This is a genomic window from Streptomyces sp. NPDC030840 (genome assembly GCF_055572015.1).
This window is the reverse complement of the sequence record NZ_JBVIEE010000023.1, coordinates 1-172,535: the sequence shown is the minus strand read 5'-3', so window position 1 is coordinate 172,535 and position 172,535 is coordinate 1. Positions and strand designations below refer to the sequence as shown.

The 172,535-nt window shown below is 69.8% G+C and carries 147 protein-coding genes, 7 tRNA genes and 5 pseudogenes; 106 read left to right on the top strand and 53 right to left on the bottom strand.

Annotated features, from left to right (window positions below; all coding sequences use genetic code 11):
• Window positions 1–221: 221 nt before the first annotated feature.
• Window positions 222–533 (top strand): annotated as a pseudogene (locus ACZ49J_RS36165) (transposase); the annotation flags it as partial.
• Between the two features lie 120 nt (window positions 534–653).
• On the opposite strand, the gene ACZ49J_RS36160 reads toward ACZ49J_RS36165, so the two are convergent.
• From ACZ49J_RS36160 to ACZ49J_RS36145, 4 genes are all read right to left on the bottom strand, one after another.
• Complete coding sequence (locus ACZ49J_RS36160) at window positions 654–893, bottom strand: acyl carrier protein (RefSeq protein ID WP_468351574.1); 240 nt, start codon at window positions 891–893, stop codon at window positions 654–656.
• Window positions 894–962: 69 nt separating this feature from the next.
• Window positions 963–1,604: a class I SAM-dependent methyltransferase gene (locus ACZ49J_RS36155; RefSeq protein ID WP_467454854.1), complete on the bottom strand. Its 642-nt coding sequence runs from the start codon at window positions 1,602–1,604 to the stop codon at window positions 963–965.
• Complete coding sequence (locus tag ACZ49J_RS36150; protein WP_366827116.1) at window positions 1,592–2,341, bottom strand: thioesterase II family protein; 750 nt, start codon at window positions 2,339–2,341, stop codon at window positions 1,592–1,594. The genes ACZ49J_RS36155 and ACZ49J_RS36150 overlap by 13 nt, the downstream gene beginning before the upstream one ends.
• Window positions 2,342–2,613: 272 nt before the next feature.
• Window positions 2,614–3,033: an MFS transporter gene (locus tag ACZ49J_RS36145; RefSeq protein ID WP_467454855.1), complete on the bottom strand. Its 420-nt coding sequence runs from the start codon at window positions 3,031–3,033 to the stop codon at window positions 2,614–2,616.
• 589 nt (window positions 3,034–3,622) lie between these two features.
• Here ACZ49J_RS36145 and ACZ49J_RS36140 point away from each other — a divergent pair.
• Window positions 3,623–4,234 (top strand): LmbU family transcriptional regulator, encoded by a 612-nt coding sequence (locus tag ACZ49J_RS36140; RefSeq protein ID WP_467454856.1) that lies wholly within the window; start codon window positions 3,623–3,625, stop codon window positions 4,232–4,234.
• A 107-nt stretch (window positions 4,235–4,341) separates the two neighbouring features.
• On the opposite strand, the gene ACZ49J_RS36135 is transcribed toward ACZ49J_RS36140, so the two are convergent.
• The 10 genes and pseudogenes from ACZ49J_RS36135 to ACZ49J_RS36090 form a co-directional block, all read right to left on the bottom strand.
• Window positions 4,342–5,088 (bottom strand): thioesterase II family protein, encoded by a 747-nt coding sequence (locus ACZ49J_RS36135; protein ID WP_467454857.1) that lies wholly within the window; start codon window positions 5,086–5,088, stop codon window positions 4,342–4,344.
• An 84-nt stretch (window positions 5,089–5,172) separates the two neighbouring features.
• Window positions 5,173–6,990 (bottom strand): amino acid adenylation domain-containing protein, encoded by a 1,818-nt coding sequence (locus tag ACZ49J_RS36130; protein ID WP_467454858.1) that lies wholly within the window; start codon window positions 6,988–6,990, stop codon window positions 5,173–5,175.
• A gap of 55 nt (window positions 6,991–7,045) precedes the next feature.
• Window positions 7,046–8,398 carry an NAD(P)/FAD-dependent oxidoreductase gene (locus ACZ49J_RS36125; protein WP_467454860.1) on the bottom strand — a complete coding sequence of 451 codons (1,353 nt, stop codon included), beginning with the start codon at window positions 8,396–8,398 and terminating at the stop codon, window positions 7,046–7,048.
• 46 nt (window positions 8,399–8,444) lie between these two features.
• Window positions 8,445–9,683 (bottom strand): MFS transporter, encoded by a 1,239-nt coding sequence (locus ACZ49J_RS36120; RefSeq protein WP_467454862.1) that lies wholly within the window; start codon window positions 9,681–9,683, stop codon window positions 8,445–8,447.
• A 33-nt stretch (window positions 9,684–9,716) separates the two neighbouring features.
• Entirely contained in the window at window positions 9,717–10,040 is a 324-nt protein-coding gene (locus ACZ49J_RS36115; protein WP_467455064.1) for a hypothetical protein, read from the bottom strand.
• Window positions 10,041–10,133 (bottom strand): annotated as a pseudogene (locus ACZ49J_RS36110) (helix-turn-helix domain-containing protein); the annotation flags it as partial.
• A 67-nt stretch (window positions 10,134–10,200) separates the two neighbouring features.
• Entirely contained in the window at window positions 10,201–11,064 is an 864-nt protein-coding gene (locus ACZ49J_RS36105; RefSeq protein WP_467454864.1) for a hypothetical protein, read from the bottom strand.
• 23 nt (window positions 11,065–11,087) lie between these two features.
• The gene (locus ACZ49J_RS36100; RefSeq protein WP_467454865.1) at window positions 11,088–12,065 is read right to left on the bottom strand and encodes a glycosyltransferase family 2 protein; all 978 of its coding nucleotides are present in this window, start codon (window positions 12,063–12,065) and stop codon (window positions 11,088–11,090) included.
• An 88-nt stretch (window positions 12,066–12,153) separates the two neighbouring features.
• Complete coding sequence (locus ACZ49J_RS36095) at window positions 12,154–12,408, bottom strand: phosphopantetheine-binding protein (RefSeq protein ID WP_467454867.1); 255 nt, start codon at window positions 12,406–12,408, stop codon at window positions 12,154–12,156.
• Complete coding sequence (locus ACZ49J_RS36090; protein WP_467454869.1) at window positions 12,405–12,638, bottom strand: MbtH family protein; 234 nt, start codon at window positions 12,636–12,638, stop codon at window positions 12,405–12,407. The genes ACZ49J_RS36095 and ACZ49J_RS36090 overlap by 4 nt, the downstream gene beginning before the upstream one ends.
• 169 nt (window positions 12,639–12,807) lie before the next feature.
• Between ACZ49J_RS36090 and ACZ49J_RS36085 the strand changes: the two genes are divergently transcribed.
• Window positions 12,808–15,315, top strand: a complete 2,508-nt coding sequence (locus ACZ49J_RS36085; protein ID WP_467454870.1) for a beta-ketoacyl synthase N-terminal-like domain-containing protein — start codon at window positions 12,808–12,810, stop codon at window positions 15,313–15,315.
• Entirely contained in the window at window positions 15,312–19,670 is a 4,359-nt protein-coding gene (locus ACZ49J_RS36080) for a non-ribosomal peptide synthetase (RefSeq protein WP_467454871.1), read from the top strand. The genes ACZ49J_RS36085 and ACZ49J_RS36080 overlap by 4 nt, the downstream gene beginning before the upstream one ends.
• 72 nt (window positions 19,671–19,742) lie before the next feature.
• On the opposite strand, the gene ACZ49J_RS36075 is transcribed toward ACZ49J_RS36080, so the two are convergent.
• Genes ACZ49J_RS36075 through ACZ49J_RS36045 form a run of 7 tightly spaced genes read right to left on the bottom strand, consistent with a single transcriptional unit; the run spans window position 19,743 to window position 36,842 of the window.
• Window positions 19,743–23,126 (bottom strand): aminotransferase class III-fold pyridoxal phosphate-dependent enzyme, encoded by a 3,384-nt coding sequence (locus tag ACZ49J_RS36075; protein WP_467454873.1) that lies wholly within the window; start codon window positions 23,124–23,126, stop codon window positions 19,743–19,745.
• Complete coding sequence (locus ACZ49J_RS36070; RefSeq protein ID WP_467454874.1) at window positions 23,126–27,190, bottom strand: SDR family oxidoreductase; 4,065 nt, start codon at window positions 27,188–27,190, stop codon at window positions 23,126–23,128. The genes ACZ49J_RS36075 and ACZ49J_RS36070 overlap by 1 nt, the downstream gene beginning before the upstream one ends.
• A 7-nt stretch (window positions 27,191–27,197) precedes the next feature.
• Window positions 27,198–29,051: a condensation domain-containing protein gene (locus tag ACZ49J_RS36065; RefSeq protein WP_467454876.1), complete on the bottom strand. Its 1,854-nt coding sequence runs from the start codon at window positions 29,049–29,051 to the stop codon at window positions 27,198–27,200.
• Complete coding sequence (locus ACZ49J_RS36060) at window positions 29,048–34,426, bottom strand: type I polyketide synthase (protein ID WP_467454877.1); 5,379 nt, start codon at window positions 34,424–34,426, stop codon at window positions 29,048–29,050. The genes ACZ49J_RS36065 and ACZ49J_RS36060 overlap by 4 nt, the downstream gene beginning before the upstream one ends.
• The gene (locus tag ACZ49J_RS36055) at window positions 34,423–34,698 is read right to left on the bottom strand and encodes an acyl carrier protein (RefSeq protein WP_467454879.1); all 276 of its coding nucleotides are present in this window, start codon (window positions 34,696–34,698) and stop codon (window positions 34,423–34,425) included. The genes ACZ49J_RS36060 and ACZ49J_RS36055 overlap by 4 nt, the downstream gene beginning before the upstream one ends.
• Before the next feature lie 45 nt (window positions 34,699–34,743).
• Window positions 34,744–35,478 (bottom strand): SDR family NAD(P)-dependent oxidoreductase, encoded by a 735-nt coding sequence (locus ACZ49J_RS36050; RefSeq protein WP_467454881.1) that lies wholly within the window; start codon window positions 35,476–35,478, stop codon window positions 34,744–34,746.
• 8 nt (window positions 35,479–35,486) lie between these two features.
• Entirely contained in the window at window positions 35,487–36,842 is a 1,356-nt protein-coding gene (locus ACZ49J_RS36045; RefSeq protein ID WP_467454882.1) for a class I adenylate-forming enzyme family protein, read from the bottom strand.
• 565 nt (window positions 36,843–37,407) lie between these two features.
• On the opposite strand from ACZ49J_RS36045, the pseudogene ACZ49J_RS36040 reads away from it, so the two are divergent.
• From ACZ49J_RS36040 to ACZ49J_RS36030, 3 genes and pseudogenes are all read left to right on the top strand, one after another.
• Window positions 37,408–38,019, top strand: a pseudogene (locus ACZ49J_RS36040) (MupA/Atu3671 family FMN-dependent luciferase-like monooxygenase); the annotation flags it as partial.
• 41 nt (window positions 38,020–38,060) lie between these two features.
• Window positions 38,061–38,360 (top strand): hypothetical protein, encoded by a 300-nt coding sequence (locus tag ACZ49J_RS36035; protein ID WP_467455065.1) that lies wholly within the window; start codon window positions 38,061–38,063, stop codon window positions 38,358–38,360.
• A gap of 26 nt (window positions 38,361–38,386) precedes the next feature.
• Window positions 38,387–39,097, top strand: a complete 711-nt coding sequence (locus ACZ49J_RS36030) for a class I SAM-dependent methyltransferase (protein WP_467454884.1) — start codon at window positions 38,387–38,389, stop codon at window positions 39,095–39,097.
• A 68-nt stretch (window positions 39,098–39,165) separates the two neighbouring features.
• On the opposite strand, the gene ACZ49J_RS36025 is transcribed toward ACZ49J_RS36030, so the two are convergent.
• From ACZ49J_RS36025 to ACZ49J_RS36015, 3 genes and pseudogenes are all read right to left on the bottom strand, one after another.
• Entirely contained in the window at window positions 39,166–39,879 is a 714-nt protein-coding gene (locus ACZ49J_RS36025) for a thioesterase II family protein (protein WP_468351578.1), read from the bottom strand.
• Between the two features lie 53 nt (window positions 39,880–39,932).
• Complete coding sequence (locus ACZ49J_RS36020; protein ID WP_467454888.1) at window positions 39,933–43,163, bottom strand: non-ribosomal peptide synthetase; 3,231 nt, start codon at window positions 43,161–43,163, stop codon at window positions 39,933–39,935.
• 401 nt (window positions 43,164–43,564) lie between these two features.
• Window positions 43,565–43,819, bottom strand: a pseudogene (locus ACZ49J_RS36015) (transposase); the annotation flags it as partial.
• Window positions 43,820–43,939: 120 nt separating this feature from the next.
• On the opposite strand from ACZ49J_RS36015, the gene ACZ49J_RS36010 reads away from it, so the two are divergent.
• Both ACZ49J_RS36010 and ACZ49J_RS36005 read left to right on the top strand, forming a co-directional pair.
• On the top strand, window positions 43,940–44,704 hold the full coding sequence (locus ACZ49J_RS36010) for a transposase family protein (protein WP_467454889.1): 765 nt from the start codon (window positions 43,940–43,942) through the stop codon (window positions 44,702–44,704).
• Window positions 44,705–44,796: 92 nt separating this feature from the next.
• Window positions 44,797–44,952 carry a DUF2283 domain-containing protein gene (locus ACZ49J_RS36005; protein WP_467454890.1) on the top strand — a complete coding sequence of 52 codons (156 nt, stop codon included), beginning with the start codon at window positions 44,797–44,799 and terminating at the stop codon, window positions 44,950–44,952.
• Between the two features lie 42 nt (window positions 44,953–44,994).
• On the opposite strand, the gene ACZ49J_RS36000 is transcribed toward ACZ49J_RS36005, so the two are convergent.
• The 5 genes from ACZ49J_RS36000 to ACZ49J_RS35980 all read right to left on the bottom strand — a co-directional run bounded on the left by ACZ49J_RS36000 (window position 44,995) and on the right by ACZ49J_RS35980 (window position 48,237).
• The gene (locus ACZ49J_RS36000; RefSeq protein ID WP_467454892.1) at window positions 44,995–45,411 is read right to left on the bottom strand and encodes a hypothetical protein; all 417 of its coding nucleotides are present in this window, start codon (window positions 45,409–45,411) and stop codon (window positions 44,995–44,997) included.
• Entirely contained in the window at window positions 45,408–45,950 is a 543-nt protein-coding gene (locus ACZ49J_RS35995; RefSeq protein ID WP_467454894.1) for a hypothetical protein, read from the bottom strand. Before ACZ49J_RS35995 ends, ACZ49J_RS36000 begins: the two co-directional genes overlap by 4 nt.
• A gap of 19 nt (window positions 45,951–45,969) precedes the next feature.
• Window positions 45,970–46,176: a hypothetical protein gene (locus ACZ49J_RS35990; RefSeq protein WP_467454895.1), complete on the bottom strand. Its 207-nt coding sequence runs from the start codon at window positions 46,174–46,176 to the stop codon at window positions 45,970–45,972.
• 34 nt (window positions 46,177–46,210) lie between these two features.
• On the bottom strand, window positions 46,211–47,443 hold the full coding sequence (locus ACZ49J_RS35985; RefSeq protein ID WP_468351549.1) for a hypothetical protein: 1,233 nt from the start codon (window positions 47,441–47,443) through the stop codon (window positions 46,211–46,213).
• A gap of 239 nt (window positions 47,444–47,682) precedes the next feature.
• On the bottom strand, window positions 47,683–48,237 hold the full coding sequence (locus tag ACZ49J_RS35980; protein ID WP_467454899.1) for a hypothetical protein: 555 nt from the start codon (window positions 48,235–48,237) through the stop codon (window positions 47,683–47,685).
• A 475-nt stretch (window positions 48,238–48,712) separates the two neighbouring features.
• Between ACZ49J_RS35980 and argC the strand changes: the two genes are divergently transcribed.
• The 5 genes from argC to ACZ49J_RS35955 are packed head-to-tail and all read left to right on the top strand — an operon-like array spanning window position 48,713 to window position 53,561.
• A complete protein-coding gene (gene argC, locus ACZ49J_RS35975) occupies window positions 48,713–49,741 on the top strand; it encodes an N-acetyl-gamma-glutamyl-phosphate reductase (protein ID WP_467454901.1) in 1,029 nt (342 codons plus the stop codon).
• The gene (argJ, locus tag ACZ49J_RS35970) at window positions 49,738–50,889 is read left to right on the top strand and encodes a bifunctional glutamate N-acetyltransferase/amino-acid acetyltransferase ArgJ (RefSeq protein ID WP_467454902.1); all 1,152 of its coding nucleotides are present in this window, start codon (window positions 49,738–49,740) and stop codon (window positions 50,887–50,889) included. The genes argC and argJ overlap by 4 nt, the downstream gene beginning before the upstream one ends.
• Window positions 50,886–51,812 (top strand): acetylglutamate kinase, encoded by a 927-nt coding sequence (gene argB / locus ACZ49J_RS35965; RefSeq protein ID WP_467454903.1) that lies wholly within the window; start codon window positions 50,886–50,888, stop codon window positions 51,810–51,812. Before argJ ends, argB begins: the two co-directional genes overlap by 4 nt.
• A complete protein-coding gene (locus tag ACZ49J_RS35960; RefSeq protein WP_467454904.1) occupies window positions 51,809–53,014 on the top strand; it encodes an acetylornithine transaminase in 1,206 nt (401 codons plus the stop codon). The genes argB and ACZ49J_RS35960 overlap by 4 nt, the downstream gene beginning before the upstream one ends.
• Window positions 53,015–53,021: 7 nt before the next feature.
• The gene (locus tag ACZ49J_RS35955) at window positions 53,022–53,561 is read left to right on the top strand and encodes an arginine repressor (RefSeq protein ID WP_467454905.1); all 540 of its coding nucleotides are present in this window, start codon (window positions 53,022–53,024) and stop codon (window positions 53,559–53,561) included.
• 158 nt (window positions 53,562–53,719) lie between these two features.
• Here ACZ49J_RS35955 and ACZ49J_RS35950 read toward each other — a convergent pair whose 3' ends face one another.
• From ACZ49J_RS35950 to ACZ49J_RS35925, 6 genes are all read right to left on the bottom strand, one after another.
• A complete protein-coding gene (locus tag ACZ49J_RS35950; RefSeq protein WP_467455060.1) occupies window positions 53,720–54,457 on the bottom strand; it encodes an FAD:protein FMN transferase in 738 nt (245 codons plus the stop codon).
• Between the two features lie 49 nt (window positions 54,458–54,506).
• Complete coding sequence (locus ACZ49J_RS35945) at window positions 54,507–55,631, bottom strand: FMN-binding protein (RefSeq protein WP_467454907.1); 1,125 nt, start codon at window positions 55,629–55,631, stop codon at window positions 54,507–54,509.
• A 61-nt stretch (window positions 55,632–55,692) separates the two neighbouring features.
• Entirely contained in the window at window positions 55,693–57,075 is a 1,383-nt protein-coding gene (locus tag ACZ49J_RS35940) for a ferredoxin reductase family protein (protein WP_467454909.1), read from the bottom strand.
• A 246-nt stretch (window positions 57,076–57,321) separates the two neighbouring features.
• Window positions 57,322–58,038 carry a L,D-transpeptidase family protein gene (locus tag ACZ49J_RS35935; RefSeq protein ID WP_467454911.1) on the bottom strand — a complete coding sequence of 239 codons (717 nt, stop codon included), beginning with the start codon at window positions 58,036–58,038 and terminating at the stop codon, window positions 57,322–57,324.
• A 3-nt stretch (window positions 58,039–58,041) separates the two neighbouring features.
• Entirely contained in the window at window positions 58,042–58,629 is a 588-nt protein-coding gene (locus ACZ49J_RS35930) for a pyridoxamine 5'-phosphate oxidase family protein (RefSeq protein WP_467454912.1), read from the bottom strand.
• A 156-nt stretch (window positions 58,630–58,785) separates the two neighbouring features.
• Window positions 58,786–59,691, bottom strand: coding sequence for a hypothetical protein (locus ACZ49J_RS35925; protein ID WP_467454913.1), 906 nt, complete (start codon window positions 59,689–59,691; stop codon window positions 58,786–58,788).
• A gap of 331 nt (window positions 59,692–60,022) precedes the next feature.
• On the opposite strand from ACZ49J_RS35925, the gene ACZ49J_RS35920 reads away from it, so the two are divergent.
• The 11 genes from ACZ49J_RS35920 to ACZ49J_RS35870 all read left to right on the top strand — a co-directional run bounded on the left by ACZ49J_RS35920 (window position 60,023) and on the right by ACZ49J_RS35870 (window position 72,022).
• The gene (locus tag ACZ49J_RS35920) at window positions 60,023–61,219 is read left to right on the top strand and encodes an argininosuccinate synthase (protein WP_467454914.1); all 1,197 of its coding nucleotides are present in this window, start codon (window positions 60,023–60,025) and stop codon (window positions 61,217–61,219) included.
• Between the two features lie 104 nt (window positions 61,220–61,323).
• Window positions 61,324–62,757, top strand: a complete 1,434-nt coding sequence (argH, locus tag ACZ49J_RS35915) for an argininosuccinate lyase (RefSeq protein ID WP_467454915.1) — start codon at window positions 61,324–61,326, stop codon at window positions 62,755–62,757.
• A gap of 267 nt (window positions 62,758–63,024) precedes the next feature.
• Window positions 63,025–63,996: an aldo/keto reductase gene (locus tag ACZ49J_RS35910; RefSeq protein WP_467454916.1), complete on the top strand. Its 972-nt coding sequence runs from the start codon at window positions 63,025–63,027 to the stop codon at window positions 63,994–63,996.
• Window positions 63,997–64,125: 129 nt separating this feature from the next.
• Window positions 64,126–64,677, top strand: a complete 552-nt coding sequence (locus ACZ49J_RS35905; protein WP_467454918.1) for a TetR/AcrR family transcriptional regulator — start codon at window positions 64,126–64,128, stop codon at window positions 64,675–64,677.
• Window positions 64,674–66,215, top strand: coding sequence for an MFS transporter (locus tag ACZ49J_RS35900; RefSeq protein WP_467454919.1), 1,542 nt, complete (start codon window positions 64,674–64,676; stop codon window positions 66,213–66,215). The genes ACZ49J_RS35905 and ACZ49J_RS35900 overlap by 4 nt, the downstream gene beginning before the upstream one ends.
• Window positions 66,216–66,798: 583 nt before the next feature.
• Window positions 66,799–68,091: an ABC transporter substrate-binding protein gene (locus tag ACZ49J_RS35895; RefSeq protein WP_467454921.1), complete on the top strand. Its 1,293-nt coding sequence runs from the start codon at window positions 66,799–66,801 to the stop codon at window positions 68,089–68,091.
• A gap of 4 nt (window positions 68,092–68,095) precedes the next feature.
• Window positions 68,096–68,842: an ABC transporter ATP-binding protein gene (locus tag ACZ49J_RS35890; RefSeq protein ID WP_467454922.1), complete on the top strand. Its 747-nt coding sequence runs from the start codon at window positions 68,096–68,098 to the stop codon at window positions 68,840–68,842.
• A complete protein-coding gene (locus ACZ49J_RS35885; RefSeq protein ID WP_467454924.1) occupies window positions 68,839–69,576 on the top strand; it encodes an ABC transporter ATP-binding protein in 738 nt (245 codons plus the stop codon). The genes ACZ49J_RS35890 and ACZ49J_RS35885 overlap by 4 nt, the downstream gene beginning before the upstream one ends.
• Window positions 69,573–70,445, top strand: coding sequence for a branched-chain amino acid ABC transporter permease (locus tag ACZ49J_RS35880; RefSeq protein ID WP_467454926.1), 873 nt, complete (start codon window positions 69,573–69,575; stop codon window positions 70,443–70,445). Before ACZ49J_RS35885 ends, ACZ49J_RS35880 begins: the two co-directional genes overlap by 4 nt.
• A complete protein-coding gene (locus tag ACZ49J_RS35875; protein WP_467454927.1) occupies window positions 70,442–71,482 on the top strand; it encodes a branched-chain amino acid ABC transporter permease in 1,041 nt (346 codons plus the stop codon). Before ACZ49J_RS35880 ends, ACZ49J_RS35875 begins: the two co-directional genes overlap by 4 nt.
• A gap of 45 nt (window positions 71,483–71,527) precedes the next feature.
• Window positions 71,528–72,022, top strand: a complete 495-nt coding sequence (locus tag ACZ49J_RS35870) for a MarR family winged helix-turn-helix transcriptional regulator (protein WP_467454928.1) — start codon at window positions 71,528–71,530, stop codon at window positions 72,020–72,022.
• Window positions 72,023–72,368: 346 nt separating this feature from the next.
• Here the strand turns inward: ACZ49J_RS35870 and ACZ49J_RS35865 are convergent, their stop codons facing one another.
• On the bottom strand, window positions 72,369–73,043 hold the full coding sequence (locus ACZ49J_RS35865; protein ID WP_467454929.1) for a lysophospholipid acyltransferase family protein: 675 nt from the start codon (window positions 73,041–73,043) through the stop codon (window positions 72,369–72,371).
• Between the two features lie 375 nt (window positions 73,044–73,418).
• Here ACZ49J_RS35865 and ACZ49J_RS35860 point away from each other — a divergent pair, with 375 nt between their 5' ends.
• From ACZ49J_RS35860 to ACZ49J_RS35850, 3 genes are all read left to right on the top strand, one after another.
• Window positions 73,419–74,588 (top strand): glycerophosphodiester phosphodiesterase, encoded by a 1,170-nt coding sequence (locus ACZ49J_RS35860; RefSeq protein WP_467454930.1) that lies wholly within the window; start codon window positions 73,419–73,421, stop codon window positions 74,586–74,588.
• 73 nt (window positions 74,589–74,661) lie between these two features.
• Entirely contained in the window at window positions 74,662–75,168 is a 507-nt protein-coding gene (locus tag ACZ49J_RS35855; RefSeq protein ID WP_467454931.1) for a sigma-70 family RNA polymerase sigma factor, read from the top strand.
• A gap of 44 nt (window positions 75,169–75,212) precedes the next feature.
• Window positions 75,213–75,716: a GNAT family N-acetyltransferase gene (locus tag ACZ49J_RS35850; RefSeq protein ID WP_467454933.1), complete on the top strand. Its 504-nt coding sequence runs from the start codon at window positions 75,213–75,215 to the stop codon at window positions 75,714–75,716.
• 38 nt (window positions 75,717–75,754) lie between these two features.
• On the opposite strand, the gene ACZ49J_RS35845 is transcribed toward ACZ49J_RS35850, so the two are convergent.
• Together ACZ49J_RS35845 and ACZ49J_RS35840 are read right to left on the bottom strand one after the other, a co-directional pair.
• Window positions 75,755–76,177 (bottom strand): hypothetical protein, encoded by a 423-nt coding sequence (locus ACZ49J_RS35845; protein WP_467454934.1) that lies wholly within the window; start codon window positions 76,175–76,177, stop codon window positions 75,755–75,757.
• A gap of 1 nt (window position 76,178) precedes the next feature.
• A complete protein-coding gene (locus tag ACZ49J_RS35840; protein ID WP_366829790.1) occupies window positions 76,179–76,538 on the bottom strand; it encodes a hypothetical protein in 360 nt (119 codons plus the stop codon).
• Window positions 76,539–77,068: 530 nt separating this feature from the next.
• On the opposite strand from ACZ49J_RS35840, the gene ACZ49J_RS35835 reads away from it, so the two are divergent.
• The 8 genes from ACZ49J_RS35835 to ACZ49J_RS35800 all read left to right on the top strand — a co-directional run bounded on the left by ACZ49J_RS35835 (window position 77,069) and on the right by ACZ49J_RS35800 (window position 88,973).
• Entirely contained in the window at window positions 77,069–78,112 is a 1,044-nt protein-coding gene (locus tag ACZ49J_RS35835) for a methionine ABC transporter ATP-binding protein (protein ID WP_467454936.1), read from the top strand.
• On the top strand, window positions 78,109–78,846 hold the full coding sequence (locus tag ACZ49J_RS35830; RefSeq protein ID WP_467454938.1) for a methionine ABC transporter permease: 738 nt from the start codon (window positions 78,109–78,111) through the stop codon (window positions 78,844–78,846). The genes ACZ49J_RS35835 and ACZ49J_RS35830 overlap by 4 nt, the downstream gene beginning before the upstream one ends.
• Before the next feature lie 69 nt (window positions 78,847–78,915).
• Window positions 78,916–79,743 carry a MetQ/NlpA family ABC transporter substrate-binding protein gene (locus tag ACZ49J_RS35825; protein WP_467454940.1) on the top strand — a complete coding sequence of 276 codons (828 nt, stop codon included), beginning with the start codon at window positions 78,916–78,918 and terminating at the stop codon, window positions 79,741–79,743.
• Window positions 79,744–79,906: 163 nt separating this feature from the next.
• Window positions 79,907–80,542: a GNAT family N-acetyltransferase gene (locus ACZ49J_RS35820; RefSeq protein WP_467454942.1), complete on the top strand. Its 636-nt coding sequence runs from the start codon at window positions 79,907–79,909 to the stop codon at window positions 80,540–80,542.
• 283 nt (window positions 80,543–80,825) lie between these two features.
• Complete coding sequence (cbiE, locus tag ACZ49J_RS35815) at window positions 80,826–82,043, top strand: precorrin-6y C5,15-methyltransferase (decarboxylating) subunit CbiE (RefSeq protein WP_467454944.1); 1,218 nt, start codon at window positions 80,826–80,828, stop codon at window positions 82,041–82,043.
• Window positions 82,044–82,438: 395 nt separating this feature from the next.
• Window positions 82,439–86,572 carry a nicotinate-nucleotide--dimethylbenzimidazole phosphoribosyltransferase gene (cobT, locus tag ACZ49J_RS35810; protein ID WP_467454946.1) on the top strand — a complete coding sequence of 1,378 codons (4,134 nt, stop codon included), beginning with the start codon at window positions 82,439–82,441 and terminating at the stop codon, window positions 86,570–86,572.
• Window positions 86,573–86,833: 261 nt separating this feature from the next.
• A complete protein-coding gene (gene cobA / locus ACZ49J_RS35805) occupies window positions 86,834–88,090 on the top strand; it encodes a uroporphyrinogen-III C-methyltransferase (RefSeq protein WP_467454948.1) in 1,257 nt (418 codons plus the stop codon).
• A 64-nt stretch (window positions 88,091–88,154) separates the two neighbouring features.
• Complete coding sequence (locus ACZ49J_RS35800) at window positions 88,155–88,973, top strand: TrmH family RNA methyltransferase (RefSeq protein WP_467454950.1); 819 nt, start codon at window positions 88,155–88,157, stop codon at window positions 88,971–88,973.
• 119 nt (window positions 88,974–89,092) lie between these two features.
• Here the strand turns inward: ACZ49J_RS35800 and ACZ49J_RS35795 are convergent, their stop codons facing one another.
• Window positions 89,093–90,421, bottom strand: coding sequence for a serine/threonine-protein kinase (locus ACZ49J_RS35795; RefSeq protein WP_467455061.1), 1,329 nt, complete (start codon window positions 90,419–90,421; stop codon window positions 89,093–89,095).
• Between the two features lie 196 nt (window positions 90,422–90,617).
• Here ACZ49J_RS35795 and ACZ49J_RS35790 point away from each other — a divergent pair.
• The 4 genes and pseudogenes from ACZ49J_RS35790 to ACZ49J_RS35775 all read left to right on the top strand — a co-directional run bounded on the left by ACZ49J_RS35790 (window position 90,618) and on the right by ACZ49J_RS35775 (window position 92,956).
• Window positions 90,618–90,927, top strand: a pseudogene (locus tag ACZ49J_RS35790) (hypothetical protein).
• A 199-nt stretch (window positions 90,928–91,126) separates the two neighbouring features.
• Entirely contained in the window at window positions 91,127–91,336 is a 210-nt protein-coding gene (locus tag ACZ49J_RS35785) for a hypothetical protein (protein ID WP_467454951.1), read from the top strand.
• 357 nt (window positions 91,337–91,693) lie between these two features.
• Window positions 91,694–92,581: a phosphotransferase family protein gene (locus ACZ49J_RS35780; protein ID WP_467454952.1), complete on the top strand. Its 888-nt coding sequence runs from the start codon at window positions 91,694–91,696 to the stop codon at window positions 92,579–92,581.
• An 81-nt stretch (window positions 92,582–92,662) separates the two neighbouring features.
• Window positions 92,663–92,956, top strand: coding sequence for a TFIIB-type zinc ribbon-containing protein (locus ACZ49J_RS35775; protein ID WP_181587346.1), 294 nt, complete (start codon window positions 92,663–92,665; stop codon window positions 92,954–92,956).
• 88 nt (window positions 92,957–93,044) lie between these two features.
• Here the strand turns inward: ACZ49J_RS35775 and ACZ49J_RS35770 are convergent.
• From ACZ49J_RS35770 to ACZ49J_RS35750, 5 genes are all read right to left on the bottom strand, one after another.
• A tRNA-Val gene (locus ACZ49J_RS35770) sits at window positions 93,045–93,116 on the bottom strand.
• A gap of 34 nt (window positions 93,117–93,150) precedes the next feature.
• Window positions 93,151–93,222, bottom strand: a tRNA-Val gene (locus ACZ49J_RS35765).
• A 59-nt stretch (window positions 93,223–93,281) separates the two neighbouring features.
• A tRNA-Val gene (locus ACZ49J_RS35760) sits at window positions 93,282–93,353 on the bottom strand.
• A gap of 1 nt (window position 93,354) precedes the next feature.
• Window positions 93,355–93,428: transfer RNA gene (locus ACZ49J_RS35755), tRNA-Cys, on the bottom strand.
• A gap of 40 nt (window positions 93,429–93,468) precedes the next feature.
• Window positions 93,469–93,541: transfer RNA gene (locus ACZ49J_RS35750), tRNA-Gly, on the bottom strand.
• A gap of 157 nt (window positions 93,542–93,698) precedes the next feature.
• Between ACZ49J_RS35750 and ACZ49J_RS35745 the strand changes: the two genes are divergently transcribed.
• The 3 genes from ACZ49J_RS35745 to ACZ49J_RS35735 all read left to right on the top strand — a co-directional run bounded on the left by ACZ49J_RS35745 (window position 93,699) and on the right by ACZ49J_RS35735 (window position 96,481).
• A complete protein-coding gene (locus ACZ49J_RS35745) occupies window positions 93,699–94,742 on the top strand; it encodes a chorismate-binding protein (protein ID WP_467454954.1) in 1,044 nt (347 codons plus the stop codon).
• Window positions 94,739–95,560, top strand: a complete 822-nt coding sequence (locus ACZ49J_RS35740) for an aminotransferase class IV (protein WP_467454955.1) — start codon at window positions 94,739–94,741, stop codon at window positions 95,558–95,560. Before ACZ49J_RS35745 ends, ACZ49J_RS35740 begins: the two co-directional genes overlap by 4 nt.
• A 96-nt stretch (window positions 95,561–95,656) precedes the next feature.
• Window positions 95,657–96,481 carry a GNAT family N-acetyltransferase gene (locus tag ACZ49J_RS35735; RefSeq protein ID WP_467454957.1) on the top strand — a complete coding sequence of 275 codons (825 nt, stop codon included), beginning with the start codon at window positions 95,657–95,659 and terminating at the stop codon, window positions 96,479–96,481.
• Between the two features lie 75 nt (window positions 96,482–96,556).
• Here the strand turns inward: ACZ49J_RS35735 and ACZ49J_RS35730 are convergent, their stop codons facing one another.
• Window positions 96,557–97,087 (bottom strand): DsbA family protein, encoded by a 531-nt coding sequence (locus tag ACZ49J_RS35730; protein WP_467454958.1) that lies wholly within the window; start codon window positions 97,085–97,087, stop codon window positions 96,557–96,559.
• A 264-nt stretch (window positions 97,088–97,351) separates the two neighbouring features.
• On the opposite strand from ACZ49J_RS35730, the gene ACZ49J_RS35725 reads away from it, so the two are divergent.
• Together ACZ49J_RS35725 and ACZ49J_RS35720 are read left to right on the top strand one after the other, a co-directional pair.
• Entirely contained in the window at window positions 97,352–97,804 is a 453-nt protein-coding gene (locus ACZ49J_RS35725) for a hypothetical protein (protein WP_467454960.1), read from the top strand.
• A gap of 181 nt (window positions 97,805–97,985) precedes the next feature.
• On the top strand, window positions 97,986–98,138 hold the full coding sequence (locus tag ACZ49J_RS35720; protein ID WP_194238614.1) for a hypothetical protein: 153 nt from the start codon (window positions 97,986–97,988) through the stop codon (window positions 98,136–98,138).
• Window positions 98,139–98,231: 93 nt separating this feature from the next.
• Here ACZ49J_RS35720 and ACZ49J_RS35715 read toward each other — a convergent pair whose 3' ends face one another.
• Window positions 98,232–98,792 carry a CGNR zinc finger domain-containing protein gene (locus ACZ49J_RS35715; RefSeq protein WP_467454963.1) on the bottom strand — a complete coding sequence of 187 codons (561 nt, stop codon included), beginning with the start codon at window positions 98,790–98,792 and terminating at the stop codon, window positions 98,232–98,234.
• Between the two features lie 611 nt (window positions 98,793–99,403).
• The gene (locus tag ACZ49J_RS35710; RefSeq protein ID WP_004002642.1) at window positions 99,404–99,817 is read right to left on the bottom strand and encodes an SsgA family sporulation/cell division regulator; all 414 of its coding nucleotides are present in this window, start codon (window positions 99,815–99,817) and stop codon (window positions 99,404–99,406) included.
• 191 nt (window positions 99,818–100,008) lie between these two features.
• Between ACZ49J_RS35710 and ACZ49J_RS35705 the strand changes: the two genes are divergently transcribed.
• From ACZ49J_RS35705 to ACZ49J_RS35665, 9 genes are all read left to right on the top strand, one after another.
• Window positions 100,009–100,494 (top strand): TIGR02611 family protein, encoded by a 486-nt coding sequence (locus tag ACZ49J_RS35705; protein ID WP_467454964.1) that lies wholly within the window; start codon window positions 100,009–100,011, stop codon window positions 100,492–100,494.
• Between the two features lie 74 nt (window positions 100,495–100,568).
• Window positions 100,569–100,640, top strand: a tRNA-Val gene (locus tag ACZ49J_RS35700).
• Between the two features lie 1,254 nt (window positions 100,641–101,894).
• The gene (locus ACZ49J_RS35695; protein ID WP_467454966.1) at window positions 101,895–103,184 is read left to right on the top strand and encodes an ABC transporter substrate-binding protein; all 1,290 of its coding nucleotides are present in this window, start codon (window positions 101,895–101,897) and stop codon (window positions 103,182–103,184) included.
• Window positions 103,184–104,188, top strand: coding sequence for a carbohydrate ABC transporter permease (locus tag ACZ49J_RS35690; protein WP_467454968.1), 1,005 nt, complete (start codon window positions 103,184–103,186; stop codon window positions 104,186–104,188). The genes ACZ49J_RS35695 and ACZ49J_RS35690 overlap by 1 nt, the downstream gene beginning before the upstream one ends.
• Entirely contained in the window at window positions 104,188–105,081 is an 894-nt protein-coding gene (locus tag ACZ49J_RS35685) for a carbohydrate ABC transporter permease (RefSeq protein ID WP_467454969.1), read from the top strand. Before ACZ49J_RS35690 ends, ACZ49J_RS35685 begins: the two co-directional genes overlap by 1 nt.
• Window positions 105,082–105,093: 12 nt before the next feature.
• Window positions 105,094–105,705, top strand: coding sequence for a hypothetical protein (locus ACZ49J_RS35680; protein ID WP_467454971.1), 612 nt, complete (start codon window positions 105,094–105,096; stop codon window positions 105,703–105,705).
• A 151-nt stretch (window positions 105,706–105,856) separates the two neighbouring features.
• Window positions 105,857–108,607, top strand: a complete 2,751-nt coding sequence (locus ACZ49J_RS35675) for an exo-rhamnogalacturonan lyase family protein (protein ID WP_467454973.1) — start codon at window positions 105,857–105,859, stop codon at window positions 108,605–108,607.
• A 67-nt stretch (window positions 108,608–108,674) separates the two neighbouring features.
• Window positions 108,675–109,133: an SRPBCC family protein gene (locus ACZ49J_RS35670; protein ID WP_467454974.1), complete on the top strand. Its 459-nt coding sequence runs from the start codon at window positions 108,675–108,677 to the stop codon at window positions 109,131–109,133.
• 39 nt (window positions 109,134–109,172) lie between these two features.
• Window positions 109,173–109,244 (top strand) — tRNA-Val (locus ACZ49J_RS35665).
• Between the two features lie 137 nt (window positions 109,245–109,381).
• Here the strand turns inward: ACZ49J_RS35665 and ACZ49J_RS35660 are convergent.
• Window positions 109,382–110,107 (bottom strand): exonuclease domain-containing protein, encoded by a 726-nt coding sequence (locus ACZ49J_RS35660; RefSeq protein WP_467454975.1) that lies wholly within the window; start codon window positions 110,105–110,107, stop codon window positions 109,382–109,384.
• Between the two features lie 166 nt (window positions 110,108–110,273).
• On the opposite strand from ACZ49J_RS35660, the gene ACZ49J_RS35655 reads away from it, so the two are divergent.
• The 4 genes from ACZ49J_RS35655 to ACZ49J_RS35640 all read left to right on the top strand — a co-directional run bounded on the left by ACZ49J_RS35655 (window position 110,274) and on the right by ACZ49J_RS35640 (window position 114,827).
• Complete coding sequence (locus ACZ49J_RS35655; protein ID WP_467454977.1) at window positions 110,274–110,840, top strand: DUF4365 domain-containing protein; 567 nt, start codon at window positions 110,274–110,276, stop codon at window positions 110,838–110,840.
• On the top strand, window positions 110,837–112,063 hold the full coding sequence (locus ACZ49J_RS35650) for a hypothetical protein (protein WP_467454978.1): 1,227 nt from the start codon (window positions 110,837–110,839) through the stop codon (window positions 112,061–112,063). Before ACZ49J_RS35655 ends, ACZ49J_RS35650 begins: the two co-directional genes overlap by 4 nt.
• Before the next feature lie 105 nt (window positions 112,064–112,168).
• Entirely contained in the window at window positions 112,169–114,148 is a 1,980-nt protein-coding gene (thrS, locus tag ACZ49J_RS35645) for a threonine--tRNA ligase (RefSeq protein WP_467454980.1), read from the top strand.
• A 118-nt stretch (window positions 114,149–114,266) separates the two neighbouring features.
• Complete coding sequence (locus ACZ49J_RS35640) at window positions 114,267–114,827, top strand: HIT family protein (RefSeq protein WP_467454981.1); 561 nt, start codon at window positions 114,267–114,269, stop codon at window positions 114,825–114,827.
• 126 nt (window positions 114,828–114,953) lie between these two features.
• Here ACZ49J_RS35640 and ACZ49J_RS35635 read toward each other — a convergent pair whose 3' ends face one another.
• Entirely contained in the window at window positions 114,954–116,627 is a 1,674-nt protein-coding gene (locus ACZ49J_RS35635) for a hypothetical protein (protein WP_467454983.1), read from the bottom strand.
• Between the two features lie 294 nt (window positions 116,628–116,921).
• Window positions 116,922–119,117 (bottom strand): elongation factor G-like protein EF-G2, encoded by a 2,196-nt coding sequence (locus ACZ49J_RS35630; protein ID WP_467454984.1) that lies wholly within the window; start codon window positions 119,115–119,117, stop codon window positions 116,922–116,924.
• Window positions 119,118–119,469: 352 nt separating this feature from the next.
• On the opposite strand from ACZ49J_RS35630, the gene pgsA reads away from it, so the two are divergent.
• The 16 genes from pgsA to ACZ49J_RS35550 all read left to right on the top strand — a co-directional run bounded on the left by pgsA (window position 119,470) and on the right by ACZ49J_RS35550 (window position 135,960).
• The gene (gene pgsA, locus ACZ49J_RS35625) at window positions 119,470–120,183 is read left to right on the top strand and encodes a phosphatidylinositol phosphate synthase (RefSeq protein WP_467454986.1); all 714 of its coding nucleotides are present in this window, start codon (window positions 119,470–119,472) and stop codon (window positions 120,181–120,183) included.
• A complete protein-coding gene (locus tag ACZ49J_RS35620) occupies window positions 120,180–121,130 on the top strand; it encodes a phosphatidylinositol mannoside acyltransferase (RefSeq protein ID WP_467454987.1) in 951 nt (316 codons plus the stop codon). The genes pgsA and ACZ49J_RS35620 overlap by 4 nt, the downstream gene beginning before the upstream one ends.
• Entirely contained in the window at window positions 121,127–122,287 is a 1,161-nt protein-coding gene (locus ACZ49J_RS35615; protein ID WP_467454989.1) for a glycosyltransferase family 4 protein, read from the top strand. The genes ACZ49J_RS35620 and ACZ49J_RS35615 overlap by 4 nt, the downstream gene beginning before the upstream one ends.
• Before the next feature lie 121 nt (window positions 122,288–122,408).
• The gene (locus ACZ49J_RS35610) at window positions 122,409–123,353 is read left to right on the top strand and encodes a formylglycine-generating enzyme family protein (RefSeq protein ID WP_467454991.1); all 945 of its coding nucleotides are present in this window, start codon (window positions 122,409–122,411) and stop codon (window positions 123,351–123,353) included.
• Window positions 123,354–123,390: 37 nt separating this feature from the next.
• Window positions 123,391–123,936 (top strand): LemA family protein, encoded by a 546-nt coding sequence (locus ACZ49J_RS35605; protein WP_467454993.1) that lies wholly within the window; start codon window positions 123,391–123,393, stop codon window positions 123,934–123,936.
• Between the two features lie 360 nt (window positions 123,937–124,296).
• Window positions 124,297–125,220 (top strand): pyridoxal 5'-phosphate synthase lyase subunit PdxS, encoded by a 924-nt coding sequence (gene pdxS / locus ACZ49J_RS35600; protein WP_467454994.1) that lies wholly within the window; start codon window positions 124,297–124,299, stop codon window positions 125,218–125,220.
• 24 nt (window positions 125,221–125,244) lie between these two features.
• Window positions 125,245–125,853: a pyridoxal 5'-phosphate synthase glutaminase subunit PdxT gene (gene pdxT / locus ACZ49J_RS35595; RefSeq protein ID WP_467454996.1), complete on the top strand. Its 609-nt coding sequence runs from the start codon at window positions 125,245–125,247 to the stop codon at window positions 125,851–125,853.
• A gap of 49 nt (window positions 125,854–125,902) precedes the next feature.
• Entirely contained in the window at window positions 125,903–126,655 is a 753-nt protein-coding gene (locus ACZ49J_RS35590; RefSeq protein WP_128378378.1) for a YebC/PmpR family DNA-binding transcriptional regulator, read from the top strand.
• Between the two features lie 124 nt (window positions 126,656–126,779).
• Window positions 126,780–127,319, top strand: a complete 540-nt coding sequence (gene ruvC, locus ACZ49J_RS35585; protein ID WP_467454997.1) for a crossover junction endodeoxyribonuclease RuvC — start codon at window positions 126,780–126,782, stop codon at window positions 127,317–127,319.
• A complete protein-coding gene (gene ruvA / locus ACZ49J_RS35580; RefSeq protein ID WP_467454999.1) occupies window positions 127,316–127,921 on the top strand; it encodes a Holliday junction branch migration protein RuvA in 606 nt (201 codons plus the stop codon). Before ruvC ends, ruvA begins: the two co-directional genes overlap by 4 nt.
• 25 nt (window positions 127,922–127,946) lie before the next feature.
• On the top strand, window positions 127,947–129,017 hold the full coding sequence (gene ruvB, locus ACZ49J_RS35575; protein ID WP_467455001.1) for a Holliday junction branch migration DNA helicase RuvB: 1,071 nt from the start codon (window positions 127,947–127,949) through the stop codon (window positions 129,015–129,017).
• Between the two features lie 164 nt (window positions 129,018–129,181).
• The gene (gene yajC / locus ACZ49J_RS35570) at window positions 129,182–129,679 is read left to right on the top strand and encodes a preprotein translocase subunit YajC (protein ID WP_467455002.1); all 498 of its coding nucleotides are present in this window, start codon (window positions 129,182–129,184) and stop codon (window positions 129,677–129,679) included.
• 143 nt (window positions 129,680–129,822) lie between these two features.
• A complete protein-coding gene (gene secD / locus ACZ49J_RS35565) occupies window positions 129,823–131,592 on the top strand; it encodes a protein translocase subunit SecD (protein ID WP_467455004.1) in 1,770 nt (589 codons plus the stop codon).
• Window position 131,593: 1 nt separating this feature from the next.
• Window positions 131,594–132,706, top strand: a complete 1,113-nt coding sequence (gene secF, locus ACZ49J_RS35560; RefSeq protein ID WP_467455006.1) for a protein translocase subunit SecF — start codon at window positions 131,594–131,596, stop codon at window positions 132,704–132,706.
• Entirely contained in the window at window positions 132,703–133,242 is a 540-nt protein-coding gene (locus ACZ49J_RS35555) for an adenine phosphoribosyltransferase (RefSeq protein ID WP_467455008.1), read from the top strand. The genes secF and ACZ49J_RS35555 overlap by 4 nt, the downstream gene beginning before the upstream one ends.
• Window positions 133,243–133,446: 204 nt before the next feature.
• On the top strand, window positions 133,447–135,960 hold the full coding sequence (locus tag ACZ49J_RS35550; protein WP_467455010.1) for a RelA/SpoT family protein: 2,514 nt from the start codon (window positions 133,447–133,449) through the stop codon (window positions 135,958–135,960).
• 77 nt (window positions 135,961–136,037) lie between these two features.
• On the opposite strand, the gene ACZ49J_RS35545 is transcribed toward ACZ49J_RS35550, so the two are convergent.
• Together ACZ49J_RS35545 and ACZ49J_RS35540 are read right to left on the bottom strand one after the other, a co-directional pair.
• Window positions 136,038–137,267, bottom strand: coding sequence for a DUF349 domain-containing protein (locus tag ACZ49J_RS35545; protein ID WP_467455012.1), 1,230 nt, complete (start codon window positions 137,265–137,267; stop codon window positions 136,038–136,040).
• 134 nt (window positions 137,268–137,401) lie between these two features.
• On the bottom strand, window positions 137,402–138,238 hold the full coding sequence (locus ACZ49J_RS35540) for a peptidylprolyl isomerase (protein ID WP_467455014.1): 837 nt from the start codon (window positions 138,236–138,238) through the stop codon (window positions 137,402–137,404).
• A gap of 168 nt (window positions 138,239–138,406) precedes the next feature.
• Between ACZ49J_RS35540 and ACZ49J_RS35535 the strand changes: the two genes are divergently transcribed.
• The 19 genes from ACZ49J_RS35535 to nusB all read left to right on the top strand — a co-directional run bounded on the left by ACZ49J_RS35535 (window position 138,407) and on the right by nusB (window position 157,850).
• Window positions 138,407–139,129, top strand: coding sequence for an MBL fold metallo-hydrolase (locus tag ACZ49J_RS35535; RefSeq protein ID WP_467455016.1), 723 nt, complete (start codon window positions 138,407–138,409; stop codon window positions 139,127–139,129).
• A 13-nt stretch (window positions 139,130–139,142) separates the two neighbouring features.
• Complete coding sequence (gene hisS / locus ACZ49J_RS35530) at window positions 139,143–140,405, top strand: histidine--tRNA ligase (protein ID WP_467455017.1); 1,263 nt, start codon at window positions 139,143–139,145, stop codon at window positions 140,403–140,405.
• A 382-nt stretch (window positions 140,406–140,787) separates the two neighbouring features.
• Entirely contained in the window at window positions 140,788–141,426 is a 639-nt protein-coding gene (locus ACZ49J_RS35525; RefSeq protein ID WP_467455019.1) for a vitamin K epoxide reductase family protein, read from the top strand.
• A gap of 53 nt (window positions 141,427–141,479) precedes the next feature.
• A complete protein-coding gene (locus ACZ49J_RS35520) occupies window positions 141,480–142,835 on the top strand; it encodes a replication-associated recombination protein A (protein WP_467455020.1) in 1,356 nt (451 codons plus the stop codon).
• A gap of 313 nt (window positions 142,836–143,148) precedes the next feature.
• Entirely contained in the window at window positions 143,149–143,763 is a 615-nt protein-coding gene (gene rpsD, locus ACZ49J_RS35515; RefSeq protein ID WP_131563026.1) for a 30S ribosomal protein S4, read from the top strand.
• Window positions 143,764–143,984: 221 nt separating this feature from the next.
• Window positions 143,985–144,428, top strand: a complete 444-nt coding sequence (locus ACZ49J_RS35510; RefSeq protein ID WP_467455022.1) for a DUF948 domain-containing protein — start codon at window positions 143,985–143,987, stop codon at window positions 144,426–144,428.
• A 3-nt stretch (window positions 144,429–144,431) separates the two neighbouring features.
• Window positions 144,432–144,788 (top strand): DUF6167 family protein, encoded by a 357-nt coding sequence (locus tag ACZ49J_RS35505; protein WP_467455023.1) that lies wholly within the window; start codon window positions 144,432–144,434, stop codon window positions 144,786–144,788.
• Complete coding sequence (gene alaS, locus ACZ49J_RS35500) at window positions 144,788–147,460, top strand: alanine--tRNA ligase (RefSeq protein WP_467455025.1); 2,673 nt, start codon at window positions 144,788–144,790, stop codon at window positions 147,458–147,460. Before ACZ49J_RS35505 ends, alaS begins: the two co-directional genes overlap by 1 nt.
• Before the next feature lie 35 nt (window positions 147,461–147,495).
• A complete protein-coding gene (gene ruvX, locus ACZ49J_RS35495; RefSeq protein WP_467455027.1) occupies window positions 147,496–147,960 on the top strand; it encodes a Holliday junction resolvase RuvX in 465 nt (154 codons plus the stop codon).
• 115 nt (window positions 147,961–148,075) lie between these two features.
• On the top strand, window positions 148,076–149,815 hold the full coding sequence (gene mltG / locus ACZ49J_RS35490) for an endolytic transglycosylase MltG (RefSeq protein ID WP_467455029.1): 1,740 nt from the start codon (window positions 148,076–148,078) through the stop codon (window positions 149,813–149,815).
• Entirely contained in the window at window positions 149,815–150,651 is an 837-nt protein-coding gene (locus tag ACZ49J_RS35485) for a shikimate dehydrogenase (protein ID WP_467455062.1), read from the top strand. The genes mltG and ACZ49J_RS35485 overlap by 1 nt, the downstream gene beginning before the upstream one ends.
• Before the next feature lie 44 nt (window positions 150,652–150,695).
• Window positions 150,696–151,052 (top strand): hypothetical protein, encoded by a 357-nt coding sequence (locus tag ACZ49J_RS35480; RefSeq protein ID WP_467455031.1) that lies wholly within the window; start codon window positions 150,696–150,698, stop codon window positions 151,050–151,052.
• A 254-nt stretch (window positions 151,053–151,306) separates the two neighbouring features.
• Entirely contained in the window at window positions 151,307–152,491 is a 1,185-nt protein-coding gene (aroC, locus tag ACZ49J_RS35475) for a chorismate synthase (RefSeq protein WP_467455032.1), read from the top strand.
• Window positions 152,488–153,015 (top strand): shikimate kinase, encoded by a 528-nt coding sequence (locus ACZ49J_RS35470; RefSeq protein ID WP_467455033.1) that lies wholly within the window; start codon window positions 152,488–152,490, stop codon window positions 153,013–153,015. Before aroC ends, ACZ49J_RS35470 begins: the two co-directional genes overlap by 4 nt.
• On the top strand, window positions 153,012–154,103 hold the full coding sequence (gene aroB, locus ACZ49J_RS35465; RefSeq protein ID WP_467455035.1) for a 3-dehydroquinate synthase: 1,092 nt from the start codon (window positions 153,012–153,014) through the stop codon (window positions 154,101–154,103). Before ACZ49J_RS35470 ends, aroB begins: the two co-directional genes overlap by 4 nt.
• Window positions 154,104–154,272: 169 nt before the next feature.
• Entirely contained in the window at window positions 154,273–155,133 is an 861-nt protein-coding gene (locus ACZ49J_RS35460) for a Pro-rich N-terminal domain-containing protein (RefSeq protein WP_467455037.1), read from the top strand.
• A gap of 363 nt (window positions 155,134–155,496) precedes the next feature.
• A complete protein-coding gene (locus ACZ49J_RS35455) occupies window positions 155,497–156,609 on the top strand; it encodes an aminopeptidase P family protein (RefSeq protein WP_467455038.1) in 1,113 nt (370 codons plus the stop codon).
• Window positions 156,610–156,843: 234 nt separating this feature from the next.
• Complete coding sequence (gene efp, locus ACZ49J_RS35450; RefSeq protein ID WP_467455040.1) at window positions 156,844–157,410, top strand: elongation factor P; 567 nt, start codon at window positions 156,844–156,846, stop codon at window positions 157,408–157,410.
• Between the two features lie 2 nt (window positions 157,411–157,412).
• The gene (gene nusB / locus ACZ49J_RS35445; RefSeq protein WP_467455041.1) at window positions 157,413–157,850 is read left to right on the top strand and encodes a transcription antitermination factor NusB; all 438 of its coding nucleotides are present in this window, start codon (window positions 157,413–157,415) and stop codon (window positions 157,848–157,850) included.
• A 217-nt stretch (window positions 157,851–158,067) separates the two neighbouring features.
• Here nusB and bldD read toward each other — a convergent pair whose 3' ends face one another.
• Window positions 158,068–158,568, bottom strand: a complete 501-nt coding sequence (bldD, locus tag ACZ49J_RS35440; protein WP_467455042.1) for a transcriptional regulator BldD — start codon at window positions 158,566–158,568, stop codon at window positions 158,068–158,070.
• Between the two features lie 245 nt (window positions 158,569–158,813).
• On the opposite strand from bldD, the gene pyrR reads away from it, so the two are divergent.
• The 13 genes from pyrR to ACZ49J_RS35375 all read left to right on the top strand — a co-directional run.
• On the top strand, window positions 158,814–159,386 hold the full coding sequence (gene pyrR / locus ACZ49J_RS35435; protein ID WP_467455044.1) for a bifunctional pyr operon transcriptional regulator/uracil phosphoribosyltransferase PyrR: 573 nt from the start codon (window positions 158,814–158,816) through the stop codon (window positions 159,384–159,386).
• A gap of 119 nt (window positions 159,387–159,505) precedes the next feature.
• On the top strand, window positions 159,506–160,501 hold the full coding sequence (locus ACZ49J_RS35430) for an aspartate carbamoyltransferase catalytic subunit (RefSeq protein WP_467455045.1): 996 nt from the start codon (window positions 159,506–159,508) through the stop codon (window positions 160,499–160,501).
• Between the two features lie 6 nt (window positions 160,502–160,507).
• Window positions 160,508–161,821, top strand: a complete 1,314-nt coding sequence (locus ACZ49J_RS35425) for a dihydroorotase (protein ID WP_467455047.1) — start codon at window positions 160,508–160,510, stop codon at window positions 161,819–161,821.
• Window positions 161,818–162,387, top strand: coding sequence for a PH-like domain-containing protein (locus ACZ49J_RS35420; protein ID WP_467455048.1), 570 nt, complete (start codon window positions 161,818–161,820; stop codon window positions 162,385–162,387). Before ACZ49J_RS35425 ends, ACZ49J_RS35420 begins: the two co-directional genes overlap by 4 nt.
• Window positions 162,384–163,526 carry a glutamine-hydrolyzing carbamoyl-phosphate synthase small subunit gene (gene carA / locus ACZ49J_RS35415; protein WP_467455050.1) on the top strand — a complete coding sequence of 381 codons (1,143 nt, stop codon included), beginning with the start codon at window positions 162,384–162,386 and terminating at the stop codon, window positions 163,524–163,526. Before ACZ49J_RS35420 ends, carA begins: the two co-directional genes overlap by 4 nt.
• On the top strand, window positions 163,519–166,827 hold the full coding sequence (gene carB, locus ACZ49J_RS35410) for a carbamoyl-phosphate synthase large subunit (protein WP_467455051.1): 3,309 nt from the start codon (window positions 163,519–163,521) through the stop codon (window positions 166,825–166,827). Before carA ends, carB begins: the two co-directional genes overlap by 8 nt.
• A gap of 74 nt (window positions 166,828–166,901) precedes the next feature.
• Window positions 166,902–168,017, top strand: a complete 1,116-nt coding sequence (locus ACZ49J_RS35405) for a quinone-dependent dihydroorotate dehydrogenase (RefSeq protein WP_467455053.1) — start codon at window positions 166,902–166,904, stop codon at window positions 168,015–168,017.
• Complete coding sequence (pyrF, locus tag ACZ49J_RS35400; RefSeq protein WP_467455054.1) at window positions 168,014–168,868, top strand: orotidine-5'-phosphate decarboxylase; 855 nt, start codon at window positions 168,014–168,016, stop codon at window positions 168,866–168,868. Before ACZ49J_RS35405 ends, pyrF begins: the two co-directional genes overlap by 4 nt.
• 311 nt (window positions 168,869–169,179) lie before the next feature.
• Complete coding sequence (locus ACZ49J_RS35395) at window positions 169,180–169,503, top strand: integration host factor (protein ID WP_003977346.1); 324 nt, start codon at window positions 169,180–169,182, stop codon at window positions 169,501–169,503.
• A gap of 36 nt (window positions 169,504–169,539) precedes the next feature.
• Window positions 169,540–170,133 carry a guanylate kinase gene (gene gmk / locus ACZ49J_RS35390; RefSeq protein WP_467455056.1) on the top strand — a complete coding sequence of 198 codons (594 nt, stop codon included), beginning with the start codon at window positions 169,540–169,542 and terminating at the stop codon, window positions 170,131–170,133.
• Between the two features lie 38 nt (window positions 170,134–170,171).
• The gene (gene rpoZ / locus ACZ49J_RS35385; RefSeq protein ID WP_003982715.1) at window positions 170,172–170,444 is read left to right on the top strand and encodes a DNA-directed RNA polymerase subunit omega; all 273 of its coding nucleotides are present in this window, start codon (window positions 170,172–170,174) and stop codon (window positions 170,442–170,444) included.
• Window positions 170,445–170,581: 137 nt separating this feature from the next.
• Window positions 170,582–171,784 (top strand): bifunctional phosphopantothenoylcysteine decarboxylase/phosphopantothenate--cysteine ligase CoaBC, encoded by a 1,203-nt coding sequence (gene coaBC, locus ACZ49J_RS35380; protein ID WP_467455058.1) that lies wholly within the window; start codon window positions 170,582–170,584, stop codon window positions 171,782–171,784.
• A gap of 239 nt (window positions 171,785–172,023) precedes the next feature.
• The coding region (locus ACZ49J_RS35375; RefSeq protein WP_467455059.1) for an S-adenosylmethionine synthetase N-terminal domain-containing protein at window positions 172,024–172,535 on the top strand (512 nt) is incomplete at its 3' end.

Below are 172,535 nucleotides of genomic sequence, written 5' to 3'. Positions count from 1 at the left end.
CGCCTTACTGGCGAGAACACCATCTCCTGGCGCGACCCGACACCGCAGACCAAACACCAGATTCCGGGATGAAACATCGGGAGAAAACGACCTCTCAGTACTCCAGTTGCGCTTCTTCATTTGCCCTGGTCAGCGTGCCAGTTTCGAGTCTGGTGAGCTGACGCTGCATCAGGGCAGATGGTGGTTCATGACCCGCCCGATTGGGGCGCGTTGAGCCTGCCATGGAGCCGGATATCGAAGCAGGGCTGTGGGCGACCGAGTTGGAGTCGTTGCTGCTGCGGGTGGGGCAGCGGTTCGGGCGCATCGAGCCGCGGCGTCGGATGCAGGACTACGTGCGCGGGCTGCTCGGCCCGGTCGGCCGGAAGAACAGCTGGCAGCTGGCCGAGCACGTCGGCCATGCCACCCCCTACGGCCTGCAGCGGCTGCTGTCCTGGTGCCAGTGGGATGCAGACGAGATCCGTGGTGACCTGCAGGAATACGTCGCAGAGCGGCTCGGCCGACCTGACGGTGTGCTGATCGTGGATGACACCGGTGGAGTAATAAGGCCGTCGTACCGCACCACTCGTCACGACAGCCGGACATCGCCGATTGAACCTGAATAGTGGGTCTCGCCGGATTCTCGTGACGAGGCGACCCTCCGTGACCTCGAAGGCCTACGCGGAAACCTTTTCACCCCCGGCGCCCTCCGCCAGCCGCACGATGTCCCCGAAATCGCCTTCCGCAAGGGTCCCCAGAAATTCGGCGGCATCGACGAGCGAGGCAAGCCGCTCTTCCGTTTCCATGTACAGCTTGATGGCGCCGATCGAGTCACCTCCGCATTCGAAGAACTTCTCGTGATCCTCAACCTGGCCATCGGTCGAACGGCCAAGGCTCTGGAGCCACATCTGGGACATGACATCCCGAGTGCTGCTGTGAGAGGACAATGCAGTCTCCTGACCCACTAGATTCTCTGCAATCCCATGTCATGCTGCCGTGCCGGGGGTGGCCACGTAGAGATGCTGTTTCAGCACCGCCGCAGGCCCCCCTTCCGTCCGGAACTGTGGCTTTTGAGGTGAAGCCGGCCAGACGCAATTGCTCGTGCCACTCTGCGGGGGTGAGCAAAACGCAGTTCTCGGCGGACCGGAAGTCGGCCGAGCCAGGCCGGGGTTTCTCCTCGGGGGCCGACAGCATGAACAGCGCCGGTCCGCGGTCATCCGCCGTAGTTGCGTCAGCGTCGCCCCGACATCGTGGGCGTTGTGGAGCACATTCGCCGACAGCAACACGTCCTCCGGCGGTGCGGCCGGCCCACTCCTCCTCTTGATATCGAGCAACTCGAACTCGACGAACGGGTGGGCGGGGAAGCGTTCGCCCCCCGCCTTGGGGAACTCTGGTGAGATATCGTTGTAAACGTAACGCAGCTTGATCCCAGTGGCGGCCAGCTGCGGCAGTAAGTCATCCGTGGTAGCGACGATGCCGGCCCCGAGTTCCAGAATCCGGGCGGGCGCGGTTCCGGCCCTGTCGCGCAGGTCGTCGCCGTGGCCAAGCGTTGCGCACGCTTTCGATATCCGGTCGTCGTCGGCCGGGTCCGGACCAGTCTTGCCCGTATCGTCCGTCACGACGAGCACGTCGTTTCGTCGGCGGCATCGAGGTCGTGCGGTGCCGCGCGCGACGCGTTCGTGTCGACAGTCAGCTCGCTGACCAGGAGGCTTCGGACTTCCTCACGACAGCGGTCCACGAAGAAGTGGTCGCCGGGGAAGACGTGGACCTTGGTGCCGGCATGGGTGTGGTGGTCCCAGTGCTGGAGCTCGTCCGTGGGGAGACCGGGGTCGTCGGTGGAGCCGAGTACCGTGATCGGGATGTCCAGTGCCGGTCTGGGCTGGTAGCCGTACCCGTCTACGACGCGCCAGTCCGCGCGGAGCACGGGCAGGGCGAACGAGAGGAGCCGCTCGTCGTCCAGTACCTCCTGGGGTGTGCCGCCCAGTCCCCGCAGTTCGGTCATCAACTCCTCGTCCGTGCGCGGTTGCGCCGACGGCACGGCCTGCAGCCGGTGCGGCGGGGCGCCCCCCGCGACGACCAGGTGCTGGGCCCGGTTCCCGGTGAGGTCGGACAGTTTGTACGCCAGCTCGAACGCGACGCCTGCTCCCATGCAGTAGCCGAACAGCGCGTAGGGCCGATCCGTATGCGGCGCAAGATCGGCGGCAAGGAAGTCCACCAGCTCGTGCATGTCGTGGACAAGGCTGTCCCGGAAACGGTTCTCCCTGCCCGGCAACTGGACCGGCACGAACTCGATCCGTTGGTCCGAGCCCTCCCACCACTGCCGATAGAGGCTGGCGCCCTTGCCCGCGTACGGCAGGCAGAACATGCGAAGGTCGGCTGCAGAGGACGGCGGGCCGTACAGGAATATGCGTTCGCTGATGGAATTGCCTTCCTTCCGATTCGCGACGATGCCCCCGAGAACGGGCGAAATGCAAGGGGATAAGCGCGCCCCCGTGCCTCGTGTTTGATATATCGAACAAGGGTGGATCGCGTCGAGTGACCTTCCGGCGACCGATTGCATTGCGCCGTCGATCGTGCTTCGAGCTCCGAGAGTTCGTCAAGGGCCCGGCGGGTCTTCGAGCCCCTGACTGCCTGTCGTCAAGCGTCAGGTGACCGGAAAACCGCCTTGAAGACCCGCGATGGGCTAGCGGCCCACGCCTGCTCCAGCTGCTCGTCCGGCACGATTCCCGGCAGCGCGGCGGCGGCGGACGGATCGAAGGCGGCACCGGCAGCTCCCTCGATCAGGCTCACGGCCAGGACCGCCTGCCAGGACGCGGCATCCAGTGCGATCAGAATGCCGAGCAGAGCCAGCAGTACCGCTCGCGTGATGTCGCAGATGATCATCGTCAGTCGCCGGTCGAACCGGTCCGAAAGTGCCCCAGCAGGCAGTTGCACGCACAGCACGGTAATGGCCCGCACCGTGCCGACGGCCCCGGCGAGCACCGCCGAATGGGTCAGGGCCAGGATGAGCAGCGGGTAGGCGATCCCACTGATCTGTGTGCCGGTATCGGACAGCAACTGCCCGATCTACAGCATTCGAAAGCCCCTGTTGCGCCGTAGCGGAACCTGTCGTGGCACATCGGTGGCTATTTCAATTCCGCTGGCGTCACTCACCTTCGGGATCATACGCGCAGGTCGGGGCCGTGCCAGAGCAAGGAATAGTGATCTATGTCACGGCGTTGCCCTGCATGGCATCCGTGAGCGCATGCGACCTCGTGGTTTGCGTCGCGGTGAGCAACTTCCCTCGCGTTACACACCGTTGACACATCCGGATAGCGGCTGCGAGCGTAAGTCTCCGCCGCCCATCCGAGAGTTAATTGGAAGCTATTCGGCAGTACCGTCACATTTCCTTACGTAAGCCAATTGGCTGTAAACGCCAGGCTTTGGGGAAGAGTGCCAATCAAGAATGATCACGGCGTGAAAGTTATGTGCGTACGGCCTTCGGTGATCGATGCGATCACTGAAGGTCAGACGATGCGCGGAACGTGTCCAGGGGGTAACGGTGCGTAAGGTTGTCAGCTCCCCAAACCAAGCCGCACGGCACACAGCAGCGGCAGGTGTTGCGCGGCGACCGCGGGGCTCGGGTGTCCAGCTCCACAAATCTGGCTTGCTGTTCACGACCAAGCAGAGCTTCAGCACCTGGGAAGATCTGGGTACCGAACTGTTCTCCTTCGCCGACTCCTCCACCTGGTGGATCGCCGATTGGCTGGTCTACGGCGAGTCCGTGTTCCACGACCGCTACGAGGAAGCCATCAGGCGTACGTCGCTCAGTTACCAGACCCTGCGCAACTACAGCTGGGTTGCGCGCGCGTTTTCATTGTCCCGCAGGTATCAAGCCCTGAGCTTCAGCCACCATCTCGAAGTCGTGGCCCTTGAACAGCCGGAGCAGGACTACTGGCTGCGGAAGGCGGAAGAACTGGGCTGGAGCAGAAACAAGCTGCGCCGTGAGGTTCGCGGCAGTCTGCTCATGCGGCAAGGCAACCTGACGCCGTCAGATGCCGACAGCGACGACGAGGCAAGCGGCATCGACCGCACAGCGGCCGGGTCCACGTCGACGCCGGCCCTGCTCGACACCACCTCCGAGCCCGAAGCGCGCCCGCTGAAACTCCAGTTCTCGGCCGAGGACCTGGAGGGTCTGGAGAGAGCCGCCAGGAGGGACGGCGAGCCGATCGAGACCTGGGCGGCGAAGATCGTACGGCGCGCCATCGCCTGTTCCTGAGCACATCCGTTCTGAGAGCGTACGCGGTTGGGTGGACCAGGCCAAGAAGGCTCTGGCCCCCCAACCCGCGCCGAAGGTCACCTGTACGATCCCGCCGTCCAGCCGGCCTACTTGTTCTCCATGTCGTGGGCCAGCTCGGTGAGCAACGCGTCCGGGGCGCCCAGGAAATCGTAGTGGGCGCCGTCCAGGAGTACCTCGCGGACGCGCCCCTCATCGGCGTACTGGTGCCAACCGCCCATGAGCCCGGCGGGGATGACCGTGTCCTCCCGCCAGCCGACGGTGGTGATGGCGGTCGCGAGCCGCACCGGCTCGGTGGGCCGGTACCGGCGGTTGGCCTCGATGTCGGCGGCGAGGAGCTGCACGCCGAGCTCGACGAGGTCGGGATGCAGCTCGCCGCCCATGGCCCGGGTCATGGCCTCGATCTCCTGGGGGAGTTCGTCCTCGGTGAGCTCCAGCAGGCGCCCGTACGGGCCGTCGTGCGGGGCCACCTGGGAGGAGACGAAGAGCCGGTCCGGCAGCCGCCGCTCCTGCCGGGCCAGTTCCACCGTGACGGCGAACGCGGGCAGGACCCCGCTGCAGTGGCCGAAGAAGGTGAAGGGGCGGTCGAGGTAGGGCTCCAGCCCCTCCAACAGGGGGCCGGCCAGGGCGTCGTAGGTGCCGAAGTGCGGTTCCCGCAGCCGGTTCTCGCGCGCGGGCAGCTGCACGAGGCAGACCTCGGCACCGCCGATGTACCGCGGCCATCTTGAATACATCGACGCTCCCACCCCTGCGTAGGGGAACAGAAAGACGCGCGCGGGGCTGTCGTTCTTGGGGCGGCGCAGCAGCCACTTCGAGGGACGCTGGGCGGAAGTCATCCTTCTCCTCATGTGGAACGTCGGAACGGGGAGCGGGGGCGAGTGGTGACGAAAGCAGCTCGCGGCGGGGCGGGGCGGACGTCGTTAGTCCGTCGTCGCCGCGTCCGCTCCTGACGGGGCCGGCGCCGGGGCTCCAGGCGACAGCGCTTTGTCGATGATCTCGGCCAGTTCGGCGACGGTCGAGCTCAAGTAGAGGTCGCGCGGGCGGAGTTCTACGCCGTAGCGCTCGGCGATGTCGGTGACGATCCGAGTCACCAGCAGGGAGTCGCCGCCCAGCTCGAAGAAGTCGTCGTCCACGCCGACCTCGTCCAGCCCCATCAAATCGGCCCACAAGTCGGCGACTTGCCGTTCGACCGGCGTCCGCGCGGCCCGGAAGTCGGCGTTCGTCTCGGGGCGCTCGCGGATCTGGCGTGCCGCGAGCGCGGCCCGGTCGACTTTGCCGTTCCTCGTCAGGGGCAGGGCTTCGAGCCGGGCGAAGACCGACGGGACCATGTAGGGCGGCAGTGAGCGGCCGAGGAGCTCGCGCAGGTCCGCGGCCCCGACGTTCTCGGCGCAGACGTAGAAGGCGGTCAGGCGCTTTCCCGCCTCCGTGTGCGTATGGACCACGACGCAGGCGTCCTTGACGCCGGGGTGAGCCAGCAGCACCGTCTCGATCTCACCGGGCTCGACGCGGAAGCCGCGGACCTTGACCTGGTGGTCGAGGCGGCCGAGGTACTCGACGACCCCGTCGGTCCGGCGCCTGACGAGGTCGCCGGTGCGGTACATCCGTGCGCCGGGTTCGGAGCCGAACGGATCGGGCAGGAAGCGGTCCGCGGTCAGGTCCGCGCGCCCCACGTATCCGCGGGCCACGCCTGCCCCTCCGGCGTAGAGTTCGCCGCTCTCGCCGTCCGGCACCGGCCGCAGACGGTCGTCGAGTACGTACACCTCGGTGCCGGTGACGGGTAGGCCGATCGGGACGGTGTCGCCCTCGACCGGCGCCTCCATGACGTGGCAGCAGGTGAACGTGGTGTTCTCCGTCGGGCCGTAGCCGTTGACCAGACGGATTCCGGGAAGGGCGGCGAACGTGCGGTTGATGTGGTGCGGGGAGAGCACGTCTCCGCCGGCCAGCAGCTGACGCAGCGTGGTCATCCGGGCCATCGGGCCCTCGGCCATCTGGTGGAAGAGGCCCGCGGTCAGCCACAGCACGGTCACCCGCTCCCGTACGACCGTCTTGGCCAGCTCCGCCAAGGACGGTTCGCCGGGCGGGGCGACCGCCAGCCGGGCGCCGCCCAGCAGAGGGGCCCAGATCTCCAGCGTCGAGGCGTCGAAGGCGAGCGGAGCGAACATCAGGAAGGCGTCGTCGGGTTCGACCGCCAGGAAGTTGCTGTTCCGGACGAGACGAAGCACAGCGCGGTGCGTGATGCACGCGCCCTTGGGCCTGCCGGTCGACCCGGAGGTGTAAGCCACGTACGCCGCATGGTCCGGCTGTACGGGTAGCGCGAGGTCGGTGGTGGACAGACCGGTGAGTTCAAGGGCGTCGGAGTCGAGCACCAGGACGTCGGCCAGCCCGGAAACCTGCCCGAGCAGCCGCTCCTGCGTGAGGACCAGACGGATGCCTGCCTCCGCCGTCAGAAACGCGTGACGCTCGCGCGGCTGGCGCGGGTCGAGCGCGACGTAGTGCCCGCCGGCCTTCAGGATCGCGATCAGGGCGACGACGGTGTCGACGGATCGCTCCATGCAGACCCCGACCGGGGTCTCCACGTCGACTCCCTTACCGCGCAAGTGCCGGGCGAGCTGGTTAGCCCGCGCGTTGAGCTCCGCATAAGTGACACATAGGCCGCTCATGGATATCGCTACTGCGTCCGGGAAGGTGGCCGCCCGCCGCTCGAAAGCCGCGTGCGCCGATTCAGCGGTCGATGTCATTCTCGGTCCCTCTGCGCCCTTTCCAGATGGTCGGCTGCGAATTGGGGGCTTCGTGTCACCCGGCGACGGACACGGCGGCGTCGGCCTTGAGGAGGTCCTCCATGCGCGAGGCGAAGAAGACGACCGCGGCCTGTACGTCCGGTTCGGCTATCCTCTCCAGTCCGGCCCCGGACACGAAGCGCGACGTGACGAGCCACTCGAACAGTTCGGGCGACCGCGCCCACCGCGCCATCCGCTCCAGCCTGAGGGAGTAGAAGGACAGCAGGTCGCGCGAGGAGCCGGGGTTGACGACCGGTGGGCACAGGCCGTTGCGCCACTCGTCGTCGCAGTCCATGCACTCCAGGCGGGCGGCGATGGCCGCGCTGGGCGGAAGGAGACAGGGCAGCAGCGGCTGGAGCGTGATGGCGCCGTCCTCGAACACCGGCTTCAGCGGCTTCTGCGTCAGGCCGTCCGCAGTGCAGTCGATGTGCACCGTCTCCGGCGTGGTCGGGATCGTTCCCTTATCGAGCGTTACGATCGTGGCACCGACGGCACGCACCCGCCCCAGACGCACCACGTTCTTGATCCGGCGGAGCTGGACCAGTTCCTCGGTGTCGACGGTGGCGCACCGGAAGGCAGCCGGTTCGACGTCGGGGTCACGCCGTATGACGACGCCTTTCTCCTGCAGGACGCTGATCACCTCGTCGGCCGAGCGGCACGCCAGCAGGTTCAGCGGCGGCTGGAAGCCGCCGGTCTGCCATTCGAGTTCACGGTTGATCAGCCACGCGTCACGGGGCACGATCCAGGTGAGGCGGTCAGGGTCGATGCCCCGCTCCAGCAGCCACAGGCAGGCGTCGATCCCGGTCTTGCCGGCGCCGATGACGGTGAACCGCTCGGGCGAGCGGTCCAGTTCGGCGAGCTGGTTGATCGGGACCACGGTCGCCGCGTCGTCGACGTCGAAACCGGCGGGCCGCATCGCGGGGACGGTGATGTTCATGTACGAGGCGTCGACGACGCGCTTGCGCACGACGATCTCCGTCGTCTCCCCTGTCACCAGTGAGCGGGCCCAGGCCGGGCGGCCGGGCTCCGCCACGTCGACGTGGTGCTTGGGCAGATAGGTGACGCGTCCCGAGGCGAGCAACGTCTCGCGCATCACACGGTCGTAGTAGTCCAGGATCTCATTGCCTGACGCGAGGCTTCGCGTTCCCTCGTCGCTGGGCATCGGCCGGGAAATGACGCCGTAGAAGTTCGAGGGCCCGTGCAGCCTGACGAATGGATAGGAAACGGTCCAGTGACCGCCCGGGGCGTCATTGCGGTCCACGATGGCCGTCGTGGACGCGCTTTCGCCGACGAGGACGTCGGCGAAAGCCATTCCCATCGCACCAGCGCCGATGACCAGGTAACCGACTGTCAATACGTTGGTCGGCAACTCGTCTCCTTGTGTGTTCCGGAAGGGGGGCGCGCCGGGGCCCGTGTCACACCGCTTCGGTGGCGGGCAGCGGTTCCGGGGGCTTCGGGGCCAGCGCGCGGATGGAGGGGGTGGCGACCATGGCGAGGGTGGCGAGGAGAATGAGCGCGGCGGCCGCGTAGAGGGTGGCATGGAGGCCGAGGAGGAGTACGGCGGGACCGGCGGCGAACTGGGCGAACGGGAGCGCGAGATAGGAGCCGAGGTCGTCGTAGGCGTAGACGCGGGCAAGACGGTCCTCGGGGATCTGGTCGTTGAGGGTCGAGTACCAGGCGACGCCGGCCTGCTCGACGCCCACACCCGACACGAAGTTGGCCACGACCAGCACCCAGGTGTACGGCGCGAGCGCGAGCAGCAGCGGAGTCAGCGCCGTCAGGCTCATCAGCGCGCAGCCGACCAGGATCGCGCGCCGGGGCTGCCAGCGCAGCGACAGCAGACCGCCGGCGACCGCGCCGAGCGAGGCCCCGGCGACGGCGAGACCCCAGCCGGCGCGGCCGATCCCGGTGGTGTCGGCCACGGCCGGGCCGAGGATGGTGAACGAGGCGGTGACGCCGGCGTTGAGGAAGCAGAAGGCCACCACGATCACCCACACCCAGCTGCGGGAGGTGAACTCCTGCCAGCCGACGCGCAGTTCGTGCACCAGGCCGGGGCTGGGCGCGGGCGGCGTGGCCTGGACACGGACCAGCGAGAAGGCCGCGGCGGCGAGCGCGAAGCTGAGCGCGTCGACGGCCAGGCCCCAGCCGGGGCCGATCGCCGCGACCAGCACGCCGCCCAGCGAGGCACCCACGATCGTCGCGCTGCTGCCCGCGATCCGGGAGAGCGCGAGGGCGGCGCGGCGGAACTCGGCCGGCACGGCCTGAGGCAACAGGGCCTGGGCGGCGGGCTGGTAGCAGGAACTCGACGCTCCGTTGACCGCGGCGAGCGCCATGAGCAGGGGGACGGCGGCGTTGTGGGTGAGGACCAGGGCGGCGACCACCGCCTGGCTCGCGGCGCTGATCAGACTGCTGCCGACCAGCAGCGGGCCGCGCGGCAGGCGGTCCGCCAACACCCCGCCGAACAGCAGGAAGAGGATGCTGGTGAGGGAGTGGGTGCCGACCACCAACCCGAGCGAGCCGACCGAGCCAGTGGCGTCGAGTACGGCGAAGGCCAAGGCGATCGGCGCCACTCCGTTGCCGAGCAGATTGGCCGTCGTACCGATGAAGAGGTGACGGAACGGGCGGTGGCGCAGCGGCGCCAGGGCGGCAGACATGCGCCTGATCGTCGGGGCTGGGCGGCGTGCCAGTCAACGGGATCCAGGCCTCGCACCAGGCCGCTGTGCTGCTGCCCACGCGGGCACCCCGGCCGTCGCCCACGCGGGCTCGGCAGACGTGCCCCTGCGGATCGACGGCCGCGGCCCGCACGCCCCCTGGAGCGTGGCCGTGACCTGTTGGCCGACGCACCGGGGCTTGGCGTGCGTGGTGTTGGGGCGCCGCAGCCGTGGGTGCGGGCGGCGCGGTGACGAAGCCTTCTGGGAGCAGTACGGGCGGTCGGCGGCGACCCGGTCGCTGATCTGCAGCAGCGGGGTGTTCTCCGGGATGGCGACGGCCCCGTGGACGTAGGGGCACATGGTGGCGATCCCCACGCCGAACCAGGCCGGGAGTTGGGAGTAGGTGTCGCCGTACTGCAGATGCGCGAGAACGAGTAGGGCCTGACACCCCGCTGTCAGCCCTCGCCACGGAGACGTGATCCGTATCCGGTGCGCGGCCAGGTGCTCATCCTGGACGACCTCACGACGCGCCGGCGTGGGGATCGAGGCCGCGTGCCAGGGATGTAACCGCGTCGCCGATGTCACGCAGGAAGAGGTCGCCGGGGCGGGTGAGTTCTCCGTTCAGGCGCCAGGCGAGCCGCATGGCGATGCTGTCCGATTCCTGCCAGGCGAACAGCATCAGCTGCGGCCCGTGTTTCCGCTCCTCCTCAAAGACGATCTCCTCGTCGGGGAGGAGCCGCGGCGCAAGAGAGGACGCGAGAGGCCCCTGTGGATCCGCGTGGAGGTCGAACATCGATGTGTCGATGAAGTTGAACAGGGCGCCGGCGACCCGGATCGAGTGCGCGCCGGGAAGCAGCTCATCCCTGACGGTCTCGGTCTCCGCACGGTCGATGTGCTTTCGCAGCACGCTCATGCCCCACCCGTCGACCGCGCTGTGGTCGGTCACCAGGCCGATCTCCTCGACGCGCCCGCCCGTGGTCGACAGAACCGCGTGGAACGGCCACTTCTGCGACAGCTCGAAGGACGAATGCCGGACCCGAGTGAAGAGCTCCTCGGCTGCCTGGACGCTGCTCACCGAGACGGCGGCCTCCACCGCCGGGGCGGACACCGTGGTGACCCGCTGCCTGTCACCGCTGTTTCCGCCCAACGACAGCAGGGTGCGCAGGGACTCGTGCCGGGCGACCAACTGGGTCAGTGCCTGGAGCACCTGAGGGACCGTGGCTCCCTTTCCGTCGACCACGGTGTACAGGTTGTCCTCGTGAGTATCCTCGTTGTGCTTCTTGAGCTCCTCAGGATCGGTGGGGCGCTCGGCGAACCAATCGGCCTGGGGCCAGTTCAGACGGCCTTCTCGTTCCCCCGTCGCGTTCTCAACACCCTCTGACACTGCTCCGCCTCTCGCGTCGGCCATTACTCATTCCGGTTCCTCCACCACGCGACGGATCTCCGACAGTTCACCGCGGACCAGCAGAGCCATGAGGTGCCGGTCTGTGGCCGGCAACGCGTCAAGAAGGTCGGCGGAAAGACTCCTGACGAACGAGCGGGCGGGCGACAGCGCGTCGCGCAGTGTGGCGTCACTGTGCAGATGCGGCGTGCGGAGCGCCCGCCGAACGTTGCCGCGGCACATGTTGTCCGCGTACGGGGGACAAGTTCCGGGGCGAGATCCGTGATGACCTCGAATGGGTCGAGCACCATCCGCATACAGGCCGCGATGTTCTCCGGTTCTTCGCCCCACTGAGTGATCGAGAGCATGCCCTCTTCGCGGATACGCCAGAAATACACGACCTCCGACACCACATCGACGGACGACGCCTCGATGTGCGCGCGTATCATCACCGGCGCGTCCTCGTACTCGGGCAAGGTGAACACGAGATCTCGCGCATTCCAGAACGAGCGCCGGAACACCTTGTTCCAGACCATACGGTCGCGTACCAGCGCGGTGTGGCTCCGGATGTGTGTGCGTCGCCGGTCCTGCTCGAACACGTCCTGGTATCCGAAATGCGGTTCCACACCGGAGCTGTGCAGTCGACGTACGTCTCCGGAAGCGAGGTCGGATCCCGTGTGTTCCAGCGACCCGATGAGCGAGGCGTACCCGGTGGTCGGCACGATGTCGTCAGCGTCGCAGAAAGCGAGATAGCGTCCGCGGGCCGCCCGAGCACCGACGTTTCGGGCAGCGCTCACTCCGGAATGCGGCTGTTGGAGCACTTGAACGCGGGAGGCCTTGCGCGCCCACTGTTCGGCGATGCTGTGGCTGCGATCCATGGACCCGTCATCGACCACGATGATCTCGACGTCCTCGACTTGTTGGTGGAGCAACGACTCGAGGCAGGAGGAAATGTAGGGCTCGACGTCAAACATCGGAATGACGACGCTCAGTGTCGGCGGCACGGCACACCCACCCTTTCCCATGGATGACGACCGGTGTAGCAGCTCAACTCTGAGTCCGTCGATGACTTGGGACGCGATCAGGGCACCTTCACGAGATCGTGTCAAGAGCTCCCAGGGCATCACTGAGGTCCCTGAGTACGGGATTCTTGAAAACGATGCGGACATTTCGGCGTATCCCGAGTTCCTCACTCAGGGCCTGTGCGAGTCGGATGGCTATGATGGAGTTGCCGCCCACGTCGAAGAAGTCGTCGTCAAGACCGATGTCGGCGTTACCCGTCAGTTTCCGCACGCTGTCGACTATCAATGCGTCCATGGAGTTGCGGAACTCGCTGTCGTTCGTCATGCTCCCGAGACCTCTCTGCGCGGTTCGTCGTCCATCGCCCTGACCAGGCTGGCCGGCCTCATATCAGTCCAGTGCGCGGAAACATACTCGAGACAGCCCTTTCGACTGTCCTCTCCGTGTGCCACCTTCCAGCCGGTCGGCACCGATCTGAACGCAGGCCACAGGGAGTGCTGGTTCTCGTCGTTGACCAGAACCAGATAAACGCCGTCGTCTTCGAGTGGATTCGCCACGGGCTCCCCCTTCTGAATCAATCTACGACCTTGCAGCGCAAGGGCGACAAAGTGTCGAAATGGGGCGCAGGTATGCCCGCTATGCCCGGCACGCCTCACTAGGCTGATTATTGTGCTTGTCTCGCTGGCGAGACAAGCTTGATCGCGAGCCGGACGCCTGGTCGTTCGCATGGGCGACCTGGTCGACGCTATGGGTGAGGTGGGCAGGGTAATGTCTGATCGTGTTGCCGTGACAGGAATTTCGATTCGTGCGGCCGGTGTGCGGAGCGCGGCGGACTATTGGCGACTCCTGAGCACGGGACGTTCCGGTCGGCGTGAAATCGACAATGCGGAACTGGTGCGACGTAGGATTCCTGGCCGCAGATACAAGGACCCGGCATACGTGCCTGTTGCGTATTCCATGGAAGATGACCTCGGGTTCGATCTCAAGGCATTCGGATTCGGTCGGTCCGAGGCGGAGCTGACCGACCCGCAGCATCGGGCCATGTTGGAAGCTTGTTATCGGGCAGTGGAAAGCTCGGGATGCTTCATCGGTTCGCTGCCGGATCGCGTCGGAGTTTTCGTCGGATCACGGACGAGTGGCTACGGTGCGCAGATCGAACACTGCTCGGCCGCAGCCGACTGCAATGTGGATCTCGCCGGTCTGGCCATTGGAACCGATCCCGACTACATGTCGAGCAGAGTTTCCTACACCTACGGTCTCACCGGTCCCTCGATGACGGTCCTGACCGCCTGCTCGTCCTCAAGTGTGGCAGTGCATCTCGCCTGTCAGGCAATTCTGGCCGGTGAGTGTGACTCGGCACTGGCGGGCGGCGTCGCCCTGGACGTACGGGACGCGGGATATACGTTCACCGAGGGCGGCATTTACTCACGGCGAGGCCGGTGCGAGCCTTACATGGCGTCAGCCGACGGCACGGTGGACGGCAATGGCGTTGCCGTCCTGTTCCTACGCCGGTTGGATGCGGCGTTGGCAGCGGGCAACCCGATCCTCGGAGTCATCGCCGGTACCGCGGTGAACAACGACGGCCGAGAGCGCGTCGGCTTCACGGCACCAGGAGTCGCTGGTCAGACCGAATTGATCGAAGAAGCCCTCGACGTCGCCGAGTTGAACTCCTCCAGCATCGGCCTGATGGAGGGGCACGGCGCAGGCACGAGCATCGGGGACGCGCTGGAGATTGAAGCCGCGACCCAGGTCTTTCGATCCAGCGGTGCCGGTGCCGGCGAGTGTCGACTCCACTCTGTCAAGGCGAACATCGGCAACCTCACCGCGGCGGCCGGCGCGGCAGGCATCATCGGTTGCCTTCTGGCCCTACGCCATGGCCAGATCCCTCCCAACGCACCCCTGGTGGACGGGGCCCCGCCCATCGACCTGCGGGGCACACCGTTCAAGCTGGCAGACAAGCCGACCACCTGGCAACGGTCGGATCAGGGCCGCTATGCGGCGGTCAGTTCGTTCGGGCTGGGCGGGACGAACGCGCATGTCATTATCGGCGACGCCGAGCCGGAGTTGCGGCTCGCCTCCCGCAAGGGGCGGTCCTGGCAACTGCTTCCGCTGTCCGCGGACGACCCGGAACGCCTCACCGAAGCCGTCGACATTGTGCGTGCGGCCGTGGACGGAGCATCGGCCGAGGTGCGACAGGACATCGGCCACACGCTGCGCACCGGTCGCCCGGAACTCACCACACGCGCGGCCGCGCTGATCCCGGTCGACGGCAGCTCGACCGGCGTGTGGTGGCCGCGGCCGGTGGAGTTCCGTACGGCTCCCGAAGGGCCGCCGACACTCGTCTTCATGCTCCCCGGCGAGGAGGCCGGCGCGTCGGACGCGGCGCTCGCTCTCTACGAGGCCGAGCCGGTCTTCCGATCGACCGTGGACGACGGCCTCGCAGCCATGGAACAGGTGCTGCCTCCCCAGACGTTCGCGGCCGTGCGCGATGCGTTCCTCCACGGCAGGTATCCGACCGCGACGCAGGTCTCTCAACCGGTGCTGCACCTGCTCGGCGTCGGACAGCACGCATTCCTCAGCGACCTGGGAGTCGGACCGGACCTGCTGGTGGGACACGGCGTCGGCGAGCTGACCGCTGCCCAGCTGAGCGGTGTCCTCTCGTTCGAGGACGCGGCGCGGGCGGTGTGCTGGCGCAGCCAGGTCATGTCAGATATTGCGGAACGCGCCGAAGCCGCCGTCCGCTTCACTCGTCGGATGCGCGACGTGCGGCTGAACTCTCCCACGACGCCGACAAATTCCTGCGTCACCGGGACATGGCTGACCAGCGAGGAGGCCTGTGATCCCGGGTACTGGGGAGCACAACTGCGTGAGCACGTCCCGTTTGACGAGGCCCTGCGCTCGGTGGTGTCCGAGTACCCCGAGGCGGTGTACCTCCAGCTGAACGGCGGGACGAGTCTGCTGCGGACGGCCCAGCTCCCTGAAGACGCTGCCCTGGCCCTGGTGTCCGACGGAGAAGCCTCGGACAGCCGACGTTCGCTGCTCCAGGCGGTCGGAGCCCTTTGGGAACGTGGTGCGCGGATCGACTGGCAGGCCTACGCCGAGCGTGATCATGCGCTCCGCATCGACATGGCACCGCGGACTTTCGAGCGGACCCCCTATCTGCATCCGTCACTGCTGGAGCATTGCCCCGGGATCGACCCGGCGGAACTGTCGGGAAAGCAGGTCAGCCAATGACGTTCGACGCAAGTGCAAACCCGGCCTCGCTGTCGCAGCAGCGGCTTTGGTTCACTGAACAGCTGCTGCCCGGGACCTCCCGGAATAACCTGTGCGCGCGGTTCGTCGTACGCGGCGAACTGGACGTACCGACTCTCGAGCATGCGGTCAACGGCGTGATCGAACGGCATGAGGTCCTGCGGACTCGCTTCGGCATCCTGGAGGACGCCCTCGTCCAGGAGGTGCTGGACGAGGCACGCATCACCGTGCAGAAGCTCGACGCGTCCGATGAACCGTCGGTCTTCGCCAAAGCGGAGGAACTCGCCCGCGAACCGTTCGACCTGACCGACGCTCCCTTGGTGCGGGTAGGTCTGGTGCAGGGCAGCAGTGGCACCAGAGTTCTGGTGTTCGTGCTGCATCACGTCGTGGCCGACGCCCGGTCTCTGGACATTTTTCTGCGCGAGGTCGCCGAGCTCTACCGAAAGGACAGGGCAGGCGGTGTCCCGGACCTGCCCGAGTTGCCGCCCACCCGTTACGTCGACTTCGCGAGACGGCAGCGCGAGTCGGCGAACACGCCGGAGGCCATGGAACGACGGGCCGCGCAGGTAAGCGAGCTCACGGGTTTCCCGACGGTGGTCGATCTGCCGGCCGACCGCCCTCGGCCGGCCGTGCAGACCTTCGCGGGAGCGTCCTTGTCCTGGCGCGTCCCGCCCTCGCCGGTTCGCGAGCTGGAGAAGGCGGCACGAGAGCACGGCGCGACCCTCCAGACGACGGTTCTGGCCTCGTTCTCGGCCGTACTGGGTCTCTGGTCGCGGCAGTCACGGCTACTGGTGGCAACCCCGGTGGCCAACCGTTCGTCGGTCGACACCGAAGAGCTGATCGGTTCCTTTGCCAACACCCTCGTGATCCCGATGGACATGAGCGGGGATCCAACGTTCGCCGCATACATCGAGCGTGTACGTGACGTGTACCGGAGCGTCAAATCGCGGAACGTTCCCTTCGAGGAAGTCGTCGACGGCATCGCGCCCGAGCGCAGCCTGTCCCACAACCCGCTGGTCCAGGTGATGGTGGCATTCCACGACGGCTCCGTCCGTCAGACAGAACTGCCGGACGCCGAACTGGAACTGATCGACAACCAGACGGGAACCTCACAGTTCGACCTGGTACTCAACGTCACTCCGCTCAGCGACGGTCTCGACTGCCGACTCCAGTATTCGACCGATCTCTTCGACCAGGACACGGCGGAGCGGTTCGTCCGGCACCTGCGGCGGCTGTGGGAGGTCGTCGCCGTCAACCCGGACGTCCGCGTCGAGAACATCGACCTGGCGGACGCGGAGGAGCGGGCCGTACTCGCCACACTGGGCACGGGCCCCACGCGTCCGGTCGACACTCGCGCGCTTCCCGTCAGGCTGGCCGCGACTGCGCACAGCCGACCGGACGCCGTCGCGGTGAAGGCGTCCGACGGCACCTACACCTACGCGGAGCTCGTCGAACGAGCGGATGCGATCGGTGCGGCGCTGACGGCACGTGGGCTGCGGCCGGGCGATCTGGTCGGTGTGGCTCTCCCGCGCGGCCGCGACCTGCCGGCGGGCCTGCTCGGCGTCTGGGTCGCGGGAGGAGCCTACGTACCACTCGACCCGGCGTACCCCAGCGCCCGGCTGGAACACATGACGCAGGACGCCGGCATCAAGGTGCTGCTGAGCATGCGCGACCTCGCCGACCGCATCCCCGTGCCCCCGGGTACCGAAGTGCTGCTGCTGGACTGGCCCGCCTTCCCGCTCCCGGCCGAACAGCCGACCTGCGTGCCGTGCGGCGACGACGTGGCTTACGTGATCTACACCTCCGGCTCGACCGGCCGCCCCAAGGGCGTGATGGTCAACCACAAGAGCCTCGGGAACCTTCTGGACGACTTCGTGTCCGAGTCCGGGTTCGGCACGCGCGACCGGTTGCTCGCACTGACCTCCCTGTCCTTCGACATAGCAGGACTGGAGCTCTGGCTCCCACTGCTGACCGGCGGGACGCTGGTGATCGGGCCTCCAAGTGTCGGGGGCGACCCGGAACGCCTGCACAAGCTGCTCTCCGACGAGGAGATCACGGTGGTGCAGGCCACCCCGGCGACCTGGAAGCTCTACGCCTCGTCCCAGAGCGTCACGCCGCCCGCACTACGGCAGATATGGAGCGGCGGAGAGCACCTGCCGCACTCGCTCGCCCGAGCGCTGACCGCGATGGGGCCCGAAGTGCACAACCTCTACGGGCCGACGGAAACGACCATATGGTCGACGCGTGCGGTGCTGGGGCGGTCCGACACCGTCACCGGGATCGGGCGACCCACTGCGAACACCCGCCTGTTTGTCCTCGACGCCGCCGGCCGCCAGGCGCCCATGGGGGTACCTGGAGAGCTGTGCATCGGCGGTGCGGGGCTGGCACTGGGCTACCTCGGCCGCCCCGAACTGACCGCGCAGCGGTTCGTCGACGTCGAAGGGCTGCCCGTTTACCGCACGGGAGACCTCGTCAGGTGGCGGTCCGACGGAAACCTTGAGTACCTCGGACGTCTCGACGACCAGGTGAAGATCCGTGGGCACCGCGTGGAACCCGGGGAAGTCGATGCCGCGGCCCGAACCTGCCCCGGCGTCCGCGACGCCTGCACGCTGGCCGTGACGACCTCCGCGGGGGAGGACCAGATGGTCACCTTCGTGACACCGGAGAGCGTGGCGGAGCAGGCCGATGGCACCACAGAGGACTGGTGCACCATCTGGGAGACCACCTATGCCGAAGGCGAACCCGCCGCCGAAGACGACTTCAACCTGAAGGGCTGGCAGAGCAGCTACTCGAAGCAGCCACTACCGAAGACGGACATGCGGGACTGGGTGACGCGGACCGTCGACCGAATCGCCGAAATGGGCGCCCGCACCTTCGCGGAGATCGGCTGCGGCACTGGATTGCTGCTGCTGCGCCTGGCCCCTGCGGCCGACCGCTATCTGGGGATCGACTTCTCCACGGAAGCCATCGGTCATGTGCGGGACGCAGTTGCCCGAAGGGGGCTCGCCGACCAGGTGCGGCTGGCCACGGCCGCTGCCACGGAGATCGGGGACGTGGCCGGCGGAGAGCTCTTCGACTGCGTGGTGATCAACTCCGTAGCCCAGTATTTCCCCGGCCGGGACTACCTTACGGAGGTCCTGACCGAAGCGAGCAAGATCGTTGTTCCTGGCGGTCACATCTTCGTCGGCGACCTGCGGAGCCTGAAGCTGGCAGAGGCGTTCCACGCCGGCGTGCTGCAAACGGACGACCGGATAGGCGCCGAGGAACTGCGCGCCCTCGCCGCACGGCACGCACTGGAAGAAGACGAACTCCTCATCGACCCCGGCTATTTCGCGGAACTGCAGGACGCGCTTCCGGCGGTGACCGGAATTCAGGTCTCGCTCAAGGCCTCCGTGTTCGACAACGAAATGACGCGCTTCCGCTACGACGTCCTTTTGAAGGTCGGCGGGGAGGTACCGGACCAGCCGCAGCCCTGCGAGTACCGCGGTTGGGAGGAGGTCTCCGACTTCGCAGGCCTGGACGGGCTGCTCGACACGTCGAGCTCGGTCGCGGTCGTCGTCGACGGCATCCCGAACGCCCGCGTCGCCCGCTTCGCCCAGCTCGTGGCGGGTGACGAGGCGCCCCACTCCACGTTTTCGCCGGAGGAACTCGACGAGGTCGCGGCCCGGCACGGCTGGGAGACTCACCATGCCTGGTCCCCTCGCCTCCCGGAGCAAGGACGCATTCGGACGGTCTTCACTCGCCGCGGCCAGTGGGGCGGAGACTTCCTCCACGAGCGGCCGACGGTCGACGGGCCCGTCAGCAACGACCCCAGGCAGGGCTCTCTGCTGCGAGTGCTGAAGCACAGCGCGCGGGCGTTTCTGCGTCAGAGCCTGCCCGAGTACATGGTGCCGAACCGGGTGCTGACCTTGCCGACACTGCCGCTGACCCCGAACGGGAAGACCGACCGGAACGCCTTGAAGGCTGTCGCCCGGCAACAGGTCTCCAGCACGGACCATGTCCTGCCCAGCGGACCCGTTCAAAATCTTCTGCACGAGATCTGGAGCGAAGTGCTGGACGTGTCCCGGGTCAGCGTCACGGAGAACATCTTCGACGCCGGCACCACATCACTGCTCGTGGTGCGGATACGCCAGGAACTGCGTGACCGGCACGGCATCGACGTCCCGCTGACTTCCTTCTTCACCTACCCGACGATCTCCGCACTCGCTGAAACTCTCCAACCAGAAGTGGATCGTCGTTCCTTCGACGGACAGTCCACAAGCCCTCGTGCGCGCAACGCCACAGCCGCGCGGCGCCGGCAGAACCGTCGGCAGCAGGAGAGGAGGCATCCGGAGTAAGGATTCCGGCCACGTACCGGCGGGGAAGCTCAGGTATCTGCCTCACGGCGAGGCAGATACCTGTCTTCGTACCTAGCTCGCGTTCACGGCTTCCTGGCCTTCGTGGTCGAGTTCGTCCAACGGCCGCTCGCTGTTGGCGACCATGGCGCTGAGCAGGTTCCGGTAGTACTGCGGGAGGCGCTCGACGAGGCCGGAGTCGACGAGGTCGGCTGCGGCCTCGAACTCGCACCGGAATCCGTCCGTGCTGTCCACGATGTTCAGTGCCAGGGGATTGCCAGTGTGGGTGATCGGCAGCGGGTCGGCTTCCGAGACCGTGAGCCCGTCCATGGGGGGCACCACGACCTGGCGGTAGAACGACATCGACGTGGTGAACAAGTCGCTGCGCAGACCCGCCCCGGGCGGGGAGAAGTCCGTGACCAGGTCCGCGAACGGGTAGTCCTGGTGCTCGAGTCCGGTGACCAGTTGCGTGAGCACCTCGGCCACGTAGTCCGCGACGAGCATGTCCGCCGATCGGCGCAGGCGCAGCGGCAGCAGGTTCGAGCAGTATCCGACCACCTGGTCCAGCTCCGGCGGACGCCGGGCGGCCGCGACCGGCACCAGGACGTCGTCCTGCCCCGTCAGTCGCTGCAGCAAGGCCCCCCAGGCCGCCACCAGGTAGGCGAAGACCGTGACGCCCTCGTTGCGGGCGGCATCGCGCATCTCTCCGCAGAACTCGGGGTCGAGGAGAAGGCTGTGCCGTACCGCGCGGTAAGGGAACGGGCTCGGCTGCCCCGACAACGGCAGTTCCAGCGCCGGAACGTCCTTCAGAAGGGACCGCCAGAAGTCGCGGTGCTCGACGGCGGTGGGGCCGGCGGCGACCCGCTGGTGCCAGGTGAGGTAGTCCCGGAACTGCGCGGCCGACGGCAGTTGGGGGCTCGTGCCACGGCACCTGGCGTTGTACATCGCGGCGAGGTCGTTGAGCAGGACGCTGTAGGACCAGCCGTCCACGGTCGCGTGATGCACCGTCACCAGCAGCAGATGCCGTTGCGGGTCGACCTCCACCACAGCGGCGCGGAACACCTCCCCGTCGACCGGGTCGAGCGGCCGTTCGGCCCAGCTCCGCTGGAAGCGTCTGAGTTCGTCCTCGTCCCCGCAGGTGTGCTCGGTCAGCACCTCGCTCGGAGGTGTCTCCGACGCGGGACGGACGACCAGCGTGTCACCGTCCGAACCGAACGTGGTCCGCAGCGTCTCGTGGCGGGCGACCAGGTCCCGCACGGCGGTGCGCAGCGCGTCGCGGTCGAGCGGGCCGTCGAGCCAGAACCCGACGGACATCTCGAAGGCGGGCACGCCGCCCTGGTCGAGGGCCCGCAGCTGCCGCTGCGCGCGGGTACTGCGTGGCGCTGCCGCATGAGGCACGGGGCCGGCCGGATTCGTACGGCTGCTGCCGAGTAGGCCGTGGGCCCGCAGCTCCTCGACCGATTCACGCACCGCGGTACGGATGTGGTCGAGGTCGGCCTGCTCGTGCGCGGTGGACAGGAAGAAGTTGCGCAGCTCCCAGACGAACACGCCACGGTCGAGCAGGTTGAAGTAGAACGGGTCCATGTTCGCCTGGTGCTCGAACTTGAAGAGCGAGGAGAACCTGTGGACTTCGATCGGCACGTCGAGCTCGCGGAAGTCGGCGTTCAGCTGGTCCGCGAACGTCGCGGTCGTGCGGTCGAGGTTCCGTTGCAGTTCCGGTCCCTCTGCGCGGAGGTGGTCGAGGACCGCCTTGGCCGTCGCCATGGTCAGCGGATGCTGGTTGAACGTGCCGCCGAAGAAGGTGGATTCCACCCTCGGGCCCGAGTCGTCGCCGAAGTTCCAGACGCCGCCGTCGATCGAGTCCATGACCCCACCGCGTCCGGCGATCACGCCGAGCGGCATGCCGCCTCCGACGATCTTGCCGTAGGTGGCCAGGTCGGCCTCGATGCCGTACAGCCCCTGGACGCCCGCCGGATGACAACGGAAACCCGTGACCATCTCGTCGAAGATGAGCTTCGTACCGTGGCCCCTGGTGATCTCCCGGACCGCGCGCAGGAAATCGGGCTTCTGCACGCCAGGAGTGCGCAGCGTCACCGGCTCGGTCAGAACCGCGGCGAGTTCCGCTCCGTGCTTGTTGATGAAGTCGAGAGCGTCGTCGGAGCCGAACTCGAGCACGGACACGTTCTCCACGGCATGCGGCGAGACGCCCGGTGTGAGCGGTCGGGTGCCGAACACGCCGTTCTCATGGGAGGGCACGGCGAGCACGCTGTCGAAGTGGCCGTGGTACGCGGTGGAAAAGACCACGATCTTGTCGCGGCCGGTCGCCGCCCGTGCGAGCCGGACCGCGGTCATGACTGCTTCCGTGCCGCTGTTGAGGAAGGCGACGCGCTCCATGCCGGTGAGTTCGAGTATTCCGGCGGCGACTTCCTCGACCAGCTGGGTGCGCGGCCCGAGGCTGAAACCGACGTCCAGCCGCTCGCGGATGGCCGACATGACGACGGGTGGATTGTGGCCGAGGAGGTGGACGCCGTATCCCAGGGTGAGGTCGACGTACTCGTTCCCGTCGATGTCCCACAGCCGTGAGCCCTGCCCGCGCTCGGCGACGATCGGGTAGAGCATCTCCTTGGTCGAGGGCCGAAAGCCGACAGTGGACCGACTGTCGGCGACCAGCGTCCGGAACCGCTGGGCGAATTCCTTGGAGCCCTTGGTCCGAGCGCCGAGACGGTCGGCGAGCTCCTTCAGGTAGCGGGCGCGCTCCGGCGTCTCCACGGGGCTGATCGCGCTGCTCCGTGCGCCGGGTGCGAGCGGCACCACCGACCTCGCCGGTGCCGGCCGCGCAGGGGAGAGCGCCGCGGGCGCCGACGCGCCGGCTCCGGACGCGGGCCCGGTGGCCGGGCCGGCCGTGGGGGCCGGTTCGTTGCCCGCCAGCAGCTGGAGCTGGCGCTGCATGACCAGGAGCTGTTCCTTGATCAGGTCCTGCACGGCCGTCGAGACGCCCGGCACCGAGGCACCACCTGGCGTCGGCAACGCGGTCGATGATGCTGCGACTGTTGGTGCGCTGTCGATCGGCGCCACCGGCGAGAGTGCCGGTACCGATGCCGTGTCAGCTACGGCGGCTACGGAACTTACGGCAGCCATGGCATCGGTGGTGGACACAACAGCGGGCGAGGGCGGTACCGTCCGCGCTCCCGGCAGCTTCTCCGCCGGTGCGTGCGCGAGAAGGTACGCGGCGAGGTCGGGCAGAGTCTGGACGTCACCGAAAAGCTGCCGGAGCGGCACTTTGCAACTGTAGCGGTCCTCCAGGCGCTGCAACATGCCGAGCAGCGACATCGAGTCCCCGAGTTCCGTGAGCGGGAGGTTGGGGTCCAACTGTTCGGGCTGGATGTCGAAATAGTCGCCGACGACGGTGGCGAGTTCCTGGAGCAGGGGTTCCACTGTGCTCTCCTCGTGGTCGAACATCAGGCTGTTTCCCTTCGGCGGCCGACGCGGCGGTGGGACGGCGCTGCCGTTCGTCCCGCGGCCAGGCTTGCCGCGAGGCGGTCGATCGTCGGGTTTGCGAGGAGTTCGACTGCCGTCAGCGGCACGCCGAGCCCTTCCTCGATGCGCCGGGCGAGCCTGACCGCGAGCAGCTCGTCGCCACCCACGTCGAAAATGCTCAAGTCGTACCGGTTGATCTCGGTCCGCAGCACTTCGGACCACAGTTTCGCCAGCGCCCCCTTCAGCTCGTCGCCACTCAGCTGCTGCTTGGGCCTGGGGGAGGCGAGGGCGGGGCGCACCGGCTCCGTGAGGGCCGACGGCTGCTGGATGCGGCGGTTCGGGTCGGTCGTGGAGACCGAGAGCAGGGACGGCATGTCGGAACGCAGAACAAGGTCAAGGACGTTCTCACACTGTCCTGGTGGCAGGGAGTCGTCCCAGTCGATGTCGATCACTCCGTCCATGCCCGATGCCTGGGCATGGAGGAAACGGTCGGCCGCCGCTTGCCACGGGTCGCCGCCCGGCACGGAGTTGAGGGAGCCCATCGTGACGCCGAAATCGACGGGCGTGTCGGCGAAGATCTCGGCCAGCACCAGCGCTCCGCGGACCCTCGGGGCGAGGGCCTGCCGCCAGGCCGCCCGGTCGGTGGGGTCGACCCCGCGGTCGGCCTGGTCGTGTGGCGCGCCGGCACAGTGGAACCATCCGTCGATCCGGCCGAACCGCTGATGGGCGGTGCCGACCAGCTCCCGCATCGCCCCCGCGTCGGTGACGTCGACGGACGCCGCCATGACGGTGGCGCCGAGGCGTTCGAGGTCGCGGACGGCCTCGATCTTCCGGCTGACCGGATCGGCTGCTCCGTGCTCGGCGATCCACCTGTCGAACGCGTCGGGTCGCGGCAGCGGGGACTGCCCGGTGAGCACCAGCTTGGCCCCGGCGACGCGGGCCAGGTGGCCGGCGAGGGTCAGACCCATCTGCCCGAGACCGCCGGTGATGAGGTACACACCGCCGGGGCGCAGCCGACTGGTCGGGACCGACGGGCCGGGGCCGGCCGCTGCGGGAACGAGATGCCGCGTCCAACGGTGCCCGTGCCGGAACGCGACCGGGGCCCCGGTCGGGGCGACGATCTCCGCGAGGAGGGCTTCCGGTGTGAGGGTGCTCCCGCCGATGTCGATGCTTCGACAACGGAGCCCGGCGAATTCATGGGATATACGGTTCAGCGCGGCTTCGGTCATCGCGGCGGCGGGCGCGAGGGTTTCACCGCCCGTGATGTCGTGCACGTCGCGGACTACCACCCCGATATGCGCGCCTTTGTGGCCCGGACCACGGGCGAGCCGCCTGGCGACGTCAAGAACGGAGAACAGCCCGAGGTCGCAGGCCTGGTCCAGACTGTCGGTCGTGAGGTGCCCCGGAGCGATGTCGAGAGACCAGAGATGCACGACCCGCTCGGGGGCCAGCCCATCCACCGCGAGCGCGTCGAACAACTTCTCGTAGTCGCCGGAATCCGTGGGATCGACGACGAACGAAGCGGCGTCGACTCGGCCGAAAACACCACCCTGACGTACGACGACCACGGCGGCGCCTCGTTCGCGCAGGGAGCCTGCGAGCGAGTCGCCGACCCCACCGGAGTCCCCGAACAGCAGCCATGGGCCGGCGGGCAACGTGCTTTCCGCGGGCACGCCCGGTCCTGGGCCGAGGCGCTGCCATGACGGTGTGTACAGCCACCCGGCCGGATTCTGACTACGGCTCGGCTCTTTGTGGCCGGAGGCGGGTGGCGGTTCGAGACGGAGGAAGGTGCGCTGCAGCGGGTGCACCGGCAGGGGGACGCGGTGCCGCTGTCCGCCGTACCAGCCGGACCAGTCCACCGGCACGCCTTCGGTCCACAGTCGTGCCGCGGCGGTCAGAAGCCTGGCCACGGGCGGCAGGGCCTGTTCGTCGTCGAGGCCGGAGCCTGCCGGGAGTACGGGAGGGTTGCCGACAGCCACCACGGCCGCACCGTCCGCCGCGCGGCCGGTGAACGCGTCGGCCAGCCGGTCGCCCTCCCAGACGTCCCGGGTCCAGTGCAGCGGGTCGAGCAGCCGTTCCTGCGGCAGTTCACCGCCCACGACGGCCGACAGGAGGTGAATGTCTGGAACTCTCGGGCGCACCTCGGGGACCTGGTCGTTCAGTCCTGCTCGCCAGGACAGTAGTGCCAGTGCCTCGGACGGTTCGAGGACGCCGGCGTAACAGGCCGCGAGGAGTTCGCCCACCCCAGCCCCTCCGACCGCCGCCGGCCGGACGCCGGACTCCGTCCACAGCGTCGCGAGCACCTGGCTCGCGGTCACCAGAGCCGCCGACGGGTCGTCCGCACTCGGGACGGCATCCCCGGAAAACCGCTCCGCGATGTCGGCGACCGCGGGCAACTGTGCACACAACGCACGGAACTCCTCGGCCGGGACGTCGCCGAAGAGGAACGACACGGCCGGGGTGGTCTCCGCCACCCGCCCGCCCGCGCTCTCGCCCTCGGTGAGCGCACGCAATCCGTCCGCGGCGGTAGCGCGGTCCGCCGCGGTGACGGCGTAACGATGTGCATGGCCGCGACGGCCCTGCCGCAGCGTGAACGCCACGTCGGCGAGCTCGGGCGCCTCCGGCCCCTCCAGTACATCGGCCAGCCGACCGGCCAGCTCTCGCAGCGCCAAGTCGCTCGGGGCACTCACCGCAAGCGTCTGCGGGCCGCCGGTCGTCGTCGGCCGGCCGGGGAGCGGGGGTGCCTCCTCCAGGACGAGATGAGCGTTCGTGCCGCCGATACCGAACGAACTCACTCCGGCCCGGCGGGGGGTCTCGCCCGACGGCCAGGCCATCGGCAGGGTGTTGATGTGGAACGGGCTGCCCACCAGATCGATCTGCTGGTTGGGCCGGTCGAATGCCGGGTGACCCGGGATCTCCCGGTGCCGCAGGGCCAGCACCGCCTTGATGAAGCCGGCGATTCCCGCCGCGGCGGCGAGGTGCCCGACATTCGCCTTGACCGAGCCCAGGGCGCACTGGCCCGGCCGGGCACCACCGTCGGCGAAGGCCTCGCTCAGCGCGGCGAACTCGATGGGGTCGCCCAGCACCGTGGCGGTGCCGTGCGCCTCGACGTACGTGATGGTGTCGGCGTCCACCTCCGCCACCGCCTGCGCCTCGGTGATCACGGCCCGTTGCCCGCCGATGCTCGGAGCCGTGTAGCCGATCTTGTCGGAGCCGTCGTTGTTGATCGCCGAGCCCTTCACCACCGCGAGGATCTGATCGCCGTCCTCGATGGCCTCGGCCAGCCGCTTCAGGGCGACAAGCCCCACCCCGTCACCGAAGGTCGTCCCTGCTCCGTCGGCGTCGAACGGCCGGCACCGCCCGTCCGGGGAGAGGATCATCCCCTCGCTGAAGACGTAGCCCGGATAGCTGTTGGCGATGACCGACACCCCGCCCGCCAAGGCGATGTCGCACTCACCTGTGAGCAGGCTCTGCACGGCCAGATGCACAGCGACCAGCGACGTCGAACAGGCGGTCTGCACGTTGACGCTCGGCCCGTTGAGATCCAGCTTGTACGAGATCCTGGTGGTCAGGTAGTCCTTGTCGTTGGCGATCATCAGCTCGGTGCCGGCGTAGCCCAGCGGGTCACAGGAACGAGCCACGACATTCGTCAGGTACGTGTTCATCGACGCACCGGCGAACACGCCGACGGCCTGAGCGTCCGCTCCACCCGAGTAGCCGATTGTCTCCAGCAGCTCCCACGCGACCTCGAGCAGGATGCGTTGCTGCGGATCGAGCAGTTTGGCCTCGCGCTTGGTGAAGCCGAAGAACTCGTGGTCGAAGTCGAACGCGTCCGGCAGGACCGCGGCCCGTTTGACATAGGCGGGATCACGCAGCACCTGCTCCGGCGCCCCGGCAGCCGCGAGTTCGGCGTCCGTGAAGGTGGTCAGCAGGTCGTCCCCGGCACGCAGCCGGTTCCAGAACTGAGCCAGATCCCCGGCGCCGGGGAACCGGCCGCACATGCCGATCACGGCCACGTCATTCTGCCGAGCCGTCGGATCGGCCATGCCACCGTCAGACATCGTTGCCCCCATCGGTGTCCTGGACACGACGCTCCCGCGCGCGCAGGCGAGCGCTGCGTGCCGTTCCGCCCGCCAACTGGGCTCGTCTGCTGGACGCCCGGCCCCGGCCAGGGTCCGTGCCGGCCCCGTGGCCGGGCCGGCCGAGGCGCCGGGCCAGACCGGCCACGGTCGGATAGCGGAACATCTCGTTGACCTTCAGCGGTGTATCCGTGGCTTCGTCGGCGAGCATCTCGTGCACCTGCATCAGCAGCATCGAGTTGCCACCGAGATCGAAGAAGTTGTCATCCGGTCCCACACCCTCGCGCCCCAGCACCTGCCGCCAGACGGCCGTGATGCGCTGCTCGACACCCCGCAGAGCGGTGCCGCGCTGCGGAGTCGCGCCGACGGACTCGCGCACCGCGGCGGTGCGCCGGCTGATGCCGGGGGTGACTTCGGACGCCATCGGCAGCTCCGCCACACCACGACTGGGGTCCGCGAGCGCGGCCCGCAGCAGCGCCAGATAGTTCCCGGTCACCTGACGAGCCGCCTGGGCCGAGAAGACGGACTTGCGGTACTTGAGCAGCCCGACAAGCCGGTCGCCGTCGTGCACGACCTCAAGCACGAGCTCAAGCTGGTCGTCCTGCTGGTCCATGCGGAACGGCACCGCGGTCAGCCCGGCCCAGTCGGCCGGCGCCGCGCCGTCGTCAGCCACGTACAGGCCCGCCAGCGCCGGGTACCGGCTGGGTTTCTGGTAGCTGAACATCGCCTGGAAGATCGGGTTACGGTCGTCCACCCGGCGCGGCGCCAGCTCGCCGACCAGCAGCTCGAACGGGTAGTCCTGGTGCTCCAGCGCCTCGATGACGGTACGGCGAGTCCGCCCCAGCTGCTCCCGGAACGACACCGCGTCGCTCAGATCGGCGCGCAGCACGACGGGGTTGACGAAGTTTCCGACGCACTCGGCCATCGTCGGACTGGTCCGGCCGGCGAAGGGGGACCCCACCAGGACGTCACGCTGACCGGTGTAGCGACTGACCAGGATCTGAAAGGCAGTCAGCAACACGGCGTAAGGAGTGACCCCTTCCTCCTTGGCCAGCGCGAACACTCGGTCGGCGAGCTCCGCGGAGATGGGGAACAGGATCGAACCGCCCCCGTCGGCACCCGGGTCGAGTTCGAAGCGGGGCCATTCGGCCGGCTCAAGTCGGCCGGAGAGCTGAGCGTGCCAGTAGGCGCGAGCCTCGCTGCCCTTCTCCCCCTGGATCAGCTCCCGCTGGTGGGCGACGAAGTCGCTGTAGGGGATGTTGCGTCCGAGCAGCTGCGGCGGACGCCGTTCGGTCTCCGCGAGGTAGAGCTGTTCGAGCTCCGCCAGGATGACACTGAGCGACCAGAAGTCGCACACCACATGGTGCACGGCCAGCAGCACCACAGCCTCTCCCGGCGCCACCGAATACGTCCGTACGCGGACCAGTGGCCCGGTCGAGAAGGCGAACGGTTCGCGATAGGCGCGGCGCACCGCGTCCTCGGTCTGCTGCTCGTCCCACTGGCTCGCGTCCACTTCGGCGAAGTCGGGTTCGAGCCACCCGTGCACTGTCTGGCCGTCGGTGCCGTGGAAGGTCGTACGCAGGGCCGCGTGCCGTCCGACGAGCGACGACACCGCGCTGCGGAACGCGGCAGAGTCGAATCCGCCGGTGAACCGGGCGGTGAACCCGACGTTGTAGGACGCGCTGTCCGGATTCATCCGATGCAGCAACAGAAGCGGGCGCTGGGCGTACGAGAGCGGGTACTCGGTCCGCGCCTGGCCGGCGCGTGCCCGGAGTGCCGCCTCCAGCTTCTTCCGTATCGCCCATTGCTGAATGTCGTCGGCGGTCATGAGGTTCCGTCCTGGTCGGCCAGCCAGGGCAGCAGCGCCTGGATCTGGTCCTCAGTCAGTGAGTCGAGGTTGGCCAGGAGGCGTTCGGCCTCCTCCGGTGAGAAGGGCTCCACGGCGGTCGGCGCGGCCGTGGACGCGGCGGCTTGGGCCGGGGCGTCGAGCATCAGGCGCTCCGACAGCTCATTGACGAGCAGACGCAGGGCCTTGCCTTGGAGGAGACCGGTGAGCGGCAGGTCGACGTCCAGGTCGCGGAAGATCTGGCCGCGTACTTCGACCGCCACCAGCGAGTCGAGCCCGGCTTCGTGGAGGGAGAGGTCCTCGTCGATGGCTGCCTCGGCCAGGCCAAGTCGCGTGGCCAGCATGACGCGCAGGTAGGCGAGCACCAGCTCGCGGCGACGTTCCGGCGTGGCGCCGAGCCAGTCCCGCCGCAGCCGCCTGACCGCCTTCGCCCCGTCCCCGGCAGGCGTTCCCTCACCCATGGCGACCGCGCGCCCAGTGGGGAACCGGTCCAGGTAGCGGGACCAGTCCATGGAGAAGACCCCGTACTGAGCACCGGGCCCGGCCAGGAGCCGGTCGAGCGCGGCGTATGCCGGCTCGGTCTCCAGTGGGGTGAACCCACCCTCCAGGAGCCGAGCCTGGAGCCGTTCGCTCAGTTGTGCCACCATGCCCGCCTCCCACGGCCCCCAGCCGACACTGAGGGCGGGGAGTCCCAACCCGCGCCGGTAGTGGGCGAGCCCGTCGAGGAAGGCGTTGGCGGCCGCGTAATGGGCCTGTCCCGGGGCCCCGAGCAGGGCGGCCGTGGAGGAGAACAGGATGAAGTGCTCAAGGTCGAGATCCAGGGTGGCGCGGTGCAGGTGCCAACCACCGGCGACCTTCGGGTCCAGGACCGACTGGAAGCGGTCCCAGCTCAGCTGCGACAGCACCGCGTCATCGAGTACGCCGGCCGCGTGGACGACGCCCTTGAGGCCTCCCCACTCCCGCTGCGCCCGCTCGACCAGCTGGTTGACCGCGGCCTCGTCCGTGACGTCCAGGCCGGCCAAAGTGACCTTCAGCCCGGACTGCTCCAGCTCGCGGACCTGCTCATCGACCCGCACCTCTTCGGCACGCCGTGACGCGAGTACGACGTGACGCACCCCGCGTCTGCCCAGCCACGCCGCGGTACGCAGACCGAGCGCTCCGGTCCCCCCGGTGATCAGGTAGCACCCGTGGCCGCTCAGTCGGCCAGGACGTGTCGGCAGCCCCGACTCGCGGTGCAGCGTGGGCCGGTAGAGCAGCCCGTTGCGGATCGCGGCTTCAGCGCCGGGCCATGCGGACGGCAGGTTCAGCGCGCCGGTGACGTCCCGTGGGTCCACGTCGAGCAGCCGCACGTTCAGCTGTGGTGTTTCCAGTGCCGCACTCCGGCCAAGGCCCCACAGCATCGACCCGTAGGGGTCGCCGACCTCGGCGGGCTCGCGTACGGCCACCGCGCCGCGGGTCAGCAGCACCACGGAATCGGGCGTCCAGTCCGTGCGCTCGGTGCTCTGCACGAGCGCGGGCACACTGCCGCAGGCGGTGCGGGTGTTCTGGGCGTCCAGGCCGAGGCAGTTCAGCACGCTCGCCGGCCCGGTCTCGCGGAACAGCCGGACCAGGTGATCCGCGTCGGTGGGATCCAGCGCGAATCGATGATCGTCGAGGCGGGCGAAGGCCGTGCCCACCTCGGCGATCACACACCGGCTGCCCCGTGCCTCCAGTGCTGTGACCGCGTGCCGCCAGCGCCCCTGACGGTCGGCGAGCACGATCCACGTGCCGGTCGTGGGCGACGTGTCACCGGTCGCCTCGGTCAACTCCCAGGTGTCGGAGTAGATCGCGGCCTCGGGCGAACGGAAGGAGACCGTTCTCAGCTGGAGGCCGACGAGCTCGACCAGCGGGTTGCCTTCGCGGTCGGTCAGTGAGACGTCGGCCAGTGCTCCGCAGGCATCGGCCTCGCGGTGCCGGACGAGCGCGACACCTGATGCCGCAGCGTGGTCGGAGGGGTGGAACACGGCCCGCTCGATCCGGAACGGCAACAGCACGTCGTCCTCGGGGGCCGCGCGGACGATCCGTGCCGCGATCGCCAGCTGAACGCAGGAGTCAAGCAGTGCCATGGTCCGCTCTCGCGGTGATTCCGCCGCGAAGCCGAGGTCGCCGGAGCTGTCCTCACCGTCCAGACGCAGCTCTTCGATCCACTGGAACGCCGGGCCGAACCGGAAGCCCGCCGCCTCGAACAGCGGGTAGAGCTCAGCCGGGGAAACCGGCCGGCCGGCGAGGTGTGCCGACGGATCCGTTGGTTGTGCGAGGACGTCAGTCCGTTGGATCCGCCCCTCCGCGTGCACCTGCCAGGACTCGTCGGCCAGCGGGTCGTCCGCGTTGGTCAGGCTGAGCGACTGCGCGACGAACCGGTGGTCCCCGGTCGGGGTGAGCACAAGCTGGAGTCGGCGTTGCGCCGTGTCGACCTCCAGCGCTCGTGGGAAGACCAGATCCTCGATGACCACAGCGGAGTCGTCGCCGGCCACAGCCTCCACCAGGCAGGCAGTGTGGTAGGCCCCCGGCACGACGAGGCGGCCGGAAATCTCGTGATCGGCGAGCGCCCGCGGAGCCGTCGCGGCCACCGTGGTCTCGTAACGCCACTGCGTGGACTGCGGCAGCGCCAGCCGGCTCAGTTCGGGCAGATTCCCGGCCGGTTGAGCGGACAGCTCGGCGCCGGAAGACGCCGTGGCGACGTGCGGGAGTACCGGTGTGGTCCAGTGCCGGGTCCGGGCGAAGGGATAGAGAGGAGCGGAAGCCTTGCCCGCCTTCAACGGGGCGTAGTACGCCGCCCAGTCGACCGGTGTCCCCGCCCTGTCCAGGCGTGCCAGGTGGGTGAGCACGGTGACCGGGTCCGGGGTCCTGGGGGCGAGGCCGGGCAACCAGACGGCACCGTCGTCGGATTGGACGCGCCCGGAGGTGGTGAGGGTCCGGCCCGGGCCCACTTCGAGGAAAACCGTGCATCCCCCGCCGAGCAGTTCGCCGATGCCGGGCGCGAATCTGACCGGTGAGGTGAGCTGCCGTCCCCAGTACTCCGCACCGAGCTCGGCACGGCCCGCCCAGGTGCCGGTGAGGTTCAGCGTCATCGGTACGACAGGCCGCCGGTGGGGGATCCGGCTCGCGGCCTGGACGAGTGCGGGGACGGCCGGGGCGACCAACGGCGAGTGGAAGGCGTGCGTCGTCTCCAGAGGGATCGTGGCCCAGCCCCGCTGTCGGAACTCCGCTTCCAGTTCGCTCATCTCGGTGTCCGAGCCGGAGACCGTGATCCGTTCCGGCGCGTTGTACGCGGCGACCGCCGCCGAACCGCCCTTGGCCTCGACCAGCCTTTCCAGCTCGGCCACGTCGGTACAGCCGACGGCGACCATCCGGCCGCTGCCGGGAACAGCCGCGAAGGCGCGGCCGCGCGCGCAGACCAGTTCGAGCCCTTCCTCGACGTCGAACACGCCGGCCACGCAGGCGGCCGCGTACTCGCCGAGGCTGTGACCGACCACCGCGTCCGGCCGCACTCCGCACGCGGCCCAGAACTCCGCCAGCGTGACCTGTAGGAGGAAGACCGCCGGCTGAAGCAGCTCGGCCCGCGTCTGGGCCGCGGGGTCGGCGAACACGTCGAGAGGGCCGACCCCGGTGAGGCGGCGGAAGGTGTCCGCGTACCGGTCCAGTGCCACGCGGAAGGCCGGATGCTCTCGGTAGAGCTCGACCGCCATGCCGGCGTACTCGGAGCTCTGACCGGGGAAGAGGAACCCGACCCTCGGATTGGCGCGGCCGGATTCACCCGTGTCCGCCGGCCCGGTTCCGTCGCGCAGCCACGACTCGATGCGCTCGGCTGCCGCGTGCTCGGTGTCCGCGACGACGCTGAGCCGGTGGCGCAGCGCGTGGCGACCGACATGACTCGTATGGGCCAGGTCTGTCAGGGCCGCGTCCGGCTCGCGCAGGCGGTTCGCCCACCGGTCCGCGAGTTCCCGCAGCGCGTCCGCGCTCCTGGCGCTGATCGTGATGAGGTCGTGCCCCGGACGTCGGCCCGCCCGCGTGCGTTCCGGCGCCTGTTCGAGCACGGCGAAGGCGTTGGTGCCGCCGATGCCGAGGGAGTTGACCGCTGCCCGGCGGGGAGTTCCGGGCAGGGGCAGCGGCGCCGGGTTGACGAACAGGCTTGTGTCGTCCAGTTTCAGCCGGGGGTTCGGCTCCGTGAAGTACGGGCTGGGCGGGATCTGCCCCCGGTACAGGGACAGTGCGGCCTTGATCAGGCCCGCTATGCCCGATGCCGCCTCCATGTGCCCGATCAACGCCTTCACCGAGCCGATGGCGCAGGGAGCGTCCTGTCCGAAGAGCTGCTTCAGCGCGCCGATCTCGGTGGGGTCGCCGAGCGGTACCCCGGTGCCGTGCGCCTCGATGTAGCCGATCGTGGCGGGATCGACGCCGGAGACGTGGAGCGCCTGACGCATCGCGGCCAGCTGGCCCGGCAGGCTCGCGGCGCCGTAGCTCGACTTGCCGCCTCCGTCGTTGTTGATCGCGGTTCCGAGGATGGTGGCGTAGACGGTGTCACCGTCGCGCAGCGCGTCGGCGAGGGGCTTGAGCACGACGGCGCCCACGCCGCTGCCGAAGATCGTTCCCTGCGAGCCGACATCGAAGGGGCGGCACCGGCCGTCCGGCGACAGGATGCCGCCCCGGCGGTGCCAGTACCCGGTCGCCTCGGGGAGCCGGATGTTCACGCCGCCGGCCAGTGCCGCGTCACACTCACCGCGCATCAGGCTCTGGACGGCGAGGTGCACCGCGACCAGGGAAGTGGAGCACGCCGTCTGCACCGTCAGACTGGGCCCGGTCAGATTGAGCTTGTACGACACCCGCGTGGCGAGAAAGTCCTTGTCGGTCCCGAGCTGTTCGAGTGAGGCCGTGGGATCTTCCAGCGTCCCGCCGCTGTTCAACACCTCGGGGAGGTAGCTGGTGAGAACTCCGCCGCTGCCGGCGAACACACCGACCGAGGTCCCCGTCCCGGCCGCGGTGCGCAGGCCCGCGTTCTCGAGAGCGTGCCAGCACGTCTCCAGGAAGATCCGCTGCTGAGGGTCCATCACGGCGGCCTCGCGGCCGGAGATGTCGAAGAAGGCCGCGTCGAACAGGTCGACGTCGTCCATCGACGCGGTCGCCTTCACGTAATCAGGGTTCGTCAGCCACTCCGGGTTCACACCAGCGCGCAGCAACTCCTCGTCACCGAGGTCGCGTATCGCCTCGCGTCCGGCCAGGATCGCGTCCCAGAACCGGTCCAGGTCCGTGGCTCCGGGGAAACGGGCGGCCATGCCGACGATCGCGATCGGTTCCCCGCCCGGTTCGCGCAGCGTCATGACGGCTCGCCGGCACCGAGTCGGGGCAGCACGACCGGGTCGTACGCCTGCAGCAGGTCACCGACCGTGCGCACACTGGTGATGGGAACGTCGTCGGAGAACGGGTCGGTGTCCAGTTCCATCTCCAGTGCGGCGACGAGCCGCGCCAGGTGCAGCGACTCAAGACCGAGCTGATCGACGAGCAGTTGGTCCTCGTCCAGCTGCTCGACCGGCCCGATCACCTCGTTCACGATCTCAAGCAGTGCGGCTTTGACCGTGTCCCGCTTGTTCATTGGAATCACACTCCGTTCATATGCACCCGGCCCCGCGGTAGGGGTTCAGCAGGTGTAGCCACCGTCGACGGTGATGGTCTGGCCGGTGATGAAGCTCGCCGCGGGCGAGGTGAGGAACCGGATGACGCCGAGTACGTCCTCTATCGAGCCGAGCCGGCCCAACGGCGTCCGGCGCACGATGCGGCGGCGCTGGGCCTCGTCGATACCCGCGGTCATCTGGCTGTCGAAGTAGCCGGGAGCGACGCTGACCACGCGGACCCCGGCAGGGCCGACCTCACGGGCGAGACCTCGCGTCAGCCCGTCGAGCGCCGCTTTCGCCGCGCCGTACACGGCGACGCCGGTCTGCCCGCGCAGCGCGTTGATGGAGGACAGGTTGATCACCACACCCGCCCGACGGGCCAGCATGGGCTTCAGACAGGCCCGGGTGAGCAGAACCGGCAGTGTCACGTTGGTCCGCAGCGCGGTGTCGATGGCCGTCGGGGCGGTCAGCGTCAGCAGGCCCTCCAGCCCGATCGCCGCGTTGTTCACGAGCGCGTCGATACGGCGATGGCGACGCACGGCCGCTCGGGCGAACTCCTCGACGGCTTCGGCGTTCGTTCCGTCGATCGAGGACCAGAACAGGGTGTCCGGAGCGGTCGACTTGCGCAGCGCGATAAGGTCGGCGGACTCGGACCGGCTGAAGGTCTCCACTCGGTAACCGCGCTCCAGGAAGTCGGTCACCAGCGCCAGTCCCAGACCTCGGCTGCCTCCGCTGACCACCGCCACCGGACGCTGATCCACGGTGCCGTTCACATCGCACCCCCCATGCGCTTGAATCGCTCGCCGTGCAACGGCACGTCCGAGACGGTGACGACGGCCGGAACCTTGTGGGGCGGTAGGTGGTCCGTACAGAACTGGCGCAGCCGCCTGTTCAGTGCCCGCTGCTCCTCCGGCTCGACCAGCTCGACCGTGGCAGTGACGATGTGACCGGTGACGGCGTTCGGGCGTCCGGTCACGACGACGTCGCAGACGTTGCCGGCCCGGAGCAGCACGTTCTCGACCTCGGCCGGTGACACCTTCTCTCCGCCTACGTTGATCAGCGCCGAGAGCCGCCCGAGTACGCGGAGGGTGCCGTCCTCGGCCACCTCGACCGCGTCTCCGGTGTTGAGCCAGCCGTCCTCGTCGAACGGGCTGGGCGCGTTGAGGTACCCGAGCATGGCGTTCGGCGACTTGATCCAGAGCACCCCGTCGCGCACCTCCGTCCCGAATCCCCGCCCTCCGACGTCCATCCGCAACGAGTCCGACGAGATCGATCGCGTGGGCAGGATGCCGGTCTCGGTGAGGCCGTAGGTCTGCTTGAACCGCACACGGGGAAACTCGGTGGCCGCGTGCGCGAGGGTGACCTCGCGCATGGGCTCCGTGCCGTAGGTGATCAGTTCGAGTGAGGACAGGTCGTAGTCCCGGTATGCGCCGGAGACCAGCAGCATGTTGAGGAAGGTCGGCGTGGTCGGCAGCACCTGGACGCGGTGACGCTCGATGGCCTCGCACGCGTGCTTGGGGGTGCGTTGCGGCTCGGTGATCACCGTGCCGCCGCTGATGAGCGTACGGAACAGCGTGTTGACTCCACCGATGTGGTCGAGCGCCATGAACTGCAGCGTTCGCCGGGGGCGCGACGACGCACGGAAGCCGCCGAGCAGCCGGGGGAGCGAGAGCAGCGCGGCCTTGCTCTCGCCCGTCGAGCCCGAGGAGAACAGCAGCAGCCCGGCCTCCCCGCGGGTGGCGAGCTCGGTCAGAAGGCGTGGCTGTGGCGCGTGCGGTGCCGCGATGGTCTGGACCGTCCACTCGTCAGGACTGCTGAACTCGACGACACGGGTCGCGTGTGCCGTCGCAATCCGGCGCTCCCGCTGGTCCCTCGGCGGATCGGCGGGAGCGAAGGGCACCACGACAGCGCCTCGGACGGCGAGCGCCGTGAAGAGCGCGACCGTGTTCGGTGCGGTGTTCCCGACCACCGCCACGATCTCGCCGGTCGCTACTTCGAGCCGGTCCAGCTCGGCCAGCCAGCCGGTGGCCCGCTCCGCGAGGTCGGCGTATGTGACCCTGCCGCCGTGCCCGACCATGGCCTCGGCGTCGGCTCGACCCCGAAGTTGCGACAACAGCCAATCCATCGCGCCTCCCCTAATCGTCATGTGCTTGCTTCCAACTCCGGAGCACAATCGTGTGGTGGGCCGGGCGTTCGGGCGACCTCCGCGTCACGGCAGACCGGTGACACCGCGGCCGGTCGGTCACATCGCGGCTCGGCTCAGTACCGCGGGCGGGCCAGAGAAACCGTGCCCCAGGACAGCGTGCACTCGACCGACGACCCCCATAGCCAGCGGGCAATTCCCGGCGAACTCGAAGAAGCTGGAGCCAACGCGAAGAAGCCCTCCGACCGATCGGATATATCGCATATCTACTGTCTACGTGCGGACTGATCACGGAGACTACCTGCGTTTCGTTCGGTCCGGCGATACGGCGATCTTCACCTCCGCCCAGTCATTGCCGACCGATATGCGCCGCGAGCCTGCCGTGGAGTCGTGTGCCGAGCCTGTCCCGCCGGCGAGACAAGCGGTGGCACGTGGTCGTGCCACCGATTAAGTCAACGGTGGACTTGCCTTCGATGTCGCTGCATAGTATGGCGCCTATGCGTGTGAATGATGTCGGCACATTCTGACTCCGGTTCCATGCTTTCCGATGAGGGGGGTGAGTGTGATGGATTTCAGCCTTTTCTACTTCGCCAATGACAGTGGAAACGCCGAAAGCGATCGGTACCAGCTACTGATCGACGGCGCTCGTTTCGCGGACGAGCACGGCTTCCAAGCAGTATGGACGCCGGAACGTCATTTCCATCACTATGGAGGCACTTATCCGAATCCCTCGGTGACCAATGCGGCGATTGCGGCGATCACCAGACGCATCCAAATTCGGGCAGGTAGCGTTGTCGCACCCCTCCATCACCCCTTGCGGGTCGCCGAGGAATGGTCGGTGGTGGACAACATCTCGCACGGCCGCGTCGGTGTCTCCTTTGCCTCAGGGTGGCACGCCACTGATTTTGTGCTGAACCCGTCGGCCTACGCTGACCGCCGGACCGAGATGTACGAGCGGGTCGAGCAAGTACGGGCCCTGTGGCGTGGCGAGACTGTCGATCTCCCTGACGGGACGGGAAACTCGGTGAAGGTGCGGTCCTTTCCCCCGCCGGTGCAGGAGGAATTGCCTGTCTGGATCACCAGCGTCGGCGACGTCGAGACCTTCCGGAGCGCGGGCCGTATAGGCGCTGGGCTGCTGACCCACCTGCTCGGCCAAAGCCCCGAGCTGTTGGCGGAGAAAATCTCCGACTGTCGGCCTACATGCGCAGCGCGCTCAATCTCATCCTGGCCTCGGACCCCGGCTCCAGCTCGGAGGATCCCGAAGACCTCGAAGAGGACGAGGTCGATTTTCTGGTCGAGCGATCGTTCGAGCACTACTTCGACAACATCGGCCTTCTCGGCGCGGCCGAAAAAACAAAGGAAGTCGTCGCGCGACTCGCGGAGATCGGCGTGGACGAGATCGCCTGTCTCGTTGACTTCGGGCTTTCGACGGACGAGGTGATGTCGGGCTTGACGCACCTCCAGCGCCTGCGCGATGTCGTCGGCAGCAGCAGTACGTGAATATCTGGACTTTTCAGGAGGGTATAGTGACCTACGACAAGCGGCAGAACTTCCTCGATTATCTGGACGAAAAGGAAACCTTCGACGCCAAGGTTGCCGAGGTCGATCAGGCCGAAAAATTCGACACCGCATTCGGAGTCGAAACGAGCGCTCCCTCCGAGACCTGGGACATCGACGAGGCCGACGAGGCCGACCTGCTTCACAACTACCGGTACTCCCCGTCACCTGCCGGGACCATAAGGGAGGTGATATCGCGCCTTCCAGTCAAGTACGAGGAGGCGACGTTCATCGATTTCGGCTCCGGAAAAGGTCGCGCACTGCTGGTCGCTTCGGAGTTTCCATTCAAGAGGATCATCGGAGTCGAGTACTCCGGGCATCTCTGCGAGATTGCCGCGCAAAATGTGCAGCGGTACGACTCCAAGTCCAAGAAGTGCAGTGCCATCGAGGTATGTCACCAGGACGCCGCTGAGTTCGAGATCCCGGACGGTGTGGGAGTTTTCTACTTCTACGAGCCCTTCAGTCCAGCTGTGGCGGAGCGGGTCCTGGAAAACATCGAGCGCTCCATCAGCCGTGTCCCACGAGCGGCCATTGTCTGTCTGGTCGGGCGGGCGCTTGTTCCCACCGTCGAAGGCCGAGAGGCGTGGGTGCCCTACGGACCCGAGGTGCCATCACCGAATGACCACTACTTCGACGCGCGACTTTTCGTAGCCCAAGCTGGTGGGGGCACCGGCGGCTGATCCTGGGTACGCCCGCAACGACGGCTTCGGTGGCGGCTCGGACAGGTGCGACGGTGGCGTTCGGGCCTTCAGGTTGTCGGCCGGGAAGCCGAGGAGTCCTGGAGTACTTCGGCGATGAGGGAGAGCACATCCGCCCGCTGGTCGAGCAGGTAGAGATGGCCTCCCTCGAAGACGCGTACAGGGCCGGCGGCACCGCAGTGCCGCCGCCATGCGGACACCTCGTCCACCCGGACCTCGGCGTCGTCGACGGCGGCGAGCAGGCAGGTCGGTATGTCCAACGGCAGTTCGTCGCGGTACTGGTAGTTCTCGCACGCCGCGAAGTCGGCACGCATCGCGGGAGCCAGCCACAGCAGCACATCGCGGTCGCGCACAGCTGAGACCGAGGGACCGGCGATCTCGTTCAGCCGGTGCAGCAGGGCCTCGTCGCCCAGAACGCTCGCGGCCGGGCGCCAGGGTGTGAGGTCGGGTGAACGCATCCCGGAAAGGAACAGCTGGGCAGGGGCCGGTCCGCCCGTGTCTCGAAGCGCGCGGGCCAGTTCGAAGGCCAGCAGAGCCCCCATGCTGTGGCCGAAGAACGCGAACGGTCGGTCCAGCAGCGGTTCCACAACACCCCGCAGGGCGTCGACCATCGAGGTGATGGACGGCAGCGGAGACTCCCCGGCCCGGTCCTCGCGTCCGGGGAGCTGGACGGCCCACACTTCGGCAGCCATGTCAGTGGGCAACTTCCAGGAGCTATATCCGAGCGCCCCGGCCCCGGCCCACGGAAGACAGAACAGCCGCATGTCAGGGTCCGGATGAGGGGAACGGCAGCGCAGCAAGTTCTCCACGGTGGCGGTCATCGGCCGTCACCTTTCTCTGTGCTGTCGTCGACGGCAACCAGCTGAACCGCCATCTCCCCGAGCGAATCGGCTTCAAAAATCGCTCGGACGCTCAGCTCGCAGCCCAAGGCGGTGCGCACTCGACCGATGACCTGCATGGCGAGCAGCGAATTTCCGCCGAGTACCCAGAAGTTGTCGTCAGGGCCGGCCTGCGGTGCTTCGACCACCTCAGCCACGATCTCGCACAGACGCTGTTCCCGGAAGATGTCGAGCAATGTCGTGCCCTGGCCGGCCTCCAGCAGGGTGCCCGACGACTCGATGCCCGACAGTGCCCTGCGATCCAGCTTGCCGTTGAAGGCGACCGGGAACTCTTCAAGGACCTCTACCCGGTCGGGCAACAGTGCGGAGGGGAGCTTGCCACGAAGGAACTCCCGTACGGCGGAGTACGTCAGCCAGTCCCGGCCTCCGTCGCCCGGCACGACATACGCCACCAGTTGAGCCATGTCCGTGCCTGGGTCGGTCGCGATGACGGCGGCGCGGGCGATGGCGGGATGGCTGTCGAGCAGAGCCTCCAGCTCACTCGGCTCGACGCGCAAACCTCGGACCGTCACCTGGTCGGCGAGACGGCCCCAGAACTCCAACTGCCCATCAGGACGCAGCCGGCCCTTGTCGCCGGTGAGGTACATTCGCTGTCCGGGGACACGGCTGAACGGGTCGGCTATGAACCGTTCACTGGTGTACGCGGGCTCTCCAGCGTAGCCCTGGGCCACACCGAGCCCACCGATGCAGATTTCGCCGACGAACGTGGGCGGCAGCAACTGCAGTTCGTCGTTGACGATGTAGATCTGAGCCGCGCCCACCGCGCGCCCGGCCACCTGGTGTGCGTGTTCGCCGATCTCTGCCCTGGCCGAATCGGCAGTGCACTCGGTCAGGCCGTACGTGTTGAACGAGAGGAGTCCAGGCTGGTCGTGCAGACGCCGCCACAGCCGGTGCGACACGCTCTCGCCACCGATGATGACCATCTTCGGCGGGTACGGAAGGGTCAGGAGACCAGCGTCGACCAAGCTCTCCATCTGGCTGCTGTTGCAGTTGAACACGTCAATCGATGATTCAGGATCCGCCCCTCGGGCAAGGAGCCGGACCGGATCCGTCCTCTCCTCTTCGTCGATCAACAGCAGCCGGTGCCCGAAGGCGATCATGCCGAGGCACTGGTTGATGAACACGTCGAACGTCACGGAACTCAGCGCGCCGACATTCACTTGGCGCCCTTCGGGCAGCCGTGCGTACATAGGCGCCAGTTGGGTGGTGGCGAGAGCGACGAGGCTCGCCTGATCGATGACCACGCCCTTAGGCTGTCCCGTGGAACCTCCTGTGAAAGGCATGCAGGCCGGAGCAGTTGCCGGGCGACGAGCGGCATCGACCCCGTGCGTGGAATCGCCCCCAACCGCCGTCGCCGAGTCCGCCAGGAGCGCGGCCGCTGAGACCGTCTCCACCTCGGCGAAGCGTTCGTCCGAGACGACCAGGGCGATGCCGGCCTCCTCAAGGAGCTGGCGGCGGGCCCCGTCCTGCTGCGGATCCAGCAGGAGAAAGGCACCGCCCGCACCCCAGGTGGCGAGCATCGCGACGATCAGATCGCTGCGCCTGGCCAGGCAGATCCCCACCATGATGCCGGACCGTACGCCGCGTGCGCGCAATGCCGTGGCCATCGTCCGGGCCCGACCGGCCAGTTCGGCGAAGGTGAGCCGCTCCCCAGCCGCAACGACTGCTTCCCGTTCAGGAACAGTCGCGGCCGTCAATTCGAAGAGGTCCCATGCGGATGTGCATTCCGCGGGGGCACGGACGTCCTGCGTATCACCACTCGCGCCGAGCACCAGCGTTTCGTCCAGGGCGACTTGGTCGAGGAGCGGGATGTTCCCGAGCGGGACATCGGGTGCCCGACTGAGTGACTGCAGCAGCTTTCCGTAGGTATCGGCAAACCTCTGCATGGCCGCCTCGGAAAACCGCTGACGATTGTATTCGATAGTGAGTGAGGTTTCGTGTGCCAGCCGTTGTATGTCCAGACGCAGGTCGAACTCGATGCGCGACAACTCCATGGGGTCTGGCATGGGCGTCACCTGGAGGCCGTCAAGTGCCCAGGTATCGCTCGGGTCTAGAGTGCCATAGCCGATAGCGGCCTGGAAGAGGGGATTGCGATCGGCGTCCCGGTGGGGGGCAATTTCCTCTACGACTGCTTCGAACGGCACGTCTTGGTAGTCGAGCGCGTCCAGAACCGTTTCACTCACGTGGTCGAGAAACTGATCGAAGGTCAGTGTCGGTGCTATCGGGCAGCGCAGCACCACTGTATTGGCGAAGAATCCGATCGTTCTGAAGAAGTCCGAGTCCGGTCGGCTGAGTACCGGCGTGCCAACTGCTATATCGCTCGATCCCGCCCAGCGGTGCAACAGAATGAAATACGCTGCGAGCATGCCCACGAACGGAGTGATCGAGCGATCCTTGCAGAATTCTTCGAATTCCGCTACCATATTCTCTGGAACAGTGACCGGGATCCGGGACCCGACGATCACGCCCGAGTCTTCCCTGCTGTCCTCGGGCAGCTGGGGCGACTGGATACCCTCCAGTTGGCCACGCCAGTAGTCCAGGCCGGCAGGATCCACCCCGGAGGCATTCTCCGCCAGGGAGAAATCCGCGTACTGAACGGCCAGCGGCGCGACGGCAAGCGCGTTTGCGTCAGCGTAAGCGAGGCGTAGTTCTTCGGCGAATACCTGTGCGGAAATCTCGTCGATAATGATGTGATGAAACACGAAGATTATCAGATGTAGTCGGGATGACACCCGTATCGCGCTTGCTTTCCAGAGTGGCCCTGATGAAATATCGAAGGAAATGTCAAGCAGCCTTCCGGCCTCATCCTCCGCCCAGTCGCAGCGCTTGCTGGGCGAGTCCCCCTCGGCCTCTACGATGTCGAGCAACGAAGACTGGGTAACGTCCCCGTTCGCATCGTGCACCACCTGGAGAACTTCACCGTCGCGTTCCAGGAATGTGGTGCGCAGTGTTTCGTGTCTGCCGCGCAGCACTTGTAGGGCGCGCTCAAGCCTGCTTATGTCGAGATCCCCGTCGACTGTGAGGGCGGTTCCCCAGGTATCAGCCGAACTGGCTGGCCGCACAATTGAGGAGAAATACATTCTCCGCTGTGCGGATGAGGCGCGAACCACACGCGAATGATGGTCGTCCTGCCCCTTCGCGTGATGCATCTGAGACATAGAAGTCCGCCAACCAATCGATCGTAGCTTCAAGGGGAAACAGGGACTTGCTCTCCTGCTTGCACGTGCATACCCTGTGCGGCCCCATCAACCGCACCCACCAGGCGACATCCCATCCCGACCCGGGAAAGCCTAGCCATTTGGCCGCAGACATCAAAGGAGAGTTATCTATTCCACCGCGGGACAGGGCCGGCTCCTGTCTCGCCAGCTAGACATGACGTGGTCATGCTGGTGGACAACGCACCTGAGCTGCGACCTCTGCGCCCCCACCCCTGTCCCTCCCCTCGGAGCGTGGAGTCCGTGAGCCTTTTCCAACCTGTTCGCCGCGAGCGTGGTGCTCGGCTGGTCATGCACCTTCGGTGTCAAGTCGCTCCGCGGATTGGAGCAGGTACTCAGGTTGAACTCGTGGAGTCCGGTGGTCTGATTGCGTCGTAGTCCATGATCAGGCCGGTGGGTGGCAGGCAGCCGTCGATCAGGTGGGGACGGTATTGGATCTTCTTGAGCTTCCGCTTGATCACACGGGTGAGGTGGGCGAGATCGGCGGCGGCGAAGTCGGCCAGGTGCCGTTTGAGCAGGGACCAGATGCCTTCTGCCGGGTTCAACTCGGGTGCGTAGGACGGCATCTGGAAGATCCGCAGCCAGTCCTTGAGGCTTTTCCAACCTGGTTACGCAGCACGTCGGTTGGCTGAGAGCGGCCTTGAGGAAAAGGTGAAGCTCCTGGTAGATGGGTTGTCGACCAAGATCAACCTGTCCGCCCGGAGCTTCACGTGCTTGTCTACCCATCGGGGATTGATCTGTCCACCTCGAACCTGCGCTACCTGGCCGACCTGGAGAGAGCCCGGCGGCGTGAGCGCGGCACGCGCTGGCGCCGCCTGACCGCGGACCGACAGGCTCTGCTCGCGCTGGCCCATCTGCGCTGTGGGCACACGTACGCCCAGCTCGCGGCCAGCTTCGGTATCGGGCTGGCCACCGTCTACCGGTACATCGTCGAGGCGGTTGAGGTCCTGGCCGCCCTCGCCCCTACTCTCCAGCAGGTCATCACCGTCACCGCCAACAAGGCATTCGTGATCCTGGACGGCACCCTGCTGCACATCGACCGCGTTGCCGCCGACCGCCCCTACTACTCCGGCAAGCACAAGCGCCACGGCATGAACGTCCAGGTCATAGCCGACGGGTTCGGACGCCTGCTCTGGGCCTCACCTGCCCTGCCAGGTGCCGTCCACGACATCAAGGCCGCACGCACCCACGGCATCATCGAAGCGCTCACCCAAGCCGGCATCCGGACGTGGGCCGACAAGGGATATCAGGGAGCGCAGGGGACGATCCGCGTGCCTTACCGGGGCCGCTGGAGCACGCTCCCAGCCGGGAAGCGAGCGGTGAACTCCTCCCACGCCAGGATCCGAGCCGTCGGAGAGCAGGCGAATGCCACCCTGAAGAGTTGGCGGCTCCTGCACAAACCCCGTTGCAGCACCACCCGCATCACCGACATCGTCAAGGCCGTCCTGGCCCTGCACCGCGCCACGGCAGCCTGAGATCGCTGCGGCCGGAGGCATGGACAAAGACAGCGCCACCATCAGCGACAGCAAGGGAGACCACTCACCGTGACAGATGTCAGAGCGCGCGCATGTATCCCTGCGATCCAGTGGACGTCGACGGCATGATCAACCTCGACTTCGACGAGCAGGGCCGCCTCATCGGCATCGAGGTGTTGGCGGCCAGTTCGAAACTGCCCGAGTACCTGCTCCAGTCCGCGGAGCGACTTGACACCGAAGGTGCATGACCAGCCGAGCACCACGCTCGCGGCGAACAGGTTGGAAAAGGCTCACTGCTTTTCGAAGACGGCCCCGGCTGAGCAGACAGACGCGGTCTTGCCGTAGTTGCCCCAGCCGCTGATCATGACGCCGGCGTGGGTCGGGTCGTTCCTCTTCCTCGTGTTGCCGCTCAACCGGCGCCGGATCAGCTTGCCGACCTTGTCGTGCATGGGGGTGTCCTGCAGCGGGAGGTTCGCGTTCGTCAGCTCCCGGTAGAGGTCGTAGTCGTACTGGCGGCTCTCAGGGAGCATCGACCACTGCTGCGGGGAGATCGTCGGAGCGGGGACGAGTAGGTCGTAGTGGGTGCGGTAGTGCTGCCAGCCGGCGTAGGTGTCGAGGGGCGGGCGGCTGCCCAGGATCAGCTCGGCGATCCTGGCTCGTGAAGGCAGACCGTCCAGCGGATCATCGTGAGAGAGGGCTCGGGTCACGTGTCGTCCTCCTGGACAGGTGTATCGGCTTCCAAGTCGTCGGGGGGCGGAAGCCGGAACATGGGACGCCGGTTCAGGGCCTCGTGCAGCGTTGCCGGGGCCACGGGCTTGACGTCGGCGAGGGCTTCTTCGCGTCGTCGACGGCGGTCGGCGTCGACCGCGTGGTCGATCGTGCGGGCGTGCTCGGCCCAGGCCGCGGGCATCTCAGCCGGAGCTGGCTCATCCGCGATGGCGGGGCGGTCAGCGGCCGCAGCCTGTGCGCGGGTGATCTCGCGGGCTTGGGCGACGCGCTGCTTCTTTCCGGCCTTCCTCTTGGCCTGGCTGGGCCATTGGTCGACTGGGGTGACCGAGCCGAGGATCCCGAGCAGATGTTCCAGGAGCTCGCTCTCGGAATGGATCCTGATCTTGTTCGCCCTCACGCGTGTCAGCAGGGCGTCGGCAGTCTTGTCCGAGAACGCAGGGATCTCACTTTCGGGCGGCAGCCTTCTCCAGCGCAGAATGTGCCAGGTCTCGTGGTCGGCAGGGTCCTGGAAGAACACCTGTCGGCGGTCCCTCCGGTCACTGCGGACAAACCCACTTGCCCGCGTGTTTGCCGCCCCGGGCGGAGGGCTGCTGGAAGCGCGGCTCGTCGAAGACCGGGTGGTGATACCAGAGCCCGAGAATCTTCACCCCGCGACGAGGATGGATCTTCACGTGGTGTTTGCGCAGGACCTTGTAGTAGAAGCTCGGTTCGGGGAAGTCCAGGTCGAAGCCGCCCTGTTCCATCGCGGCAGCGAACAGGGTGTTGGGGCTGTGGTCTTCACCCGGCGCCCAACTCGGGGCGTTCGCCTAGTTTACGGTTCTGCCAGATCTGGACGATCCAGGTCGCGATGATGTGCTCGGCTTGCGCGAGCGTGAGGCTCGCATCGCGTTCCGGGTCGGCCCCGCGGTCCGCGACGTCACCGCCGGTGAATCCCAGCAGGTGCTCGAAGAGCATGGTCTGGATGGTGAGGAACTGGCGCTCGACCGCGAACTTGTCGGTCTGCCGCAGGACGCGAGCAGGCGGGATCCGGCAGCCGATCTCCGTTTCGGCTTCCACCAGGTCGTGATTCTTGTAGGGGCCCCCGTGGTCGGTGGTGACCGTCTCCGGGGCGAAGAACGGCAGAGCGGCGACCCGGTGCCCGGTGAACTCGGCGATCACCTCGGCCGGCACCCCTGCGTAGGGCCATTCCATGTCCTCGCCCCAGCCGTCCCGCATCGGAAGCGGCAGCATCACGTCCCGCAGCAGCATCGCGATGTCGACCGAGGTGTCGGACTGGAGCGTAAGCCGGAAGGCCGGCAGCCCGTGCGTGTAGAGATCGAGTGCGAGGGTCAGCGTCGCGGTGATCGCGTCGCCGAACACGGTCTCGCGCAGCTTCACCGGCATCGGGGTCGAGTCCAGCACCAGAACCTGGCCCGGCCGGTGGACCACCATCCGGCCGGAGACCCCGGCCTCCGCGGCCGCCTCCGCCGTCCGCCCGTAACGCGGCCGGGCTCCGCCGGGCCCGAACCACTCCTTCCAGACGGCCGCGAGCGTCCAGCGGGAAGGGATCTTCTCAGTGGGAAACGTCGGGAACCGCTCAAGCATGTACTGGTGCATCAACCGGTGCTTGGCACCCTGGCTCAGGCGGGCGCGTGGGCCGCACTCGGCCTTTACTGCGAAGATCGCCTCCCGGACCTCCTTCGTGATGGTGCGGTGCCCGCTGCGTCGCCGCGTCCAGCGCCCGTCCGCGCAGGCCAGCAGGAGACTGTCGCCCACCAGTCCCGACAGACGTACCAGCGTCCGGTAGCTGAGGTGCTGCAGACCGCACCGGACCGCCTCCGGACGGGGCATCGCCTCCATCTCCGCAGCCTTCGCGTACCGACGCTGAGTCAACGTCGTGCGGTCCGGGTCGTAGGCCGGCCGGGGCTCACCCGGCGGGGCCCGAGCCGGGTGGCCCTCCCGGAACCCCGTCTCGGCCTCCAGCACGTGCGCCGCCCGCAGCCGGGCCCGCTCCAACTGGTCCTTGGTCAAGTCGGCCAGTGTCCTCGGCTGCCGGGCGACCGGCGGTGGGCGCCCTGACTCGACTGCCGGAAGAAGCCGCAGGTCAGCATGGTTGATGAGCCAACGGAACGAGCGGGTCTCCGCGCGGCCGTCGTCACCCACGAGGACGAGTCGGCCGAGTTGGCCGTGGACGTCGTCAACCGTCCACTCGACGCCGTTGAGTGCGACCCGCCTACCCGGCGCGATCTGCAAGAACCCCCTCGCTGCCATCACACCGCCCAGATCAGTGAGCTGTGGCGCAAGGGACTGCCCAGGTCAACGCCGAGCTCGCGGTGCCAGAGCAGCCGGACGATGTTCGCCCGGCCAACGGAAGGCACGCTGGTCGCCTCCGCCAGGTCGGAGAACGTCATCGCCTGCCCCTGCTGCCCGCTGATAGCGGTGAGCAGCTGCTCGCGCATGCCGAGAAGGTCCCTCGCCGGCCGCCGGCGCGAGGACAGGTGGTCAAGGACGCTCCAGACATGCGGTCGCCGGCCCGCGACCACCGAGTACCGCCAGCCGCAGGCAGCCGCCACTTCCCTGGCCGCCGCGAACTTCAGCGCGTCCTCTTCCTTGATCAGCTCCATCGGGCGGACGTCCAGCAACCACATCCCACCGCCGATCACGGCCAGGAAGTCCGGGATGTGCCAGGCATGCCCGCCCGCATGCTCGAAGTCCAGCCGGAACGGCTGCGACAGCACTTCCGATGCCCTCAAGAAGTCCAGCGCGCCCAGCAGGCTCACTTCCTTCAGCGACTCGAAGCCATGCTTCCCGCCCGCTGACGCCATGCCTCCAGGCCGGGGCGGTGCCGCTGCTTCGCCCGCCACGTGAACCCCCGCATCGGCCTGGACGACATCACCGGTACGTGAGCCATGTCCCGGACCGGCCAGTAGACCTCGTCGGCGCCCACCTGCCACGTCGAACTCCACCGACGCGGCCAGTCGTCCCCGAGCCGCAGCCGATCCCGCAGTCCGGCGTCCCCGTCGTACGCCGTGACAAGGTGGTCCAGCTGACTTGAATCCGACGGGATCTTCGCTCTCGCTGCCTCGCCCACTCATCCAGAGAAGCACCACTCGACCGGCGACGGGGGCGTTTCGCCGGTACTGCCCGCAACACAGCGTGACGGGACCAAGATTTGCCAACCAGCGTTCTCCATGTGCCAACTAAAAGTCTCCGTCGCATCCGGGCCCGCGATCACACCCACCCAGGATTGCATAAACGTGCAGTGAAACGTATAGTCATGCCATCCAAGAGGAGGGTTCCATGGCGGTACGTGCAGCGGTGGCGGGAGCGAGCGGTTACGCGGGCGGGGAACTGCTGCGTCTGCTCCTGGCCCACCCCGAGGTCGAGATCGGCGCTCTGACCGGCAACTCCAACGCGGGCCAGCGCCTCGGCGCCCTGCAGCCGCACCTGCTGCCCCTGGCCGACCGCGTTCTGGCCGAGACCACCGCCGAGGTCCTCGCCGGGCACGAGGTGGTTTTCCTCGCCCTGCCGCACGGACAGTCCGCCGCCGTCGCCGAGCAGCTCGGTCCGGACGTCCTCGTCATCGACGTGGGCGCCGACTTCCGGCTGAAGGACGCCGCCGACTGGGAGAGGTTCTACGGCTCCGCACACGCCGGGACCTGGCCCTACGGCCTCCCCGAACTGCCGGGTGCCCGCGCCGCGCTGGAGGGGTCCAAGCGCATCGCGGTGCCCGGCTGCTACCCGACGGCCGTCTCGCTGGCGCTCTTCCCGGCGTACGCGGCCGGACTCGCCGAGCCCGAGGCCGTGATCGTCGCCGCGTCCGGCACGTCCGGCGCGGGCAAGGCGCCCAAGCCGCACCTGCTGGGCAGCGAGGTCATGGGCTCCATGTCCCCGTACGGCGTCGGAGGCGTCCACCGGCACACCCCCGAGGTGATCCAGAACCTCAGCGCGGCCGCGGGGGAGCGGGTGTCCGTCTCCTTTACGCCCACCCTCGCGCCGATGCCCCGCGGCATCCTCGCCACGTGCAGCGCGAAGGCCCGCGACGGGGTCACCGGAGAGTCGCTGCGCGCCGCGTACGAGAAGGCCTTCGCCGACGAGCCGTTCGTCCACCTCCTCCCCGAGGGCCAGTGGCCCGCCACGGCGTCCGTCTACGGATCCAACGCCGTCCAGGTGCAGGTCGCGTACGACGGGAGCGCGGGCCGGATCATCGCGATCAGCGCCATCGACAACCTGACCAAGGGCACCGCGGGCGGTGCCGTCCAGAGCATGAACCTCGCCCTCGGGCTTCCCGAGGACCTCGGCCTTTCCACGATCGGAGTCGCACCGTGAGTGTCACGGCAGCCAAGGGATTCACGGCGGCGGGCATCGCCGCCGGGATCAAGGAGAACGGCAACCCGGACCTGGCCCTCGTGGTCAACAACGGGCCCCGCCGCGCCGCCGCGGGCGTCTTCACCGCCAACCGTGTGAAGGCCGCGCCGGTGCTGTGGTCCGAGCAGGTGCTCAAGAGCGGCCAGGTGTCCGCCGTGATCCTCAACTCCGGTGGCGCCAACGCCTGTACGGGACCCAAGGGCTTCCAGGACACGCACGCCACCGCCGAGAAGGTCGCCGACGTCCTCGGCCGGGGCGCCATCGAGGTCGCGGTCTGCTCCACCGGCCTCATCGGCGTCCTGCTCCCGATGGACAAGCTGCTCCCGGGAGTAGAGACGGCCGCCGCCCACCTGTCCGAGCACGGCGGCGAGAAGGCCGCCATCGCCATCAAGACCACCGACACCGTCCACAAGACGTCCGTCGTGACCAAGGACAGCTGGACCGTGGGCGGCATGGCCAAGGGCGCGGGCATGCTCGCCCCCGGCCTGGCCACCATGCTCGTCGTCCTCACCACCGACGCCGACCTCGACAGCGACACCCTGGACAAGGCGCTGCGCGCCGCCACCAGGGTCACCTTCGACCGCGTCGACTCCGACGGCTGCATGTCCACCAACGACACCGTGCTGCTGCTCGCCTCCGGCGCCGCCGAAGTCACCCCTGAGTACGCGGAGTTCGCGGAGGCGGTACGGCAGGTCTGCGACGACCTCGGCCAGCAGCTGATCCGCGACGCCGAGGGCGCGAGCAAGGACATCAAGGTCGAGGTCGTGGGCGCCGCGACCGAGGACGACGCCGTCGAGGTGGGCCGCTCCATCGCCCGCAACAACCTCCTCAAGTGCGCCATCCACGGCGAGGACCCCAACTGGGGCCGCGTGCTCTCCGCGATCGGCACGACGAGCGCCGCCTTCGAACCCGACCGGCTCAACGTCGCCATCAACGGCGTGTGGGTCTGCAAGAACGGCGGCGTCGGCGAGGACCGCGACAAGGTCGACATGCGCTACCGCGAGGTCCACATCGTGGCCGACCTCGCCGCCGGTTCCGAGACCGCCACGATCTGGACCAACGACCTCACCGCCGACTACGTCCACGAGAACAGCGCCTACTCCTCATGAGCAACCCGACGCGGAAGCACACCGCTCTCCCCAAGGCGCAGATCCTCATCGAGGCGCTGCCCTGGTTGGTCCGGCACAACGGCAAGACCGTCGTCATCAAGTTCGGCGGCAACGCCATGATCGACGAGGACCTGAAGGCCGCGTTCGCCCAGGACGTCGTGTTCCTGCACCACGCCGGCCTCAAGCCCGTCGTCGTGCACGGCGGTGGCCCGCAGATCAGCGCCGCCCTCGACAAGCACGGCATCGTCAGCGAGTTCAGGGCCGGTCTGCGCGTCACCACCGAGGACGCCATGGACGTCGTACGGATGGTGCTCGCCGGGCAGGTCCAGCGCGAACTGGTCGGGCTGCTCAACCAGCACGGGCCGCTCGCCGTCGGCCTCACCGGCGAGGACGCGCACACCATCACCGCCACCAGGCACCAGCCCGAGATCGACGGCGAAGTCGTCGACATCGGGCGGGTCGGCGAGATCACCGCGATCGACACGGGCGCGATCGAGGCGCTGCTCGCCGACGGCCGTATCCCGGTCGTCTCCTCGATCGCCCGCTCCCAGGACGACGGACATGTCTACAACGTCAATGCTGATACGGCGGCTGCGGCACTCGCTGCTGCTCTGGGCGCCGAAACCCTCATGGTCCTCACGGACGTCGAGGGCCTCTACGAGGACTGGCCGAACAGCGACGAGGTGATCAGCCGCCTCACCGCCTCCGAGCTGGAACAACTGCTGCCGGACCTGTCCTCCGGCATGGTGCCGAAGATGGAGGGCTGCCTGCACGCCGTGCGGGGCGGCGTCACCACCGCACGCGTCATCGACGGCCGCGTCCAGCACTCGATCCTGCTGGAGATCTTCACCGACGAAGGCATCGGCACGATGGTCGTGCCCGACGAGAAGCCCGGGGGAACGGGCGAACAGGGGGAGTCGTGAGCAACCAGGAACTGACCGCGCGGTGGCAGGGCGCGCTCATGAACAACTACGGCACCCCGAGGCTCCCTCTCGTCCGCGGTGAGGGCACGAAACTGTGGGACGCCGACGGCAAGGAGTACCTCGACTTCGTCGGCGGCATCGCGGTCAACGCGCTCGGTCATGCCCATCCCGCGATCGTCGAGGCCGTGAGCCGGCAGATCGCCTCCCTCGGCCACGTCTCCAACCTGTTCGTCGCCGAGCCGCCCGTCGCGCTCGCCGAGAGGCTGCTCCAGCTCTTCGGCCGGGACGGCAAGGTCTACTTCTGCAACTCGGGCGCCGAGGCCAACGAGGGCGCGTTCAAGATCGGCCGGCTGACCGGGCGCGCCCACATGGTCGCCACCCGGGGCGGCTTCCACGGCCGCACCATGGGCGCCCTCGCGCTCACCGGCCAGCCCGGCAAACAGGAGCCGTTCCTGCCACTGCCCGGCGACGTCACCCACGTCCCGTACGGCGACGCGCAGGCTCTGGCCGCCGCGGTCACCGAGGAGACAGCCCTCGTGATCATCGAACCCGTCCAGGGTGAGAACGGCGTGGTCGTACCCCCCGCGGGCTACCTCAAGGCCGCCCGCGCGATCACCGCGGCCACCGGTTCGCTGCTCGTCCTCGACGAGGTGCAGACCGGTGTCGGCCGCACCGGCAACTGGTTCGAGTACCAGGCCCACGAGGGCGTCCTGCCCGACGTCGTCACCCTCGCCAAGGGGCTCGGCGGCGGGCTGCCGCTGGGCGCGACCGTCGCCTTCGGGCGGGCCGCCGAACTGCTCCAGCCCGGCCACCACGGCACGACGTTCGGCGGGAACCCCGTCGCGTGCGCCGCCGGACTCGCCGTACTGGAGACCATCCAGGCCGAGGGCCTGCTGGAGAACGTGAAGCGGCAGAGCGAGAAGCTGCGCGGCGGCATCGAGTCGCTGGGCCACCCAATGATCGACTATGTCCGTGGCGCGGGCCTCCTGCTGGGTATCGTGCTCACGGAGCCGCTCGCGCCCCAGGTGCAGCAGGCGGCTCAGGACGCCGGTCTCCTGGTGAACGCGCCCGCCCCCGATGTCGTACGGCTCATGCCGCCGCTGACCATCAATGAGGCAGAGGTGGACGCCTTCCTCCAGGCGCTGCCCGGCGTCCTCGACGCAGCGCACGCGACCAGCGAGGCCGGACGATCCGGAGAATGAGACGACGATGAGCCAGGCGCAGGACCACGAGCACGCCGCAGGGCCTGCCGTGCCGCAGACCCGCACCGCCCGCCACCGCCGGATCGTGGACATCCTCAACCGGCAACCGGTGCGCTCCCAGAGCCAGTTGGCGAAGCTCCTCGCCGACGACGGGCTGAGCGTCACCCAGGCGACGCTCTCCCGGGACCTGGACGAGCTGAACGCGGTGAAGATCCGCAACACCGACGGCGACCTCATCTACGCGGTCCCCAGCGAGGGCGGCTTCCGCACCCCGCGCGCACCGCTCGGCGGGTCGGCCAAGGAGGAGCGGATGCGGCGGCTGTCGCAGGAGCTGCTGATCTCCGCCGAGGCCTCCGCCAACCTCGTGGTGCTGCGCACCCCGCCTGGTGCCGCCCAGTTCCTCGCCTCGGCCATCGACCAGGCCGAACTGCACGACATCCTCGGCACGATCGCCGGCGACGACACCCTGCTGCTGATCAGCCGTGACCCGACCGGGGGACAGGCACTCGCCGACCACCTGCTCCGGCTCGCGCAGAACAACCACTGAGCGGCCGGCCGCCGCATACTGTCGGCACCAACGAGGGCGGGGCGTACCGGAGTTCCGGTACGCCCCGCCCTCGCATGGGGGAACTTGCGTGGGGGTCTTCTGTTGGGGCCCCGCGTGGGGGAGCGGGGGTCGTGCGTGAGGGCCTGCGCCGGGTGGCCTCAGCCCAGGCGTGCGGCGAGCCCTCCGGTGCAGCGGACCTCGTCGCCCGCCGTGATGAGCAGGGCCTCGGTGTCCGGCAGGTCCTCTAGCCAGCTCAGCGCGTCCCGCGAGCCCATCGCGAACGCGGCCGTCGCCCAGGCGTCGGCCCAGGTCAGCTTGGGGGCCACCACGGTCACGGCGACCAGGTCGGTGACCGCCGACCTGCCGGTGCGCGGGTCCACGATGTGCGTGCCGCGCTCGGCCGTGCCGGAGGTCGCCACGGCCAGCTGCGCCGTACCGGCGGCGGACACCACGGCGGCCAGCCCTCCCGGGCGCAGCGGATCGGACACACCCACCCGCCACGGCCGCTGCGGGCCGGGCACCCCGCACAGCTGCACGTCTCCGCCGCCGTTCACGCTCACCCCGGTCGCTCCCGCCGCGACCAGGTGGAGGGCGGCCCGCTCGGTGGCCCAGCCCTTGACGATGCCCGTCGGGTCGAAGGTTCCCTGGAAGGTGGCGCTGAACCAGCCGTCGCTGAGCCGCTCGGCCTCGGAGCACAGCTGGAGGATCTGGGCGACCTCCGGGGCGCACTCCTCGATGGTCAGCTCGCCGCGGGCCAGCCGCGAGATCTGGCTGTTGTCGCGGTAGGTGCTGAACACCTCGTTGACCCAGTGGAGTTGGGCCACGGCCTCCTCCAGCGCCGCCTTCATCGCGGCGGGCTCTCCTCCGCGCACGTCGAAGGAGAAGACCGTGCCCATCACCTCCTCGACGTGGCGCAGTTGCTGCGGCGCCGGCACCTCGGAGGGGTCAGCCGGCATTGTCCAGGGCGGACTGGAGGGACTTCTTGTAGCCCGCGCTCGTGTAGGTGGCACCGGAGACGGCATCAATGTCGGCACTCCCTGCTGCGACGGCTGCTTGGTTGAGCTTGGGTATGGCGTTGCCGCTGATCTGGGTGGAGCGTCCGCCCATGGGCATCTGGACGGCCTCGGCCTTGGTGATCTTGCCGCCGCTGAGGGTGACACGGACCTGGACCGGCCCGTACTCCGTCTTGACGACCTCGCCCTGCAGCGTCTCGCCCTTGGCCTGAGCGCTTCCGGATCCGGCGTCGGACCCGGACCCGGAGTCGGACCCCGACCCGGCCACAGCGGAGCCCGACTCCTGCTCCGTACCGGACTCCTGGGCCCCCGAGCCCTGCGCGCTCTTGACCTTGTCGAGGGCGGACTGCAGGGACTTCTTGTAGCCGGCGCTGGTGTAGGTGGCACCGGAGACGGCGTCGATGTCGGCGTTGCCCGCCGCCACCGCCGCCTGGTTGAGCTTCGGCACGGAGGTGCCGCTGATCTGGGTGGAGCGGCCGCCCTCCGGCTTCTGGACGGCTTCGGCCTTGGTGATCTTGCCGCCGTTGACGGTGATACGGACCTGGACGGGCCCGTACTCCGTCTGCTCGACGTCACCGGTGACGGTCTGGGCCTGGGCGCTGCCGGAGCCGGAGCCGGAGCCCTGCGCGCTGCCGGCCTTGTCGAGGGCGGACTGCAGGGACTTCTTGTAGCCGGCGCTGGTGTAGGTGGCACCGGAGACGGCGTCGATGTCGGCGTTGCCCGCGGCGACGGCCGCCTGGTTGAGCTTGGGGATGGCGTCGTTGCTGATCTGGGTGGAGCGGCCGCCTTCCGGCTTCTGGACGGCTTCGGCCTTGGTGATCTTGCCGCCGTTGACGGTGACACGGACCTGGACGGGCCCGTACTCCGTCTGCTCGACGGCACCCGTCATGGTGCCGTCGGCCACGGCCTGGGCGCCCGCCTGTCCCTGTGGCGCGACCGACTGGCCCTCCGCGGCCGCCGGGTCCGACGACGGCTTCAGCGTCAGCAGCAGCACGATGCCGGACACGGTGGCGGCACTGGCGAGCAGGACACGCCGAATGGGATGGCTCTTCTTCATAGCTCCTGAGCTCCTGGCTCCGATAGGTCGCGTAAGTCCCGTGGATCGGTGGATCCGTCGCTCACATCTCGAACGACTCGTGATGGATGCGCCGGGTCGGCACACCCGCACCGCGCAGTGCTTCGTACACCTGCTGGGCGAACCCGGGCGGGCCGCACATGAAGACGTCGTGTTCCTCGATGTCGGGGATCTTGCGGCGCAGCGTGTCCGGTGAGATGTCGGGGCGCTCTCCGTCGGGGCTGTTCACCGCGTACATCAGCCGGGCGCCGCGCTCCTCGGCGATCGACGCCAGCTCGTCCCACAGCGCCAGGTCCTGGGTGCTGTTGGCCCGGTACAGCAGCGTCAGGTCGCCGGCCGCGCCGGGCAGCGTCTCGAACAGGGCCCGCATCGGCGTGATGCCCACACCGCCGGCCACCAGCAGCACCTTGCCGCTCCTGCGCCTGCTCGCCGTCATCGCCCCGTAGGGGCCCTCGGCCCACACCCGGGTGCCGGGCTGGAGGTCGCGCAGCGCCGAGCTGTGGTCGCCGGCCGCCTTCACCGTGATGCGCAGCATGTTGGGGCGGGGCGCCGCCGACAGCGAGTACGGGTGCGAGCTGAACCGCATGCCCGGCGCGAGGAACCGCCAGCGGAAGAACTGCCCGGCCTCCGCGCCCATCCGGTGCAGCTTCCGCCCGCTCATCAGTACCGAGACGACCCCCGGCGCTTCCTCGATGACGGCCTCGACGCGCAGCCGGTGCCGCATGTTCAGCCGGATCGGCGTGAAGATCCGGTACCACACCACCAGCGCCGTCACCGTCCCGTACAGCGCGTACCAGACGGTCTTCGCCACGGGCTCCACCACGAACTCGTTGCCCGTGGACAGCTGGTGCCAGAACGTCAGGAACGTCGCCACGTACGTCAGCAGGTGGACGTGGTACCAGAGGTCGTACGGGATCCTCTTGCGCACCGGCCCCACCGAGATCAGCCCGATGAACACCAGCACACCGGTGCCGATCGCGGCCTTGCCCATGTCCGGCAGCTGGTTGATCGAGTCGATCGTCTGCTGCACGATGTCGGCGAAGGTCAGCCCGGCCTGGAGGGCGTACCCGTACATCGTCAGCACGACGTGGGCGACGACCAGGGAGATCGTGTACCGCCCGCTCATCGCGTGCCAGCGCGCCACCCGGTCCGAGCCGACCCGGCGCTCCAGCGCGGGTACCCGGGCCATCTGCAGCACGACCAGCGCCATCAGGTACCCGGCGAGCAGTCCGGTGATCCGGCCGGCGGCCAGCCACTTGCTCGCGGTGTCCGCGAGGGAGGGCGTGTTGTTCCACCACAGCCAGATGACCCCGGCCGCGCCCGCCCATACGGCGAGCAGCAACGGGACGGCGGGGGAGCGTCGGGGGCGGATACGGCGCATCGTCTGGCGCCGTGCGGCGCGGCCGCCTGCGATCGTGGTGGTCACGGTTCCTCCGTGGTGGCGTGCAAGGGATGAGGCATGTCCCTTGGCCCTGAGATACGTGCGGGGAGGACGGAGTGTTCAGTGGGGCGCGGAGACCGTGCGTACGGAGTGACTCCGGGTAACAGCAGGCGCCCCCGAAAGGGGCGCGGGGCTGTGTCGATCTGCGGCTCCGCCGCGTGGGCGCGACAAGGCACAACGGGCCTGCAGTCATCAACCCACGGCAGGCCCTACGGCGCTTTCGGCCAAAAGTCAGTAGCGCACGATCGCGGTGACCCCGCTCTCCGTACCGATGGCGATGTGCGGGCTGCGCTCCGGATCGGCCCACGCCAGAACCCGCCGCATCGCATCGCGCGGCACGGAGACACAACCCGCCGTCGGGCCAGACCCGTTGACATGCAAGAAGATGCCGGCGCCGCGCTCCCGCACGGGCTGCGCGTAGTTGAACCCGATGACGTAGGCGTACGCGTACTGCGTGCCGTACGTGATGAGGTGCTCGGCCTCGGTGGCGCGGCAGTCGGAGGCGAGCGGCTCGGTCCAGCGGTTGTAGGACCGCGAGTCATTGTCCTGGCACCACCAGGAGTTGTCGCGGACCCGCCGGTACGGCGCCCTCGTGCCGGCGGGAGCCTCCTCGATCCCGAAGGCGTACGGGAGGTCGTACAGCCCCGTGGGCGTCGTGTTGGTCCCCTGCTTGCGGGAGCCGCCCTCGGCGAGCCCCTTGGCGCCGAAACGCGCGGGGGCGGAACCCGCCTCCACCCACCGGCCGTCGCGCCGGTCCCACCAGGTGACGGTGCCGGTCGTGGAGGACGTGCTCCCGGCCACGGCGGTGATCAGCTGGGTGCCGCCCCCGGTGTCGGCCATCCGCTCGGGAAGGGGATCCTGGCCCGAGGGTGCCGAGGGGCCCGAGGGCGCGGCACCGAGCGCGAGGGAGGCGGCGGCGAGGACGGCGACGGCTACGGCAGGGCGCATGCCTCAGACGCTAGAAGGAGGCAGCGGCAACGGCAGCCCGGGTAGGCCATCCAGGCTGCTCGCGATGTGCTCCTTCTTGGTGAAGTAGGCGCTGAGCGAGGCGTCGTCCTCCCGCGCGAAACGCCTGCCGTGCAGGTCGCGGTCCTCGTCGTACGTCATGTAGGGCACCGCGTAGCCGCAGGAGTCACGCACGACGTCCGCCCGTACGACGACGATGGCGCGCAGACCGTGCGGGGCCGGGTCGATGTCCGGGAAATGCGCGAGCAGGTCCGCGAAGCGCGGGTCGTCGCGGAAGACGGGTTCGCCGCGGCCGTGCACGCGGACGATGTTCGGCGGGCCCTGGAAGGCGCACCACATGAGGGTGATGCGGCCGTTCTCCCGAAGATGGGCGATGGTCTCGGCGTTGCTGCCGGCGAAGTCCAGGTAGGCGACGGTGAGTTCGTCGATCACCACGAAGGAGCCCTTGAGGCCCTTGGGGGAGAGGTTGACCGTGCCGTCGGCGGAGAGGGGTGCGGTCGCCGTGAAGAAGAGGGGCTGGGCCTCGATGAACGTACGCAGGCGGCCGTCGATGCGCTCATAAGTCTTTCCCATGTCGAACAATGGTCCGGGAAAGCCTTTTGGCTGTCTAAGGATTTGTCACGGCGGCGTGGTGGATCGTGGTTCTGCCGGCGGATGTGCCGTCGTGGTCCGGACGGAACCACGCCGTGGCCGCCCCGGCCGGCGCGCGGGGCGGCCACGGCAGCCCTGTTACTGGTTCAGCTCGCAGGGGGCGAGGGCTTCGAGGCCCTCGGGCTTCTCGGCGGCGCGGCCGATGGCGGTCTCGATGCGGTTGAGGGCGGCGACGCGCTTGTCCTCGAGGGGGCCGAGGATGGCGTTCTGGACGAAGTTGGGGCCGCCCTGGCCGACGGTGTCGACGAGGCGCTGGTTGGCTTCCTGGATCTGGGTCTCGAGCTGGGCGAGGTTGCGGTCGACCTCGGCCTGCGCGGAGGCGGGGATCTCCGGCAGGGAGCCCTCCACCGCCGGGCAGCTGATCGTGCCCGCGGCGCCGCCGCCCGCCGCGTCGCCCGCGTCCTCGGCGCCACCGGCGGCGTCGCCCGCTTCCTCGCCCGCGGCTTCACCGCCGGCCGCCTCGTCGTTCGCCGCTCCACCGGCCTCGGCCGCGGCGTCCTCACCGCCGGCCTGCGCCTCCTCGCCCGCCGCCGCGTCGCCTTCGGCGTTCAGCTCGCAGGGGGCGAGGGCTTCGAGGCCCTCGGGCTTCTCGGCGGCGCGGCCGATGGCGGTCTCGATGCGGTTGAGGGCGGCGACGCGCTTGTCCTCGAGGGGGCCGAGGATGGCGTTCTGGACGAAGTTGGGGCCGCCCTGGCCGACGGTGTCGACGAGGCGCTGGTTGGCTTCCTGGATCTGGGTCTCGAGCTGGGCGAGGTTGCGGTCGACCTCGGCCTGCGCGGAGGCGGGGATCTCCGGCAGGGAGCCCTCCACCGCCGGGCAGCTGATCGTGCCGGGCGAGGCCTTGGTCGACGCGTTGTTGCTGCTCTTCGACGTCTCCCCGGCCAAGGCGGACCCGGCGATCACCGCCCCTGACAACACCACAGCGGCGGCACCGCCGATCATGAAGACGCGGCGCTTGTGGTACTTCGGAAGAGCCCTGGACATGCGGATGCCTCACTAGGGGGTCGGGGGGTCGGGGCCGTCCGTCGGTCGGCGGGAGGGCCCGGTCCTCTGATTCCTTTGTTTACAAACGCGGCGCCTGCGTTCGGGGAGAGGTACGAGAAAGCGCGTTCCCTCGTTCAAGGGCTTCTGAAATTTCGTTCAACTTTCTTTCGGGGCGGCCGAGTCCGACACCGCGTCCGACCGGAAAAGGCCTGGCGGACGCCCCGGTGCGCACCCTGTGGTCCGGCGCGCCCACCAACCCCCTCGATTGACGAATCATGCATAGTTCTGCATACTCATGCATAGCACTGAACGCACCGCTGAGGAGAAACCCGTGACCGAGCGCGTCGTACTCGCCTACTCGGGCGGTCTGGACACCTCCGTCGCCATCGGCTGGATCGCCGAGGAGACGGGCGCCGAGGTCATCGCCGTCGCGGTGGACGTCGGCCAGGGCGGAGAGGACCTGGAGGTCATCCGCAAGCGCGCCCTCGCCTGCGGTGCTGTCGAGGCCGAGGTCGCCGACGCCAGGGACGAGTTCGCCGACGAGTACTGCCTCCCCGCGATCAAGGCCAACGCCCTCTACATGGACCGCTATCCGCTGGTCTCCGCGCTCTCCCGGCCGGCGATCGTCAAGCACCTCGTCGCCGCCGCCAGGAAGCACGGCGCCTCCACGGTCGCCCACGGCTGCACCGGCAAGGGCAACGACCAGGTCCGCTTCGAGGCCGGCATCGTCGCCCTCGCCCCCGACCTCAGGTGCATCGCCCCGGTCCGTGACTACGCGATGACCCGCGACAAGGCCATCGCGTTCTGCGAGGAGAAGAACCTCCCGATCGCGACCACCAAGAAGTCCCCGTACTCCATCGACCAGAACGTCTTCGGGCGCGCGGTCGAGACGGGTTTCCTGGAGGACATCTGGAACGGCCCGATCGAGGACATCTACGAGTACACCCAGAACCCGGCCACGCCCCGCGAGGCCGACGAGGTGATCATCTCCTTCAGGGGAGGCGTCCCGGTCGCCCTCGACGGCAAGCCGGTCACGGTCCTCCAGGCCGTCCAGCAGCTCAACGAGCGCGCGGGCGCCCAGGGCGTCGGCCGCATCGACATGGTCGAGGACCGCCTCGTCGGCATCAAGTCCCGCGAGGTGTACGAGGCACCGGGCGCCATCGCCCTGATCACCGCACACCAGGAGCTGGAGAACGTCACCGTCGAGCGCGAACTCGCCCGCTACAAGCGGCAGGTCGAACAGCGCTGGGGTGAGCTCGTCTACGACGGCCAGTGGTTCTCCCCGCTCAAGCGCGCCCTGGACGGCTTCATCAACGAGGCCAACCAGCAGGTCGACGGCGACATCCGGATGACCCTGCACGGCGGTCGCGCGGTGGTCACCGGCCGCCGCTCGGAATCCTCCCTCTACGACTTCAACCTCGCCACGTACGACACCGGCGACACGTTCGACCAGGCCGCGGCCAAGGGCTTCATCGACATCTACAGCCTGTCGTCGAAGATCGCGGCACAGCGTGATCTGCGGGCGTAGCCCGACGTGGACCCGGCGCAGGCAGTAGCGTGACGACCGCCTCCCTGACCGCAGGCCGGCAGGGAGGCGGCGGCACATCCGTATCTCTCCTAGGAGCAACGCAAGTGAGCAGCAACAGCGGTGACGTACGGCTCTGGGGCGGCCGTTTCGCCGACGGTCCCGCCGAGGCCCTGGCGAAGCTGTCCGCGTCCGTCCACTTCGACTGGCGGCTCGCGCCGTACGACATCGCCGGTTCCCGTGCCCACGCGCGCGTGCTGCGCAAGGCGGGCCTGCTTGACGACGACGAGCTGACGCGGATGATCGCCGGTCTCGACCAGCTCGAGGCGGATGTCGCTGACGGCTCCTTCGTGGGCACGATCGCCGACGAGGACGTCCACACCGCGCTGGAGCGCGGCCTGCTGGAGCGACTCGGCCCGGACCTCGGCGGCAAGCTGCGCGCGGGCCGCTCCCGCAACGACCAGGTCGCGACCCTCTTCCGCATGTACCTGCGCGACCACGCGCGCACCATCGGCGGTCTGATCGCCGAGCTCCAGGACGCGCTGGTGGGCCTCGCCGAGGCCCACCCGGACGTCGCCATGCCGGGCCGCACCCACCTCCAGCACGCCCAGCCGGTGCTCTTCGCCCACCACGTCCTCGCCCACGTCCAGTCGCTGTCCCGGGACGCCGAGCGGCTGCGCCAGTGGGACGAGCGGACGGCCGTGTCGCCGTACGGCTCGGGCGCGCTGGCGGGCTCCTCCCTCGGCCTCGACCCGGAGGCGGTCGCCAAGGACCTCGGCTTCGAGCACGGCAGCTCGGCCAACTCCATCGACGGCACGGCCTCCCGCGACTTCGTGGCCGAGTTCGCCTTCATCACCGCGATGATCGGGGTGAACCTCTCCCGGATCGCGGAGGAGGTCATCATCTGGAACACGAAGGAGTTCTCCTTCGTCACCCTCCACGACGCGTTCTCCACGGGCTCGTCGATCATGCCGCAGAAGAAGAACCCGGACATCGCGGAGCTGGCCCGCGGCAAGAGCGGCCGTCTCATCGGCAACCTGACGGGCCTGATGGCGACCCTCAAGGCTCTGCCCCTCGCCTACAACCGCGACCTCCAGGAGGACAAGGAGCCGGTCTTCGACTCCATCGACCAACTGGAGGTCCTGCTCCCCGCGTTCACCGGCATGATGGCCACCCTGACCGTCCACCGCGAGCGCATGGAGGAGCTGGCCCCGGCCGGTTTCTCGCTCGCCACCGACATCGCCGAGTGGCTGGTCAGGCAGGGCGTGCCCTTCCGTGTCGCCCACGAGGTCGCGGGCGAGTGCGTCAAGGCCGCGGAGGCCGAGGGCAAGGAACTGGACGAGCTGACCGACGACCAGTTCGCCAAGATCTCCGCCCACCTCACCCCCGAGGTCCGCTCCGTGCTCAACGTCCCTGGCGCCCTCGCCTCCCGCAACGGCCGCGGCGGCACGGCCCCCAGCGCCGTCGCCGTCCAGCTCGCCGAGGTCAAGGCGGACGTGGCGGCGCAGCACGCGTGGGCCACGGCCAAGAAGAAGCGGTAAGGGAGCGCCCCGAACAGGGGCGCGGGGCTGTGTCGATCTGCGGCTCCGCCGCGTGGGCGCGACAAGCCCCGACGAACCCGCACCCGCCAAAGAACGGGAAGAACCGAGCGCTGAGGCGGGGGTCGAAGGGGCGAAGCCCCTGGGGATGGGACGGGTAGGGGCGGCGGGGGCGAAAACCGCCCTGCCACCGCCGCCGCCGCATCACGAAGGTCATCGGGGGTTACGTTGGTCGGAACGCCGTATGGAGCCGACCGAACGGAGCCCGCGATGCCCTTCGCCCGACTGGCCTCAGCAACGACCCCCACCTGCCACATCGGACTGGGTCTCGCCGCCGTCGGACGCCCCGGCTACATCAACCTCGGCCGGGACCAAGACCTCGGAGAGGCCCGCAGCGTCGACGCCCTGCGGGCCCGCAGCCACGAACTCCTCGACGCCGCCTACGCCCAGGGCGTCCGCTACTTCGACGCGGCCCGCTCCTACGGCCGCGCCGAGGAGTTCCTCGCCGACTGGCTGACGGCCCGCCCCGACGTCGACGACGTCGTGATCGGCAGCAAGTGGGGCTACACGTACACCGCGGACTGGCGCACCGACGCGGAGAAGCACGAGATCAAGGACCACAGCCTCCAGACCTACGAACGGCAGCGCGCCGAGACCGCCGCACTCCTCGGCGACCGGCTCGACCTGTACCAGATCCACTCGGTGACCCCGGACAGCCCGGCCCTCGTCGACAAGGAGCTCCACTCCGCGCTGGCCGAGGCCGCGGCGCAGGGCACCACGATCGGCTTCTCCACCAGCGGTCCCGCGCAGGCCGACGCGATCCGCGCCGCGCTCTCGGTGACCGTCGACGGCGAGCCCCTCTTCCGCACCGTGCAGTCCACGTACAACATCCTGGAGACCTCGGCCGCTCCGGCGCTCGCCGAGGCGCACGACGCCGGGCTCACCGTGATCGTCAAGGAGGGCATGGCCAACGGGCGCCTCGCCGGTCCGCACGCCCCCGAGGCGGTCAGGGCCGTCGCCGAGGAGGCCGGACTGGGCGCCGACGCGGTCGCCCTCGCCTTCGTGCTGCGTCGGCCGTGGGCGGGTGTCGTGCTGTCCGGCGCGGCGACCACCCTCCAGCTCGCCTCCAACCTGCACGCCGCCGTCGTCGACCTCGACGACGACCAGGCGGCCCGCCTCGCCGCACTCGCCGAGGAACCGGCGGCGTACTGGGAGCGCCGCGGGCAGCTGCCCTGGCACTGAGGCCGACGGAACCGGCCGACCCGACAGCGAATCCACCCGACCCGACAGCGAATCCACCCGACCCGAGGGCTGTGAGACGCCTACGCCTAAAGTGAGACAGGAATGTCTCAGTTGGGTTATGGTTGTCTCATGGCCCTCGATCGTGACCATGTGCTGCGCAGCGCCGCCGCCCTGCTGACCCGCAGATCCACCGCCACCATGGACGAGGTGGCCAAGGCGGCCGGGATCAGCCGGGCCACGCTGCACCGCCACTTCGCGGGGCGCGACGCGCTCGTCCGGGCGCTGGAGGCGCTCGGCATCGAGGAGTGCGGGAAGGCCCTGGACGCGGCCCGCCTGGACGAGGGGCCGGCGAGCGACGCCGTACGGCGACTCGTCGCGGAGTTCGAACCCGTCGCCGGGCTGCTCTCCTTCCTCTACGGCGAGAGCCAGCTGTTCGAGGGCGAGGGGCAGAACGAGGGCTGGGCGCGGATCGACGCGCGCATCGCCGCGCTGTTCCGGCGCGGCCAGGAGGCCGGAGAGTTCCGCATCGACCTCACCCCCGCCTGGCTCACCGAAGCCCTGTACGGGCTCGTCGCCTCCGGCGCCTGGGCCGTGCTCGACGGCCGGGTGGCCACCAAGGACTTCCAGTTCATGATCGTCGAGCTGCTGCTCGGCGGCGCGCTACGGAGAGAGGAATCATGACCAGCACCATGCGGCCGGCGGCCACGACGGAGGCGGTGAAGCGCCCGGGTCGTTGGGCGGCGCTCGGCGTCCTCGTCCTCGCCGTGCTGCTGGTGGCCGTCGACGCCACCGTCCTCGGCCTCGCCACGCCGTACATCAGCGAGGACCTCAAGCCCTCGGGTACCCAGCTGCTGTGGATCGGCGACGTGTACTCGTTCGTGATCGCGGGCCTGCTCGTCTCCATGGGCGGTCTGGGCGACCGTATCGGCCGCAAGAAGCTGCTGCTGATCGGTGCCACGGCCTTCGGGGCGCTGTCCGTGCTCAACGCCTATGCCGTGACCCCCGAGTTGATGATCCTGGCGCGGGCGCTGCTCGGTGTCGCGGGCGCCACCCTGATGCCCGCCACGCTGGCCCTGATCCGCAACCTCTTCCACGACCCGCGCGAACGCAGCCTCGCCATCGGCATCTGGGGCGCCACCGCCTCCGCCGGCACTGCGGTCGGCCCCGTCCTGGGCGGATTCCTGCTCGAACACTTCTGGTGGGGCTCGGTCTTCCTGATCAACCTCCCGGTGATGGCCGTCCTCGTCGTCGTCGGCGCCAGGCTGCTGCCCGAGTCGCGCAACCCGGCTCCCGGTCCCTGGGACCCGGCCAGTGTCAGCCTGTCGTTCGTCGGCATGATCGGCGTCGTCTACGCGGTGAAGGAGCTCGCGAGCCACGGGCTGTCGCCGGACGCGCTGGGCGTGGCCGCGCTCGGTGCGGGCGCCCTCTACTGGTTCGTACGACGCCAGCTCGCGCTGCCCCAGCCGCTGCTGGAGATGCGGCTGTTCCGCAACCGCGGGTTCTCCGGAGCCGTGCTCGCGGACCTGCTGACCATCCTCGGCCTGGCCGGAGTGGTGTTCTTCCTGTCGCAGTATCTGCAACTCGTCCAGGGCAGGGGTCCGTTCGAGGCGGGGCTCGCCGAACTGCCCGCCGCCGTCGGCGCGGTGCTGACCGGACTGGTCGCGGGCTCGTTCGCCCGGCGGTTCTCCGTGCGGTCCGTCGTCGCGGGCGGACTCGCGGCGGTCGGGCTGGCGCTGGGCGCGCTCACCCTGATCGACCAGTCCACCGGTTACCCGCTGATCGGTGCGGCACTGCTGGTGGTCGGCGTCGGCGCGGGCTTCTCCTTCACCGTGACCGCCGACGTGATCCTCTCCAGCGTGCCCAGGGAACAGGCGGGCGCCGCGTCCGCGGTGTCCGAGACGGCGTACGAGCTCGGCGCGGCCCTCGGCATCGCCCTGCTCGGCTCGATCGTCACCGGTGTCTACCGGGGCTTCCCCGCTCCGGCGGAAACCCCCGCCGCGGCGCACGAGTCACTCGGGGGCGCCGCCGAGGTGGCGTCGACCCTGCCCGCGGACAGCGCGGCCACCCTCATGTCGGCCGCCCGCGACGCCTTCGTCGACGGGCTCGCGCTCGCGGCGGGCATCGGCTCTGCGGTACTGCTGGCCGCGTCGCTGGCAGCCTGGTTCCTCCTGCGAGGCCAGCGACTGGAGGACGCGGACAACCACGCGCCCGTTCACTGAGCCCTGAAACCCGGGCAACCCCTTGCAGGGTGGCAGGGGCGCGCTGGAAGCAGCCGTGAGGCCGGGGCCGCCGCTTCGCCTGTGGGTGGGGCGGTGGACGGGGGCGTGGCCAGGGGGATGAGGGCGTGGGCGGGTGGATGGGGGAGTGAAGGGACCCCGGGCGTGCGTCGAGCGTGGTCCGACTGGCTGAATATCAGGAAACCTGAGGAATGAGTACGCCTGCCGAGCGGGCCGCGTCAAGGCCGTCACGGCAACTTCTCCCTCTGGAAGGCCGGATGGGAGGACTCCGAAGAGCGTGTCCGACACGTCTCGGCAACACCCTTGTCATCCGCCTTGTCATCCGCCGTCGCCCTGTGCATCATCGTGGCCATCATCAGGGTTCCTGATATCGGGCGCGCCGCCCGGCCCTACCGGGACGCGAAGGAACCCGCCACCGCTTCCTGCTGCCGGCTCTGGCTTCCCCCAGCGGCTTCTGCCGCCCATTCCGGCTTCCTGAGCAGCCGCACCACCCTCAAGTCCCGCTCCCTCGACGCACTCGGAGGCAATCATGAGAGCTCCCATCAGCACATCCGCGACAGGTGATTTGTCCCGAAGATCCGTTCTTCGAGGGACAGTCGGAGCCGCCGGGCTGTTCACCGCAGGCGGTCTGCTGACCGCCTGCGGCGGCATCAAGGAGTCCTCGGCACAGACCGACGCGGTGCTCCGGATCGGCTACGTCTCGCCCAGCACGGGCCCGGCCGCGGGCTTCGGCGAGCCGAACGCGTACCTGATGAAGACGATGCGCGCCGCTTTCAAGGGCGGGCTGAAGATCGGCGGCAAGAAGTACTCGATCGAGATCGTCGACCGCGACAGCCAGTCGAATCCACAGCACGCCGCGCAGGTCGCGACCGACCTGATCAACGGCGAGAAGATCGACCTGATGCTCGTCACCTCCACGCCCGAGACGGTCAACCCCGTCGCCGACGCGTGCGAGGCGGCCAAGATCCCGTGTCTGTCCACCGCCGTGCCGTGGGAGGCCTGGTACTTCGGCCGCGGCGCCACCCCCGAGAAGCCGTTCACGTACACCTACCACTTCTTCATAGGCGTCGCGGAGCTCCATGCCGCGTACACCTCCCTGTGGACGGGGGGAGGGGTGGAGACCAACAAGCGGGTCGGTGTCATGTGGCCGAACGACCCCGACGGCAAGGCGATCCGGCAGGGGCTGGGGCCGCTGCTGAAGAAGAGCGGGTTCAGAATCGTCGACCCGGGGGCGTACGAGGACGGCACGAACGACTACTCGGCGCAGATCGCGGCGTTCAAGAGGGCGGACGCGGAGATCTTCAACACCTTCCCGCTGCCGCCCGACTTCGCCACGTTCTGGAAGCAGGCCCGGCAGCAGGGCTACCGGCCACGCATCGCGAGCATCGCCAAGACCGGCCTCCTCCCCTCCCAGATCGAGGCGCTCGGCTCCCTCGGACACGGACTCACCGCCGGCTTCTGGTGGTCGCCCAAGTTCCCGTACTCCTCCAGCCTCACCGGCCAGACCGCCCAGCAACTGGCCGACGACTACGAGAAGTCGACGGGCAAGCAGTGGACCCAGATCCTCGGGTCCAACATGGCGCTCTTCGAGGTCGCGGCCCACGCCCTGAAGGCGACCTCCGACCCCAAGGACCGGAAGGAACTGGCGGCCGCCCTCGGCAAGGCCCGGCTCCTCACCGTCGTAGGGCCGCTGAACTTCCACGCAGGCCCGGTGGACAACGTCTCCACGGAGCCGCTGGTCATGGGTCAGTGGCGCAAGGCAACCGGAGGCAGCAGGTTCGCCGTCGAGCCGGTCATCGTCGACAACGGCGGCACCGGCACCATTCCGCTCGGAGGCGAACTTGAGCCCCTCCGCTGAGCCGGTGACCGTGGGCACAAGGAAGGCCGCCCCGCCGGTGCTCGTGGCGCACGGCATCCACCGGCGCTTCGGCAGCCTGGTCGTCCTCGAAGGCATCGATCTCGTCCTCGCCCCCGGCGAGGCCCTGGGCATCGTCGGTCCGAACGGCGCCGGAAAGACGACCCTGCTCGACATCCTCTCCGGGGCCCAGGCCCCCTCCGAGGGCAGTGTCACCTTCCGGGGGCAGGACGTGACCCGCTGGAAGGCCGACCGCCGCTGCCGCAGCGGCATCGGACGCTCCCACCAGGTGCCGCGCCCCTTCACAGGCATGACGGCCTACGAGAACGTGCTGGTCGCCTCGGTGCAGGGCGGCTCGCACCGGGGGCGAGCCGCACAGCAGCACGCGCTCGGCGTCCTCGAAAACTGCGGCATGCTCGGCCAGGCCAACCGGCCCGCGGCCGCGCTCACCCTGCTGGAGCGCAAGCGGCTGGAGATGGCGCGGGCACTGGCGACCGATCCGCAGGTGCTGCTGCTGGACGAGATCGCCGGCGGTCTCACCGACGCCGAGACGGACGAACTGATAGCCACCATCCAGCAGTTGCGTGCCGACGGCATCGCCATCGTCTGGATCGAGCACGTCATCCACGCACTGCTGCGGGTGATCGACCGGCTGGTCTGTCTCGCCCAGGGCCGAGTCCTGGCCGAGGGCGAACCGGACGCCGTCATGTCCGACCCACGGGTCGTCGAGGCCTACCTCGGGAGCGCGGCATGAGTCTGCTGGCAGTCGAGAATCTCGAAGTACGGCACGGCCTGCTGCGTGCCGTCCGCGACGTCTCCTTCGCCGTGGACGAGGGCGAGGTCGTGGCGGTGGTCGGGGCCAACGGCGCCGGGAAGTCCACCCTGCTGCGGGCCGTCGCCGGAGCACACCGGCCGGCCGGGGGCCGTGTCCGCCTCGACGGTGTGGAGGTGACGGACCGGCGGGCACACGACCGTGTCGCGGCCGGGATCGCGCTGGTCCCGGAGGGGAGGCGGCTCTTCGCCGATCTCACCGTGGAGGAGAACCTGCTGGTCGCCTCCGCGGTGCGCCGCCGCGGACCATGGGACCTGGCAGCCGTCGTGGCCGCCTTCCCTCTGCTCGACGGGCTGCTGAAGCGGCGTGCCGGCAACCTGTCGGGCGGCGAGCAGCAGGCCGTGGCCATCGGCAGGGCGCTGATGACCAACCCCCGGCTGCTGCTGCTCGACGAGGTCTCGCTGGGCCTCGCGCCCGTCGTGGTCGACACCCTCTACGACTCGCTCGGCACGATCCTCTCCGGCGGTACGACGGTGCTGCTGGTGGAGCAGGACCTCGGCCGGGCCCTGGGGGTGGCCCGGCGCGTGCTGTGCATGCTCGAAGGCCGCGTCGTCCTGGACGAACCCGCCGGTGAGGTCACCCGCGAACAGGTCGTCGAGGCGTACTTCGGGCTGAGCCACGCCGCCGTCGCAACCGTGTGGGAGGAGCCGGCATGAACTGGATCAACGCCATCGTGCAGGGCGTCATGCTCGGCGGTGTCTACGCCCTCTTCGCCTGCGGCCTGTCCCTGATGTACGGCGTCATGCGGACGGTCAACCTGAGCCACGGCGACCTCGCGGTCCTCGGCGCGTTCCTCGTCGCCGTGCTGGCCGCCGCCGTCGGTATCAGCCCGCTCTTCGCGGTCCTGCTGGTCCTGCCTGTGATGGGCCTGGTCGGAGTGGCGCTGCAACGGGGCGTCCTCGGCACGGCGCTGCGCACCGGCGAGATGTCGTCGATGCTGGCCACGTTCGGTCTCGCCATCGTCCTGCAGAACGTACTGCTGGAGATCTTCAGCGCCGACTCCCGTTCCCTGGACGTCGGTTCACTGTCCACGTCCGGCCTTCAGCTCGGGTCGTCGGTGAGCATCCCTTACCTCGGCCTGTTCACCCTGGCCGTGGCGGTCGTGCTGCTCGGAGGGCTCCAGTTGCTGCTGGCCCGTACGGGCATCGGCCGGGCGATCCGCGCCACCGCCGCCGACGCGGACACCGCCGAGCTGGTCGGGATCGACAGCCGCCGGGTGTACGCCTGGGCCGCTGCCATCGCCGTGGCCACCGCGGGCCTCGCGGGCGCGTTCTTCGCCATGCGGTCCTCGTTCAGTCCGTCCATGGGGCCGACCCAGCTGCTGTTCGCCTTCGAGGTCGTCGTGATCGGAGGGCTCGGTTCGCTGTGGGGGACACTCGCCGGGGGCATGCTCCTCGGCGTCGCCCAGACGGTCGGCGCACAGGCCGACCCGCGCTTCTCCATCCTGGCCGGACACGTGGTGTTCCTCGCGGTCCTGGCCTTCCGTCCCCAGGGACTGCTCGGCATGAGAAGGAGCCGTACATGACCACCGCGTCACCGGTGGCCCCCACCACCGCCTCCGCCCCCTCGACCATCCACCGGTGGACCCCCGCCTCCCGTACCGCGACCGGGTCCGTGTCCGCCCTGCTGCTCTTCCTCGCGTTCGCGCCGTTCGTCTTCCCGCCCGAGGTGACCGCGAAGCTGACGGCGCTGTACGTCCTCGTCATCGTCGCGGCCATGTGGAACGCGCTGGCGGGCTACGCGGGCCTGGTCTCCGTCGGCCAGCAGGGCTTCATCGGGCTGGGCGCGTACGGCGTCTTCCTCCTTGTCGACCGGGGTGTCAGCCCCTTCGTCGCGGTCGTCCTGGCGGCCCTGCTCGCAGGTGCTGTCGCCGTGCCCACCTCGCTGCTCGCGTTCCGCCTCACCGGGGGGCAGTTCGCCATCGGCATGTGGGCGATCGCGGAGTTCTTCCGGCTGGTCGTGGTGAACGCCCCTTCGCTGGGCGGAGGTTCCGGCCGCTCGCTCACCGATCTGTCGGCCGCCGATCCGGCGGTGCGGCAGGCCCAGGTGTACTGGCTCGCCCTCGCGGTGATGAGCGTGCTGCTGCTGACCGTGTTCTTGCTGCTGCGCAGCCGGCTGGGGGCCGCGCTGGAGGCGATCCGCGACGACCCGGTGGGCGCGGCGTCCGTCGGAGTACGGGTCACCTCGGCGAAACGACTGGTCTTCGTCCTCGCGGCGGTGGGCTGCGGGGCGGCCGGCGGACTCACCCTCGCCAACACCCTGCGCGTGCAGCCGGACGCCATCTTCGGGGTCCACTGGTCCGCGTACATGATCTTCATGGTGGTCATCGGCGGCATCGGAACCTTCGAGGGACCGATCATCGGAGCCATCGTGTTCTTCCTGGTACAGGACTGGTTCGGGGGCGACGGAGGCACCTGGTACCTGATCGGGCTCGGCGTCCTGGCCATCGCGATGACGCTGTGGATGCCGCACGGGCTGTGGGGTACCGTGGCACGCCGACGTGACGTGGAACTACTACCTGTCGGATATCGGGTGAGGACACCGGTCGTACGACGTCCCTGACGGTCACGGCCGACCTCACAGACGACCGACCAAGGGGTGCGCGCGATGGCGGAAACAGCCGACCGGGCTCCGGGTGCGGAACCTGAGCCCGGTCCGGCCCGGGAGGACCGTAAGGGCGCGCTGACGATCTACCTCGTCAAACAACTCGAACTCGCCATCCGCTCCTTCATGGAGGAGGCCCTGCGCCCGTACGGGCTCACGTCGTTCCAGTACACCGCGCTGACAGTGCTTCAGCACCGGGGCGGGCTGTCCTCCGCCCAGTTGGCGCGTCGTTCCTTCGTCAGGCCCCAGACGATGCACGAGATGGTGCGCGCGCTGGAGGAGCGCGGACTGATCGAGCGCACCCATGCTCCGGGCAACCGGCGGATCATGGAGACCCGCCTGACAGAGAAGGGGGAGGAACTGCTGGCGGCCTGCGCCCCCAGCGTGCAGGAACTGGAGGACCGGCTGCTGCTCGACATGCCGGAGGAACGGCGCTCCGCGTTCCGTCAGGGCCTGGAGGACGGGCTCGCCTCCCTGACGGGGCGGCACCACGGCTGACACACGGATCGTCGAGCCACCCGAGCCCGCCCCGGCCCGCTGACAGTTCCGCAGGCGAGGTCACCCCGGAAGCGGGATGGCGTCCCGCCGGGTGCCGTGGCCACCCGGACGGCGTCGGTCCGGACGGCTGTGACCGGCCGGCACTGCCGAACGACCGACCGCCGCGCGAGCCGCCCATGCCGCCCTGACCTCATGCCGCCCTGACCTGCGAAGGTGTGCTGTCGGCCGCTCGGCGCCCGGGGCAGCCGTCCCTGGTCAGCCACAAGACCGCAGGAGCCAACCCGCCGGGGTGTCCAGGACGATCCGCTGCCGACGACCGCAGCCCCCCGGCCCGCCCAGCGGAGCGTCAGGCCGCTTCCTTGGCCTTCGTCGCATACATGTCCACATACTCCTGCCCGGACAGCCGCATGACCTCGGCCATCACGGAGTCCGTCACCGCACGCAGCACATACCGATCGCGGTCCATCCCCTCGTACCGCGAGAACTCCATCGCCTCACCGAACCGCACAGTGACCCGCCGAGGCCGGGGCAACCCCGCACCCCCCGGCTGGATCTTGTCCGTACCGATCATCGCGAACGGCACTACCGGCGCACCCGTCATCAGCGTCAACCGCGCGATACCCGTGCGCCCCCGGTACAGCCGCCCGTCCGGCGACCGCGTGCCCTCGGGGTAGATGCCGAACATCCGCCCCTCCTCCAGCACGCGCCGCCCGGTCATCAGCGCGGCGACCCCGCCCCGGCCGCCGTCGCGGTCCACGGGGATCATGCCGACGCCGGTGAAGAACCAGGCCATCAGCCGGCCCTTGAACCCCTTGCCGGTGACGTACTCGTCCTTGCCGATGAAGAACACCTGCCGGTCGCACACCAGCGGAAGGATCATCGAGTCGATGAACGTGAGGTGGTTGCCGGCGAGGATCACCGGACCGTCCCCCGGGATGTGCTCCGCGCCCTCCACCCGTGGGCGGAACATCAGGCGCATGATCGGTCCGAGCGTGGCCTTGATGAGCGCGAAGCGGGACAACGGGCCCTCCGGTGTCAAGGGGTTCGATATGAGTCTGTGCAGGTGAGGACGATACTCGCGGATCCCCGGGTCTCGCACGTCGGGTTCACCGAGTGGATACGCACTGTTGACGTAGTTTTACCTGCGGTTGCGCCCCGTTGAGCGTTTCCACACCCGGGCCGTTCGTGTGACGGACATCCCACGCCGACCCCGGCCGGGTACCCCCGGCCGCGCCACCCAAGCCGACGGCACGTCAACTCGCCCGCCCCGCAAGGCGACCGGAAGACATCCAGCGTCACCCGCGTGTTCCGTCCCAGGTCTCCCGTACGTCACCTCGCGCCACCTACGATCGTCGCGCTTTGACAGGTGCAGGGCGTGTGGCGGGAGGAGAGCCGTATGGGGACGCAGGAGTCGTACGAGCAGCAGGGCCGGGGAACGGGACGGCGGGCGCTGCTCGGCGCCGCGGTGCTCGGCGCGGGCGGAGCGGCCCTCGGGCTGTCCGGTACGGCGGCGGCAGCCGACGCCCGGCGGGGGAGCGGCGGACTGAACAGTCTGCCCGTGCCGACGATCATCGGCCACCGGGGGGCCAGCGGCTACCGGCCCGAGCACACCTTCGGCTCGTACCAGCTGGCCCTCGACATGGGTGCCGACATCGTCGAGGCCGGCGACCTGGTGCCCACCAGGGACGGCCACCTCGTCTGCCGCCACGAGCCCGAGATCGGCGGCACCACGGACGTCGCGAACCACCCCGAGTTCGCCGACCGCAAGACCACGAAGACGCTGGACGGTGTCTCCGTCACCGGCTGGTTCACCGAGGACTTCACGCTCGCCGAGCTGAAGACGCTGCGCGCCGTCGAGCGCATCCCGGCCAACCGCCCCCACAGCACCCTCTACAACGGCCGCTGGGAGATCCCCACCTTCGAAGAGGTCCTGCGGTGGCAGGACGAGCAGACCCGGAGGCGCGGCAAGCAGGTCTGGATCTACCCCGAGCTCAAGCACCCCACCTACTTCCGCGAGCTGGGCCTGGGCATGGAGGGGCGGGTCGCCAAGCTGCTGCGCAAGTACCGCAAGGACAGGCGGAACTCGCCGGTCATCCTGCAGTCCTTCGAGCCGACCAGCATCCAGCGCCTGAACAAGCTCGTCGACAACCCCCTCGTCGTCCTGCTCTCGGGCGCGGCCACCCGCCCGTGGGACTTCGTCGAGACCGGCGACCCGCGTACGGTCGCCGACCTGATCAAGCCCGAGGGCCTCAAGGAGATCGCCGGTTACGCGCAGGGCATCGGTCCGACGCTCGACCTGATCATCCCGAAGGACGCGAGCGGCAACCTCACCACGCCCACCACGCTGGTCGCCGACGCCCACAAGGCCGGCCTGGTCCTGCATCCCTACACGATGCGCAACGAGAACCCGTTCCTCCCCGCGAGCTTCCGCAAGGGGACGGACGCGGACGCCTACGGCGACGTCTTCGCCGTCTTCAGGACGTACTTCGCCACGGGCATCGACGGTGTCTTCACCGACAACCCGGACACCGGTGTCCTGGCCCGCGAGGACTTCGTCAACAGCTGAGCCGCAGGCCCCGATGGGGTGACAGACGGCCGCCCGGGCAACTCCCTGCCCGGGCGGCCGCGTCGTGCCGCACATGACACACGACCTGGTCGCCGTCCTGCGCCCGCTGCTCACCGCCGAGGCCTCGGCCGAGGCGCACGCCTCCGGAACCGAGCCGGGCGACCTGGAACAGGCGGTCTGGCTCCGCCTCCTGGAGCGCCTCGACTCCGACGGTCCGCCCGTGGACCCACAGGGGTGGCTGCGCCGGGCCGTTCGTTCCGAGGTGCGCCGCACCCGCCGTACGGCCCGGCGGGAACGGCCCTACGAGGGCGAGCCCGCCGACGACCGTGACCACGGCCCCGAGCACCTGGCCCTCGCCGCCGTCCGGCGCCGCGCTCTCCATGCCGCGGTCCGCCGGCTGCCCGGCCGCTGTCCCCGCCTGCTCGCGGCGTTCCTTTCCCCCGAGGACCTCACTTACCGTGAGATCGCGAGTGAGTTGGGTATCTCACAGGGGAGTCTTGGGCCGGAACGTTCCCGATGTCTGGGATGTCTGCGTCGATTGCTTGCCGCGGAGGTTGCGGCCGGGGAACCGCGGGGATAGGAGTGAGGGACAACAGGCGACAGGTGAGCGGGAGGCGTGCACACATGGGCATGAGCGTGACCATCTCCGTGGCGACCGAACAGGATGCCGAGCAGATCTTCAGGCTGCAGTACCTGTGCTTTCAGAGCGAGGCGGCTCTGTACGGCAACTACCGCATCGAGCCGCTCGTGCAGCCGCTCGAATCGGTTCGCGAAGAGGTCACGACGGACTGTGTGTTCGTGGCCCGGCTGGGCGACGAGGTGGTCGGCTCCGTCCGCGGAACGATCGGTGAGGACGGCGCCGCGTCCATCGGCAAGCTCTGCGTCCACCCGCGCCTCCAGGGGCACGGGATCGGCGCCCGCCTCCTGCGCGCAGCCGAAGCTGCCCTCGCGGAGGAACGGGGCGCCACGAGGTTCCGCCTCCACACGGGCCACCGCAGCGAGGGGAGCCTGCGTCTGTACCGGCGCGTGGGCTACGAGACCGTGGGCACGTCGAAGGGCGAGGACGGCGTACCGATGATCGTCCTGGAGAAGTCGGTACAGGTGGGGGCGTACGCGGCCACGGCGTGAGTTCGCGCCCTTGAGAGGGGCGCGGGGCTGTGCCCTCCCTACCGCGCCCCCTTCCGCAACCAGTACATGGCCGACAGGGGAAGCAGCACGGGAATGAACAAGTACCCCATCCCGTAGTCGGACCACACGGTCGCGTCCGGGAACGCGGACGGCTCCACCAAGGTCCACGTCCCCACCACCAGCACGCCCACCAGCTCGGCGGCGCAGCACACCAACGCCGCCTTGCGGGCGGTCTCGCCACCCCGCACCAGCGAGTACGTGATGAAGCCGTACACCAGCCCGGCCACCGCGGAAAGCGAGTACGCGAGCGGCGCATGGCCGAACTCGGTGGAGATCTGCACCGCGGAGCGCGACACCGCGCCGACCACCATCACGCCGTACAACCAGACGAGCAGCATGCCCGGCCCCTTGATGAGCCGGGTGCGTCGCGCTTCGCCCGGCCGCTGCTCGGCGGTCGTCATCTCAGCCTCCCCAGATGTCGTAGAGCCGCACTTGGAGCACCGCCAGCACCACACCGCCGGCCGCCACGGTCACGCTGCCCCAGCGGGTGCGTTCGGCGAGCGACATGAAACCGGCCACCGGAACGCAGGCCAGCGCCCCGAGCAGGTACGCGACGAAGATCGTGGTGCCCTGTTCCGGCTTCTCGCCGCGCGCCAGCTGCACGATCCCGACCACCAGTTGCACCAGGGCCAGCAGCGACACCACCGCCATCCCGATGAAGTGCCAGTCCTTGGTCGGCTGGTCGCGGTAGGCCGCCCAGCCGCACCAGGCGGCCAGCAGCAGCGCGGCGACGGCGGTCGCCACCGTCAGGGCATCAAGCATGCCGTGACCCTATTACGGGCCAAAAGCCGTGCCGTCCTCGCCCCCGGCCTCCTCGCGGCGGACCTCACCGCCGTCTCCCCGCCGGTCTCACCACCGGCGTGACCATCGTGGCGTTGACCACAACCCGTCAAGGCAGCACACCGTCCACCGGCCACGCGGACCAGGGACGAAGACCCCGGCACCCCCTGTCCATGACTGTCCAGCATACGGACAACGGGTGCCGTGTCAGGACCGTAGGCATGTTTTACTGATCGCATGACCACGACGAGCTGCCGCATCCCTGCGACCGAGGCGACCCTGACGCCCGGTGCTCGTTGTCTGTGTCGAATGTGCGCCTTCTAGAGGGCCCCCGCACCAACCCTTGAGTCTCGCGCCCCGAAGCGAGCCGCTGTGGCGTGTCCGTACGCCGTTCGCCGTACGTGACGACATGCCGCCCCCACGGCCTGAACGGCGTGGAACTCCCTTGCGCACCTGTTCCCTCCGTGCCCGGGCACACGCACGCCCGCGCACTCGACAGTGATGGAAACCCAGTGATCACCACATCAGGCCTCACCAAGGTCTACCGCTCGCGCGGCCGTGAGGTCACCGCCCTCGACGGCGTCGACCTGCACGTCCGCGAAGGCGAGGTGTACGGCGTCATCGGCCAGTCGGGCGCCGGCAAGTCCTCGCTGATCCGCTGCGTCAACCTGCTGGAGCGACCGACCTCCGGGACGGTCACCGTCGCCGGACGGGACCTCACGGCCCTCGCCGGACGCGGCCCGCGCGCAGGCCGGGAACTCCGCGCCGCGCGCAGCCGGATCGGCATGGTCTTCCAGCACTTCAACCTGTTGTCCTCGCGTACCGTCCAGGACAACGTCGAACTGCCGCTGGAGATCCTCGGAAAGTCGGGCAGGGAGCGGTCCCGCAAGGCGCTCGAACTCCTCGACCTCGTCGGCCTCGCCGACCAGGCGAAGGCGTACCCGGCCCAGCTCTCCGGCGGACAGAAGCAGCGCGTCGGCATCGCCCGCGCCCTCGCCGGCGACCCGAAGGTGCTTCTCTCCGACGAGGCGACCAGCGCCCTCGATCCGGAGACCACCCGGTCCATCCTCCGGTTGCTGCGCGATCTGAACCAGCAGCTCGGGCTGACCGTCCTGCTCATCACGCACGAGATGGACGTCGTCAAGTCGGTCTGCGACTCCGCCGCACTCATGGAGCGGGGCCGCGTCGTCGAGTCCGGCACCGTCAGCGACCTCCTCGCGACCCCCGGTTCCGAGCTGGCCGCGGCCCTCTTCCCGGTCGGCGGCGACGCCTCCGGGGACGACCGCACCGTCGTCGACGTCACCTTCCACGGCGAGGCGGCCACCCAGCCCGTCATCTCGCAGCTCTCACGCACGTACAACATCGACATATCGATCCTCGGCGCGGCCATCGACACCGTCGCCGGCAAGCAGATCGGCCGGATGCGCATCGAACTGCCCGGCCGCTACGAGGACAACGTCGTGCCGATCGGCTTCCTGCGCGAACGAGGCCTGCAGATCGACGTCCTGGGCCGCGAACAGCAGCCCGCACCGGTGAAGGAAGGGGCCGCCAAGTGACCTGGTCTCAGATGCAGCCCCTGCTGGAGCAGGCCTGTTGGGACACCCTCTACATGGTCGGCTGGTCCACCCTCATCGCGGTCGTCGGCGGACTGCCGCTCGGTGTGCTGCTCGTGCTCACCGACCGCGGGGGCCTCCTCCAGAACGTCGTCGCCAACAGGGCCATCGGGCAGGTCGTGAACGTGGCCCGCTCGATGCCCTTCATCATCCTGATGGTGGCGCTGATGACGTTCACGCGCTGGATCACAGGGACGACCATCGGCCGCGAGGCCGCCATCGTGCCGCTCGCCATCGGGGCGATCCCCTTCCTCGCGCGCCTCGTCGAGACGGCTGTCCGCGAAGTGGACCACGGGCTCGTCGAGGCCGTGCAGGCCATGGGCGGCAACACCTGGACGATCGTCCGCAAGGTCCTCGTACCGGAGTCCCTGCCGTCCCTGATCGCCAGTACCACCACCACGATCGTCGCGCTCATCGGCTACTCGGCGATGGCGGGCACGGTCGGCGCGGGCGGCCTCGGCGACATCGCCATCCGCTACGGCTACCAGCGCTTCGAGACCGGGCTCATGTGGATCACCGTGGCGATCCTCGCCGTCGTCATCTCGCTCATCCAGTTCGCCGGCGACTACGCGGCCCGCGGACTGCACCGGCGCGGCGGCCGCTCGGGCCCCGCCCCGAAGCTGCGGCTGCTGAAGCCCAGGGAGTCCGCGACCGCGGGCGCCGGCAAGGCCACCTGACCCTTGCTTCTCAGACTCCCCGTCCACCCATGACGGGGTCGCACCACCCGCGATTGAAAGGCACTTTTCGTGCGTAACACCGCCAAGCTCACCACCGCCGTCCTCGCCGCCGGAGCCCTCACCCTCGGGCTCACCGCCTGCGGCGCGGGCAAGGACTCCGGCTCCGCCGACGGCCCGCTGATCGTCGCCGCGAGCCCCACCCCGCACGCCGAGATCCTCACCTACGTCAAGGACAACCTGGCGAAGAAGGCGGGCCTCGACCTGGAGGTCAAGGAGTTCACCGACTACGTCACGCCGAACACGGCGACGGAGGACGGCTCCGTGGGCGCCAACTACTTCCAGAACAAGCCGTACCTCGACGACTTCAACAAGAAGAACGGCACCCACATCGTGCCCGTCGTCACGGTCCACCTCGAGCCCCTCGGCCTCTACTCGAACAAGGTCGAGAAGGCCGGCGCCCTGAAGAACGGCGCGACCGTCGCCGTCCCCAACGACACCGTCAACGAGGCGCGCGCCCTGAAGCTGCTCGCGGCGAACGGCCTCATCACCCTCAAGGAAGGCGCGGGCACCTCGGCGACCCCCTCGGACATCGCCGAGAACCCGAAGAACCTCCAGTTCAAGGAACTGGAGGCGGCCCAGACCCCCCGCTCCCTGAACGACGTGGACGCCGCGGTCGTCAACGGCAACTACGCCCTGGAGTCCGACCTGTCGCCCGCCGACGACGCCCTCGTCCTGGAGAAGGCCAAGAACAACCCCTACGGCAACTTCCTCGCCGTCAAGGAGGGCCAGGAGAAGGACCCGCGCGTGAAGAAGCTCGCCAAGCTCCTCACCTCCGACGAGGTCAGGAAGTTCATCGAGACCAAGTACGCCAACGGGTCCGTGCTGCCCTCCTTCTGACCCTTCTGAGGTTCCCCGGGAGCGCGGCTGCCGACGTGTCACGTCACCGCGCGGGGTCCACTCCTCACCGGGTGTGGACCCCGCGCGTGCGGTTCAGTGCTTTCATGCTGCATGCTGGGCAGTTCAGCAGGCCCGAAGGTTTCCGAAGGTTACGGAGCGGCGCATGACTACCACCTTCCCCGACATCTCCATCAGCACGGAGCGGTTGGTGCTGCGCCCCTTCGACGAGGACGACGCCCAGTCCCTCGCCGAGATGATGAACGACGAACAGGTCATGGCCTGGACGGACGTCCCCCAGCCCTTCACCGAGGACAGCGCCCGAACCTGGATCACCGAGCGCGCACCCACCGAACGCACCGAGGGCCGGGGCCTCGACCTCGCCGTCACCGAGTTCCTGACCCAGCGTCTGGTCGGCATCATCCAGCTGGCCAAGACGAACTGGCACGTGCGGTCGACGGAGTTGTCGTACGTCGTCGCTCCCTGGGCCCGCGGAGAGGGCTACGCCTCCGAAGCGGCGCTCGCCACCGCCCAGTGGCTGTTCCGGGACCAGAAGTTCGAGCGCATCGAACTCCGTACGGCCGCCGACAACACCGCCTCCCAGCAGGTCGCCCAGAAGATCGGCTGCATCAGCGAGGGCGTCCTGCGCAACGCCTGCATAGCGCGCACCCGCACGGAGGCGGGCTGGGTCGAGGTCCGCACGGACTTCATCGTCTGGAGCCTCCTCCCGGAGGACCTCGAAGGCGTCAGCGAGGAACTCGCCGACACCGGTGGCTTCACCGCGTACTCGAACTGGAACTGACCCTCGGCCTCCTGGGACCTGCAGCCTTCCGGGCTCTTCTGGAGGCTTCTGGAGATCGCCTCGGCGTCTGCCCGCCGCGGCACCATGACGGCCCAGTCGGCACCGGCACCGCGGCGTGCGCGCGCATGGGCACGGCTTTCTCCGGTACTCCCCGCCTCGATGACTCTCCGCCTCGACGCCGGAGGACCTGCGAGGCGCCGCCCCGGGCCCGACCAGGTACCCTCACGGAGCCCCTGCCCGGGCTGCCCCTGACGACCTGCGCGAACCCTGGAGACTGACGACGATGGCCGACCGCGTCACGGTGATCGGCTGGGACGGCTCGCCGCTGACCGCCGCGGCGCGCTCCGCCCTCGGCGCAGCCACGCTCGTGGCCGGCGCGGCCCACCACCTGGCGCTCGCCGAAGTGCCCCCGCACGCGGAGCGCATCAGGCTCGGCAGCGTCGCCCTCGCCGCCCGCCGCATCGCGGGCCACCGCGGCACCGCCGTGGTCCTCGCCGACGGGGACCCGGGCTTCTTCGGAGTCGTCCGCACCCTGCGCGACCCCGAGTACGGCCTGGAGGTCGAGGTCGTCCCCGCCGTCTCCTCCGTCGCCGCCGCCTTCGCCCGCGCGGGCATGCCCTGGGACGACGCACAAGTGGTCGTCGCGCACCGTCGCACCCTGCGCCGCGCGGTGAACGTATGCCGCGCCCACACCAAGGTCGCCGTCCTCACCTCACCTGGTGCGGGACCCGCCGAACTCGGCCTGCTCCTCGAGGGAATCCACCGGACCTTCGTCATCTGCGAGGAGCTGGGCACCGAACGCGAACAGGTCACCGTCCTGACCTCCGACAAGGCGGCCGACCACACCTGGCGCGACCCCAACGTCGTCATCGTCATCGGCGGCCCGGTCACCGCCGGTGAGGGCGGCGGCTGGATCGCGGGACGCGACCCCGGTGCCGAACCGCGCGGCTGGGCGCTGGCCGCCGACGAGTACGGCGGCGACCTGGGAGAGGGCGAGACCGACCTGCTGCGCGCGGCCCAACTCGCCCGCCTCGGACCGCGCGTGGGCGACCTCGTGTGGGACATCGGCTGCGGCAGCGGCGCCTTCGCGACCGAGGCCGCACGCTGCGGCGCCGCCGTCATCGCCGTCGACCGCACCCCCTACGCCTGCGGCCGCACGGCCGTCGCGGCCCGGCGCTTCGGCGTCCAACTGCAAGTAGTGCACGGCACCGCGCCGCACATCCTGGAGAACCTCCCCGAACCCGACGTCGTCCGCGTCGGTGGTGGGGGAGCGCCCGTGGTCTCCGCCGTCGCCGACCGTCGCCCGCAGCGCATCGTCACGCACGCGGCCACCCGCGACGCCGCCGAACTCATCGGCCGGGACCTCACCGAGCACGGCTACGACGTCCAGTGCGCCCTCGTGCAGTCCGTCGAACTCGACACACGGGCCTGGACGGAGAAGGAGCGGAGCGTTGCGTTCCTGCTCACGGGGGAACTGGGGCGGCGCCAAGCCCCGCGCTGAACAGTGCCCGGTGGACGGCGCGGAGGCAACCGTCCGGATGTTCCCTGTGATCCTGTTGTCGTACCGGCGCGGTAGGCTGGCCGACCGTTGTACCGCACTCCGGCGTCCGGTGCTTCGTAGGCCAATGTCCGGAAAGCGCGCCCGGTTTGGGGCGGGTCGTGGTACGGCGGGACCGGAGGGCGCGCAACGTGGCGCAGTACACAGCGGACCGTCGCGGATCAAGCTGTCGCGACGGCGGGACGACGGCGACAATGGCCAGGCAGTGGCTTTGTCGACTTGAAGGTGGGTCGTCTCGTGCCGCTGGGCACGCATGCTCGTTCTCCACTGTGGGGCGGTCGGTGCGCCGTTCCGGGCCAGCTGGCGAAGAGCACTAACTGATGGGCGAGGGGTTACGCATGACCGACACCGGCCAGGTCCCGGGCGAGGGACTGCCGGAGAACGCAGGCATGGTGGAGCAGCCGGGCGTCCACGCGCCGGATGCGTACACCTACCTCTCCGAGACCGAGACCGCCGCCGAGGACGAAGAGCTGCTGCTGCCGGGCGCGCAGGGCGCGTGGGGCCACGAGGCACCCCCGCCGGCCCCGGAGCCCGCCGCCCAGGTCGTCCACGAGCCGGGCCCGCACGAGACGGGCGGCCGCGACAGCGGTTCCGTCGACGTGAGCGCCGTCCGCGCGCCCGGTCCGAGTTCCGTCGCACCCGAGGCCACGGCCGTGGCCCAGGAACCCGGTCCCGTCCGCGCGCAGGTCGCCACGTCCGTTCCGCAGCCGCCGGTGGCCCGCCGCCCGCTGCACCTCGGCCCGCCGGTCCCGGGCGGCGCCGCCAGCCCCGTCCGTTCCCTCGCCGACCGCGGCCCGGCCGGCGCCCCGGTTCCGCCCGGCGCCGTCCGTCAGCCCTCGGCGCCCGGGGCGGGCCCTGAGTACCTCGACACACCGCAGCACGCCGAGGCCGTACCCCGGGCCGCGTCGCCCTGGGTGGCCGTTCCGCTGACATCCTCGCTGACCACCGGTGTGCCGGAGGCCCCGGAGGGTGCGCAGGCGGTTCCGTCCGGTGCGGCACCTGACGAGAGCGCGCCCGGTGGAGCCGTGTCCGCGGAGGGGACGGCTGCAGAAACGGTCGTCCCGGAGAGCGGGCAGGCCGCCGCGACGGGGGAGGTGCTCACGCCCCAGGCACCCGTGACCGTACACAACCCCGACGCGCTGGACGGCTCCCTGGACCCTTCGGCCCCCGATCCGAGCGTGTTCCCGGCGGCCGAGGCCCCCCAGGTGGTCGACGGCGCGGCTCCGCCTGCCGGGATTCCGGCGGAAGCCGAGGCTCAGCAGACGGTCGAGACCGACCCCGCCGCAGTCGTCCAGGAGCAGCCGACGGCGCTCGACCAGCCGGCCGCGGTACCGGACCAGGACCAGGTGGGTCACGAGCCGGTGGCTCAGGAGCCGGCGGACCAAGGCCTGATCGCGGACCAGCCGCAGCTCACCGAGCAGAGCCCTCAGCCGGCCGACCCCGCCGCCCACGGGGCGGGTTCCGCTTCCCAGGCGCCGGATGTGGACTCCCAGGGCACCGCTGGCCGCCCCGCGGACCCCGCGGTTCAGATGGAGCCTCACCAGGCGGCGAGTCCCCAACAGGAGGAGACCGCACCGCAGACGGAGCCCGCGCAACACGTTGAGGCGGCGCCGCAGTCCGATACGGCGCCGCAGGCCGAAGCGCTGCCGCAGGCTGAAGCGTTGCCGCAGGCTGAAGCGTTGCCGCAGGCTGAAGCGTTGCCGCAGGCTGAGACAGAGCCGCAGGCTGAGACGGAGCCGCAGGCTGAGACGGAGCCGCAGGCTGAGACGGAGCCGCAGGTCGGCCCTCCGCAGCCGCCCGCCGCTGAAGCCAAGCCCGCGCCGGAGGAGCCGTTGCCCGCGCCCGTCGCGCCGGAGCAGCCTGTCCAGCAAGCCGAGCCCGTTGAGCAAGCTGAGCCTGTCCAGCAAGCCGAGCCCGTCGAGCACCCTGAGCCCGCTCAACAGCCCCTGCCCGTCCAGGAACCGGCCCCCGCCGTGGCCCAGGCCCCTGCCATCGAGCCCACCGCCCCCGAGCCGCTCCACGCGGCGCCGGACGGAGTGACTCCGCAGGCCGAGGCCGTCGCGCAGCGAGCCGACAGCCAGGTGCCGCCAAACGCCCGGTTCGTCCCCGTCGACGAAAGGGCGCCCACCGCACCGCCCGCCATGACGGCCCCGCCGCCGCCCGCCGAGGAGCAGCCCGAGCCCGTCCAGGCTCCGGACGAGGGCGCCCAGGTCGTGCAGGCCCCGGAGGACACCCGACTCCAGGAGGCCGTCACACCCCCCACGGCACCGGTGACGGCAGAGGAGCCGCCCGCGGCGACCGTGGAGGACGCGCTCCCCGCAGCCGACCCCGAGCCCCGGACGGCGACCGGCCCGGAGGCACAGCCCTCGCTCAGCGTTGAGGAGACTCCCGACGAGGGAGCACAGCCCTCCGTCCCGGACGAGACACTCGACGTCACACCGGCCCAGGAAACAGCCCCGCCTGCGCCTGCGGAACCGGAGCCGCCCGCCGCCGTCACGGTCCCCGCCCCGCGCGACCCCGAGGCGTCCCTCACCCCCGGGACCCCCGCCGAGCCCGGCGCTCCCGCCGAGCCCGGCGCTCCCGCCGAACCTCAGGCGCCCACGACGGAATCGGCCGCTCCGGAGCCGCTCGTGGCGCACGAGGAGCCCGATGTCGTCCAGCACGCGGAGGACCTGGAGACCAGGGGCGCCGACCAGGAAGAGAGCACGGCCGCCGTGGAAGAGGCAGGAGAGTCCACCGGCCCGGCCGCACCCGGCTACGACGACGCCGAGCGCGAGGCAGTGCTGCGCGTGATGCGCGAGCGCCGCGACATCCGCAACGGCTTCCGCAGCGACCCGATCCCGCACGACGTCCTGCTGCGCGTCCTGGAGGCGGCCCACACAGCCCCGTCCGTCGGCCACTCGCAGCCCTGGGACTTCGTCGTCATCCGCTCGGCCGAGACACGCCGCACGATGCACGAACTGGCCCAGCGCCAGCGCGAGGCGTACGCCAAGTCGCTGCCCAAGGGCCGGGCGAAGCAGTTCAAGGAACTGAAGATCGAGGCGATCCTCGACACCCCGGTGAACATCGTCGTTACCGCCGACCCGACCCGCGGTGGCCGCCACACCCTGGGCCGCCACACCCAGCCCCAGATGGCCCCGTACTCCTCCGCGCTCGCGGTCGAGAACCTGTGGCTCGCGGCCCGCGCCGAGGGACTAGGCGTCGGCTGGGTCAGCTTCTTCGACGAGCGCGAGATGGTGCGCGCCCTGGGCCTGCCCGAGCACCTGGAGGTCGTGGCGTATCTGTGCGTCGGGTACGTCGACGAGTTCCCGGAGGAGCCCGAGCTGCTGCAGGCGGGCTGGTCCAAGCGCCGCCCGCTGTCCTGGGTCGTCCACGAGGAGACGTACGGCCGCCGCGCCCTGCCCGGTGAGGAGCCGCACGACCTGCTCGCCGAGACCGTCGCCGGTATCCGCCCGCTGGACGCCAAGGCGCTCGGCGAGGCGTGGGAGCGGCAGAAGCGCATGACGAAGCCCGCCGGCGCGCTCGGCATGCTGGAGATCATCTCGGCGCAGCTGTCCGGCCTGTCCCGCCAGTGCCCGCCGCCGATCCCGGAGCCCGCCGCCGTCGCGATCTTCGCGGGCGACCACGGCGTGCACGCCCGGGGCGTCACCCCCTGGCCGCAGGAGGTGACCGCCCAGATGGTCGCCAACTTCCTCGGCGGGGGAGCGGTCTGCAACGCCTTCGCGGGCCAGGTGGGCGCCGAAGTGTGCGTCGTGGACGTGGGCGTGGCCGGCGAACTCCCGTCCACCCCGGGCCTCCTCCCGCGCAAGGTGCGTCCGGGCACGGCCGACATGACGACCGGCCCCGCACTGACCCGCGAGGAGGTCAAGCAGGCGATCGAGGTCGGCATCGAGACGGCCCGCGACCTGGTGGCGGCGGGCAACAAGGCGCTGCTGACGGGCGAGATGGGCATCGCGAACACGACCGCGTCCGCCGCCCTGATCTCGGTCTTCACGGACACGGACCCCTCCGAGGTCACGGGCCGGGGCACGGGCATCAACGACGAGACGCTGGCCCGCAAGACCGAGGTGGTCCGCCGCGCCATCGAGCTCCACCAGCCCGACCCGGCCGACCCCATCGGCGTCCTCGCGGCGTTCGGCGGCCTGGAGCACGCGGCGATGGTGGGCCTGCTCCTCGGCGGCGCGTCCCTCCGTACGCCGGTGATCCTCGACGGCGTCAGCGCCGGCGCCGCCGCCCTGGTGGCCCGCGCCATCGCCCCCGAGGTCCTGGCCGCCTGCATCGCCGGCCACCGCAGCGCCGAACCCGGCCACGTGGCTGCCCTGAAGAAGCTCGGCCTGCGCCCCCTGGTCGACCTCGACCTCCGCCTCGGCGAGGGCACGGGCGCTCTCCTCGCCCTCCCGATGGTCCAGAGCACGGCCAGGGCGATGCACGAGGTGGCGACGTTCGACTCGGCCGGGGTAACGGAGAAGTAGGGTCACCAGACGGCCGGCCTGCGGGTTGTGGGCAGTCGCTCCGCTGGGCCGGAGCGGGTGGGCACAACCCGGCCACCCAGCCGCACGTAGGGGGGCCCGGGGCGGAGACCCCGGTTTCGGGAAGGGGCGGGCCCGGGGAGAGAAAACCTCACCCCCACCCCGGCCACCCACCACCCCCGCACATAAAATTCCGCACGTCAGGGCCGCTCCAAAGCCGCAGCGCGCCCACCCGCAAAACGCCCCGCAGGAGCCGCACCTCTCATGGCCGAACACCCCGCCTACCCCGTAGGCCTCCGCCTCACCGGCCGCCGAGTGGTCGTCCTCGGCGGCGGCCAGGTCGCCGGGCGCCGCCTCCCGGCCCTCATCGCCGCGGGCGCCGACGTCCTCCTTGTGTCCCCCGAAGCGACACCCTCCGTCGAGGCCATGGCGGACGCGGGCGAGATCACCTGGGAGAGGCGTCCCTACGCGGACGGCGACCTCGCCGACGCCTGGTACGCCCTGATCGCCACCAGCGACCCCGAGGCGAACGAGCGGGCCTCGGCCGAGGCGGAGGCGCACCGCGTCTGGTGCGTCCGCTCCGACAACGCCGACGCGGCCACGGCCTGGACCCCCGCCACCGGCCACAGCGAGGGCGTCACGGTCGCCGTCCTCACCACCCGCGCCCAGGGCCGCGACCCCCGCCACACCGCCGCCATCCGCGACGCCGTGGTCGAGGGCCTCCGCGACGGCACCCTCGTGGCGCCCCACCACCGCACCCGTACGCCCGGCGTCGCCCTCGTCGGCGGCGGCCCCGGCGACCCGGACCTGATCACCGTGCGCGGCCGCCGCCTCCTCGCCGAGGCCGATGTCGTCATCGCCGACCGTCTCGGTCCGCGTGACCTGCTCGCCGAACTCCCGCCGCACGTCGAGGTGATCGACGCGGCGAAGATCCCGTACGGCCGCTTCATGGCACAGGAGGCGATCAACAACGCGCTCATCGAGCACGCGAAGCAGGGGAAGTCGGTGGTCCGCCTGAAGGGCGGCGACCCCTACGTCTTCGGCCGCGGCATGGAGGAGCTCCAGGCGCTCGCCGAGGCCGGCATCCCCTGCACGGTGGTGCCCGGCATCTCCAGCTCCATCTCGGTCCCGGGAGCGGCCGGCATCCCCGTGACCCACCGGGGCGTGGCGCACGAGTTCACGGTGGTCAGCGGCCATGTGGCCCCCGACGACGAGCGTTCCCTGGTCGACTGGGCATCGCTCGCCAAGCTGACCGGCACGCTCGTGATCCTCATGGGCGTCGACAAGATCGGCCGGATCGCCGAGACGCTGGTCGCCCACGGCAAGGCGGCCGACACGCCCGTGGCCCTCGTCCAGGAGGGCACCACCGCAGCCCAGCGCCGCGTCGACGCGACCCTCGCCACGGTCGCCGAGGCCGTCCGTACCCAGGACGTGAGGCCCCCTGCGGTCATCGTCATCGGCGAGGTCGTGAAGGTGGGCCCGGAAGCGGCGCCTGAGGCGCACCCACAGGCATCCGAGTAACCCCGGGTAACACAACCCGTTCCCAGCCGTTGGCACAGCACCCAGGACAAGGCAGTATCACCCTGTGGCCGATCTCATCACCGTTGAGGACCCCGACGACCCGCGCCTGCGCGACTACACGGGCCTGACCGACGTGGAGCTGCGCCGCAAGCGCGAGCCCGCCGAGGGCCTGTTCATCGCCGAGGGCGAGAAGGTCATCCGCAGGGCCAAGGAAGCCGGCTACGAGATGCGGTCGATGCTGCTCTCGGCCAAGTGGGTCGACGTCATGCGGGACGTCATCGACGAGCTCCCCGCCCCGGTGTACGCGGTCAGCCCGGAACTCGCCGAGCAGGTCACCGGCTACCACGTGCACCGTGGTGCCCTCGCGTCCATGCAGCGCAAACCACTGCCGACGGCCGACGAACTCCTGCAGACCGCCCGCAGGGTCGTGGTCATGGAATCGGTCAACGACCACACCAACATCGGCGCGATCTTCCGCTCGGCCGCCGCCCTCGGCATGGACGCCGTCCTGCTCTCGCCCGACTGCGCCGACCCCCTCTACCGCCGCAGCGTGAAGGTCTCCATGGGCGCGGTCTTCGCCGTACCGTACGCCCGTCTGGAAAGCTGGCCGAAGAGCCTGGAGTCCGTCCGCGAGGCCGGCTTCGCGCTCCTGGCGCTCACCCCTGACGAGAAGGCCAAGACCCTCGACGAGACGGCCCCGCACCGCATGGACCGGGTCGCCCTCATGCTCGGCGCCGAGGGCGACGGCCTCTCCACCCAGGCCCTGGTGGCGGCCGACGAATGGGTCCGCATCCCCATGGCCCACGGCGTCGACTCCCTCAACGTGGGCGCGGCGGCAGCGGTCGCGTTCTACGCGGTGGCTACGGGGCGACCACAGCTCTGAGCGGCGCGCCCCGAAATGGGGCGCGGGGAACTGCGCGACCAGCCGCAACGGACCCGCAGCCGACCATCGACGCGCAGTCCCGAACTCTGCGTGCTTCGTCCCCGGCCGAACGAGACCCGTCAGCCGCTATCCGACGTCACCCCATCCGGCGACGACGCCTGCGCATGCTCAACCCGTGCACCCCGCTCGTCACCCAGCCCCCGAGACGGCCCCTGACACCCCTGTGCCGCCGCGATGCCGAGGGCCACCAGCAGCGTCACCACGACGAACACGATGAGGCGCTGCCGCAACAGCCGCGGGTTGGCGGGTCGGCGACCGGTCCCGTTGGTGCGCGGCGCCGGCCGGCCACCACGGGGGACGGACCGGCTGCCGGACCGAGTGGTGTTGCGCGGGGCCGCGGGGCGCGCCCCCGCCCCTGACCCCGGCCGCGGCCCGCCACCGGTGGCCCGCGGGGACGAACCGCCCGTACGGGACCCGCCGCCCGTACGCGGCAAGGGTGTGCCCTGTGCGCTCTGCGGTCGCCGCTGGGTGCGCTGCTCGACGTGCTGTTCCGCGAGCCGCCCGGACGACGACCGGTCGGGCGAGGTGCGCGGCGCGGGTGGACGGACGTCCGCGAGCCCCTGCGACTCGCGCGCGGCGATCTCCTTGAGGCGCAGCGAGAGTTGAAGGGTGCTGGGCCGCTCCTCCGGGTCCTTGGCGAGGCACGCGCGGATGAGCGGAGCCAGGGCGTCCGGAACTCCGTGCAACTGCGGCTCCTCGTGCACCACCCGGTACAGCATGACCTCGGAACTGCCGTGCCCGAAGGGCGAGTCGGAGGTCGCCGCGTACGCGAGAGTGGCGCCGAGCGAGAAGACGTCGGTGGCCGGAGTGACGGCCGCGCCGCGCACCTGCTCGGGCGCGAGGAACCCGGGCGACCCCACGGCCGTACCGACGTGCGTCAGGGTGGAGGCGCCCGTGGCCCAGGCGATCCCGAAGTCGATGATCCGCGGTCCCTTGGGGGAGAGCAGGATGTTGGACGGCTTCAGGTCACGGTGCACGACGCCCGCCTCGTGCACGGCGACGAGTCCCTCGGACAGGGCGGCACCGACCGCGGCGATGTCGGCGGCGGACAGGGGCCCCTCGCCGACGACCTTGTCGTGCAGGGACGGCCCGGGTACGTACTGCGTGGCGAACCAGGGCCGGTCCGCGTCCAGATCCGCGGCGACCAGCCGGGCCGTGCAGCCGCCCCGGATCCGCCGCGCCGCCGACACCTCGCGCGCGAACCTCGACCGGAACTCCTGATCCTCCGCGAGGTCCGGCCGGATCACCTTCAGTGCGACCCGCTGTCCCCGCTTGTCGGAGCCCAGGTAGACAACGCCCATCCCGCCCGCGCCCAGCCGTCTGTGCAGCCTGAACGAGCCGACGACGCGCGGGTCCTCGCGCCTCAGGCGCATCATCGCCATGTTCATCCCCGCTGCCCGGTCCGTGTGACGTGGCACAGCTTACGTTTCCACACCCGGGTCCGCGCAGAGGCCGCGCCCTCTCGCCCCGATCGATTGTCAGTGCCGGGCGGGAAATTTGAAGGGTGGTCAGGGAACAGGGGTTCGGGCGGGCCTTGAGCTGCCCGTGATCCCAACGGCTCATCAAAGAAGGGGGATTGAACCCGTGAAGGGTGATCGTGTGGAGATAGTCGTGGACGCCGGCGACACGACGCGCACATACGAGGTGGTGGCGAGCAGGGCGGGCTGCCGGGTGGAGACCGCGGTCCGCAGGGGTGTGGTGGAAGTGAGCGAAGTCACGCGTCGGGGGTCCCCCCCCACGCGTTTCAGGCAGTGGGGGAGGGCCGGTCGTGCGTACGGCGCGCTTCATGGCGAACCGGGTCCTCGCCCTCGTCGAGCAGCCTGTCCCGCGGGAGGACATCTCGGAACAGCCGGGGCACACCGGGCGTCCCCTCCGGGAAGACCCTGAGTCCTAGGTCCTCGTCTCCACCCAGGGGAGTACATCGCAGGTCATCGCTCATCCTCGGGGAGGCCCGGCAATCGGTACGAGGGCATGACGCCCCGTACCGGCCGCGCGCCTAGATTTGAGGTCAAGCGGCGGGTGCAGCACTCGTCCCCCGAGGTCAGACACCCGCCGCTGCCAACGACAAGCACAGACAGGTCAGGAGAGGGACCATGGCCCACACGGCACCGCGGACGATGGTCCGCACGCAGGGGCGCAAGGTGCACGGCGCCGCGTTCCGCGCCCGTCGCCAGGGCCGCCGCCACCCCCTGGTGGCGACCGCGATGGTCCTTCCTCTGGCGGCCCTGCTCGTGTACGCCTTCGGCGGCTGGGAGGCAGTGGTCACACAGGCGTCGTCCGTGGGAGTGATGCTGGGGCGCTGAGCGGCGACCCCAGGCCCGGAAGAGCGGTCCGGGCGGGGACATCCACCCATGAAACCCCGTGGGGACGGGGGTGCGGCGGACGGCACAGACGCCCGCGCAGCTGGGGAGCTGCGCGGGCGCCTTCTTGCATACGTCCCCCTTTAGACACATTCAGCCCCTCCGGCGTTCGAGGAGCGGGGGTCCGGGGTGGCGACCTCCTCCACGCGCACCCACCCGCACACACCCGCACCCCCACCCACCCCCCCACACCACCCGCGTACGCTCAGGCACGAGCGCCGTCCGCCGCCCAGGGGGAGCCCCGTGACCGCAGAAGCACGACCAGACGTGCTGCCCACCCTGACCGCCAGAACACGAGCCATGGCTCACCCCCGAGGCGGCCCCTGCGGGCACACCGACACCGTGCTCGCCCAGAGGTCCGACGGCACGGTCGTACGGCACGCCGACACGGTGGCCAAGGCCCATGCCCCGGGCACGGACCTCGCGGACCTCGCACCCCGCCTCGCCACGGCCACCGCCCTCCCCGAGATCCTCCTGGCCCCCCTCCACCCCACCGCGGCGCACCTCCACGGCCGTCTGGTGACCTTCTGGCCCTACGGCAGCCCCGTGGACCCCGAGACCCCCGAGGACGCCCCGTGGGAGCACGCGGCCGTCCTCCTCGCCCGCCTGCACAAGACGCCCGCACCGCCCCTGCTGCCCCCCATGCGCGGCCCGGCCAAGGCCGCCCGGGCGATGGCCCGCCTCCACGCGGCCGGCCCGCACCCGGCCGCCGCCCCGATCCGGCGCGCCTGGCAGACCCTGCCCGCCTGGGCCAGGGACGAGGCCCCGATGTACGGCACGACGACCCTGTGCCACGGCGACCTCCACCTCGGCCAGCTCGTACGGCACCCCGCACGGACCGGCCCCTGGCGGCTGATCGACGTGGACGACCTGGGAGTCGGTGTACCGGCGTGGGACCTGGCCCGGCCGGCCGGCTGGTACGCCTGCGGCCTGCTCCCGCCCGACGAGTGGACCCGGTTCCTGACCGCGTACCAGCAGGAGGGCGGCCCGGCCGTCCCGCACGACAGCGACCCCTGGCCCGCCCTGGACGTCCCGGCCAGGGCGCTCACCGTGCAGACGGCGGCCCTGGCGGTCGCGAAATCCGTGGCGGCGGACCGCCCGCTGGACGAGGTGCAGCAGGCCGTGATCGACGCCTGTGACCGAATGGCCGCCGTCCCGCCCGAGTTGCCCCAAGGCCCCACGAAGTAGGGTGCAACCGACCGAAGCCGGGCAGTGTCTGTCCTGGCGATACGCGAAGCAGCACCGAACGGCGAGGAGTTGAGTCGAACCATGCAGTGTCCGAAGTGCCATGCGCCGATGCACACGTACAACCGCAACGGCGTCCAGATCGAGCAGTGCAGCGGCTGCCGCGGGATCTTTCTCGACTACGGCGAGCTGGAGTCGCTGACCCGTCTGGAGTCCCAGTGGTCGCAGCCCGCGCCGCCGCCCCCGGCCGCCCCGCAGGCGTACCCCGCGGCTCCCGCCCCCGCCTGGGGCGCTCCGCACGGAGGTCACGGTGGCCACCATGGTCACTACGGCCACAAGCGTCACAAGAGCTTCGGCCACATGCTGTTCTCCAGCTGAGTGCCGCGGCTGCTTCGCTCCCCAGTCGAGCAGCGACAGCGCACGAAGAAGCCCCCGGCCGTACAGAACGGCCGGGGGCTTCGGCATGTGGACGATACTGGGATTGAACCAGTGACCTCTTCCGTGTCAGGGAAGCGCTCTCCCGCTGAGCTAATCGTCCTCAGGACCACGGCCCAGGGGCCGCGGGTGCCGCGTGCGCGATACTGGGATTGAACCAGTGACCTCTTCCGTGTCAGGGAAGCGCTCTCCCGCTGAGCTAATCGCGCGGGTCGGATCTTGTCCGTCCGCCCTGAACGATCCAGAGCGTACGTGCGGAAAGATCCAGTGGACGATACTGGGATTGAACCAGTGACCTCTTCCGTGTCAGGGAAGCGCTCTCCCGCTGAGCTAATCGTCCTTGGAGGTGGAGACGGGATTTGAACCCGTGTAGACGGCTTTGCAGGCCGTTGCCTCGCCTCTCGGCCACTCCACCAGGAGCACAGGGGCTCGGGAAGATCCCCTGGCTTCCTTCGAGCGGACGACGAGGCTCGAACTCGCGACCTCAACCTTGGCAAGGTTGCGCTCTACCAACTGAGCTACGTCCGCTTGTCGTTTCCGTTTCGCTTGCGCGTCGCGGCGACGAGTTGAACTCTAGCGGATTCCGGGGCCAGTACAAAAACGCGTTTGTGCAGCGTGCTGCGGTACGCCCGGTCCAGGACCCGGTCGGGGCGGCCCTCACGGCGCCGGTCCTAGACTCGACCACGTGCCCGACCTGCCTCCTCTCGCCCGCTTCGGCGGTCTCGTCGCGACCGGCCTCGCCGATGTGACCAGCGATCCCACGGCCCTGGACTCCGCCGGCTTCTGGGCCGTGTCGGCCGACTACGAGGGGAGTCTGGTGTGCGCGCGCTTCCGTGATGTACGTCGCGAACAGGTGCCCGCCGCCGTGCCGGGCGCCTGGCGCGGCCCCCGTGTCGGTGACTGGACGTCGTCCCTCGACCGCGCCGCGTACACGCGGGGTGTGCGGCGCATACGTGAGCACATCGCGGCGGGCGAGGTGTACCAGGCGAACCTGTGCCGGGTCCTCTCCGCGCCCGTCGCGCCCGGCGCCGACGTGGACGCGCTGACCGCGCTGCTGGCGCGCGGAAACCCGGCGCCCTATGCAGGAACGATTCGTCTGCCCGGTCACGGCGTGGAGATCGCCACCGCGTCCCCCGAGCTCTTCCTGCGCCGCCAGGGGCGCGTCGTCGAGTCCGGCCCGATCAAGGGCACGGGGCGCACGGAGGCGGACCTCCTGGAGAAGGACTACGCCGAGAACGTGATGATCGTGGACCTGGTCCGCAACGACGTCGGCCGTGTCTGCGCCACGGGCTCGGTGACGGTCCCCGAGCTGTGCGTCGTCGAGAAGCACCCGGGTCTGGTCCACCTCGTCTCCACCGTGCGCGGCGAGCTGCGCGACGAAGCCGGCTGGCCCGAGCTGCTGACCGCCGCCTTCCCGCCCGGCTCCGTCACCGGCGCCCCCAAGTCCAGCGCCCTGCGGATCCTCGCCGCCCTGGAGACGGCGCCGCGCGGCCCGTACTGCGGCGGCATCGGCTGGGTGGACGCGGACCGGGGCACCGGGGAGCTGGCCGTCGGCATCCGCACCTTCTGGATCGACCGTGCGGAGGGCCTGCTGCGCTTCGGCACCGGCGCGGGCATCACCTGGGGGTCGGACCCGGAGGGGGAGTGGCGGGAGACCGAGCTGAAGGCGGCCAGACTGCTCGCGGTAGCGTCGGGGGAGTACGAGGTGAGTGGGAGGACCGTTTCGTGAAGATCTGGCTCGACGGTGGGCTGCAGGACATCGAGGCCGCCCGCGTCTCCGTCCTCGACCACGGACTGACCGTGGGCGACGGCGTCTTCGAGACCGTCAAGGCGGCCGAAGGGCGGCCGTTCGCGCTGACCCGTCACCTCGACCGGCTGGCCCGCTCCGCGCGCGGCCTGGGGCTGCCGGAGCCCGACCTCGACGAGGTGCGACGGGCGTGTTCCGCCGTCGTGGACGCCAACCCGATGGTCCTCGGCCGCCTGCGCATCACGTACACCGGCGGTGTCTCCCCGCTCGGCTCCGACCGCGGCGACCACGGCCCCACCCTCGTCGTCGCCCTCGGTGAGACCACCCGCCGCCCCGACTCGACGGCCGTGATCACGGTCCCCTGGACCCGCAACGAGCGCGGCGCCCTGGCAGGCCTGAAGACCACCTCGTACGCCGAGAACGTCGTCGCGCTGGCCCGCGCGCACGAACAGGGCGCGTCCGAGGCACTGTTCGCCAACACGGTCGGGCAGCTGTGCGAGGGCACGGGCTCGAACGTCTTCGTGGTCCTCGACGGGGAGATCCACACCCCGCCGGTCGCCTCCGGCTGCCTCGCGGGCATCACGCGCGCGCTCACCGCCGAATGGACGGGCGCCCGGGAGACCGACCTGCCGCTGGACGTCCTGGAACGCGCCGACGAGGTCTTCCTGACATCGACCCTGCGCGACGTTCAGGCCGTGCACCGGGTCGACTCCCGCGAACTCCCCGGCGCTCCCGGCCCGGTGACGGCCAAGGCCATGCGGATCTTCCAGGAGCGTGCAGGGAACGACCTCGATCCGTAGGGTCGTGGCGGCGCGATCCGCGGCGGCGAAGGACCGGCGGCGACGGCGTGCGATTCCCGGATGACGAAGGGCCGCGGTACGGGTAGAACACCCGTGATGACCACCACCCTGCGGCCGACCGAGCCGCTCCAGCAGGCTGCGGACGGAACGCGCTCGCGCAACTACCGCGTGTGCGTGAACAGCCGTCCCGTGGGCGGAATACGCCTCGCCGTGCGCCCCGAGTACGGCCCGCACGTCGCCCGCATCGAGGAACTGCACATCGACGAGCCGGACCGCGGCCGCGGCCGGGGCACGGTGGCCGCGCTCGCCGCCGAGGAAGTCGTACGGGGCTGGGGGTGCCGACGCATCGAGGTGTCCGTGCCGGGCGACGCGGACACCGCACTCCGGCTCGCCACGGCGCTCGGATACCTCCCCGGCAGCCGCCACCTGGTGAAGCACCTCGACGGCACGCGGCGCGAGTTGCCCGCGGGCAGCGCCGCCCGTCCTCTCACCGAGGCCGAGTACGGTCCCTGGCTCGCGCACGAGCGTGAGGAGTTCGCACGCAGCCTGATCGAGAAGGGAATGCCGGCGGCCGAGGCGTACGCCAGGACCGACGAGGGGCACGCCACGTACCTCCCGGACGGGCCGGCCACCGAGAACACCCTGATCAGCGTCCTGGAGCACGAGGGGGCGCGGGTCGGTGTCCTCTGGCTGGGCCTGTGGCCCGAGACGGCGTTCGTGCTGGACGTCGAGGTCGACGCGGAGCACCGTGGCCACGGTCACGGCCGTGCCCTGATGCTCCTGGCCGAGCAGCAGGCCGTGGAGGGCGGGAAGGACCGGGTGACGCTCAACGTGTTCTCGGGCAACACCCCGGCCGAGCGGCTCTACGAGTCGCTCGGTTACCGGACGGCTGCCCACCACTTGTACAAGGAGCTGCTCTGAGGCGCCTGCGCGCCCGCGATCGGATGTCGTGTGGTCCCTTGGGCCCCGATGTCCGCGAGCTGCGGGCTGCGAGCGCTACGCGGCCGGTGTCCCCTCGGCCAGCAGGCGGTCGGCGATCTCCTCGATGCGCTCGCGCAGCCCCTCCTGGCTCTTGCCGCCGTCGAGGCGTTCGCCGCCGATGACGTACGTCGGGGTGCCGGTCACGCCGATCGCCTTGCCCTCGGCCTGGTCGGCGTCGACGATCAGGATGTGCCGGCCGTCGATCAGCGCGGTGTCGAACTCCTCGGCGTCGAGGCCGAGTTCACGGGCCACCTCCACCAGGAAGGGCTCGCCCTCGCGGCCCAGTTCCTCGACCCGCCGCAGCACGGCCTCGACGTACGGCCAGGCCTTGCCCTGCTCCGCGGCCTCCTCGGCGGCCTGGGCGGCGGCGAAGGCGTGCTTGTGCTTCTCCAGCGGGAAGTGCCGCAGCCGCAGTTCGAGCCGGTCGCCGTAGCGGGCGCGCAGCGCGCGGAGGTCGTCGAGGGCGCTGCGGCAGTCCGGGCACTGGAGTTCGCACCAGACGTCCAGGACCACGGGGGCGGGACCTGCGGAGGAGGAGTCGCTCATGGGCCCCAGTCTCCCAGCCGGGACGCCGCCGGCCCAATCCGGGACGCCAGGGCTCATGGCGGCGTCCGGTACCAGGGGTCTGCTACCAGGGGTCTGCTACCAGGGGTCTGGTACCAGGGGTCTGGTACCAGGGGTGGAGCGACCCCGAGACGACCCCGAGATCTCCCTGAGGTCCGGTCGGACCGTGGCATGCCGGGCACGTGGCGGTGCAGGATGGAAGGGACGAACCGCCCCCGCCCGACCGAGCACCGCATGGAGGACCGGATGATTGCCGAGACCGTTTGTGGCGCCGTGTCCGCGGCCGGGCTGGGCATCGCCGCGATCACGGCCTACCGCAAGCGCTTCCTCAGGGCGGCCCGCATCGCTGCGTACTCACTCGTGCCGATCGGCCTGGTGATGGTCGGGGCCGTCGAGTGGCTGGCCGACACCGCCTTCAGCCCGACCGCCTGGGCCGGTGTCGGAGTGCTGGCGGCCGCCTGGCTGCTCTTCGCGACCACCCGTGCCGTGGAGCGGCGCCGCGGTGGGACCGGCAAGGAGCGCAAGGCGGCCCAGGCCGCTCAGCGTGAGGCGACAGCGCCCGCGGCCTCAGCACCCTCCCTGGGGCAGGGCTCCCGGCCTGCCGCCCGCCCCACGGCCACGCCCGGGGCCACCGGCTCGGCGGGCTCCGGGGACGACTTCAGCGACATCGAGGCGATCCTCAAGAAACACGGCATATGACGGCGCCGCGATCCCGGATGATCGCGGACGCACGGGCCTGACTGAAACGACACAGTGGATCCGCCGAGAGGTCGGAAGTGATCACGATCGTTCCTCCGTAACAGGATATTGGCGAACTCCCGGTCATTCCGGATGTGTTGATCGCGGTGGAGGTGTCCGCTGCGCAATCATCGCCCGCGAGATGCTCGACACAACCCAGAGCGACACCGCGGCTCCGTCCGAGGAGCGGCGAGGTTGTCTCTTCGCGCTTTCCCAGCCACCGCTGATGATCTTCCTTGCGGTGATCGGCTGCCTTCTGCTCATGGCATCACTGCACGACCTGCTGATGCTCTGAGCCGTAAACGGAGCCCCGGCGTCACCCGCCGAGGGCTCCGTCAGTCCAGGCGGCCCCTGTCGGCCGCGTCCAGCCGCTGCGGACCGTGAGCCCTCAGCCCGCGGCCTCCTTCCGGCGCGCCCGGTATGCGGCCACGTGGAGTCGGTTTCCGCAGGTGCGGCTGTCGCAGTAGCGACGGGAGCGGTTGCGGGAGAGGTCGACGAAGGCGCGACGGCAGTCGGGTGCCTCACAGCGGCGCAGCCGTTCCTGCTCCCCGGCGACCACGAAGAAGGCGAGCGCCATCCCGCAGTCGGCCGCGAGGTGGTCGGCGACGGAGGCGCCGGGCGCGAAGTAGTGCACGTGCCAGTCGTAGCCGTCGTGGTCGGTGAGCCGGGGCGTGGTGCCCGCGGCGGCGACCAGGTCGTTGATCACCCCGGCGGCCGAGCGCACGTCAGGGGCCGCGAAGACCTCGGCGAACCGGGCGCGGACCTTGCGCACCGCCGCGAGGTCGAGCTCCGACAGCACCCCGACGTCACTGATGTCGTGCCTTCGTACGAAATCGCCGAGGGCGGGGACATCCACGAGCCCGTCCGTCGTCGTGTCGTCGTCCGGCGCGGTGTTCACCAGATCCACCACGGTGTCGAGGGCGCACCGGGTGTCGTGGGTGATCAGCACATTTCGCTCCCTGGCCTGGAGGTCGGGCGGGGCGCCCGCCGATGCTGGCCGATGGTAATGGCTCGACACGCCGTTCGACCGGCGCGGAACGAGCCTGGAGCAGCGCCGTGACGTCCGGAACGCATCCGGTACGTGCGGAGGGCCCCGCCCCGCACGGACGTCCCTCACAGACCCCGGCACGGGCGTTCAGGCCGCGAACGCCCAGGCCCCGGGCATGCGTGTCGGGGCCCTCGGCGGCAGAAGCCGACGCCTTTCCCGGTCAGGACAGGTCACCACCGGGCCCGAATCGAATCCCGCCACCGCCACCGCCACCGCCACCGGCCACCGCGACCCCGACCGCTCCCGTTCCGCCACCGCCACCGGCCACCGCTACCCGACCGCTTCCGGTCCGCCACCGGCCCGGCACTCCGCGCGACGTCGACACGTACGGTGACCCCGGCACTCCGTACGCACATGTCGCAAGACCGGAAACCAGTAGCCGCCCGGACACACCGGAACCGCCGTGCGGAGATCCGCGGCGACGGTGCCGGTGCGTGCCCTATGCGGTTGTCCTGGCCCGACCCGTCTCCCCGAGTGGACGGTGCCGGGCGGCCTGGTGTGGGAGCCTCGCCCTAGCTTTCCGCCAGGATGTGCGAGAGCTCCTGGTCGAGGTCGAAGTGCCGGTGTTCCGTGCCGGGGGGCACGGCGGCGTCCGTCCGCTTCAGGAACGATTCGAGGGCCCGCGCCGGGGCCTCGAGCAGGGCCTCACCCTCCGGAGAGCTCAGGGCGATGCAGACGACGCCCTGACCGTGGCTCCGGGACGGCCAGACGCGGACGTCGCCGGTGCCGGTGGGCCGGTGGAGCCCCTCGGCGAGGAGGTCGCGGGCGAACACCCACTCGACGGTCTCCTCGGCTCCGGTGTGGAAGGTGGCGTGCACGGCGTAGGGATCGGCCGTGTCATACCGCAGTCCCGCGGGAACAGGCAGTGAGGACTCGCTCGACACAACGAGGCGCAGGTGCAGCTCGCAGCTGACCGTGGTGTTCATAAGCGCCAGGGCCTTTCGCTCAGTGTGCGCTCGGGGATTCGCACGTCGGCGAAATCGACATGCCACCTACGGTGCCGTTGTAAACCCCTCTGAGTGTTTTGCATAGCTTTTGGTAGCTCGTCCGGCCGAGAGTGCGTTCGTCGGGTACGGCCATTCCGGTGACCGGTTTCTCTCGGGTAGGGTTTGGTCGTATGAATACGGGGAGTCACGACGCGGGGGAGGCCGCCGTGGCGGCCGACGGAGAGAAGAGCGACACCGCTGGCACATCTGAGAGCCGGACCGACGTGAAGGCGAGCGAGGAGGCGGCCCTCGGGTCCCGCGCGCCGGAATTCGTCAAGGCGCGGCGGATGCTCCACCTGAGCTGGCAGGTGGGTGTCTTCATCCTGGGGCTCGCGGTGGTGGGCGCGGGCGTGGTCATGCTGCCGCTCCCGGGCCCCGGCTGGGTGGTGATCTTCGCCGGCATGGCGATCTGGGCGACCGAGTTCGTCTGGGCGCAGCTGGTGCTCCGCTGGACGAAGCGCAAGGTGACCGAGGCGGCACAGCGGGCCCTCGACCCCCGGGTGCGGCGCCGCAACATCATCCTGACGACGATCGGCTTCGTGATCGTGGCCGTGCTGGTCGGCATCTACGTCTGGAAGTTCGGCTTCGAAATGCCCTGGAACATCAAGGATCAGTGATCAAGTGCCTTCCGGCCTACTCCGGTAGTGGTCGGAGGCATCCCGTGACATGGGGTAATGTTCTTCCTGCGCCCGGGCGATTAGCTCAGCGGGAGAGCGCTTCGTTCACACCGAAGAGGTCACTGGTTCGATCCCAGTATCGCCCACATGATCGGCAGGCGACCCGGTCCGCGGTTTCCGTGGACCGGGTCGTCGCGTTTTCGGTGCGTGGGGTGGGCTGCCGGCTGTCACGGCGTGCGGTCGGTGAAACCCGAACCGGACCGAACCCCAACCGGAACCGGAACTGGCTGAGGGCGAGGGGGCTTGTTTCGGTGTCCAGAGGCCGGTGACGTGGAGACCGGCGGCCGAAGGGCGCCGAGACCATCGCCGACTGGTCCCTGGCCCTGGTCACAGGCCCTCGGTCCCTGCCCTGGCTCCTGGTCCTTGGTCCCTGGCCCTTGGCCCTTGGGCCCTGGCCCTGGCCCTTGGTTCCTGTTCCTTGGTCGATGGCCGATCTCCGTGGTCACGGCTGACTCGCCGACCGCGTTCCGGGCTCGCCGCCGGCCGCGGCCCGTCCACGCCTCGGTTCTGCTGTCGGTGCCGGTTCGGCTGACGTGGCCTGACCTGGCCTGTCGTGCTCCGGTCCTCGTTTGAGGCCTGCCCGTGCTCGGGCCGACTGCCTCGCTGTACCTCGCGACTGGCAGGTTCGTCGGCGTCCCGCCCCGCTGGCTGACGTGCCCCGTCGGCGGAGCGGTGGCCGCCTGGCCGTCCTGACGGATCCGTCCCGCCAGATCCGTCCTGTCCATCCGTCCCTGCGCGTCCGTCTCCGCCCGGCGAGGCCCCGCCCATCCGTCCCTGCGCGTCCGTCTCCGCGCGTCCGTCCCTGCACGTCCGCCGCCGCCCGTGCGCCGCCGCCCGTCCGCCCCGGCCGTCTCCGCACGGCGAGGCCCCGCCCCGCCATGCCGACCGTTGTGATCGCCAGGCGCGCTCCTCGCTCTCCGCGGTCGGTCGCTGGGGCAGCTTTCTGACCGCTGAAAGCCGCCGTCGGCAGCCGACTCCTCCAGGGGCCCGCCCCCACCTCATCTCCGCCTCGCCTCGCCTCGCGCCATGTTCAGCCCAGGCCCGCGATCCCACTCACCAACCCGGTGCGTGCCGCCCCTCTGTCACACCCAACTCCACCCGCGACCCATCCTGTTCACCTCCCACCTCGTTCGACCCACCGGCCACACCGCTCCGACCTGCGTACTCCCGCGCCCGTCGCACCCGCGCCCCAGCCGGGACGCCCGAGCGCGGGCCCTCCGCTTTCCATCAATTCCTGTCCGAGTCATTGACGTGCCGTCAGGGCCTCCGTACCTTGTGCCAGCAAGCGCTTACTTGAAACGATTCATGAGGCGGACGCAACGTCGCGGGGAGGCTCAACCATGCAGCACGACCGGAAAGTTGAGAGGCGAACTATCCTCAAGGCGGCCGGCGCCTCACTGGCCGTCGCGGGGCTCGGGGCGACGGCCACGGCCTGCGGCGGCGGCAGCGGTGCGGGGGATGGGACGGTGACGATCCGTTACGCATGGTGGGGAGCCGAGGACCGCGCGGAGAGAATCAACAAGACCATCGAGCTCTTTCACAAGAAGTACCCGAAGATCAAGGTGAAAACGGACTTCCAGCCCTACCTGGACTTCTGGAAGAAGTTCAACACGCAGGCCTCCGGGGGAAATCCGCCGGACGTCTTCCAGAATGCCATCGGGTTCCTTCGCAAATACGATGCGAAGAATGTGCTGCTCGATCTCAGCGAGCAGGTCAAGGCGGGCAATCTCTCCATGGACGGCTTCCGTGCCGGACTGGAGAAGTTCGGCGAGATCGACGGCAAACTCCTCGGCGTTCCGGTCGGTTCCAACTCGATGGCGCTGGTGATCGACAAGCCCGTCTACACGAGGGCCGGCGTGAAGCCGGAGCAGGGCTGGACCTGGGACGACTTCCACGCGGCGATGGAGAAGATCCGCGACAAGACGGGCCGCGCCGGCGACAGCGGCATGTACGGCGTGATGTACCTCTACGACCTCTACCTGCGTCAGAACGGCAAGGCGTTCTTCATCGAGGACGGGCTCGGGTTCACCGAGGCGGACCTGAAGGACTGGTGGACGAAGGCGAAGAAGGGCGTCGAGGACGGCGTCTACGCCGACCCCAAGAAGGTCGCCCAGATCAAGCCCAAGTCGGCGGTCGCCGCGGAACTCGCCGGTGGTGAGTTCACCTGGGACAACTTCACCGTCCGCTACACCTCCGAGGGCAAGAGCGAGTACGGCCTGGCCCCCATCCCGACCACGGACGGCAAGAAGACCGGCCAGTACCTCGGCTCCCTCATGCTGAGCGCCTCCAAGCGCACCCAGCACCCCAAGGAAGTCGCCCAGTTCATCGACTTCATGGTGCACGACCCCGAGGTCGCCAAGATCATGGGCTACGACCGCGGCGTGCCCGCGACGCAGGCCCAGTACGACGCGTTCAAGCCGACCGACGAGGTCAACAAGGCGATCGCCGCCTACGAGGAGTCCCTCGTCAAGGCGGGCGTCCTGGAGCCCATCACCCCGCACCCGAACGGCGCGGACATCTGCGAGGCCGCCTTCCTGCGCATCGGCGAGGAACTCGGCCTGGGCAAGCGCTCGGTGGACGAGGCCGTCAAGCAGTTCTTCACCGAGTCGAAGACGGCTCTCGGCAGCTGATGGGAACCACCGTGACACACGCCCCTGCGATGGAGGGCCTGTCCAAGGACAAGGGCTCCGAGCCGCGGCACGGTCCGGTGGACTCCCCGCGCCCCGCCGCCCTCAAGCGGCGGCGGCGCCGGGAGAACCTGGCCGGCTATCTCTTCATGTCCCCGTGGATCGCGGGCTTCCTGCTCCTGACCGCGGGCCCGATGGTCGCCTCGCTCTACTTCGCGTTCACCGACTACAACCTGTTCGACGCGCCCAAGTGGATCGGCCTCGACAACTTCTCCGAGATGTTCGGCGACCCGCGCTGGCAGCACTCGGTGCGGGTGACGTTGTGGTATGTCGTCGTCGGTACGCCGCTGAAGCTGCTCGCCGCCCTCGGGGTGGCGCTGCTCCTCGCCCAGAAGCGGCGCGGGCAGGCCTTCTACCGGGCCGCCTTCTACGCGCCGTCGCTGATCGGGGCGAGCGTCTCCATCGCGATCGTCTGGAAGGCGATCTTCTCGGACGACGCGATCGTGGACCGTGTACAGAAGCTCTTCGGGGTGAACGTCGGCGGCTGGACCGGCGACCCGGACATGATCATCTACAGCCTGGTGGCGCTCACCGTATGGCAGTTCGGCGCTCCCATGGTCATCTTCCTGGCCGGCCTCAAGCAGGTCCCGCGTGAGCTGTACGAGGCGGCCGAGGTCGACGGGGCGGGCAAGCTGCGGCGGTTCTGGAACATCACGCTGCCGATGATCTCCCCGGTCCTCTTCTTCAACGTCCTGCTGGAGACCATCCACTCCTTCCAGATCTTCAGTTCGGCGTACATCGTCGGCGGCGGTGCCGGGGGCAACGCCTGTGGCCCCGCGGACGGTTCGATGGTCTACACCTGCTACCTCTACGTCCAGGGCTTCGAGAACAGCCGGATGGGCCTGGCCTCCGCCATGGCCTGGATGCTGCTCGTCGCGGTCGCCCTGGTCACTGCGGTGCTGTTCTGGTCCCAGAAGCGCTGGGTGCACTACGAGGAGGGCGCCTGATGAGCGCGCAGGCCACCGACATCACGCCGGCCACCTCCACGAGTGGTGGCGGTCTCCGGCGGAGGCTGCCCGGGTCCGTCGCCTGGCACCTCGGTTCCCTCGCGATCCTCGCGGTGATCCTCTACCCGGTGATCTGGGTCATCGGCGGCTCGCTCAAGAAGAGCGAGGACATCGTCGGCAGCCTGGACCTCTTCCCGGGCGACCCGATCACCTCGAACTACACGCGGCTCACCGAGGGCATCGCGGACATCTCGATCTCCACGTTCTTCCTCAACTCACTGACCCTCGCAGTCGGTTCGGTGATCGGCATCCTGGTGTCCTGCTCGCTGACGGCGTACGCCTTCGCGAGGATCAGGTTCGCGGGCCGGAACCTGCTGTTCACGCTGATGATCGGCACGCTCCTGTTGCCATACCACGTGCTGCTGATCCCGCAGTACGTGCTGTTCCGCAACATGGAAATGATCAACACGTACACCCCGCTCCTGCTGCCGAAGTACCTGGCCACGGAGGCGTTCTTCGTCTTCCTGATGATGCAGTTCATGCGCAACCTGCCCAAGGAGCTCGACGAGGCGGCGCGTCTCGACGGCTGCGGGCACCTGCGCATCTACTGGTCGATCGTGCTGCCACTGTGCCGTCCGGCCCTGATCACCAGCGCGATCTTCACTTTCATCAACGCGTGGAACGACTTCATGGGCCCGCTGATCTACCTCAACGAACCCGACAAGTACACGGTCTCCCTCGGTCTGAAGATGTTCGTGGACCAGGAAGCCGTGGCCGACTACGGCGGCATGATCGCCATGTCACTCGTCGCCCTGGTGCCGGTCCTCGCCTTCTTCCTCGCCTTCCAGCGCTATCTGATCGACGGCATGGCCACGTCCGGTCTGAAGGGCTGAGGTGAACCGACCATGGCCCGGACTGAGGCACGGTCGAAGGCGGCCTCGGCACGTGAACGCGGTGAGTCCCTGCTCGCCGAGCGGTTCGCGCTGTTCGCCGAGTGCCTGCTCACCGGTGTGTGGATCGCGGTGGCGTCGCTGCCGGTCGTGACCTACCCCGCCGCGTTCGCCGCCGGGGCGAGGCATCTGCGGCGCCGTGTCGCCCACGAGGGCGGCGGCTGGCGGGAGTTCGCCCAGGACTTCCGGACGGCCGTGCGCGGTGGGTGGATCGCCGGGATCCTCGGCTGGGCCGCCGCGGTCGCGGTCTGGGTGGACGTCCAGGCCGTACGGGCCGGAATCCCCGGAGGGCCACTCGTGGGTGCCGTCGGCGTGTTCGCGCTGATCGGTCTCGCCGTCGCCGGACTGCGTGCGGCGGCGGTGTGGCGGCCCGGCGCGGCCTGGCGGGCGCTGCTCGCCGACGCCGGGCGGCGCACCGTGCTCGACCCCGCCGGGTCCTTCCTGCTCGTCGGCGGACTGGCCGTGGTGGCAGGTTCCGCCTGGTTCGTCGCGCCGCTGGCGGTCCCGGTGCTCGGGGCCGTCGCGGCGGCGGCCTTCGCCGTGGAGGAGCGGTACCGGCGCCGCTGATCCGCGGTGTCCGTACAAGGCGGGCGCCGGTAGCGTCGCCCGTTCCACTGTCATGCCCCTGACCACCGCGTGAACGGCTTCCCGTAACGCACGGCTCCCGTAACGCACGGCTTCCCGTAACGCACAGCTTCCCGTACGGAAAGGAAAGGTCATGTCCCCCATCGACCGCAGGTCCCTCCTCAAGGCGGCCGCCGTCGCCGGAGCCGCCGCCCAGTTCAGCTGGGCACTGGGCACGAACGCGCAGGCCGCCCCCAGAGCCGAGGCAGGGGCGGCGGACGCGGACCCGGTGACCCTGGACTGGCTGGAGGACGGCGGGCTGGGCGCCGCGCCCGGGTCGACCGTGGGTGTGCCGTGGCCCAAGGGCGCCTACGACAAGGACCAGTCGTTCTCCCTGACGGACGCGGACGGCAAGGAGATCCCCGTCCAGTCCTGGCCCATCGGCTACTGGCCCGACGGCTCCCTGAAGTGGACCGCCCACGCGGTCGGTGCGGGCGCCGGCTCCGGAAAGCTCACCCTCTCCGCGGGCAGCCCCGCAGCCCCCGGGAAGAAGGTCACGGTCGACAAGAGCGGCGGAACCATCGACATATCGACCGGAGTCATCACCGCGAAGATCGGCAAGAGCGGCTCCACCCTCGTGAAGTCGGTCCGGCGCGGCTCCACCGAGATCGCCCACACCGGCCGTCTGGTCCTCCTGCGCCAGCCCGAGATCGAGGACGGTGACCAGGGCGCGGAGAAGTACGAGCGGTTCGAGAGCGTCATCGGCGAGACCGAGGTCGAGCAGGAAGGCCCCGTCCGCGCGGTCGTCCGCATCGACGGCAAGCACCGCAAGGGCGACCGCAGCTGGATGCCGTTCTCGATCCGGCTCTACTTCTACGCGGGCGCCGAGTCGTTCCGGATGGTGCACACCATCACGTACGACGGCAACCAGGAACCCGGCAAGGCGAGCGGCGACTTCATCCGCGGTATCGGCGTGCGCTTCAAGGTGCCGATGCGCGACGCCGCGTACGACCGGCACATCCGCATCGGCGGCGAGGGCACCGGTCTGCTCCGCGAGGCCGTCAAGGGCATCACCGGGCTGCGCCGCGACCCCGGAGCGGCCGTTCGCACGGCCCAGTTCGAGGGCAAGAAGCTGCCCGACCCCTCGACCTGGGACCAGCGGGTCACCACCCGCCTCCAGTACATCCCCGAGTGGGGCGACTACACCCTCTCGCAGCTCTCCGCCGACGGCTTCACCGTGCGCAAGCGCACCAAGAAGGGCCACGGCTGGATCGGCGCGGGCGGTGGCAGGCGGGCGAGCGGCTTCGGGTACGTGGGCGGCGCGAGCGGCGGATTCGCCTTCGGGCTCAGGGACTTCTGGGAGAAGTTCCCCGCCCAGCTCGACATCCGGGGCGCCCACACCGACACCGCCGAGGTCACCCTCTGGCTCTGGTCGCCCGAGGCGCAGTCCATGGACCTGCGCTTCTACCACGACGGCATGGGCCAGGACACCTACCCCGAACAGCTCGAAGGCCTCAACATCACCTACGAGGACTACGAGCCCGAGTTCGGCACCCCCTACGGCATCGCCCGCACCAGCGAACTCCTCTTCTGGGCCCACGAGTCCACTCCGGCGGCGGAGGACATGGCCAAGCAGGTCGAGGCCGTGCGCACGCCCCCGCAACTCGCCGCGCCGCCCAAGCAGCTCATCAAGGCGGGCGTCTTCGGCGGGCTGTTCTCCGAGCCGGACCGCTCCACCACCGCCAAGGCGAAGATCGAGGACCACCTCGACTTCCTCTTCACCTACTACAAGGACCAGGTGGAGCAGCGCCGCTGGTACGGCTTCTGGGACTACGGCGACATCATGCACAGCTACGACCCCAGCCGCCACCAGTGGTGCTACGACGTCGGCGGCTACGCCTGGGACAACTCCGAACTCTCGCCCGACCTGTGGCTGTGGTTCGCCTACATGCGCTCCGGCCGTGCCGACATCTTCCGCTTCGCCGAGGCCATGACCCGCCACACCGGCGAGGTCGACGTCTACCACCTCGGCAAGTGGGCGGGCCTCGGCACCCGCCACGGCGTCCAGCACTACGCGGACAGCGCCAAGCAGCAGCGCATCGCCAACACCACCTACCGCCGCTACTACTACTTCCTCACCGCGGACGAACGCGTCGGCGACCTCATGCACGCCAACGTCGACTCCGACGAGACGTTCCTCGTCCTCGACCCCATCCGCAAGATCCGCACCGAGCCCTACACCCCGGACCGCAACGCCCTCTCCATCGGCTTCGGAACCGACTGGAGCGGCCTGGTCTCCGCCTGGCTCACCGAGTGGGAGCGGCGCGGCCCCAAGTGGGAGAAGGCCAAGGCGCGCGTCCTGTCGACCATGGAGACCATCGCCGCCCAGCCCAACGGCTTCGTCCAGGGCAGCGCGCTGTACGACCTGGACACGGGCAGGTTCGCCGTCGCCGACAAGGCCGTGGTGAGCGTCTCGCACCTGTCCTCGATGTTCGGCCTGGTCGAGCTCAACGCCGAGCTCCTCGACCAGATCGAGATGCCGAAGTTCAAGGAGGCATGGCTCGACTACTGTCGCTACTTCAACGCCACCAAGGCCGAGCAGAAGGCCCGTTACGGCTCCGACTTCGGCTCCCTGCTGCTCTTCCAGGGCCACTCGCGGCTCGACGCCTACGCGGCCGTCGAGGCCAAGGACGACAAGCTGGCGGCCCGTGCGTGGCGGCAGTTCTACAGCAGTGCCGACACGTGGGACTACAAGGAGTCCACGGACTGGTCCACGAAGAAGATCGAGGGCCCGGCGGCCTTGGTGCCGGGCAGTGAGGCGGCGTGGGTGTCGACCAACGCGACGGCGCTGTACGGGCTGGCGGCGATCCAGAACCTGGCACTGGTCGGCGACAAGATGCCGTGACGCGTACGGACAGGGCTCCGCGCCCCTCGCGGGGCACGGAGGCCTCCCTCGCGGGCACACTCTGACCATGGACTGGAGCCACTACCGCTTCCGCAGCCTGTGGGCGCTGCCCGTGACGCCCGCCACCGCGTACGAGGCGCTGGAGCGGGTCGAGGACTACCCCCGGTGGTGGCCCCAGGTGCGCGAGGTGACCCGCCTCGACGACGCGACCGGCGCGCTGCGGATCCGGTCCGTGCTGCCGTACGACCTGAGGTTCACCGGCCGGGAGGTGCGGCGCGATCCTGCGGCCGGAGTGCTGGAGATCGAGATGACCGGGGACATGGACGGCTGGGCGCGCTGGACGCTCACGTCCGACGGAACCGGCACCCTCGCCCGCTACGACCAGGAGGTCCGCGTCACCAAGCCCCTGATGCGGCGGCTCGCGGTGCCGGGGCGGCTCGTGTTCCGCGCCAACCACGCGCTGATGATGCGGGCGGGGAGGAGAGGACTCCTCGCCCACCTGGCGGAGGGCCGTCAAGCGGTTTGAATCAACCCCGCGAGGACCTGTATTGTTCAGTCCGTTCCCGGGCGATTAGCTCAGCGGGAGAGCGCTTCGTTCACACCGAAGAGGTCACTGGTTCGAACCCAGTATCGCCCACGATGCCGATGGCGACCCGTGCCTGCACACCGCGCAGGCCAGGTCGCCATCGTCGTGTTCTGCGCGGCTTCGCCGCGCGCGGCGGGGGCTTCGCCGCCCGCACCCCCTCGGCTCGGGGTTGCCCTTCGCCGAGAAGGTCAGGCCGCCGCCGGCAGATCCGGGCGCAGCGGCCACGCCGGATCCACTTCCTCCTCCGTACCGCTGCGCGCGAACCACGCCTGCAGGCCGCGCGCCTGTGCCGCGTGCCACACCGCCTGCAGGGTGTGCAGCTCGGCGGGGGAGAGGCGTTCGAGCCGGGCCGCGAAACGGTGCCCTATCGCCCGTACGACCTCCATGGCGGCGAGCGCGTCCGCGGCCGCGTCGTGCGCGCCGTCCAGCGAGACCCCGTAGGTCCCGCACAGGTCGGTGAGGGTGCGGCGGCCCTTGCGGTAGCGGTCCAGGTGCTTGTCGAGGACGCGCGGGTCCAGCACGCGCAGAGGCGTCGACTCGAACCACTGGGCCAGGCAGGACGCGCGGTGGCGACGCAACTCCCGGTCCAGAAGCGTCAGATCGAAGGGAGCGTTCATGACCGCGAGCGGCCGGCGCCGCACGGCCTGCTCCGCGAGCTCCTTGGCTATCTCCTCCATCACCGGTGACGGCCAGCGCCCGTTGCGCTGCACGTGATCGTCCGTCAGTCCGTGCACCGCCGTGGCCTCGGCGGGCACCGGCACACCCGGGTTCACCAGCCATCGTGTCACCCTCGGACGGGCCCCGGGCGCGTCCTGGACGACGACGGCCGCCGACACGATCCGGTCGGTCTCGACGTCAACGCCCGTGGTCTCCGTGTCGAACGCGGCCAGGGGGCCCTCGTACCAGTACGCCATACGCACACAACTCCTCGTTCACCTCGACAGTTGATGCTCCGTCACTGCCCGATTCGGTGATACCCGGGCTGTTTGCGCCATACGCCGGAAGGAGACAACAGAAGTACGGGTCTTTGCAGTTCAGCGGCCTGTGTCAGGTATTCGTGCGTACCGGAAGGCTGTTGTCATGGCGATCGCGCAGCCCGAACAAGGCGGGCTGCTGCCGCAGCGGACCGCCCCGCACCGAGGCACACTCGCCACCACCGCGTGCATGGAGACACTCCAGGTCGGCTATCTGCACGCCGTGGCGGCGGCAGCGGGCTGCTCGCTGTCCCAGCCCTTCCCGGACAACGGCATCGACTGGCACGTCAGCCACAGTGCCCCCGGGCACACGGTCGACGACGAAGTCACCATCAAGGTGCAGCTCAAGTGCACGTACCAGGTCCCGCCGAACCCCCCGGGCCCGGCGTTCTCCTTCACGCTCGACAACGAGCACCTGGTGAAGCTCGCCCGCAGCCCGGTCTCGGTGCACAAGATCCTGGTCGTGATGCTCGTTCCCCGCTCCCAGGACGACTGGCTGCGCGCCAGCCACGACCGCCTGGACCTGCGGCACTGCTGCTACTGGATCAACCTGGCCGGGCACCCGGTCACCGGCCGGCGCAGGACCAACGTGCGCATACCGACCTCGCGCATCTTCGACGACCGCGCGCTCTGCGAGATCATGACGCGGGTGGGAACGGGAGGCAGACCGTGACGCACCGCCCCATCGACGAGCCCTCGGGCCCCGTCAGGCCCCATCCGGCCGACCCCCACTGGACCCGGCCGCCCGAGCCCGGCCGGGTCGACCCGGCGGTCCTCGGCACCCTCCTGCAACGGCACGGCTGGCAGCGGCGCGGGGGAGCCGCCGGACGCTACGGCCGCTGGACCCCTCCCGGACCCGGCGGCAACGGCACGAGCCTGCTCGTGCCCGTCAGCCGCGCCTTCCCCGACAGCGACGACCTGCTCGGCGAGGCCCTCGACGCGCTCTCCCGCAGCGGATCCCCCTCCGCCCGCGACGTCCTGCTCGCCCTCTCCGTACCCAGCGACGAGATCCGCTGGTGGCGGGACGTCCCGACCGGCCCCGTGGGCGCCGCCTCCTGGACCGTCGAGGACCAGCTGCGCACCGCCGCCCGCAGGATGCTGCTCGCGGGAGCGCTCGCCACCCGCGCCCGTGCGGGCTACCACGGCGCCCGCCACCGCCGCCCGGCCGCCGCGTCCCTCGACGACGTCCTCCTCGGAGCCGCGCCCGAGGGGCGCCGCCTCACCGCCTTCGTGCCCGTGGCCACCGGCCGGCCCCTCGCCGTACGCCTCCACCAGGCGCTGTACGCGGCCCGCGAGGCCGTCGACTACCAGCGCGCCACCGGAGGCATGGACGCCTTCGACAGCGCGGTCGAGGCGGGCGTCAGCCACGAACTCACCGAGTCCCTCGTCGCCCTCGTCCGGGGCACCGAGGGCGCGCGCGTCGCCGTCGAATGGGCACCGGCCGCCGGGGTCCCCGAGGGCTGCGCGGCACCGGCCGAGCCCGTCGAGTTCACCCCGGGCGACCTGCCCGCGCTGCGCGAGGCCGGGGCCCGCTACCTGCGCGAGGAACCCCCGGTGCCCGTGCGCCTGACCGGAGCCGTCGTACGGATGCGCCGGTCCGGCCCTCGGGGCGCGGGCACCGTACGCCTCCGCGTCCTCGCCGGGGCCGACGTACCGCACGTCCGCATGACGCTGGACGAGGAGGCGTACCGGATCGCGGGCCACGCCCACCTCGTCGGGCTGCCCGTGCGCGTGCACGGCAGGCTGGAGAGCCGGGGCGGGTTCCGGCGGCTCACCGACGCGTCCGGGGTCGCCCCCGTACAGGTCGACGAGGCGGAGCGGGACCGGCTGATGAAGTCCCTCCAGGAGACCGCCGAGAGAATGGCCTTTTTCGAGGAGGCGTGCGATGACGAATGAGTCCCGCCGGGGATAACCGTTTAGCAGAGGGCACCGCGGGCTCGGTACGATTCCTGTCTGCGTACGCGGACGCGTGCGCGCTCACCCATCAGGCAGGAGAGACCGGTGTCAGACGTCCGTGTGATCATCCAACGCGATTCCGAGCGGGAAGAGCGCGTGGTGACGACGGGCACTACGGCCGCCGACCTCTTCGCCGGTGACCGCACCGTCGTCGCGGCCCGCGTGGGCGGCGAGCTCAAGGATCTCGCGTACGAGGTGAGGGACGGCGAGACCGTCGAGGGTGTGGAGATCTCCTCGGAGGACGGCCTGAACATCCTGCGGCACTCGACCGCGCACGTGATGGCACAGGCCGTGCAGGAGCTGTTCCCCGAGGCCAAGCTGGGGATCGGGCCGCCGGTCCGGGACGGCTTCTACTACGACTTCGACGTCGCCGAGCCGTTCACCCCCGAGGACCTCAAGCGCATCGAGAAGAAGATGCAGGAGATCCAGAAGCGGGGCCAGCGCTTCGCACGCCGCGTCACCACCGACGAGGACGCCCGCGTCGAGCTGGCGGACGAGCCGTACAAGCTGGAGCTCATCGGCCTCAAGGGCAACGCGGCGAACGCCGCGGAGGGCGCGGACGCCGAGGTCGGCGCCGGCGAGCTCACCATCTACGACAACCTCGACGCCAAGACCGGCGAGCTGTGCTGGAAGGACCTCTGCCGCGGTCCGCACCTGCCCACCACCCGGAACATCCCGGCGTTCAAGCTGATGCGGTCGGCCGCCGCCTACTGGCGCGGCAGCGAGAAGAACCCGCAGCTCCAGCGCATCTACGGCACCGCCTGGCCCTCCAAGGACGAGCTGAAGGCGTACCTGGACTTCCTCGTCGAGGCCGAGAAGCGCGACCACCGCAAGCTGGGCGCCGAGCTGGACCTGTTCTCGATCCCCGAGGAGCTCGGCTCCGGTCTCGCGGTCTTCCACCCCAAGGGCGGCATCGTCCGCCGGGAGATGGAGACCTACTCGCGGAAGAAGCACGAGGACGCGGACTACGAGTTCGTGAACACCCCGCACATCGCGAAGGAGAACCTCTTCGTGACCTCGGGGCACCTGCCGAACTACGGGGAGGCGATGTTCCCGCCTCTGGAGTTCGACGGGCACAACTACCGCCTCAAGGCGATGAACTGCCCGATGCACAACCTGATCTTCAAGGCGCGCGGCCGCTCGTACCGCGAACTTCCGCTGCGGCTTTTCGAGTTCGGCACGGTGTACCGCTACGAGAAGTCGGGCGTCGTCCACGGTCTGACCCGCGCGCGGGGCTTCACCCAGGACGACTCGCACATCTACTGCACGAAGGAGCAGATGGCGGACGAGCTGGACTCGCTGCTGACCTTCGTGCTGGACCTGCTGCGCGACTACGGCCTGACCGACTTCGAACTGGAGCTGTCCACCCGTGACGACTCGCCGAAGTTCATCGGTGAGGACGTGGAGTGGGAGGAGGCCACCGAGGCGCTGCGCCAGGCAGCGGAGAAGCAGGGCCTGCCGTTGGTGCCCGACCCGGGTGGCGCCGCGTACTACGGCCCGAAGATCTCCGTCCAGGCGAAGGACGCGATCGGCCGCTCCTGGCAGATGTCCACCATCCAGGTCGACTTCCAGCAGCCCAAGCGGTTCCAGCTGGAGTACACCGCGGCGGACGGCTCCAAGCAGCAGCCGGTGATGATCCACCGTGCCCTGTTCGGCTCGATCGAGCGCTTCTTCGCGGTGCTCCTGGAGCACTACGCGGGCGCGTTCCCCGCGTGGCTGGCGCCCGTCCAGGCCGTCGGCATCCCGATCGGTGACGCGCACGTGCCATACCTGGAGGCGTTCGCCAAGAAGGCCAAGGCCGCGGGCCTGCGCGTCGAGGTCGACTCCTCCTCCGACCGCATGCAGAAGAAGATCCGCAACGCCCAGAAGGCGAAGGTGCCCTTCATGGTCATCGCGGGCGACGAGGACATGACCAACGGTGCCGTCTCCTTCCGCTACCGCGACGGCTCCCAGGAGAACGGCATCCCGGTCGACGAGGCGATCGCCAAGATCGCGCAGGTCGTGCGGGACCGCGTCCAGGTCTGACCCGTACGCGCGGAGTGACGCGAGGGCCCCGGAGCTCACCGCTCCGGGGCCCTGCGCCGTGCTCCGCGTCTCACCGTCCGCACCGCCCCGGCCACACGCTCCGTCCCGGCGAAGCCATATGCTGCACTGCATGACGAGTGAGCCGGAACAGCAGATCGGAGTGGGGACGCAGGACGCGTTCCAGCGCCTGTGGACGCCCCACCGGATGGCATACATCCAGGGCGAGAACAAGCCCACCGGTCCGGGGGCCGACGACGGCTGCCCGTTCTGCTCGCTCCCGGCCAAGTCCGACGAGGACGGCCTGATCATCAAGCGCGCCGAGCAGGTGTACGCGGTGCTCAACCTGTACCCGTACACCGGCGGCCACCTCATGGTCGTGCCCTACCGCCACGTCGCCGACTACACGGACCTCACGGCAGCGGAGACCACCGAACTCGCCGAGCTGACCAAGCAGGCCATGAGTGCCCTGCGGACCGCCTCCGGCGCCCACGGCTTCAACATCGGCATGAACCAGGGCACGGTCGCCGGTGCCGGTATCGCCGCGCACCTCCATCAGCACGTGGTGCCCCGCTGGGGCGGGGACACCAACTTCATGCCGGTGGTCGGGCACACGAAGGTGCTGCCGCAGCTTCTCGCCGATACGCGGAAGATGCTTTCGGAGGCGTGGCCGGCCGGCTGACGGGTCGGTCCTTCTCGTCCCGTCTGCAGGTTCCGTCCTGGTCGGGCGCGGGTTCGTTGTGGCTTGTCGCGCCCACGCGGCGGAGTCGCGAAATCGACACAGCCCCGCGCCCCTGCACGGGGCGCTCTACGCGTCGTACAGATCCGCCTTTCGCGGCGTCGGGTCCTGCACCGCCGTGCTGAGGAAGGCGGACCGGGCGCCGAACTTCTCGGTGTCCACGCCGTTCTCCTCGAGGACCTTGATCGCCGCCGAGTGCACCACCCGCAGCACGGGCGTCGCGGCGCGCAGCGCGTCGTCCGCCATGAAGCGGTGCCGCCACGGCTGATCGGCCCAGGCGTGGCGCAGCCCGAACGGCTCGGGCAGCGCCAGCGACCCGCCGAGCCAGTTCAGCAGCGGTGGATACCAGGTCAGCGGTGCCCGTGCGGTCAGCCGTACGACCTCGTCCGTGTCGACCAGCGGGAGCTTCACCTTCCGGGTCTCCCAGAACCTGAGCGACTTCTGGACTTCCTTCTCCTTCGCCGCGGGCTTCGTGGTGAACAGTCCGTGCACCGGCCCCAGGGCATGCCCGGTGACCTCGATGCGCAACGTGTGGTGCAGCACGGTCACTGTGATCATCATCGTGATGATCAACTGGCCGTCCCAGAGGGTCCACTGCACACCCAGGTAGTGCCGGTTCCCGCTGCCGAACTGCTGCTTGTTGCAGATCTCCTGTATGGCGTGGGTCTTGAACTGGTACGCCTCGACGTCCGTGCTCTCGGGCCGAGACACCTCAGTGGCGCCCTCACCGATCGGGCTGATGATCCAGTGCCTGATCGACGGGGGCGTGAAGCCACCGGTGTTCAGCGGCCCGCGCTCCAGCATGCGCAGCTGGTCGTGGATGGACCGTATGACGTCCCAGCTGCGGAACGGGTGGATCTCCTTGTCGGGGTCCGCCGGTACCAGATCCTCGGCGAGCTGCCAGCTGCCCCAGCGGGTACCCATGCCGAGGACGCCCTTGGGGCCGGCGTAGAAGGCGAGGTTGGACCGCTGCTCCGCGCTGAGGCGGTGGAGCTCCTTGCGCAGCTGCTCGGCCTTGCCCTCGTTCGGACTGCCGGGCACCGCCTCGGGGATCTTCGCGCCCACGCCACCGCCCGACAGCAGGGCCGACCAGCGATCACGCAGGTCCGCGGCTGTGCGCTCGCAGATCTGCTTGGCCCAGAACCAGCCGACGACCGGGACCACGAGGCACGCGCGTGCGTACCACATCCAGAAGCCGGTGACCGGCAACTTGAACAGGGCGACCACGGCGAGGGCGCCCATGGCGACGAGCAGGGTGGTGCCCAGGGCGCCGACGCGCTTGTTCTCCTGCTTGGCGACCGTCGTCCGGACCTGGAAGACCAGGAGCCAGAGCAGGAGCCCGGGCAGGAACAGCAGGCCGCACAGCACCATCACCGCCGTGAGCCAGTTGTCCCGCTCGCGGCGGATGCGGTTCGCCGCGAGGCAGTGCTCGACGACGACCTGGGGCTCCATGCCGAAGGACTGGATGAGCGATTTGCGGCCGGCCCCGAGCATGCGGTCCCGCACCGCCACCGAGAAGGCCTCGCCCAGGTTGGGCCGGAAGATCGTCGCCCACTTGCGGCCTGCCTTGACCGTGGACTTGTGCCACTCGTTGTTGGCCTTGAGGATCTCCGCGACCTCGCTGTCCCGGTAAGCCGCCGACGCCAGCGCGAAGGTCGCCGCCGTCTGGCCCGCGGTGCCCGTCAGCGGCACCTGCGCACCGGGAGAGAAATCGAATCCGTCGTCCGCCACCGCCGCCCCCATCGCCACAGTTCCGCTTCTGCGGCCTTCCCGACTTCCGAGCTCCGCACACCTGTTGATCAGGTCATCGCCAGGATCGCGGCCCGATCGGGCCACAGCTCGATCAGGTGATCAGCGTATCGGCACCCACCGACATCCGTCATCGGGCGCGTGAAGCCGCCCGTCGTCAGGGAGTTGGCAGCTACCTCGGTCGCCCGTCTCCGCACCCCGAGTCACACGCTCCCCGGCCGTCAGGCGCCCCGAGCCCGGACCCCCGGCCCGGGGCGACACGGCGGCTCCTCCCGAACCGCGGGACTGTCAGCCCTCCTTGGCCTGTTCGCGGACCTTCTCGGCGATCTGAGCGGGCATCGGCTCGTGCCGTGCGTAGCTGCGGTTGAAGCGCGCGGTGCCGTGGGAGATCGAGCGCAGGTCGACGGCGTACCGCCCGATCTCGATCTCCGGCACCTCGGCCCGTACGACCGTACGCCCGCCGCCGGCCTGCTCGGTGCCCACGACGCGGCCGCGCCGCCCGGACAGGTCGCTCATGACGGGCCCCACGTAGTCGTCGCCGACCAGGACCGTCACCTCGGCGACCGGCTCCAGGAGGTGGATCCGCGCGTCGGCCGCCGCCTCGCGCAGCGCCAGCGCACCGGCCGTCTGGAACGCCGCGTCCGAGGAGTCCACGGAGTGCGCCTTGCCGTCGCGCAGCGTGACCCGTATGTCGATGAGCGGGTAACCGGCCGCGACTCCCTTGGCCGCCTGGGCCCGCACGCCCTTCTCGACGGAGGGGATGAACTGCCGCGGCACGGCACCGCCGACGACCTTGTCCACGAACTCGATGCCCGAGCCGCCCGGCAGCGGCTCGACCTCGATCTCGCAGATCGCGTACTGCCCGTGCCCGCCGGACTGCTTCACATGACGGCCGCGGCCCTCCGACCTGGTCGCGAACGTCTCCCGCAGGGAGACCTTGTGCGGGACCACGTCGACCTGGACGCCGTACCGGCTGCGGAGCCGTTCCAGCGCCACGTCGGCGTGTGCCTCGCCCAGGCACCAGAGCACCACCTGGTGGGTGTCCTGGTTCTGCTCCAGGCGCATGGTGGGGTCCTCGGCGACCAGCCGGGCGAGGCCCTGGGAGAGCTTGTCCTCGTCCGCCTTGCTGTGTGCCTGGATGGCGAGCGGCAGCAGCGGGTCGGGCATCTCCCACGGCTCCATGAGCAGCGGGTCGTCCTTCGCGGAGATCGTGTCGCCGGTCTCCGCGCGGTTCAGTTTCGCCACGCACGCCAGGTCGCCCGCTATGCAGTGCGACAGGGAACGCTGCTGTTTGCCGAAGGGCCTGGTCAGGGCGCCGATTCGCTCGTCCACGTCGTGGTCCTCGTGGCCGCGGTCGGCCAGCCCGTGCCCGGAGACGTGCACTGTCTCGTCGGGACGCAGGGTGCCCGAGAAGACCCGGACCAGCGACAGCCGGCCCACGTAGGGGTCGCTGGCCGTCTTCACGACCTCCGCGACCAGCGGCCCGTCCGGGTCGCAGGCCTTGACCTCGCGGGGTTTGCCGTCCGGGGTGGTGACCGTCGGCGCCTCGTGCTCCAGCGGGGTCGGGAAGCCGCCGGTGACCAGTTCGAGGAGCTCGACCGTGCCGATGCCCTGCCGGGCGCCGTCGGCCGCGGGGGCGGCGGCCAGCACGGGGAAGAAGACCCCGCGCGCGACGGCCCGCTCCAGGTCCTCCACGAGTGTCTTGAAGTCGATCGTCTCGCCGCCGAGATAGCGGTCCATGAGGGTCTCGTCCTCGCTCTCGGAGATGATCCCCTCGATCAGCCGGTTGCGGGCCTCCTCGATGAGCGGCAGCTGGTCTTCGCCCGGCTCGGACTCCTTGCGCTCCCCGGTGGAGTAGTCGAACAGCTTCTGTGACAGCAGTCCGATCAGGCCCGTCACCGGAGCGTGCCCGTCCGGCCCCTGCGGTCCGTGCAGCGGCAGGTACAGCGGCAGCACGGCGTCGGGGTCGTCCGCGCCGAAGGCCTCCGCGCAGGTCCGGGTCATCTCGTCGAAGTCGGCCCGGGCCGCTTCGAGGTGGGTGATCACGATGGCGCGCGGCATGCCGACCGCCGCGCACTCCTCCCACACCATCCGCGTCGAGCCGTCCACCCCGTCCGAGGCCGAGACGACGAAGAGGGCCGCGTCCGCCGCTCGCAGACCGGCCCTGAGCTCCCCGACGAAGTCGGCGTATCCGGGAGTGTCCAGAAGGTTGATCTTGATGCCGTCCCATTCGACGGGCACCAGGGAGAGCTGCACCGAGCGCTGCTGACGGTGCTCGATCTCGTCATAGTCGGAGACGGTGCCGCCGTCCTCCACACGGCCCGCCCGGTTCACCGCTCCCGCTGTCAGCGCGAGAGCCTCCACCAGAGTCGTCTTGCCCGATCCGCTGTGGCCGACCAGCACCACATTCCGTACGGACGCGGGGTGGTCGGCCGCCGTAGCCCTGCCGGCGGCTCCGGGGTGTGCGTTCGCCTTGTCGCCCATGATCCTGCCTCCCGTGCACGGTGAGGTCACTGTGGGCGCGGACACGCGGACCCGCGTGCGATGGCGGCTCCGATGACGCCCGCGGTCCTTCGAGCTTTCCACTCCCGTCACGGTGCGTCCATACGACGGACGTGATCGTGCCGTTACGACGGACGTGATCGTGCCGTTACGACGGACGTGACCGTGCCTTTTCGAGGCCGGCGACAGGCGCGCCATCACGGCGTGACCAGGCCGCTGCCAGGACGTGACACGGGGCTCGGGTGCCCGGCCCTCGCGCACGCACGCGCCTGGCTACGATGGGCCCGCCGGTGGCCAGCAGGGGCCGCGCGGCCCACCGACCCTCGGGAAGGCCATGCTGAACAAGTACGCGCGTGCTTTCTTCACGCGTGTTCTCACACCGTTCGCCGCGTTTCTCATCCGTCGCGGGGTCAGCCCCGACACGGTCACGCTCCTCGGCACTGCCGGAGTGGTCGCGGGCGCGCTGGTCTTCTATCCCCGCGGCGAGTTCTTCTGGGGCACGGTCGTGATCACGCTGTTCGTGTTCTCCGACCTGGTCGACGGCAACATGGCGCGCCAGCTGGGCCGCTCCAGCCGCTGGGGTGCGTTCCTGGACTCCACGCTCGACCGGGTCGCCGACGGCGCGATCTTCGGCGGCTTCGCCCTCTGGTACGCGGGCAACGGCGACGACAACGTGCTGTGCGCCGTCTCCATCTTCTGCCTGGCCAGCGGCCAGGTCGTGTCGTACACCAAGGCACGGGGAGAATCGATCGGCCTGCCGGTCGCCGTGAACGGTCTGGTGGAGCGCGCCGAGCGGCTGGTCGTCTCCCTGGTCGCGGCGGGCCTCGCGGGACTGCACGCGTTCGGCGTGCCCGGCATCCAGTACCTGCTGCCCGTCGCCCTGTGGATCGTCGCCGTCGGCAGCCTCGTCACGCTGATCCAGCGGGTCGTCACGGTGCGTCGCGAGTCCGCCGAGGCGGAGGCCGCCGAAGCCGCCGCCTCCGAGAACGCCTCGCAGGGGACGTCCGGGAACGAGAACGCCTCGCAGGGGAGTGAGGCGACGTCGTGAGCAACGTGCAGGAGCGGCTGACGGACGCCTTGTACGGTCTCGGCTGGAGCACGGTCAAGAAGCTCCCCGAACCCGTCGCCGTGCGTCTGGGCCGCACCATCGCCGACCTCGCCTGGAAACAGCGCGGCAAGGGCGTACTGCGGCTGGAGAGCAACTACGCGCGCGTGGTGCCGGGCGCGTCCCCCGAGCGCCTCGCCGAATTGTCCCGGGCGGGCATGCGCTCCTACCTGCGCTACTGGATGGAGTCGTTCCGTCTCCCCGCGTGGAGCGAGGACCGGATCAAGAACGGTTTCGTCCCGCAGGACCTGCATCACCTCACCGAGGGCCTCGCCGCGGGCAAGGGCGTCATACTCGCGCTGCCGCACCTGGGCAACTGGGACCTCGCGGGCGCCTGGGTCACCACCAAGCTCCGGATCCCCTTCACGACCGTCGCGGAACGCCTCAAGCCCGAGACGCTGTACGACCGTTTCGTCGCCTACCGCGAGGGCCTCGGCATGGAGGTCCTGCCGCACAACGGCGGCTCGGCCTTCGGCACGCTGGCCCGGCGGCTGCGCGACGGCGGTCTGGTCTGCCTGGTCGCCGACCGCGACCTGTCCGCGTCCGGCGTCGAGGTCGACTTCTTCGGCGAGAAGACCCGCATGCCCGCCGGGCCGGCCCTCCTCGCCCAGCAGACCGGCGCGCTGCTGCTCCCCGTGACGCTCTGGTACGACGAATCTCCCGTGATGCGGGGCAGAGTGCACCCTCCGATCGCGGTACCCGAGTCAGGTACGCGCGCCGAGAAGACGTCTGTCATGACACAGGCGCTGGCAGACGCCTTCGCCACGGGGATCGCCGACCACCCGGAGGACTGGCACATGCTGCAGCGCCTGTGGCTCGCCGACCTGGACCCCGCCATGGCACCCGGGAACCGGGACGCCGCGGAGGCATCCGGGAAGGAGACACCGTGAGGATCGGCATCGTCTGCCCGTACTCCTGGGACGTGCCCGGCGGCGTCCAGTTCCACATCCGCGACCTGGCCGACCACCTCATCCGCCTCGGGCACGACGTGTCCGTGCTCGCCCCCGCGGACGACGACACGCCACTGCCGCCGTACGTCGTCTCCGCGGGCCGCGCGGTCCCGGTGCCCTACAACGGCTCGGTGGCCCGCCTCAACTTCGGCTTCCTGTCGGCGGCCCGCGTACGGCGCTGGCTGCACGACGGCACGTTCGACGTGATCCACATCCACGAGCCGGCCTCGCCGTCGCTCGGTCTGCTGACCTGCTGGGCCGCCCAGGGCCCGATAGTGGCCACCTTCCACACGTCGAACCCCCGCTCACGGGCGATGGTCGCCGCGTACTCGATCCTCCAGGCGGCCCTGGAGAAGATCAGCGCCCGGATCGCGGTGAGCGAGTACGCCCGGCGCACCCTGGTGGAGCACCTGGGCGGGGACGCCGTCGTCATCCCGAACGGCGTGGACGTCGACTTCTTCGCCCGTGCCAAGCCCAGGCCCGAGTGGCAGGGGGACACGATCGGCTTCATGGGGCGCATCGACGAGCCCCGCAAGGGCCTGCCCGTGCTCATGAAGGCGCTGCCGAAGATCCTCGCCGAACGCCCGCGGACACGGCTCCTGGTCGCCGGGCGCGGGGACGAGGAGGAGGCCGTGGAGAACCTGCCCAAGGACATGCGCGACCGGGTCGAGTTCCTCGGCATGATCAGCGACGAGGACAAGGCGCGCTTCCTGCGCAGCGTCGACCTGTACGTCGCGCCGAACACCGGGGGCGAGAGCTTCGGCATCATCCTCGTCGAGGCCATGTCGGCGGGCGCACCCGTCCTCGCGTCCGACCTCGACGCCTTCGCCCAGGTCCTGGACCAGGGCGCGGCGGGAGAGCTGTTCGCCAACGAGGACGCCGACGCACTGGCCGCCTCGGCCGTACGGCTGCTCGGTGACCCGGAGCGGCGCGAGGAACTGCGCAGGCGAGGCAGCGCGCACGTCCGCCGCTTCGACTGGTCGACCGTCGGCGCGGACATCCTGTCCGTGTACGAGACGGTGACCGACGGGGCGGCCGCCGTCGCCGCCGACGAACGCACGGGTCTGCGCGCGCGGTTCGGCTTGATACGGGACTGACGGGCCCGCGGGACGCACGGCACTGCGGGACGCACGGGACTCGGGACTGACGGGACTCGGGTCTGACCGGACTCGGGTCTGACCGGACTCGGGTCTGGTGGGATTGACGGGACGGACGGGATTGACTGGGGCCGACGACCACGAGGGCGCGTGCTGTGCCCCCGCGCGCGGGGACGATCCTCGGCACAGGGCAGCGGGTTCGGTCTTCCGTCTCACTGTTCCGGGGCCCCGGTCACAGACCGCCACGGCGCACGACGCGGCCGCCGTTTCCCTGTCCGGAGGCGAGTTCCGCATGGGCGACGCCTTCGGCGAGGGCTACCCCGAGGACGCGGAGGGGCCGGTCCGGACCGTGCGGGTGGCCCCCTTCCGGATCGACACGACGGCCGTCACCAACGCCCGGTTCGCCGACTTCGTCCGCGCCACGGGGTACCGCACCGAGGCGGAGCAGTACGGCAGTTCGTTCGTGTTCCATCTGATGCTCCACCCACGCGCGCGGGAGTCCGTCCTCGGCGCGGTCGCCGGCGCGCCGTGGTGGCTCGGTGTCGAGGGGGCCAGCTGGAGGGCGCCCGAGGGACCCGGATCACGGATCGCCGCGGACCGGGAGCACCACCCGGTCGTGCACGTCTCGTACAACGACGCGCTGGCGTACTGCACTTGGGCGGGGGCCAGGCTGCCCACCGAGGCGGAGTGGGAGTACGCGGCGCGCGGGGGACTTCAGGGGCGGCGCTACCCCTGGGGCGACGACTTCGCACAGGACCGTGTGAACACCTGGCAGGGCGACTTCCCCCGGGTGAGCACCAAGCCGGCGGGCACGACCGGAACGGTTCCCGTGGACGCGTACGAGCCCAACGGCTTCGGCCTGTACAACACGTCGGGCAACGTGTGGGAGTGGTGCGCCGACCGCTTCTCGGCCTCCGGCGGGGACCGGGTCATCCGGGGCGGCTCGTACCTGTGCCACGCCTCGTACTGCAACCGCTACCGGGTCGCCGCGCGGTCGAGGAACACGCCCGACTCCTCCACGGGACACGGGGGTTTCCGGTGCGCCTGGGACGTGAGGGGGGCGTGACGGCGCACCGGTGGCCTTGCCGCTAGCCTTGCCGCCCGTGACGGCAACCCTCATCTGGATCCTCGTCGGCCTGGTCGTGATCGGCCTCTACCTCAGCTGGACCGCGGGCCGACTCGACCGGCTGCACGCGCGCATCGACGCCGCCCGGGCCGCCCTGGACGCGCAACTGCTGCGCCGCGCCTCGGTCGCGCAGGAACTGGCCACCTCCGGGGTGCTCGATCCGGCCGCCTCCATCGTGCTGTACGAGGCCGCCCACGCGGCGCGGCAGGCGGAGGAGGAGCAACGCGAGGTCGCCGAGAGCGAGTTGAGCCAGGCCTTGCGGGCCGTGTTCGCGGAGGCGCAGCAGGTGGAGGCAGTACGGGAGGCGCCGGGCGGGGAGGACGCGGCGAGGGAGCTGGGCCAGGCGGTGCGGCGCGTGCCGATGGCCCGCCGCTTCCACAACGACGCGGTGCGTGCGGCGCGTGCGCTCCGGCGTCACCGGAAGGTCCGCTGGTTCCGTCTCGCGGGGCACGCCCCGTTCCCCCTGGCCTTCGAGATGGACGACGAGCCACCGGCGGCACTGGCGGACCGCGCGAGCGCGTGAGCCCGGGGCGGGTTGTCTCGCCCCCACCGCCCGTACCCGTCCCATCCCTGGGGGCTGCGCCCCCAGACCCCCGCGTATCGGCCTTCGGCCTCGTCCTCAAACGCCGGACGGGCTGAATCTTCAGCCCCTTGGGGGCACCTCCCAGCGGTAGCTGGGGGAGTTTGAGGAGCGGGGTCCGGGGCGGAGCCCCGGATGGAGGTCCCCCCGCTCGAGCGGAGCCGAGAGTGGGGGAGGGACGGGCAGGGGCGGCGGGGGCGAAAACGATCCACCGCCTCCCTATTGGCCCTTGCCGTGGCCTGCACCGGTCACGTTTCCTCAGTGCTGCAGAAAAACCCCCTCTTCCCGAGCGAGGTCGAACCCGTGTCCAGCACGCTCTCCCACACCGCCCAGCCCGACCAGAACACCGCGACCGGCACCGCACGCGTGAAGCGCGGCATGGCCGAGCAGCTCAAGGGCGGTGTGATCATGGACGTCGTCACCCCGGACCAGGCGAAGATCGCCGAGGACGCGGGCGCCGTCGCGGTCATGGCCCTGGAACGGGTCCCCGCGGACATCCGCAAGGACGGCGGCGTGGCCCGCATGTCCGACCCGGACATGATCGAGGGCATCATCAACGCGGTCTCCATCCCCGTGATGGCCAAGTCGCGCATCGGCCACTTCGTCGAGGCCCAGGTGCTCCAGTCCCTCGGCGTCGACTACATCGACGAGTCCGAGGTCCTCACCCCGGCCGACGAGGTCAACCACTCGGACAAGTGGGCGTTCACGACCCCGTTCGTCTGCGGCGCCACCAACCTCGGCGAGGCCCTGCGCCGCATCGCCGAGGGCGCCGCCATGATCCGTTCCAAGGGTGAGGCCGGCACCGGCAACGTCGTCGAGGCAGTCCGCCACCTGCGCCAGATCAAGAACGAGATCGCCCGCCTCAAGGGCTTCGACAACCACGAGCTGTACGCCGCCGCCAAGGAGCTGCGCGCCCCGTACGAGCTCGTCAGGGAGGTCGCCGAACTCGGCAAGCTGCCGGTGGTCCTCTTCTCCGCCGGCGGTGTCGCGACCCCCGCCGACGCCGCGCTCATGCGCCAGCTCGGCGCCGAGGGCGTCTTCGTCGGCTCGGGCATCTTCAAGTCCGGCGACCCGGCCAAGCGTGCCGCCGCCATCGTGAAGGCCACCACCTTCTACGACGACCCGAAGATCATCGCCGACGCCTCCCGCAACCTGGGCGAGGCCATGGTCGGCATCAACTGCGACACCCTCCCCGAGACCGAGCGCTACGCCAACCGCGGCTGGTAATCCCCGTCCAAGGACTGCACATACATGACTGACGCACCCGTCACAGGCGTCCTGGCCCTCCAGGGCGACGTACGGGAGCACCTCATCGCCCTGGCCGCGGCCGACGCCGTGGCCAGGCCGGTGCGGCGCCCCGAGGAACTCGCCGAGGTGGACGGTCTCGTCATCCCCGGCGGCGAGTCCACCACGATCTCCAAGCTGGCCATCCTCTTCGGAGTGATGGAGCCCCTCCGCGCGCGCGTGCGCGCCGGTATGCCCGTCTACGGCACCTGCGCCGGCATGATCATGCTGGCGGACAAGATCCTCGACCCGCGCTCGGGCCAGGAGACGGTCGGCGGCATCGACATGATCGTGCGCCGCAACGCCTTCGGGCGGCAGAACGAGTCCTTCGAGGCGGCGGTCGACGTACGGGGCATCGAGGGCGATCCTGTAGAGGGCGTCTTCATCAGGGCCCCCTGGGTCGAGTCCGTCGGCGCCGGGACCGAGGTGCTCGCCGAGCACGACGGCCACATCGTCGCCGTACGCCAGGGCAACGCGCTCGCCACGTCGTTCCACCCGGAACTGACCGGAGACCACCGTCTGCACGCGCTGTTCGCCGAGATGGTGCGCGAGAGCCGGACACCGGGCGCCTTGTAGGATCTCTGGAGTTCGTTTCAGAGATGGGTTACGCGAAGGAGACAGGCAGATGTCCGGCCACTCTAAATGGGCCACGACGAAGCACAAGAAGGCCGTGATCGACGCCAAGCGCGGCAAGCTCTTCGCGAAGCTGATCAAGAACATCGAGGTCGCGGCGCGCATGGGCGGTGTGGACCTGGACGGTAATCCGACGCTGTACGACGCCGTGCAGAAGGCGAAGAAGCAGTCGGTTCCGAACAAGAACATCGACTCGGCGATCAAGCGCGGTGGCGGTCTCGAGGCGGGTGGCGCCGACTACGAGACGATCATGTACGAGGGCTACGGCCCGAACGGCGTCGCGGTCCTCATCGAGTGCCTCACCGACAACCGCAACCGCGCTGCCTCCGACGTCCGCGTCGCCATGACCCGCAACGGTGGCTCGATGGCCGACCCGGGCTCCGTCTCCTACCTCTTCAACCGCAAGGGCGTCGTCATCGTCCCCAAGGGCGAGCTGACCGAGGACGACGTCCTGGGCGCCGTGCTCGACGCGGGCGCCGAGGAGGTCAACGACCTCGGTGAGAGCTTCGAGGTCATCAGCGAGGCCACCGACCTGGTCGCCGTCCGCACCGCCCTCCAGGACGCCGGGATCGACTACGACTCCGCCGAGGCCAACTTCGTCCCGACCATGCAGGTCGAGCTGGACGAGGAGGGCGCCAAGAAGATCTTCAAGCTGATCGACGCCCTGGAGGACAGCGACGACGTGCAGAACGTCTTCGCCAACTTCGACGTGAGCGACGACGTCATGGCGAAGGTCGACGCGTAACGCTGCCGCGAGCTCAGCGGTGTCGGCGGGCCGGTGGGACACGTCCTATCGGCCCGCTGCTGTTGTCAGTGGCAGCCGATAGCCTGGCGGGACTTCGAAGATCACCATCCACGGGGAGGTCTGGGTGCGCGTACTGGGGGTGGACCCGGGACTGACCCGGTGCGGTGTCGGTGTCGTGGAGGGCGTCGCGGGACGCCCGTTGACGATGCGCGCCGTCGGTGTCGTACGGACGCCCGCGGACGCCGAGTTGGGGCACCGTCTCGTCGCCGTCGAGCAGGGCATCGAGCAGTGGCTCGACGAGCACGGGCCCGACTTCGTCGCGGTGGAGCGGGTGTTCAGCCAGCACAACGTACGGACCGTCATGGGCACAGCCCAGGCCAGCGCCATCGCCATGCTCTGCGCCGCACGCCGCGGCATCCCCGTCGCCCTGCACACCCCCAGCGAGGTCAAGGCCGCCGTCACCGGCAGCGGACGCGCCGACAAGGCCCAGGTCGGCGCGATGGTCACCCGGCTGCTGCGGCTCGACGCGCCACCGAAGCCGGCCGACGCCGCCGACGCCCTCGCGCTCGCCATCTGCCACATCTGGCGTGCTCCCGCCCAGAACCGGCTCCAGCAGGCCGTGGCCCGGCACGCAGCCAACGCAACGAAAGGCCGTACTGCATGATCGCCTTCGTCAGCGGCACGGTCGCCGCACTCGCTCCCGACGCCGCGGTGGTCGAGGTCGGCGGGGTCGGCATGGCCGTCCAGTGCACGCCGAACACGCTGTCCACGCTCAGGGTCGGCCAGTCGGCCAAACTCGCCACCTCCCTCGTCGTACGCGAGGACTCGCTGACCCTCTACGGCTTCGTGGACGACGACGAGCGCCAGGTCTTCGAGCTGCTCCAGACGGCGAGCGGGGTCGGCCCCCGCCTCGCCCAGGCGATGCTGGCCGTGCACACGCCCGACGCCCTGCGCCGCGCCGTGTCGACCGGTGACGAGAAAGCGCTGATCGCCGTCCCCGGCATCGGCAAGAAGGGCGCCCAGAAGCTGCTCCTGGAGCTGAAGGACCGGCTGGGCGAGCCGATCGGCGCACCGGCGGTCGGCACCCCGGTCACCCAGGGCTGGCGCGACCAGCTGCACGCCGCCCTGATCGGCCTCGGGTACGCGACCCGCGAGGCCGACGAGGCCGTGTCCGCCGTGGCACCCCAGGCGGAGGCCGCGGGCGGCACGCCCCAGGTCGGCCAGTTGCTGAAGGCGGCCCTGCAGACCCTGAACCGAGCCCGCTGACCCACCACACCCCGAGGCACGCCACATGAACTGGGACGACACGACCGACGCCGCCGCCGCCGAGCGGCTCGTCGGTGCGTCCGCCGACCGTGAGGACCAGGCCGTCGAGGCCGCCCTGCGCCCCAAGGACCTGGACGAGTTCATCGGCCAGGAGAAGGTCCGCGAGCAGCTCGACCTCGTGCTGCGGGCGGCACGCGCGCGGGGAGCGACCGCCGACCACGTCCTCCTCTCCGGCGCCCCCGGCCTCGGCAAGACCACCCTCTCGATGATCATCGCCGCCGAGATGGGCGCCCCCATCCGCATCACCAGCGGCCCCGCCATCCAGCACGCGGGCGACCTGGCCGCGATCCTGTCCTCGCTGCAGGAGGGCGAGGTCCTGTTCCTCGACGAGATCCACCGCATGTCCCGGCCCGCCGAGGAGATGCTCTACATGGCGATGGAGGACTTCCGCGTCGACGTCATCGTCGGCAAGGGCCCGGGAGCGACCGCCATCCCCCTCGAACTTCCCCCCTTCACGCTGGTCGGCGCCACCACGCGCGCGGGCCTGCTGCCCCCGCCGCTGCGCGACCGCTTCGGCTTCACCGCGCACATGGAGTTCTACGAACCCGCCGAGCTGGAGCGCGTCATCCACCGCTCCGCGCACCTGCTGGACGTCGAGATCGGAGCCGAGGGCGCCGCCGAGATCGCGGGCCGCTCCCGGGGCACGCCCCGTATCGCCAACCGCCTGCTGCGCCGCGTCCGGGACTACGCGCAGGTCAAGGCCGACGGAGTCATCACCAGGGACATCGCCGCGGCCGCCCTCGCCGTCTACGAGGTCGACGCCCGCGGCCTCGACCGCCTCGACCGCGCCGTACTCGAGGCCCTGCTGAAGCTCTTCAGCGGCGGCCCCGTCGGCCTGTCCACCCTCGCCGTCGCCGTGGGGGAGGAGCGTGAGACGGTCGAGGAGGTCGCCGAGCCCTTCCTCGTCCGCGAGGGACTTCTCGCCCGCACCCCGCGCGGACGGGTCGCGACCCCCGCGGCATGGGCGCACCTCGGCCTCACCCCGCCCCGCGGGGCCACCGGGACAAACGGACAACAGGACCTGTTCGGTACGTGACAGCGGGGGCATTGGCCGCATCAGGAACCCGGGTGCGATGCTGAGCGTTGTTCCTTGCGCGCGGACTCGCTTAGACTCCGCCGATGCCGCCTTTGTCGGCGGCACACATACCCCCAACCATCAGGCCGCTCACCATCGCGGTCGTGTGAAGGAAGTTCCCACCCGTGAGTCTCGTGACCCTCCTCCCGTTCATCGTGCTCATCGGGGCCATGTTCCTGATGACCCGCTCGGCCAAGAAGAAGCAGCAGCAGGCGGCCGACATGCGGAACCAAATGCAGCCCGGCAGCGGTGTCCGCACCATCGGGGGCATGTACGCGACGGTGAAGGAGGTCAACGAGGACACGGTCCTCCTCGACGCCGGGCCGGGCGTGGAACTGCTCTTCGCGAAGAACGCGATCGGCGCCGTCCTCACCGACGACGAGTACAACCGCATCGTCCACGGCATCGAGCACGACCTGAAGTCCGACATCGTGCCGGACGACGCCTCCTCCCTCACCGAGACCGACGAGCCCGCCGCCGACGCTTCCGCCGCCTCCGACGACAAGCCCATCGACCTTGGTAAGAAGGACGCGGACGGCGACGCGGCCGACGAGCCCGCCGAGGCGAAGGCCGACGACGACGCGGAGCCGAAGAAGACCGACGGCGAGTCCGACGCGAAGTAGCCACGCTCCCGGGTGACGCGGCACGACCAGTTCGTGCCGCGTCACCCGGGTCGTGCCGTTCTCGCACGGAGTCCCGACACCATGTCATGGCCGCCCAGACGCTCGACCGGCGTCGAGGCGGCCCGAGAGGGAGTTACGAGAAGGTGGCAGCACCGAAGAAGGGCCGGAGCGCGAGCGCCCAGAGCAAACCAGGCCGCGCACTGGCCCTCATCCTGATCGCCATCGCGGCGCTCACCGGGGGAATGTTCGCCTCCGGACACACCACTCCACGGCTCGGCATCGACCTCGCCGGCGGCACCAGCATCACGCTGGAAGCGCAGAACGAGCCCGGCCAGCCGAACGCGATCAACAAGACCAACATGGACACCGCGGTCTCCATCATGGAGCGCCGTGTCAACGGTCTTGGCGTCCAGGAGGCGGAGGTCCAGACGCAGGGCGATCGCAACATCATCGTCAACATCCCCAAGGGCACGAACTCCAAGCAGGCCCGGGAACAGGTCGGCACCACCGCCAAGCTCTACTTCCGCCCGGTCGTGACCACCGAGGTGTCCGGCAACGGAGCCTCGCCCAGCCCGAGCACCAGCCCCAGCGGCTCTCCGAGCCCCTCGCCCTCGGATAAGGCCGGCGACAAGGACAGCGACAACGAGAAGGCGACCTCGTCCTCCTCCGCCACGCCGTCCTCCTCCGCCACCTCGCAGGGCCGCGCCGTCACCGACGCCCTGAAGGCGGACCCCACGCCGAGCGGCTCCGCGTCCGCGAAGGCCGACAGCTCCCCGTCCGCGAGCGCCAGCGGTGGCGCCGACACGACGAAGCTCCAGGCCGCGTACGCCGCCCTCGACTGCACCAAGCCGGCCCAGCGCGCCAAGGCCGGTGACGGAGCCAAGCCCGGCGACTCCATCGTCGCCTGCGGCCAGAACTCCCAGAAGCAGTGGCAGAAGTACATCCTCGGCCCGGCCGCGGTCGCCGGCACCGACGTCGACGAGGCCCAGGCGGTCTTCGACACGCAGAGCGCCGCGGGCTGGAAAGTCACCATGAAGTTCACGTCCGGTGGCGCCAAGAAGTTCGCCGATGTCACCGGCCAGCTCTCCAAGAACCAGCCCCCGCAGAACCAGTTCGCGATCGTGCTCGACGGCGACGTCGTCTCCGACCCGTCCGTCAGCCAGTCGATCACCGGTGGCAACGCCGAGATCTCCGGCAGCTTCAGCCAGGAGGAAGCCCAGGGTCTGGCCAACATGCTGAAGTACGGCGCGCTCCCCCTCACCTTCAAGGAGGCGAGCGTCACCACGGTGACCGCCGCGCTCGGTGGTGAGCAGCTCGAAGCGGGTCTGATCGCCGGCGCCATCGGCCTCGCCCTGGTCGTGATCTACCTGCTGGTCTACTACCGCGGCCTGTCCCTCATCGCCATCGCGTCACTGCTGGTGTCCGCGGCCCTGACCTACGCGATCATGTCGCTGCTCGGCCCTGCCATCGGCTTCGCGCTCAACCTGCCGGCCGTCTGCGGCGCGATCGTCGCGATCGGCATCACGGCGGACTCGTTCATCGTGTACTTCGAACGCGTCCGGGACGAGATCCGCGAGGGCCGCTCGCTGCGCCCCGCCGTCGAGCGGGCCTGGCCGCGCGCCCGGCGCACCATCCTGGTCTCCGACTTCGTGTCGTTCCTCGCCGCCGCGGTGCTGTTCGTCGTGACCGTCGGCAAGGTCCAGGGCTTCGCGTTCACCCTCGGTCTGACCACCCTGCTCGATGTGGTCGTGGTGTTCCTCTTCACCAAGCCACTGCTGACGATCCTCGCCCGCAGGAAGTTCTTCGCGAACGGTCACAGCTGGTCCGGCCTCGACCCGAAGCGACTGGGTGCCCGGCCGCCGCTGCGCCGCACCCGCCGTCCCGCCGCCCCCGTCGACCCGAAGGAGGCCTGAGATGTCGAAACTCGGCGACCTCGGTGCCCGACTCCACCGCGGCGAGGTCGGTTACGACTTCGTCGGCAACCGCAAGATCTGGTACGGCATCTCGATCCTGATCACCATCACGGCCATTCTCGGCCTGACGGTGCGCGGCCTGAACATGGGCATCGAGTTCCAGGGCGGCGCCGTCTTCACCACCCCGAAGACCAGCGTCTCGGTCGCCCAGGCCGAGGAGTACGCGGAGGAGGCGGCCGGCCACGACGCGATCGTGCAGGAGCTCGGCACGGGGGGCTTGCGCATCCAGGTCTCCGGCGTCGACACCGGCAAGTCCGACGGGATCAAGGAAGAGCTCGCCAAGGACCTCAAGGTCGACTCCGAGAAGATCAACGCCGACCTGGTCGGCCCCAGCTGGGGTGACCAGATCGCCAACAAGGCCTGGCAGGGACTCGGGATCTTCCTGGTCCTCGTGGTGATCTACCTGGCGATCGCGTTCGAGTGGCGCATGGCCATCGCGGCGTTCGTCGCCCTGATCCACGACATCACGATCACGGTGGGCATCTACGCCCTCGTCGGCTTCGAGGTGACACCGGGCACGGTGATCGGTCTGCTGACGATCCTCGGTTACTCGCTCTACGACACGGTCGTCGTCTTCGACAGCCTCAAGGAGCAGACGAAGGACATCACGAGGCAGACCCGCTGGACCTACGGGGACATCGCCAACCGTTCGATCAACAGCACCCTGGTGCGTTCGATCAACACCACGGTGGTCGCGCTGCTGCCGGTCGCGGGCCTGCTGTTCATCGGCGGCGGTGTCCTCGGCGCGGGCATGCTCAACGACATCTCGCTGTCGCTGTTCGTCGGCCTCGCCGCCGGCGCGTACTCCTCGATCTTCATCGCCACGCCGCTCGTCGCCGACCTCAAGGAACGCGAGCCGCAGATGAAGGCGCTGAGGAAGCGCGTCCTGGCCAAGCGGGCCCAGACCGCCCAGGGCGAGCCCGCCCAGGCGGAGGGCGACGACGAGGCGTACGGCGACGAGCCGGAGGACGCGACCCCCGCGGTCGTCGGCCCGCGCAACCAGCCCGCGTCCCGCGGCCGCGGCCGCGGCCGGCCCTCGGGGAAGCGCCGATGACCGCCGTCAGGGACCTGCTCCTCAGCCGTATCCGCGACATCCCCGACTACCCGGAGCCGGGCGTGATGTTCAAGGACATCACGCCGCTGCTCGCCGACCCGGCGGCGTTCACCGCGCTCACCGACGCGCTCGCGGAGTTCGTCGTCCAGCACCGTGCGACGAAGATCGTCGGCCTGGAGGCCCGCGGGTTCATACTCGGCGCACCCGTCGCGGTCCGCTCCGGGGTGGGCTTCATCCCGGTACGCAAGGCGGGCAAGCTCCCCGGAGCGACCCTCGGCCAGGCGTACGACCTGGAGTACGGCTCCGCGGAGATCGAGGTGCACGCCGAGGACCTGTCGGCGGGCGACCGCGTCATGGTCATCGACGACGTCCTCGCCACCGGCGGCACCGCCGAGGCCTCCGTCCAGCTCATCCGCCGGGCGGGAGCCGAGGTCGCGGGCGTCTCCGTCCTGATGGAGCTCGGGTTCCTGGGCGGCCGCGCCCGCCTCGAACCGGCCCTGGAGGGCGCCCCGCTGGAGGCCCTGCTCCAGGTCTGAGCACCGCCACGACAGGCGCGGACAAGGTTCGCGCCACCCGTACGACACCGCTGAGGCGGGCCCCGGAGGAATCCGGCGCCCGCCTCTCGTGTTGCCCGGGCAGCGGACCGTCTGACCGGCCGAAGGCGAGTCCGGAGCCGAGGATCGCTACCATGGGGTCTCCGGAGCCTGCCGGGGGACCCGGATCGCGCACGAGGAGTCCTCTTGCCAGATGAGGCCCAGCCACTGACCGCCGCCAAGCCCGAGTCCGCCTCGGGAGCCGCGGCCACGCCCGCGCCGAGCGAGAAGAACGCCGCGCAGGGCTCGGTCGAGCACGCCCAGTCCGCGCCCGTCGGCAAGGCCGCCGAGCCGGCGCGCCCCAAGCCCGCTCCTCCCACGCCCCCGGCCCGGACGGCCGCCGGTCAGCCCGCGCGCTCCGGCTCCTCCAACCGCGTGCGCGCCCGCCTGGCCCGCCTCGGCGTCCAGCGCTCCAACCCGTACAACCCGGTCCTCGAGCCGCTGCTGCGGATAGTGCGCAGCAACGACCCGAAGATCGAGACGGCCACGCTCCGCAAGATCGAGACCGCCTACCAGGTCGCTGAGCGCTGGCACCGCGGCCAGAAGCGCAAGAGCGGCGACCCGTACATCACCCACCCGCTCGCGGTGACGACGATCCTCGCCGAACTCGGCATGGACCCGGCCACGCTCATGGCCGGCCTGCTGCACGACACCGTCGAGGACACCGAGTACGGCCTGGACCAGCTCCGCCGCGACTTCGGCGACCAGGTGGCGCTGCTCGTCGACGGCGTGACCAAGCTGGACAAGGTCAAGTTCGGCGAGGCCGCCCAGGCCGAAACCGTCCGCAAGATGGTCGTCGCCATGGCCAAGGACCCCCGCGTCCTGGTCATCAAGCTCGCCGACCGCCTGCACAACATGCGCACCATGCGCTACCTGAAGCGCGAGAAGCAGGAGAAGAAGGCGCGCGAGACCCTGGAGATCTACGCGCCGCTCGCCCACCGCCTGGGCATGAACACCATCAAGTGGGAGCTGGAGGACCTCGCCTTCGCGATCCTCTACCCCAAGATGTACGACGAGATCGTCCGCCTCGTCGCCGAGCGTGCCCCCAAGCGCGACGAGTACCTCGCCATAGTGACCGACGAGGTCCAGTCCGACCTGCGCGCGGCCCGCATCAAGGCGACCGTCACCGGCCGCCCGAAGCACTACTACAGCGTCTACCAGAAGATGATCGTCCGCGGCCGTGACTTCGCGGAGATCTACGACCTGGTGGGCATCCGCGTCCTGGTGGACACGGTCAGGGACTGCTACGCGGCCCTGGGCACCGTCCACGCCCGCTGGAACCCGGTTCCGGGGCGGTTCAAGGACTACATCGCGATGCCCAAGTTCAACATGTACCAGTCGCTCCACACGACGGTCATCGGGCCCAACGGCAAACCGGTCGAACTCCAGATCCGCACGTTCGACATGCACCGCCGCGCCGAGTACGGCATCGCCGCGCACTGGAAGTACAAGCAGGAGGCCGTCGCGGGCGCCTCCAAGATCCGCACCGACGTGCCCAAGTCGTCCGGGAAGAAGGACGACCACCTCAACGACATGGCGTGGCTGCGCCAGTTGCTGGACTGGCAGAAGGAGACCGAGGACCCGGGCGAGTTCCTGGAGTCGCTGCGCTTCGACCTCTCCCGCAACGAGGTCTTCGTCTTCACGCCCAAGGGCGACGTCATAGCGCTCCCGGCCGGCGCGACCCCCGTCGACTTCGCCTACGCGGTCCACACCGAGGTCGGCCACCGCACCATAGGCGCCCGCGTGAACGGGCGCCTGGTCCCGCTGGAGTCCACCCTGGACAACGGCGACCTGGTGGAGGTCTTCACCTCCAAGGCGACCGGCGCGGGCCCGTCCCGCGACTGGCTCGGCTTCGTGAAGTCCCCGCGCGCCCGCAACAAGATCCGCGCCTGGTTCTCCAAGGAGCGCCGCGACGAGGCCATCGAACAGGGCAAGGACGCCATCGCCCGCGCGATGCGCAAACAGAACCTGCCGATCCAGCGCATCCTCACCGGCGACTCCCTCGTGACCCTCGCCCACGAGATGCGCTACCCGGACATCTCGTCCCTGTACGCGGCGATCGGCGAGGGCCACGTGGCCGCGCAGAACGTCGTGCAGAAGCTGGTGCAGGCTCTCGGCGGCGAGGAGGCGGCCACCGAGGAGATCGACGAGGCCGTACCGCCGTCCCGCGGCCGCAGCCGCAAGCGGCGCAGCAGCCAGGACCCCGGCGTCGTGGTCAAGGGCGTCGAGGACGTGTGGGTGAAGCTCGCCCGCTGCTGTACGCCCGTCCCCGGCGACCCGATCATCGGCTTCGTCACGCGGGGCAGCGGCGTGTCGGTTCACCGCAACGACTGCGTCAACGTCGACTCCCTGTCCCGCGAACCCGAGCGCATCCTCGACGTCGAGTGGGCGCCCACCCAGTCCTCGGTCTTCCTGGTCGCCATCCAGGTCGAGGCCCTGGACCGCTCCCGCCTGCTCTCCGACGTCACGCGCGTGCTCTCCGACCAGCACGTCAACATCCTGTCGGCCGCGGTCCAGACGTCCCGCGACCGCGTGGCCACGTCCCGCTTCACCTTCGAGATGGGCGACCCGAAGCACCTGGGGCACGTCCTGAAGGCCGTGCGCGGCGTCGAGGGCGTGTACGACGTGTACCGGGTGACGTCGGCGCGCAGGCCGTCGTAACCCCAACCCCACCGCACCACGACGAGGGCCGCCGTACGTGACGTACGGCGGCCCTCGTGGCAGCTACTACCGGTGTGTCAGCCGCCGAATTCCTGCAGGCCCTTCAGCGCCTGGTCCAGCAGCGCCTGGCGGCCCTCCAGCTCCTTCTCGAGCTTGTCGGCCTTGGCGTTGTTGCCCTGCGCGCGCGCCTGCTCGATCTGGCCCTTCAGCTTGTCCACGGCCGCCTGGAGCTGGCCCGTGAGCCCCTCGGCCCGGGCACGCGCCTCCGGGTTCGTACGGCGCCACTCGGCTTCCTCGGAGTCCTGCAGGGCACGCTCCACGGCGTGCATCCGGCCCTCCACCTTCGGGCGGGCGTCCCGCGGGACGTGGCCGATGGCCTCCCAGCGCTCGTTGATGGAGCGGAACGCGGCACGCGCCGCCTTCAGGTCCGTGATCGGCAGCAGCTTCTCCGCCTCCTCGGCCAGCTCCTCCTTGAGCTTGAGGTTCTCGGCCTGCTCGGCGTCACGCTCCGCGAACACCGAGCTGCGCGCCGCGAAGAAGATGTCCTGGGCACCGCGGAAGCGGTTCCACAGGTCGTCCTCGTGCTCGCGCTGGGCGCGGCCCGCGGCCTTCCACTCGGACATCAGCTCACGGTAGCGGGCGGCCGTCGGCCCCCAGTCGGTCGAGTTCGACAGGGACTCGGCCTCCGCGACCAGCCGCTCCTTGGTCTTGCGGGCCTCCTCGCGCTGCGCGTCCAGCTGCGCGAAGTGCGCCTTGCGACGCTTGGAGAACGCCGAGCGCGCGTGCGAGAAGCGGTGCCACAGCTCGTCGTCCGACTTGCGGTCGAGCCGCGGCAGCCCCTTCCAGGTGTCCACCAGCGAGCGCAGCCGCTCACCGGCCGCCCGCCACTGGTCGGACTGCGCCAGCTCCTCCGCCTCGGCGACCAGGGCCTCCTTGGCGTGCCGTGCCTCGTCCGACTGCTTCGCGCGTTGCGCCTTGCGCTCCTCACGACGCGCCTCGACGGCCTCGACCAGCTTGTCCAACCGCGTCCGCAGGGCATCCAGGTCACCCACGGCGTGGTGCGCGTCGACCTGCTCCCGGATGTGGTCGATGGCGGCCTGGGCGTCCTTCGCCGACAGGTCGGTGGTCTTCACTCGCTTCTCGAGGAGGCCGATCTCGACAACCAGGCCCTCGTACTTGCGCTCGAAGTAGGCCAGCGCCTCCTCGGGAGAGCCGGCCTGCCAGGAACCGACGACCTGCTCGCCGTCGGCCGTACGCACGTACACGGTCCCCGTCTCGTCGACGCGGCCCCACGGGTCGCTGCTCACAGCGCCTCCTCCACATGATGCCTGCGAAGGGCTGTAGCACCCCCGGCATCGTCCACAGTTTCGTCACGGCCAACATAGGCGACCGGCGGGGCGGCTGTCCGCATCCCGCGCGACCGAAATTACGCGGTGGGCGGTCAGCTCTCCTTGACAGTCGCCTTGTTGATCACAACCGTCGCGTTCGGCGTGCCGTCGCCCTGCCCCGTGCTCTCGCCCGCCTTGGCGATCTTCTGCAGGACCTTCATCCCCGATTCGGAAATCGTGCCGAACGGTGTGTAGTCGGCCGGGAGCTGACTGTCCTGGTAGACGAGGAAGAACTGGCTGCCGCCGCTGTTGCGGCCCTCCTTCGTCTGGGCGTTGTACTGGTTCGCCATGGCCACGGTGCCCGCCGGGTACACCCCGCCCTTCAGGCTCTTGTCCTTCAGGTTCTCGTCCGGGATCGTGTACCCCGGCCCGCCCATGCCGGTGCCCTCCGGGTCCCCGCACTGCAGGACGTAGATCCCGGCGGTGGTGAGCCGGTGGCACTTCGTGTGGTCCAGGTACCCCTTGTTGACCAGGAAGTTGAACGAGTTCACCGTGCGCGGGGTCTTCGCCGCGTCCATGGTGATGGGGATGTCACCGCAGGTGGTCCGCAGATCCATCGTGTACTTCGCGGTCCTGTCGACGGTGATCGCGGGCTCTTTCTTGTACGAGAGCTTCTTGACCTTGCCCTCGGCGGGCTTCTCGCACGGGTCCGGAGCCTTGCTCGGCGAGGCGCTCGGCGTCACCTCCGCGCTCGCGTTCTCCTTCTTGCCGTCGTCCTTGAGCACCCCGGTCGTGTACAGCGCCACGCTGCCTATCAGGATCACACCGAGGACCGACGCGATCACGGCATTGCGGGCACGTGCCTTGCGTCGTGCGGCGGTGCGCCGCTGCTGCTGCCGCAAGAACTTCTCCCGGGCGAGCTGACGCCGCCGCTGTTCCTGGCTGACCACCGGGTTCTCTCCTCATGCGTCTCGTACGTCGGACGGTACGCGTGCGACTACTGAGCCGACCGCTTGTGTGTGCCCCGTACCGTATATGGGTTCGCTGAGGAAACGGCAGCGCCGGTAGGCTCTGACGCGCAGCAAACCAGCCCGTACTCCACAATCCGAAGGACGATCGTGCTCATTGCCGGGTTCCCCGCCGGGGCCTGGGGGACCAACTGTTATCTGGTCGCCCCCGCCGCCGGAGAGGAGTGCGTGATCATCGACCCGGGCCACCAGGCCGCCCAGGGAGTCGAGGAAACGCTGAAGAAGCATCGGCTCAAGCCCGTCGCCGTCGTCCTCACCCACGGACACCTCGACCACGTGGCCTCGGTCGTCCCGGTGTGCGGCGCGCACGACGTCCCGGCGTGGATCCACCCCGACGACCGCTACATGATGAGCGACCCGGAGAAGGCGCTCGGCCGTTCCATAGGGATGCCGCTGCTGGGCGAACTGACCGTGGGGGAGCCCGACGACGTCAAGGAGCTGACGGACGGGTCGAAGCTGGAACTGGCCGGTCTTGAACTGTCCGTCGCGCACGCGCCCGGCCATACCAAGGGGTCGGTGACGTTCCGGATGCCCGAGACGGCGGACATCCCGTCCGTGTTCTTCTCCGGGGACCTGCTCTTCGCCGGCTCCATCGGACGCACCGACCTGCCCGGCGGCGACATGGCCGAGATGCTCGACTCGCTGGCCCGTGTGTGCCTGCCGCTCGACGACTCGACCGTGGTGCTGTCCGGCCACGGCCCCCAGACGACCATCGGCCAGGAGCGCGCCACCAATCCGTATCTGCGGCAAGTGGCCGCAGGCCACCAAGAACGCGGTGAGGGTACTGACACCCCTCCCCGACGAGGAATGTGACGAGAGACCTTCCGTGAGCACCTTCCAGGCCCCCAAGGGCACGTACGACCTGATCCCGCCGGACAGCGCCAAGTACCTCGCCGTCCGTGAGGCGATCGCGGCCCCGCTGCGCAACTCCGGTTACGGCTACATCGAGACGCCGGGCTTCGAGAACGTGGAGCTCTTCGCGCGCGGTGTCGGCGAGTCGACGGACATCGTGACGAAGGAGATGTACGCCTTCGAGACGAAGGGCGGCGACAGGCTGGCCCTGCGCCCCGAGGGCACGGCGTCGGTCCTGAGGGCCGCGCTGGAGGCCAACCTGCACAAGGCGGGCAACCTCCCCGTCAAGCTCTGGTACTCCGGCTCGTACTACCGCTACGAGCGCCCGCAGAAGGGCCGTTACCGCCACTTCTCCCAGGTCGGTGCCGAGGCCATCGGTGCCGAGGACCCGGCGCTGGACGCCGAGTTGATCATCCTGGCGGACCAGGCGTACCGCTCGCTGGGCCTCAGGAACTTCCGCATCCTGCTCAACTCCCTGGGCGACAAGGAGTGCCGCCCGGTGTACAGGGCGGCACTCCAGGACTTCCTGCGCGGCCTGGACCTGGACGAGGACACCCTCCGCCGCGCCGAGATCAACCCGCTCCGGGTGCTCGACGACAAGCGCGAGTCGGTCCAGAAGCAGCTCACGGGAGCGCCTCTGCTGCGCGACTACCTCTGCGACGCGTGCAAGGCGTACCACGAGGAGGTCCGCGAGCTGATCACGGCGGCGGGCGTGGGCTTCGAGGACGACCCGAAGCTGGTGCGCGGCCTCGACTACTACACCCGCACGACGTTCGAGTTCGTCCACGACGGTCTCGGTTCCCAGTCCGCGGTGGGCGGTGGCGGCCGCTACGACGGTCTGTCGGAGATGATCGGCGGTCCGGCGCTGCCGTCGGTGGGCTGGGCCCTCGGTGTGGACCGCACCGTCCTCGCCCTGGAGGCGGAGGGCGTGGAACTCGCGCTCCCCGCGTCCACGAGCGTGTTCGCGGTCCCGCTGGGGGAGGAGGCCCGCCGGGTTCTCTTCGGGAAGGTCACCGAGCTGCGCAAGGTGGGTATCGCGGCCGACTTCTCCTACGGCGGGAAGGGCCTGAAGGGCGCGATGAAGAACGCCAACCGGAGCGGGGCGCGGTACGCGCTCGTCGCCGGCGAGCGTGATCTCGCCGAGGGCGTGGTCCAGCTCAAGGACATGGAGTCCGGCGAGCAGGTGTCCATCGGAGTGAACGAGATCGTGGCGGAACTGGAGTCGAGGCTGGGCTGAGCGGGACCGTCCCGGGTGGGCTGGGCATGGTTTCGCCCCCGCCGCCCCTACCCATTCCCGTCCCTTCCCTGGCGGCTGCCGCCCCCAGACCCCCGCTATCGGCCTGACGGCCTCCTCCTCAGACGCCGGACGGGCTGACTTTTCAGCCCCTCCGGCGTTTGAGGAGCGGGGGCCGGGGGCTGGCCCCGCGAAAGCGGGGCCCGGGGCGGCGCCCCGTGGCGGGTCGAATGGGCGCAGCCCCTGGAGACGGGACGGGAAGGGGCGACGGGGGCGAACATCCGTGCGTCAAGCCCTTATGTCCAGCGAACGGTGAACCAACCCCTGTGTACGGCACAATGACCGGTGCCCGGAAGCCCTCCTTCGACGCTACGGATACGACGAGATGAGCAAGACGACGGTCAGGGACGACGTCTCCATGGAGCGGGAACACATCCACACTCCACGCACCGAGGGCGCCGGCCGCGCCTTCGCGATCCTCATGCTGATCACCGGCGCGGCCGGACTGCTGGCCTCCTGGGTCATCACGATCGACAAGTTCAAGCTCCTTGAGGACCCCGGCTTCACCCCCGGGTGCAGCCTGAACCCCGTCGTCTCCTGCGGCAACATCATGAAGAGCGAGCAGGCCTCCGTCTTCGGGTTCCCCAACCCCATGCTCGGCCTCGTCGCGTACGGCATCGTGATCTGCGTCGGCATGAGTCTCCTCGCCCGCGCCACCTTCCCGCGCTGGTACTGGCTCACCTTCAACGCGGGCACCCTCTTCGGCGTCGGGTTCGTGACCTGGCTGCAGTACCAGTCGCTGTACAACATCAACTCGCTGTGCCTGTGGTGCTGCCTGGCCTGGGTCGCCACGATCGTCATGTTCTGGTACGTGACGTCGTTCAACGTCCGCAAGGGCTTCCTGCCGGCGCCGAGCTGGCTGAAGGGCTTCTTCGGCGAGTTCACCTGGGTCCTGCCCACGATGCACGTCGGCATCATCGGCATGCTGATCCTGACCCGCTGGTGGGACTTCTGGACGAGCTGACGGCAGCCGACGGCAGGAGCCCGACTGTCAGTGCGGTCATTTAGGGTTTCAGCGTGGAGCCCGACCTGTTCACCGCAGCCGCCGAAGAACGCCAGGAGAAGGACCCGTCCGGCAGCCCCCTGGCCGTGCGCATGCGCCCTCGCACCCTCGACGAGGTCGTGGGCCAGCAGCACCTGCTCAAGCCCGGGTCGCCCCTGCGCAGACTGGTCGGCGAGTCCGGCGGCGGCCCTGCCGGTCCGTCTTCGGTGATCCTCTGGGGCCCGCCCGGCACGGGCAAGACGACCCTCGCGTACGTCGTCTCCAAGGCCACCAACAAGCGCTTCGTCGAGCTCTCCGCGATCACCGCCGGCGTGAAGGAGGTCCGCGCGGTCATCGACGGCGCCCGCCGCGCCACCGGCGGCTACGGCAAGGAGACCGTCCTCTTCCTCGACGAGATCCACCGCTTCAGCAAGGCCCAGCAGGACTCCCTGCTCCCGGCCGTCGAGAACCGCTGGGTGACCCTGGTCGCGGCGACGACGGAGAACCCGTACTTCTCGGTGATCTCCCCCCTCCTGTCCCGCTCCCTGCTCCTCACGCTCGAACCGCTCACCGACGACGACGTGCGCGGTCTCCTGCGCCGCGCCCTCACCGACGAGCGCGGCCTCAGGGGCAGCGTGACCCTCCCCGACGACACCGAGGAGCACCTGCTGCGGATCGCCGGAGGCGACGCCCGCCGCGCGCTCACCGCCCTGGAGGCCGCCGCCGGAGCCGCCCTCGACAAGGGCGAGACGGAGATCGGCCTCACGACCCTCGAAGAGACCGTCGACCGCGCCGCCGTGAAGTACGACCGCTCCGGCGACCAGCACTACGACGTGGCGAGTGCCCTCATCAAGTCCATCCGCGGCTCGGACGTCGACGCGGCCCTGCACTACCTGGCCCGCATGATCGAGGCCGGGGAGGACCCCCGTTTCATCGCCCGCCGCCTGATGATCTCCGCCAGCGAGGACATCGGCCTCGCCGATCCGAACGCCCTGCCCATAGCCGTCGCCGCCGCCCAGGCGGTCGCCATGATCGGCTTCCCCGAGGCCGCGCTGACCCTCAGCCACGCCACCATCGCGCTCGCGCTCGCCCCCAAGTCCAACGCGGCGACCACCGCGATCGGTGCGGCCATGGAGGACGTCCGCAAGGGCCTGGCCGGCCCCGTGCCGCCCCACCTGCGCGACGGGCACTACAAGGGCGCGGCCAAGCTGGGGCACGCGCAGGGGTACGTCTACCCGCACGACCTGCCCGAGGGGATCGCCGCCCAGCAGTACGCACCGGACGCGATCAAGGAGCGCGAGTACTACACGCCGACCCGGCACGGCGCCGAGGCGCGCTACGCGGACGCGGTGGAGTGGACCAGGAAGAACCTCGGTCGGAAGCGGTCCTGACCACCCTGTAGACTGACGCGAAGTGCTGCGTCCCGTGTCCGGCTCCGGTCGGTGCCCCAGAACGGGACAACCAGCCGGATCCTCCGCGAGAGGATCCAGGAGCGTCGCGCACCGTCGAACGGTGTCGCGGGCAGCCCACCACCACCCGGAAACCCGGGAGCGGTCGGTGGGCCACTCGCGTGCTGCACGTATGTGCCCAGATCAGGGGAGCGGCTGCCCGGCAGGTCCGTGACGGACCCGGCGGGATTCCCCGGCTGCGGATGCGACCTCCCGTAACCCTGGGGAAGCCGAAAACTGAGAGAAGAGAAGAGAAGTGGCGAACCAGTCCCGCCCCAAGGTCAAGAAGTCGCGTGCCCTCGGCATCGCGCTGACCCCGAAGGCCGTCAAGTACTTCGAGGCCCGCCCCTACCCGCCGGGCGAGCACGGCCGCGGCCGCAAGCAGAACTCGGACTACAAGGTCCGTCTGCTCGAGAAGCAGCGCCTGCGCGCGCAGTACGACGTGTCCGAGCGCCAGCTCGTCCGCGCCTACGAGCGTGCCTCCAAGGTCCAGGGCAAGACCGGTGAGGCCCTGATCATCGAGCTGGAGCGCCGTCTCGACGCCCTGGTCCTGCGTTCGGGCATCGCCCGCACGATCTACCAGGCCCGCCAGATGGTCACCCACGGCCACATCGAGGTCAACGGCCACAAGGTCGACAAGCCGTCCTTCCGCGTCAAGCCGGACGACGTCGTCATGGTCCGTGAGCGCAGCCGTCAGAAGCCGCTGTTCGAGGTCGCCCGTGAGGGTGGCTTCGCCGCCGACGGCGAGACCCCGCGCTACCTCCAGGTGAACCTCAAGGCCCTGGCGTTCCGCCTGGACCGCGAGCCGAACCGCAAGGAGATCCCGGTGATCTGCGACGAGCAGCTCGTCGTCGAGTACTACGCCCGCTGATCGCCCCACGGCGCGAGCGGACGTAGTACGTCCACTGTGTCAGCCCGTCGTCTCCCCGCCCTCGTGGCGGACGGGACGGCGGGCTCTCGCATCTTCGGCCGCGGCCAGGTAATGCGGTACGGAGTGGCAGCCCCGGCGCGATAGGCTCGGGGGCACGACTTTTCGACGTTCAGGCATGTTCCGACATGTTCTCCGACACGTTCCAGGGAGCGGGTGCACAAGTGTCCGGTGGAGAGGTGGCCGGGATCCTGGTGGCCGTCTTCTGGGCGATCCTGGTCTCCTTCCTCGCCGTCGCGCTGGCGAGGCTGGCCCAGACGCTCAAGGCGACCACCAAACTCGTCGCGGACGTGACCGACCAGGCCGTCCCGCTCCTCGCCGACGCCTCCAGCGCGGTCCGCTCCGCGCAGACCCAGATCGACCGGGTCGACGCGATCGCCTCGGACGTCCAGGAGGTCACGTCGAACGCGTCGGCGCTCTCCACCACGGTCGCGTCCACCTTCGGCGGCCCCCTGGTGAAGGTGGCGGCGTTCGGCTACGGCGTGCGCCGCGCCATCGCCCGCCGCGACGACGTGCCCGCCAAGCCGTCCCGACGCACCGTGATCGTGGGCCGCACCGTCCCGTCCACGCGGCGGGGGAAGCGCAAGCCCCGGGACAAGAAGGACTGAGCGATGTTCCGCCGTACGTTCTGGTTCACCGCCGGCGCAGCCGCGGGCGTGTGGGCCACCACCAAGGTCAACCGCAAGCTGAAGCAGCTGACCCCCGAGAGCCTCGCCGCGACCGCCGCGAACAAGGCGCTCGAGACGGGCCACCGGCTCAAGGACCGCGCGGTCGGCTTCGCACTCGACGTCCGCGACGGCATGGCCCAGCGCGAGGCCGAACTCGGCGACGCGCTCGGCCTGAACGCGCCCGTCGACAAGGAACTCCCCGCCCCCCGGCGCTACGCCGCGATCGAGAACCGCAACAAGCCGAAGACGTACGTCGTCGACGGGACGACGTACTCGTACAACCGGAATGAGGACCACTGATGGAGTCGGCTGAGATCCGCCGCCGCTGGTTGAGCTTCTTCGAGGAGCGCGGTCACACCGTCGTCCCTTCGGCGTCGCTCATCGCGGACGACCCGACTCTGCTCCTCGTCAACGCCGGCATGGTGCCCTTCAAGCCCTACTTCCTGGGCGAGACGACGCCGCCGTACCAGCGCGCCACCAGCGTGCAGAAGTGTGTGCGCACGCCGGACATCGAGGAGGTCGGCAAGACCACCCGGCACGGCACGTTCTTCCAGATGTGCGGCAACTTCTCCTTCGGCGACTACTTCAAGGAAGGCGCCATCAAGCACGCCTGGGAGCTGCTCACCAGCCCCCAGGACAAGGGTGGTTACGGCCTGGACCCGGAGAAGCTCTGGATCACGGTCTACAAGGACGACGACGAGGCCGAGCGCATCTGGCACGACGTCGTCGGTGTGCCGAAGGAGCGCATCCAGCGCCTCGGCATGAAGGACAACTACTGGTCCATGGGCGTCCCCGGCCCCTGCGGCCCGTGCTCCGAGATCAACTACGACCGTGGCCCCGAGTTCGGCGTCGAGGGCGGCCCCGCCGTCAACGACGAGCGGTACGTGGAGATCTGGAACCTCGTCTTCATGCAGTACGAGCGCGGTGAGGGCACCAGCAAGGAGAACTTCGAGATCCTCGGCGAACTGCCGAGCAAGAACATCGACACGGGCCTCGGCCTGGAGCGTCTCGCCATGATTCTGCAGGGCGTGCAGAACATGTACGAGATCGACACCTCCATGGCCGTCATCAACAAGGCCACCGAGCTCACCGGCGTCCGCTACGGCGACGCCCACGCCTCCGACGTGTCGTTGCGCGTGGTCACCGACCACATGCGCACCTCCGTGATGCTCATCGGCGACGGCGTCACCCCCGGCAACGAGGGCCGCGGCTACGTCCTGCGCCGCATCATGCGCCGCGCCATCCGCAACATGCGGCTCCTCGGCGCCACCGGTCCGGTCGTGAAGGACCTGATCGACACCGTGATCGAGATGATGGGCCAGCAGTACCCCGAGCTCATCACCGACCGCGAGCGCATCGAGAAGGTCGCCCTCGCCGAGGAGGCCCGGTTCCTCAAGACGCTCAACTCCGGCACCAACGTCCTCGACACCGCCGTGAGCGAGACCAAGGCCGCCGGCTCCACCGTCCTGCCCGGCGACAAGGCCTTCCTGCTCCACGACACCTGGGGCTTCCCGATCGACCTCACCCTGGAGATGGCCGCCGAGCAGGGCCTGTCCGTGGACGAGGACGGCTTCCGCCGCCTGATGAAGGAGCAGCGGGAGCGCGCCAAGGCCGACGCCCGGGCCAAGAAGACCGGCCACGCCGACCTCGGCGCCTACCGGGAGATCGCCGACAGGTCCGGTGAGACGGACTTCATCGGCTATTCCGACACCCAGGGCGAGTCCACGGTCGTCGGCATCCTCGTCGACGGTGTGCCCTCGCCCGCCGCCACCGAGGGCGACGAGGTCGAGGTCGTTCTGGACCGCACCCCGTTCTACGCCGAGGGCGGCGGCCAGATCGGCGACACCGGCCGGATCAGGGTCGCCTCCGGCGCCGTCGTCGAGGTCCACGACTGCCAGAAGCCGGTCCCCGGCGTGTACGTCCACAAGGGCGTCGTCCAGGTCGGCGAGGTGGCCGTCGGTGACCTGGTCCACGCCTCGATCGACGACCGCCGCCGCAAGGCCATCGCCCGCGCCCACTCGGCCACGCACCTCACGCACCAGGCCCTGCGGGACGCCCTCGGCCCGACGGCCGCGCAGGCCGGCTCCGAGAACCAGCCGGGCCGCTTCCGCTTCGACTTCGGTTCGCCGTCCGCCGTGCCGACGGCCGTCATGACCGACGTCGAGCAGAAGATCAACGAGGTACTCGCCCGCGATCTCGACGTGAACGCCGAGATCATGGGCATCGACGAGGCCAAGAAGCAGGGCGCCATCGCCGAGTTCGGTGAGAAGTACGGCGACCGCGTCCGTGTCGTGACCATCGGTGACTTCTCCAAGGAGCTGTGCGGCGGCACGCACGTCCACAACACCGCCCAGCTGGGTCTCGTGAAGCTCCTCGGCGAGTCCTCGATCGGCTCCGGTGTGCGCCGTATCGAGGCCCTGGTCGGCGTCGACGCCTACAACTTCCTGGCCCGTGAGCACACGGTCGTGGCCCAGCTCCAGGAGCTGATCAAGGGCCGTCCCGAGGAGCTCCCGGAGAAGGTCTCCGCCATGCTCGGCAAGCTGAAGGACGCCGAGAAGGAGATCGAGAAGTTCCGCGCCGAGAAGGTCCTCCAGGCCGCCGCCGGGCTCGCCGAGTCGGCCAGGGACGTCCGCGGTGTCGCCGTGGTCACCGGCCAGGTCCCGGACGGCACGACCCCGGACGACCTGCGCAGGCTGGTCCTCGACGTGCGTGGCCGCATCCAGGGCGGCCGGGCCGCCGTGGTCGCCCTGTTCACGGTGAACAACGGCAAGCCGCTGACGGTCATCGCGACCAACGAGGCCGCCCGTGAGCGCGGTCTGAAGGCCGGCGACCTGGTCCGTACGGCCGCCAAGACCCTCGGCGGCGGCGGTGGCGGCAAGCCGGACGTCGCCCAGGGCGGAGGCCAGAACCCGGCCGCCGTCGGCGAGGCCGTCGACGCGGTCGAGCGCCTGGTCGGCGAGACGGCCAAGTAGGGCTCATCGGGACAACGTAAGAATCGGCTGTGAGTATGCGCAGAGGACGTCGGCTCGCGATCGACGTCGGGGACGCCCGGATCGGGGTCGCCTCGTGCGACCCCGACGGGATCCTCGCCACCCCCGTCGAGACGGTTCCGGGACGTGACGTCCCGGCCGCGCAACGCCGGTTGAGACAACTCGTCGAGGAATACGAGCCCATCGAGGTCATCGTCGGCCTCCCTCGCTCCCTGAAGGGCGGCGAGGGACCGGCGGCGGTCAAAGTGCGCGGCTTCGCCCAGGAGTTGGCAGGCATGATCGTCCCCGTTCCGGTGAGACTCGTGGACGAGAGGATGACCACGGTGACGGCCAGTCAGGGACTGCGCGCGTCGGGCGTGAAGTCCAAGAAGGGCAGATCGGTCATCGACCAGGCAGCGGCCGTGATCATCCTGCAACAGGCCCTCGAATCCGAGCGAGTGTCAGGTACGGCACCCGGCGATGGCATCGAAGTGGTCATCTGATCGCGATACGGTAACGTTCCGGCGCGATGTGACAGCAGCCGAACGGCTGTCGCGCAGATCGAGGCGGGACGGAAGCGGAGCCGCGCGACCGCCCCCTCGCGGCTCTAGGGGATCGATGACTGAGTATGGCCGGAGCCCAGGCTCCGAACCGTGGCATCCCGAGGACCCGTTGTACGGGGACGGCGGATGGGGAGGACAGCAGGCCCACGCGGGTCAGCAGGCTCCCTACGGCGGCCAGCCGCAGCACTATCCGGAGCAGCAGCCGCAGCAGTCTCAGTACGGCGACTGGGGCAACGGCCAGCAGGCCCAGTACGGTCAGGCGCAGGAGCAGTATCCGTACTACGACGGGCAGGGACACCAGCAGTACCCCGATCAGGGACAGCAGTACCAGGGCGGGGGCTGGGACACCGGCGGGCACCCGCACGCCCAGGGGCAGTACCCCGCCGGCCCGGGGGAGCACTACGGCGGCCAGGACGCCGGGTACGGCGGTGGGCAGCACGACTACTACGGCAACCCCGACGCGTACCCGCAGCAGGAGCAGCAGCCGCCACAGCAGCAGCCCGGGGTGGAGCCCCAGCCGAGCCGCCGGACCGAGCAGGAGCCACCGCAGACCGACTGGGACCCCGGCCCCGACCAGGGCGAGCACGCCTTCTTCGCGGGCGGCAACGACGACGATGACGACGGCTCCGACGATCCGGGCGGCCGTGGCGGACGCGGTGACCGCACAGGCAAGGGCAAGGGCAAGGGCGACCAGGCGGGCAAGGGCGGCAAGAAGAGCCGCAACGGCTTCGCCTGCCTGGTGGTGGTCCTCGTCCTCGGTGGCGGTGTCGGCGGAGTCGGGTATGTCGGTTACCAGTGGTACCAAAATCGTTTCGCCGCCGCCCCGGACTACGCGGGGGACGGCACGGGCGAGTCGGTGAGCGTCACCATCGACAAGGGCGCGAGCGGATACCAGATCGGGCAGGTGCTGAAGAAGGCCGGTGTCGTCAAGAGCGTCGACGCCTTCGTGACGGCTCAGGCGAACAACGCCAAGGGTGACACGATCCAGGCGGGCGTCTACACCCTCAGGAAGCAGATGTCCGCCGCCAGCGCCGTCAGCCTCATGCTCAGCGACAAGAGCCGCAACAACCTGGTCATCGCCGAGGGGCAGCGCAACAAGCAGATCTACGAGCTGATCGACAAACGCCTTGGGGTCAAGGCGGGCACGACCGAGTCCGTCGCCAAGAACGACTGGAAGTCCCTCGGCCTTCCCAAGTGGGCGAACGACAACAGCGAGATCAAGGAGCCGGTGGAGGGATTCCTCTACCCGTCCAGCTATCCCGTGTCCAAGGGCATGAAGCCGGAGGACGTCCTGAAGGAAATGGTCGCCCTCTCCAAGCAGAAGTACGCCCAGTTCGGGCTGGAGAAGAAGGCCAAGGCCCTGGACCTCGACAGTCCGCTCCAGGTGCTCACCGTGGCGAGCCTCGTCCAGGCCGAGGGCAAGTCGAAGGACGACTTCGAGAAGGTCGCGAGGGTCGTCTACAACCGGCTCAAGCCGGACAACACCGAGACCTACGGCCTGCTCGACTTCGACTCCACGGTGAACTACCTGCGCGGCGAGTCCAAACTGGCCACGGGGTCGGTCGACCAGCTGCGGCAGATCAACGACCCGTACAACACCTACAAGATCAAGGGCCTGCCGCCCGGGCCGATCAACAACCCGGGCCAGGTGGCGATCGAGGCGGCACTCAACCCGGCCAAGGGAAACTGGTACTACTTCGTCTCGGTCAGCGAGGACGAGACACTCTTCGCCGAGACCAACGAAGAACAGAACCGCAACCGGCAGCGGTACCTCGAAGAGCAGAAAAACGGATGATGACCCGCAGCGACAGCAAGCGCCGAGCCGCCGTTCTCGGCTCCCCGATCGCCCACTCGCTCTCCCCGGTGCTCCACCGGGCGGCGTACGCGGCGCTGGGCCTCGACGACTGGTCCTACGACCGCTTCGAGATCGACGAGGAATCGCTGCCGGAGTTCTTCGGGAAGCTCGGGCCCGAGTGGGCGGGGCTGTCGCTGACCATGCCGCTGAAGCGGGCCGTCATCCCGCTGCTCGACGAGATCAGTGAGACGGCGGCCTCCGTGGAGGCCGTCAACACCGTCGTGTTCACCGAGGACGGGCGGAGCACTGGCGACAACACCGACATCCCCGGGATGGTGGGCGCCCTGCGCGAGCACGGCATCGAACGGGTGGACTCCGCCGCGATCCTCGGCGCGGGCGCCACCGCGTCCTCCGCCCTGGCGGCGCTCGCCCGGATCTGCACCGGCGAGGTCGTCGCGTACGTACGGAGCGAGGCCCGTGCCGCCGAGATGCGGCTGTGGGGCGAGCGGCTCGACGTCGACGTGCGCACGGCGGGCTGGGAGGACGCGGAGCAGGCCCTGAGTGCGCCGCTCGTCATCGCCACCACCCCGGCCGGCACCACCGACGAACTGGCCTCGGCCGTCCCGGAACGGCCCGCGACCCTGTTCGACGTGCTGTACGACCCGTGGCCGACGACGCTAGCGGCGCGCTGGTCCGCGTACGGAGGAGCTGTCGTCAGCGGCCTCGACCTGCTCGTGCACCAGGCGGTGCTCCAGGTCGAGCAGATGACGGGCCACGCTCCGGCCCCGTTGGACGTCATGCGAAAAGCAGGGGAACACGCACTGACCGGCCGGTAAGATCCGTTCGGTTCCGCAGGGGGCGGAACCGGGGGGAGCAGTTCATGTCCACAGGTGTGCCTCTGGCGTCCGTCAAAGGCCAGATATTCGAGGCCGTACTGGGTTTCCTGCCCGACTGGGTGCAGATCACGGTGCTCGCACTGGTCGTGCTCGTCGTCGTCGGGTCGTGGATCGTCAAGCTGAAGCGCAAGCTGGCCCATCGGCGTGCTGTGCGCACCGGACAGCCCGTCCACGCCGCGGCGCAGCACGGGCAGGGGCGCGGAGCCGACTATCTGGGCGCCTACGCGCCCCAGCAGGCGGAGTCCGCGCAGGCCGCCGCTCAGCCCGCCCAGCAGGTCCGCGGCGCCGACTTCCTGGGCTCGTACGCTCCTCAGCGGCGGCCGGGGGACGGCTCGGCCTGACCCTCAGCGGCTGTGAGACGGGCGTCCTGGACCCCACGCCCCCGGCAGCGCCGACGCTTCGATTCCCACCCCACCACCCCGGATCGGGGCCTTTCACGTCCGCCTGATGGACCTGCGACCGGCTCCGGGCCCGGACGTGGGAGGATCGGAGTGGCGGGCCCGGGCCGCGCACCGGGTGGCGCCGTCGCCGTACGCGAGGACGCGCGTACGCAGGGCAGTACGCAGTACCAGGGCGCGAGCACTGAGGAGCACCGTTGAGCAGGTTGCGCTGGCTGACCGCGGGGGAGTCCCACGGTCCCGCACTCGTCGCGACGCTGGAGGGCCTTCCCGCCGGCGTGCCGATCACCACGGAGATGGTGGCGGACCACCTGGCGCGGCGGCGGCTGGGCTACGGACGCGGTGCGCGCATGAAGTTCGAGCGCGACGAGATCACCTTCATCGGTGGCGTTCGGCACGGCCTGACCCTGGGCTCCCCGGTGGCGATCATGGTGGGCAACACCGAGTGGCCCAAGTGGGAGCAGGTCATGGCGGCCGACCCGGTGGACCCGGAGATCCTGGCCGGCCTCGCTCGCAACGCGCCCCTGACCCGGCCCCGGCCCGGCCACGCGGACCTCGCGGGCATGCAGAAGTACGGGTTCGACGAGGCGCGTCCGGTGCTGGAGAGGGCGAGTGCTCGGGAGACGGCCGCACGGGTGGCCCTGGGCGCGGTGGCGCGGTCGTACCTGAAGGAGACGGCCGGGATCGAGATCGTCTCCCACGTGGTGGAGCTGGCGGCGGCGAAGGCCCCCTACGGCGTCTACCCCAAGCCCTCGGACGTCGAGAAGCTGGACGCCGACCCGGTGCGCTGCCTGGACGCGGACGCGTCGAAGGCGATGGTCGCGGAGATCGACCAGGCCCATAAGGACGGTGACACCCTCGGTGGCGTGGTCGAGGTACTCGCGTACGGGGTGCCGGTGGGCCTCGGCTCGCACGTGCACTGGGACCGGAGGCTGGACGCCCGCCTCGCGGCTGCCCTGATGGGTATCCAGGCCATCAAGGGCGTCGAGGTCGGCGACGGCTTCGAGCTGGCCCGCGTGCCGGGCTCGAAGGCGCACGACGAGATCGTGCGGACGGACGAGGGCGTGCGGCGCGCCACCGGCCGCTCGGGCGGCACCGAAGGCGGCCTGACCACCGGCGAGCTGCTGCGGGTACGGGCGGCGATGAAGCCGATCGCGACCGTGCCCCGGGCCCTGGCGACCATCGACGTGGTCACCGGCGAGGAGGCGAAGGCCCACCACCAGCGCTCCGACGTGTGCGCGGTCCCGGCGGCCGGCATCGTCGCCGAGGCGATGGTCGCGCTCGTGCTCGCGGACGCGGTGGCGGAGAAGTTCGGCGGCGACAGCGTCACCGAGACCCGCCGCAACGTGCGGTCCTACCTCGAGAACCTGGCGATCCGATGAGCGGTTCGACGCGCGGCCCGCTGGTCGTCCTCGTCGGCCCGATGGGCGTGGGGAAGTCCACCGTCGGGCAGTTGCTCGCCGAGCGGCTCGGCTGCGGCTACCGGGACACGGACGACGACATCGTCGCCGGGCAGGGCCGCACGATCGCGGACATCTTCGTCGACGAGGGCGAGCCCGCCTTCCGGGCGATCGAGAAGCAGGCGGTCCACACCGCGCTCACCGAACACGACGGCGTCCTCGCGCTCGGCGGCGGATCCATCCTGGACGCCGACACCCGCGCCGCGCTGGCCGGCCTGCGGGTGGTCTACCTGTCGATGGACGTGGAGGAGGCCGTCAAGCGGACCGGCCTCAACACCGCCCGCCCGCTGCTCGCGGTCAATCCGCGCCGCCAGTGGCGGGAGCTGATGGAGGCCCGCCGTCACCTGTACACCGAGGTCGCCCAAGCGGTCGTCCCCACCGACAACCGCACACCCGAAGAGGTCACCCAAGCCGTCCTGGACGCACTGGAGTTGAAGGAAGCATGAGCGAGGCAGTCACCCGGATCCAGGTCGGCGGCACGGCGGGCACCGACCCGTACGAGGTCCTGGTCGGCCGGCAACTCCTCGGTGAGCTGGGTGGGTTGATCGGGGACAGGGCCAAGCGGGTGGCCGTCATCCACCCCGAGGCGCTGGACGGGACGGGGGAGGCGCTGCGGGCGGACCTGGCCGGGCAGGGCTACGAGGCCGTCGCCATCCAGGTGCCGAACGCGGAGGAGGCCAAGACCGCCGAGGTCGCCGCCTACTGCTGGAAGGCGCTGGGCCAGTCCGGGTTCACCCGGACGGATGTGATCGTGGGCGTGGGCGGCGGCGCCACCACGGACCTGGCCGGCTTCGTGGCCGCGACCTGGCTGCGCGGGGTGCGCTGGATCGCCATCCCCACCACCGTGCTGGCCATGGTCGACGCGGCCGTCGGGGGCAAGACTGGCATCAACACGGCCGAGGGCAAGAACCTCGTCGGCGCCTTCCACCCGCCGGCCGGTGTGCTGTGCGACCTGGCCGCGCTGGACTCCCTGCCGGTCAACGACTACGTGTCCGGGCTCGCCGAGGTCATCAAGGCCGGGTTCATCGCCGACCCGGTGATCCTGGAGCTCATCGAGTCCGATCCGCAGGCCGCCCGCACCCCGGCAGGTCCGCACACCGCCGAGCTGATCGAACGGTCCATCAAGGTCAAGGCCGAGGTCGTCTCGTCCGACCTCAAGGAGTCCGGGCTGCGCGAGATCCTCAACTACGGGCACACTCTCGGGCACGCCATCGAGAAGAACGAGCGCTACAAGTGGCGGCACGGAGCGGCGGTCTCCGTCGGGATGCACTTCGCGGCCGAACTCGGGCGCCTGGCGGGCCGGTTGGACGACGCGACAGCCGACCGCCACCGCACGGTGCTGGAGTCGGTCGGGCTGCCGCTGCACTACCGCTACGACCAGTGGCCCAAGTTGCTGGAGACGATGAAGGTCGACAAGAAGTCCCGCGGCGACCTGCTGCGGTTCATCGTCCTCGACGGACTGGCCAAGCCCACCGTCCTGGAGGGCCCCGACCCTGCGGTTCTGCTCGCCGCCTACGGAGAAGTGGGGCAGTAACACCCACTCGCCCCCGTAGGCCCGATTCCCCTTGCGGGCATGGGCACTTCGGCCCGTTCCCGGCCGTTCCCCAAACGGCGGCCGGGGGCGGTACCGTTCGGAAGGGAACGGGGTGCCCGCGCCCCGCCTGCCAGCGCCAATGTGACTGTACGAGACGGAGTGGCACCGGATGCAGCACGCAGTGGGGGCTCCGCTGCCGCCGCCCCACGAGCCGGGGCAGGGACCGTCGACCCCTTGGTCGCCGGCCGGACAGCACCCGGGACACCCGGGCCCCGCACCGTCGTCCCCGCCCCCGCCGGGGTTCGTCGGAACACCGGTCCCGCCGGGTGCCCCGCAGGTCCCGCCCCACGCGCCGCCGCAACCCGCTTCGGCCCCACCGTCGCGGGACACGACCGGACACATGCAGCTGCCGCCCGGCGGCCCTGTCGGCATGCCGAGCGCACCGCCCGCCGTGGGCGCGCCCGACACGACGACCACGACGCTCGCGGTGCTGCTGATCGGGCCGGCGGGCGCGGGCAAGACGAGCGTGGCCAAGTACTGGGCGGACCACCGCCGGGTGCCCACGGCGCACATCAGTCTGGACGACGTACGCGAATGGGTCCGCTCGGGCTTCGCCGACCCTCAGTCCGGGTGGAACGACCACTCGGAGGCGCAGTACCGTCTCGCGCGCCGCACCTGCGGCTTCGCCGCGCGCAACTTTCTGGCGAACGGCATCTCCTGCATCCTCGACGACGCCGTCTTCCCCGACCGCCCGGTCGTCGGCCTCGGTGGCTGGAAACGACACGTCGGGCCCGGCCTCCTGCCGGTCGTCCTCCTGCCCGGCCTGGAGATTGTCCTGGAGCGCAACGCCGAGCGCACGGGCAACCGCCGACTCACCGACGAAGAGGTCGCCCGCATCCACGGCCGCATGGCCGGCTGGTACGGCTCCGGGCTGCCCATCATCGACAACTCCCACCTGGACGTGCCCTCGACGGCCCAGGTCCTGGACGACGTCCTGGCGCGATCGATCGCGAGCCCGCCGAAGTGGTAGGAGCGGGACACTTCAACACCTCTGGCGTTGCACTTCCACCCTTCCGGTATTGCACTTTCCAGCCCCCCGGCGTTGCACCTTTCAGCCCCTCCGGCGTTTGAGGAGCGGGGGTCCGGGGGCCGGCCCCCGAAACGGGGTCCGGGGCGGAGCCCCGAAAGGACGGGGGTCCAGGGGGCGCAGCCCCCTTGGCGGGGTCGAAGGGGCGGAGCCCCTGGGGATGGGACGGGTAGGGGCGGCGGGGGCGAAAGAACTCCGGGCGCCCCCGACAGGCCCCGGCAGCCCCGGCGACAGACGCCCACACCACCACCCCCCGTCCGGCCCACCCAACCGGCGAATTCCGGCCACCCCTCATAGGCTCGGCACATGTCAGAGGTGTACGCGGCCCGCCGGGCCCGGCTACGGGAGCACTGCAACGCGGGCGGCAGCGCGACCGCGCTCGTCACCCGCCCGGCCAACGTGCGCTACCTCGCGGGCGCGGCACCCCAGGGCGCCGTCCTGCTGCTGGGCCCGGACGAGGACCTGCTGGTCTGCGGCGGCACCCCACCCGGCGGCGGGCGTGACCACGAGACACGCCTCGACGAGGCGCTGCGCGTGCACCCGCTTCCCGGCCCGGGCGGTGACCCCGCGGTCGCCGCCGCCGACCTCGCCGCCGCCGAGGGCGCCGAGTCCCTCGCGGTCGAGGAACACCACCTCACCGTCACCCGCCACCGCGCCCTCCGCTCGGTGGCCCCCCGGCTGCGCCTCGCCGATCTGGGCGGCGCGGTCGAACAGCTGCGCGTCATCAAGGACGAGGAGGAGATCTCCTGTCTGCGGATCGGCGCGGAGATCGCCGACCAGGCGCTGAGCGAGCTGCTGGAGTCGATCCTCGTCGGCCGTACCGAACGTCACCTCGCCCTGGAACTGGAGCGCCGGCTCGTCGACCACGGCGCCGACGGCCCGGCCTTCGCGACCTCCGTCGCCACCGGCCCCAACGCCGGCCGCCGCCTGCACCGCCCCACCGACCGCCGCGTCGAGGAGGGCGACTTCCTCTCGGTGTGCCTGGGCGCGACGTACCGCGGATACCGCTGCGAGATCGGCCGGACATTCGTCATCGGCATGTCTCCCGCCGACTGGCAGATCGAGCTGTACGACCTCGTCTTCGCCGCTCAGCGGGCCGGACGCGAGATGCTGGCCCCCGGCGTGGCCTACCGTGACGTGGACCGCGCGGCACGTCAGGTACTGGACTGTGCGGGGTACACCGAAGGCCTCCCACCGCTGACGGGCCACGGGGTCGGACTCGAAATCGACGAGGACCCGCAGTTGGCTCCCGCGGCCATGGGTAAACTGGACGCTTGCGTGCCGGTCACCGTCGAACCGGGGGTCCACCTCCCGGGCCGGGGCGGCGTCCGGATCGATGACACGCTCGTCGTCCGCCCCGAGGCGGACGGCGGACCCGAGCTACTCACCATCACGACCAAGGAGCTGCTCGCGCTCTAGCGACACCAGGGAAGTTGAGGCACGTCCCCACGCCACCCGGCACGCGCTCTCGCCGCACCGGCCGTAGGCCCCAGTAGCTCCGCTACGAGGACCTCCAACCGGCACACCGAGCAGCACGCACCGGCAGTGACCCAAGCCGCTGCCGCGGCGGGCGCGGGAACGCATCCGCACTTCCCCGGCGCCGCTCCGCGCGTGTCTTCTGGTCGTCACGTCAGTCCAGGAGATTCCGCAACCGTGGCTTCCACGAACGACCTCAAGAACGGCATGGTGCTCAAGCTCGAGGGCGGCCAGCTCTGGTCCGTCGTCGAGTTCCAGCACGTCAAGCCCGGCAAGGGCCCGGCCTTCGTGCGCACCAAGCTCAAGAACGTGCTCTCCGGCAAGGTCGTCGACAAGACGTTCAACGCCGGCGTCAAGGTCGAAACGGCCACCGTCGACAAGCGCGACATGCAGTTCTCCTACATGGACGGCGACTACTTCGTCTTCATGGACATGGAGACCTACGACCAGCTCCACATCGACCGCAAGGTCGTCGGTGACGCCGCGAACTTCCTCGTCGAGGGCTTCGAGGCCACCGTCGCCCAGCACGAGGGCGAGGTGCTCTTCGTCGAGCTGCCCGCCGCGGTCGAGCTGAGCATCGCCGAGACCGAGCCGGGCGTCCAGGGCGACCGCTCCACCGGCGGCACCAAGCCCGCGACGCTGGAGACCGGCCACCAGATCCAGGTCCCGCTCTTCATCACCACCGGTGAGAAGATCAAGGTCGACACCCGCACGAGCGACTACCTCGGCCGGGTGAACAGCTAACCGTGGCTGCCCGTAACACGGCCCGTAAGCGTGCCTTCCAGATCCTCTTCGAGGGCGACCAGCGCGGGGCGGACGTCCTGACGGTCCTCGCGGACTGGGTCCGGCACAGCCGGACCGACACCCGGCAGCCGCCGGTGAGTGAGTACACGATGGAGCTCGTCGAGGGCTACGCGAAGTACGCGCAGCGGATCGACGAGCTGATCGCGCAGTACTCGGTCGGGTGGACGCTGGACCGGATGCCGGTGGTCGACCGCAACATTCTGCGTATGGGCGCGTATGAACTGATATGGGTCGACGAGACTCCGGACGCCGTGGTGCTGGACGAGATGGTGCAGCTGGCGAAGGAGTTCTCGACGGATGAGTCGCCCGCGTTCGTGAACGGTCTGCTGGGGCGCCTGAAAGAACTGAAGCCGGGGCTGCTCCGCAGGGAGTCGGAGTAGCCCCGCAGGGGTGCCTGCGCGGGGTTCTCTGACGGTCGTGTGTGATTGCTCGCGCGCACGCGGCGGAGGCGCACAGCGAAACAGCCCCGCGCCCCTTACCGGGGCGCACCCCGCACTCCGGCAAGGCGCCGTGCCCTTGACGAAAGCCGCCGGGGTGGGCGGAACCATACGGTTCCGGCCACCCCGGCGGCACGTTTCTGCTGGGAGCCTCAGGCTCTCAGCTCTCGTCGTGGGAGACGGAGCGGCGCGCGTCCGCGTCGAGGACACCCCAGCTGATCAGCTGCTCGGTGAGCACGGAGGGGGACTGGTCGTAGATGACGGCCAGTGTGCGCAGGTCGTCCTGGCGGATCGACAGCACCTTGCCGTTGTAGTCACCGCGCTGGGACTGGATCGTCGCCGCGTAGCGCTGCAGGGGGCCCGCCTTCTCGGCCGGCACGTGGGCCAGGCGCTCCAGGTCCAGCACGAGCTTCGGCGGCGGCTCGGCGGCCCCGCCGGGAGTGGTGCCCGGCAGCAGCTCCTGCACCGGAACCCCGTAGAAATCGGCCAGTTCGGCGAGGCGCTGCACGGTGACGGCGCGGTCGCCGCGCTCGTACGAACCGACCACGACCGCCTTCCAGCGTCCCTGGGACTTCTCCTCGACACCGTGGAGGGAAAGGCCCTGCTGGGTGCGGATGGCCCGGAGCTTGGCCCCGAGCTGTTTGGCGTATTCGCTGGACATATGGCTCCCGGACGCTGTGTCGACGTGCGGTGGTGCCGCACGGCTGGTGACTCACTGTGAGGTTACGCAGCGTTACTCTGCCCCGTCAAGCCGAATGGTCCGTACCGACTCTTCCGTGGTAGCCCCCTGTCCGTTACGCCAGGGGTGTGATCAGGGCCGGTCGATCGGGCCTGCTAACGTGGGTGGCGCAAATCCGACGTCCTTTAAGGTCCGTCCCGTGAGGCGGAGAAGGAGGTCCGTTTCGTATGGACTCGCAAGCGCAAGATCCGAGGCCCGTGCTCGAGGGCCCTGACATCGCGCGGGTGCTGACCCGCATCGCCCACGAGATCGTCGAGCGCGCCAAGGGCGCCGACGACGTGGTGCTCCTCGGAATCCCGACGCGGGGCGTCTTCCTCGCCCAGCGGCTCGCCGCCAAGCTCGAGGAGATCACCGAGCGCAAGATCCCGGTCGGCTCGCTCGACATCACCATGTACCGCGACGACCTGCGCCTGCAGCCCCCTCGTGCGCTGGCCCGCACGGAGATCCCCGGTGACGGAATCGACGGCAGGCTCGTCGTCCTCGTCGACGACGTGCTCTTCTCCGGCCGCACCATCCGCGCCGCGCTCGACGCGCTGAACGACATCGGCCGCCCGCGCGCGGTGCAGCTGGCGGTCCTCGTCGACCGCGGCCACCGGGAACTGCCGATCCGCGCCGACTACGTCGGCAAGAACCTCCCCACGTCGCTGCGGGAGACGGTCAAGGTCCAGCTCGCCGAGGAGGACGGTCGGGACACCGTCCTGCTCGGCGCGAAGCGGACCACCCCGGGCGCCCAGCACTAGCGCTCCGGCGTACGGCCCGCCGTGCGCCCCCAGTCGCGCTCGTGCGCGCCCGCATGCCCGGCCGCGCCCTGGTGGCGAGGCCCCGCCTCCCGATCTGACCTGCCTACGGAGCCTGAAAGATGCAGCGCCATCTCATCTCGGCCGCCGACCTCACCCGTGACGACGCCATCCAGATCCTCGACACCGCCGAGGAGATGGCCAGGGTCGCCGACCGGCCGATCAAGAAACTGCCCACCCTGCGCGGCCGCACCGTCGTCAACCTCTTCTTCGAGGACTCCACCCGGACCCGGATCTCCTTCGAGGCCGCGGAGAAGCGCCTCTCCGCGGACGTGATCAACTTCTCCGCCAAGGGGTCGAGCGTCTCCAAGGGAGAGTCCCTCAAGGACACCGCCCAGACCCTGGAGGCCATGGGGGTGGACGCCGTCGTGATACGGCACGGTGCCTCGGGTGCCCCGTACCGCCTGGCGAACTCCGGCTGGATCGACGCCGCCGTCATCAACGCCGGTGACGGCACCCACCAGCACCCCACCCAGGCCCTGCTGGACGCCTTCACCATGCGCCGCCGGCTGGTCGGCCGGGACGCCGGGCTCGGCCACGACCTCGGCGGCCGTCGCGTCACCATCGTCGGTGACGTCCTGCACAGCCGCGTCGCCCGCTCCAACGTCGACCTGCTGCACACCCTCGGCGCCGAGGTCACGCTGGTCGCACCGCCCACGCTGCTGCCGGTCGGCATCGAGTCCTGGCCCTGCGAGATCAGTTACGACCTCGACGCCACCCTGCCCAAGTCCGACGCGGTGATGATGCTGCGCGTGCAGCGCGAGCGCATGAACGCCGCGTTCTTCCCGACCGAGCGCGAGTACTCCCGGCGATACGGCCTCGACGGCGAGCGCATGGGGCGGATGCCCGAGCACGCCATCGTCATGCACCCCGGCCCGATGGTGCGCGGGATGGAGATCACCGCTCAGGTCGCCGACTCCGAGCGCTGCACCGCGATCGAGCAGGTCGCCAATGGGGTCTCCATCCGCATGGCCGTGCTGTACCTGCTGCTCGGCGGTGCCGTGTTCGAGTCCAAGAACGCCTCCGCCGCCCCCCAGAACCGTACCGAGGAGAAGTAAGTACAGATGAGCAAGATCCTGATCCGTGGTGCGAAGGTGCTCGGCGGCGAGCCGCAGGACGTGCTGATCGACGGAGAGACCATCGCCGAGGTGGGTTCCGGGCTGTCCGCCGAGGGCGCCGGTCGTGCCGGAGGCGCGCAGGATGTGACCGTTGTCGAGGCCGACGGCCAGGTGCTGCTGCCGGGGCTCGTCGACCTGCACACCCATCTGCGCGAGCCCGGCCGCGAGGACTCCGAGACCGTGCTGACCGGTACGCGGGCGGCGGCGAGCGGCGGCTACACCGCGGTGTTCGCCATGGCCAACACCTTCCCGGTGGCCGACACCGCCGGTGTCGTCGAGCAGGTGTGGCGACTGGGCCGGGAGCACGGCTACTGCGACGTGCAGCCCATCGGCGCCGTCACGGTCGGTCTGGAGGGCAGGAAGCTCGCCGAGCTCGGCGCGATGCACGAGTCGGCGGCGGGCGTCACCGTCTTCTCGGACGACGGCAAGTGCGTGGACGACGCCGTGATCATGCGCCGGGCGCTGGAGTACGTGAAGGCCTTCGGCGGTGTCGTCGCCCAGCACGCGCAGGAGCCGCGGCTGACCGAGGGCGCCCAGATGAACGAGGGCGTCGTCTCGGCGGAGCTGGGGCTGGGCGGCTGGCCCGCGGTGGCCGAGGAATCGATCATCGCCCGGGACGTGCTGCTCGCCGAGCACGTCGGCTCGCGCGTGCACATCTGCCACCTCTCCACCGCCGGGTCCGTCGAGATCGTGCGCTGGGCGAAGTCCCGCGGCATCGACGTCACCGCCGAGGTCACCCCGCACCACCTGCTCCTCACGGACGAGCTGGTCCGCACGTACAACCCGGTCTACAAGGTCAACCCGCCCCTGCGCACCGAGCGCGACGTGCACGCCCTGCGTGAGGCGCTCGCCGACGGCACGATCGACATCGTCGCCACCGACCACGCCCCGCACCCGCACGAGGACAAGGACTGCGAGTGGGCCGCGGCCGCCATGGGCATGGTCGGGCTGGAGACCGCCCTGTCCGTGGTCCAGGAGACGATGGTCGACACCGGGCTGCTGGACTGGGCGGGTGTCGCCGACCGCATGTCGTTCACCCCGGCGAGGATCGGCCGGGCCACCGGTCACGGCCGCCCCGTCTCGGCAGGTGAGCCCGCCAACCTCACGCTCGTCGACACGGCATACCGTGGGTCCGTGGACCCCGCGGGCTTCGCTTCGCGCAGCCGCAACACCCCGTACGAGGGCCGCGAGCTGCCGGGCCGTGTCACGCACACGTGGCTCCGGGGCAAGGCCACGCTCGTCGACGGGAAGCTCACGTGACACCACTCATCTCGATCGCCGCCGAACAGAAGTCGGCCGAAGTGACCGACTGGGCCGCCCGCATCGGCTGGGTGGTCGGACTCCTCCTCTTCGTCGCGCTCGTCTACTGGCTGATGCGCGAGGGCTGGAAGTGGCGCGCCACCCTCCAGGGCGACCTCCCCGAGCTGCCGACCGTGCCGGACGACCCGGGCGAGGCGAGACTGACGATGAGCGGGCGCTACCACGGCTCCACCACCGCCGGGCAGTGGCTCGACCGCATCGTGGCGCACGGCCTGGGCACCCGCAGCCGTGTCGAACTCACGCTGACGGACGCGGGCCTGGACGTCGTACGCCCCGGAGCGACCGACTTCTTCGTCCCCGCCGGGCAGCTGCGCGAGGCCCGCCTCGACAAGGGCATCGCCGGCAAGGTCCTCACCGAGGGCGGACTGCTCGTCGTCACCTGGGCGCACGGCGACCGGCTGATCGACTCGGGCTTTCGCTCCGACCGCGCGGCCGAGCACAACGAGTGGGTCGATGCCCTCAACTCCATGAACAAGACGATCACGACGGAAGGCGCCGAACGATGACGACCTCCACTCGGGGAGCCACCAGGGTTCCCGCCGTACTCGTCCTGGAGGACGGCCGGATCTTCCGCGGCCGTGCCTACGGGGCCGTGGGGGTGACCTTCGGCGAGGCCGTGTTCTCCACCGGGATGACCGGCTACCAGGAGACCCTCACCGACCCCTCGTACCACCGCCAGGTCGTCGTGATGACCGCCCCGCACGTCGGCAACACCGGCGTCAACGACGAGGACCCGGAGTCGAAGCAGATCTGGGTCTCGGGCTACGTCGTACGCGACCCCGCGCGCGTGCCGTCCAACTGGCGCTCCCGGCGCTCGCTGGACGAGGAACTGCGCCAGCAGGGCGTCGTCAGCATCAGCGGCGTCGACACCCGAGCCCTCACCCGTCACCTGCGCGAGCGGGGCGCCATGCGCGTCGGCATCTTCTCCGGAGAGGCGCTGCCCGACGAGGGCACCATGCTCACGGAAGTGCGCCAGGCCCCCGAGATGAAGGGCGCCGACCTGTCCGCCGAGGTCGCCACCAAGGAGCCGTACGTGGTCCCGGCGATCGGCGAGAAGAGGTTCACCGTCGCCGCCGTCGACCTCGGCATCAAGGGCATGACCCCGCACCGCATGGCCGAGCGCGGCATCGAGGTGCACGTGCTCCCGGCGACGGCGACCGCCGAGGACGTCTTCGCCGTGAACCCGGACGGCGTGTTCTTCTCCAACGGCCCGGGCGACCCGGCCACCGCCGACCACCCGGTCTCCGTCATGCAGGCGGTGCTGGAGCGCGGTACGCCGCTGTTCGGCATCTGCTTCGGCAACCAGATCCTGGGGCGCGCGCTCGGCTTCGGCACCTACAAGCTGAAATACGGCCACCGCGGCATCAACCAGCCGGTGCAGGACCGTACGACCGGCAAGGTCGAGGTCACCGCGCACAACCACGGCTTCGCCGTCGACGCCCCGCTCGACAAGGTCTCCGACACCCCTTACGGCCGCGCCGAGGTCTCCCACGTGTGCCTCAACGACAACGTGGTGGAGGGGCTGCAGCTCCTCGACCGCCCGGCCTTCAGCGTCCAGTACCACCCCGAAGCGGCAGCCGGCCCGCACGACGCCGCCTACCTGTTCGACCGCTTCGTATCCCTGATGGAGGGCCAGCGTGCCTAAGCGCACCGATATCCAGTCCGTCCTGGTCATCGGCTCCGGCCCGATCGTCATCGGCCAGGCCGCCGAGTTCGACTACTCCGGCACCCAGGCGTGCCGTGTCCTGAAGGCCGAGGGCCTGCGCGTCATCCTGGTGAACTCCAACCCGGCGACGATCATGACCGACCCGGAGATCGCCGACGCGACGTACGTCGAGCCGATCACGCCCGAGTTCGTCGAGAAGATCATCGCCAAGGAGCGGCCGGACGCGCTGCTGCCCACCCTGGGTGGCCAGACGGCCCTCAACACCGCCATCTCGCTGCACGAGAGCGGTGTGCTGGCGAAGTACGGCGTGGAGCTGATCGGCGCCAACGTGGAGGCGATTCACAAGGGCGAGGACCGCGACCAGTTCAAGCTGGTGGTCGACGCGGTTCACAGCAAGATCGGGCACGGCGAGAGCGCACGCTCGGTGATCTGTCACTCCATGGACGACGTGCTGAAGGGCGTCGACGAACTCGGCGGCTACCCGGTCGTCGTCCGCCCCTCCTTCACCATGGGCGGCGCCGGCTCCGGCTTCGCGCACGACGAGGAGGAGCTGCGCCGCATCGCGGGCACGGGCCTCACGCTGTCCCCGACCACCGAGGTGCTCCTGGAGGAGTCCATCCTCGGGTGGAAGGAGTACGAGCTGGAGCTGATGCGCGACAAGCACGACAACGTCGTGGTCGTATGCTCCATCGAGAACTTCGACCCCATGGGCGTGCACACCGGTGACTCGATCACGGTCGCGCCCGCCATGACGCTCACCGACCGCGAGTACCAGATCCTGCGGGACATCGGCATCGCCGTCATCCGCGAGGTCGGCGTCGACACGGGTGGCTGCAACATCCAGTTCGCGGTCAACCCCGAAGACGGCCGTGTCATCGTCATCGAGATGAACCCGCGGGTGTCGCGCTCGTCGGCCCTCGCCTCCAAGGCGACCGGTTTCCCGATCGCCAAGATCGCCGCCAAGCTCGCCGTCGGCTACACGCTCGACGAGATCCCGAACGACATCACCGAGCAGACCCCGGCCTCCTTCGAGCCGACGCTCGACTACGTGGTCGTGAAGGCGCCGCGGTTCGCCTTCGAGAAGTTCCCGCAGGCCGACTCCACGCTGACCACCACCATGAAGTCGGTGGGCGAGGCCATGGCCATCGGCCGCAACTTCACCGAGGCGCTGCAGAAGGCGCTGCGGTCGCTGGAGAAGAAGGGCAGCCAGTTCACGTTCGTCGGCGAGCCCGGCGACAAGGCCGCCCTCCTCGAAGAGGCCGTCCGGCCGACCGACGGGCGGATCAACTCCGTCATGCAGGCCATCCGCGCGGGCGCCACGCCGGAAGAGGTCTTCGAGGCCACGAAGATCGACCCGTGGTTCGTCGACCAGCTCTTCCTGATCAAGGAGATCGCGGACGAGCTGGCCGCCGCCGAGCGGCTGGACGCCGGCCTGCTCGCGGAGGCGAAGCGGCACGGCTTCTCCGACCAGCAGATCGGCGAGATCCGGGGGCTGCGCGAGGACGTCGTGCGCGAGGTCCGCCACGCGCTGGGCGTGCGCCCGGTGTACAAGACGGTCGACACCTGCGCCGCCGAGTTCGCGGCGAAGACGCCGTACTTCTACTCCTCCTACGACGAGGAGAGCGAGGTCGCGCCCCGCGAGAAGCCGGCCGTCATCATCCTGGGCTCCGGTCCGAACCGCATCGGCCAGGGCATCGAGTTCGACTACTCCTGCGTCCACGCCTCCTTCGCGCTGAGCGACGCGGGCTACGAGACCGTGATGGTCAACTGCAACCCGGAGACGGTCTCCACGGACTACGACACCTCCGACCGCCTGTACTTCGAGCCGCTGACGCTCGAGGACGTGCTGGAGATCGTCCACGCCGAGACGCTGGCCGGACCCATCGCGGGCGTCGTCGTCCAGCTCGGCGGGCAGACCCCGCTGGGCCTGTCACAGGCGCTCAAGGACAACGGCGTACCGATCGTGGGCACCTCACCCGAGGCCATCCACGCCGCCGAGGACCGCGGCGCCTTCGGGCGTGTGCTCGCCGAGGCGGGGCTCCCCGCGCCGAAGCACGGCACGGCGACGACCTTCGCGGGCGCCAAGGCCATCGCCGACGAGATCGGCTACCCGGTCCTGGTGCGGCCGTCGTACGTCCTCGGCGGGCGCGGCATGGAGATCGTCTACGACGAGGCGCGCCTGGAGGCGTACATCGCCGAGTCGACCGAGATCAGCCCCTCCCGGCCCGTCCTGGTCGACCGGTTCCTCGACGACGCCATCGAGATCGACGTCGACGCCCTGTACGACGGCGAGGAGCTGTACCTCGGCGGCGTCATGGAGCACATCGAGGAGGCCGGCATCCACTCCGGCGACTCGGCGTGCGCCCTGCCACCGATCACCCTCGGCGGGTTCGACATCAAGCGGCTGCGGGCCTCGACCGAGGCCATCGCCAAGGGCGTTGGCGTCCGCGGCCTGATCAACATCCAGTTCGCGATGGCCGGCGACATCCTGTACGTCCTGGAGGCCAACCCGCGCGCGTCCCGTACGGTCCCCTTCACGTCCAAGGCCACGGCCGTGCCGCTGGCCAAGGCGGCGGCCCGGATCTCGCTGGGCGCGACCATCGCCGAGCTGCGGGCCGAGGGCATGCTGCCGGCGAACGGCGACGGCGGCACCCTGCCCCTCGACGCGCCGATCTCCGTCAAGGAGGCGGTCATGCCGTGGTCGCGCTTCCGCGACATCCACGGCCGCGGCGTGGATACGGTGCTGGGCCCGGAGATGCGCTCCACGGGTGAGGTCATGGGCATCGACTCGGTCTTCGGCACGGCGTACGCCAAGTCGCAGGCAGGCGCGTACGGTCCGCTGCCGACCAAGGGCCGGGCGTTCATCTCGGTCGCCAACCGCGACAAGCGCTCGATGATCTTCCCGGCGCGTGAACTGGTCGCCCACGGCTTCGAGTTGCTCGCCACGTCCGGCACCGCCGAGGTGCTCAAGCGCAACGGCATCAACGCCACCGTGGTGCGCAAGCACTCCGACGGCGAGGGCCCGAACGGCGAGAAGACCATCGTCCAGCTCATCCACGACGGCGAGGTCGACCTCATCGTCAACACCCCGTACGGCACGGGCGGCCGCCTCGACGGCTACGACATCCGTACGGCGGCGGTGGCGCGCTCGGTGCCGTGCCTGACGACGGTCCAGGCGCTCGCCGCGGCCGTCCAGGGCATCGACGCCCTCAACCACGGGGGCGTGGGCGTCCGTTCACTCCAGGAACACGCGGAGCACCTGACCGCGGCCCGCGACTAGCAGCCCTGAGGGGGACACCGGAAACGGTGTCCCCCTCTTCATGAGGCCCCGTGGGGCTCCAAGAGGACATGACCATGTACAAGCTTTTCTTCCGTCTGGTTTTCAAACGGATGGACCCGGAGCAGGCGCACCACCTGGCCTTCCGCTGGATCCGCCTGGCCGCCCGCGTCCCCGTACTGCGCACGTTCGTAGCCGCCGCCCTCGCGCCCCGCTACAAGGAGCTGCGGACGGAGGCCTTCGGGCTCCGCATGCACGGCCCGTTCGGGCTGGCCGCCGGCTTCGACAAGAACGCGGTGGCCATCGACGGAATGTCGATGCTCGGCTTCGACCACGTCGAGATCGGCACGGTGACGGGGGAGCCGCAGCCCGGCAACCCGAAGCAGCGGCTGTTCCGGCTGGTGAAGGACCGTGCCCTGATCAACCGCATGGGCTTCAACAACGAGGGGTCGCTGACGGTGGCCGCGCGTCTGGCCTCCCGCGAACCCGTCTTCCGGACCGTCGTGGGCGTCAACATCGGCAAGACCAAGGTCGTCCCGGAGGCCGAGGCCGTCGAGGACTACGTGAAGTCGACCGAGCGGCTGGCTCCGTACGCCGACTACCTGGTCGTGAACGTCTCCTCGCCCAACACGCCCGGACTGCGCAACCTCCAGGCCACCGAGGCGCTGCGCCCCCTGTTGAGCGCCGTCCGCGAGGGAGCCGACCGCAGGGTCGCCGACCGCAGGGTCCCGCTGCTGGTGAAGATCGCCCCCGACCTCGCGGACGAGGACGTCGACGCGGTCGCCGACCTCGCCGTGGAGCTGGGTCTGGACGGCATCATCGCCACGAACACCACCATCGCGCGCGAGGGACTCGGTCTGAGGTCCGAACCCTCCCTCGTGAAGGAGAGCGGCGGGCTCTCGGGCGCACCGCTGAAAGCGCGCTCCCTGGAGGTGCTGCGCCGCCTCTACGCGCGCGTGGGCGACCGGATCACCCTGGTGGGCGTCGGTGGCATCGAGAACGCCGAGGACGCCTGGCAGCGCATCCTGGCCGGTGCCACGCTGGTCCAGGGGTACAGCGCCTTCATCTACGAGGGCCCGTTCTGGAGCCGCGCGCTGCACAAGGGTCTCGCCGCACGCCTCCGTGCGAGCCCGTACGCCACCCTCGCCGACGCGGTCGGCGCCGACGTCAGGAAGGCAGGGAAGACGGCATGAGTGCTCTGGAACCCTTCGGTGCGCGCCTGCGGCGCGCCATGGACGAGCGCGGCCCGCTGTGCGTCGGCATCGACCCGCACGCGTCCCTGCTCACCGACTGGGGCCTGAACGACGACGTCGCGGGGCTCGAGCGGTTCAGCCGCACCGTCGTGGAGGCGCTGGCCGACCGGGTGGCCGTGCTGAAGCCGCAGAGCGCGTTCTTCGAGCGCTTCGGATCGCGCGGCGTCGCCGTCCTGGAGAAGTCGGTCCAGGAGGCCCGTGCCGCGGGAGCCCTGGTCGTCATGGACGCCAAGCGCGGTGACATCGGCTCGACCATGGCCGCGTACGCGGAGGCCTTCCTGAGCAAGGACGCACCGCTGTTCTCGGACGCCCTGACCGTGTCGCCGTATCTCGGCTACGGCTCGCTGAAGCCGGCCGTGGACCTCGCGCGCGAGAGCGGGGCCGGCCTGTTCGTGCTGGCGCTGACCTCCAATCCGGAGGGGCGCGAGGTCCAGCACGCGGTCCGCACCGAGGACAGCGGCGGCCGGAACGTCGGAGCGACCGTGCTGGCGCACCTCGCGGCCGAGAACGCGGGGGAGACGCCCATGGGGTCCTTCGGCGCGGTCGTCGGGGCCACTCTGGGTGACCTGTCGTCGTACGACTTGGAGATCAACGGGCCGCTCCTGGCACCCGGGATCGGTGCCCAGGGAGCCACTCCGGCGGACCTCCCGGGGGTCTTCGGGGCAGCCGTGCGGCATGTCGTCCCGAACGTCAGCAGGGGTGTTCTTCGTCACGGTCCGGACGCCGTGGCGCTCCGCGCGGCCGCGGAGGGCTTCGCGGCGGAGATCGGTGCCGTCGTGGCGGGCTCCTGAGTCCTCCGATGAGTGCCTCACGAGTGCCTCGCGGACGGTCTGACTCCGGGCTTGAGTCTGAATACATTCTCAAATCCAGGGTGATACGCCTGTTATGTCCGACTCCAGGGAGGCTGACCAGGACTTTTCCGCTGTTCTCGCTGACTCAGGCGCGCTTGGCCGCTAGTCTCCGACGAGTGGGGACACCTCCCACGCTTTCAAGGCAGTGAGGGAGAGCGGGCAAGCGTGTTGCTCGTAGCTCCCCAGGTGTGGGGCGACTAGGTTCCTCACCGGTCCGTATCCGACAGTTCGACATCCGAGGTGACGTAGGCGTGGCTCTTCCGCCCCTTACCCCTGAACAGCGCGCAGCCGCGCTCGAAAAGGCCGCCGCGGCTCGCCGGGAGCGGGCCGAGGTCAAGAATCGACTCAAGCACTCCGGCGCCTCTCTTCACGAGGTCATCAAGCAGGGCCAGGAGAACGACGTCATCGGCAAGATGAAGGTCTCCGCCCTTCTTGAGTCCCTGCCGGGCGTGGGCAAGGTCCGCGCCAAGCAGATCATGGAGCGACTCGGTATTTCCGAGAGCCGCCGCGTGCGTGGCCTCGGCTCCAACCAGATCGCCTCCCTGGAGCGCGAGTTCGGCAGCACCGGCTCCTGATTCCTGCGCGCCGGGGATTGCTGGAATAATCGCTGCATGGCTGCAACACCCCGGGGGACGACCCCCGTACCCCCGGACGTACGTCCGCGGCTGACCGTGCTCTCCGGCCCCTCAGGGGTCGGCAAGAGCACGGTCGTCGCCCATATGCGCAAGGAACATCCCGAGGTCTGGCTCTCGGTGTCGGCGACGACCCGAAAGCCCCGTCCCGGTGAGCAGCACGGAGTCCACTACTTCTTCGTCACCGACGACGAGATGGACAAGCTGATCGCCAACGGTGAGCTGCTGGAGTGGGCCGAGTTCGCCGGCAACCGCTACGGCACGCCGCGGGGCGCCGTGATCGAGCGGCTGGAGGCGGGTGAGCCCGTTCTCCTGGAGATCGACCTCCAGGGTGCCCGGCAGGTCCGTGAGTCCATGCCCGAGGCGCAGCTGGTGTTCCTGGCTCCTCCCTCCTGGGAGGAACTCGTGCGCAGACTCACCGGGCGGGGCACCGAACCGCCCGAGGTGATCGAGCGCCGCCTCGACGCGGCCAAGGTCGAACTCGCGGCCGAGCCGGAGTTCGACGTCACCCTGGTCAACACCTCCGTCGAGGACGTGGCGCGTGAGCTGCTAGTCTTGATGGACGTAGTGTGATCGTTTTCGATCCCATCCCCCCTTTCGGAAGGTAGAGCGTGTCCTCTTCCATCACCGCGCCCGAGGGCATCATCAACCCGCCGATCGACGAGCTCCTCGAGGCCACCGACTCGAAGTACAGCCTCGTGATCTACGCGGCCAAGCGTGCCCGCCAGATCAACGCGTACTACTCGCAGCTCGGCGAGGGCCTCCTCGAGTACGTCGGTCCGCTCGTCGACACCCACGTCCACGAGAAGCCGCTCTCGATCGCCCTGCGCGAGATCAACGCGGGTCTGCTGACCTCCGAGGCCGTCGAGGGCCCGGCACAGTAGTGACGCAGTAGTATTTTCAGCCTGCGGCTGACTTATCCACAGGCCCGGCAGCGCGACTGCCGGGCCTGTGGTGTGTCATAGACGGGTACGCCGATGAGCCGTGGCGTGCACGTGACTGTCGAGTGCGGGGAGGCCCGGTGGGCAAGCCGAAGGTCGTTCTGGGGGTCAGCGGTGGCATCGCCGCCTACAAGGCGTGCGAACTGCTCCGGCGGCTGACCGAGTCCGGGCACGACGTGCGGGTCGTCCCCACCGCGTCCGCACTGCACTTCGTCGGCGCCGCCACCTGGTCGGCCCTCTCCGGCAACCCCGTCTCGACCGAGGTGTGGGACGACGTCCACGAGGTCCCACACGTCCGCATCGGGCAGCAGGCCGACCTCGTGGTCGTGGCCCCCGCCACCGCCGACACACTCGCGAAGGCGGCCCACGGCCTGGCCGACGACCTGCTGACGAATACGTTGCTCACCGCGCGCTGCCCGGTCGTCTTCGCCCCCGCCATGCACACCGAGATGTGGGAGCACCCGGCCACCCAGGAGAACGTGGCGACGCTGCGCCGCCGCGGTGCCGTGGTCGTCGAGCCCGCCGTCGGCCGGCTCACCGGCGTCGACACCGGCAAGGGGCGGCTGCCCGATCCCGCCGAGATCTTCGAGGTCTGCCGCAACGTGCTCGCGCGTGGGGTCAGGGAGCCCGACCTGGCCGGCCGCCATGTGGTCGTCAGCGCCGGAGGCACCCGCGAACCCCTCGACCCCGTCCGCTTCCTCGGCAACCGCTCCTCCGGCAAGCAGGGGTACGCCCTGGCCCGTACGGCCGCGGCCCGGGGCGCCCGGGTCACGCTGATCGCCGCGAACACGGGGCTCTCCGACCCGGCCGGCGTCGACGTCGTGCGGGTCGGTACCGCGGTCCAGCTGCGCGAAGCGGTCCTCAAGGCCGCCCCGGACGCGGACGCCGTGGTGATGGCTGCCGCGGTGGCGGACTTCCGTCCTGCGGAGTACGCGGCCGGGAAGATCAAGAAGAGGGACGGCCAGGACCCCGACCCGATCACCCTGGTCCGCAACCCCGACATCCTCGCGGAGATATCGGCCGATCGCCCCCGCCCCGGCCAGGTGATCGTCGGATTCGCCGCCGAGACGGACGACGTCCTCGCCAACGGACGCACGAAGCTCGAGCGCAAGGGCTGCGATCTGCTCGTAGTGAACGAGGTCGGCGAGCGCAAGACGTTCGGCTCAGAGGAGAACGAGGCCGTGGTGCTCGGAGCCGACGGCAGTGAGACCCCGGTGCCGTACGGACCGAAGGAAGCGCTGGCCGAGACCGTGTGGGACCTGGTGGCGGACCGCCTGAACTGAGGGTTTCCTCCGCGCCAACAAACCCTGAACCGCCGCACAATGGCGCGTGGCGACCCTGGCGAACATCGATCCACTGTGGGCAGAATGCGGGTGTCGCAGGTCACAGCATTTCCGAGAGGCGAGACACCTGGGCCCGCGGCAGAGTCCGACCGATAAACTGTTCTCGGACGACGCCGGGCGCAGCCCCCGTCCCGTCCGCCAATGATCAGTCAGCAGCCGCTGCAACCCCAGGGAGCGTTGTGTCCCGTCGCCTGTTCACTTCGGAGTCCGTCACCGAGGGCCACCCCGACAAGATCGCTGACCAGATCAGCGACACCATTCTCGACGCGCTTCTGCGCGAGGACCCGACGTCCCGGGTCGCGGTCGAGACGCTGATCACGACCGGCCTGGTGCACGTGGCCGGCGAGGTCACGACCAAGACGTACGCGCCGATCGCCCAGCTCGTCCGCGACAAGATCCTCGAGATCGGTTACGACTCGTCGAAGAAGGGCTTCGACGGCGCGTCCTGTGGTGTCTCGGTCTCCATCGGCGCCCAGTCCCCGGACATCGCGCAGGGTGTGGACACGGCGTACGAGTCCCGGGTCGAGGGCGACGAGGACGAGCTGGACCGGCAGGGCGCCGGTGACCAGGGTCTGATGTTCGGCTACGCGACCGACGAGACGCCCACTCTGATGCCCCTGCCGGTCTTCCTGGCGCACCGCCTGTCGAAGCGCCTCTCCGAGGTCCGCAAGAACGGCACGATCCCGTACCT

Excerpts from the sequence above, each read along its gene's own strand:
- ACZ49J_RS35725 (WP_467454960.1), top strand. The coding sequence starts at position 97,352 with ATGATTGCCGAGACCGTTTGTGGCGCCGTGTCCGCGGCCGGGCTGGGC.
- ACZ49J_RS36055 (WP_467454879.1), bottom strand. The coding sequence starts at position 34,698 with ATGAACAAGCGGGACACGGTCAAAGCCGCACTGCTTGAGATCGTGAAC.
- ACZ49J_RS36160 (WP_468351574.1), bottom strand. The coding sequence starts at position 893 with ATGTCCCAGATGTGGCTCCAGAGCCTTGGCCGTTCGACCGATGGCCAG.
- ACZ49J_RS35845 (WP_467454934.1), bottom strand. The coding sequence starts at position 76,177 with ATGACGACCGCCGAGCAGCGGCCGGGCGAAGCGCGACGCACCCGGCTC.
- ACZ49J_RS35820 (WP_467454942.1), top strand. The coding sequence starts at position 79,907 with ATGACTACCACCTTCCCCGACATCTCCATCAGCACGGAGCGGTTGGTG.
- argC (WP_467454901.1), top strand. The coding sequence starts at position 48,713 with ATGGCGGTACGTGCAGCGGTGGCGGGAGCGAGCGGTTACGCGGGCGGG.
- ACZ49J_RS35880 (WP_467454926.1), top strand. The coding sequence starts at position 69,573 with ATGAACTGGATCAACGCCATCGTGCAGGGCGTCATGCTCGGCGGTGTC.
- ACZ49J_RS35505 (WP_467455023.1), top strand. The coding sequence starts at position 144,432 with ATGTTCCGCCGTACGTTCTGGTTCACCGCCGGCGCAGCCGCGGGCGTG.
- pgsA (WP_467454986.1), top strand. The coding sequence starts at position 119,470 with ATGCTGAACAAGTACGCGCGTGCTTTCTTCACGCGTGTTCTCACACCG.
- ACZ49J_RS35785 (WP_467454951.1), top strand. The coding sequence starts at position 91,127 with ATGGCCCACACGGCACCGCGGACGATGGTCCGCACGCAGGGGCGCAAG.
- ACZ49J_RS35905 (WP_467454918.1), top strand. The coding sequence starts at position 64,126 with ATGGCCCTCGATCGTGACCATGTGCTGCGCAGCGCCGCCGCCCTGCTG.
- ACZ49J_RS35655 (WP_467454977.1), top strand. The coding sequence starts at position 110,274 with ATGGCGATCGCGCAGCCCGAACAAGGCGGGCTGCTGCCGCAGCGGACC.
- pdxT (WP_467454996.1), top strand. The coding sequence starts at position 125,245 with ATGACTGACGCACCCGTCACAGGCGTCCTGGCCCTCCAGGGCGACGTA.
- ACZ49J_RS35990 (WP_467454895.1), bottom strand. The coding sequence starts at position 46,176 with ATGGAACAGGGCGGCTTCGACCTGGACTTCCCCGAACCGAGCTTCTAC.
- ACZ49J_RS35950 (WP_467455060.1), bottom strand. The coding sequence starts at position 54,457 with ATGGGCACGGTCTTCTCCTTCGACGTGCGCGGAGGAGAGCCCGCCGCG.
- ACZ49J_RS35935 (WP_467454911.1), bottom strand. The coding sequence starts at position 58,038 with ATGCGCCCTGCCGTAGCCGTCGCCGTCCTCGCCGCCGCCTCCCTCGCG.
- ACZ49J_RS36095 (WP_467454867.1), bottom strand. The coding sequence starts at position 12,408 with ATGACGAACGACAGCGAGTTCCGCAACTCCATGGACGCATTGATAGTC.
- ACZ49J_RS35680 (WP_467454971.1), top strand. The coding sequence starts at position 105,094 with ATGGCCCGGACTGAGGCACGGTCGAAGGCGGCCTCGGCACGTGAACGC.
- ACZ49J_RS36085 (WP_467454870.1), top strand. The coding sequence starts at position 12,808 with ATGGGCGACCTGGTCGACGCTATGGGTGAGGTGGGCAGGGTAATGTCT.
- ACZ49J_RS36135 (WP_467454857.1), bottom strand. The coding sequence starts at position 5,088 with ATGACTTCCGCCCAGCGTCCCTCGAAGTGGCTGCTGCGCCGCCCCAAG.
- ACZ49J_RS36150 (WP_366827116.1), bottom strand. The coding sequence starts at position 2,341 with ATGTTCTGCCTGCCGTACGCGGGCAAGGGCGCCAGCCTCTATCGGCAG.
- ACZ49J_RS36005 (WP_467454890.1), top strand. The coding sequence starts at position 44,797 with ATGTATCCCTGCGATCCAGTGGACGTCGACGGCATGATCAACCTCGAC.
- pyrF (WP_467455054.1), top strand. The coding sequence starts at position 168,014 with ATGAGTGCTCTGGAACCCTTCGGTGCGCGCCTGCGGCGCGCCATGGAC.
- ACZ49J_RS35855 (WP_467454931.1), top strand. The coding sequence starts at position 74,662 with ATGACACACGACCTGGTCGCCGTCCTGCGCCCGCTGCTCACCGCCGAG.
- ACZ49J_RS35670 (WP_467454974.1), top strand. The coding sequence starts at position 108,675 with ATGGACTGGAGCCACTACCGCTTCCGCAGCCTGTGGGCGCTGCCCGTG.
- ACZ49J_RS35405 (WP_467455053.1), top strand. The coding sequence starts at position 166,902 with ATGTACAAGCTTTTCTTCCGTCTGGTTTTCAAACGGATGGACCCGGAG.
- ACZ49J_RS36115 (WP_467455064.1), bottom strand. The coding sequence starts at position 10,040 with ATGTGCCCCTACGTCCACGGGGCCGTCGCCATCCCGGAGAACACCCCG.
- ACZ49J_RS35875 (WP_467454927.1), top strand. The coding sequence starts at position 70,442 with ATGACCACCGCGTCACCGGTGGCCCCCACCACCGCCTCCGCCCCCTCG.
- ACZ49J_RS35730 (WP_467454958.1), bottom strand. The coding sequence starts at position 97,087 with ATGAGCGACTCCTCCTCCGCAGGTCCCGCCCCCGTGGTCCTGGACGTC.
- argB (WP_467454903.1), top strand. The coding sequence starts at position 50,886 with ATGAGCAACCCGACGCGGAAGCACACCGCTCTCCCCAAGGCGCAGATC.
- ACZ49J_RS35795 (WP_467455061.1), bottom strand. The coding sequence starts at position 90,421 with ATGAACATGGCGATGATGCGCCTGAGGCGCGAGGACCCGCGCGTCGTC.
- bldD (WP_467455042.1), bottom strand. The coding sequence starts at position 158,568 with ATGTCCAGCGAATACGCCAAACAGCTCGGGGCCAAGCTCCGGGCCATC.
- ACZ49J_RS36065 (WP_467454876.1), bottom strand. The coding sequence starts at position 29,051 with ATGACCGCCGACGACATTCAGCAATGGGCGATACGGAAGAAGCTGGAG.
- ACZ49J_RS35980 (WP_467454899.1), bottom strand. The coding sequence starts at position 48,237 with ATGGCGTCAGCGGGCGGGAAGCATGGCTTCGAGTCGCTGAAGGAAGTG.
- ACZ49J_RS35630 (WP_467454984.1), bottom strand. The coding sequence starts at position 119,117 with ATGGGCGACAAGGCGAACGCACACCCCGGAGCCGCCGGCAGGGCTACG.
- ACZ49J_RS35720 (WP_194238614.1), top strand. The coding sequence starts at position 97,986 with ATGCTCGACACAACCCAGAGCGACACCGCGGCTCCGTCCGAGGAGCGG.
- ruvX (WP_467455027.1), top strand. The coding sequence starts at position 147,496 with ATGCGCAGAGGACGTCGGCTCGCGATCGACGTCGGGGACGCCCGGATC.
- ACZ49J_RS36075 (WP_467454873.1), bottom strand. The coding sequence starts at position 23,126 with ATGTTCGACCACGAGGAGAGCACAGTGGAACCCCTGCTCCAGGAACTC.
- secF (WP_467455006.1), top strand. The coding sequence starts at position 131,594 with ATGTCGAAACTCGGCGACCTCGGTGCCCGACTCCACCGCGGCGAGGTC.
- ACZ49J_RS35690 (WP_467454968.1), top strand. The coding sequence starts at position 103,184 with ATGGGAACCACCGTGACACACGCCCCTGCGATGGAGGGCCTGTCCAAG.
- ACZ49J_RS35525 (WP_467455019.1), top strand. The coding sequence starts at position 140,788 with ATGAGCAAGACGACGGTCAGGGACGACGTCTCCATGGAGCGGGAACAC.
- cbiE (WP_467454944.1), top strand. The coding sequence starts at position 80,826 with ATGGCCGACCGCGTCACGGTGATCGGCTGGGACGGCTCGCCGCTGACC.
- ACZ49J_RS35635 (WP_467454983.1), bottom strand. The coding sequence starts at position 116,627 with ATGGGGGCGGCGGTGGCGGACGACGGATTCGATTTCTCTCCCGGTGCG.
- ACZ49J_RS36020 (WP_467454888.1), bottom strand. The coding sequence starts at position 43,163 with ATGCATCACGCGAAGGGGCAGGACGACCATCATTCGCGTGTGGTTCGC.
- ACZ49J_RS35955 (WP_467454905.1), top strand. The coding sequence starts at position 53,022 with ATGAGCCAGGCGCAGGACCACGAGCACGCCGCAGGGCCTGCCGTGCCG.
- ACZ49J_RS35780 (WP_467454952.1), top strand. The coding sequence starts at position 91,694 with ATGGCTCACCCCCGAGGCGGCCCCTGCGGGCACACCGACACCGTGCTC.
- ACZ49J_RS36130 (WP_467454858.1), bottom strand. The coding sequence starts at position 6,990 with ATGACATCGACCGCTGAATCGGCGCACGCGGCTTTCGAGCGGCGGGCG.
- ACZ49J_RS35485 (WP_467455062.1), top strand. The coding sequence starts at position 149,815 with ATGACCCGCAGCGACAGCAAGCGCCGAGCCGCCGTTCTCGGCTCCCCG.
- ACZ49J_RS35735 (WP_467454957.1), top strand. The coding sequence starts at position 95,657 with ATGACCACCACCCTGCGGCCGACCGAGCCGCTCCAGCAGGCTGCGGAC.
- ACZ49J_RS36045 (WP_467454882.1), bottom strand. The coding sequence starts at position 36,842 with ATGGATTGGCTGTTGTCGCAACTTCGGGGTCGAGCCGACGCCGAGGCC.
- ACZ49J_RS36070 (WP_467454874.1), bottom strand. The coding sequence starts at position 27,190 with ATGGCCGATCCGACGGCTCGGCAGAATGACGTGGCCGTGATCGGCATG.
- mltG (WP_467455029.1), top strand. The coding sequence starts at position 148,076 with ATGACTGAGTATGGCCGGAGCCCAGGCTCCGAACCGTGGCATCCCGAG.
- cobA (WP_467454948.1), top strand. The coding sequence starts at position 86,834 with ATGGCCGAACACCCCGCCTACCCCGTAGGCCTCCGCCTCACCGGCCGC.
- ACZ49J_RS35900 (WP_467454919.1), top strand. The coding sequence starts at position 64,674 with ATGACCAGCACCATGCGGCCGGCGGCCACGACGGAGGCGGTGAAGCGC.
- ACZ49J_RS35870 (WP_467454928.1), top strand. The coding sequence starts at position 71,528 with ATGGCGGAAACAGCCGACCGGGCTCCGGGTGCGGAACCTGAGCCCGGT.
- ACZ49J_RS35555 (WP_467455008.1), top strand. The coding sequence starts at position 132,703 with ATGACCGCCGTCAGGGACCTGCTCCTCAGCCGTATCCGCGACATCCCC.
- ruvB (WP_467455001.1), top strand. The coding sequence starts at position 127,947 with ATGAACTGGGACGACACGACCGACGCCGCCGCCGCCGAGCGGCTCGTC.
- ACZ49J_RS35885 (WP_467454924.1), top strand. The coding sequence starts at position 68,839 with ATGAGTCTGCTGGCAGTCGAGAATCTCGAAGTACGGCACGGCCTGCTG.
- ACZ49J_RS35910 (WP_467454916.1), top strand. The coding sequence starts at position 63,025 with ATGCCCTTCGCCCGACTGGCCTCAGCAACGACCCCCACCTGCCACATC.
- ACZ49J_RS35455 (WP_467455038.1), top strand. The coding sequence starts at position 155,497 with ATGTCAGAGGTGTACGCGGCCCGCCGGGCCCGGCTACGGGAGCACTGC.
- ACZ49J_RS35860 (WP_467454930.1), top strand. The coding sequence starts at position 73,419 with ATGGGGACGCAGGAGTCGTACGAGCAGCAGGGCCGGGGAACGGGACGG.
- ACZ49J_RS35675 (WP_467454973.1), top strand. The coding sequence starts at position 105,857 with ATGTCCCCCATCGACCGCAGGTCCCTCCTCAAGGCGGCCGCCGTCGCC.
- ruvA (WP_467454999.1), top strand. The coding sequence starts at position 127,316 with ATGATCGCCTTCGTCAGCGGCACGGTCGCCGCACTCGCTCCCGACGCC.
- ACZ49J_RS35660 (WP_467454975.1), bottom strand. The coding sequence starts at position 110,107 with ATGGCGTACTGGTACGAGGGCCCCCTGGCCGCGTTCGACACGGAGACC.
- ACZ49J_RS35850 (WP_467454933.1), top strand. The coding sequence starts at position 75,213 with ATGGGCATGAGCGTGACCATCTCCGTGGCGACCGAACAGGATGCCGAG.
- alaS (WP_467455025.1), top strand. The coding sequence starts at position 144,788 with ATGGAGTCGGCTGAGATCCGCCGCCGCTGGTTGAGCTTCTTCGAGGAG.
- ACZ49J_RS35425 (WP_467455047.1), top strand. The coding sequence starts at position 160,508 with ATGAGCAAGATCCTGATCCGTGGTGCGAAGGTGCTCGGCGGCGAGCCG.
- ACZ49J_RS36080 (WP_467454871.1), top strand. The coding sequence starts at position 15,312 with ATGACGTTCGACGCAAGTGCAAACCCGGCCTCGCTGTCGCAGCAGCGG.
- ACZ49J_RS35430 (WP_467455045.1), top strand. The coding sequence starts at position 159,506 with ATGCAGCGCCATCTCATCTCGGCCGCCGACCTCACCCGTGACGACGCC.
- cobT (WP_467454946.1), top strand. The coding sequence starts at position 82,439 with ATGACCGACACCGGCCAGGTCCCGGGCGAGGGACTGCCGGAGAACGCA.
- ACZ49J_RS35470 (WP_467455033.1), top strand. The coding sequence starts at position 152,488 with ATGAGCGGTTCGACGCGCGGCCCGCTGGTCGTCCTCGTCGGCCCGATG.
- aroB (WP_467455035.1), top strand. The coding sequence starts at position 153,012 with ATGAGCGAGGCAGTCACCCGGATCCAGGTCGGCGGCACGGCGGGCACC.
- ACZ49J_RS35925 (WP_467454913.1), bottom strand. The coding sequence starts at position 59,691 with ATGTCCAGGGCTCTTCCGAAGTACCACAAGCGCCGCGTCTTCATGATC.
- ACZ49J_RS36035 (WP_467455065.1), top strand. The coding sequence starts at position 38,061 with ATGCGCAGCGCGCTCAATCTCATCCTGGCCTCGGACCCCGGCTCCAGC.
- ACZ49J_RS35640 (WP_467454981.1), top strand. The coding sequence starts at position 114,267 with ATGCTGCACTGCATGACGAGTGAGCCGGAACAGCAGATCGGAGTGGGG.
- ACZ49J_RS35840 (WP_366829790.1), bottom strand. The coding sequence starts at position 76,538 with ATGCTTGATGCCCTGACGGTGGCGACCGCCGTCGCCGCGCTGCTGCTG.
- ACZ49J_RS35775 (WP_181587346.1), top strand. The coding sequence starts at position 92,663 with ATGCAGTGTCCGAAGTGCCATGCGCCGATGCACACGTACAACCGCAAC.
- ACZ49J_RS36120 (WP_467454862.1), bottom strand. The coding sequence starts at position 9,683 with ATGTCTGCCGCCCTGGCGCCGCTGCGCCACCGCCCGTTCCGTCACCTC.
- ACZ49J_RS35685 (WP_467454969.1), top strand. The coding sequence starts at position 104,188 with ATGAGCGCGCAGGCCACCGACATCACGCCGGCCACCTCCACGAGTGGT.
- ACZ49J_RS36060 (WP_467454877.1), bottom strand. The coding sequence starts at position 34,426 with ATGACGCTGCGCGAACCGGGCGGGGAACCGATCGCGATCGTCGGCATG.
- ACZ49J_RS35945 (WP_467454907.1), bottom strand. The coding sequence starts at position 55,631 with ATGAAGAAGAGCCATCCCATTCGGCGTGTCCTGCTCGCCAGTGCCGCC.
- ACZ49J_RS35710 (WP_004002642.1), bottom strand. The coding sequence starts at position 99,817 with ATGAACACCACGGTCAGCTGCGAGCTGCACCTGCGCCTCGTTGTGTCG.
- ACZ49J_RS35590 (WP_128378378.1), top strand. The coding sequence starts at position 125,903 with ATGTCCGGCCACTCTAAATGGGCCACGACGAAGCACAAGAAGGCCGTG.
- ACZ49J_RS35480 (WP_467455031.1), top strand. The coding sequence starts at position 150,696 with ATGTCCACAGGTGTGCCTCTGGCGTCCGTCAAAGGCCAGATATTCGAG.
- gmk (WP_467455056.1), top strand. The coding sequence starts at position 169,540 with ATGGCTGCAACACCCCGGGGGACGACCCCCGTACCCCCGGACGTACGT.
- ACZ49J_RS35705 (WP_467454964.1), top strand. The coding sequence starts at position 100,009 with ATGAATACGGGGAGTCACGACGCGGGGGAGGCCGCCGTGGCGGCCGAC.
- ACZ49J_RS36025 (WP_468351578.1), bottom strand. The coding sequence starts at position 39,879 with ATGCGGCTGTTCTGTCTTCCGTGGGCCGGGGCCGGGGCGCTCGGATAT.
- pyrR (WP_467455044.1), top strand. The coding sequence starts at position 158,814 with ATGGACTCGCAAGCGCAAGATCCGAGGCCCGTGCTCGAGGGCCCTGAC.
- carA (WP_467455050.1), top strand. The coding sequence starts at position 162,384 with ATGACGACCTCCACTCGGGGAGCCACCAGGGTTCCCGCCGTACTCGTC.
- ACZ49J_RS35460 (WP_467455037.1), top strand. The coding sequence starts at position 154,273 with ATGCAGCACGCAGTGGGGGCTCCGCTGCCGCCGCCCCACGAGCCGGGG.
- ACZ49J_RS35695 (WP_467454966.1), top strand. The coding sequence starts at position 101,895 with ATGCAGCACGACCGGAAAGTTGAGAGGCGAACTATCCTCAAGGCGGCC.
- ACZ49J_RS35930 (WP_467454912.1), bottom strand. The coding sequence starts at position 58,629 with ATGGGAAAGACTTATGAGCGCATCGACGGCCGCCTGCGTACGTTCATC.